Below are 230,686 nucleotides of genomic sequence, written 5' to 3'. Positions count from 1 at the left end.
TAGCACGCCAGGATCGTCTTCTGGCGTGAACTGCTTACCTGTCGCCTTTTGGTACCAATCGCTAACGCGGCCAACGAAGGGCGAGATCAGATATACCCCTGCATCAAAGCAGGCCTGCGCCTGAGCATCGCTGAACAAGAGCGTCAAGTTGCAGTTGATCCCCTCGCGCTCGAGTTGCTCAGCCGCACGGATCCCTTCCCAGGTAGACGCAAGCTTGATCAGCACGCGGTTGCGGTTAATCCCTAGTTTCTCGTAGCGCTCAATCAGTTCGTAGGCCTTGCGGATACTGGCTTGGGAATCAAAAGAAAGGTGTGCGGACACCTCTGTTGATATTCGTCCAGGTATCACGTTGGCAATTTGCCCGCCGATCGCCACTGAAAGCTGGTCAACTATTCGGCTCGGGTCGTTCTCATCACGACGTGATTCAGCGAGCACTCTATCGATCATCTCTTGATAACGAGGCAGCTCGAAGGCCTTGAGTATCAAAGAGGGGTTAGTGGTGGCGTCCTGTGGTTGATAGCGCTTTATGGCATCCAGGTCGCCCGTGTCGGCCACGACCAGTGAGTGTTCGCGTAATCCATCCAGAAGCGACATAGTCGACTCTCCTTAAAAAATGAACGGTATCCGATCAAATGATTGATCATTTTTGGCGATTTAGTCAAATCCAGTCGCTAGGAGCACCCGTGTTACAGCTATCAAACAAAAGTATAACTCTTTGTTTTGTCAGCGGTGTTTGTTTTGTTTTCATTTAAAAACAGTTGTTTGCGTATTTTTTGCCATTTAACCGTCCTTCCTTCCGTACTTAGAAAGCCATGATCTTATGATCAATGTGTTTACAAATGATAGGCAGGTGATAAATTGAATAGCGTCAGTAGACGATTGGTAGCTGTGAAGTGGTGCTTATCACTGTCAGTCGTTCACGTTTCTATTTTCTGGAAGGGAGAGCATGAATGCCCAATGTGACACATTCTCTTAAAGTCGCGATTGGCGGTGATGAGGCGGCTTACGAGCTGAAAGAAATTCTCATTGGCCATGTCCGTGAGCTAGGCTATGAAGTCGAGGATTTTGGTACTTTTAATGCAGAACCGGTGCTGTATCCCGATGTTGCCTTTGAGGTGGCCACGGCGATTAAGGAGGGTCGCTTCGATCGGGCCGTGCTGGTATGTGGGACGGGAATCGGGGTGGCTATTTCTGCCAATAAGGTACCCGGCATCCGCGCTGCACAGGCACATGATACCTATTCGGCTGGTAAGGCCAGAACCAGCAATGATGCACAGATCGTCACATTAGGGGGGAGGGTGGTCGGGCACGAACTCGCTAAGTCGATTGTATCGACCTTTTTGGGCAGTACGTTTTCAGGTGGGCCATCTGAATTAAAAATAGCCAGGATTGCAGAGTATGAGTCTCGGATGAGTGCCCGGTAAGCATAAGTCGCTGGCATTCGCCGACACTGATTTATAACCACATAGTAACAACAACGCCAAGCAAGCTGTGATAACACGGTCTGTGCTCGCTTCGGAGGATATAACAATGACACGCCTATTTAACGACCCGAATGATTTCCCTGAAGAAGCCCGGTTAGGCTTGGTAGCTGCCAATCGTGACAAGCTGATGGCGGTGCCGGGAGGTGTTGTGCGCAGTACGCGTAGTCAGCCGGATACTGTCGCGGTTGTCATCGGAGGTGGCAGTGGCCACTACCCAACCTTCGCGGGATTGGTCGGGCAAGGATTAGCACACGGCGCCGTCATGGGTAACCTGTTTTGCTCGCCTTCTGCACAACAAGTTTATTCTGTCGCCAAAGCCGCTAACAACGGCGGTGGTGTACTGCTTTCCTTTGGTAATTATGCGGGCGATGTACTGCATTTTGGTGAGGCGCGTGAGCGTTTAATCGCTGAAGGTATTGCCTGTGAAATCGTATTAGTGACGGATGATGTGGCGAGCGCACCCTTGGACGAATTCGATAAGCGCCGAGGTATCGCAGGGGATTTAACCGTCTTTAAAGCTGCCTCCGCTGCCGCAGAAAAGGGATCATCACTGGAAGAAGTGGTTCGAGTGGCGAAGGAGGCAAATCGCTGTACACGTTCTTTTGGTGTGGCATTTGAGGGGTGCACGTTACCTGGGGCAGCTGATTCGCTCTTTCATGTCCCCAAAGGAAGAATGGCGATCGGGCTGGGAATTCACGGTGAGCCGGGCATTAGTGAGACCGATATCCCTTCCGCGGACGGGTTGGCCAGGGTTCTTGTCGACCGGTTGTTGGAAGAAGTCCCAGAAGGTATCAGCATCAAAGGGGCGAGGGTGGCGCCAATACTCAATGGTTTGGGCACCGTCAAGTATGAAGAGCTGTTCGTTATTTATCGTAAAGTCGACGAATTGCTGCAGGAGGCCGGTCTTATCATCGTAGAGCCGGATGTGGGCGAGCTGGTGACCAGTCTTGATATGGCCGGGGTTTCGCTGACGCTGTTCTGGCTTGATAAGAATATGGAGCCGTTATGGACCGCTGCGGCGGATGCGCCGGGCTATCGAAAAGGCAGTGTGACGCCAGCGCAGACGCTGGATCCGGCAGAAGTTGAGGTGGTTACTCAAGATGAAATTCCCGAGGCTAGCGATGCTTCGCGACAATTAGCCACCGGTGTTGTGGAAGCACTTGGAGTGCTCGCCAGTACCGTCGATGAAAATTGCGAAATGTTGGGTCAGATTGATGCGGTGGCGGGCGATGGCGATCACGGTATTGGTATGCAGCGCGGCAGTCAGTCTGCGCTTGAAGCGGCCAGAGAAGCTTTGGATGGAGGAGCCGGTGCGGAGACAGTGCTCCACTGGGCTGGTCAGCGCTGGTCGGATAAGGCGGGTGGCACCTCTGGTGCTATCTGGCGGGTTATCTTAAAAGCGATAGGGGAGTCGCTTGGTAATGAGAAGCCCCTTTCAAGTCAGCGTCTCGCTGCTGGCGTTTTTGGGGCCCGTCAGCAGGTAATGGCATTCGGCAAGGCAGCGGTGGGCGATAAGACCCTGGTCGATGTGTTGGTACCTTTTGCCGATGCGCTATCGCAGGAGGCTGAGAATGGTCGGGGAGCATTAGCTTGCTGGGAATATGCTGCACGTGTGGCGAGTGAAGCGGCTGAGGCCACCGCGAAACTTACCCCCCGGGTTGGGCGCGCGCGTCCATTGGCTGAAAAAAGCTTGGGTACGCCTGATGCCGGTTCGGTTTCATTGGCGCTGATTATTCAGGCGCTGATTCCTGTATTGAAAAAGTGTCAGGCAAGCTGACATGATACATGCCTTTCAACAACCCCTGGATGCCGAGGATGAATGGTCAAGACGCTGCTGACATTGACTTAATGACAGAGATTGCAACGCTCTACTATGTGCAAGGGGAGACGCAAGAAGCTATTGCTAACCGACTTGGGCATTCGCGAGTGCGAATAGGCCGGCTGCTCAAGCGCGCACAGGCAGAGGGGATTGTGGATGTTCGGGTGCGCTTACATCGTTCCGTTAGCATAGAGATTGAGCAGGAACTAAAGCGACGCTTTGGTCTGAAGCGAGCGCTGATTGCGTTGGATAACGCTGATCCTGATGTGCAGCGCTCAGGTGTAGCGAGTCTGGTGGCCGATCATCTTTCACGTAGTTTGAATGACGGCCAGATCGTCGCCGTGGGTATGGGGCGTAACGTCGCCGCCGTGGCCGATAATGTTTTCCTGGCAGAGTCGTTAAATGTTTCTTTTGTATGCGCGATTGGTGGCTCGTTGCGTGCGGGGGAGCATATGAACCCCGATCATATTTGTCGGCGTTTGGCGAGTCGATTTGGCGGGGATAGTGAGACCCTTTATGCCCCAGCGCTGGTGCAGAGCGGTGAGGTAAGGGATGCGCTGTATGAAAATTCCACCGTGCGTCAGACATTGGATCGCGCCCGGCGCGCGGATACGGCGTTGATTGGTGTCGGCGACGTGAGTGAAGACAGTAATATGGTGCGTATGGGGTGGTTTTCCGCCCAGGAAATTGCTGAAGCACGGCTCTCCGGGACAGTGGGCGATATGATGGGTTATGACTTTATCGATATCCATGGGCAGCCTTCGGCGACGCAGATGCAGGGGCGTGTGGTAGGCCTCAATATCCAGGATCTCACGCGCATTCCAGATGTTATCGCTATCGCCAGCGAGAATACCAAAGCGGTTGGTATTCTAGGTGCGCTACGTACCGGGGTTATCGATACTTTGGCGACTAGTGTCACCAATGCGCACACTATACTGCGGCTTGATGAGGCGACTCAGAGCGAAGTGCGCGCGTGATGTATGGCCATTGCCCGACAGCTTGCAGGCTTAAATATGACCGGCCGAGCTCGGAAGCCTGCTTGTTTTCCTTCTAGATTCTTTCCCGCATTCATTTGTTCGCCGTGAAGTATACCGGCCCTTCGCGGAGAGATGCTTGTAAGTGGTGCTTGTCGATAGCAATCTCTATGTGAACATTTGAACAATCATCGATCATATAGAATGTCGTCTACCACTTACCTTCACTTCTTTTTTATGGCAAATAATTCCAAAAATATAAATTAATTATTATTATCAGCGGCTTGCGAGATGATCCTAAAGTATAATAATAAAAGACATCATTATGAATTGACTCGGCTACGCTTAAGGTAGTTAATTCATATGTACACGTTAGGAACTTTTGTAACGCCAGTGCAGAAAGACAACACGAGAAGCATTAGGAGTGAGCAATGCATAACGCTGATAACAACAATCACGCTGAACTACCACTGACCATGCAAGCCGTGGTCGCCTACGCGCCTGGTGATTATCGCCTTGAAGAGGTGGACGTGCCCGAGGTGGGAGAAGGTGAAGTGCTGATTAAGGTCGAAGCATGCGGGATCTGCGCAGGCGACCTCAAGGCCTACGAAGGCGCCCCCAGCTTTTGGGGCGATGAGACTCAGCCCGCCTACATCAAGGCACCGATGATTCCAGGTCATGAGTTTATTGGTCACGTGATGGCTTTGGGTGAGGGGGTTAAGAACCTGGAGATCGGCGACCGCGTTATTTCTGAGCAAATTGTGCCTTGTTGGGAGTGTCGTTTCTGTAACCGTGGGCAGTACTGGATGTGCGAAAAGCACGATGTCTATGGGTTTCAGCATAACGTGAACGGGGGGATGGCCGATTATATGGTCTTCCCCAAAGAGGCGATTAATCACAAGCTGCCCGATGAGATTCCGATGGAAAAAGCGGTTCTTATTGAACCCTATGCGTGTTCGTTACACGCGGTAAAGCGTGCGCAGGTTGAGCTGGGTGACGTGGTTGTCCTCTCCGGAGCGGGAACGCTAGGGCTAGGAATGATCGGCGCGATCAAAAAATCCGGGCCTTCGAAACTGGTCGTTCTGGATCTCAATAATAAGCGTTTAGAACTTGCCAAACAATTTGGTGCCGACATCGTTTTGAATCCTGCTGACGTCGATGTTGTTGACTACGTGAAAAGCATAACAGAAGGCTACGGCTGCGATATCTATATTGAGGCTACTGGTGCCGTTAAGTCAGTAGAGCAAGGTCTCTATATGATTCGTAAACTTGGTCGTTTCGTCGAATTCAGCGTATTCAAAGAGCCTGTGACTGTCGATTGGAGCATTATCAGTGATCGTAAAGAACTGGATATATTAGGTGCGCATCTAGGCCCTTATTGCTATCCGCTTGTGATTGAAGGTATCGGGAATGGTGATTTTCCAACGAATCATGTTGTTACACATAAACTTCCGTTGAATAAATTCCACCAAGGGTTGGATATGATGCGCAATGATCCTGACGCGTTAAAGGTTGTGCTTATACCTGGCGATCAGTAGGTTACGAAAGCTTTTTATTTATAAATACAATGATAACCGGAGTGGTTATGTCGGCGACATTAAATTCGGTGCCCGGTGGTAAGCGTATAAGCGTCTATGTGACAGCTGCTTTAATTTTAGTGCTATTCGCACTCATGGCGTTTGATACCAAAGTCATTAGTCTTACGGAGCTTGAGAGCGAGGCGGGTTTTTCACCACAGCAATTTGCTAAGGAAACCTTTCCTGAGATTCAGGCGTATGTCGAGAATAATGCCGTAGATGCATCGGTATTGGCGCCGGAAGTGCTCCAGGATGCTGGCGCGGCAGGTGGTAAATACGGCGTGGCCGCAAGCATCGGTCATATTGTACCGGTCTCTTTATCAGGCGTTGCTGTAGAGGGACAGGGGGGCACTTACACCCTTGATGTTGCCGATGTGCCTTCAGATATCGCCATTCGTGTACAAACTGGCCCAGCTATTAATGGCACAACGCTGAGAGATACAACCGGCAATATTCAATTTGGTGACTTCACCAATCAGATCGAATACCAGGATGTCGGTGCAGCACTCAATGATGAAATGAAGCGCCAAGCGCTTGCGGATATTTCCGGGCAAGATTTAACTGGAAAAACGTTAGAGGTCGTCGGCTCCTTCACCATGATAAATCCCAAAAACTGGCTAATTACTCCCGTGAGTATAGCGATCATTGAGTGAGGATCGTCTATGAGTATCGATACATCAACAGTGGAAGTAGCTCCGGTAATTCTTTCTGCACGCAATATTGAAAAGCGTTTCGGTGCCGTGCAAGCCCTCAAGGACGTGAACTTCGATATATATCGGGGGCAGGTGACAACGCTTTTTGGCGAAAATGGAGCGGGTAAGTCGACGCTGATGAAAATCTTGTCTGGCGTCATTACTCAGACGAGTGGCGAAATTGTTTTGGAAGGAGAAAGTGTCAGCTTTTCTTCGCCGTCGGATGCCGAAGCCTTGGGGATTGCCATTATTCATCAGGAGTTGAGCCTGGCCCCTAACCTTAATGTGCGTGACAACATTTTTATGGGTCGCGAGCTGACTAAAGGAGGGGGTAGTGTCGACTATAAAGAAGAAGCGCGCCAGGCTGAGCTGCTAATGGCGGAGCTTGATGAACCCATCCACCCGCTCACTCTGGTCGAAGACCTGCGCGTGGGGCAGCAGCAAATCGTTGAAATCGCTAGAGCACTGTCCAAGAACTCACGGATTTTGATTATGGATGAGCCGACCTCTGCCTTGAGTGCGACGGAAGTAGAAACGCTTTTCAAAATCGTCAAGGACCTCAAGAGCAAGGGCGTGTCGATTGTTTATATTTCCCACCATTTGGAAGAAGCATTACAGATTACCGATCATGCCGTTGTGCTGCGCGATGGTGTGATGACGGCTTATGCTCCGCGCTGTGACATCGACCTGCAGTGGATTGTGAGGCATATGGTGGGAGAGAGTTTTGATCTTGGTTCACCGCCAACAGGGTACGAGCTGGGTGCCAGCGCGCTATCTATTCAGAATCTGTATGTAAGCGACGATAAAGTCGCAGGTCGTTATGTGGTCGAGGACTTTTCGCTGGACGTGAAGGCAGGCGAGATTATCTGCATTTACGGGCTGATGGGTGCTGGCAGAACGGAGTTACTGGAGTGTGTGGCAGGGCGAACCCGACAGTCCCAGGGAGATGTTTTGCTCAACTCACATGATGTCTCGCATTACAACATTGCACAACGAATAGAGAGAGGGCTGGTACTGGTGCCTGAGGATCGTCAGCGTGATGGATTGGTTCCCACCCTGTCAGTTGGCAGGAATCTGTCGCTAGCCAGTATCCGTGCATTTACTCACAAAGGTCTGACGTCATCCAGCCTGGAGGCAGGAATGATCGGTTCAGCAATTGATAAGGTGCGCATCAAGACAGACGGTGGCGAAGCTGGCATCGGTTCATTGTCCGGCGGCAATCAGCAAAAGGTGGTGATCGGCAAAATGTTGGCGACTGATCCTGACGTCATCATGCTAGATGAACCAAGCCGTGGCATTGATGTAGGCGCCAAGGCTGAAGTGTTCAAATTATTGAGCCAGGGAGCGCGACAAGGTTTGGCGGTGGTTTTCACAACGTCTGAAGTCAGTGAATGCTTGAGTATACCGCATAGGGTGCTGGTGATGAGCAAGGGGCGAATCACTGCTGAATTCGGTCCTGGCGTATCGAAAGATGAAATTATGGCTGCTTCCGGTGAATCAGTTGCTGCGTAATTATTAAAAATAGGTGTTTAACCATGTCTCATCATAATAACAATGGCGTACAAGCAGAAAAAAAGCGCATTGACTTCGTTAAGATTTTGCTCGAAGGAAGAGCTTTTTTTGCTTTACTTGCGATCATCATCGTCTTCTCCATCCTTTCGCCGGTTTACTTCTCGACGGGTAACTTTTTAACCATGTCCTCACACGTGGCTGTTTTTGGGCTACTAGGTGTAGGCATGCTATTTGTCATTCTGACCGGTGGTATCGATTTATCGGTTGGCTCTACACTGGCTCTTAGCGGCGTGTTCGCGGGAATGCTACTTGAAGGGGTTGAAATTGAAGCGCTTGACTTGGCTTTCTTCCCTTCAGTGTGGGTCGTTGTGGTGCTTACTTGCTTACTAGGCGGGGTAGTCGGGGCTATCAACGGTGTGCTCGTTGCCTATTTCAAGGTGCCAGCTTTCGTGGCCACGCTGGGTATGTTGTATGTTGCACGCGGGGCCGCCCTGTTGCTGACGGATGGTTTAACTTTCAATAGTTTAAGTGGTGATCCTGCGCTGGGTAATACAGGGTTTGAGTGGCTTGGTTTTAATAAACTGCTCGGTATTCCCGTGGGCATCTTGATCCTTTTCAGCGTTGCCATGATTTGCATGTTGGCGCTTAGCCGCACTCCTTTTGGTCGGTGGGTCTACTCTACGGGCGGAAACGCACGAGCTGCAGAGCTATCCGGGGTGCCGGTAAATAGAGTGAAGCTATCTGTCTATATTATTTCCGGGGTATGTGCCGCCATCGCTGGTATTGTGCTTGCCTCGCAGTTGACCTCTGCTGGGCCTACAGCAGGCACAACCTACGAGCTGACCGCGATTGCGGCCGTTGTGATTGGCGGCGCCTCGCTTATGGGTGGGCGTGGCACGATTCGTAATACTTTATTGGGCGCCTTTGTCATTGGTTTTCTCGCCGATGGGCTGGTCATCATCGGCGTGTCTGCTTATTGGCAGATGGTCTTCACGGGCAGCGTTATTGTCTTCGCTGTCATGCTGAATAATGTGCAGTACAGTGCTAACAAAAAGCCCTCGAAAAAAGCTGATAAAGAAAAGATAGAAACTAAAAAAGAAAGTTCTAGTGCAAGCGCTACTTGACGTAGCCTTGTTTAGAAGTGTGACCTGATTGGGTCTGTATAACCAAGAGCTAACAATCATAACGACGAGGTGATGAACATGCTTCCCAAAAGCAAGAAAGTAATTTTTACAGCACTGGCCAGTGCCTCTATGCTCTTTAGCGGTGCTATAGCAGCTCAGGAAAAGGGGCTCATATCTATCATTGTCAATGATATGTCAAACCCTTATTGGCAAACGGAAGGAACGATTGCTGAACAAACGGCAGAGGAGTTGGGCTATGAAGCAAATGTAAGCTCTCATGTCGGTGATACCAACACTGAAAGTAATCAAGTCGATACGGCGATTACCAATGGCGCTAAAGCGATTATTCTAGACCCTGCAAATGCGGATGGTTCTATTGGCGCTGTGCGAAGAGCTGTTGATGCAGGAATCCCCGTGTTTATTATTAATGCCGAGATTAATCAGCAAGGATTGGCCAAGGCACAACTTGTATCCAATAATGCACAAGGGGCTGCGTTAGGGGCGCAACAGTGGGCAATGCAATTGGGTGGTGAAGGCTCTTATATCGAGTTACAGGGCCCGCCTTCTGATAATAATGCCGCGACAAGATCCAATGGCTACGAGACAGTGCTAAGCCAGTACCCAGACCTTAACCTTGTGGCCTCTGATATCGCTAATTGGGATCGTACGGAAGGTCGCAATAAAATGCAGAGCATGTTGCGCTCCCATCCTGATATTAAGGGCGTGATCAGTGGTAACGACGAAATGGCCTTAGGTGCTATTGTCGCCCTGAAGCAAGAGGGTTTGCTTGATGATGTATTGGTTGGTGGATTTGATGGTTCGCCTGATGCGGTTGATGCGGTTCGTGCGGGTGAATTGGCCTATACTGTCCTACAGCCGGTAGCTGTTTTTGCTGAAGAGTCAGTGAGAATTGCCGATCGCTATATCAATACCGGAGAAACCGGTCTGGATAGTGAAAAGCAACTGTACGACTGTGTCCTCATCACGCCGGATAGCGTTGATAATTACACATCCCCTTTTGTATTAGAGGGATAAATCGAAAGATAGTCTTTCTTCGAGGCCAGTCAGCGTTGATGCTGGCTGGCTTTTTTGTTGAGAGGAAGAGTCAATGATATTTAACTTTGGTTCCATAAATATTGATCATACATATCGTGTTGCCTATTTTGTTCGCCCTGGTGAAACGTTGGAAAGTAATGAATACAGTGTTGGTTTGGGGGGGAAAGGCGTCAATCAATCATTGGCGATAGCGCGTGCCAAGGGAGCGGTCAGTCACTGGGGGCGCGTTTCATCAGTAGACGCCTGGGTGGTGCCTGAGTTGGAGTCTGCGGGTGTCGGTGTGCAAGATGTCGAATTGACCGCTGAGCCGAGTGGGCATGCGATTATTCAAATTGATGCACGTGGTGAAAACGCTATTCTTTTATTTTCAGGCGCTAACCATGGCTTTACACCGGAACGCATGAAGGCGCTTGTTGCGCAAACAACGCCTGGTGACACAATGCTTATCCAGAACGAGTGCAATGGGCTTGATCAGCTGATTCCATTGGCAGTGAGCCATGGTTGCAAAGTGGTATTTAATCCTGCGCCAATGACCTCGGGGGTATCGTCGCTGCCTCTGGACCAATGTAAGTTACTATTCTTTAACCGTACAGAGGCCGCCACTTTATTGGAAATGCCATTAGAGTCGAGTGCTTCCGATTTGCTAAGACGTTTTAATGAAACGCTGGGAAGTGTCGAGGTGGTTCTTACGCTTGGCGGTGAGGGGGCCTGGTATCAGTACAACAGTGAGGCTTATTTTCAACCGGCCTTAAAGGTACAGGCCATCGATACAACGGCAGCGGGTGATACCTTTGTCGGCTACTTCCTGGCGGCCCGACAGGCGGGTCTTGAGCCACCGCAGTGCCTACAAAGGGCAACAGCAGCTGCGGCGCTTGCGGTTCAAAGGCGGGGTGCGGCCAGTAGTATTCCGATGGCAGAAGAAGTTGATAGGTTGATGTGTCAACAAGAAGCACTATAGCTTGTGGCGGCGACTGTTTTTAAGAACTTCCTTAGCTGCTCTATCTTTGAATCTTGAGGCGGCCGGTGGCAATTACGCCCCGGCCAGGCCGGTTCACTAAGAGCCATATCCGAATCAGGATACTCCAAAATCAGCGGACTGCTCACGCCATAGCGCCGCCTCGTGGCGCAGGGTGCTGGCGAACAAGGCGATATCGTTGGGACCTGCCACGAAACGGTAGCCGCTATTTTTCAAAGTGGCGATATCGCGACCGGGCCCGGTGATGGTGCCCATCCAGCGCCCGCTATTGCCGATGCGGCGCTCCAGACCCTCAATCAGGCGGCGTACCTCAGGTGCCTCGAGCTGTTCGAGTAAGCCCATTGAACCCGCTAGGTCGTTGGGGCCAATAAACAGCATATCGATGCCCTCGACGCCGGCGATCGCCTCGACGTTGTCGGCCGCATCGACATGCTCGATCTGAGCGATCAACAGCAGGTCGTCGTTGGCCTGACGGGCATAGTCGCCGAAGGCACCGTAGCCCGAGGCGCGCACGATCGGCGCCGCATAACCGCGCTGACCCTGGGGAGGGTAGCGGCAAGCATCGACGACGGCGCGGGCCTGCTCGGCGCTGTTGACCATCGGCACCATGATCGAGCGCACGCCCATGTCGAGGACCTTCTTCAGATAGGCCGGATCGTTGGCGGGGATGCGCAGGACCGCCTCGCCACCAGCGGCTTCGATGGCGCGGACCAGGTGCGAGGTATGTTCGAGGCTCGATACGCCGTGCTCGTTGTCGATCAGGATGGTCTTCCAGCCGGCCCAGACGGCCACTTCGGCCAGTTCGGGGCTGGCGCTTTCCAGCCATAGGGCGCTGATGGTTCGGCCCTGCTGCAGGGCGAGTTTGGTGCGGTTGCGATGGCTCATGAATAGGTTTCCGTTTCCGAAGAGTTAGAGAGATCAGGATGGCGGCGGCGCTGAACACTCTCATAGATGCCGCGGGTTAGCAGCAACGCCCAGAGGAGTAGAGTGAGTGCGCCTAGTGCTGCCGCCCAGGGACGATCGAAGAAGGTCAGCAAGTCGCCCTGGGCCTTCATCATTGAGGTCATGAAGTTTTCCTCGACAATTTTGCCGAGGACGATACCCAGTATGGCGGGGGCTAGTGGAAAACCATTGGCCTCCATGGCGTAGCCCAGGATGCCCAACGCCAGCACTGTCCAGATGGCTATCACCGAGTTGGTGATGGCATAGGCCCCCACCAGCGAAAACAGCAGCACAATGGGCATCAGCACCCGGCGCGGGATACGCACCACCTGGCTGGAAATCATGATCACCAGCAGGCCTGCGGGGATCATGGCGAGATTGCTCAGCGCGAAGGCGCCGTAAAGGGTATGTACCAGTTCCGGCGACTCGGTAAATATCTGCGGCCCAGGTGACATCCCGTTGAGTAGCAGGATGCCGATGGCAATAGCCGTGACGCTATCGCCGGGGATGCCGAACACCAGCGCCGGCGTCCAGGCCCCGCCGATGGCGGCGTTGTTGGCGCTGCCGCCATCGGTCACGCCCTCGATGTAGCCCGTGCCGTAGCGTTCGGGATGGCGCGAGAAGCGCCGCGAAACCGCATAGCAGATCCACGCGGCGATGTCCGCCCCCGCGCCGGGCAGCGCGCCGATCAGAGTGCCCAGCACGCTGGAGCGGGCGATGTTGCGCTTGAAGCGACGCAGCGTGCGCCATGCCTCGCGCAGCGCCTGGGCAAACGGTTCCTGGGCAGCGCTGGCGGGTTGCTCGCCGCGCCGTTCCTGGGCGCTGCGCAGGATCTCGCTGAGGGCAAACAGGCCGATGATGGCGGGTATGAAGCTGATCCCGTCGAACAGTTCGTAATAGCCGAAGGTGAAGCGCGGGTGGCCGACGGCCACGTCGATGCCGATCGTGGCGATGAACAACCCCATGAACAGACTGGCGAAGCTCTTGGCCACGCTGGAGTTGCTGGTCAGTACCGCGCAGCTCAGCCCCAGGCAGGCCAGCCAGAAGGTTTCGAAGCTGGAAAACTGCACCGCGACACGGGCCAGTTGCGGGGCGATGAGCGCCAGCAGGGCGACCCCCACCAGCCCGCCGATGCAGGCGGCGAACAGCGACACCATCAGCGTCGAGCGCGAGCGTCCGGCGCGGGAAAGCCGGTGGGCGTCCTCGACGTAAGCCGCGGAGGCGGGCGTGCCGGGGATGCGCATCAGGGTGCCGGGGACATCGCCGGCGAAGATCGCCGTGGTGGTGGTGGCGACGATGGCGCTGATCGCGATCAGCGGATCCATGAAGTAGGTGAACGGCACCAGCAGGGCCACCGCCATGGTGGCGGTCAGGCCCGGCATGGCGCCGATGAAAGTGCCGTAGAGCGTGCAGGCGGCGATGACCGCCAGGGACGCGGGGCTGAACAGGGTGGCAAGGGTCGAGGCGCTCATGGAATCACCAGGCCAGTGGCGTCAAAAGGCCCCAGGGGAGCGGGACGCGCAGCAGCGAATAGAACAGCAGGTGCACGCCGATCACCAGGGGCAGGGCCAGCAGCGCGGCACCCGTGACACGCAGCCCGAATACCCGGCCCGTGGCGAAAACCGCCAGGAAGGAGGCGATATGAAAGCCCAGGGGGGCGAGCAGCAGGCCGTAGCCGCATACCACGACCAGCAGGGCCAGGGGGCGTGCCGCCGCCCACCGGCCCGATGGCCGGGCCGGCTCGGTCGGGGTGCTCTGTGCCGGCCGCCGGCTCCGCGGCCCCAAGCCAATCGCCGCGCCGCAGACCATCAGGCCGATCGCCGCGATGGCAGGAAACAGGCCGGGGCCATACTCCAGCCCGGCCAGGGTCGGGAAGGTCGAGGCGCGCCACAGCACCAGCGCGCCGAACAGGACCAGCAGGCTACCCGACAAGCGATCATTGTGGGACATGGATACCTCCGGGAGCGATGCGCCGCGCTCACTGGGCGAGGCCGATCGCCTCGATGACTTCGCCCAGTTGGCGGTCGGCCTCGGCGAGGGTTTGGGCGGTCTCGTGGCGATCCTCGAACACCACCTGGGTACCGCGGCTACGTTTGAACTCGGCCCAGTCCTCGCTGTTCACGGCGGTCTCGATCGCCTGCTCGTAGGCGCAGGCGATCTCGTCCGGCAGACCGCCGGGACCGCTGACCGTCACGAAGGCACTCAGTGTCCAGCCGCTCTCCAGGGTCTCCGCGGTCAGGGGCACCTCAGGCATCTGCTCCATCGGCGTATCGCTCATGTAACCCAGCGCCTTGAGCTCCCCCTGTTCGACCAGGTTGCGGGCTTCGGCGAGCGCCGGTGTGGCGACATCGACGCCGCCCGCCATCAACTCCTTGAGTGCCGGCCCGGCCCCCTGGCTGGGGATCCAGCGAATGGCGTCGGGGGCCAGTCCTTCGGCCTTGAGCATGCCGGCCAGGGCGAGATGCCAGATGCCCCCCTGGGCGGTTCCCGAAGCGGTCAGCTCACCTGGGGTCTGGCGTGCCTCGTCGAGCAGGGCCCCGAGCGAGTCGTAGGGCGAGCCCTCTTGCACCAGAACCCCGGGCGAACTGCGATTGATCAGGGCGATGGGCGTGATGTCCCGGTACGTCAACGGCGTCAGGCCGATCCAGTGCATGGTATCGATCTCGACCGTGGCGGCGCCGATGGTATAGCCGTCCGGCTTGCCACGGGCGAGCGTAGTATGGCCGACGACACCGTTACCCCCGGTACGGTTGACGACGTTGAAGGGCACGCCCATTTCTGCCTCGAGCAGGCTGGCCAGCCGACGTGCGTTGGCATCTGTGCCGCCGCCGGTGCCCCAGGGAACTACGAAGGTGACGGCACGCTCGGGTTGCCAGCTGCAGGTTGCAGGGTTATCGGCTGATGCGTGGGTAGCTGCTAATGAGGCCCATAGGGCCAGTGAGACAGTCATTATCGTTGTCGAATTTGTGCTCATCATGCTGCGTGCTCCTGGCCGTGGCGAGGGATATTGACGACGTTTTTGGGTAGTTTTTGGGATGCCTCCATGATTGTTTTTCTACATAGTTCAATCGATTGAATAAATACAACTTTGGTCGTTATGGTGCTGTAGTTTCGTGTTTGTAAGGCTTGCGATATCACTAAAAAGTTCGCTATGAGAGTATGTTATCCATAATTCCAAAAAATAGAGCGCGTTCCGGCGCCTATCACTCATGGGAGTTGAGATTTTTATATGGCAAGCCGTCCGACACTTAAAACTATCGCCGATCAGGTAGGCGTTACCGTTTCCGCAGTCTCATTGGCTTTGCGTGATGATCTGCGAATTTCTCAAGCGACCCGAGAGCGTATACAACAGGCTGCGAAGGAGCTGGGTTACGTCTATAACCGGCATGCGGCGGGGTTACGGCGAGGCGATAGTGGCACTGTAGCGGTATGCCTTAATGATTTGAGCAACCCTTTTTTCACTGAATTCCTTGGGCACATGGAGGCACGCTTCCGTGAGGCGGATCGTATGATGTTGTTCTGCCATGCCCATGAAACACCATCGATCCAGGCACGCTTTATTCGTCAGATGGCCGAGCATGGTGCCGCGGGGCTGATTCTGGTGCCTGTCGCCGGTACTACCCGAGAAGATCTTGATGGGGCTCAGGTAAGGCATTTACAGGACTTTCCACTGGTGCTGATCTCCAGGGATGTCGCTGATACTGGGTTCGATCGAGTCATCAACGACGATGTGCTAGGTATTCGTCTTTTATTCGAACACTTATATGAAGCAGGGCATCGGCGCTTTGCATGGTTTGGTGGTGGCGGTGATACGTCCACTGCCCGAGATCGCGAATGCTCCTTCCGACAGCAGATGGATGCTGCCGGTTTGCCTGTTACACGTGATTCGGTTCATCACGGGCCAACGACGCTGGAATTCGGGGACGCTATGCTAGAGCGGCTGCTTACGATGCCGGAACCACCGACCGCAATTATGTGTTTTTCGGACATTATTGCCTTTGGCGTGCTGGCGGCGTGCTATCGGCATGGAGTGCGACCAGGTGTGGATATTTCTGTCACCGGTTTCGATGATATGGCGGCGGCTGCCTACTCGGCACCCGCATTGACCAGTGTGCGGGTTCGCACTGACCTAATTGGCCAGTGTGCCAGTGAGTTGTTGCTTTCTCGTATGGCGGGGGAGCGATATCCGCCGATTCGAAAGGTGGTGCCGCCCGAGCTGGTTGTGCGGGCGAGTACCGGGCCGGCAGCATGAGATTTGCACTCACCTGACCATCACTACGGCTAACATAGCAGTGATGATAATCGAACGTCCTTAAATGGGCGCCCATCGACCCGATCCTGAGCTAACTACCTACACTCATGGCCCACGTGATTAGCGTTAGGGCGTCACTTTGGATCAGCCTCTTGAGTTGAAAAGGTTTAAATTACTTTGCAGCAAAGAGCCGGAACGGCTATTTAAGCGTCATCGTCAACCGTCTGTGGATTGACTCAGGTAGCGAGCAAACATTTAGGCTGCCCGCTACCTAAGCGTATCCAGAGGTTAGTTAGTGACTTACCTTAGCCCTTGGATCCTTTTGTGATTTTCCAGAGTCATCGCTAAAGCTTCTGCCGCTTCCTTGCCTTTGGCTCGGAAATGGCCATGGAAAAAATCATGATGTGTGCTGTGCTCATGGAAATGGTGGGGTGTCAGGACAACGGAAAGGATCGGAATTTCGGTTTCCAGTTGCGCTTGCATCATGCCTTCGATGACCGCTTGAGCAACGAATTCGTGTCGATAGATGCCGCCATCAATGACAAAGCCTGCCCCCACAATGGCGCTATAACGGCCAGTTTTGGCGAGTAGTTTAGCCTGAAGCGGGATTTCGTAAGCCCCTGCAACTTGGAATATCTCTACTTGGTCAGCGGAAAAGCCATGCTCGCTGGCAAGTTGAGCAATGAATGCCTCTCTGGCTTGAGTGACTATATCGTGATGCCAAGACGCTTCGATAAAGGCAACGCGAACTGATGAGGAGTGTTGGGTCTGATTCATGGTCATCCTATGGGGATTGTTTACCAGAACCAGGGCATGAGGCATCCAATAGCACAGTACCCGTATGCGTTGAAACGCAACGGGTAATATCACTAGGAAACCTTCTCTTTTATCCGGACTATGACCGTCGGCTCCGGAGTCTCACCGAATCTGCTGTCCTCAGCCGTTAGGTTACCCCCTTTGGCGGAGCGCTCGTGGGCTTGTCCGCATCAAGATATGATACGGCATCACCACCGGTGGGGACTTGCACCCCGCCCTGAGAAAGTTCGCCATTAACGGCGGAAAGCATTATACGCTGACTGCCTGGAGTGTGTAGAGGCAGCCTTAAAAATTAATTTAAGGCTGAGGGCAGACCCATTGGACGTTTATAGAGATCGACAGGCCCTGGACGCTTCCCGACATCCCAAGCCGATGCCATCAGTGGTAAGCTGGCGGACGCTTAGCAGGTTAATGATTGAGACGGTGGCAACTTTTTTTGAGCTAAGCGGCTTAAAACGTGCCAGAAGGCTTGGCTCCATGATGGCCAATCTGCTGGCCTCCTCCAGAGGGACTCATGTGGCAGTACCTGACGCTATGCGTAATTTTTTAAGCGGTTCTTTTGGTGCTGGCCGTTCTGGCAATGTTTGCCGAACTAATTCATCGACTGACAAGTAACATAAGGACTCGCCATGCTCTCGCGTATGCTCGCGCCATTGTTTCGTTACTTTGAAACGCGCGTTGATCCCTATCCCGAAGGCAACGTGACGACGCCTCCCAAGGGACTGGCGGCGTTCATATGGCATTTTTCCCGCCCGGTTTGGCCGCTGTTGCTGCTGATGTCGCTGTTCACCGGCCTGGTCTCTGCCGCCGAGGTGGTGTTTTTTAGCTACATGGGCGAGCTGGTGGATTGGCTCGGCAACGTGGAGCGGGAGAACTTCTGGGCCGAGCATGGCCTGTGGCTTTCCGGAGTAGGGATTCTTGTGCTGATTGGCCTGCCGCTGTTGGTCTTGGCGCAGTCATTGGTGACGCACCAGAGTATCTTCGGCAACTACCCGATGATTGGCCGCTGGCTATCGCATCGGCACATGCTCAGCCAGAGCCTGGCGTTTTATCAGGACGAGTTTGCCGGGCGGGTGTCGCAGAAAGTCATGCAGACGGCGCTGGCGATTCGCGAAACCGTCACCAAGGTAATGGACCTGCTGGTCTATGCCATTGTGTACTTCACCGGTGCGGCGATTTTACTGGGCCGTGCTGATCCGTGGCTGCTGCTGCCGCTGGGGCTCTGGTTGGCAGGCTATCTGGCAATCATGTGGTTTTTCGTGCCGCGCCTGAGGGATGTTTCCATGGCCCAGGCGGATGCTCGTGCCCAGATGACCGGGCGCGTAGTGGATAGCTATAGCAATATTCAGACCATCAAGCTGTTTGCCGACACCCAGCGTGAACAGGACTACGCCAAGGATGCCATGGAAGGTTTCATGGGCACCGTGCACCGTCAAATGCGCCTCGTCACCATCATGAGCGTGTGCCTGACACTGCTGAATACGGCACTGCTGGTGGGCACAGCGGGGATGGCGATCAGTGCCTGGTACCTGGACGCGATCTCATTGGGTGTGCTTGCCATTGCCATCGCGCTGGTCATGCGGATTCGTTTCATGTCGGACTGGATTTTATGGGAAGTCGCCGGCCTATTTGAAAACATCGGTACGGTGCAGGACGGCATGAACACCATCGCCCAGGAGCCTACCGTTCGTGATACACCCAACGCCCAGGCGCTAAGCGTTCCTCATGGAGCGATTGCTTTCGAGGCGCTGCGCTTCGGCTATGAACAAGCCAAGGGCGAGAACAGAACCGTGTTCGACGGTTTGAGTCTGAATATTGCCCCGGGTGAGAAGATTGGCCTGATCGGCCGCTCCGGGGCGGGTAAGTCGACCCTCGCCAACCTGCTGCTGCGTTTTTACGACCTTCAGGGCGGGCGCATTGTTATTGATGGGCAAGACATCGCCGGGGTTACGCAAACCTCGCTGCGCCACCAGATCGGCATGGTGACCCAGGACACGTCGTTACTGCACCGTTCGCTGAGCGATAACATCCGCTACGGTAGCCCCCATGCCAATGACGACGACGTCTGGGAGGCGGTATGCCGTGCCCATGCGGATACCTTTATCAATGATCTGGTCGACCCGAAAGGGCGGCGTGGGCTGGACGCCCATGTAGGCGAGCGGGGCGTCAAGCTGTCCGGCGGCCAGCGACAGCGCATTGCGATTGCCCGGGTGCTGCTCAAGAATGCCCCGATTCTGGTGCTCGATGAGGCCACCTCGGCGCTGGACTCCGAGGTGGAAGCCGCCATTCAGGAGCAGCTTGATACCCTCATGGAAGGTAAAACGGTGATTGCGATTGCTCATCGGCTGTCCACCATTGCGATGCTCGACCGACTTATCGTGGTCGATGAGGGGCGGATTGTCGAAAGTGGCACGCATGCCCAGTTATTGGAAAAGAATGGCATTTATGCGCGTCTCTGGCGTCGGCAATCGGGTGGGTTCATCGGCCTTGATGTCGATGCTGTTAGCCCCAATGGTTAATGTACCGACCATTCTGTCCAAAGAGGTGTTCATGCAAGCGATTCAACTCAATCAGCCCGGCGGTCTCGACAAGCTAACGGTAGTGGATCAAGCCGAGCCCGGCGAGCCGGGGAAAGGTGAAATTCGTGTGCGCTTGCACGCCAGTTCGCTGAACTTTCACGACTACGCCGTGGTAGCCGGGATGATCCCCACCGAGGAGGGGCGTATCCCCATGTCGGATGGCGCCGGGGTTGTCGACGCCGTCGGTGAAGGCGTGAGCGAGTTTTCCGTGGGCGACCCGGTGGTGTCGACGTTCTTCCCCGGCTGGTTGGAGGGCCCGGCGCGGGTCGGCGACTTCCGTACCACTCCCGGCGATGGCATCGATGGCTATGCGCGCGAGCAGGTTATCGCGCCTGCCACCTCGTTCACCTATCAGCCGGCTGAATACAGTCACGCCGAATCAGCTACCCTGACCACCGCTGGCCTCACCGCCTGGCGCGCATTAGTCGTCGACGGTGGCCTGAAAGCTGGCGATACGGTGCTGGTGCTGGGTACCGGCGGCGTTTCCATCTTTGCGCTGCAATTTGCCAAGATGATGGGCGCACGGGTCATCGCCACATCGTCCTCCAACGAAAAGCTCGCGCGCCTGCGTGAGATGGGGGCGGAGCACACCATCAACTACAAAGAGACGCCCGAGTGGGGGAAAGCCGTCAAGGCGCTGACCGAAGGCGAAGGCGTTGATCATGTGGTGGAAGTAGGTGGCTCAGGCACGTTGCCGCAGTCGATCGATGCGGTCAAGATCGGCGGTCATATCGCACTGATCGGCATATTGACCGGCCGTGAAGGGGAAATCCCCACCGCCAAGCTGATGGCCAAGCAGGCCACCCTGAAAGGGTTGATCGTGGGCAGCCGCCGCGACCAGATAGAAATGATTCGTGCCATCGAAGCCAATGGCATGCGGCCGATTATCGACCGTGAATTCCCGCTGACCAAAATCGCCGATGCCTTCCGTCATCAAGAATCCGGCGAACACTTCGGCAAGATCTGCCTGACATTCTAGTCGAGCGATAACCCCCAAGACCTTGCGATCAGGCCTTAGTGCCTGGTCTTGCCTTGCACCAGCGCCGCCCTCACGGGCGGCGCTGGTGCGTTAAGCGTTTACTCGTCGTCTGAGGGCAGCTCAGCGCTATGGTAGACGTTTTGTACGTCGTCCAGATCGTTCAGCATGCCGAGCAGTTTTTCGAACATGGCCACATCGTCGCCTTCGACCGGCGTGGTGGTTTGCGGCAGAAACTGAATTTCATCGGCCTCAAACTCGATGTCGCCGAAGGTGTCCAGCAGCGCCTGCTTGGCCTTGGCGTAGTCGGTATGCGGTGCAAACACGGTGATGCGGCCGTCTTCATGTTCGATGTCGGTGACGTCGACATCTGCCTCCATCAGTGTTTCCAGCACGGCTTCCTCGTCGCTACCGGCAAAAGCGAAAATCGCGCAGTGGTCGAACATATGGCTGACGCTGCCGGGGGTGCCGATTTTGCTCTTGGTCTTGGTAAAGCAACCGCGAACGTCGCCGAAGGTGCGGTTGGGGTTGTCGGTCAAGCACTCGACAATCACCATGGCATTTCCTGGGCCGAAGCCCTCGTAGCGCGCCGCTGAAAAGTCTTCGCCGCCCGCCCCGCTGGCTTTATCCAGCGCCTTGTCAATCACGTGAGAAGGTACCTGGTCCTTCTTGGCACGCTCCATCAGCCCGCGTAGCGCCAGGTTGCTATGGGGATCGGTGCCGCCCGACTTGGCGCAAACGTAAATCTCGCGACCGTACTTACTGTAGACCTTCGTCTTGGCATCGGCCGTTTTGGCCATGGATTCTTTACGGTTCTGAAAAGCCCTACCCATGTTGACGTCCTGTAATTAGTGATTCTCCCTGCTGATCAGGGGTGTCATCAAAAAAGCCAAAGTTTACCCAACAGAATATCATGCTAACAGCCTTATTTGCTCAAGCGCAGACGTCGTCTGGATGGTTTTGACGTACACTGTGCGGGTCGCCATTGGCTGGCGGCAAAAGGAATAATCAACGATCAAGGAGAATCACATGCCATTCTCGCTATGGTTGTCGCTGGCGGCGGTATGCGCCATGGGCGCCATGTCACCGGGACCCAGTCTGGCGCTGGTGCTGCGCCATACCTTGGGTGGGGGAAGACTGGTGGGTGTGACAGCGGCGTTATGCCATGCCGGTGGCGTTGGGCTTTATGCACTGCTTACCGTGCTGGGTCTGGGCGCGCTGATTGTGCAGTGGCCGGCCCTCTTCCAGTTGATTACCTGGGTAGGGGCTGCATATCTTGCCTGGCTGGGCATTAAAGCGCTGCGTGCCGGTAGCGCCGGGGCGATGCAGCAACAGGCAATGGTCACGTCCGGCGCTAGGGCCGCCAGAGAGGGCGTCTTGGTGGCGCTTGGCAATCCCAAGCTGATTCTTTTCTTCGTTGCGCTGCTCAGCCAGTTTGTCACGCCCGATATGAGCCTGGTCGCTAAAGCGCTCATCGTGGTGACGGCCATGGTCATTGACGGGGGGTGGTACGTGCTGGTGGCCGTTGCCCTGTCGCATTCAAGCGTGCTGCCCTGGCTTCAGCACCGTGCCCATTGGATCAACCGGGTGACCGGGGTATTGCTGCTGGCATTGGCGCTTCGCGTGGTGGCCGGTCCGCTGGTCTAGATCGGCATTGGCTGGCTCGAGGAACTGGTGCGTTGGGCATAGAAATGGCATGGTAAGTGGCGAGGCGTTCCAGGGGGAAAGCGGCAGATGACACTTTACGATCAGGATTGTTATAACCACATGGGGCAGCCGTTTAATCTGCGGGCGTTGCAGGGGCAGGTGTTGCTGATCGTCAACGTCGCCAGCCGCTGTGGCTATACCCCGCAACTCAAAGAGCTGGAAACGCTTTACCAACGCTATCGAGATCGCGGCTTCACGGTACTGGGGTTTCCCTGCGACCAGTTTGGCAAACAGTCCCCGGAAAGCGCTGAGGCCTTTTGTACCTTTGGCGAGCAGCAATACGGCGTCACATTTCCGCTCATGGAAAAAGTGCGGGTTAACGGCGGTGACGCTCACCCGCTGTTCGTCCTGTTAAAGCGTGAGGCGCCCGGCATGTTGGGCACAACAATGATCAAATGGAATTTTACAAAATTCCTGGTCGGGCGTGATGGCAAGGTCATTGCGCGCTTTGGTCCCCGAGATCATGGCCGCTCGTTACGGCTACGCCTGGAACGCGCGCTCGACGAGATTTAAGTCTCGCCGCGGGCGACCATCACCCGGTTCATCAGCTCGTTCCAACGGTGGCGAACCATCATGGTCGTCAGGCCTGAAAAAAGCGCCCAACTCTTGCGCCGCCAGCCTGTTAAACGCAGGTTGTGGCTGACCAGTTGCTGCATCAGCTTGCGATCATTGAACTCACGCCATTCGCTGGCAATGGACAGTTGGTGGCGGGCCATCACCGGCGCCATCTCCAAGCGGAACATCCATTCAAGCTCTTTGAAGGTCATCTCAAAGCGCTGAACGACCTCAACCATCTGGGCGTAATCGCGTTCACTTGGCTCGCGGTCCAGCCATAACGGGGCCAGTGCCAACCACAAATCGCCACGTTCATCGACTAGCTGCTGTGCGTTCATTAACAAAGCCTCACGGGCGGTCAGGGATAAAACAATATCCTGACGTGAAAGGTCCATAAGCTCAATAGCGGACAGCGCCGCCCGAGACCGCTAGAATAGTGCCACTGATGAGCTAAACACGTTATTTTGAAAGCGAGGTTCCCTTTGATTATTAAACCCAAAGTACGCGGCTTTATTTGCACGACCACCCACCCGGTTGGCTGCGAGCAAAACGTTCGCGAGCAGATTGAAGCTACCCGCGCACGCGGTTTGGACAAGAGCGCCGGCCCTAAAAAAGTGCTGGTGATCGGGGCTTCCAGCGGCTACGGCCTGGCGGCGCGCATTACCGCGGCGTTTGGCTACGGGGCGGATACCCTGGGCGTGTTCTTTGAAAAGCCGGCGACTGAGAAAAAGCCTGGCACAGCGGGTTGGTACAACAGCGCAGCGTTTGACAAATTTGCCAAGCAGGAAGGCCTTTACAGCAAGTCGATCAACGGCGATGCGTTCTCCCACGAAGCGCGCCAGAAAGCCATTGAACTGATCAAGCAGGACATGGGCGAAGTCGATCTGGTGGTCTATTCGCTGGCATCGCCGGTGCGCAAACTGCCGGATAGCGGTGAGCTCAAGCGCTCAAGCCTCAAGCCGATTGGCGAAACCTACCGCGCCACCGCGATCGACACCAACAAGGACGCCATCATCGAAGCCGAGGTGGAGCCCGCGACCCAGCAGGAGATCGACGATACCATCACCGTGATGGGTGGCGAAGATTGGGAACTGTGGATGGATGCGCTGGACCAGGCCGGTGTGCTCGCCAAGGGCGCGCGCAGTGTGGCGTTCAGCTATATCGGCACTGAGATCACCTGGCCGATCTACTGGCACGGCGCGCTGGGCAAGGCCAAGGAAGACCTGGACCGTGCCGCCGCGGCAATCGATACCAGGCTGAAAGAGACCGGTGGGGGTGCCAATGTGGCGGTACTCAAGTCGGTGGTCACCCAGGCCAGCGCGGCGATCCCGGTGATGCCGCTGTATATCGCCATGGTGTATCGCATCATGAAAGAGCAGGGCGTCCACGAGGGCACGATCGATCAGCTTAACCGCTTGTTCGGCGAGCGGCTCTACGCCCCGCAAGACGGTGAGATGGCCACTGATGACGTCGGCCGTCTGCGCCTGGATGACTGGGAGTTGCGTGACGATATCCAGAAGGCCTGCCAGGACCTGTGGTCGGAGGTCACCACCGAGAACCTGTTCGAGATCACCGATTACGCGGGCTACAAGCACGACTTCCTGAAACTGTTTGGCTTCGAGCGTGATGATGTAGATTACGACGCCGATGTTGACCCGATGGTCGACTTTGATGTTGTCAATCTATAAACCGGTCAGCGCTAATTGGTGTTGCGACCGCTAAGTGTTACAGAAACGTCGGGCCTGGGAGCTCGGCGTTTTTGCATTTATACGTCATGTTTTGTTTACCACGACGTAGCCACTGCCTTTACCCAGGCAATTGGTTAAGATGTCGGTTTGTTTTCGTCACGGCGGTTTTCCATGCAGCATAACCCAGTCAACTCCCCCAATGCCGCGTCACGACGGCGGGTAGCGTTTGTGCTGCTGCCGGGGTTTTCGATGCTGGCGCATGCTGCCGCGCTGGAACCTTTGCAAATGGCCAACCAGCTCAGCGGGCAGATGCTTTATCAAACCGTCACGCTGAGTATGGATGACGAATCCGTCCGCAGCGGTGCGCAGCTTTCCGTGCTGGCGCAGCATACCTTGGCAAGCACGCCTGGGCCGCTTGATTTATTGCTGGTCTGCGCCCCTACGCCGCTGCCTTATGCACTGCCCGCCAAGCTCAATGAATGGCTGCGGGGATACGTGGGGCGCGGCGTGATGTTGGGAGGGCTGGCGGGTGGCACCGAGGTGCTGGCGCGCTGCGGGCTGCTGGAAGGTTACCGCGCCACGCTGCCCTGGCAGCGGTTCGACGCCTTTTCCCAGGCCTATCCGCAAGTCACGCTTTCCCAGCAGTTGTTTGAGATTGACCGCGACCGGCTTTCCTGTGCAGGTGGCACCGCGGCGATGGACATGATGCTGACGCTTATCGGTCAGCATCACGGCGCTCGCCTGGCCGAGCAGGTTTCGGAACAGTTCGTTTGCGACCGGATTCGCCTGGCGGACGAGCGCCAGCATGTGCCGCTGCGTAGCCGTCTGGGTCACGCGCCGCAAAGCTTGGTGGATGCCGTGACGCTGATGGAAGCCAATATCGAGGAACCGCTCTCTACCCTGGAACTTGCCGAGCATCTGGGAATATCCCGGCGCCAGTTGGAGCGGTTGTTCAAAAAATACCTGCAGGCGGTGCCCAGCCGCTACTACCTGGACCTGCGTCTTCAGGAAGCCCGCAAACAGCTACGGGAAAGCGACCTGGCGGTAGGCGATATTGCCTTTGCCACCGGCTTTTCTTCCGGGGCACATTTTTCTACCGCCTACCGACACCATTTTGGCATGACACCGAGGGAAGAGCGCCTGAATTAAAGGGATTAGGTTAGATGGATCAGGTTAATGTATCCACGATGCCACCTTCCACGCGCAGGGCGGCGCCGGTGGTGGCGCTGGCTTGGGTGGAGGCTGCATAAACACTCATGCTGGCGACCTCTTCGGGTGTCGCCAGGCGCTGAATGATGGAAGAGGGACGGTTCTCCTGCACAAAGCGCGCTTCCACCTCCTGCTGAGAAATGCCTTCTTTTTCTGCCATTTCACGAATCATATTGAGCACCCCTTCAGAGCGGGTTGGCCCCGGCAGAATGGCATTGACGGTCACCTGTGTGCCGCTCAATACCTTGGCAAGCCCCCGCGATACCGACAGCAATGCTGATTTGGTCATGCCGTAATGGACCATTTCGCTGGGGATGTTGATGCCCGATTCACTGGACAGGAACTGGATGCGGCCCCAGTTGCGCTCACGCATTCCCTGGGCGTAATGGCGTGAAAGGCGCACGGCGCTCATGATATTAACGTCGAAGAACTGCTGCCAAGTGGCGTCGTCGACCTCAAAAAAGTCCTGTGGGCCGAAGATGCCGACGTTGTTGATCAGGATGTCGGTGCTGGGCTGTTGTTCGATCAGCGTCTGGCAGCCTTCAGCGGTGCCCAGGTCGGCGGCCACGCCCGTCGCCTTGGCGTTGGGAACGTCTTTCTTGATGGCCGCGATGGCCTCGTCAATACGTGCCTGGGTGCGCCCGGTGATGACGACATCGGCACCTGCATTGGCCAAACCCTGGGCAATCGCAAAGCCGATACCTGCAGTCGAGCCGGTAATAATGGCGTGCTTGCCGTTAAGATCAATCTGCATGGGGTGTGCTCCTCTCTTACTGAGTATCAGTACCTCGCTACACAACGGGTAACTTTATAGCTTGCTAATGAGTGTGGTGCTCTTTTAGGTTTCTTCAAGGGGGAGGTCTTCAATTGATCAGGCTTTCAGTCGCTTGCTGAGCACTGAGCCAGTAAAAGGGGCCTTGCGACCCTCCTTTATGACTCGGCATCCGGAGGCATCACCACCCACTCCGGTTCCTCGAATTCGCCGATCAGGCGGATCTCGCAGCAGGGGGCCGCACGGCGGATGATCTCCTTGATCTCCGGGTTGGGCTGGGTTTCCATGGCGTCGCGGCTGGCCTTGCTGTCCCAGTGGGCAATGGCGATCAGGGTGCTGGGGTCGCCAATCTTGCGATGCAGCTCGGTGCCGCGTGCCCCTGTCGCCTGCTGGATGAGCTGGCTGGCGCGGACCCAGGCGTCGGCGTAGTCCTCGGCGCGGTAGCCGTCGCGGATATGCACTTCAAAGATATATTTCATGGCGCTTCTCCCTGTTGCTGCTGCTGAAACTTTCGATCCTGGGCCAGTGTATCCCGCCCACCCGTCCCTAACTGCTTCTTTTCCTGCGCCGCTAGTCGAGCGCGATGCTCAGCGTCTGCCGGGCATTGCAGGGGTAGCCGTGGCGCAGGTGCAGGGTGCGCTCGTCGAGGTTCATCACCACCGCGAACAAGGTCTCCATGCGCTCGGCCTCGGGCAGGTCGTTGTCAGTGTGCTTGCAGATCGACATGGGCGCATTGTGGTGGTCGCTCAGTACGTCGAACAGCGCGCTGACGCTGGCCTCGGGCGGTGGGTCGAGCAACTCATCGAGGCGGCGCAGGCGCACATGGGAGTCGGGCTTGGGGAAGTCGGCGACACAGGCGGTGGTGGCCGCGGCGTAGAGGTGGTTGGTGTGGGTCACCCGCCCGTCGCGGGCCTCGAGTACCCCCGGTGGCCCGGGCTGTACCTCGAAACCGGCGGCCTGGCCTGCAGCGCTGGCGACCAGAAAGTGTGCCGGTGAGGCGACGCGGTCTTCCGCGACGATGCGCTGGGCGCTGGCGAAACCGTCGCTTTCGAGAAGCTTGCGCAGGGCGACGTGGATCGGCAGGCCGTCGCCGCAGGTCTGCGAGCGGATGGCGTTGAGACACACGCCGAGGCCGTGGGCGTTGAGGCCTATCTTGGCCAGCATCCCCGCCTCGCCGACGCTGACCAGCGGCGGAGCGTCGTCGCCCTCTATGTGCAGTACCACCACGTTATCGAGCTGGTCGAGGCGCCAGTCCCAGTTCTGGGCCAGCCACTGCCGACCCTGCTGGTAGAGCGAGAAGGCGGAACAGCCGCCGCTGGCTTGGGTTAGCGAGATCTCACTGCGGCAGTTGAGGGTGAGGATGTCGTCGCGCTGCAGGTCGGCGCCCTCGGCAATGCCCTCGAGCTCATCCAGGATCGCCGGAAAGCCGCGTTCGATAGCCGGTATAAAGCGTCGCGCCGCCTGTCGGGCTGCAGCCCAGTCGAGGCCTGCAAAGTCTTGAAACAGCCGGTCATAGGCCTCAATGCTGCGCTGAATCTGTGCGGCGTGGCGCTGGCCATGGACCACGCCAATAGCATGGCGGCTACCACGCAGTTGGGTTACGTTGAGCATGCGGCGTGCACCTCGGGCGGATTTACTCAAGCCTACCGCGAACAGCGTTGAAGTGCAGGTGTCACGGACTTGCTCGCCCTTGATGGCCGACACTGCGCGCCGATGCCTGGATTCCGCGCCTTATTCAATGTTTGAGGAAAGGGCGCGGCTGACAGCTACCGAAGGGCATCAGGCGTCCCCAAACGACTAAATACGTCACTGATACCGTGAGGTGAGAAGGATGGATATAGAGTGTTAAAAAAGGGGGCGCGTTAAATGCTGCTTTTCATAATTTGCCGTCCCATTGCTGAAAGCAGTTACCCTATTCGGCCCCTTATACTGTTTTCATTCCCTTACCCCACTGGAGGTAGCGTCCCATGAGCCACACCCCAAACCGTCAGGATTTCGATCACTATATGGCGCCCAATTACGCCCCGCAGCAGGTCATCCCGGTGCGAGGAGAAGGCAGCCGCTTGTGGGACCAGCAGGGGCGTGAATATATCGATTTTGCCGGGGGCATCGCGGTCAATTCCCTGGGGCACTGCCATCCGGTACTGGTCGATGCGCTAAAGGATCAGGGTGAAAAGCTGTGGCACCTTTCCAATGTGTTTACCAACGAGCCAGCGCTGAACCTGGCCAAGGCGCTGGTCGATCGGACCTTCGCCGATAAGGTCTTCCTGTGCTCCTCCGGCGGTGAAGCCAATGAGGCCGCGTTGAAGCTGGCTCGCCGCTGGGCTGTGGATAACCACGGTGAGCATAAAGATAAAATCATCTCGTTTTATCAGTCGTTCCATGGGCGCACTTTTTTCACCGTGAGCGTGGGGGGGCAGCCCAAGTATTCACAGGGGTTTGGTCCGGTGCCCGGTGGTATCCTGCATGCCGACTACAATGATCTGGAAAGTGTGCGCAAGTTGGTAGGCGACGACACCTGCGCGATCATGGTCGAGCCCATGCAGGGCGAGGGCGGCATCGTGCCCGGCACGCAGGACTTCCTCCAGGGGCTGCGCGATCTGTGCGACGAGCACAATGCGCTGTTGATCTTTGATGAAGTGCAAACCGGCGTGGGCCGCAGCGGCGAACTCTACGCGTATAAAAATTACGGTATTACCCCGGATATTCTCACCAGCGCCAAATCCCTGGGCGGTGGTTTCCCTGTGGGGGCAATGCTGGCGACTGATGCGGTGGCAAAATCATTGGTTATCGGTACCCACGGCTCCACCTACGGCGGCAACGCGCTGGCATCTGCCGTTGCCCTGGCGGCGGTCGAGTTTATCGATACTCCCGAGGTACTTGAAGGTGTCAAAAAGCGTCATGACCTGTTTCGCGAGCACCTTGAAACCATCAATCGCAAGTACGGCGTGTTTAAAGAGATTCGCGGTATGGGCCTGCTGATGGGCGCCCAAATGTCCGATGCCTATGAAGGACGTGCCAAAGATATCCTTCCACTGGCGATTGAAGAGGGCTTGATGGCGCTGATTGCCGGGCCCAATGTGCTGCGCATGGCGCCTTCCCTGGTCATTCCGGAAGCGGACATCGCCGAGGGCATGGCCCGCCTGGAACGTGCGATTGAACGGTTAGTTGCCGCCACATGAGTGAAGCCGTAGCAACCCCCGTCTCAAATGCTGAGGGAGCGTTGAGGATGCTGGTAATTCGACCGGTGAAAATGGCCGACCTGGCGGCGCTGGAACAGCTAGCCGAGCACGCAGTACCCAGGCTCACCAATCTACCCGCCAACCGCGAGCGTCTTGAAGAGCGGATTGTGCGCTCCGAGGCGGCCTTCAGCGGCGAGGTGGAGTTCCCCGGCAACGAGCACTATACGTTCGTGCTGGCGGACGACGCCAGTGGCGAAGTGCTGGGCACGGCGACCATTCGCGCTCAGGCAGGCGCTAATGAGGCCTATTACACCTATCGCCAGGAAACGCTGATTCACGCCTCCCAGCAGCTCAACGTTCGCCGGGAAGTGCAAACCCTGGCGCTTTCCCATGAAGTCTCGGATGCCACCCTGCTGTGTGCCTTTTCGCTTAATCCGCGCTACAAGGGCACCAGTGCCGAAAGCTTGCTACGCCGTGCACGGCTGATGTTTATCGCCCAGTACCCTGAGCGCTTTTCGCGCATTCTGGCGGTGGCATTCCCAGGCTATCTGGATACGCGCAGCGAGTCGCCATTCTGGGAGAGCGTGGGGCGGCACTTTTTCGCCCGCAGCTTCCAGGAGATGAATCATATTGCCGGGGTGCGCTCGAAAAGCTTTATCGCCGAAGTCATGCCCCAGTTTCCCCTCTACCTGCCCCTGCTAACGCCCCAGGCGCGGGCAGCGATTGGCCGTGAACACCCGGCCCATGAAGAGGCCCTGGAAGAAATGCTGGCGGAGGGCTTTGTGCGCTCGCGCCATGTGGATATTTTCGACGCCGGGCCGATTGTCAAAACCGAACGTGAGCGCCTGGAAACCTTCCGCTCGGCAGCGTGGCACCCGGTCCGGGTTCGTCCTGAACACGCGCTTCCTGACGCGGAACCGGCGATGATTGCCAACCAGAAACTGGGGGGCTTCCGCTGCATTGTGGCACGCTATGCGCTGTCGCCTACCGGTCAGTTGATGCTGTCGCCCGAGCATGCCGAACGCTTGGGCGTGGAAGAGGGCCGCGCGGTGCTCGCCGCGCCGTTAACCTTGCCCAGCGCGGTAGATGCGCTTGATGAAGGAGAAATGTAATGCGCATTCGACCCATTGCCCGGGATGATCTTGATGGGCTCCAGGCGCTTGCGCAGCAGGCCGGTGTGGGGTTTACCTCGTTGCCGGATAATCGCGAGTTCCTGGCTGGCAAGATTGAAGCTGCTGCCCGCGCTTTTGAAGAGCGCACCCCAGTGGATGACCGGCTTTATTTCTTCGTTCTGGAAGACGAAGACAACGGCGAACTCGCGGGTTGTTGCGCGATTGAGGGCCAGGTCGGTCGCGAAGTGCCGTTCTACAATTACCGGCTGGGCACGCTGGCGCATTCCTCTGTACAGCTGGATTTGCACCGCACCATCGACACGCTGTTTTTAAGCTCCGACCATACCGGCGATGCCGAAGTGTGCTCGCTTTTTCTGCGCCCGGAATACCGCGGCGAAGCCAACAAGCATTTGCGCAACGGCGCGTTGCTCTCCAAGGCGCGCTGGCTGTTTATCGCCCAGTTCCGCGACCGTTTCCCCGATAAAGTGCTGGCGGAAATGCGCGGCGTTTTTGATGAGCACAACACCAGCCCCTTCTGGGAAAGTCTGGGCAAACACTTTTTTCCAATGGATTTCAATGAGGCCGATCGCCTGACCGGTCTTGGGCAAAAGAGTTTTATCGGCGAGCTGATGCCCAAGTTCCCGATCTATACCACCTTTATGTCAGAAGACGCGCGTGCCTGCATTGGGCAGGTGCATCGGCATACCCGCCCGGCCATGGAAATGCTTAGAAAAGAGGGGCTTCGTTGGGAGGGGTATATCGATATTTTCGACGGTGGCCCAACGGTGGAAGCCTACATTGACGATGTACGCGCCATCCGCAACTCACGGCTCTGCCAAGTGGAGGTGGCCAACAGCGCGCCGCAGGAGAGCCTCAGCCGCTGGCTTGCCGCGACCACCGATATGCTCAGCTTTACCGCGAGCTGGATAGGCCGTGCCCCCACTGAAGACAATACTATCGTGCTGAGTGAAGCCGAAGCACAGCGTTTGAGTGTCACTACCGGTGATCATTTACGGCTACTCGAGACCTAGGCGACGTTTACAGGAGAGTTTTATATGCACGCCCAACAGCAGCAACTGATCAACGGCGCCTGGGTAGCTGGCGAAGCAGCGACTTTGACGAAGGTTGACCCGGTTTCCGGGGCACTGCTTTGGCAAGGGGCGGAAGCCTCCGGTGAGCAGGTCGCCTCAGCCGTCAGCGCCGCACGTAGCGCCTTTCCCGACTGGGCGCGCACGCCGTTTGCCGACCGCCAGGCGCTGGTCGAGCGTTTTGTCGAGGTGCTGACCGCCCGCCGCGAAGCGCTGGCTGTCGCCATTGCCTCCGAGACCGGCAAGCCGCTCTGGGAAGCGCGCACCGAAGCGGGCGCGATGATCGGTAAAGTGGCGCTTTCACTCAAGGCTTACCATGAGCGCACCGGCGAACGGGAAAAAGACGTCGGTAGCGCCAAAGCCGTGCTGCGCCATCGCCCCCACGGCGTGATGGCGGTGTTCGGTCCCTACAATTTCCCGGGTCATCTGCCCAACGGCCATATGGTGCCCGCGCTGTTGGCGGGAAACTGTGTCGTCTTCAAGCCCAGCGACCAGACGCCGCTGACCGCCGATTTGACCCTGCAGTGCTGGCTGGAAGCCGGTCTGCCCGCAGGCGTCATCAACCTGGTGCAGGGCGGTGTGCCGGTTGGTCAGGCGTTGGCAGCTAACCCTGATATTGATGGCCTGCTGTTTACCGGTAGCGCCAAGGTGGGCGGCATGCTCCACCAGCAGTTTGCCGGTCAACTGGATAAAATCCTCGCGCTGGAGCTTGGCGGTAACAATCCGCTGGTGGTGAAAGACGTGGAAGATGAGCGCGCCGCGGTGCTGAGCATTCTGCAGTCGGCGTTTCTCTCCGGCGGCCAGCGCTGTACCTGCGCGCGGCGCTTGATGGTGCCTAAGGGCGAGGTCGGTGACAGGCTGATCGACGCGCTGTCAGACGCTATCGCCAAGCTGCACGTGGCGGGCCAGTTCGAGGAAGAACCTGCGCCGTTTTTCGGGGGCTTGGTCAGCGTGGCGGCCGCGGATGGTCTGCTCAAGGCCCAGGATGAGCTGGAGTCCATGGGCGGCACGGTGATCAATCGTATGCAGCGTCTACAGGACAACACCAGCCTGCTCAGCCCCGCGCTGATCGACGTGACCGGCTTGGACGTGCCCGACGAGGAGCACTTCGGCCCGCTGCTGAAAATCCACCGCTATGACGACTGGGATGAAGCGGTACAACTTGCCAACAACACCCGTTACGGGCTTTCCGCCGGATTAATTGGCGGCGATCAAGCCGACTGGGACGACTTCCTGCTGCGCATTCGCGCCGGGATCGTCAACTGGAACCGCCAGACGACCGGTGCGTCCGGTGACGCGCCCTTCGGTGGCGTAGGGGATAGTGGCAACCACCGCCCCAGCGCCTACTATGCGGCGGATTACTGCGCCTACCCGGTGGCTTCCATGGAAGCCGACAGCCTGGAAATGCCCGACACCTTGCCGCCGGGGGTCAGCTTATGAACACGGCGACCATCAGCAACGTCCAGGAAGTCAATTTCGATGGCCTGGTCGGCCCGACCCATAATTACTCGGGCCTGGCCGTGGGTAACGTGGCCTCGATGAGCCACGGCGGCCTGGTGTCCAGCCCCAAAGAGGGCGCGCTGCAGGGGCTCTTGAAGATGAAGTCGCTGATGGACGCGGGCTATGCCCAGGGCGTTCTGCCACCCCAGCAGCGGCCGGATATCGGTGCGCTGCGCGATCTGGGCTTTAGCGGCAGCAACCGTGAGGTATTGGCCTGTGCTGCCAAAGAGGCGCCGCAGCTGCTCCGCGCGGTCTGCTCCGCGTCCAGCATGTGGACCGCCAACGCGGGTACCATCACGCCCAGCATGGATTCACCGGACAGTCGGGTACATTTTACGCCGGCCAACCTGCAGTCTAGCTTCCACCGCTACCTGGAGCCGCAAACGACGGGGCGTGTGCTGCAAGCGATCTTCCGCGACGAACGGCATTTCGCGCACCACCCGGTGCTGCCCGCCACCCCGGCCTTTTCCGATGAGGGCGCGGCCAATCACACCCGCCTATGCGGTGAGTACGGCGAACCCGGCGTGCACCTGTTTGTGTATGGCCGCCAGGCGTTTGGTGACGTGCGAAGCGGCGAGCGCGAACCCAAGCGTTATCCTGCCCGGCAAACCCTGGAAGCCAGCCAGGCGGTGGCCCGTCAGCACGGATTGACGGCGTCGCAAACCGTATTTGCCCAACAGCATCCGAACGCCATCGACGCAGGTGTGTTCCATAACGATGTCATCGCCGTGGGCAACGGCCCCGTGCTGCTCTATCACGAAATGGCCTTCTTGGATGAAGAGGGCACACTCGATGAACTTCGCTACAAAATGGCCACGCCATTAATTCCCGTGCGGGTACCCGTAGAGGCGGTGAGTATGGAAGATGCGGTCGCGTCTTATCTGTTCAACTCACAACTCCTCTCCAATCCGGATGGCACCATGACCCTGGTGGTGCCCGGCGAATGCCAGGAGCGCGAGGCGGTATGGCGTACCATCCAGGACTACCTGTTGGCGGGGAATAATCCGATCAGTGAGGTGATGGTCAAGGACGTCAAGCAGAGCATGCGCAACGGCGGCGGCCCTGCCTGCCTGCGCCTGCGTGTGGCTCTTTCCGAGGCAGAACGAGCTGCGCTTACCGGCCGCGTACTGCTCACCGATGCGCTTTACGATGATCTGACCGCTTGGGTAAATCGCCACTACCGCGACCGCCTCGCCCCGGATGATTTGGCCGACCCGCAGCTCGCGGAAGAATCTCTGGTCGCGCTGGATGAGCTTACCCAATTGCTCAAGATCGGGCCTGTTTACCCGTTTCAGTTGGGGTAAGGGCTTAAGCTAAGCTAGCAACCAAAACGCCAAGGCCATGCCTTGGCGTTTTGCATACGATAAGTCCAAGATATCTCAGGTAACTGACGCCTAGAGATTCGCATATGGAAGCCATTATTCGTCGAACCGACGACAAAGCGTTCGCGGAAAACATCATTCGTCAGAACATGTCTGCCTACTATAAGCACCTGGATATGCACTGGGATCCTGACTTGTTCGATAAAAACTGGGACGAGTTTGATAGCTATGCGTTAGTCGTAAATGCTTGCCCAGTTGGTTTGTTATGCTTAAATCGTGAGGCAGGTGCTTACTATATTCGAGAACTGCAAATTGATCAGAAATGGCAGCGACAGGGCCTGGGTACCGCAGCAATCCGATACGCAATGGCAATCGCCCAACAAGCGAACGTTGACTTACTTAGACTACGCGTATTTTCTATCAACCCGGCAACTGCTTTATACGAGCGTATGGGGTTTCGCATTCTCAAAACCGAAGGCGGAACTCACTATATGGAGCGGAGCATTTTCTAACCCAATCAAGTAGCTCGGGTTTGACGATTAAAGGCGCGTGCCGGCATCGCCAGCAGCGCTCAATATTGCAACCTTCATGATATGTCTCTCTTGGATAACTTAGTTAAGTTGCTTGGCTTTGCCAATGTTGAGCAGGGCAATCCCTCCACCAATCAGCAGGGCGCCTGGTAGCAGGCCCTCGGGGGTGGTTTCTCCCTGCAGCAGAATGGCGACGGGTACACCCACCACGGCGCCGACGGAACCCAGTAGGCTTAGAAACACTGGCCCGCCACTTTTCTGTAGCAGGAAAAGCAGCAAGAACTGGCCTGCGAAGACGACCGCTTGAACGGCAATCAGTATGATCGGCAGGGAGCGGCCTGTCGGAACTTGCAGCGAGAAGTCCGGCAGAAAACCCACGCTGAGTAGAATGATGGCGGCGGCGATGAGCATCCCCGGCGCCAGCGCATCGCTGGATACACCTTCTGGCCAGCGCAAGGTTCTGTAAAGATTACCGATGGCCAGCAGCACCGGGCCGATTAAAGCGAGGAGAATCCAGAGGTAATCGGCATCAGGCGCAGAAAGCTTATGAAAGGCCAGGGTGATGGCCCCTGCCAGGGCTGATACGACCCCGGCCGCACGCAACACCTGGAACCGTTCCATGTTTAACGCTAGTGCGCCGAGGTAGGTGAGTAGCGGTGGCAGGGTGATGATCAATGCCACGAAACCGGCACCCACATGGGGGATGGCAGTGAAGAAGAGTAGGTTGGCACCCGCTACGCCGAGCAGTCCTGACATGGCGTAATACTTGACGGTGCGACGGTTAACGGGCGGTAGATTACGGCGGAAGGCGGCAAGAACCAACAAAATGAGTGCCGCCCCTGAAATCGACCAGAACAGAAACGCGAGCGCTGATAGCTGAATATCACCGGCTAGTTTCGCCAAATTGGTCGACAGACCCAGCAAAGCGCCACCGGCTAAAAGGTATACCAGTGGGGCAAGCCAAGCGCTTTTGCATGGGGGAGTTGTGCGGGCAGTGCTTGATAGCGTCATTGGCGAAGTTCTCATTCGTACCGTTTTTGAAAGTATCTTGATATCAAGATATGTGCGATTAATCTTGACGTCAAGCTAGTCAGGCGCAAAATACGCTTATGGATCATGTAGACAACATTCTCAAACAGTGGCGGCAGGAGAGGCCCGACCTCGACGTTGTGCCGATGGGTACCATCGGGCGGGTCAAGCGGCTGAACCACACTTTCATGCGTGCAATGGAGAAGACCTGGGCGGAATACGGCCTGACGGATGCCAGTTTTGACGTTCTGGCGACCCTTCGCAGAGAGGGGGAACCCTACGCGCTATCGCCGGGTGATTTGATGGCATCCACGATGGTGACGTCGGGCACCATGACCCACCGTATCAACCAGCTGGAAAAGGCGGGTTTGATTGAGCGGGTTAAAAACCCCGACGATGGCCGTGGTTTTCTCATTTCTCTTTCCCAGCGTGGGTTTGATTTGATCGACGAAGCCGTGGCCGCCCATGTGGAAACCCAGGCGCAGCTGGTGAGTGGCCTGAGTAAAGAGCAACGAGAGCAACTGGATGACCTGCTCAGGCAGTTCCTGGCGGTGTTTGAGTCATAGAGAGGCGTTTTACGTCAAACAAACCCGCTGCGATGGCGGTTGGCTTGACCTCGTGTAGACTCTTAACTGTCTTTAAAACCGACCAGCCAAAGACCCGAGCAGCTTAATGACCACCTCGAATAACGCTTTTTCCGATGCTGAGCGGCGCGGGCTCTACCGCGCCATCTTTGAACGGCGCGATGTGCGCTCTCAGTTTCTGCCTGACCGGATCCCCCCTGACGTGCTGACCCGCTTGTTGGAGGCCGCGCACCATGCGCCTTCCGTTGGCTTTATGCAGCCATGGGATTTCATCGTGATTGAAAGTCGCGACGTCAGGGAAACGGTGCTGGCAATGTTCGAACAGGAGAACCAGAAGGCCGCCGAGCGCTTTGAAGGCGAGCGTAAAGCGCATTATCGAAGCCTTAAGCTGCAAGGGATTATGGAAAGTCCAATTAATCTCTGTATCACCTGTGACCGGAGCCGGGGCGGCCCCCATGTGCTAGGGCGCAATAGCATTGTGGAAACCGACCTGTTTAGCACTTGTTTGGCGGTGCAAAACCTCTGGCTGGCAGCGCGGGCGGAAGGGATTGGCGTTGGTTGGGTGAGTATTCTTGACCAGGAACAGCTGAGCACGGCGTTAAGCCTGCCTGAGCATGTTTACCCGCTGGCGTATCTCTGTCTTGGCTACGTGAGCGAGTTTTTAGACCAGCCTGAGCTTGAAGCCAAAGGCTGGCGCTCTCGCCTACCATTAAGTGAACTTGTGCATGGAGATAAGTGGGGGCAGCCGCTGAACAGTGGTTAATGAGAAAACCTCTATATGGAGGGCCTCGTCGTTGCTCCAGGCCCACCTGTATTGGGTTTGCGGCGCAGGCTTTTGTCTTCGTACATGCGCTCATCTGCCAGAGCAAATACCTGCTGGGCAGGCGCTTCGCTGGAGCTTGCGCATCCCAAGCTTACATGAAGCGCCAGTTCTTCGCGTTCGCCGTTGGCAGTGTCGATGGTACAGCGCTGGTCGGGAAGGTGTTCCCGGATCAGACTGGCCATACGCTTGGCTGCTGCCAGGTCGGCAGAGGGAAACAGAATGACGAACTCATCGCCACCGTAGCGTGCCAGTACGTCACTGTCCCGGCAGTGACGTTGCAGATACCTGGCAACGCTGGCAATCAGTTGGTCGCCTGCGACATGCCCAAGATGGTCGTTCACTTCCTTGAGTCTATCGACATCCAACATCAGCACAGCAAAATCCAGGTTTGGCGTCTGGGCCTTGCTCTGGATACTCATCTGCAGCGCCGATTCCAGAAATCCTCGGTTATAAAGGCCGGTGAGCCCGTCACGCTCAGCGGTTTTCTTCAGTTCCAAATGCAGCAATTTATTTTCGGTAGCGGCCGCCAACTGGTCGGCAAAGAGGGAGAGTATTTGCTCCAAGCCATCGTCCCGGTTGGGAGCTTTCACGAACAGCCAACCTTCGTACATGCTTAAACGGGCTCCCATGGGCATTATATAGAGATTCTCACTTTCTTCTGTTTGTGGCAGTTTGACCGGATGTTCTCTTTGCTCATGAACGCTGGCCAATAAGCGCTTCAGGCGTTGTTCATCTTTTGGGCTTAGCCCCGCAACAGCCGCGTAGCGTGTTATTTCAGAGCGTTGCGGTTCCTGGAGAAAAACGGCAAAGCCGTAGCCGGGAAAGTGAGTATGTAGGTGGTTTAAAGAGTCATTCAGCAGGGAGTGGATATTGATCGCGCGATTGGCGACTGCTCCGAGATCCAACAGGGCGTGAAAAACCCGGTTCTGAAACTTAATCTCGCCAATGCTACGGCCAATCTGACGATTCTGACTGTACGTGACGCGACCAATGGTTAGAAAATAGACCACTGCCCCCGCCCACTGGTAGATGTCTAAGTTGTTACTCACATAAGGTCGAAAAGTAAACCCTGTCAAGGCACTTCCAATCAGGGCCGCGACGATAAAAAGTAGGGCTGAAACCATCATCTTCCTAAGTCCGCCGACCACTAAATTGTTCATCAGGCAGGCAAGCCCGATGGTAATGGTGGCTAACGCGTAAAAATCCAGCACGCTGCACCAAAAACCAAACAGCAGGCTGTCGAAGAGGAGATTCCTGAACTCGGCACGCTTGGAATTCTGAGCGTTTGCCGCAAGCGCGTAGGCGACGCCGGGCCACAGCAGCAGCAACATCCCTGGCAGAATAAGCGTCCAGCCGCTGCCTTCTACGACAGCGATCCATACGGTTAGCCCGAAGGTATGGCAAAAGGCAAAAACTCGTGGGGCAATTGTTGCCAATGCAAGACGATGCGTACGTCTTAATAAAGGTTGCATTCGTGAGCTGTATCCAACGTCATTTGATTAACAGACTAGCACCTAAGAGATTGATCAGCCCTAATCTAGCGTTAGGCCAATAGCGTGGTGAGCCTACCTTTTGATCCTGGGTTTTAGGCCGTGTCAGAGCGTATCGATTGGATGTGATGAAGCCTGACTTCATCTGATGATCTTGCCGTCAAAATCTCTGACCAGCGGCGGGTTGAGAAGTGTCGGCGCTGGTCAGCCTTCCCATAAATCGCTAATGTATTCGTTTGTGCTAAACAAGGTAGAGCGCCATTTATGCAAAGCGATATCGCCCTTCAGCGACTGAGTGCTGACGATCCAAATGCTGAAATCGTCGCGGGCTGGACATTTGCAACCTGGGGGCATTTACACCCTGGCCTCACCCCAGAACAGGCTATTGAACGTTTAAAAGCCGAATGTGGTCAGGCTGGGGTGCCTTCCATCTTTGTCGCCATGCAAGGCGAAACCCCGGTGGGAACCGCCAGCCTGATTGCCGATGACATGAGCATCCGCCGTGAACTTGCCCCCTGGCTGGCCTCAGTATTTGTCGTGCCCGAGTGGCGGGGGCGGGGTATTGCGTCTGCATTGGTGCGCCGGGTAGAAGCAGAGGCCGTTGAGAACGGCATCGAGCACTTCTATCTCTACACCCCTGATCAGCAGTCGCTCTATCGGCATTTGGGGTGGCAAGATGTAGAAAGCCTTGAGTACCGGGGCGAAACCGTCACGGTGATGTCACGGCAGTTGAGGCTTTAGGGGCGTATTGCCGCCCGTGGCTGCACCCACCTGAATAGGCAAGGTATTAAGGATGGTGACTTAATCTCTTAACGTTTGTCGCCTATGCTTAGGGTGAATAGCATTTACGCACCGACAAAGGCATCGCGATGAGTCATGCACTAACGGGACACAATCGCCCTCAGCAAGTGATTGAAGCCATCCAGCAGGTCAACGCGCCGCTGGCCGCGGCGACCCGCCAAGCCAAATACGCCAAGATGGCGGCGTCGCCGTATCGTTTCTTTCGGGGTACCAATCATTTGTATTGGCAAGACGTATGGCACGACTGGCGCTTTGCGTTATTTGGGGGTTGGCCCAATACCCAGACCTGGCTGCAAGGTGACGCCCATGTCTACAACTTTGGTGCCTACGGTCATCATGATGACCAAGTGCGCTACGGTATGGACGATTTTGACGATGCGCTGATCGGCGACTACCAGTATGACTTGTGGCGGCTGGCCATCAGCGTGGTATTGGATGGCCGTGAAAATGTTGAACTTAGCCCCAAGGCCATTGATAAAGCGCTAAACAAGCTATTGGAAAGTTACTATCACACCTTGGCAGATCACACCGATGATGTGTGCATAGAGGCGGTGACGCTGGATAGCGCAAAAGGGCAGTTGAAACCTTTCATGAGCAAGGTGGCGGATAAGCAAAGCCGTGCGCGGATGCTGGAAAAGTGGACCACCCTCGACGACCAGCATGGCCGTCGGTTTGCGGAACGTCCCGGAAAACTAGCCAACTTGCCAGCAGACATGGCCAGCCAGTTGCGTCGGCTGATCGAGCAGGAATACCAGCAAACGCTTCAGGATCCGATAAAAGAGAGCGATCCCCGTCATTTCCGCGTAAAAGACACGGCTCGCCGGTTAGATGCGGGCACCGGTTCGCTCGGGGTGGAGCGCTACTATGTGTTGATTGAAGGGGGCGCTGATCATGAACACGACGACATCATTCTGGATGTTAAAGAGCAGGTGACCCCGGAAGCGTATCGCTTTATGGACAAGCCCCAAAAGCAAGTATGGCGGAGGCTATTCCCCAATGAAGGTATTCGCCATGCGGCAGCATTTCATGCCATTGCGGAACATCCGGATGCCTATCTGGGTTGGCTCACCATGAATGAAAAGGTATTTTCGGTCCGTGAGCGCTCTCCCTTCAAGAAGGACTTCCCCACCCACAAGCTGTCCGGTGGCAAGCCATATCGCAAGCTCGCGCAGCAGTGGGGGCAGATCCTCGCCCGGGAACACCTGCGCGGTGCGCAAGCGCTGAATAACGGGGATCACCGGCCGTTTGCCATGGCGGTTTGTCAGCGGCTTAAAGGGCGTGAAGAAAAGTTTGTGGATGTCGTGTCGACCCTGGCGATGGCTTACGCTGACTGCGTCGAGCAGGACTACAGCGTGTTTATTGATCACTTCCTGGCGACCGATTCCCCTTAGATTGGGCAGCCGCCTGGGTGGCGGTGACGATGATTACTGTGTTTGCCGCCTGCCGATTATAAAGCCATGTTCCTCGAATGACTCGGACCATACCACGCAGCGGTTACGGCCGCTGCGTTTGGCATGATAAAGCGCTTCATCAGCGAGTCGAAGAAGCTTATGCGGGTCATGAGTGTGGTCGGGGTAGGTGGCGATGCCGCAAGACAGTGTGATCCGTCTGAGTGTGGTTCCCTGGTGGTCGCAAGCGCATTGGGCAATTGAGGCTAACAGCGTATTGGCGCTGGACTCGGCTGTTTTGGCAGAGGTATCCGGGAGGAGCGCGACAAATTCTTCGCCCCCGATTCGGCAGACTATGCCCAGATCCACGAAGTGTTGAGTGAGTAAAGAGGCCATTTTGACCAGAACCGCATCGCCTGCATCGTGGCCAAAGTAATCGTTGATGTCCTTGAAATGATCAATATCCAGCATTAACAGCGAGACTTTTGTGCCATGTTGTTGAGCACGCCGGCATTCGTGATCGAATACCGTATTGAAATGGCGCCGGTTGTGAAGGCCGGTCAGGGGGTCTTCAAACGAGAGTCCCTCTAACTCGCGAACCAACTGCCCAAGTTCTTCTGTTCGTGCAGCCACCTGCTGCTCAAGGGTTTCGTTGGCCATTGCCAGTTGTTGCTGGGTGCGTCGGTAGTGCCACAAAAAGATGGCCGCAATAGCCAAGGAAAAAACCAGACTGCCATAGCTCAACGGCACCGTTCGCCAGGCCACAAAGCCATGAGCGACGGCCATATCGGCAAGTAGCAACGGAGCAAAAAAGGTGAAGCTCAGTACCAGCAAGCGCTGTTCAAGATTGAGTCGGCGAAAGCGAAAGAGGGCGAGCAACAGCATAACAGGCAAGGTGATGGCCAGCAGAACATCAAACACCGGGAAGGTGATCGAGAGGCTGATAATGCCTAACTGCACCAGGCCCATGGCCATCACCAGGTAAGCCAGGTGTAAGGCCCAGAGTCGTTTGATCCAGCGTTTGGCCGTTCCCTCAAGCCAATGGCTGAGTAGCATCCCCAGTGCGATCGGGAGGGTGTAGTAGCTGCCTGCTCTAAGCATATCCCAAGCCAGGGGACCATCGGCGATCAACTGGCGGGCGGGTGCCTCGGCAAGCAGCATCAGCCCAGAGGCGTAGGCGAACAGTGCGGTGGCCAGGAAACCACGTCTTTCAGGCCCGATAAGGGCGAAAATAGTGGCCAGAATGGCAAGTACCAATACCAGCGCACTGACACCAAGGTCCTGGGCTGACTCATGGATGACGTGTTTGAGTACATCAATACGCTCCATTACCTGTACTTCGCCCCAAAGACCAATACTGGTGTAGTAGGAATATAGGCGGAAGGCCAGTGGCTCGCCTGCAGTGTCTTCAGGCAGGTCGATCATGTGCCAAGGCCAGCCGGCAAAATCCCCTCGCCCCTGGTCGTCAAATTCCCCGTACTGATAAATCAGCTCATCACCGAGGTAGGCCTGGCCAATGAGATTGATACTGGTGATATAAAGGACGGGGTCGTTCCAATCGCCCTCAGGCAATGTCGTGCGTAACCAAAGGTGCTGATGCCCCTCGCGACCCGGTGGGTTAGAGGGAGACACCGTTGATAGCCAGTCGGCGGATTCATCATCTAGCCACTCAGGCTCGCCGTTAGCATCCCGGGGCGAGTCGCCCCAGCGGTATTCCCAGTCCATTAGCGGCTGAGGTGGAGCTGCCGCTTTGACGCCATTAGAGAGTGTCGCCAGCACAATGAGTGAGACGATCAGCAGAATAAAATGGCGTATGGCGAACCCACGGGGCAGCATGGCGAACGTCCTCGTTTTTTATAGCGGTCATTCTGCTGATTCAAGGCAACAACAATACTCACGACCTATGGTTGATGCAGCGTGATACGAGAGCTTAAGCGCTTTAGCCCATTTTAACCAAAAAGGACGCCAAGGCGATGCTGTTTCTTCAACGATCCCTCGGTGGGGTGATGTCAAAAAATACAAACGTAGATGCCAGTCAAGGGTCTTTCTTAAAGTGGTTGCGAAAACTCTTTAATTTACAGGATGTTGCCCCGCCGGGATTTTATGCCCGTGTTCGAGTCAGCAAGGTAAGTGCTATTCTGCCTGCTTTAAAGTGGCGGAAATAAAGGAGAGCCACGTGTCGGGTATTGTTGTCTGGCTGGATATGGTGGGGGTGATCGTTTTTGCCTTGTCTGGCGTCGTCCTGGCATGTCGTTCGCGCATGGACCCGTTTGGCATGCTGGTGCTGGCCGCCGTCACGGGGATTGGCGGCGGCACGCTGCGCGACCTGGTGCTGGGCGTCAGGCCGGTTTTTTGGGTGGCCGATCCAACGTACCTGTGGGTCATTTTTGCCACCGTGGGCATCTCGCTGGTGGGGTTTCACTATATCCACCGCCTTTCACGCGGCTTTTTACCGATTGCGGACGCCTTTGGTCTGGCCTTGTTTACGGTGATTGGCGCCCACAAAGCGCTGTTGCTGGGGACATCCGGTGTTGTCGCCGTGTTGATGGGAATGATGACGGGGGTGGCCGGCGGCATGATCCGCGATGTGCTGGCCCAGCGGGTGCCGATGGTGCTACGCGAAGAAATCTACGCCACGGCGGCGATGGCGGGAGGCACGGTTTACGTACTGCTGGACGCCCTTCAAGCGCCGCTTATCCTGACCATCGCCGCCTCGCTAAGCGTGACCCTTGGGTTGCGAATCGCGGCGATTCACTGGCATCTGGCGCTGCCGGTATTTGCCTGGGTAAGCGTAGCGCCCAAAACCGACGATGACGCGACGGCACCACTTTCCACGTCGCAAAAAGCCAAAGAGCGGGTCAGGATGATTCGCCGTGAGCGCAACCGTCGTTAAGGTTTGGGAAAACGCGTTGCCTCCCGCCAGCGCTCAAACCAGCGCCTGGGTTGAAATACTTTCAGGTCAGGCTCGCTGTCGATCAGCTCGACGCCTGTTCCCAGGGCACCAATGCGGGCATATAGCGCTCCATTGGCCTGTTTCTCAGCCAGGGTGACGTCGGCCAGCAGTAGAAGAGGCCCGCCGGTAAGCGTCAGGTCGTAAAGGCGAATACGCTCGCCGTCGATGTGCAGCTTCGCATCACCGTTGATATCACGCACGTTCAAGAGTCGGCCCAGCCAACCGCTTTCACGGGCGCGCGCCAAGAAGAGTCGGGCGAGTAAGCCGGTATCACGCATGCCAAGGCGGAGGTCACTGGTGAGATTGATTGGGTCGCGCCACTCGAGCAGTGCGTTATCCAGGCTCAGTTGCACCCACCACCCGGCATCCTGAGTTCCATCTGCGCTGTGACGAAACACGTTTTCCAGACGCAGAAACGAGTCATCGGCGTTAAAACGCCGTGCGTCCAGGTCACCTTCGTCAAGTTGCAGATGCAGCTCAACATCGCCCTTGAGACGCTGGTCAAGCAGCGCCAGGTCGGCGCCAAAGGCGCGCAGGTTGATCTCGCCCTCGGCGGTCAGTCCTTCCAGCAGCCATTCGCTGGTCAGGCTCGCCTGACCGCCTAATAGACGGATACCCGCCTCTTCGGGTAGATAGCGGTTATAGCGGGTGAAGTCGGGTACCTGAGTAATGGGCAGCGCGATACGCGTGGTGAAGTAGGCAGGCTCTGGCGATGCCAGCACCTCACTAAAACGGTCGGTCTGCGTCGTGAGAGCGAAGTGGCGCCCTTCAAGGTGAGGTTGGTCGTCATCCTGGCGCGTGAGTGTAAAGTGCGGTATGCCCAGCGAAAGCTGGGCGTGCTCGGCGCTATCCAACTGAGCCGTCAACTCGCCGCGCCCGGTGGCGAGATAGTCTAAAAAGCCCACCTCAAGCTGGTTGGCGTTGACCCTGAGGCGAGTTGGGGCCAGCAGGCGGTCATCACGGAAAGCGCCCTCAGCGAATAGCTGGCCGTTGCCCGCAAGCCTTAACCCGTGAGCACTGGGCAGGAAGGCATTCAAAAAACCTAGCCGCTGCACACTGCCCTCCAGAGCAAATTCCCCGCTGACCCGATTTGCGTCATTAGTTTCGGCGCGCTGGAAGCGGCCTTCTCTGAGTAACAGGGTGCTCTGTAGCTGCTCTGTGGAAGCGTCCGTATCCGCGACTTGCCAACGCAAACGTGATCCGCTGATATCCAGTGCGGTGCCGTCGAGCGCTGCCTGACGAATCACCAGGGTGAGCTGGGCATTGCTTTCCAGCGTGCCTTTCTGTTCGCCGTGCTGCCATCGGGTGGTGAGTTGCTCACCGGCTAAATGGATATCGCCATGCATCTGCTGGGTGGTGATATCAAGCTGGCCGCGGCTGGTGGCCTGGCCATTGAGCAGCTGTAGCGGGGCAGGATCGGGCAAGACCGCGCTCAGGTAGGGTTGCAGTACGCTGATGTCCGGCAGGCGTGCGGATTGCCAGGTAAGCCGGGCGGTAGCGTCTTCTCGCGCTTGTACAGGATCAATCGGGCTGCGCGTGTTCAGGGTGATGGTGGCGTCCGTCAGCAGCGTTCGCTCATGGTGGCGCAGGGTTGCGCCGATGAACGTAAGCGTCGCCTCGATAGCCTCTTCGGGGGTTAGCTGGGCCGTCAGCGAGCCGCTTCCTTGAGCATTGATATCCAGCAGTTGAGCCGACAGTTCTGGTGCCTGAATCGACAACGAGGCACGGTAAGGTCGGGCGTCACGAAGCGTTACACTGGCTTCGATTTGCCCGTTTCCGTCAAGGCGAATACCCTGGCCGTCAAAGGTGCCTGCCAGGTACCGGTCAAGCATGTCCAGCCGGTTGACCTGGCCTTGTAGTTCAAGCGTGGCGCCCGTCGGCAGATCCAGCCGGTCCAGGCGCTGGTTGGGAATGCGGGCAGCAAGGCTGAGCTGGGTATCGTCGGCATAGGGCTGGCTGTCAGCCAGGACCACATCGTTTAACTGAGTGGAAAAGGTGAGCGCATCGCCTTCTGCTGCCAGGCGCACGTGCCCTTCGCCGACAGCGGTATGCAGCGACGGTGATGAATCAGGGGTTATCCAGCGCGGTGAGTCGCTTGAATGGGGCGTCAGGCGTTGCTCATCCATTGACAGACGCAGGACAGAGGCTGTCAATGTGAGCAGGCTGCCGGGCTGTAACGTGCCAGCGTCAAGCGCAAGCTCGCCTTTCAACGCACCGTTACCGTCAAGCGTCAGCCAGGGCAGCGCTTGCAGGTAAGGCATGAAAACGTCCCAGGCATCGGCTTGAGCATCGATTGTCAACTGCGCTGAAAGGGCGCCAAGCAAACTGGCAATAAGCTCATGGCGTGGGATGTTTGCGGTGGATACGCTTTTCAGAGTGGCATTGGCGTCTAACTGGATATCTCGGGCCAGGGTGGCCTGGTCGCTTGGCCGCATCAAGCGCCCATGGTGGATATCCAACGACAGATGGGGCACGGCCAAGGCGTCACGACTGAACTGAGTGTCCTTGATCTTGAGCTGGCCCTCGGCTTCCAGCGCCATATCGCCAACGGTCAGGCGGCGAAGCCCGCTTGCCTCCAGCGCTTTGATATGCAGCTCGCCGCGCAGCAAACCGAGCAAGGACAACGAAAGGGTGGCTTGCCGGGCGTCAACGGTGACGGGCATTCGATCATCTTCAAGCGCGAGGTAGAGATTTTCGACCTCCCAGCGCCCAGGGTGCAGGCTCTGGGCAGTTGACCAGCGCACCTCGACGCCTTCGATTCTGGAAATCTGCTGCGGCAGCCACTGGCTGTTGAGCAACCAGGTACTGCCGATGAGCCAGACAAGCACCACCGTCAAAGCACTCAAGAGTGTGACAACCAGGATGCGGGATAGACGTTTTGAGCGGTGACGCGGGTTTGGCATACGGCTTCCTTGCAGATGACTCCTGCTGATCGACGTTTTATGGCATTATGCGCGTCGTAAGCCCGCCATCGACTTTTGATTTCAACGCTAAGCAGACAGCCAACGCCATGTTCAAGGAATTTTACACGCAGCGCGGAGAGTATGTGGTGATCTCCGCTGAGCAGGCCAGCCACTTCGCCAAGGGCGTCGCGGGGGACTACAACCCGATCCATAATCCGGATGCGCGGCGTTTCTGTGTGCCAGGGGACCTTCTTTTTGCGCTGGTGTTGGCAAAATTTGGTTTGTCACGGCACATGACGTTTCGTTTTACCAGCATGGTGGGCGCGGATACACCACTGTTGTTCAGCGAAGCTGAAAATGGCGAGCTTCACGTATGCGGTGAAGACGGTAAACATTATTTACAGGTTACCCGACGGGGGGAGTGGACCAACGATGCCTCGGTAGTAGAAGCGTTTGCCCGCTGCTACGTAGCGTTTTCGGGCAAGAATTTTCCCCACTACCTCAAGCCGCTCATGGAACAGCACGGGGTCATGTTCAACCCCAAGCGTCCATTGGTGATCTACGACAGCATGGGGTTTTCGCTGGAGCGTCTGAACGCTGTATCGCCGGGATTGACGCTCAGCGACTCGTCGCTGGATGTGCAGGGCAAGCGTGCCGATGCGTTACTCGAATTTGCCATTCAATCAGCGGGCGAGCCGGTTGGGGTAGGCTCCAAGAAGTTGGTCGTCAGCGGGCTATGCCCCTATGACGCCGATGAAATGGCGGCGATTGTGGAAGAGTTCTATCGGCTCAAGGCTGCCTATCTCGCATCAGTCGAGTAAGCAGGCAAGCCGGGTACGACGTTAGTGGCGATGGCTGCCCTCAACGCTTGGGGTAGGGTATTCTTGGCTTCTCATCATAATGCCGTGCCACGCGCAGGTTCCATGCAACAAGTACTGCGCAACAAGTACCGGGCAACAGGCACGACGCAAATTACAAGAGGCGCTACATGAACCATCGTAAACTGCTGACCCTTGCCATTACCGCGACTACGCTGGCGGCAGCGTCACTCAGCACTCAGGCACGCGACTTTCGTTTAGGACTGATTACCCCCGCCCAGCATCTCTGGTCGACCGAAGCGGAAGCCTTTGCCGACACCTTGCATGAGCGTTCTGATGGCGAGCATAGCGTATCGGTTTTCCCTGCCCAGCAACTGGGTAACGAAGCGCAGATGGTGCAGCAGTTGCAAAGCGGTGCGCTGGACATGGCTTTCCTGACCATTGCCGAAATCTCCAATCGGATTCCCGACTTTGGCGCGCTTTATGCGCCTTATCTGGTTGATGACGTCAACCACGCTGCTCGCTTGCTGCGTTCAGACGCTGCTGGCGAGCTGCTGGACCTGATGCCGGAAGGTGTCGGTCTGGTCGGCGTTGGTTACGGTATGGTGGGCATGCGTCAGGTGCTCAGCCGTGACCCTATCGAGAGTGCTGATGACCTGGAAGGCCTGCGCCTGCGGATTACCCCATTTGAGCCAATCCGTGATTTCTATACGGCAACCGGTGCGGCCCCAGCGCCCATGCCGCTGTTGGAAGTGTACGATGCCCTGGCCAACGGTCAGGTAGATGCCATCGATATGGATTTCGACTCTATTCTAATTCTAAAATTCTACGAGCAGGCCGATAACCTGCTGATCTCCAATCACATGATGTTCCCCATGGTGGGGGTGGTGTCCGGGCGTGTATGGCGGGAGCTATCCGAAGAAGACCGTGAACTGATCGACACGACCATGGCCGAGCATCTGGAGAATGTACTGGTAGGCTTTGAGCAAAAAGACGCCGCTCAGGAAGAAGAGATCCGTGCGCTGGATATCAATATCGTCGAAGCGGATGCTGAGTTTTTCGCCGAGGCGATTGCCGAGTGGGAAGATATCTGGGCACCCAAGGCGCCGATGCTGGAAACCCTGCGCGAGGAAGCCGATCGCCTGCGCGAGTAAACCGCCGACAAGCCAACCACTCGACCACTGACGAGGACCATCCACGATCATGTTGCAACGCCTTTCCTCGGGGCTTGCCCGCTTTGAAGAAACCGCCGCTGCCGCTCTGGCCGCGGCGGTGACGTGTTTGATCCTGATCAATATTGCCTTTCGTGTACTGGGTAACCCGCTTTATTGGATAAGTGAGTTATCCATTTACGCGATGATCTGGATGACGTTCCTGATTGCTGGCGCAGTATTCAAGCGTCGACAGGGAGTGGCGGTGACTCTGCTGAGCGATGTGCTGCCCCGCGCCGGGCGAAAACTGATCGTCCTCTGGGTGGATGCCATGGTGCTGGTGTTTGCCCTGCTGCTCGTTTGGCTTTGCTGGCGCTGGTATCAGCCCTTCATGCTCGCCCAACTAGGCTTCGACACCGGCGCGTTTCAGGGGCAGACCTTCAACTTCATATACGCCGAGAACACCTCAACGCTAGGCGTGAAGAAGTTCTGGGTTTGGTTGATCGTGCCGTGGTTTGCGCTATCGCTCTCCCTGCATGGGCTGGCCAACGTCTGGCAGTCCGTCACCCAGTGGCGCCGCCCTAACGACGAACCGACGGTCGAGACCTTACGATGATGTGGGTGGAGCGCTTATGACGATTGCCGTGTTTGTACTGCTACTGATCAGTGCCGTGCCGATTGCCCTGGTGCTCGCACTGACGGCGATGGTGTATATCTACGTGTCGGGCAATAGCGTGCTGTTCGAGTCTTACCCGCAGCAATTATTCAGCGCCATCGAGAGCTATGGGCTGCTGGCGATCCCGCTATTCATGCTGGCTGGAGAGCTGATGAACGAAGGCGGTCTCACCCGACGTTTGATCGCCCTGGCACGAATTCTGGTGGGCGGTTTCCGTGGAGGCCTGGCATATATCAACCTGGTCGCCAACATGATGATGGCGGCCATTATCGGCTCGGCGGCGTCGCAAATCGCTATCATGTCCCGCGCCATGGTGCCCGCCATGGAAGAGGAAGGCTACGATACGCCGTACAGCGCGGCGATTACCGCGGCAGGTGGTCTGCTGTCGCCGATCATCCCGCCCTCGATGCTGTTTGTGCTGTTCGGAGTAATGGCCCAGGTACCTATCGCCGAGATGTTTATTGCCGGGTTGTTGCCGGGGTTACTGCTGGGGGCAAGTTTCTTTATCGTGATCGCGCTGGTCGGCTTGGTGCAGCAATACCCCAAAGGCCAGTGGCCCAGTCGCCGTCAGGCGGTGCACGATGCGCTTTGGGGGCTGCCAGCAATGCTGATTCCGGTGATTATTATCGGCGGCATTCTGTGGGGCATTGCCACACCCACCGAGTCGGCGGCGTTGGCCTCGCTTGCGGCCTTGATCATGGGGCGTTTTGTATATGGCGATCTACGTCTGGTTCAAATGCCCCAAGTGCTCAAACGCACGGCGGTCAATGCCGGTTTGGTCATCATGCTGATTGCCGCCGCTGGCGTATTTGGCTGGGTGGTGATCTACGAACAGTTGCCACAGATGGCGGCCGAGTGGATCGCAGCCCTTACTGCCAATCCCTTCATTTTCCTGCTCATGGTGATTGGCGCACTGTTGCTGGTGGGCATGGTCATCGACGGTATCGCCGCGCTGATTCTTGTGGTGCCGATCCTGATGCCGATTGCCGAGACGCAATTTGCCATCAGCCCTTATCAGTTTGGCGTCGTGGTATGTCTGACCTTGGTATTGGGGCTGTTAACGCCCCCTGTTGGTGCCGGGCTGTTTATCGCTTCTTCGATGACCGGCGCACCACCGCTGAAAATCTTCCGTGCACTGCTGCCGTTTTTGCTGGCAACCCTGGTCACGCTGGTGCTGCTCGCATGGCTGCCGTGGCTGACCAACGGGCTGATCCAGCGATAACAAACCGCTGCAAAACGATGTTCCTGGTGCTGTTTCGCTGGTACGTGTTCTGCTGGCGCATTGCCAGCAGCACGTCGTGATGGAAAGGCTAATTGACGCCGCGCGCGAGATTCTGTTTACTCGTGCAATAGTGCGTTTACGTTTACGTCAACTTTCTAACACAATGACAACAGGAGCAACGCCATGCCCATTCGCGATATCCCCATGTTTATCGATGGTCAGCCCGTCATGTCCCAAAGCCAGGAATGGCGTGATGTGGTGAATCCCGCTACCCAGGAAGTCGTCGCTCGCGTGCCTTTCTGCACCGCCGACGAAGTCGAGCGCGCCATTGCCAGCGCTGAAATGGCCTTCAAGGAGTGGCGCAAGGTACCGCTGGGTAAACGGATGCGCATCATGCTCAAGCTACAGGCGCTGATTCGCGAGCACACCCCAGAGTTGGCGGCGTTGATTACAGAAGAGCACGGCAAAACCCTGCCGGATGCTGAAGGCGAGGTCGGGCGCGGACTGGAGGTGGTCGAGCATTCCTGCTCCATTACCTCACTCCAGTTGGGGGAACTGGCCAATAATGCCGCCAACGAGGTCGATGTCTACACCATGCACCATCCACTGGGTGTCGGGGCGGGCATTACTGCTTTCAACTTCCCGATCATGCTGCCCTGTTTCATGTTCCCGCTGGCCATTGCGACCGGTAATACCTTCGTGCTGAAACCCTCGGAGCAGGATCCCAGCTCGACCATGCGCCTGGTGGAGCTTGCCCACGAAGCGGGCATTCCGGCGGGCGTATTGAATGTGGTTCACGGCGGCCCCGAGGTGGCGAACCAGATCGCCGATCATCAGGCGATCAAGGCGCTGTCGTTCATTGGCTCATCCCACGTAGGCTCGCTGCTGTATAACCGCGCCGCCGCGGCGGGTAAACGCATGCAGGCGATGATGGGCGCCAAGAACCATTGCGTGGTCATGCCCGATGCCAATCGCAGTCAGGCGATCGACAGCCTGCTGGGCTCTGCCTTTGGGGCGGCCGGGCAGCGTTGCATGGCCAACTCGGTGGTGGTCCTGGTGGGGGAAGCCCGTGAATGGCTCGACGATATTGTGGAAGGCGCTCGTGGCATGAAAGTCGGGCCTGGCACCCAGCGCGACGCTGACCTGGGCCCGCTGGTATCCCCTCAGGCCAAGGAGCGCGTCGAGCGTTTGATTGGCGCAGGTGAAAAAGAGGGCGCCAGATTAATGGTCGACGGGCGAGGCTGCTCGGTTGAGGGCTATCCGGAAGGTAATTTTGTCGGGCCGACGTTATTTGCCGACGTGACGGCAGACATGTCCATCTACCGGGAAGAGATCTTTGGCCCGGTACTCTGCGTGGTCAGCGTGGCAACCCTGGATGATGCCATCGCGTTCATCAATGCCAACCCCAACGGCAACGGCACCTCGATCTTTACCAACTCCGGATGGGTGGCGCGGCGCTTTGAAAACGATATCGATGTGGGGCAGATCGGCATCAACGTACCGATCCCGGTGCCGGTGGCCTATTTCAGCTTTACCGGTTCGCGAGGCTCGAAGCTTGGTGACCTGGGTCCCAACGGCAAGCAGGCGATTGCTTTCTGGACGCAGACCAAGACCGTGACAGCACGCTGGTTTGAGCCGGAAAACGTCTCCAGCGGTATCAATAGCACCATCTCACTTGGCTGATGTCACTCGCCAAACGATATTTCCCTCGGCCTGAATGGGCCGAGGGAACGTCAATGCGAGGACTAAAAATCCTGGAACAGCGGTAAACTCTCTTCCAGCAGCCGTTCAATCGGATCAAGCTGACTCTCGTGCAGCACCAGCATTGAAGGCTCGCTGGCAAAATGCTTGCCGGTTGGCACCAGCAGTGCAAACTCGCCTTCTTCAAGATGAAATTCGTGAATCTCGCGCAGCCCTTGGGCGGTATAGCACTGGGTGCAGCGGTACGCTTCGTCCTCGCCGTATACCAGGCGGTGGTACATCTTGAACAGCGTATAAAGTGCCAAACCGCCTTCAAAAGCAGGCCAGCGGGCCGGAATAGTGCGCGTTTCTTCATCCAGCGTTTGCCCGTCTGCCTCGGCATTGGCGATCGCATCGTCTAGCGGGCTGGCCAGCAGGTCATCACGGGCGGCCGGAAGGGCGACGTTGTCTTTTGAAGCCTGAGTAAAGGTGCTGACTGCGCGTTTAAAATCAGCCACGTTGTGAATGGCGTAGTCGGCATGCTGCAAGTCATCCGGCTCGAAACCGCCGTTCTCCCAGCCATGGATGACTCTCAACGTCATCAAGCCACGCTCCATGGGGCGTGCCAACAGCAAGTAAAGCGCAATATGCAGATGTAACTGTCGCTCATCCGTATCGTTTTCAAACGCATTGTAAGGGTCAGCAAACAAGGCGTGGAGCCTGCCCGGCGTATGTTCCTTGGCTTCTGTATAGCGCATTAGAGATTTCCCGTTGAGCGAACCGTGTCGCTCTGGGCGCACGGTTTCTATAACGTTATTAGAGCACCTACGGAGTATGGCGAGCGATGACGCGGATTGAAAGCCCTCGGCCGTGTGAAGCACCGAGTGCTTGCGCGTTATGGCATGCGCGCGCCACTTTACGTTGGTGCGATTCTCGTTGAGAATAATACCTGTTCATAACGATCTTTCACACACTGTCGCCAGGGGGGCCTCGAAGAGGCTGAGAGTGCGCTTGCGCTGACCCTGGAACCTGATCCGGATGATACCGGCGGAGGAAGTGCGACATGCCCTACCTGACATCAGCTGCGCTTGCCGCGGCACTTGGCGTTTTCATCATCCTTGGCCTGCGGGCTCGCTGGGCCGGTGGCACGGTCGATGATTACATTACGGCCCGCAATTCCCAGTCCGGAGCGACCCTCGGACTGTCGTTTCTTGCCTCCGGGATGGGGGCATGGATTCTGTTTGCCCCGCCGGAAATCGGCGCCTTTGTTGGCCCCGTGGCGCTTGCGGGTTATGCCATCGGTTCGGCATTGCCATTTATCGTATTGGGCCTTTATGGGCCGGCCATCCGCCGCGCACTGCCCGAAGGCAGAAGCATCGCCGAGTTTGCCCAGGCATGCTACGGCACCAGCGTGCGGCGCTGGGTGTCACTGGTGTCAGTGGCCTATATGGCCTGCTTTCTCGCTGCAGAGCTGACGGCGATTGGTGCGATTACCGCATTACTTTCCGATGTGCCGCCCGCTTTGGTTGTCCTCGGTGTCGCTTTGAGCACGCTTGCCTATACCGTGCTCGGCGGGCTTAGGGCGAGCCTTGCCACCGACCGGTGGCAGGCCTGGCTGTTGATCGCTCTGCTGCTTATCGTCAGCAGTGTTGCCTTCACCTATTTACCCGCCATGCCAGACGTATCGTCGATGCCGAGTGCCCCATTGGGCGACGCGCTGAGTGTAGCGGTGACACTGGTCATTGCTGTTACCGCGGCTAACCTTTTCCACCAGGGTTACTGGCAGCGAGTGTGGGCCGCGCAGGATTCACGCAGTCTGGGCCAGGGGGCCTGGCTGGGGGGTGGCATGACCGTCGCTGTGGTGATGGTCATCGGCGGCCTGGGGATGCTTGCCGCGATGAGTGGCGTTGCGCTGGGTGAGCCGCCAATCCCGTTTTTTGCTCTGCTGGGAAATGCGCCGTCGTGGCTCGCCATGCTGGTCCTGGTGCTGGCGGTGACACTGGTGGCGTCCAGTGTCGATACGCTACAGAACGCGATTGCCTCGCTGATAGTCTCCCAGCATGAGCAGCAGGGCAGGTCGCTGACCACGGCGCGCTGGTGGACCGTTGTGCTGATGGTGCCGGTGGTGATCATCGCCCTTCAGGGGCTTTCCGTATTGCGGCTATTCCTGATCGCCGACTTGCTGTGTGCCGCGATTGTCGTACCGGTATTGCTGGGGCTATGGAAGCGGATGTCCACCGCGGCTGCGATTGGCGGCGGTATTGCAGGGCTTTTAGGCGCCGTGTTACCCGGCTGGCTGGCCAGTGGTAGCCTTGCAGCGGGTCTCATGGCGGCGACTTTCCCTGCTGGTATTCCCACGCTGGGTCCTTTCCTCGGTGCGTTATGTGCTTCTACACTGGTAAGTGTTAGCTGGGCGAAAGTGGTTGGTCATCGGGCATCTTGGGCAAAGCATGGCTGATCACGTTATGATGGTTGGTTATCGTCTACCGTCATGGGCCACAGTCAATGAACTACCCTATTCTTCCCGACGAAGAGGCTCGGCTGGCGGCGCTTTACGAATTGGCGCTGCTGGACACGCCGGAAGAACCCGCATTCGACCGGGTGACGCGTCTGGTCACCCAATTACTGAATGTACCGACCTCGACCGTCACGCTGATTGACGCCAAGCGGCAATGGATAAAATCTCGTGTGGGAACTGAGCTTCGTGAAACATCACGTAGCGTGGCTTTCTGCGCCCATACCATTGCGGAATCTGCGCCGCTGATTGTTGAAGATACCCGAGAAGATCCGCGTTTTGCCGATAATCCGTTGGTGACCGTGCCAGGCGGAGTGCGTTTTTACGCGGGTATTCCGCTGCGCACATCAAAGGGGTTGGCGTTGGGGTCGCTGTGTGCCGTGGACACAAGGCCACGTCGGCTTAGCGACGCCGAGATCAACGCGCTTAAAGATCTTGGATCGATTGTTACTGATGAAATTCACCTGCGTGAGCGGTTCCTGTTTGAAAAGCAGCGCCGGGAAGCATCCCAGTCATCTCTCGAAGCGCTGCACCTGGATCTTGAAAACCAGATTGAGCGGCGCACCCGAGAGCTGAACTTGGTGATCGAGTCGGCCTATGATGCCTATATCAGCATTGACGATAACGACCTTGTGCTGGACTGGAATCGAGCCGCGACGACGATGTTTGGCTGGACGCGCAGGGAAGCTCTGGCGCGCTCCATTGAGCATTTGATCTTTCCTGATGGCATGCCGGAAGGCGACCAGCAGACGCCCGTCACCTACTACGCTGCACGTCGTGACGGCAGCTCATTGCCAGTGGAAATGCGCATCAAGTCGCTCGATATAGAGGGACGCAGGCAGCGCAGCCTGTTTCTCCACGATGTTACCGAGCGCATACAGCTCGAGCGCCTGCGCGATCTGGAAGCCCGTGAAGACGCACTTACCCAACTGCCCAACAGGCGGGCCCTGGATGAGCGGTTGCCAGAGGCGATGGCGCGCACCCGGCGCCAGCAAACGGCTCTTGCGGTGCTGTTCATGGATCTCGATGGGTTCAAGGCCGTCAACGATCTGCATGGCCATGCAGCCGGTGACGAACTGCTGCGTGAACTCGCCAAACGTCTAAGCGCCGCCGTGCGTGAAACCGACTACGTAGCCCGCTGGGCCGGAGATGAGTTCGTCGTGCTGCTGGAAAACATCGCCCTCGATGCCGCCGAGCGGCTTGCCCGGCAGTTGATTGATACCCTCGAGCAGCCCGTACAGCTGCAGGAGGCGGAGGTGCATGTCAGCGCCAGCATTGGCGTGGCGCTCTATAAGCCAGACGTAAGTGAAACGGCACTGGAACTGCTCAAACGCGCCGACGTTGCCATGTATAACGCCAAACATGCCGGTAAAGCACAGGCCTGTATGGCTGACGCGCCCGCATGAAGGTGTCTGCCAAAACGTCATCAGTTAACCATCAGGGACGATCATGATTCGGACGCTGTTAACGACCCCCGAAGGTGAAGTACACGAAGGCGACGCAAAGCTCATCGACCTGTGGCGACAAACACCGGGCAGTCATATCTGGGTGGATATGCAAGGCGAAAGCCAAGCCGTCGAGCAGCGCTTTTTGGAAGACTTTGAATGCCACCCGATGGCCATTCAGGATGCGCATAAAGAGCGCCATCCACCCAAAATCGAAGAGTTCGATCACCACACACTGATCATTTACCGCGGTATCTCCTCGTTTGATGCCCAGTTGAACTTCGTGCCCCAGCAAGTGAGCTTTTTTGTCGGTGAGCGCTTCCTGGTCACCCTTCACCCGGGCGAAGCGTTAAGCATCAAGCGTCTGTTCAATGAGCAGGGCAGTGCACTACTGGCTCACTCCCCAGAGCATGTGGCACTGCGGGTGATGTACCTGTCGGCCGGGTATTACATCGATAGCCTGCTGGAATTCGAAGTGGCGCTCAGCGATCTGGAAGATGAACTGCTGGATAACGGCAATGACGTATTGATGCGGCGTATTACCGCCTACCGCTCGCGGCTGGTGAAAATGCGTCGAATCTTCAGCTACCACAAGGGGATTACCCAGGAACTGACCGCCTACGACTATGCCCACCTGCCGCGTGATAAAAGCGACACCCTCCACGCGATTACCGACGTGGAAGAGCGCTTTGAGCGGCTCTATACGCTCACGCAAATGTATTACGACATCTGCGGCGATCTGGTCGATGGCTACATTTCGATTTCATCGCACCAGCTCAACATCACCATGCGCGTGCTGACGGTGATTACCGCTATCTTTGTACCACTCACCTTTATTGCCGGTATCTACGGCATGAATTTCGAGTATATGCCCGAGCTTGGCTATCGCTACGGCTATTTCTTTGTCTGGGGGGTAATGCTGGGTATCGGTGGGATGCTGATCTGGCTATTCAAGCGCAAGCACTGGTTTTGACATCCAGCGTGGCCTGATGGAGACGACACAAAAGTTTGTTATGGTCATTATCAGGCACAACATCTTTATCTCTTAGTCGAGAGGAGCCCAGCGAATGGCAGACGCAAATGCTAGTTCAACGCCGCCGACAACCATGGCGGCCATGCTGCTAACCGGGCATGGCGGTATCGAAAAGCTTGAGTACCGTCAGGATGTGGCGACCCCCAAACCCCAGGCAGGCCAGGTCCTGGTGCAGGTCACGGCGACGGCTAAGAACAATACCGATCGTAAGGCCCGCGAGGGACTGTATCCCACCAAGGACAAGGGCGACGTGACCTCGTTTGCCATGGGCGGTGAGCCCACGCTGACGTTCCCACGCATTCAGGGCGCCGATGTGGCGGGCCGTGTCGTGGCGGTGGGCGAGGGCGTTGATGCTTCGCGGATCGGTGAGCGGGGGCTTCTGGATTTCAATCTGTATGCCGATGATCGCCGTGATATCAACCTGACCCCGGATTACTATGGCCACGGGGCCGATGGTGGCTATGCCGAGTACATCGCCGTACCGTCTGACCAGTTTCACCACGTGCCCAACCCGGCGCTGCACGATGCCGAGCTTGCCGCCATGGGGATGTGTTCCTACCAGACGGCCTACCACATGATGACATCCGCCGGGATCGGCGCCGGAGAGCGTGTGCTGGTCACCGGCGCCAGCGGCGGGGTGGGCACGGCGCTGATTCAGCTTTGCCGGGTAGTCGGCGCGATTCCCTACGCCGTCAGTCAACCCGATAAAGCCGATGCACTTCTCGCCCTGGGGGCCGAGGCGGTGATCGACCGCGGCGATTTACCCACCTTTGTCGATCGCGTGCTGGCTACCACCGACGGCCAGCCCATCGACGCGGTGATGGACCTGGTTGGCGGTGAGATGACCAACCTGTTCATCGATACCATGATTGTCGACATGCAGCACCGTAAACGTTACCCGCGGCTTTCCATCGCCGGGGCCAGCGGCGGCAATCTCAGCGAGGTCATGTGGACGCGCATCTACCTCTACCAGGTGCAGATCTTTGGGGTCTCTCACGGCACGCGGGAAGAGGCCGAACAGCTCATTGCCTGGATTCGTAGCGGCGAGTTGAAGCCGGTGTTGCATGCGGCCTTCAAACTGTCCGAACTCCATGACGCCGAGCGCTATTTCGTCAATCGTGGCAGTAACTATCTCGGCAAGATCGTGATTGTCCCGGATAGCCAATGGGAGTCCCATGGCGCTCCGTTTGCCCTTAACGCTTCCTAACTGCAAAGAGTCCGGCGAATGAATACTCAACATACCATCCAGTTAATGGACACCCACGCGGGAGGCGATGTCAGCCGTATTGTAACGGGGGGTATTGATCACCTTCCGGGCAATAGCGTCCGCGAGCAGATGGAGTATCTGCGCGATGATGCCGACGGCCTGCGTCGGCTGTTGCTTGAAGAGCCCTACGGCATTCCCGAGATGTCCGTAGACCTGCTGGTGCCACCCAACGACCCGGAAGCCGTCGCCGGTTATATCATCATGGAAGTCATGGGCTATCCGATCTATTCGGGGTCCAACACCTTGTGCACCGCCACGGCAGTGCTGGAAAGCGGTATCGTACCCAAGCAGGAAGGCATCCAGCGCTTCAAGCTCGAAGCCCCCGCCGGCCTGGTGCAGGTAGAGGCCAAGGTACATGACGGGGTCGTAGAGTCGGTCACCTGTGGCGGTCTACCGAGCTATATCGACACCTACCGTGAGACGATCGACGTGCCCGGCATCGGCCCCGTGACCTACTCGGTTGCCTATAGCGGTGGCTTTTATGCGCTGGTGGATGCGGCTGAATTAGGCTTCAAGTTGACCCTGGAAGAAGAGTCGGCGTTGGCGCTTTGCGCGCATAAAATCGTGGAAGCCATCAAGGCTGAGCGCGGTTTTTCCCACTACACCCTGGGGGATGTCGGACCGCTGCCGTTCCTGCACTTCATGGGGCCTGAAGAACAGGTCGCCGAAGGTTATGTGCGTTCCCGCTCAACGACCTACGTGCATCCCGGCGTTATTTGCCGCAGCACCACCGGTACGGGAACGTCCGCGCGGCTGGCGTTGATGCATTACGAAGGACGACTCAGGCAAGGTGACAAGCTGGAAACCGTGTCACTGCGCGATACAGGCTTTATCGGCACCTTCATCGATACCCACCAGGAAGGCGCTTATCAGGTGGTGGAGAACACCATTACCGGGCGCAGTTACGTGCTGGCGCACTCGGATATCGTGATCAACTGCGATGATCCCCTGGTTAACTGCGGTGAGCTTCACCACATCCTGAGCGATCGCCATCACCCGCCACGCGCTGAATTACCGCCAGAGACAACATAGCCTTCGGCCTCAATACGTTGCCACACCGGGGCCTTGTCGGCCTCGGTCATCTGCCCCCAGCAAGCGATTTCATCCAGACGTCGCCCGCAACCTTCACAAAGTGATTGGGTCGGTTCTATGCGGCAGATCTGACGACAGGGGGAGAGCGGACGGTCAGGGAGGGATGAAGTCACAGGTATCGTAAACCTCTTGGAGATAACAAAACGGCGGCTAATACTGACATGCCAAGGGTAACATGTCTTTGCGTATTAGCTGGGTGTGGTAGCGTGATGACTCCTTTTGTCTGCGATGAGGAAACGCCATGCATTATTTGCTCGACGAAACGCCGCTTGAAGCGGGCACTCTGTATCGGCTGCTATCCGGCTCGGTTTGCCCTCGCCCGATTGCCTGGGTAGCGACCCAGGACCGCCAGGGCAATGCCAATCTTGCCCCTTTTTCGTTCTTCAATGTCGTCAGCGTCGATCCGCCCGTGCTGGGGTTCTCGCCGTTACAGAACGGCCAGGGCCGCAGCAAGGATACCGTGCGTAACCTGGAAGAGAATCCCGAGTGTGTGGTGCATGTCGGTAGCGAAGCATTGGTCGACGCGCTCAATACCACCAGCGCAAGCCTGCCACCCGGCGAGGATGAATTCACCCTGGCAGGACTTGAAAAAGCCGCCATGCCCGGTGTGTCGGTCCCCCGCATTGCCAACGCGCCGGTTGCGTTCGGTTGCCGACTGCGCGACATCATTCGCTTTGGTGACCAGCCCATGTCAGGCAATCTGGTGCTTGCCAACGTGATCTCCCTGCATCTTGACGACGATGTCTGGGACGGTCGACACGTCAGCCTGGAAATACTCAACCCTGTGGGGCGACTGGCAGGTAGTGACTATGTTCGCACCACCGACCGTTTCGCGCTGCAACGCCCCCGCTAAGCTGGCAACGCATGAATCAGACCCTGCTTAACAAACGTTTGTTTACATACTTCACTACAATGTTTACTTAGAAATTAAGGATAATTGTCCTTTAGTCCTATATTCTGCGGCCGATAGAACTGTTGGGGGGTGATCACGCAGTGGTTATGCGTGGTGACCTCTACAGCGCTATAACACTGTTTTAAAAATGTTTTTAGAAATGTTTTTAAAAGTGTTCTTAAAAGTGTTCTTAAAAAAAGTGCTGAGACAGCCGTGCCTGGCAATCAAGCTGTACTCGGCAATAAAGCGGGCAAGCAGATAAAGGAGGGGGCAATGCGACGATTTTGGATAGCGTTACTGGCGAGTGTGGTGTCGATTTCGACAGCCCACGCGGAACTCAAGTTTGCCATTGTAGCACCCGACAGCGGGCCGGCCGCATCGCTTGGGCAGGGCATGAAAAAAGGTATCGACACCTACTTCGCTGAAGTCAACGCGTCCGGAGGCGTCAATGGCGAAACGCTGACGCTTGCCGCCTTTGATGACCGGTATGACCCGCTCAGCGCTGCTCGTCATACCCGCGAAGTCGTCCAGGACGAGGATGTCCTGGCAGCGATCGGTAATGTGGGCACTCCCACCGCTACCGTCACCATACCGATTTACAACGAAGCCGAGACGCTGCTGTTCGGCGCTTTTACCGGCGCGGGAGTGCTACGCAAATCGCCTCCCGACCGTTATGTCATCAACTACCGCGCAAGCTATGTGCAGGAAACCGCCGCCATGGTGGATGGCCTGATAGAGGCAGGCATCGAGCCGCAAGAGATTGCCTTTTTTACCCAAAACGACAGCTTTGGTGACGCGGGCTATAACGGAGCCAAGCAAGCGCTTGAGGCGCAGGGCTTTACCGGCACCGATAACCTGGCCCATGGCCGCTTTTCTCGCGGTACCCGCAATGTCCATCAGGGGCTGGCCACCATTCTGCAAGCTGCTGAAACGCCCAAGGCGGTGATTATCGTGGGTACCTATGGCCCCGCCGCCGACTTTATTCGCGAAGCCCGCCAGGATATGCCCGACGCCGTATTCCTCAATGTGTCCTTCGTCGGCAGCCAGGCGCTGTTGAACGAGCTGGGTGACCAGGCAGACGGCGTGATCGTGACTCAGGTTGTACCGCCACTGGATTCTGATCTGCCGGCGGTCGACGAATATCGCCAGGCGCTTGATGCGTATGCCGATGGCAGTGAACCCGACTTTGTTTCCCTGGAAGGTTATCTGGCGGCAAAACTGTTTGTGGAAGGGGTTAAAGCGGCAGGTGATTCGCCGGATCGAGAAGCCATTGTTGACGGCCTGCTTGGGCTTGGCGAGATCGATATCGGCCTTGAGGAGCCGCTGCATCTGGGGCCTGACGATCACCAGGCCAGTGACAGTGTCTGGCCGACGATTATTACCGATGGCCAATTCGAGTTAGTCGAGTGGTCAACGCTGCTGCGCTAACGCTCATACCCGCCGCTGTTACGTCATTTACCCTGATACGAGCGAAGCTAGTCTAATGAAAAAAACACTCAGTTTACGTGCCATGTTGATAGGCCTGTTTCTGGCCGCCGTTATCGGTGCCGTTGTACTGGCCGTCACCGGCTGGGCAACCAATCAGCGCTTGATCGACTCACAGCGTTACATCACCAATGATGTGATGCCATTGCAGAATGCCAGTCGCGAAATGGTGTCGACGATGGGCGCTTTTGGCCAGCGTCATGCCGATCTGCTGGCGGCTGAAAGCGAAGCTGACATGGCTGACATTACCCCGCGGGAGACGCTTGATGAGCGTTTCAGCCAGGCGCGCAATGACCTGGCTGCCGACGATGCCGAAACCCAGTCAAGCCAGTTGGCCGCTCTCGATGAGCACTACCAGACCCTGCTGGAGAGCGATACTTCACTGCAAAACGTTCGTCAGGAAGAGCTTGCCCTGCAAGCACAGATGGATGAAAAGCTCGCCGAGATGCAGGCGCTGATCGGCGAGGTCATGAACAGTGCCGGCGATATTGCCGGACGGACCGCGCTGGTTCAGGTGCGTGAACAACGTGCGCTTGAAGACCGCCTGAATGCCTGGCGCCAGGACGGAATGACAACATTGCCTACCGGTCTGCTGGATAACCTGTTCAGCAATGAAGCCGATGTCACCCGGCTAAGCAGTGAAGTGCGCATTGCTGTGGCGACGCTCGCCGATTTGGGGCGACGCTTGATGCAGGTCGAAAGTGAAGATGAACTGGTCAATCTGCGCTATAACCAAATTGGTCAGCAAATTGGTTTGGCCCGCCAGTCGTTGGCAGGTATTACCCGTTCGCCAAGTACCGATACCGAGCAGATGGAACTGGTGAACGGGCTGGATGACATTATTGTCGAGCTGGAAAGCTTGATGATCAGTGACGACAGTTCGGTTTATGCCTTACGCCAGCAGCAGTTGGACCGCCAGGCACAGGTCCAGAATGAGCTGAATAACGTCAGCCAGGCAATGGCGCAAATGGGCGACGCCTTGACAGACGTGGAAGCTTACGCGGTAGAGCAGGCCGACACTGCCGCTGCGCAGGCCGAAGCGCTGGCCAATGCAGGCCGTACGCTATTGATCGTTGTGACGCTTGTGGTCATTACGCTGCTGGCAATTTTCGGCTGGCGTACCATGGTACGGGTACTGGGGCCGCTGACGACCATGCGTCGACAGATGGAAAATATCAGTGGTGCTGCCGGTGAAAACGCTGATCTTTCCATGCGCCTGGATCTGCAGCGTAACGACGAAGTCGGGCAAACGGCCCAGGCCTTCAACCGCATGATGGATACCTTTGAAGGGATGGTGGCGCAAATTCGCCAAAGCGCCGAGGCGATTGCCGCGAGCAGCCGACAGATTGCCTCGGGCAACGAAAACCTTTCCCAGCGTACCGATCAACAGGCGGCTTCGCTGGCGGAAACCGCCTCCAGCCTTGAGCAGATCACCGCGACGGTCAAGCAGACCGCCGATTATGCGGACCATGCCAAAGGCGCGAGCACCAGCGTTGACCAGCGCGCCCGTTCTGCTGGCGATGTCGCTCAACGGACCACCGAGGCGATGGGTAACATTCGCGAATCCAGCGAAAAAATCACCAGCATTATCAAGGCGATTGACGATATTGCCTTTCAGACCAACCTGCTGGCGCTGAATGCATCGGTGGAAGCGGCGCGGGCGGGCGAGCAGGGCCGCGGTTTTGCCGTGGTGGCCCAGGAAGTCCGCAAGCTGGCAGGGCGAAGCGCTGAGGAAGCGGCACAAATTCGCCATCTGGTCGACGACAGCGTGGCCAAGGTCAGCGAAGGGGAGCACTTGGTCAACGCGTCCAGTACCCACCTCCAGGAAATCGTCGATAGCCTGGGTGAAGTCACGCGCTACGTGACGGAAATCGCTCAGGCGACCCATGAGCAGTCGTCCGGCATCGAGCAGATCAATCAGGCGATTGCCCAGTTGGATCAGGTGACCCACCAGAATGCCCGCCTGGTGCAGGAGGCTTCAACCGAAAGCCAGACGCTCGACGAGCGAGCCGGCGACATGAACCTGCTGGTAAGCCGATTCCGGGTTGGTGAAGACGCCGGTCAACGGCATTTATCACTGCCGGAGCAAAAGGCCGCGCCTCGCCTCAGCTAACGCGTACGATCTACCCACCGTCATCACAGTATGTGGAGATGGTGGGTAGTGTAGTAATGGCCTACTACCCGTCTTTTACCCACGCTTGCTACGCTCAATACACACGCGACTCCGCGTGGTAACGCTATCTTGAGCAATGCGGTTGTTGATTAATGATTGATAACCTCGTTGCTGATAACAAGGAGACTTGAGATGAGCAGCAAGCGCATTTTAATGATTACCGGCGACTTCACCGAGGATTATGAAACCATGGTGCCGTTCCAGGCGCTAATGGCGGTGGGCCACCAGGTAGATGCGGTATGCCCCGACAAAAAAGCGGGGGATAGCGTGGCGACGGCGATCCATGATTTCGAAGGCGACCAGACCTACACCGAAAAACCCGGCCACCGATTCGCGCTCAACGCGACCTTCGCCGATATCGATCCGGCGGATTACGATGCCTTGGTGGTGCCCGGTGGTCGTGCGCCGGAGTATCTTCGCCTGAACAAGCAAGTGCTCACCATGGTGCAGCACTTTTTCGAGGCCGATAAACCGGTAGCAGCGATCTGCCACGGTGCGCAGCTGCTAGCGGCTGCCAAGGTGCTGGACGGCAGGCAGTGCTCCGCTTATCCGGCTTGTCAGCCCGAGGTAGAGCTTGCCGGGGGGCGCTTCGCCAACCTGGAGGTGACCGATGCAGTAACCGACGGCAATCTGGTGACCGCGCCCGCATGGCCTGCACACCCTGCCTGGCTGGCCCAGTTCATGGCGGTACTGGATCGCTGACATCATCGCCGCCCAACGATCATCCTACGCCCAGGTTATCTGGGCGTAGTCCTGTATGGCGGCTATGCTGGAAACATGAATCACGGTGAAGAGACGGTGTGATGTGCAAACTGTTTATCGATGCAGACCCCACGCTTTGGCAAAGCGCCAGCCACTCACTGCGCATTGACGGCATGGTGACCAGCGTACGTCTGGAGAATTATTTCTGGCAGATACTCGGTGAAATTGCCCGGCGTGACGGTATGAACACGGCGCAAATGATCACGCGGCTGTATCACGAGTCCATAGCCGCCGGGCATGATGCGGGCAACTTCACGTCGTTTTTGCGCGTATGTGCGCTACGCTACCAGGCCTTACAGTTAAGCGGGGATATACCGCAAAATCTGGAGGTGCCGATTGCGTCGCTGGATGCCGAGCAGATGGTTTGTCGCGACACTATTCCACAGGCAAAGCAGGTCCACTGACGCTCTATTCAAATCGCTCACCCAGGCGATCAAGGAAGGTTTCAATGCGTAATGCGTTGGTACCGACATCGCTTGCGCCCAGCCGCGACGCCGAGCGCATATCCACTCGTACGCCGCTTTCCTGCTCGGTCAGGCGAATCACCACGTCATCCTTGAAGCCAAACCAGGGGGTGGTAGCCGTTGCCTCAATGGTATTATCAGTCATCGTTTCAATCTGCCAGCCAGCGGCTTCCACTTCTGCCTGAGCCGCGCCAAGAACGCTCGGCGCTGGTGCCGATACCACGAGAGGCTCCACCTCAGGGTAAGCTTCCTGTTGTTGGCGGGCGGTTTCTTCACCGGGATAATCAACGGCGTTGGGCGCGGCGTCTCTGGCATCGCGCAAGGCATCAAAGGCCGGTGGGTTCTGCGTGTCGGTGGTAATATCATGAATCATCGGTGCCTGCTGAGCACGCTGCCAATGCTGCCACGGCAAATAAAGCAGCGCGACGGTGCCCGAAAAGACGACAATCGCCACGACACCCGCGCCAAAGCGGCGGGTCATCGCGCCGGCGATCAGCAGTAGTAGGCTCAGCGCCCCGGCAGCAGCGGCCACGTACACACCATAGCGCAGCAGGCTGAAGGCATCACCGAGTGCGATGAGCTCCCAACGGTAAGCGGGGCCTGCCAGGCCCATCAGTATGGCGGCCCCGAGCAGAGCAAGCACGCTCAGCCATGCCAATAGGGTAGGCCATTTGCCCCCTTTCGGGTGCTGAGCGCTTGATTGTGTTGCCATGCCTTTCTCCCAGCGTTCAAAGCGTTAATATATTCAGGATATCTTCAGCATAACCAGCTATTGATCGGTATGCCTGTTTTCCCGACCAGAGAGCCTCTGACCACGATGACCCAGCACGATACCTACACCACGATGGCAAAACAGGTGCGCACATTGCTGGCAAACGCACCTCGCGATGCATTGCCCATGACCTATCAGCAGGTGGCGAACGCGCTAGGGCTTACGCCACCCCGTACTATCCAGCGCGTTGCTCAGGCGCTCGAGCAACTCATGGAAGAGGATGTGGCCGCCGGTCAGCCAATGGTCGCGGCATTAGTCGTCAGTCGCCAAGGTGCCGGTCTTCCCGCCGCTGGCTTTTTTGATCAGGCGGTGGCTCTGGGGCGTTTCCCTGCCGACGCCCGCCAACATGAAGCGTTATATATCGCTGAGCGTGACAGGGCGCTTGAATCTCGACATGCTTGAATTTCGAAACGACCCGTTGCAACCACGCTATCCTTTGCGCAGTGGGTCGAGCAGGCCGCTCAGGCCGTTATGGTCGATCTCATGCATTAAATGTAGCAGTTGACCGATTTCGCCGGTTGGAAAACCCTCCCGCGCAAACCAGTTCAGGTAGGGCCCGGGCAAGTCGGCAATAAGCCAGCCTTCATATTTGCCGAAGGGCATTTTACGTGTCACCAGCTTTTCCAAGTCTTCTGGGTTCACCTGTTGATTCCTATAACGCTTGATGGAAGCACCTTTTATCGTTTCAAAACGCTATTATCAACGCGTAATGGATTTTATTTTGGTACGGCGCGCTCTAGGATAAGGCAATTCAGCCTGGCTGGCGCAAGGCGTTAGCCAACCCAAAAGTGGTATGAACACAACTCACCTTTCAGGAGATAACCATGAGCCTTTCCCCGTTTCATCTGGCGATTCCCGTCTACGACCTGAATGCCGCGCGGGCGTTTTATAACGATGTGTTTGGTTTGTCTGAGGGTCGCTCAAGCGATCACTGGGTCGACTTCAACTTCTTTGGTCACCAGTTGGTGATCCATGAACACCCCAAAACGCCAGGCCAGGAAGAGGTCCATACCAATCCGGTCGATGGCCACAATGTGCCGGTGCCGCATTTTGGTGTGGTGCTTGGCTGGGATGAATGGGAAGCCTTGGCAGAACGCCTCAAGGCCCGTGATACCGACTTCGTGATTGAGCCTTATGTGCGTTTCAAGGGCGAAGTGGGCGAGCAGGCCACCATGTTCCTGCTCGACCCGTGTGGCAACGCGCTGGAGTTCAAGGCCTTCAAGGACATGAGCCAGCTATTCGCCAAATAGCCCTTTTTTCGAGATAACACAGTCTCAAGAGCGCATGGCCTGCTCCTGGCGACGATGCTGCAACGGCGCGTCGCCAAAATAACGCTTATAGTCGCGGCTGAATTGCGGCACGCTACGGTAGCCCACCGCCTGTGCCGCCTGACTGACGTTATGGTCGTCCTGAAGCAACAGCTGTTGGGCCTTGATCAACCGGAGTTGCTTGATGTACTGGGTCGGCGATGCGCGAGTAATTTGTTTGAAGTGCTGATGAAACGTCGAGGGACTCATACTCGCCTGCCGGGCCAGCTGATCAACGCTGTAATCATTGGCAAAATCGCGATGCAGCAACGACAGCACTTGAACGATGCGTGCGTAATGTCCGTGGCCGCGCACCAATGCCTTGAGCGCCTGCCCCTGCTCTCCTTTCAGCGCCTCAAATACCACATCGCGTATCCGTGCGGTGCCCATTGTGTTGAGCTCTGAAGGCTCATGAAGGGCATGCACCAGACGTAATACGGCCGCCTGCATGCCTGGTGTCATGGCCACCGATGCCATGGGCAGCGTGGTCTGGCTGTGGCTGGGTGCATCGCCCATGGTGGTGACCATCTCGCTGAGCAGGGCGGGCTCCAATTGAATGGAAACCCCCAGCAAGGGCGCTTCAGGCGAGCCGTAGGTTTCACACTCGAACGGCAATGGCAGGGTTTGTACCAGGTACTGGCCCGGGTCGTAATGAATTTCCCTGTCCCCCAGGTAGCCGATCTTACGGCCCTGGGCGATGATAATCAGACTAGGCTGGTAAAGCAGCGGCGTTCGCGGTTGGTGGCGGTCAAGGCTGAGGAGCGATACCCCGCTTAGCGCGGTAGGCGTCATGCCTTGCTGATAAACCAGTGGGGTAATCAATTCGGCCAGCTCGCTGATGACCGGTGTCTCCTCGCCGCCATCAGGGTCGGTTACGTCGCTCGGCATGTCGGCCTCATGATAAAGTTTTGTTGATAGGATAATTATGACAGTTTTCTAAGGATCTTTTGTTATTTTATAGCAATTATATGGAGGATCATGCAAAAGTTTCGTAGATTCACTCATCGCTAAAAGCGCTCTTGAGGTCGATACTGGGAGCCAGTCCCTAGTTTTCAGGGAATCATCCGAACAAGGAGCTTTATTTGATGAGCGAAGCAAAAGCCTACGCCGCCTTTTCTGCAGAAAAACCGCTAGCCCCGTTTACCTTTGACCGTCGCGAACCCCGCCCAGACGATGTCGCCATTGATATCATGTACTGCGGCGTTTGCCATAGTGACCTGCATTTCGCCAAGAATGACTGGGGAATGACCCAGTACCCGATTGTGCCCGGTCACGAAATCGTCGGCCGCGTTACATCTGTTGGCGACAAGGTAAGCCGCTTCAAAGAAGGCGATATTGTCGGTGTTGGTTGTATGGTGGATTCCTGCCGTACCTGCTCGGCCTGCCAGGATGGCGTGGAACAGTATTGCCTGAACGGGTTTACCATGACTTACGGTAGCGAGGACCGTCAGGATGGCACCATGACCCAGGGCGGTTACTCCAACAAGATCGTGGTCAGCGATCACTTTGTGATGAAAATGCCCGATGGCATTGACCTGGCGTCTGCGGCGCCGATCTTATGCGCCGGTATCACTACCTATTCGCCGCTCAAGCATCACGGTGTGGGTGAAGGCCACAAGGTGGGCGTCATCGGCATGGGCGGCCTGGGTCATATGGGCGTCAAACTGGCCAAAGCGCTGGGCGCTGAAGTCACCGTGTTTACCCGCTCGGACGCCAAGGTAGAAGAAGCCAAGCGCAACGGTGCGGATCATGTTGTGGTATCCAGCGACCAGGCACAGATGGACGCCGTGGCAGAGACCTTCGATTTCATGCTCGACACCGTGCCTGTCCAGCACGACATCAACCCATATCTGGCGTCTCTCAAGTACGACGGCACACACATCATTGTAGGTCTGTTGGAGCCCATTGAGCCGGCCATTGAAGGTTTCAATCTGGTCTTCAAACGCCGCGTGGTCGCCGGGTCGCTGATTGGCGGCATTGCGGAAACCGAGGAAGTGCTGCAGCTGTGTGCCGACCAGGGGATTACCTGCGATGTTGAAATGCTGGATATCAACAACATCAATGAAGGTTTTGAGCGCATGGAAAAAGGCGATGTTCGCTACCGTTTTGTCATCGACATGGCAACCATCTAACGCCTTGCCGTTAGTCCAACGCTAGCTTACGTGACTGCCCGGTGATGAGCTTTCTGCCCATCACCGGGCTTTTTTGTGAGACTAACGTCTAAATTTCCCTAATGTGACTTCATTTTCGGCGTTGCCTGCCGATAAGCCTTGATACCTATTCTTAAAAACCCCAAGGGATCAACAGGATGAAGCACCTCTCGATTAAATGGAGCCTGACCGCCGCGCTGGTTATCTTACTGCTGATGATTGGGCTGATTGGCGGGCTGGGCTTCTATTCGAACACCACCAGCGAAAATGCGTTGAACGAGCTGGCCATCAACAACGGAGAGTTGGCCAACGCCGCCAACCGCACCCAGGTCAACGCATTGCGCGCCCAGATTTTTCTCGATCGCTATGCCAGCTTCAGCATGCAAGGGAACCCGGAAAAAGGCCAGGAGAGCCAGGCGATGGCCCAGGCCGCCATTGAGGCCGCCGACGAGCGTTTCGAGCAGTTCCGACAGGTTGAGCTTGCCGAGGATGATCCTCGCAATGAGTACGTTGACGAGATGGTATCGACCTACGATGCGTTCGTGACCGAGGGCATTAAACCTCTGCTGGAGGCAGCACCGTTCCAAGTCCAGCGCAGCCAGGAAGAGTTAAGCGAGCTGGGTATCGCCTTTGACGATGCCATGCAGGCGTTTACCCATTATGCCAATCAGCGCAGCGACGAAATGCTGGTCGAGGTTTCTTCGCTGAACCGTATCGTCGGCATTATCGCCATTGTCCTGTTGGTCGCGGCCGTACTGGCGACGCTGATCATGCGCATGGTGATTGTTCGCGGACTGGTCACGCCGCTGCGAGAGGCGGTGGAGCACTTCGAGCGTATCGCCAGCGGCGACTTGACTGCCGACATCGAGGACCGGGGACGTAACGAGGTAGGCCAGCTTTATAAAGGGTTGGCCTATATGCAGACCAAGCTTAAATCGCTGGTGGTCTCGCTGCGCGAAAGCAGCGATAGCGTATTCAGCGGTACTGGGGATATTTCCGCAGGCAGCCAGGACCTTTCCGCACGTACGGAACAGCAGGCTTCCGCACTTCAGCAAACCGCCTCCAGCATGGAGCAAATGGCCACCGCGGTGAGCCGCAATACCGAAACCGCCCAAGAGGCAGATCAGCTGTCGGTGTCGGCTTCGCAGTCAGCGGAAAGTGGCGGCAAGGAAGTGGCCCATACGGTGCAACTGATGCGTGATATTGCCACCAGTGCCGAGCGCGTTAACGACATCATTGGCGTGATCGACTCAATTGCCTTTCAAACCAATATTCTGGCATTGAACGCTTCGGTAGAAGCGGCGCGGGCTGGCGAACAGGGGCGCGGGTTTGCCGTGGTTGCCAGCGAAGTGCGCCAGTTGGCAAGCCGTAGTGCCGAATCGGCTAAAGAGATCCGCCAACTGATCGAGGCCACCACCGGCCAGATTCATCAGGGTGCGCAACAGGCTGAAAGAAGCGGTGAAACGATCAATGACACCGTGGACTCCATCCGCCAAGTCACCACCCTGGTAAGCGAAATCTCCACCGCCACGCGGGAACAGAACAACGGCATCGAACAGATAAACGCCGCCTTGACTGAAATGGACTCGGTGACCCAGCAAAACGCCGCGCTGGTGCAGCAAACCAATGTGGCCGCTGCCTCGCTGGAAGGTCAGGCAAAACAGCTTGCCGCCCTGATGGCCACCTTCCGCCTGGAAGAGGGCGATGCCGCGCTGTCCAGCGCTGATACTCGCAAGCCGGATGTCTCGCAGCCGAACGCTACATTGGCGGCGCCGGGATCAGAACCCCCACGCAGCAAGCAGCCAGCGACGGCGCAACAGGATAACGATGATTGGGACGAGTTCTAGCAAGGTGTAAGGTCTGGCCCCTCCTCAAGCGAGGCGGGGACGGGCGGGTCAGACTCGAGCAGATACCCTTAAACGGACATAGTCGGCGGTCCAGTTGCCCTGTGCATCGCGCAGGCTGTGGCCCAATAGAAGTTGGGTGTTGTCGATCACTGATTCACGTAAATCATCTTCCAAACCATGAAAGAACGGATTGGCGAAGGTGTTCAGCCAGCCGGTCATGCCGGCGGGAAGTCGCGTTGGGCGAGGGATAAGCTCAATCGACTCGACCTTGAAGCCGACGGTTTCCAGCAGGTGGCGATAATCTTCCGCCGTTGGGAAATACCAGGGGTGGCGGCCACGCGCGCTGATACCGCGGAACTGCAGGGCGCCAATCAACGCAGTGCAAATGGCGGCGACGTTGCCATGCCCGCCAAACTCGGCGACAAAACGCCCGCCCGGTTTCAGGGCGCGTTTGATACTGGCCAGTACCGCTTGAGGGTCGAGCATCCAGTGCAGCGCTGCGTTGCTGAAAACCGCGTCGAACTCCTGATCGAACGGCATCTGGTAGGCGTCCATGACCCGCGCGTTCAGCCCGCGCTCCTGGGCGGCACTGACCATGTCTTGCGAGGCATCGATTCCCACCACCTCAGCCCCGCTCTTGGCGATGCGCTCGGTTAGTACGCCATCGCCGCAACCCAGGTCCAAAATCCGTTCACCCTGCTTGGGGGCAAGCAATGCAAGCACTTCGTTGCCCATGTCGGGGACAAAGTTGGCATGCTGGGCATATCCTTCAGGGTTCCAGGATTGCCGAGTCGACTGGCGTGATGTATCGGTCATAAATGCATCCAAGCGTGGTGTTCCGTTAAAACCATTGACTAAGTATAGCGTGACATCGGGGTTGGTGCGTTGTGCGCAAGGCGTTTTACTGCAACCCAAGCGTTGGTTTTTGTATCTGAAGGGACCTGAGTAGGTAAGGTCGCTCCGGAAGCATTTGGCTATCCAATTCTCAGGGTTACCGCTAGGCTAGTAGCCTGTTGTTTTGTTGGAATTTTGGATTGTTGGCAGAGGACGCAAGGTTATGAACCAGGAAGTACATCACGCAGAAGATGATTTTGAAGGTGGCCTGGATGCTGAGGCGGCCGGTGAGCAAGAGACCGACGACACCATCGAGCGTTCAAAGCGAAACACTGAGAATGCCGAGCAGCAAGAGGCCAAAGAACTTCCTTCTCAGGCTGCCGCCGTTCACCAGCGGTTGCGCATGGATGGCCAAAAGGAGCTGGCGCGCGGCTCGATGGCACTGCTGCTGTCGGCGGTGGCCGCGGGCATCTCGATGAGCTTTTCCATGGTGGCACGGGGGGTCATGCACGCCAAACTGCCGGATAGTGATGTGGGGTTTCTGATCGAGTGCCTGGGTTACACCATCGGCTTTATTGCCGTGATCCTGGCCCGCCAGCAGCTGTTTACGGAAAATACCGTGACGGCGGTATTGCCCATTATGAGCAACCCGACACGGAAAAATTTTGCTTTCCTGGGGCGTCTCTGGAGTGTGGTGCTCGTCGGTAACTTATTGGGCGCGGCACTTTCTGCTGCCACGTTTCTGTATATGCCAATGTTTGACGCGGCCACTCATGAGTCGTTTACCGCGATTGGCGAGCACATGATGGAAAACTCGCCCTACGAGATGTTTGCCAAGGCCATTCTCGCCGGCTGGATGATTGCCACGCTGGTGTGGCTGATTCCCGCGGCCGGGCAAGCCAAGGTGTGGGTCATCATCATTATTACTTACGTCATGGCGATTGGCGAGTTCACCCACATCGTGGTGGGTGCGAGCGAAGGGTTTTACCTGTTGCTGATCGGTAATATCAGTTGGAGCGAGCTGGTGTTCCAGTTTGGCCTGCCCACGCTGGCGGGTAACGTGATCGGGGGTACCTTTATTTTTGCGTTGATCAGCCACGCACAAATTCGCGGCGACAAGGATCTTTCCGTGAAGGCCAAGCCGGACGACGCCAACGGTGGATCACGCGATTAGCGTTGACAGCCTGCCCGCGGGGATCAACTTCGCCGGTATGCCCAAACGCTAGTTGGGGGGCAGCAGGCATGCTCAGGTGAATTGGCTATACTCGGTTGTGAAGACCCCGCATAACAACAACGTGGCTCAGGAGGATCCAATGACCCTACAGCGTGCCTACTGCCTGCTGGCAGCCTTTTATAGCCTGTTATTGGTAATCGGCATTATTGCCATATTGATGGGTGGCGGTACGCTGCTCGCGGCGGTGTATCTGGTCGTCGGTTTTTTTGCCGTGCTGGGGCTTTGGGGAATAAGCCTTCAGCGCAGCGTGATGAACCCGCGTATGTGGCGACCGCTGGCGGTTGCACTGGCCGTGGGTGCGGTCGTGCAATTTGTGGTGATGCTGCAAATGTCGGTGTCAGGTGTCACCCTGACATGGGTATTGACCAGCAGCATCTTTGCCATTCTGCTGGCGATTATGCTCTATCACTACGGTAACCGCGACCAGCCGCTGTGGGCCACGGAAGACGAGAGAAGTGATGCAAACCGATTACGGGTCATGCTCCAGCAGCAAACAGCGCTCACTGCGGTTCACCGCGAAGGCGAGCGCGAAAACCATGCCAACGTGTTCAAGGTAGGTAACGAGTACGAGGCCAATATCACCCGCCACTCGCCGGAAGGTCAGGAAGCTTTCAGCGAACGCTTCCGCCATCCCGAGTCGTTGGTGTTCTTCCTGGAAAAATTTGCCAGTATATCGATCAACGATTTTCAAAGACCCACCGCTAACTGATTGCCTCGCGATCTTCCTCGAGCACTTCATCGATCCAGGCCAGCCAGGTCTGGGTCAAGCGTTTGCCCAGGCGCAACGTGTGCCACGGGGCGCGCTCGTGCGGGTGAAGTGAGTCGGGAGAGGAAAACCACGCCGACTCAATAGCCTGGTAGCTATCCATCCGTTCCTCCAAGGTGTTGCGCAGCGAAGCCAGTTCCGCATGGCGGGCGTCGGCTGGCCAGCGTTCCCAGACAAAGAATTTGGCAAACAACGGCGACCTCACGGGTTGGGGCCCCAGTGGGCTGGCCAGCCACGATTCCAGAAATGCAATTCCTTCCGAGGTAATGTGGTAAACCTTGCGATCCGGCTTGTCGTATTGGGCCACGGTCTGACAGCTCAACAGTTGCTCTCGATGCATTTTGTCCAGCTCACGGTAAATCTGCTGGTGGCTGGCCTGCCAGACATGAGCGAGTCCTGTCCTGAAACGCTGTAGAACGTCGTACCCAGTACCCGGTTCGCGTTGTAGTGTGATAAGCAGTACGGCTCGTAATGACATGGATGGCCTCGTTGCATTTATGCATATTGTTGCATACTGAGCGCGTCGCTACTATGCTTCTTGATATGCAACAAGTTGCATTTAATGTCAGGGCGTTCAGGATCAGAGGCGCGAGAGGAATGTGGTGTTAACGTTACATCTGTGGGCATCGTTTACAGGACTTGGTGTAGGCGTAATCGTATTGCTAAGGCATAAAGGCGACTGGCTGCACAAAACCTTGGGCATAGCGTGGGTATCTGCAATGGTGGCATCGGCGCTCAGCTCCTTTTGGCTGGGGGGTGGGGTGTTTCCCATGATCGGTCATTGGGGCCCTATCCACCTGTTATCGTTGTGGATGCTGGTAGCCATATCGCTAGCGCTTCTGGCGATCCTGCAGGGCCGTGTCCGAGATCACAAACGATGGATGCTTGGCGCTTATGTCGGCTTGTTAGGCGCCTTCATCGGCACATTGATGCCTGGGCGGTGGGTCTCGGCTCAGTTGGGCATCTGGTGACAAGGAGTAGTGAATGTTTCTAGGATTGAGTGCCTTTCCGCTCACCCCCATGAACGAGCACAGGCCCGACGAACACGCGTTTCGCTAGAAAAAACACCCGGCCGTGGCCGGGTGTGATAGTGCGTGAAACGGTGGTTACTCGACGAGTTCGAGCAGGCGGTCAGGATAGTTGGTGAACAGGCCGTTGACGCCCATGTCCATCAGGCGCTCCATTTCCTCGGTTTCGTTGATGGTATAGACGTGCACCGGCAGGCCGTTTTCCTGGGCTTGCTGGACAAAGTCGGCGTCAATGACCTCCTGGCCGTCATAGAGGTAGTTCGTGCCGATGCCCACGGCGTAGTCGGCAACTGCCTGGAAGTCTTCATCGGTAATCTCGGCGGGGCCCGGCGTTACGCCTGTCCACTCCACCAGTGTCGAATCGTCTTCTTCGCTGGGGTAGTACCACACCAGCTGGATCAGCGGTACGTCGTCGTTAAGTTCCTGCACTTTCAACAGGCTGTCCTGCTCGAAGGACTGAACCAGGACGCGACCGTTCTCGATCATGTCGTATTCTTCCAGCTTTTCCACCAGCGCTTCTTCCAGGCCCGGGTTCAGCTGGGGCGACTTTGTTTCGATGTAGTAGCGGGCATCGTGACCAAAGTGCTCGAACAGCTCATCCAGGGTGAGCATCTGCGCCCCTGCAAAGTCATCGCTGGCGCTATCGGGGTTTTCCTCGTTGAACCAGGTGCCGGTATCCAGCGCCTTCAGCTCTTCCAGGGTGTAGTCGTTGATCGCGCCTTCGCCATCGCTGGTGCGGTCGATGGCGTCATCATGAAACACCACCACTTCACCGTCGGACGAAAGCTGGGCATCCAACTCCAGGTAATCAACCCCCCACTCATGGGCCAGTTCGTAGGCCGCCATGGTGCTCTCCGGCGCATGGCCGCTGGCGCCCCGGTGGGCGATGACTTGAAACGATTGCAGATCTTTTAGCTGCTGCTCCAGCGGTGATGTGTCTGCTATCGCCTGGGTGGCGGCAGCACCAGCGAAAAGACCCATCGATACGGCGGTCACTAGCGGAAGACGTTGCATAATTGTTTCCCTTTATTGAATGTTCGTTTAATAACACTACCCGCTTTCGAGGATTATGCCAAATGAGCGACGTATCGATATTGATGCGTCTTAACAATAGAAAAGTCGCTGATCTCACTGAATTACCCAGAAGCTGCTAGTCTGTGAGACATGCAAATTATCCCATCTTCCGAGCAGATTGATGACCCAACCATCAGGCATATTTTCCAGCGTTATCCCTTTTGTAATCGCCCTGCTGGTAGGCGTGGTCCTGGGTAGCGTGGTGCAAACCCAGCTCAACCTGGCAGCGATACAGTCGATGGGCGTGGCAATACCGCCAGCCGTAAGAATCAACACCACATGGCAGGATCTGCTCAGTTTTGCGCCGCTTTACGCACTGTTGTTTGGCGTGGGTTTCTTGGTTTCCCAGACCTCGGCCGTGCTGCTGTCCCGTCAACTGGGCGGTCGGTATTCAATACCGCTGTGTGGGGTCGCCGGGATTGTCGGGCTCTGGGCCACGTTGTGGCTGGTTAATACCCTGGCCCCACCGCCCACCTTGATTGCCGCAACGCGTGGTGCTGGGGGGGCTTGTTGCCATACTGGCGACCGCGGGAGTGGCCGGTACCGTTTTCGCGGGGCTGCGTCGACGTGTCCAAGATGCCAATCGCCCGCGCGGTTTTTCCGGTTTCGCGGTGTTGGTCGCTGTCGGTGGTTTGGCCACGGTATTGCCTGGGATTAGCCAACCGGCCCAGGCGCAGGCCGACCTGCCGTATCATATTGAAACGCTTGCCGACGATTTAGCGCACCCTTGGTCGCTGGCCTTTCTGCCCGACGGGCGGATGCTGGTCACCGAGCGCCCGGGCCGACTCCGGCTGCTGAGCAATGAAGGGGAAACACTGGTGGAATCGCTGGGCGGCGTGCCGGAGGTATTTGCCGCTGGGCAAGCAGGGCTGTTTGATGTGGCGCTTTCACCGCAGTTTGAAGACGACCGGCAGGTGTATCTCAGCTACGCCTGCGGCACTGCACAGGCCAACCACACCTGTCTGGCCCGGGCCACACTGGCAGAGAACAGCCTGGAAAACGTCAGCGAGATATTTCGTGCTCAACCCGCCAAGCAGGGCGCTGCCCACTTCGGCGGGCGCATCGCCTGGCTACCGGATGGCACCCTGATACTGACCCTGGGCGATGGCTTTGATTACCGCGAGGAGGCACAGAATCTGGGCAATCATATCGGCAGCCTTGTGCGGCTAAACCCGGATGGCAGCGTGCCCCAGGACAACCCCTTTGTGTACTACGGTGAGGCTCGCCCGGAAATCTACAGTCTTGGGCACCGCAACGTACAAGGGTTGGTGTTCGACAACCAACAACAGCGGCTTATCGCCCACGAACACGGCCCGCGGGGCGGTGACGAGATCAATATCATCGAAGCAGGTGCTAACTACGGCTGGCCAATCGCCACGGGTGGGCTGGATTACACCGGCGCACGGGTGACGCCGTTCGAAGACTACCCAGGTACCGAACCACCGACGCTTGAATGGACGCCCTCGATTGCACCTTCCGGCATGGCGCTCTACAGCGGTGAGCTGTTTCCCGAATGGCAGGGCGACTTGCTGGTCGGCGCACTGGTCAATAAAGAAGTGCGCCGCGTCCGATTATCTGATGACGGCTCAAGTGCCAAAGACGTAGAAGGGCTGTTCGGCGAGCTGGAAGAGCGCATTCGCGATGTGTGTCAAGGGCCGGAAGGTGCGATCTACCTGCTCACCGACAGCCCGCAGGGCAGGTTGCTGAAAGTGATACCGTAGCCTGGATTTCTCATGGCCCTTTCAGTCACTTTCTTTTCTGTCCCATGAGAAGTTCGAGCTAGGCAAGCAGATATAAACATACTAACGTTCCGACCTCTGCGACCCCTATCGCTTCTAGTACATCTATTAACTCACAGGGGGAAAAAGCTGGTGGATCGTCAGAGTAGAAGAACCTAAGTAGCTGACCTATACTGCTTGTCGTCACGCTCAATAACATGATAATTATTTCTATCGAGTTTATTTCAAAGAGCACAAGTAGTGCTGTTAATAAAATGATTAATACAAACATGACGTTTAAGGTAAGGCTTTTATTATTAATGCCGTCATCCAGGCCTTTATGAGCTAGATAGGGTTTGGGTAAGTGAGGTAGGAACATGCATCCACCACTGAGGTTGTTAGAATAACCACATCATGCCATCAAAGACTTAACGACTACTTAAAAGTTGGTGATTGGGCAGGAAACGGCACAGTTGGCTTTTATCTTGCTTTTTTGGAAAACATCCGTTGTCTTGAGCACGTGGCTAAATCAGAGCAGTTGCAGGTGGGCACAAAACGTTCGAAAGCAACAGGGTAGCGTTTGTAATAGCTGGGCCCATGGTTGCCCAGCTTATGCACCACGACCACATGGTCAGCTGAGGTACTGTCAATTTGCGTGGTTAAATCTTGAACCAGCGCCTCGTCCAAGTACCGTCCATCTTGGCACAAAAGCGCACAGTCCTATGGCGAGAGCGCTTTTGTGTCACTCCCGACACCCTTACAGCCTGACTGGTTATCAAGCCAGGTGACCTTCTATTCCGGCGTGGGCTAATGCGTTCAGCAAAGATTCATGCTGCTGAGCATAGGCACTTACGTAATCGTCACGCCCCGGCAATGAAAACATACAGGGGAATGAGACCGCCGTGCTTGTGCCGCAAGCAGTCACTTCTGAAAAATGGATAATGTCGGGCTGCTGGGCAAGTATGGGCGTGGTTTGTCGTCCATAACCATTTAATCCCCAATTCGCCGCCCGCGCCGTTTCGCCCACCACGATGACGAACAGTGTAAGTTTGTCACCCACGTGTGAAATGGTACGGGCATCCTTTCCCACTGTTCGAAAAGTAAAGCTCATGAAGACCAAAAAGTGAAGGCTGGTCATTATCAAAACATAGTGGCAAAGGTAAACCACGCCTGTAAGGAAAGAAGGTCATAGCCAGCAAGGGCTTGTTGCAAAAAAGGTACATTGTAAAAGAACTGAATATGACAACGACCTATAAGACAAGTTGCTCCGTGCTTAATGCGGGGCGATAACGCCAACCGGTGTCAATAAGTTTTGAAGGTAATGAAAGAAAAAGGGGCATCGAAAGGCTCTCTATGAAAAGATTTACGAACGGTTATGTGCGTTAATTCATTAACTAGAGTACGTAGGGGCTGCACTGGGCTGTGACGTTACGCGCTGTTTTGGATATTTTTTTACCGAAATAGCATGCATGGGAGCCGCTGTGGCTTGCCTGTCAAGATTAGCGTGTATGGCGTCTACTACCGTACTGATGTCTGGACGCCAGAGGATCGTGTCATAGGCTTCTCTCGGTACGAAGGCGAGTGATTTTTTCTGACGTACCAGGGAAATGGTGGCGACATCGATTGCTGCTGCTAAGTGCATTGGCCCTGAGTCGGGTGTCACGAGTAATCGCGCACGCTCTAGAACTGCAGCAAAGTGACGGATAGGAAGCGGTGGGCATAAGCTGCCATATCGCGATGACATCAAGCGCTGCTCAATCGGAGCTAGAAGCCTAAACTCCTCCGGCCCAAGGAAAACGACATAACGTATTTTGCAGACTTCTATGTCATCGATGAGCATTTGCCAAAATGCCAGCGGCCAACGTTTGTTTTGATGCCCGCCTACGAAGATCGCAATAAAGTCACTGTCTGACGGTTGATTGATATGCAGGCTGAATAGCTGTCGTATCTTCGTTATGGCCTGATAGCGTTCCTGCTCCGTCAACTGGAGCAATGGCCGATTACGACAAGCAACACCGAGCGGGCGTGTCAAATTAACGATAGCATCGTAGGCATGTGATGATTTCCCCTCCACTTCAATACTGTACCACCGCTGGTGACCTTTACGTGCCCCCATGCTGTACCGCGCCCCTATTAACCGGGTCACTATAAAGCCGCTCGTTGATCCTCCGCTCACTTGTACCGCCAGGTCATAGTTTTGTGCTCGTAAGCGTCGACATAGTGTCACATACTGCCAGGGACGGAGAATGGCGGTTCTTGACAGTAAATGGAAATGGTCAACAGGGCGCTGTTGCAACAGTGGCCATGTTTTGTCGGTCGCTAAATAGTCTATGCGCGCGGAAGGAAAACGTTCACGAAAAGCATCGATGGCAGGGGTGCTGATTAGCGCGTTGCCCAGACGAAAATTGGGGCGAATAATTAAAATTTTCTTTATGTCCACAAGGCTATCAATGAATCGCCCCGAGTATTCTAGACACCCGTCAGGCTCTGGAAATAGCGACGTTCATATTCGACCGGCGACAGGTTGTCGGTCGTGCCATGGCGCCGTCTCGGGTTATAAAACATTTCGATGTAATTGAACACATCGCGCCTGGCAGCCTCCCGTGTTGGGTATATCTGCCGTTTAATTCGCTCACGTTTGAGGAGCTGAAAGAAGCTTTCGGCCACAGCATTATCATGGCAGTTGCCACGCCGGCTCATGCTCCCTACAAGACGATTGGCTTTCAAGAAGCTTTGCCAGTCGCTGCTGCTGAACTGGCTCCCCTGATCAGAATGAACCATGACCTGGCCTGACGGCTTTCGTCGCCACACGGCAGCCAAGAGCGCGTCCAACGCCAGATCGGAAGTCATCCGGGGTTTCATCGACCAGCCGACAACCTGCCGAGAGAACAGATCGATAACGACTGCCAGGTAGAGCCAGCCTTCATAGGTGCGGATGTAGGTGATATCGGTAACCCAGGYCACATTGGGTGCAGGCGCGTCAAACTGCCTATCAAGATGATTGGGGGAAACAACCGCCGGTTTGCCATTGTAGTGCCCTGGACGGCGTCGATAGCCGGTCTGGGACCGCAGCCCTTCGCTACGCATGAGGCGGGCGACTCGATGCTTACCGCAGCGAACGCCTTCTTCACGCAAATCCTGATGGATCTTGCGGTACCCATACACCCCGCCGCTTTCCAGCCACGCGTGTTTTATCCGGCCGAGAAGACGTTGGTCTTCCTGAGCACGCTGCGACAGCTTGTTCTGGCACCAGGCGTAATAACCACTTGGATGAACAGACATCACCCTGCACAGCCGACGTACCGGATACTGATCCGAATGAGCTTCAATGAACGCGTACCTCAGTCGGACTCTCTGGCGAAGTACGCGGTGGCCTTTTTTAAAATATCTCGCTCTTCTGACACGCGCTTCAGTTCTGCCTTCAATCGACGGTTCTCGGCCTGCAAGTCAGCATCCTGTTGGCGCGTTTCGGCGGGCTTGGAGTGAAGCTTTATCCACTGGTACAGGCTGTGACTGGAAATCCCCAGTCGGATAGCCACGTCAGCAACACGGTGACCTCGGTTTACCACCTGTTTAACGGCTTCGATCTTGAATTCTTCGGTGTATCGTACTCGGCTCATGCGTCCTCCTAGGTGCCTTCAGTATAAGGCCTGGAGGTGTCTACAAAACCAGGGGCGATTCAGATAGCTTGTTCTAAGCGATCTCTTGCCTCGTAAAGTGACGCTTGATATTCACTTTGAGTCGGCTGTTCGCCTAGCATGATGCGTTGACCTTGACCAAGGGGATCAACAGGCTGGTTATTGACTCTCACTTCGTAATGCAGGTTGGAGCCCGTGGCGACCCCGGACGAACCTACCTCTCCGAGCGACTCTCCCGCGTTGACTAAATCCCCAACCACTAGCTGTGGGGAGATTCGGCTAAGGTGTGTGTAGCGACTAATGGCCCCTGTGTCGTGCTCCACCTCGATCACCTGCCCATATCCCCCTTGGCGACCCATAAAGGATACGCGCCCAGGTGCGGTGGCAATGACCGGCGTTCCTGTCGGCGCAGCCAAGTCAATTCCATTATGAGGACGCATCCCTCCATACACAGGATGTCGCCGATTCCCAAAGCGAGACGTTAAGCGGGCACTAAGCACGGGCAACCGCAACGTGCCTAGCAGGGTGTCGCTTTTGAAAAGAGCTACGTCCCCCTTTTGGGTGACCGGCCAAACGACCTCCAAGGGCTCTGCCTGATCAGGCAGAGCTGCATAACTGAGGCGTGGTGGCCCAACACGGGTGCCGTCCTGGCGTCGATCTTCCTCCCACACTAATTGAATACGTTCACTGCCAGAAAACTCCAGCGGCGCTGCGATAAACTCGCTGAGCAGTATTTCCAGTTTACTGGCGAAACGCGTAGGGACACCTTCTGCTGCTAAAGCCTCGTAGAGGGTGGTATCAATGATGACATCACGCCCAAAGGTTAGGGTATCAACGCTATCAAGCGGTAATGTGCCTTCTTGCTCGCTAGTCGCTTGTAACCTGACAGGGCTAAGTTCAGACGGCGGCAACGAAAGATGCGTTTGCCAATTGGCTTCGGCTAGCAAGGGGTAAAAGCCCACCAAGCCTAGTAACCACCAGCGCTGCATCACTGGCCATCCTCTTCCCCAGAGATCTCCGCTACTTCACTCTCGACGGCATCAATCAGCTCTTGCATACCAAAGGGGTCTAAAGGCTCGCCATTGACAAAAAAGGTGGGTGTTTGGCGAATCTGATTGGCTCTGACATCCGCCATGTCTTGGTCAATCACCGCCTGCACCTCAGCAGAAGTCAGTTGCTCTTCGGCAGCCGCTAAATCAAGGCCCCCTTGGCTCGCGATATCGAGGATAGCGGATTCATCAAAACTGCCATGTGAAGCCCATTGATCCTGGCGAGCCAGCAGCCTCTCCAGTACCGGTTCAAAGACGCCCTGACGACGAGCAACTTCTAATACCCGAATGGCCTTATCAGATACGTCGCCGTGGAAAGGAGTGTAACGCACGATAAGCCGTACTTTTTCTGGGTAGGTTTCCAGAATACTTTTTGTCAGGGGGTAGAAAGCACGGCAGGCTTCGCAAGCCGGATCGAAGAATTCCACAATCGTCACCGGCGCGTCTTCTCGTCCCAAGATGGGGGAGTGTGAACGCACCAAGGAGTCCTCGGCCTGGGCACCACTCTCTTTTGCTGCCTGAGCTTGCATGTCAAAGAGGGCAGGTTTCGATACGGCGACGATCGCAGCGGTCAGCATTAACGTACCGGCCAATATAAAAGACGCTTTTTTGAACATGTTTCTCTCTCTGTCTCAACGATGGGGTAGAAAAGTCGGGTTGCAAAATAAGACAATCGCACGGACTAAGCTGCTCGCTAGCTACCTGAGCCGTGAGTCGACCTCGGTCTGTCACCCATGACCATATAGATTGGCATTTTGATGCGCGTGGTCACTATGCTCAAACTCTAGGCTGGAATGAGCAATATTGAAGCGCGTTTTAATCTGCTCCTTGATCTCTGCTTTGACGGATTCAAGCTGCTGCCAGCCGTTTTCTGTCAGAACTACGTGGCAATCAAGGGCTGCCATGTTTTCCTGCATCTGCCATAGATGCATATGGTGAATATCCTGGACCCCCTCGATATCTCGTACGGTCTCAACGACTACCTGCCCGTCAATATCCGGGGGAGATCCCAGCATAAGCGTACGGATAGGGCCACCAATTTCAGAGAAGGCAAGGTAAAGAATATATAGCGCAATCCCTATCGTGATCGCGGGGTCTACCCAGCGCATGTCGTACAGTAAAATAAGCGAACCACCGATAATCACGGCGATGGAAGCAAACGCATCCGATAAGTTATGCAGAAAAAGGGCGCGGATATTGACACTCCCTTTTTGCATTGACCACGTGAGCATGGCGGTTAGGGCATCGACGACAAGCGCGACGCCACCAATAATCACGATCGTCCATCCCTCTATCTCAGGAGGATCGATCATCCGCATAGCGCCTTCGTAAATCAGGTAGACGCCGACAATAATGAGGGTTGTGTAGTTGATGAGTGCTGCCACTATCTCGATCCGGCCATAGCCAAAAGTCATGTGCGCATCGGCGGGCCGCCTGGCGATTTTACGAGCGGCAAAGGCAATGACTAACGCAGCCATGTCAGAAAAGTTATGTAACGCATCAGCGATCAGCGATAGACTTCCCGCCATAATACCACCGACGATTTGAGCGATGGTTAAGAGCCCATTGGCCCAAATGGAGATGCTGACGCGCCGGTCGCCAGAGGCAGGATCAATGTGGGGATGACCATGATGATGTCCCATCTGTTACCCTCTCTCGAATTATTGCTTCTTGGCACTATAAAACCTCTAGCAACTAAAGCTTCAACCCTTGAGCATTGTTTATTTGCACCCCTGGATTGGGAAGCACGTCCCTAGCTCCCAAGCGAGTCTTTGTGTGCTGGGCTGAAGGTGATCATGTTTTAGGTGCGGGGCTCAATCCACTTCATCCGGTAACGTCCAACCTCCATGAGTAGATTCATTTATTTTGTCGAGGCGCACCTTGTCTGGTTTGTAATCGTCGTTGCGGGGGTAGGCTTACTTTTTCCGGCCACCGGAATAATGCTTGAGTTCGCGATTGGGCCATTACTGGCATTACTGATGTTGATCATCAGCCTCACATTCGATGCGCATGCAGTGCGCATCGTGTTCCGTAAGCCGTCACGGCAGCTGTTGGCATTGGGGCTGGTCTATGGGCCAATGTCGATTGCCGGGTGGCTAACGGGCCGTCTATTTTTTGGAAGCGGCCCGCTGGCTGTTGGCCAAACTTTGCTCGGCACTCTGCCGACGGATGTGTCCTCTCCTCTTTTGGTACTGATGGCGAAAGGCAATGTGGCGCTTGCCGCTGTTTTCAACGCAGTCAACACTGCGTTTTGTCCGTTTATTGTGCCCTTCCTGTTTTTATGGCTCACCGGCCTCCAGTTAGATGTGCCGCTTGGCTCAATTATTCTTGAATTAACACTAATCGTGCTTGTTCCTACCGTGATTGGGGTCAGCTTGCGGACAAAGTTCTCGGCTTTCTTTGCACGGCATGATTCAGCGTATGCGGGGATAGGGTCAATTTTGTATCTGCTGATCCTACTCGCCGTGGTCGGGCCGAATGCCGCCACGATCATTGGCTATGGTGGGTATGCGTTTGTGATTGCGGGGGCGGCCCTGTGCCTCAATTTGATTGGGTACCTGGTAGGTATGTCCTCACGGTTACTCACCTCCGATCGCAAAGAGGTGATTACCTATCTTTTCACGGTCAGTAAAAAAGAATTCAGCATTGCCGCAGCGTTTGTCGCTGCTTCCGGTTTGCCATCAGAAATCGCGATTCCAGCCGCTTTTTTTGCCGTGATTCAAATGATCACTTCGCCCATCGCAGCAAAGATCCTCACCCGCCACTGAAGGGGTGGCAGTATCGGCTCTCCGTCAGAAGAGGAGACTATTCATAGGCTTCTGCTTAATGATCAGAGTTCCGTCTCGGGATGTACCTAAAATTCGTGAAACCAAGATTATCGACGAGTTCGTCGGGCTGCTTTCGGTGAGACCAGAGGCACAATCGGTTGTGGACTATCCCTAGCCAGGCCGCTGCATGACAGTTCTAGACGCAGTTACTTGGGCAAAATGTAGAGCGGAGGATGCTAGCCAACTTCTCGAGCTTGGCTCAGAAGCTCTTAATATGTTCAGAGTTTTCAACTGTTTGAGTAGGTCAACACTTCTCAGAACTTTATCGAATGGCTAGGCTACCCCAGTGTCGCCAGGGAAGGAAAAAGATCGACCATGATACTGGAAAGCCGCGTCATGCTACCTGAGACGATAGCGATACCCATCAGAATCACAACCGTGCCCGCGACGGGGCGAGCATAGGTGCTCCACCTTCCTAGGCTTTTCCGATGCAGAGAGAATCGGTTAACCAGTAAAGTGCTGGCAAGAAAAGGCAGCGCTAGGCCAGCCGAGTAGGCACTGAGATAAATCATTCCAGACTGGGCACTAGCAGCGTTAGACGTGGCCATCAGAATAGCCCCCAGTATAGGACCGATACACGGTGTCCAACCGATGGCGAAAGATACCCCGAATACCGTCGCCGACAAAGGGGAGCCACCCTGGACACTGGGAGTGAACTGAAAGGTACGCTGGAAAAGCGGCAACCGGAACACCCCGGTCATGAAGAGGCCCAGCACGATCACCGCCGAGCCGGCAACCCAGTTGAATTCTCGGCGATACCCTCGCATCAGTTGCCCGATACTACTGGCGCCGAGCCCGAGCAGGACGAATACGATACTGAAGCCGAAGACGAAGAAGGCACTGAGGGTCAATGCCTCTAAACGCCTGTCGGTTTTACCGGCACTACCGCCTGTGACCACCGACAGGTAGGCCGGTAACAGGGGCAGCGTGCAAGGCGAAAAGAAGGAGACCAATCCGCCGATAAAGGCGCCGACCAAGCCGAAGGAAGAGAGAGATTCCAATGTGTTATCGCAACTTAAGTTATGGAGACAGCCAACAAGGGTATTGATACCAATCCCATGGTACTACCTCATCTCATGTCCATTTTAGCGCCGTAAGAATTTTACGGCTTAGAGTTGCTTTAAGGTCAACCTTTATTGGCAAATTATTTGTCTCCTACCGAACTGCAAATATTACACATCATGCTTGACCTTAAAGTTGACTTCAAAGTTATGGTGGCTACTCAATGAATGACATAAGGACATTTCCATGGCGCTACAACTGGGCGAGACAGCACCGAACTTCACGATCGAATCTACACAAGGTACGGTCAACTTTCACCAATGGCTTGACGACAGCTGGGCGGTGCTGTTCTCGCACCCCGCTGATTTTACGCCAGTATGCACCACTGAACTGGGCGCGTTTGCCAAGCGAAAGCTCGAATTCACCCAGCGGGGAGCCAAACTGGTTGGGGTTTCGGTGGACCCACTTAGCTCTCACCACGACTGGGCGAGGGATATTGAACAGACTCAGGGCGCAGCTCTGAACTACCCCTTGCTGGCTGACGAAGATCAGGTGGTGGCGAAACTGTATGGAATGATTCACCCGAAAGCCGACCCTAAACTGACGGTGCGTACGGTCTTCATCATCGATTCTGACAAAAAAATTCGTCTCACTTTGACGTATCCGCCCAGCACTGGACGTAATGTCGACGAGATACTGCGGGTTCTTGATTCGCTGCAGTTAACCGACAAACACAAAGTGGCCACGCCCGTTGACTGGCATAACGGTGACGATGTCATCATCTCGCCATCGCTATCAAATGATGACGCCAAGCAACACTTTCCCGAAGGTTGGAACGCTAAGACGCCCTACCTTAGGGTCGTGCGCCAACCGTAGCAATAGGAGCCTCGGCCAGTGTATGAGGCATCTCAACTGAGTCAGGTTATTGGACGTTCAGACTAGCAATGTCGTGAGGTAACGTCATGCAAACACTAAGTATCGGCGAGCTTGCCGAACGAAGTGGAGTCGCTAGCCAGGCGATTCGATTCTACGAAAAAGAGAAACTTATGCCTCCTCCGAGGAGGACCGGTGCCAACTATCGGCGTTACCCATTGGAAGCCGTGGATCGGTTGCAGTTTATCGTTCATGCCAAGCAGTGGGGCTTCACGCTACAAGAGATTCGGGAGCTGTTAATGCTTCAGGATGCAAATGGCGACCGGGCACAAGCTAAACGCATCGCCGGCGAGAAGCTGCACAAGGTTCGCGAGCAGATCAAACACCTCACGCGGATTGAAGCCGTATTATCGAAAACATTGAGTGAGTGTGCAGGCGAAGGGCCTATGCAGGAAGGCTGCCCGATTGTTGAAGCTATCGCTGAGCAGACTGAATGATTGGGCATTTTCTCGACAGCGAATACGGGAATCAAGTTTGCCTATCGGGTCGTCGATAAATTAACAGGGAGATCGTCATTATGACGCAATACGTCGACATCGAGATTCGTGGTATGTCCTGTGCTTCCTGTGTTGGGCGTGTGGAGCGTGCACTCAGCCAGCAGCCAGGCGTGATCAACGCTCAAGTAAACCTCGCCACACAGAAGGCGGCTATCCAGGTCGAAGCAGGTACCGCAACCACTAACCTACTCAATGCCATTGAAACGGCAGGCTATCAACCGGTGGTAGAAAGCCTCGACATACCCGTCACCGGCATGAGTTGCGGATCTTGTGTCTCTCGGATAGAGCGAACGCTAACGAAGTTGCCCGGCATAGTGGAGGTGAGTGTTAACCTCGCCACCCAGAAAGCCTTCGTTCGTTTCCTGCCGGGAGCCGTTTCGTTACCGCGTATTCAGCATGCCATCCGCGAGGCAGGCTATGAACCACAGGATACCGATACGCCGCCACCGACGGACAGCGAGGACGGGGAGAGAGCTGAGCTTCGCCGCCGAGTCGTGCTCGCGGCAATATTCACGATTCCGGTGGTCATCATCGCCATGGGGAAAGTGATTCCCGCTTTTGACACGCTTTTAACAAGTCTAATGCCGCATCGCGGCTGGATGGGCGTTGAGTGGTTGTTGACCACACCGGTGCAGTTCTATGCCGGGGCACGCTTCTATCGTACTGGCTTCGCCGAACTCCGGCATTTTAATCCAGGCATGAACAGCCTCGTTATGATCGGCTCGAGCGCTGCCTACTTCTATTCGGTCGCCGCCCTGCTGGTGCCCGCGCTCTTCCCCGTCGGAACCGCCGTGAGCTATTTCGAAGCGGCAGCGGTCATCGTGACGCTAATTCTGCTCGGTCGCTATTTTGAACACATTGCCAAAGGTCGTACTTCCGAGGCGATCAAGAAGCTTCTGCAATTACAGGCGAAAACTGCCCGCGTCATCCGCGAGGATGAAACCGTCGAGCTGCCTATCGACGCCGTCGTCACGGACGATCGTATTTTGGTTCGCCCAGGGGAGCGTGTTCCAGTCGATGGCATCGTTGAGGAGGGTCACTCCTATATTGATGAGTCGATGATCAGCGGTGAGCCAGTGCCGGTCGTCAAACAGCAGGATTCCGAAGTCGTCGGTGGCACTATCAACAAGAACGGTGCACTTACCTTTCGGGCCACGCGAGTTGGTGCCGACACCGTTTTGTCGCAGATCGTCAAGATGGTGGAAACGGCCCAAGCGGAGAAGCCCCCCATCCAGCAATTAGCCGACAAGGTTGCTGGTGTGTTTGTTCCTGTGGTCATCGTTATCGCCGCGATTACCTTTGTACTCTGGTTCGCTTTCGGACCGGCGCCGTCCTTGTCCTTTGCCTTCGTCACTACCGTTAGCGTACTGCTAATTGCCTGCCCCTGTGCGATGGGCCTGGCCACCCCAACGGCCATCATGGTCAGTACCGGGAAAGGGGCCGAGATGGGAGTGCTATTTCGTAAAGGGGCGGCGCTTGAGACGCTGGCCAAGATGAATACGGTGGTACTGGACAAGACCGGCACTTTGACCCAAGGGCGCCCCGAACTGACCGACTTCGAAGCTATTAACGGTCATGAAAACGGCGTACTGCGACTGGTCGCGGCGGTGGAAGCTCAAAGCGAGCACCCCATCGCCGAGGCTATTGTACAGGGCGCCAAGGCCCGTGGGCTGGAATTACCCCCGGTCAGTCGCTTTAGTGCCGAGCCTGGCTACGGCATTGAAGCCGAGGTCGAGGGCCACTTGGTGCAAGTAGGAGCTGATCGTTACATGCGTCGGCTGGAAATCAACCTCGGCCAAGCAGAAACACGCGCCAAGGTGTTGGCCGAGAACGCCAAGAGCCCACTCTATGCCGCGGTAGACGGTCAGCTTGCTGCAGTCATCGCAGTGGCGGATCCCCTTAAAGAAGGCTCTGCCGAGGCTATCGCAGCACTCAAAGCCCAAGGGCTGGACGTGGCCATGCTCACCGGCGATAACCGTGCCACTGCCGATGCTATCGCACGGCAGGTTGGCATCCAGCAGGTTCTCGCCGAGGTGCTGCCCGACCAGAAAGCGGCAGAGATCCGGCGTCTCCAGGCGGAGGGCAAGCGTGTCGCTTTTGTGGGAGATGGAATCAATGATGCCCCCGCGTTAGCGCAGGCCGACGTAGGCATTGCGATCGGCACTGGTACCGATATCGCCATCGAGTCCGGCGATGTGGTGCTGATGAGTGGCGATTTGCGAGGCATCGTCAATGCCACGGCACTCTCCAAGCGTACCCACCGGACCATTATCGGCAATTTCGTTTGGGCCTATGGCTACAACGTAGCGCTAATCCCCGTGGCTGCGGGCCTGCTCTATCCGTTCATCGGCATATTGCTCAGCCCCATGCTGGCGGCGGCGGCCATGAGCGTTTCCAGTGTTTTTGTGCTGACTAACTCGTTGCGGCTACGCCGTTTCACGTCGGATACCGGCAATGCCATACCACGTCCAAACGATGCTGTTCAGCGGGCCTAAACCAAACACCGTTATGTTAACGAGGAATTCAAAATGATGGGAAGTGAAAGCTGCATGTGGGGTATGGCGGGAATGGGCCTAATAGCGATCTTGTTGATTATTGCGCTGGGGCTTGGTGTTGCTGCGCTTATCAAGTATCTGTTTTTTTAATAAGAAGTGATGAAGCTGGCAACCGAATACAATCGTCCCCCTTGGGTAGATCAGAAACTAATAAAGAGAGCATCCATGAGATATATCCTACCTATCACTTATTGCCTAGCTGCTGCAGGTCTGTTAGGTCTTATAACGTTGCCTGCGTTGGCGCAGGAAGCAAGTACTGATACCAATGAGAGTCATCAGGTCAGCAGTGCCACGAATACTGAGTCTCCCTTGCCCAAGTCGATTACCGCATTGGTGGATCAAGGGTTCACCTTCCATGGCAGCTTCGAAGCGCCTGACGGTCTCCAAGGCTATGCCTTGTCTTATAATAATGAGCCTATGGCAGCTTATATCTCCTCCTCTTCCGACTACGCCGTCATTGGTACGTTAATCGACCCGCAGGGCAATGCCGTTATGGAAAGCCAGCTTCAGGCCCTGGTGCTGGACCCCATGCTGGAAGCTACCTGGAGTGCGTTTGAAAACACTCGTTTTATCTCGGAGGGGAATGATGATGCATCGCATATTGTGTACACACTAACAGACCCCAACTGCCCCTACTGCAACGCACTCTGGAAAAATTCGCGCCCGCTCATTGAGCAAGGCGTGTTACAGCTTCGTCACGTGCTGGTCGGCGTGCTATCAGAGAACAGTCTTCGCAAAGCTGCTGCAATCCTTGAATCCGACAATCCGGCCAACGCTCTCGAAACTCATGAACTGGAATTTCGCAATGGCGGCATAAGGCCGGTGGAGCCGTCGGTAGAGAGTCAAGCGCTTCTTAGAAATCACGCCCAGATCATGCGTGAGGCCGGTGCTACGGGAACACCGACCAGCTACTACCGTGATGAAGCCGGGAAAGTGCAGCGTATCAATGGTGCAGTGTCGACCGACCAGTTTCGCGAAATATTGGGCGTTGAATGATACACCATAACAGTACAGGGCTGAGATGCGAGTCTTCCCAATCACAACCACTGAGATGCACATGGCAACCAAGCTTAGCGTAAAGCAAACGCTCTTTTTGGGACTCACTCTATTGATCGGCTTGGCGGCCATTTATTGGATTCTGATGGAGACCGGCGCCTTGTCGGTCTTGACCGACAAGCAAGCCTTGCGTGAGTGGGTTGATAGGCTAGGCGTCTGGGGGCCATTGGCCATCATCTTTATGATGATGACGGCCATTGTCATGAGCCCGATTCCCAGTGGGCCGATTGCGATGGTGGCTGGTGCGCTTTACGGCCCAGTTTGGGGGACGGCCTATGTCGTTATCGGTGCCGAAGCCGGTGCTCTGCTCGCTTTCTGTATTGCTCGTTTGCTCGGCTATGAAGTGATGCAACGCTGGCCGCGTACGCGGCCCATCCTCAACTGGCTGGGAAAGGAGCGCTCGCAAACCGGCTTGATGCTCATCGTTTTTGCATCCCGAATGGTGCCCTTCCTTTCGTTTGATGCCGTCAGCTATGCGGCAGGTATCACCCCGCTGTCCTTCTGGCGCTTTTTGATCGCCACACTGGCCGGCGTGATCCCCACGGCGTATCTGATCGTCATGTTCGGAGAAGTGCTGATTACCGCCGACTCCCGTGGCCTCACGATCGCGCTGATTCTCATCAGTGGTATCACACTACTGCCACCGCTGGCGAAACGCCTATGGTCTAGACGCACTTGACTGATAGCACATCAATGCTGCTCTGGGGCGGTTATTGCAGGTATTGGCAATGGCAGCAGAAACTTACTTCCTACCACTTATGAGGGGCAGACGTGAAATCGCGAATATTGCTGTTTTTACCCCTATTGGGTTTTTTGGGCTTGAGCTTTTTCTTTTATCAGGGCTTATCAATGGATCCTAGCGCTCGTGATTCCCCACTACTGGCTCAGCCGTTTCCGACCTTCAACCTGACGACGCTGGAAAACCCTTCGCGGCGCGTTGATGAATCCCTTTTTGAAGGTCAGGTGACATTGGTCAACGTATGGGGAGAGTGGTGCCCGACCTGCAAGCATGAAATGCCGCAGTTATTGGACCTGGCCACGCGAGGCGTCCGATTGGTTGGTATCAATTACAAAGATACCCAGGCAAAGGGACTCGAGTTTCTTGAAGAGTTTGGGAACCCTTTTGAAGTCAATATCTTCGATCCAGAGGGTAACCTAGGTTTTGAGCTGGGTGTTTATGGCGCGCCGGAAAGCTTCGTGGTCGATACCGAAGGTACTATCCGTTACAAACACACGGGTTACATCACTCCCGAGGATGTTGAGCGAGTCATACAAGAAATAGAGAAGTGGCAACGATAAACAGCCTAGCAAGATGCATTTTTGCTGAAGACACATCAACTGGTATGACCATTTAAGGAAGACTATGCTGCAATATCCTCAAATCGATCCGATTGCCATCGCCATAGGCCCTCTTCAGATCCACTGGTATGGCTTGATGTATGTCATCGGGCTAGTTGCCGCCTGGTGGTTGGGTCGGCGTCGCGCCCACCGAATCGGCCTAAGCCATGATGATATTGGCGACCTGATCTTCTATGGGGCTATCGGCATCATCGTTGGCGGCCGCCTGGGCTATGCGCTGTTTTACGGGCTCGAACAACTGCAGGCCAACCCCCTTTGGTTATTAAAAATCTGGGAAGGAGGCATGAGTTTTCATGGCGGCCTTGCCGGTGTATTAGTGGCTGCCTGGCTGTTTGCTCGCAAACATCAACTGGCTTTTATACAACTGACCGACTTTATTGCTCCGTTAGTCCCCATCGGCCTGGGGGCGGGTCGCCTCGGAAACTTCATCAATCACGAGTTACCGGGGCGTATCAGCGACGTTCCGTGGGCCATGGTATTCCCTACCATGATGGGGCTCGGCTCAGAGCCACGCCATCCCTCGGCGCTTTACGAGTTCGCTCTTGAAGGCATCGTGTTGTTTGCCGTGCTGTGGTGGCTATCGCGCCGGCCGCGCCATAAGGGGCTGATTTCGGGGCTTTTCCTGCTTCTGTACGGAGCCTTCCGCTTTACGGTGGAGTTCGCACGCCTCCCGGACCCGCAGCTGGGGTTCATTGCCTTTGGCTGGTTGACCATGGGGCAGCTATTGACACTACCGATGCTCATCGCAGGCTTTGCCCTGGTCGCCTGGTCCAGACGCCAGCCAGTAGATAAGCCAAAGGCTGCGTTAAACTCATGAACCCAATTGTCGCTTTTCTAACGGTGGCACTCTTTATCGTCACACCGGTAGCCGCACGTGAAGACATGTCTTTGGTGGGTGACAACAGCTCACCCTTTAGCAGTGCGACCCAACGTGACTACCTACCGGCTAAAGAAGCCTTCCGAACCACCGCCTGGCGCGACGATGATCGGATCTATATCGGCTTCACTGCTGCCGAAAATTATTACCTTCATCGGCATCAGTTCGCGCTTGAGAGTCTTTCTCCAGGCGTGAGTTTCGGTGAGCTGGCGTTGCCTCCTGGCGAACCCATGATGCACGCCTCGCTAGGTGAAATTTATGTTTTTTACGACCAAGTAGTGATCAGCGCGCCCATTGAGAGCAACGCCGCCGACAATGTGTCATTGGCAATTGAGATGACGTTTCAAGGCTGTTCTGATCAGGGGCTTTGCTATCCACCTGAAAGAGTTGAGCTAAACGCACAACACGGCTCGACACCCGCAATATTTGCTCCCACCTCACCAGAAACACCATAAGGGGACGCAAATGGACCCTATTGATTATAGTTAAGATATCTAATCATCAGTCCCCAGCGATTGGATCAACTCCTTCAAGCTGGGGCTTTCTGTCATTGTGTCTTGATTCATGCTGTCCAGCCATTGCGCTATTATATGGAACTCTTGAGCCCGCAAGTGAAGTCGTTGCCGCTGAGAGGTCAGTGGTACTGACTCAATAAACTCTGCAGTGTCTTGATCCGCCCAAGATAATATTTGCTTGATCTCTGGAAGGCTCACACCCAGTGAACGCAGACAGTCGATGAAACGTAAGCGACCTAGGGATTCCGTTTCGAAAAGTTGGTAGCCATTGTGCGGATTACGGCGCGGTTGTAGCAGCCCCTCTCTTGTGTAGTGACGAACTGTTTCTGCCGTTACGCCGCCAGCCCGAGCCAGCTCGATGACTCGCATAATCTTGTCCTCTCTTGATCACTTTGTTTCAGCCTACAACCGTAAGGTTGCCCATAGGTCAAGAAAGCAATTGCGCCGCTGAATGAGGCATATCAGGTGCAGACGCGCTGAAATTTAAAATAAGGGCTTGACCTTAAAGCTGACTTCAAAGCTATCGTCAAAGAGCAATTTTTCATTTGGTAAAAAATTGCGTCCAACCTTGTAACCTGCCGACGTGGCAGAGTGATTCACACAGATGGGGAGTGTCATGCGTAAACGTAATACTGCGATCTTATTTACCGCCGTTATCGTTGCCAGTAGCTTCGGAGCTGGCTCGCTTCTTGCCCAAGAAGAGAATCAACAGAAGGCGATGGAAGGCAATGACATGCATAGCCAGATGATGCAAGAAGGCGGCATGCACGACATGATGGGCGATATGAGCGCCATGATGGAAAAATGTAACGCCATGATGGAAGACATGCAGCAAGGACATCAGAAAGACGACGCTTAAAGCGACTCGCAAGGGTTGCTTGTACGCAAGCAACCTTTTCTCTTGTGCAGGTAGCGTCAACCAGACCTCCTACCCTGTTAACTAACCGGATACTCAATATATGAAACATTGGAAAGCGCTAGCCATTACGTCTTTGCTGGCTTTTCCCGTATCGGGATTGGCGGCTGATATATCAGCGACTCTCTACAAAAATCCCAACTGCGGGTGTTGTGCCGAATATGCCAAGTATTTGGAACAAAACGGCTTCGACGTGGAGACGGTCGACACCCATGACCTTGTTGAAATGAAAGCCGAGTATAACGTCCCTGAAGAACTGCATGGCTGCCATACCACGGTCGTAGAAGACTATCTCTTCGAAGGGCATGTGCCTGTTGAGAGCGTGACCCAAGTGCTTGATGAAAAGCCCTCTATCATAGGGCTGAGCGTACCGGGGATGCCGCTTGGCTCACCGGGCATGTCGGGAGAAAAACGCGGCCCGCTGGAGGTCTATGCCATAGCCTCGCAACCGACCGATAGCCCCGACATTTACGCGACTCACTAAGGGGTAGTGTGGCGATGAAACTACCCATCCTGGCAGGATATCTCGTAGCCATATTGCTGATGACGGCCACACCCCTTGCCATGGCCGCCCCGTCAGAAAGCTTAGGGCCACAAGGGTTTCTTATTTGGGCCCAGCCCAAAGAGGTTTCAGAAATACATTTCGAGGATAGCGACGGCGCCCCTTTAACGTTGGCTGACTTTGAAGGAAAACTGATTCTACTCAACCTCTGGGCAACATGGTGTGGGCCTTGTCGAGAGGAAATGCCTACGTTAGATGCCCTCCAGGCTGAGCTTGGCAGCGATAATTTTGAAGTGGTCGCCTTATCGATCGACCGTAAGGGGATCGCGATTGTTAATGAATTTTATCAAGAGATCGGCATTGAGCATCTGGCTCCCTATATAGATAAAACCGGGATGGCTAGTGCAGATCTTGGGGCTGTCGGTATTCCTACGACGCTTCTACTTGACCGCCAAGGCAAAGAAATTGGGCGCCTCGTGGGGGAAGCCGAGTGGAACACTCAAGACATGATCGACTTTCTTACTGAAATGATTGCAACCAGATAATGAGGTAGCACCATGAGTTGTTGTGACGACAAAACCCAACAGAGCAAACAAAAATCGGGGTTACAAGGCCTGTTGACAGGGCCACGTGGCCTGATGTTATTGGGTGGCGTGGCAGTGGCTGGCGGCCTTGCTTTTGGCTGGGATAACCTGGTCATGCTCGGCATCGCGCCTATTCTATTGAGCCTATTGCCATGTCTTATTATGTGCGGATTAGGCCTATGCATGATGAAGTGCAAAGACAAAAAAGGTCAAGCGACCGAACAAAGCGACGCTACCAATGTTCAGGCCCGGTTAGAAGACGCTTCAGAAGTGAATGCCGGCACAGCGCCCACCACTCGCCAAATAGTAGAGCAAAGCGAGTCAATCAAGCAGCCTTCATCAAAACTCCAAGCCTAGGCGTGGGTAAAGGGTAATGCTTGAAGTAGCCAATATAGGACTGGTCACTGCCTTTCTGGCAGGCCTGATCTCGTTCATTTCGCCCTGTGTTTTGCCACTTGTGCCCGGCTATCTTTCTTTCATGACCGGCCGCTCGCTAGGGCAGTTACAGGAGGCGGATAGACGAGAGCGTCTCAGGGTGCTAACTCAGTCGATATGGTTCGTGCTCGGTTTTTCAACCGTTTTTTTGATGCTGGGAGCCAGTGCCACCGCCATTGGTCGTCTACTGTTGGTGTATCGCCAAGAGGCAAACCTGATCGGTGGCCTTATCGTTATCCTGTTTGGAGCCTTCATGACCGGGCTTATGCCATGGCGCTGGTTTCAGCAAGAATGGCGGTTTATGGGTCGACTGAAGGACGTCGGTGGAAGCCGCAGTGCGGCTTACCTACTTGGCTTAGCGTTTGCATTTGGCTGGACTCCCTGCATTGGCCCGATTCTGGGTGCCATTCTTACCGTCAGCGCGTCCACGGCCAACGCCTGGAGCGGCATGGCGTTGCTCGGTGTTTATTCTCTGGGTCTAGGCGTGCCCTTCATGCTGAGTGCTATTTCGCTTGATCGCTTCATAAAGCACCAGAAGTTCATGCGCCGCTGGGGGCGTTTCATACATATAGCGGCTGGGCTGATCATGATTCTGATGGGAAGCTTAATGATCACAGGCAAACTATCCGAGCTGTCATATTGGTTATTGCGCACCTTCCCCGCCCTAGGCGTTATCGGCTAATTATTTTTTAAGGAAATATTGAAATGCGCATCATCATCAGGTGTTTCTTGCATGTCTGCTTACGGGCAGGCTTGGCAGCAGTCAGCTTTGGCATCGCCAGTACGGCCTTGGCAACCGAAGAAGGGTTGCTTTCACTGCATTATGACGTAGCAGGCAAGCGACTGCTTAAGATTGAGGCCAACCAGCTATTCCAGCGTACCGATGAAGGTATGGCTTGGAATGCGATTACCTTGCCCGAAGACATGGCCGAAGGCCAGCTGCGAGCGGTATCGGCACCCTCCACTGATCCACAAACGCTCTATATCGCTGGCCCCTCAATTGGGGTGCAGCGTAGCACCGACAATGGAGAAACCTGGCAAGAGCTCAGCGCTAACTTACCTAGCCGTGAGGTAACTGCGCTAACCGTACATCGCCGCCAGAACGAAACACTTTATGCGGTGATTGCCGAAGACGGTATCTACCAAAGCGGAGATGCTGGCACCACCTGGAAGAAAATGGACAGTGGCCCATCACAAAAGGTTAACCGATTCATCCACTCTAATATGGACGGCAGCATGCAGACCGGCTGGCTCTACGCGGTATCGGGCGATGCGGTGCGTCTATCGATGGACTGCTTTTGCGGCTGGAGACCGACCGGAGAACTTGATGCTGGCAGCGTCTATGATGTGGCTTATGACCTTGACGGCCCAAAGCGAGTCTATGTGGCTACGCAGCAGGGCCTATGGCGTAGCGAAAATGGGGGTCAAGAGTGGCAACAAATAGATGGTGACGGCACCGTGCTGGTGACGCTTACTCTTTCACCCCAAGGCATTCTCTACGGCTTAAACCACAAAGGGGAGCTTTTGCACAGTGAAGATGAAGGCCAGTCCTGGACTTATCCCGATGCGTAAGCGCTGGTTTTTCGTTGCCCTATGGCTGGCGTTAATTGTTGTGGGGCACGCCATGGCGGAAGACCACTCCTCTTCAAGGGACACCCCTCAGTTGGAGGACGGTAAAAAAGTCTACCGACAATACTGTGCCAGTTGTCACGGTATACAAGGCGAAGGCATGCCGAATTGGGAAGAGCAAAATGCGCTAGGGGAGTTGCCAGCTCCACCGCATGGTCCAGAGGGGCATACCTGGAAACACTCGGATGCGATGCTTTATCGAATCGTCGCCGAAGGTTGGCGCGACCCATGGAATAAGACCGATAGGCTAACGATGCCTGCGTACCAGGAGATTTTGGCTCCCAGCGAAATCCGTGATGTGGTGGATTATCTCAAGACATTATGGACGCAAGAGCAACGGCACCACCAAGCAGACGAAAGTGTTGATAACACCTTTCCAATACAATCTGAGATAACCCTAGAATGATAGGCACTATAACGAGACTGAGTGGTTAAAAGTTGATAAATTAGTTTGGTACGTAAATATCCCAGGTTCCAAAAGGGCCTCCTACGTAAACCCATTCCTGAATTCAACCAATAAGTGCAGCATCAGCAATAAAGTTCAAGGAAAACATTTTCGACGTTGCTGCAGCTCCAAGATGTCGAACGCATGCAGGCCATCTATGACGCGACTCTGGACGACTAGTCAAACTGTGTGGAGCTACAAGATAAAGCATCGAGAAGGGCATCTGAAGTTTCTGGAGTTGACGACCATGCCGATCATTGTTGATGGCGAAACGCAGGGTGTTTTTGGCATTGCAAAAGATATCACTCACCAACATTAGCAAGTTGACCTACCAGACTTCGCACAACCTTCTGACCGGGCTGCCTAACCATACCGCTTTTGATGACTGCCTGAATGAAGCCTTCTCAGATGCACAACAGAACGGTAAATTGCTAGTGGTCATGCATCTTGACCTGGATGGATTTAAAACGGTCAATGACGGGTTAAGTCATCACATTGGTGATCAGCAGCAGGTAGAGGTGGCCGCTCGACTACGGCAAGTCTGGACAATGCGATACGCTGCTGCGCTTGACGGGTGATGAGTTCGCGTTGCTTTTACAGAACTCGACGACTATGACGCCGGCACCGAGGTTGCCAAGCAGGCGACGTCACCCCATCTTCAGTAGCAGCTAGGGTTAGAGTCAGAAGTAACTTTATCGTGTTTGACCACCAATTGCTCGGCATAGGCTGAAGGTGTCAGCCCTCCAAGACTCCTCTTAGGTCTTTCTTCGTTGTACTCCCGCCGCCATGCCTCGATGACAACCTGGGCGTGTTGAAGGCTGGTGAGCCAATGCTCATTTAAGCATTCATCTCGAAAGCGCCCATTGAACGATTCAATGTAGGCGTGTTGGTTGGGTTTTCCAGATTCGATTAAAAACAGGGCAACGCCACGGAGATGCTCCCTTGACAGCATGGCGTACCCACAGAACTCCTTTCCATTATCCTTACGAATGGCGCTCGGTAGGTCACGTTGTAAAGCCAGGTGATCCAGAATACGTGTTAAAAACAGTCCGCCAATGGCACGTTCAGGCACGATTGCCACGGCTTCAGGTGTAGCATCATTGACAACAGTGAGGCTTTTTATCACTCGCCCGTCTGCAGTACGGTCAAACACAAAGTTCATTGACCAGACCTGATTGGCGGCACCAGGGCTCTCGCTCAGAAGTGTGAACCTTCTTTCGCTTGCGACGCTTCACCTACAAGTGAGCTTCGGCATACAGACGCTCAACACGCTTGTGATTGACCAGCTCTCCGGCCTGACGAAGTTTCAGATGCCCCATAGCGAAAATGCCCGCCAAGATGCGTTCACGTAAGCCCTGGCTGCGGTCTGGCATTCGCTGATAGCGTAAGGCGCTGGCACTCATGCGGATGACACGCAGTGCTCGTCGCTCACTGAGGCCACGTGACATCGTAAAGCGCACGACGTCTCGGCGTGCAAGAGCACTCACCACTTTTTTCTCAGCGCCTCGCGAGTGATCTCCATTTCCAGAAGCGACTCAGCGAGCAGCTTTTACAAACGTCCATTTTCGGCTTCGAGTTCTTTGAGTTGCTTGGCATCGGGCACGCTCATGCCGCCAAACTTGCTAAGCCAGAAATAGTAACTGGCTTCTGAGAAGCCGTGCCGACGGCATAGCTCCTTGATGGGCAGCCCTGCCTCGGCTTCGCCCAGGAAGCCAATGATCTGTTCTTCACTGAAACGCTTCTTCATGTCCAATCTCCTTACGTAGGATCGGACTCTATAGTGTAGCGCTACTCAATCTGGGGTTAACGTTGAGACTCTATGAATCGGTAGACGCTTCCACTGTTAAACCTTATCGATTCAATATCTTGCTAGATCAATTTGATCAGAACGCCCCCGGAAAGTTTCGATATACAAGCATGGCAGCTGACAAATCACCGAACTTACCCACCAAAGAAGAAATTTGGGAAGTGGTACAGTCGATGGTCGATCCAGGCTCTCAGAGGGCAGGCATATAAAAGCCGTTAACGAATATAGCGGCTGGGAGTTGACATTTAATGTACATTTGGTCGGATTATGTACACCTCAACCCATGTCAACGCTGTATTAATGCAAACCATCCTGAACGTCAGACAGGGTGGTACATATAGCTAGTTTGTACACCCACTTTCGCTTAGGTGTAGTTTGGTCATGCATTCGATCATTACATTGTCACCAAGTGCTTTCGCGGCACGCCCAGCGGCCAATTTGCCTCGACGGCCTGGCTTTCGGATGCCAAGCCTGTTCCCCACCCACTTAATGATCGGTTAATGCACTGCTTTCATGCCATTTTACTGCAGCCGGAAGGCGACCAGCCAAGCGAACTATTCAGGCACTCGGCCCGAATGGATAAACAACTTGGCCAGCTGTACTACAGCCGCCCCGAAGAACTCTGCGCCCGCGCCTTTGAAGCCTTTGTACAGGACGCCGCGATCACCAACCATTTCTTGGTCAAGGGCAGCAAGGCTTCGCCGGAAGCCGAAAAGGGGCTTTACCCTGAAGGCGAGCAGCGCGAACGAATCAATCGGCTATTTGGCGACTATTTCTCGACATTAGGCAAAGCGCTGCAACGAGAGCTCTAAACCTCTTCTCCACTCAGGCGTTTAAAGCCCCTGAGCGCCGCGCCGTAACCAGTTATGTACAAAGGCCAGCTTATGGCGCGCGTGCTCCGAGAGTACAAACGGATAAAGGTCCGATAACCCCATAGAGCGATTGATGTGGTTGACACCCACGGTCACGGAGGCGGCAATGTGGATCAACTGACCGGCGTCAGGCTCCGAATACGGATCCCAACCAGCGCTGGGTATTTGCGGCGACGACAGGCCTGTGGCAACAAAACTGTCGGCAATATCGGTGAGATGAAGCAAATGTGCCGCCGTTTCGGCCCAGTCCTCGTGGGGGTGCGCAGAAGCGTAACTTGTCAGGTAATGCTGTTTCCACTCCGATGGCGGGCCATTTTCGTAGTGGTAACGCAACGCGGCTGGATAATCGATCCGCTCGTCGCCGAACATGGCGCGGAAGGCATCCAGAAAATCCTCACGCAGGCTCAACCGCCACCACAGCATGTGGGCAATTTCATGGCGCATATGGCCAATCATGGTCCGGTAAGGCTCTTCCAACGCTTCTCTACGCGTGGTGAGCAACACAGGGTCCATCTCCGCAACGCTGATGGTCACCACACCCTGCGCATGCCCCATGGGAACAGGGGTAGGGCCTTCAGCAAGCAGATGAAACACAGGCCGTGCCCCTGGATCTTCCGGCCGGAACCAGTGCCAGCGCCCCAGATTATCCAATACCCAGCGCTTGGCTGCTTCAGTCTGCGCCCAGTTGGGGATGGCATCGGGGATGGAAGGGTCAGGTGCCAGCGCCGTCATGGCGCAGGACCGGCAAAACGCCCCCTCCTCTGGCGCAATCCAGTTGCAACCGATTCTTTCCCGGTTGGCACAAAAGGGAGGCATCGGTACAAACGCCCGTGCCTGGGGATCATAACCGACAGGGGTGCCGTCTGCGGTGCTGAGATTGTCGAACCAGAGATTCCCCGTTCCGACGGGATTGGCGAAAACACGCATAAGATGACGACTCCGAAATGAACATTACGACCATCTTGCGCGCCCAGGCGGCTCCCCCACAAGTGGCTGGACATAAATAGCGGTTGATCCGCCTCTGTATCACCAAGTTATCCCCTGCCAAGGGGTCATGAGAGAGGGTGTCAGATCATTCCAGCCGGGTGACGGGCTGGTGGTCAGGGTCGATATACCATGGCAGGCTTAGGCGAGTATTACGTTCCAGCTCAGCAATCACCTGGGCACCCAGCAATAAAATGATCGCGCCAATTTCAAGGCTGAGCAGCACAATCACCAGTGTCGCCAGAGAGCCGTAAACGGCGTTGACCAAAGAAAGGTGCGTGAAATAGTAGACCAGCAACAGCCGTACGCCTTCCCATAAAAGCGCTGCAACAAAACCGCCAACCACCGCGCGCCTCAAGGCGATGCGCACAACCGGAAGTATCTTGTAGATGGCACTGAATAACAGGAAAACACCGACAAAGCTGATCAGGTTAAGCACCGGCTCTGAAAATTGAGCCAGCGGCAGCTCCCGCTCGAAGATTGCCAGCACCATCGTATTGAGCGAACTCGCCAGGGTCACGACCAGCGTTAACGCCATCAATCCTGCCCCGAGCACCAGCATGAAGGCATATGGCAGCATCACGGACACCCAGGCACTACGCTTGATATGTGGCGTCTCTGGCGCATGGAAAATAATCGCCAGCGCATCCTCGAGCATTCGAAAAGCAAACGAGCTGAAGAGCAGCATGATCGGAAAACCGAAAATGCCGATCACATCGCGAGAATCCAGTATCCCTCTTACAGCTTCCAGCAAAACCTCAGCATTGGCAGGCGTTAAATGGCGTGCCTGTAAGGCCAACACATTGAGAAGATGCTGCTCGTCCACGACTTGCGCTAGCAACACAACCAGCAAAGCAAACAGCGGCACGATGGACAGCAGGACGTTGTACCCCACCCCTCCTGCTAACAGGATGCCGCGGTTCTTCAGAAAATTGCACAATACTCGCCAAGCAAAGTGCAACAACCTGGGTAGCAGAAGAACGACAGCACTGAGTAATGTGCGATTTCGAGCCATTGGTTGCCATTCTCCTTGTACGCTAAGGCCATGATACGCCTATGGCGCTACCTGCGTGCAAGGATGGCAGAAAATAGGGGGTGGCGTATTTAATGAAGATAGCTGTCTGAAGATAAACTGAAGTGCAGACAACAAAAAAGCCCGCTGAAAGTAGTTCAGCGGGCTTTTTTTAATAATCTTGGCGGAGGAGGAGGGATTCGAACCCTCGAAGCCTTTCGACTTACACACTTTCCAGGCGTGCTCCTTCGACCACTCGGACACTCCTCCGCATTGTTTGCTCTTTTGAGACCAGCGATGCTTTTCCCAACAGAACGGCGCGTATTCTATGGCCTAAGCTGCGAAATAGCAAGCCATTTTCAGATCAGGCCTCGGGAAGAACCACGTAGCTGCCGGTCGCCTCCAGGCACAGCGTGTTACCGCAATAGAGCTTTTGATCCAGCGTAATGCGCCCTCTACCGCGTTGCTGAAGCTTGTCGGCAAGCATTACAGGGCCTTGGGAATCATGCGGACTACATACCATGCGGTAATCTGCCGTCACCGGCGCATGGAAGCGCTGGCTCGATTCGGCGACGACCACATCTTGCGCTCTGCCCTGCGCGCGCAGCCATAACGTTACCCAGCACCAGCCCAGTAGTGTCGCTTGAGCGGTGAGCGCTCCACCAAAACCGGTGCCTTTATCATTCAGGCTGGGCTTTAACGACAGTTGCCAGGTAAGCGTGTCACCCTGGCGATCCATCTGCATGATGCCCAGCGCGCCAACCATGGGAATTGCCTCGCCGAGCCACTGCTGAAAGGCAACAAGATCATCCGACCCTTCGGTTAACGGTAGCCGTGGGTAAGCGACACCGGCTTCTCGGCTGCTTGCCATGGCTAACTCCAGCGTTCGACAAAGTCATCAGTTTGATGCTCAGGAAGCGGCTTGTGGCGACCAGCGGGGGTTCCCAGATAAATAAACGCAACGACCTCGTCGTCGTCTTCCAGGCTCAACCCCTTGTGCACCACGGGGTCAAAGGCATACTTGCCGCTACGCCACATGGCCCCCAAACCCAGCGCATGAGCCGCCAGCAGAATACCGTGGGCCGCGCAGCCGGCGGAGATCACCTGCTCCATCTTGGGCACTTTGGCAATATCCGGCGTCACCTTGGCGATCACGGCAATGATCATCGGCGCCCGCAGTGGTTTTTTGCGCGCCGAGTCAAGCACGGAATCCTTGGCATGCGGGTCTTCCTGGAACTCGGCCTCGGCAAACAGCTCACCCAGGCGTTCACGCCCTTCCCCGCTGAATTCGATAAACCGCCAGGGGCGCAGCTCTTTATGGTCAGGGGCACGCAGCGCAGCCCGGTAGATTGCGCCAAGCTGCTCGGCATTGGGCGCGGGCTCGTTCAGCTTGCCCATGGAGCTACGTTCGTGCAGCAGCGTAAGTGCGTCCATGATGACTCCGTCGGTTCAATGAGATGAGCGCTACTTTAGCGCAATCATTTATTGTCTTGCCAGACGCAGCGGGCTGGGCGGCGAAAGCCCAGGCGTGGCACGCCAGGGGCTGATGTCCAACCCTCCGCGCCGCACATAGCGCGCCAGGACCAATAGTTCAGTGGGCTTGGTACGCTGCATCAGGTCGGTAAAAATATGCTCAACGCAATGTTCGTGAAAGTCCTGATGCTGACGATAGCCGATCAAATAGCGCAATAGCCCCTCGCGCTCGACCTGCGGACCTTTATAGCGAATCATGACGCTGCCCCAATCCGGCTGACCGGTCACCGGGCAGTTGGATTTTAAAAGGTGCGAGTACAGTGTTTCTTCCACCACCTGATCACCTGCCTTCAAATGGTCAGCACTCGGGGTGTAATCGCTTACCTCGATATCCAACGCATCCAGGCACTCCCCCGGAAGCTGCCGAGGCGCCAAGGTGTCGGCGTCAACATCAAAAAGCTCGACGCTAACCGGCGCATTCGCTGCGTCTGCTAAATCCCGAGTTAATGTCGCAATGACTTCGTCTCGATGGGCAAAGCGAGTCTGATTAAAGCTGTTGAGGTATAGCTTCCAGGATTTTGACTCAATCAGATTGGGTGAGTCAGCGGGCAAACGAAAGCGTGCAACAGCCACCACCGGCTTGCCGCGCCCGTTCAGCCAGGACACCTCAAACGCATGCCACTCGTCCTCACCGACAAACGGCAGCCTGCCCTCGACAATGCCCAACGGGGCTCGATTGGCCGCACGGGGAATCGGATACAAAAGGTCAGGATCATAGGCGTCTGGATAAACAGATTCGCGCCCCAACGGTGCCTCTATCAGTGTTTCGGGTCGATGCGACATGACTTAACTCCGGATTCCTTTACCACGTTCCAACATGCGAAGCGCTACGACAAACAGCACGACAATGAAGCCCAGCACGGCAGCCAAGGCCCAGCCAACCGGGATATCCGACACACCCAGGAAGCCATAGCGGAAGACATTCACCATGTACAGAATCGGGTTGAGCATCGACACGCCCTGCCAGAAATCGGGCAGCATGGAAATCGAGTAAAACACTCCCCCCAGGTAGGTCAGCGGCGTGAGGATAAAGGTCGGCACGATGGAAATGTCGTCGAATTTATTGGCCAGCAGCGCGTTGATAAAACCACCGATGGAAAACAGCGCCGACGTCAGCACCACCACCAGCACGGTCAGAAACGGATGCTCGACGGTCAGGCGAGTAAAAAACAGCGAAACAATGGTCACAATCAGCCCGACGCCAAGACCACGGGCCATACCGCCAAAAATGAAACCGGATAAGATGACCCAGTTAGGCATCGGCGAGACCATCATCTCTTCAATCGAACGCTGGAACTTGTTCGAGAAGAAGCTGGAGGCGACGTTGGAATAGCTGTTGGTGATCACCGACATCATGATCAGCCCGGGAACAATAAAGTCCATGTACGTGAAGCCGTCCATCGCCCCAATGCGCGAGCCGATCAGATTGCCAAAGATAATGAAGTACATGGCCATAGTGATAGAGGGTGGCAACAAGGTTTGCGGCCATATCCGCGTAAAGCGCTTGATCTCCTTGAGTACCAGCGTCCACAGGGCGATGAGCGTTTGACTGGCGTTCATACCCGCGCCTCCTGTGCTTGAGGCTGCTCTGCCCGTTGATCGATCGCGCTCTGACCGCCTTCCACCATCGACACAAACATTTCCTCCAGGCGGTTGGCGCGGTTGCGCATGGAGACAACCTGCAAGCCCTGCTCGGTTAATGCACCAAACACATCGTTGAGTCGCTGGCCACGATGGATCACCAATGATAGCTGCGAGGCTTCCACTCGCTGGATATCAAATCCCTCCACCACGGGGGTATCACTGACAGGGACAGCAAGGTCCAACAGAAAGGTCTCCCGACTCAGTTCGGTGAGCAACTCCCGCACACTGGTGTTACGGACGATTTCGCCGTGATTAATGATCGCGATATTGCGGCACAGGCTCTCGGCCTCCTCCAGGTAATGCGTCGTCAGAATGATGGTAGTGCCTTCGTCACGATTAATGCGGCGCATGTACTCCCACATGCTACGGCGTAGCTCGATATCCACGCCCGCGGTCGGCTCGTCAAGGATCAGCAATTTAGGTCGGTGCATCAAGGCACGCGCAATCATCAAGCGGCGTTTCATGCCGCCGGACAGCATGCGTGCGCTACCATTGCGCTTGTCCCACAGCCCCAGATCGGTCAACAGCTGCTCGGCGCGAGGCAGCGCCTCACGACGCGTCATGCCGTAGTAGCCCGCTTGCGCCAGCACGATATCGAGCACTTTTTCGAACTGGTTAAAATTAAACTCTTGCGGTACCACGCCGATCTGGTATTTCGCTTTAGAGAAGTCTTTATCGATATCGATACCAAAGACCGATACCTTTCCCTGGGTCTTCTGCACCAGCGAACAAACCACGCCCAAGGTAGTAGACTTGCCTGCGCCATTGGGGCCCAGGAGCGCAAAAAAGTCGCCCTGCTGGACGTCGAGATCAATACCTTTTAACGCTTGAAAGCCGTTACCGTACTCTTTGGTAAGGCCACGTATCGACAATGCCGGTTCGGCCATAAACATGTCCTGTCAGCAAAAATAAGGAAATCATCACATGCGTAAACATTAGATATTAGGGCGCAAACTATTTTTTCAAACAGTTCTGTCCCGGAAGGCTATAAACAACTGAAGAGAAGGAAAGTAGAGATGGGTGCGCTTGGAGCGGGAAAGGAGATCGATCGGACTGGCGCTCCAGCTCACGACCCTAGGCAGTATGCCCTATCTAAGTATGCGCTTGGAGCGGGAAAGGAGATTCGAACTCCCGACCCTCGCCTTGGCAAGGCGATGCTCTACCACTGAGCTATTCCCGCAACGCAAAAGACAAGTACGAGATGGCGTCCCATAGGGGGTTCGAACCCCTGTTACCGCCGTGAAAGGGCGGTGTCCTGGACCACTAGACGAATGGGACACTGTGCAAGCATAAAATTAATTGGAGCGGGAAAGGAGATTCGAACTCCCGACCCTCGCCTTGGCAAGGCGATGCTCTACCACTGAGCTATTCCCGCTTTATAACCCTACGCCTAACGCATTCTCGCTATCGGATGGCGTCCCATAGGGGGTTCGAACCCCTGTTACCGCCGTGAAAGGGCGGTGTCCTGGACCACTAGACGAATGGGACGCAATTGGAGCGGGAAAGGAGATTCGACCGGGCTGGCGTTCCAGCTCACGACCCTCGTCTGCTTTACCACACACCTAATTGGAGCGGGAAAGGAGATTCGAACTCCCGACCCTCGCCTTGGCAAGGCGATGCTCTACCACTGAGCTATTCCCGCACTCCGATACCTTAACGATTTAGTTGGCGTCCCATAGGGGGTTCGAACCCCTGTTACCGCCGTGAAAGGGCGGTGTCCTGGACCACTAGACGAATGGGACGTCGCAATGCCTCGTCGAGGTGGCGCGTATGTTACTCACCCCTTATTGAACTGTCAAGCATTCCCGGCCCAATCGCCCTTCCCGACTCGGCAGCGTCACTTCCATCACCGCAGGCACATAGCCGCCTCAAGGTGGTGCACAAAGCATGACGCGGCGCGCCAGCTGAGTGCAACGGCCACCACGGTAGCGGTAAGCGACAGCCGATAAACACTGTAAAAATCTTTTATTTAAAATAAAATCGATTTTATGGCATGGCGTTTGCTAACACCTTGGTGGGACAAATTTGATTTCTCCACCGCCAAGAGGTGACTCATGACCTTTACACGCCGCAAGTTTCTTACGACCGCCGCTGTCTCTTCCACTGCAGGATTGGTATTGGGAGCTCCCAGCATTGCGCGAGCACAATCGTCCGAAACCTTTAACTGGCGCATGACCAATGCCTACGGGCCAGGCTCTCCGTTTTATGTCGAGGGACCCGGCAGCCCCACCGATGTCATCGAAAAAATCAACACCATGTCGGGTGGTCGCCTCAATATTCAACACTTTGCCGCGGGTGAACTGATCCCGGCGCTCGAGGGGTTTGAAGCGGTACAGAGCGGCACTATCCAAATGAATGCGGCCAACAGCTATTTCTGGTCAGGCACGACCTTTGCCGCTCAGTATTTCACCACCGTGCCATTCGGCATGAGCTTTATGGGCCATATGGCCTGGCTTTATCACGGCGGCGGCCTCGAGCTTTGGCACGAGCTTTACGAGCCGTATGGCATGGTCGCCTTCCCGCTGAATAACACTGGCGTACAAATGACCGGCTGGTTCCGTGAACCAATTGAAGACATCAGCCAGCTTGATGGCCTGCGCATGCGCGTTCCCGGCCTGGCCGGCAAGGTCTACTCTTCCCTCGGTGTCGATGCCCGCGTATTACCCGGTGGTGAGATTTTCCCGGCGCTGGAACGCGGCGTGATTGACGCCGCCGAATTCGTCGGCCCTTTCCAGGACCGCCGTATGGGACTTCAAGACGCTGCGAAATACTATTACACCACCGGCTGGCACGAACCCTCCACCACCGGTGAGCTACTGATTTCCAAATCCCACTGGGACAGTCTGCCAGCAGATCTGCAGATGATTGTTCGCTCGGCGTGCATGGCCGCCTGCCTGGAAAGCCTGACTTGGTCGGAAGCCGTGAACGGTGAAGCCATGACCGACCTGGTCGATAATCACGGGGTCATCGCCAATCAACTGCCAGAATCAATCGTCAATGCACTGCGCGAAGCCACGCTGGATACGCTGCAAACCGAAGCCAACGCCGATCCGGCGGTACGCAAAATCCACGACAGCTACATGGCCTTCAAGGCTCAACATGACCGCTGGGCAGGTGCCAGTGAACGCGCTTGGCTAAGCGATATCATCGGAGTGTGATATGCGAGCGGTAGAAAAGGTAGTTAATAGCATAGAGGTGCTGGTCCGGCTATTTGGCCGGATCGCCGCCTGGACCTGTGTGTTGCTGGTAGCACTGGTCTCCGGTGATGTAATACTGCGTTACCTGTTCGACTTCGGAGCCCTATGGCTGCAAGAGCTGCAGTGGCACTTGATATCGCCCATTGCCCTGTTCGGCATGGCGTATTTGCTACTTAACGACGAACAGGTTCGGGTAGACGTTTTTTACGAGCACTTCCCGGTGCTCGTAAAACGTACTATCGAGGTGTTCGGCGGACTCACGCTGCTGGTTATGGGCTTGTATATCGCCTGGCTGACGCTTCCCTGGGTCGCGCAATCGTTTGGCCGCGGCGAGGGGTCACCCAATCCTGGTGGCCTGCCCTACCGCTGGGTTTTAAAGGCCTTTCTTCCCTTTGGCTTCACCCTGCTTGCGCTGCAGGGACTGGCCCATGCACTGCGCAATGCGTTCGCACTCCCCGCACAAGGTGACTAACCGATGTCTTTAAATGAATGGCTGGCGATCGGCATGATCGGGGCTTTTTTCGTCATGCTACTGATCGGCATTCCGGTGGCGATCAGCATTGCAACGACCGCCTTTGTCTTTGGTTTTATCGGCTTTGGTCCGATGCTTTTCAACCTGCTTCCGTCGCGTATCTACGGCGTGGTAACCAACTACACCTTCATGGCTATCCCGCTGTTCGTTTTCATGGGTGTGATGCTCGAAAAGTCGAAACTTGCCGCCGAACTGATCGATGTAGTCGGTCACTTGTTCGGTAATGTATCGGGCGGAATGGGTGTGGCGATTATTTTTGTCGGTGTCCTGCTTGGTGCGGCCACGGGCATCGTCGGCGCCACCATCGTGACGCTCGGCCTGCTCACCTTGCCGACACTGCTGCGTCGCGGCTACCCCAAGGCACTTGCCAGCGGGATGATATGCGCCTCTGGCACGCTGGGGCAGATTATCCCTCCAAGCCTTGTGCTCATTCTACTGGCAGAGATCCTGGGTGAGTCGGTGGGCACTATGTTCGCTGCCGCCATGATGCCTGGATTGACCCTGGCAGCGGTGTACATCATTGCCATTCTTGCGCTCGCCGCCTGGAAACCCCATCTAATGCCACCGATCCCTGCCGAAGAGCGTGCCCAAATGGGCAAGGCGCAATTGTTACGCAAGGTCATACTGGTGGTAGGCCCGCCGGTAGGCTTGGTCGTTGCCGTGCTTGGCTCGATCATCGGCGGCATTGCCGCGCCCACTGAAGCCGCCGCCATGGGCGCCCTGGGCGCCCTGGTATTTGTTGCCAGCTCCGGGCGGCTTAGCCTTGACCTACTGACAGAGGTCGCGAAGGCAACGCTGATCATCTCATCCATGGTGTTCTTTATCCTGATCAGCGCGCAGGTATTCGGCCTGGCGTTTCGTGGTCTTGGCGGCGAGCACCTGGTAGCGCGTATGTTCGAGTGGGTACCCGGCGGTGAGATAGGTGCACTGCTCTTCATGCTACTGCTGATGTTTGTGCTCGGTTTCTTTCTCGAGTGGATCGAAATCAGCTATATCGCCCTGCCGTTGTTCTTGCCCTTTTTTATCCAGATGGGCGTTGACATGGTGTGGCTGGGCATTCTGGTGGGGCTGGTGCTGCAAACCTCGTTTTTAACGCCGCCCTTCGGCTGGTCACTGTTTTTCCTCAAAGGCGTCGCCCCCAAAGGCGTCACCACGCTGGATATCTATCTCGGCGTGCTACCGTTTATCGCTTTACAGTTTCTCGCCATTGCCATGGTGATACTATTTCCGGGTATTGCCACGTGGCTGCCTGCCGCCATTGGCTGGTAAACCTCAGGCTCAATAATAAAAGGACAGCTTATGCTCCATACGCAACGTAGCTTCAGCGGCAGCTGTGTCGCTCCGCACCACCTCGCCGCCAGTGCCGGTCGAGACGTACTCAAGCAGGGGGGCAACGCCGTGGAAGCCATGGTCGCGGCCGCGGCCACCATCGCCGTGGTCTATCCGCACATGAATGCTCTTGGCGGTGATGGCTTCTGGTTAATCCATGAGCCTGGCAAGGCACCGGTGGCCATTGATGCCTGCGGCCCAGCTGCGGGGTTGGCCAATGCGGATTTCTATGCCGGTGACACGCAGATTCCCGAACGCGGTCCTAAAGCAGCCCTCACCATGGGAGGCACGGTAAGCGGCTGGCAGGAGGCGCTAGCGGTTGCCGCCGACTGGGGAAAACCTCTACCGCTGACAACGCTGCTGGCCGATGCCATTGGTCATGCACAAAAAGGCGTCGCGGTTTCCAAGAGCCAGGAAACGCTGACTGCCAAGCACCTGGAGCGCTTATCACAAAGCCCTGGGTTCAGCGAGGCACTTCTGGTCGATGGTCAAGCGCCCAGAGAAGGCGACCGGCTTCGCCAGCCGCGTTTGGCCGCGACGCTGGAACGACTGGCCACGGCCGGTCTGGATGATTTTTATCGCGGTAAGTTGGCCGAAAGCATGGCCCGGGATTTGGAGATGCTGGGTAGCCCGCTGCGTTTGCAGGACTTCCACGAGTATCGCGCCCAGCGCGTGACACCCCTGGAAGTAGGCCTCACCGACGCCACCTTGTATAACCTCCCTGCCCCTACCCAGGGGGTGGCGTCGCTGATGATCCTCGCCATTTACGAGCGCATCAAAGCCACCGAACCCAATGGCTTTGGTCACTTGCACGGCCTCATTGAAGCCACCAAGCGCGCCTTCATGCTGCGTGACCAATACGTCACGGACCCGGCGCGGGTCCCCACCTCGCTTCAAGGGTTACTCAGCGACGAACGCATTGCCGCTGAGGCTGCCCAGATCGACTCATCCAAAGCACTGCCCTGGCCCCACGATCCAGCGCCAGGCGATACCGTCTGGATGGGCGCGGTAGATAGCGAGGGTCGAGCAGTCAGCTTCATACAAAGCATCTACTGGGAGTTTGGCAGCGGCGTTGTCCTGCCGGAAAGCGGCGTGCTATGGCAGAACCGCGGTATCAGCTTCTCGCTTGACCCGGAATCGCTTCGTGGACTGGCCCCTGGGCGCAAGCCTTTCCATACGCTTAACCCAGCGATGGCCCGGTTTAACGATGGCCGTACCATGGTCTACGGCACCATGGGCGGTGAGGGTCAGCCGCAATCGCAAGCCGCGGTCTTCTCGCGCTACGCGTTTCACCACATACCGTTGCAGCAGGCGGTTACCGCACCACGTTGGCTCCTGGGCCGTACTTGGGGCGAATCGAGCATGAACTTAAAACTCGAGGATCGCTTTGACGCCAAACTGGTGGCAGCGCTCAAGGCGGCTGGGCATGATGTCGAAGTGCTCGATGAGCCGTTCAGCGACACCATGGGACATGCGGGAGGTATCGTTCATCACCCTGACGGGCTGATTGAAAGCGCTCACGACCCGCGTAGTAACGGTGGCGCGGCCAGCGTTTGATGGCTTGGCTGGCGATTTTTGCCGATATTGCGCATCCTGAACTCAAGCAGGCCAGGCACTGTCATTGACGATAGTGCCCTTGGCGATAAAGTCCTTTACGATAGTGATACGCTATCCTGAGTCAGGAAGCGGGAGAGGAGACCCCCATGGCAAAAATCGAAAAATCCCCGGATCAATGGCAAGAAAAACTCACGCCGGAGCAGTATCGCGTCACTCGTGAAAAAGGCACTGAGCGGCCGTTTACCGGGGACTACCAAGTCAGAGAGGTGCAAGGTATCTACCATTGCGTTTGCTGCCATGCCCCTCTATTCGAGAACGAACACAAGTTTGATGCAGGCTGCGGCTGGCCAAGCTTTGACCGTCCGCTTGGCACCCGCTGCGTCGAAGAGCATCAGGACACTACACATGGCATGGTGCGCACCGAAGTGGTGTGTTCCCACTGCGATGCGCATCTTGGCCACGTATTCCCCGATGGCCCCCCCGAGAGTACCGGCTTGCGCTACTGTATCAACTCGGTAGCCCTTGAGTTTCATCCCGACGAATAGATGTTACCCATTGCGCCCACCATGTGGCGGGCGCAATGATCTGCGCGCACCCTAGCGTTAGAACTCATCCCATTGATCAGCAGTTTCAGTCGCCACCTCGCGCGCTTTCGTCGATGAAGAATGGCTGGGTAATGCCTTGGCGGTTTTCTGAGTGGCTTGATTCATTCTTTCCAGATGTGCGCGAGCTATTTTGATGCTCTCTTCCTGAGCCCCTTCCAGGCGGAATGCGTCCACCACGTTAGCCAACTCGAAAGCTTCCAGGGACAGGTTATCCGCCGACGCGGCAATCGACTGCACCTTGGTGGCGTTTTGCTGGGTGACGTTATCCATTTCAGCAATCGCCGAATTGATTTCCCCAATTCCGCTACTCTGCTCACTGGATGCCGTGCTGATTGACTCCATCAGCTCGCTTACCTGGTTGACCTGGCGCATAACGGCGTCGATCGCTTTCTCGGCCTCCTCCACGGCGCTTCTCCCGCCGGTGACTTCCTGAGTGGTGCTGTCGATCATGCGACGAATTTCCTGGGCGGCTTCAGCGCTTCGCCCGGCAAGGTTACGTACCTCACTGGCCACCACCGCAAACCCTCGACCATGCTCGCCAGCCCTGGCGGCTTCCACAGAGGCATTCAAGGCAAGAATATTGGTCTGGAAGGCGATGCCGTCAATCACGCTGATCATTTCGGTCATTTTTTCAGCACTTTGAGCAATCCGCTGCATACGCTCAACCAGCTGCTGCATCTGCTCGCTGGTTTGCTGGGTGCTGTGCGAGTTCTGTACGGCCAATTCGCTCGCCTTGCGGGCATTGTCGGTATTCTGCTGCACGGTCGAAGTCATTTCTTCCATGCTCGAGGCCGTTTCCTGCAGCGACGATGCCTGCTGCTCAGTACGCGACGCCAGTTCCTCATTTTCGGCGGCAATCTGCTGAATGGCTGGGGTAACCACCGAGACACGGTTTTCAACGTCACCCACAATACCTGACAGGCTAAAACGCATCGTGTCGAGCGAGTACAGAAGCTCACCTAGCTCATCACCGGTTTGGCGACGCTCTCGGGCCGCCAGGTTGCCCGCGGCAATCTGGAAGGTCACGTAGCGCGCGCCGGCCAAGCTACGCAGCACCGATTTCAGAATCAGCACGCTCAAGCCGATCATGACCGCCGCGCCCAGCCCCATCAGCACCAGCTGGGCAATCATCATCTGCTGGCGGCCCTGGTCGGCCTCCGCCAGCATCTCGGCAGCAAAGGTTCGTTCGCTTTCAACCAGTTGGCTGACCTCGGCTTGCAACGTTTGCGTGCCGGGCTTGACGATATCGTTGAAGGCGACAAAGGCGTCGTAGCTCTCCTTCTCGACCAGGGCGGTCACCGCCTGATCGACCCCGTCGCTCCAGTTGCCGAGCGCTGAGCCAAAGGACTGCAGTGCCTGGCTGTCGGGATCTTCATCGGCGCGGTATTCGTCCCAGCGCGCCTCGATCCTTTCCCGTTTTGTGCCGACCGACGCGGCCAGTTCATCGGCGTCCACGGCGCGCGGATTGAGCACGGCGGGATCCAGCTCATCCACTACCTGCCCGGCGGCCTGTTCGATTCCCTGCAGGCTAGCGACGTCATCCAGTCCCGAGCGGCTCAGGGTATCCAGGCGATCTCCGGAGACCATCAATCCGTAAATACCCAGTCCACCAGCAATCCCTATCAGCGCCACGGACGCCAGCACCATGCCGATCAGCTTTGCGCGCAGGCTGGTGAGCTTGAAGCGCGAGACGATGCCGATAACCCCCTTGCGTCGAAGCTCACCGCGTACCAGGGTGTAGTGCCTGGATTTGCCTTTCTCACGCATCTCGGCGTAGACCTTTTCCGCCTTGGCAACGGCCTTGGGACTCGCCTTTCGGCGTACCGATGTATACCCCACGATACGGTCACCGTCACGCAGTGGAGCAAGCGTGGCATGCACCCAGTAATGATCACCGTTTTTACGGCGGTTCTTGACCAGGCCCTGCCAGGTAGTGCCTGCCTGCAGGGTTTTCCATAAATTCGCAAAGGCCGCTTCGGGCATATCCGGGTGTCGAATTAAATTATGCGGCGCGCCAATCAACTCATCGCGGGAGTAACCACTTACTTCAACAAACGTCGGGTTCGCATAGGTCACGTTGCCTTTCAAGTCCGAGCGCGATATCAGCACGGTCTCTTCAGTTAATGGGTATTCTTGCTGCGTGACGGGTTGGTTGTTGCGCATAGTGATCCCTGTGAAGAATGTATTTTTTCTAAGAAGCTTTTATGTATATCGACCTTGAGCGTAAAAACTAAATAGTGACCTACAAAGAAAAAACGCTATCCGAGAGGATAGCGTTTAAAGGTTATACAGGACTAAACGTTAATGGCCAGAAAGGCTAATTTAACGATGATAATCGTTAGCAGTGTCATCAATTAAGCAAGTCAATGACTAATTCGCTTAATGAGCTATTTGAATACAACCTTGGCCACATCACGATAGCGATTGGCAAAGTGCACTGTCATGCCTTCTCTAAGGTAATCGGGCAGCTCTTCATAATCACGCCGGTTTGCCTCCGGCAGGATGACTTCAAAGATGTCACTGCGGCGCGCCGCAATCACTTTTTCGCGAATCCCGCCCACAGGCAGTACCTGGCCGGTGAGCGTCAGCTCACCCGTCATGGCCAGAGGACGGTCAATAGCCTGATGCCTGGCCAGTGACAGCAGCGCCGTGGTCATGCTGACCCCCGCCGAGGGACCATCTTTGGGCGTGGCACCTTCCGGCACGTGCAAGTGTACAAAGGCAGAGTCGAAAAAGTCGCTATCGGCGCCGTATTCCTGCAGATGGCCAAGCGTATAGCTGTAGGCAATATTGGCAGACTCCTGCATCACATCGCCAAGTTTGCCGGTAAGCTTGAAGCCACGATCCAGAGAATGAACCTTGCCCGCTTCGATGGGCAAAGTGGCACCACCCATTGCCGTCCAGGCAAGACCGGTAACCACGCCCTCACCTTTGAGGACTTTTTCCTTGCGGAAGATGGGCGCGCCCAGGAATTCCTCGAGGTTCTTCACCGACACCTTGACGGTCTCAACGTCGTCTTCCAGCAGCTTGACGGCTGCCTTGCGCACGATGCGGTGCAGCTGTTTCTCCAGCTGACGCACCCCCGCTTCCCGGGCGTAGCCCTCAATCACCTGCTTTAGAGCGGCGTCACTGAGCTGAATACGCTTTTTGGGCAGGTTGTCGCGCTTGAGCAGCTTGGGCCAGAGGTGATGCTTGGCTATCGCCAGCTTTTCCTCGGCAATGTAGCCCGACAGACGAATTTGCTCCATGCGATCCAGCAGCGCACTCGGTATGGAATCCAGGGTATTGGCCGTACACACGAACAGCACCTTGGAGAGATCCATACGGACATCCAGATAGTGGTCGAGGAAATCGACGTTCTGCTCCGGGTCGAGTACCTCGAGCAACGCAGATGCCGGATCCCCTTGGAAAGACTGGCCCAGCTTGTCGATTTCATCCAGCATGATCACCGGATTCTCGACTTCGACTTCCTTGAACGACTGAACCAGCTTGCCGGGCATCGCGCCCACGTAGGTACGGCGGTGTCCCTTGATCTCGGCCTCATCGCGCATGCCGCCGACGGAAAAGCGATAGAACTGACGACCCAGCGCTTCGGCAATCGAACGCCCAACAGAGGTTTTACCCACGCCAGGCGGGCCTACCAGCAGCAGAATCGAGCCGCCAACATCGCCCTTGAAGGACCCTTCGGCGAGGAATTCGACAATCCGTTCCTTGACGTCTTTCAAGCCGTCGTGATCACGGTCCAGGACTTGTCTGGCATGATTCAGATCCAACTGGTCAGGACTGGTCACGCCCCATGGCAGCGACGTCAGCCAGTCAAGATAATTGCGTGTCGTGCCGTACTCAGGCGAACCGGTTTCCAGTACGCTGAGCTTGTCCAGTTCATCGTCGATCCGCGACTGGACCCGCTCGGGCACCACCAGCGATTCCAGGCGGGCGCGGAAGGTATCGACATCGTTTTCACGGTCGTCCTTGGAAATACCCAATTCGCGCTGGATCACCTTGAGCTGCTCGCGGAGGAAAAACTCACGCTGACGCTCCTGCATCTGCGCGTTGACCTGCTCGCTGATTTCGCTTTGCAGCTGTGCAACGTCAATCTCCTTGCGCAGCAGTGGCAGTACCTTCTGCATGCGCTCAGCAACATCCAGCGTCGACAGCACATCCTGAAGCTCCGGACCCTTGGCAGAGGTAATCGCCGCGGCAAAGTCGGTCAGCGGACCGGGTTCGTGCGGGCTGAAACGGTTCAGGTAGTGCTTGAGCTCTTCGCCGTACAGCGGATTAATGGGCAGCAATTCCTTGATCCCATTAATAATCGCCATCGCATAAGCGCGGGTTTCTTCGTTTTCTGCATCCACCGGCTCTTTGGGGTAACTCACTTCAACCAGGTAAGGCGGCGTGCTGGATAGCCAACGCTGAATCTTGAAGCGCTGCACACCCCGGGCGATAAACTGGATCTGCTGATCCTCACCCTTCATCTTGTGAACTTTGACCGCCGTGCCAATGGTCGGAAAGCCTTCACTATCCAGGGAGTCGATACCCTGCTCACCCACATAAGCAACCCCTACAGTCTGGTGCGGGGTATTACCCACCCGGCGCATGGTCTCTTCCCAGCGTTCACGATTGATGACCAGCGGTTGCACCTGGGCGGGAAAGAAGGGCCGATTATGGATCGGTAGCAGATAGATACGTTCGGGAAGCATGTCACTGGCGGGCACCATTGAGTTGACACGCTCACCGTCTGATCGGAATTGGTCGTCCTCACCCTGCGAGGTCGGATCGTTGTCGTCCTGCACGTTAAAGTGGTCGTCTCGGTCAAATTCCTGGTCGCTCATGAACCCTCCAATCAACACCTGCCGGTGGCGATTGCCGCTCGGCTTTGTGATGGAAATGCGGGCACATCAGACAAACTTCAACCGTTGACGCTCAGGGCCATAGATTGGGCATTGGACGACCATTGACGCGCCACTGGCCACGCACCACGTCGAACGCCAGTTCCTGAGTACCCAACGGCAGCCCCAACCAGAGGGCCGCGACGGTCGGGGCATCGTGCCAGGTAAAGTCCCCGTCGATACGCTCACGCCAACGCGCCTGCTCTTCAGGCTCATCCAGCTTGGTGATGTCCAACTTGTCCAGCTGGCGGTTGTCAAAGAACAGCGCGCCATCGGCATCCAATCGAATCCCCAGCAGCGGACTGTCGACAGCGATGGTCGAGACATCCAACCGCGGTGAATCGCTTAACAGCTGACGCAAGTCGGGCTGGAGGCGAGTCAGGGTTCCCTCCGCCAAGGGTAAGCGGGCATCGCCCCATGCGGCTTCCTGGCGCAGTTGACGTATGGTATCGCGCACCGCATCGGCATTGATCCGGGAAAGCTCCATTTCCATATGGCCGTTTTGCAGTAACGGCGTGTCCGGCGCTTCGGAAGGCACCCTGACCTCGCCAATATGCAGTTCTCCTTTCACGCGCAACTCCTGCTCGTCGAGCATCATCCGGCTACTGACATCAAGCGGGGCTATTTGCACATCAAAAGCAGGGTAGGACAGCGCCACATTCTCGATATGTAGAGAATCGTACTGGGTAAAGTGGTAGGCGTCTTCGGTGTAGGTGTAGCGGCTCTCCAACGTCGAGGGCCCGACACGCAGCTCGGCCGGCCCATCGGTAATGGTCAGTTGATCCATCAGCGCCCGTAGCCGCCAATCGCCGTAAACGCCCTCCAGGCGCAGCCGACCACCGCGCACGGCTAATTCCCTGCCGTTTTGCTGAATAACGAAGGGAGCAAGCGCCAGACGCAGTTCGCTGTGACCGCTCAATGTGTGGTAAGTGCCTTGCCAACGCGGTACGGAAGGCGCAGATACCTCCCCCAACGCTTGCTGAAGGACGGTATCGAGGCGGGGCAAAAGCGTGCCTTCCACGTCGGTGCTTAAAAGACCGTGACGGGCCGTGTAGCTAAGCTCCAGTCGCCAGGGCCGCCCGAGCAAAGGCGAAAGAACCAATCGGCCTTGTGAGGTTAACCATCCCTGATCGCTTTCAGTACGCGTCACCCGCCACTCACCGCGGGCGGCCAGGTCATCCAGCGCCTGACGCAGGCTGCGCTCGAACAACACGCTTGAAAGCAGCTGTGCCGCTACCCATAGCACGGCTATTACCGCCAGAACGGGGACAATCAAACGTTCCTTGCGCATGGCATCTCCCTTGAGCCAAACGCGCCAACGGGCAGCGTTATTAAACGGTCAATGCAGCCAAAACCACAGATGCATTATGCTCCAGGCGTAGATCCCTGCCATCACATCATCGATCATGATGCCAAACCCGCCGGCCACCCTCCGGTCCGCCCAGCGGATAGGCCAGGGTTTGAACACATCGAAAATGCGGAACACCAAAAAGCCCCACAGTGCAGATTCCCATGAAAACGGCACCGCCGCCATGGTAATCCAGTAGCCGACAAATTCATCCCAAACGATCCCGGAATGATCATGCACCCCTAAATCGTGGGACGTTCTATCGCACAGCCATACGCCGATCACAAAGGCGACAAAAACAATACTTAAGTACCAGCCTAGCGACAGATCGGCCATTAACCAATAAAAAGGAATCGCCGCCAGCGTGCCAAACGTACCCGGCGCAAAAGGCACGGCACCACTGCCAAGCCCAAAGGCAAAAAAATGCGTGGGCCGACGCCAAACGCTTGCAGGGGCATGATTCATGGCGTCTCTCCCTTGAAATGCTGCCAGCCGTGATAGCGCTGAACGGGAAGTCCATGCACGCCCAAGATGTCGCTGCACTCACCAATCACGTGGAGTGGAACGCCTGACGCAGCAAGCTGCTGGCGCGCTTGTTCGACGTGAGTCGAGGGCAACGTCACCAGTAGTTCATAGTCGTCGCCGCCGGTCAATGCGGCCTGTCGAGCCGCTTCTGGCCCCAAGGCATGTTCCAGGCCTTCAGCCAGCGGCAATGCGTCCAGCGATAACGTTGCCCCTACGCCAGATGCCTCGCGCAGATGGCCCAGATCAGCTAACAGTCCGTCTGAAATATCAATCGCCGCGGTCGCCCACTCGCGCAACGCTTCGCCTGCCGCCAAGCGCGGCGTCGGCCATAAATAGCGCTCAAGCAGCGGGTGAGCCTTATCGCGTTCACCCTCTCGCCACAGCGCCAAACCGCCGGCTCCCCCGCCCAGCGCGCCGGTAACGGCAATCACGTCGCCAGGCCGGGCGCCGCTTCGTGTCAGCGCTGTGGCATTGGGCACGTCACCCATGACAGTCACGGCGATGGAAAGCAGGCCGGACGTGATGTCGCCACCCACCAGCGTTGTTGCGTGCCGGTCAGCCAGTGCGGCAAACCCCCGCGCATAGCCCGAGAGCCAGGCATCAGCAGCGTTATCATCGGCAAATTGCGCCTGATCAATGGTCAGCGCCATCACGCACCAACGTGACGTCGCCCCCATGGCGGCCAGGTCACTCAGCGCCACAGCCAGCGCACGGTGTCCAATGGCTTCAGCGGGTGCTTCGCCGGGGAAGTGAACATCTACCACCGAGGTATCCACACTCACCACTAGCTGGCGGCCCGGCTGTGGCGTCAGTACGGCAGCATCATCACCGACCCCCAGCGCCACGCTCCGAGAGCTCGCATCGCGACACGGCGACGTAAAATAACGTCGAATCAGATCAAATTCGGCAAGCACAAAGGCCCCTTGAACGCAACGTCAGCAAGAACGCGCAGTCACCCGGTCCATGGGGCCGGTTAGCGGCGACGCGCACTGACTTCGGCACTCCGCAAGCGAATGGCTAACTTGTCGAGAATGCCGTTCACGTATTTATGGCCGTCAGTGGCACCAAACGACTTGGCCAGCTCAACGCCTTCGTTAATGACCACACGATAAGGCACTTCCATACGCCGCGACAGCTCGTAGGCTCCAAGGCGAAGAATGGCCAGCTCGACGGCATCCAGGTCTTCCAGACGACGGTCAAGCAACGGTGCTATATCCCGGTCCAGCTCCGCACTGAAACGCGACGTATTGATCAGCAGCTCATGAAACAGCGCCTTGTCAGCAATCTCCATCACCTTGGCCCAATTCTCATGATCTTCCATGTCGGCATCAGGTAGATGGCTGCGGAATTCGGCCTCAATGGTGTTGATCGGCTTACCCGTCATGTGCCACTGATAGAGCCCTTGCACCGCCAGCTCACGCGCCGCTTGCCGGCCCTGCTGGGCAGCCGAAGGCTTGCGCTCACGACGTTCACTCATGAGTATCACCCGACGCAATAGCGCGCAGCAACGAAACCATTTCCATGGCCGCCATGGCCGCTTCAGTACCCTTGTTACCCGCTTTGGTGCCGGCACGCTCAATGGCCTGCTCGATCGACTCGACGGTCAGCACGCCGTTGGCGATGGGCGTATCGAACTCGAGCTGTAGTTGGTTGAGGGCGGTATTGCAGCCACCCGCCACATATTCAAAATGCGGCGTTCCACCGCGGATCACCGCCCCCAGGGCGATGACCGCGTCAGGCTTCACCACCTTGAGGACACGCTTGACGGCCAGCGGCAGCTCCCAGGCACCGGGGACGTGCACAATGTCGATGTGCTCCATATCAACGCCATGACGAACCAGGCTATCGACGGCGCCCTCCACCAGACTGTCTACGACATGGTGATTGAACCGGCCAACCACGATGACGTAACGGCCATCGACGTCGACAAAGGTACCTTCAACTTGAGAAAGGGATTGCATCAATTTATTCCTGCTAAAGTGTATAACGGCTAAGCGGTGGACTCATCGGACGTATCGTTCGGCCCCAGCCGCTCGACGACTTCCAGGTCAAAGCCGGAAAGTGCCGAGAATTTCCAGGGCGAACTGAGCAAACGCATTTTACCCACGCCAAGATGGCGAAGTATTTGCGAGCCGGTACCGATAGTTAAGTAATTTCCCGCGCCGTCAGAATCGCTGGTGCGCGGTTGGCGCACGCGCTCTAAAAAGACATCCAACTGGTCTTTGAGGTCTTGATGCGGGCGCCCGTCATCGATCAGCACCAACACGCCCGCAGGAGCCTCGGATATTTCGACAAGCGCTCGTTGGGCATCCCATCGACATTGCTCGTCTTTGGTCAACCCCAGCACATCACGCAAGGTGTCGGCCAGATGGACCCGCACCGTCGTGGGCTGCTCAGGCGCTGGCTGGCCCTTGACCAGGGCTAAGTGATGCGCGCCCTGAATGCGGTCGCGAAACACATGCAGCGTCATCTCGCCCTGGGTGGTAGTAATCGGCGAGGCTTCGAGATGATCCACCGTCTGCTCATTGACGATGCGGTAGTGAATCAAATCGGCAATGGTGCCCATCTTGATGCCGTGCTCTTCAGCGAAAGCTTCAAGCTCAGGACGGCGCGCCATGCTGCCGTCATCGTTCATGACCTCACAAATCACGCCGCTCGGGTCACAACCTGCCAGGGCTGCCAGGTCACAGGCGGCCTCGGTATGACCGGCACGACGCAGAACGCCACCGGGCTCGGCCATCAGCGGGAAGATGTGTCCCGGCTGGACGATATCGGTGGGTTTGGCATGCGGGGCAACGGCGGCCTGGACGGTCCGCGCCCGGTCGGCGGCGGAGATCCCCGTGGTCACGCCTTCGGTCGCTTCGATCGACAGGGTGAACTTGGTGCCAAACCCGGAGCCGTTGTCGCGTACCATCAGCGGCAGATTCAGCTGTTCGCAGCGCGCCCGTGTCATCGGCAAACAGATCAGGCCGCGGGCAAAGCGTGCCATGAAGTTGATATGCTCCGCCTGGACTTTTTCAGCGGCCATGATGATATCGCCTTCATTTTCGCGATCCTCGTCGTCCATGAGAATCACCATTTTGCCCTGGCGAATATCATCGACCAGTTCAGCAATGGGGGCTAGTGTCCCAGAGGAAGCGTGCGCCATGGAATCTCCAGTAAAGTTGTCGCAAGGGTGCGATTTCGCGCGTCAGGGTACCTTGGTATCGTCGCTCGTGCCAGTCACCACTGGCGAGGCGATAATTCGCCAATCCTGGCCAACGGCCCGCATATCGTGAATAGTGAGGAGCTGCTGGTCGGCCATCTGGACAAGCCCCGGGAGTGCAAACAGCGGCCTGGCGTCTCCGCCCAACAGCGTCGGCGCGACAAATAGCTGCATTTCATCGATCAACCCCGCGTTTAGCATGGCGCCGGCGAGCGTGGCGCCGGTTTCAACCAGCAGCTCATTAACCTCTTCGTTTGCCGCCAGCCACTCAAGCAGAGCCGACAGATCAACACGACCCTGGGCATCGGCGGCTAACACCTGCACCTCAGCCCCAGCGTCTATCAGTCGCCCGCGCTTCTCAGTATCCCTGGACGTGGTAACAATCAGCGTACGCCCGGGCGCTCGCAAACAGGCGGCTGCCAACGGCAATCGCAGTTGGCTATCGACAATTACCCTCAGCGGCTGGCGCCTGGCGATGTCAGCGGCATCATCCAAGCCGAGTTGCTCGGCACGAACCGTCAGGCGTGAATCATCCATGATGACGGTCTCCACACCACTCAATATCGCACTTGAACGGGCACGTAATCGTTGAACCTGCGCGCGCGCCTCAGGGCCAGTAATCCACTGGGATTCACCCGACCCCATGGCGGTGCGACCATCGAGGCTCATCGCCATCTTCATGCGCACAAAGGGACGTTTGCTCGCCATACGGGCGATAAAGCCAGGATTGAGCGCGCGGGCGTCTGCCTCCAGCAACCCGACTGACACCTCGATCCCCGCATCTTCCAAAAGGCGAATGCCCCGGCCACTGACCTGAGGATTGGGGTCTACCATGGCCACCACTACGCGCGCCACCCGAGCGTCTTGCAACGCCACGGCGCAGGGGCCAGTGCGGCCAATATGTGAACACGGCTCTAACGTGACATAGGCGGTCGCGCCACGAGCGTTCTCGCCCGCCGCAACCAATGCATTGACCTCCGCATGCGGCTCACCCGCGTAGCGGTGATAGCCCTCGCCCACAACCTTACCATCGCGGACAAGTAAGCAGCCCACACGAGGGTTGGGGTCGGTGGTGTACAGACCGTATGCCGCTAGCGCCAGCGCGCGGGCCATGTAACGATGGTCATCGGTACTGAACAAGGCCACGCTCACGTTGAGGGCCTGCCGTCAGCAGGTTCCTGGGACAAGCGATCAATTTCAGCCCGGAATTCGTCCAGATCCTGAAACTTGCGATACACGGATGCAAAGCGAATGTAGGCCACCTGATCGAGGGTGTTCAAGGCCTGCATGACCGACTCACCAATATCGCGGGCGTCAATTTCCCGGTCTCCCCGCGCGCGAAGCGTCTGGCGTATCCGCTCGACGGACGCCTCAATGGCTTCTGCGCTGACCGGCCGCTTTTCGAGCGCCCGCAGCATACCGGCACGCAGCTTGGTTTCGTTGAAGCTTTCGCGCGAACCGTCTGACTTGACCACACGGGGCATGACCAGCTCGGCGGTTTCATAAGTGGTAAAACGCTCCTGGCAACTTGCACATTGGCGACGGCGACGCACCTGGTCACCGTCGGCTACCAGCCGCGAATCGGTCACGCGAGTATCGTTAGCACCACAAAAAGGGCAATGCATGGCGTTCAACCTGTTGTCGGCCCGTGCGAAAGCGCTGCACGAGAAAGCAAAATACGACCTGTTAATGCGCTATTAACCGCCTATTGTAACGTTTTGGCACACAAGCTGCACCGTTTGTGGAAGCCTGTTTACTGGGACCCCCTTATGACCGCCTTCGACGACACTGTGCACGTTTATCTGGATCACCTTTACGGGCCCCGCGCCACGGAGGTTCAGCGCCGCCTTAATCAACGCCTGGCGCATTTTTGCCCAGCGTCGGAGCCGCAACTTTCCATCGAGCAGCAGGGTCAGCGTGCACCATCGTGGAGCGAGAAAGACCAGTGGCTGATCACCTATGGTGACTCTATCGTTGATGACCCAGCGCCCCCGCTGGCAGTGCTCGACGACTTTTTGCAAGCGCGTCTCGGTGAACGTATCAGCGGCGTCCACGTACTGCCGTTTTTCCCGTGGAGCAGCGACGACGGCTTTTCAGTAATCCACTACCGGGAAGTAAACCCCGACCTGGGCGACTGGCAGCATATTCAGACCCTTGCCCGCCACTACGACCTGATGGCGGACCTGGTGCTCAACCATGTGTCCCGGGAGTCGTTATGGTTTGTCGACTACCTTAGCGGTAGCCTACCGGGGCGCGATTATTTTATCGAAGTCGACCCCGACACCGATGTGTCTGCAGTGGTTCGGCCACGTAGCAGCCCGCTGTTGGTGCCGATATCCACCCGCCGGGGAACACGTTACCTATGGGCGACGTTTTCCGAAGACCAGCTCGACCTGAACTTCGAAAACCCCGATGTGCTGCTGGAATTTGTCGGCATCCTGCTGTTTTACCTCGAGCAGGGCACCCGCATCGTGCGCCTGGACGCCGTCGCCTTTCTATGGAAGCGGCTGGGAACCAACTGCATTCACTTGCCGGAAACCCACACCGTCGTGCGATTGCTGCGCGCCATTGTGGACCACCTTGCCCCCGGCACGCTGCTGATCACCGAAACCAACGTACCGCACCACGAAAACATCAGTTACTTCGGTCTTGACCGCCTCGCCGACGGCCCGCCCGACGAAGCCCACATGATCTACCAATTCACCTTGCCGCCGCTGCTGTTGCACACCCTGACACGGGGCGAAACGCATACCCTGCAAGGCTGGCTGGCCAGCCTGCCACCGCTACCCGACCACTGCACCTATCTCAATTTTACCGCCAGCCACGATGGCATTGGCGTACGCCCACTGGAAGGCCTGTTACCCGATCACGAACGCGATGCGCTGCTCGAACTGATGCACCGATTTGGCGGCTTTGTCAGCATGCGCAGCAACCCCGATGGCAGCGATACCCCCTATGAAATCAACATCACCTGGTTTGAAGCCATGCAAGGCACGCGCAAAGGCCCCGATCCGTGGCAAATTGCACGTTTCTTGTGCAGCCAGGCGATCATGCTCAGCCTTCAAGGCATTCCGGCCCTGTATATCCATACCCTGACCGGCACCCTCAACGACGTGGAAGGCGTTGAGCGCAGCGGTCGCTTACGCTCTATCAATCGCCGCCGCTGGCAGCGCCGCGAACTCGATTTACTCCTCGACAGCACCGCCACACCCACCCATGACGTTTTCAATGCGCTGAGTCGATTGCTGGACTGCCGACGCCGGGAGCCCTGTTTCCATCCCAATGCCGCACAGCGCGTACTGACTTCGTACCCATCATTGCTGGCCATCGAACGTGGTCCGCTGGCCAACGGTCGCCGCCTGTTGGCGCTATACAATGTCACCGAGGTGCCCCTATCATTTGATCAGCTCGGTGATGACGTCCAGCACGCGTTATCGTCAGTCCCATGGCAAGACCTCAACGCCCGATCCTCTGGTCAAGCCACCGACCCTTTGCCTCCCTATGCCGTGCGCTGGCTGGTTCATGGCCCTTGATATTCCTGGCATCGATTTATTAGCGGAAAAAGATGCCGATTCAGGCCCTGCGCGTTAGGCTATCTCCTCGATTCTGCAACGATTGAGGAACGCTATGCGCGATGGGTTCACCCTGCACCGCTTATTCCAACCCCGGCCAGCATCACGCCGTTCGCCCCTATTCGGCAGCGCGATGCTCGGCATGCTCATGATGCCGACAGCCCAAGCGGACTCTCTCCCCGCCCCTGTACAGGCACTGGCGGATCAAGGACTGGAGATTCACGGCGAATTTGACGCCCCTGGCGGCATGCGTGGCTTTGGCGCCAGCCGTCAGGGCCAGGAGGTGACCATCTACCTCACCCCCGACGGCGAGCACGCCATTACCGGCTCGCTGACCGACCAGGAGGGCGACAACCAGCTCGAGGAAGCAGCGCTGGACAAGCACGTACGGGCACCACTTGAAGCACAAACCTGGCAGCTCCTCGAAGACAGCTACTGGATTCAGGATGGCCAGCGTGACGCGCCACGGGTGGTTTACACCTTTACCGACCCCAATTGCCCCTACTGCCAGGCTTTCTGGGAAGCCGCACGGCCCTGGGTTGAAGCAGGCGAGGTGCAACTACGCCATATCGTGGTGGGCATTCTTGACGCCGACAGCCCCGCCAAGGCCGCATCGCTACTCGCTGCCGACGATCCCGCCGACGCCCTTGCCCGCCATAAGCAAGGCGACCACATCCGCGCCAGCGCCCAACCTCGTGAAATTGAAGAGCAGGTATACAACAACAACCAGCTGTTTGACGGTCTGGGCCTCTACGCCACCCCGACCAGCGCTTTCAAGCGCCAGACCGATGACGGCGTCACCCGTCTGGACCGCGTCGAAGGCATGCCGGATGAAGAGCGCCTGGAAGAAATGATGGGCGGTCCGGCACCTGAGCAATAGCGTCGTCAACGCCTGGCGATCACCCAGCCCAGCACCATGGTCGCCAGCATTGCCACCAGCGGTAGCGTGGCACCGCCCAGCGACGCGATGGCGGGCCCCGGACAGTAACCTGAAAGCCCCCACCCCACGCCGAACAACGCCGCCCCGATCAACAGTCTGGCATCCAGCCCCTGCTTATCGGGCAGTTGAAAACGCTTTGCCAGCAGAGGTACCGGCTGCTTCAGCACGAAACGGTAGCCGATAAAGGTGGTAATGACCGCCCCGCCGAGTACAAACATGAGCGTCGGATCCCAGTTGCCGGCGATATCCAGGAAGCCGACCACCCTGGCCGGATCAGTCATGCCCGATACCGCCAGTCCCAGACTGAACAGCAGGCCGGCTACATAGCTTGCCACCAGGGTCAGAGCCTGTCTGCTCATGCTCCACCTCCCAGGACGTGACGCACGACATAGACGGTCACCAGGGCAGCACCCAAAAACGTGACCGTCGCCGCCAACGACCGCGGTGAGAGTCGTGCCAGACCGCACACCCCATGACCACTGGTACAGCCACTGCCGAGCCCGGTGCCCAGCCCCACCAGCAGGCCGGCCACCAGCATCAGCGGCACGCCGCCCAGCGGCTGGCCGATAACCGCGCCGGGGTGATTGACGACATTGCCCCATCCAGCACCTAGCCCCATTAATAGTAATGGCCCGCTGACCAGGCCGACGAGAAACGCCGCCCGCCAAGCGCTATCGCCCTTAGGCCGCTGGGCGATCAAGTTACCGACAATACCGCTGATACCAGCGATTCGTCCCAGGCTTGCCATCAGCCAGACCGCCGAGATACCGATCAATATGCCACCTGCAAGCCCCTGCAGGCTCGATGACAGTTCCATGTATTGCTCCTCTTCAGCGATTACTTAGCGGCATCATACCGCTCCATTAACTATATACTTATATCACAAGCGAATATATGACCGGCATCACGCGTTAACAACCGTTTCGCCACCTCCTTCTGTTAAGATGCACCGCATTAGCAATTTGCAGGAGAGACCCATGCTCGGCTGGTTCCCCGGACATATGAACAAGGCCCGCCGCCAGATCCAGGAGGCGCTGCCGGAAATCGACGTGGTCATCGAAGTGCTCGATGCGCGGCTACCCTACTCCAGCGCCAACCCCATGCTGGCCGAGTTGACCCGCCACAAGCCGGTGCTCAAGATTCTCTCCCGCGCGGACCTGGCCGACCCGGAGCGTACCGCCGAATGGGTCGCATTTTTCGACGCCCAGGACGACACGCGCGCGCTGGCAGTCACCACCACCAATACCCGAGAACTGAAAAAAATTCCCCAGCTCTGCCACGAGCTGGCGGGGGCCGTTCGTGTCGACCGCGATGTACGTGTCATGGTGATGGGCATTCCCAACGTGGGTAAGTCGACACTGATCAATGGCATGGCAAGACGTAAGATCGCCAAAACCGGTAACGAGCCAGCGGTGACCAAGCGCCAGCAGAAGGTACGCATCGACGGTCGGGTCGCGCTCATCGACACCCCCGGCGTGCTATGGCCCAAGATTGAAGACCAGGCCAGCGCCTACCGTCTCGCCGCCAGTGGCGCGATTCGTGATACCGCGATTGAATACACCGACGTGGCGATCATCACCAGCGCGGAACTGGCGAGACGTTACCCGGATGCACTGACCGCCCGCTACAAGCTCAAGACGTTGCCCCGCTACGCGCCATCCAGCACCGATGAGGTCGATGCTGACGGCCCGCAAAAGCCTGATTTTCTGGCGATCGCAGGCTTTGACGGCCAGGCCATTCTCAAGGAAATAGCAGGCAAGCGTGGCGGGCTGCGCCCCGGCGGCACGGTTGACCTGCACCGGGGCGCTGAAGTCTTGCTGCACGAACTGCGTGACGGCAAGCTGGGAAGGCTGACACTGGAAACCCCCGACGATATTCCACCGCCGCCGGTGCACAGCGACGAAGACAGCACCTCCCATTCCGACGCATAATGAGGCATCGACCGGCAATGCCGCGCGGCCACTGGACACTTTTTGGAAATCAAGGCTCATGGACACCCCCCAACCTCAAGAATCCCCCACGCTTAAAAAATCCCACAAGCTGAGTAACGTCTGCTACGACATTCGCGGCCCGGTGCTCGACCATGCCAAGCGGCTGGAAGAAGAAGGCCAGCGAATTCTCAAGCTCAATATCGGCAATCCTGCGCCGTTTGGCTTTGAGGCACCCGAAGAAATTCTTCAGGACGTCATGCGCAACCTGCCCACCGCTCAGGGTTACTGCGACTCCAAGGGGCTCTACTCGGCCCGCAAGGCAATCATGCAGGAATGCCAGCGCAAGCAGATTCCCGGCGTCGGCATTGAGGACATTTACATTGGTAATGGCGTTTCCGAGCTGATCGTCATGGCCATGCAAGCACTCCTCAACGACGGCGACGAACTGCTGATCCCCGCCCCGGATTACCCGCTGTGGACCGCCGCGGCGCACCTTTCCGGGGGTCATGGGGTGCATTACATGTGCGACGAGCAGGCAGACTGGGCGCCGGACATGGCCGATATTCGCGCCAAGATCACCAGTCGCACCCGCGCCATTGTGCTGATCAACCCCAACAACCCTACCGGCGCGGTCTACCCGCCCGCCGTGGTGCGTGAAGTGCTGGATATCGCCAAGCAGCACAATCTGGTGGTGTTCTCCGATGAGATCTACGACAAGATTCTCTACGACGGTGTCGAACACACCGCCACCGGTGCGTTGGCAGATGACGATCAACTGGTCATCACCATGAACGGACTGTCGAAAAGCTACCGCTGCGCCGGGTTTCGCTCGGGCTGGATGACCATTTCAGGCACACTGGCCAAGCTCCACGCCCAGGATTTCATTCAGGGGCTGACCATGTTGGCCTCGATGCGTCTGTGCGCCAACGTGCCTGCCCAGCACGCCATTCAAACGGCCTTGGGCGGCTACCAGTCGATCAATGATCTCATCCTGCCCGGCGGACGTTTGTTGGCCCAGCGCGATATCACCGTGGAAAAACTCAATGCCATCCCTGGGGTATCGTGCGTAACACCCAAAGGGGCGCTGTATGCGTTTCCACGCCTAGATCCCAAGGTGTTCAACATCAAGGACGACCAGCAGATGGTGCTTGATCTGCTGCTGCAAGAGAAGATCCTGCTGGTACAGGGCACAGCGTTCAACTGGCCAGAGCCTGACCATGTTCGCATTGTCACGCTGCCATGGGCTGATCAGCTGGGCGATGCCCTGGACCGCTTTGCAAACTTCCTCGCCCGCTATCGGCAGTAAAAGATACGATATTTGGCGTGAGTACTTGAAACCCGGGCACACTGCACGTATCTAATCAAACCAGTACGGCTCGACAGCAATCGTTCTGCTCAACGCCGCCAAACTCAAGACGGTTATATCCTAGGGAGAATCCGCCACATGATGCGCATTTTGCTGTTTTTAGGTACCAACATAGCGGTGTTGTTGGTCGCCAGCCTGACATTACGACTGCTTGGGGTGGAAAGCTACCTCAACGCCCAGGGCATCAACTTCACCGGCTTGCTGATTTTCTGCTTTATCTTCGGCATGGCGGGATCAATGATCTCGCTGTTCATCTCAAAGTGGATGGCCAAGCGCAGTACCGGTACGGTGATTATTGAAAACCCGTCGAACGACACTGAAAGGTGGCTGGTCGACACCGTCGCCGAACTGGCCCGCGAGGCTGGCATCAAGACGCCCGAAGTGGGTATCTTCCCGGCACAACAGTCCAATGCCTTTGCGACGGGCTGGAAAAAAGACGACGCCCTGGTAGCGGTTTCCGCCGGGCTTTTAAATCGCATGCGCCCGGATGAAGTCCGCGCTGTGCTGGCCCATGAGATCGGTCACGTTGCCAACGGCGACATGGTCACTCTGGCCCTGATTCAGGGGGTCGTGAATACCTTTGTAATGTTCTTTGCCCGCGTCGTGGCCCATCTCATCGACGGCTTCCTGAAAAGTCGCAGCGATGGTGAGGGCGGCCTGGGCTTTATGGGCTATTTCGCTGTCGTGATGGTCGCTGAAATCATCTTCGGTATCGCGGCCTCGGCCATCGTAGCGTGGTTCTCGCGCTTTCGTGAATACCGTGCCGACGAAGCAGGCGCACGCCTCGCAGGAACCAGCGCCATGGTCAATGCCTTGGCCCGCCTGAAAGGCGAAACCGAAATGCCCGACCAGATGCCCGATACCCTGCGTGCCATGGCCATCACTAAAGGCCAGACACGTTCGCTGGTCGAGAAACTGTTTGCCAGCCACCCGCCGCTGGATGATCGTATTCGCGCGCTTAAAGAAGCCGCTTATCGTCAGTAAACAGTCAAGGTAGGACACCTGAGAGGCCCGCTTTGAGCGGGCCTCTTTGCGTTGACAGACAGCATCTATGGTGATGTTTTTTATGCCACGCTTACCCAGAACCCCGCAGCGCCGAGTGGCTCAAACAACTCGTTGGCAGCGCCGTTCAGCCGCACTTCGAGCGTGGCAAGCTCGCGGCGCAGCGGGTAGTGGGTGCGGCAATGGTCAAAGCCTTTTACCACCCCTAACTGGCGCACTTGGCGCTGAAGGGTGTCGTGATCGCGGCGCGTATCATATACCGCCCGAACGCACAGCCTGAGCGCATCCTCCACCGGCAGCGCCTGCTCGAGCGTCAGACTCTCAAGCGCTGGCGGCGGGCAGAGTTCGTCAAACCCCAACGAGCTCGACTGACCCAGATGGGCCGCCAACGCCTGGTGGATCATCCAACTACCGCGCAGCTTGCCGTCCAGGCTGTGGCCCGCAATATGGGGCGTAGCCAGGGTCGCTAGATCGTGCAGATTCGCGTCGATGGCCGGCTCCTGCTCCCATACATCGAGCACGGCGATGATATCGCCCTGGCCCGCCAGCCGGCTGCGTAACGCCAGACCATCCACACAATCGCCCCGCCCGGCGTTCAACAGCACGCTGCCCGGTGCCAGCTCATTGATTCGCTGTGCGTTGAGCAGATGATGGGTGGAATGAGGGCCGGACGCCACCAGCGGCGTATGCAGACAGAGCACATCACAGCGGGCGATGAGTTCGTCGATATCAGAAAAGCCATGGGCACCTTCCACCTCGGCCCTGGGTGGATCGCAGGCCAGCACCGATATTCCCAATGCTTTCAACCGTGCGAGCAGTCGGCTGCCCACATTACCCACGCCCACTACACCAACGCTGCGCTCACTCAGTGCCCAGCCCTCACGCTCGGCAATCGTCAGCAAGCTGCTGAGGACATAATCGACAACCGCCTCGGCGTTGCAGCCAGGCGCGCTGGCAAAGCCGATACCCTGCTCGTTCAGAAAGGCCTGATCGATGTGGTCGGTGCCGATGGTACAAGTGCCGACAAACCCGACGCGGCTATTGGCAAGTAGAGCCTGATTCACCTGAGTCACCGAGCGGACAATCAACGCATCGGCATCAGCCACGTCGGCAGCGCTGATCTCGCGACCGGGCACGCGCGCAAGCGAGCCGAAGGCCCCAAAGCAAGCGTCGGCGGCTGGGATATTGGCGTCGATAACAACTTTCATAGGCGTTTGCTTATCCGGGCTTTACAATACGCCCGCAACGACGTTTGCTGCAGGCAGGTTTAAGGAGGCGTTACAGAGAATGCCAAGGAGAATGTTTTGATCGTACGCTGGGAAACCGACCATGACTACGTGCTGGTGCATATTCATCAGGACATGCTGGGTGACTGGATATTCAGCCGCGCCTGGGGACAGATCGGCACTCAGTTTGGTGGCCTGAAGCATCAGTTGGCCGACACCCTGGCTCAGGCCCATATGTGGCTGGAAGATGAAACCACCATCCAGGCCTCACGCGGGTTTCGCAAGGTACTCGAAGTGGCTGACAACTCTCCCGAAGGCCAGGAAGCCATGCGCCAGCTTTCACTGCTGGACACGATCTAACACCCCGATATGCTTAACGCCTCACCCCAGATAACGCCGCCCGTCGCGCTGGTGCCTGCCTTTCGGCGCTGGGGCCTCGGGCTTCGTCCCATCGCTGATGGCTGATTCATCAAGCCAGCCACGCGCCCGCAGCCAGTCGCATAGTCGCTCAAGCACATACCCAGCTTCCAGCTCGTTTCCCGCGTCGTCCGCCAACACGGGAATTCGCTCGCCGTAATATGCCAGCAGTGTTTCATCATCAGCCACCTCTATCCGCTGCCAAGCAATGGGCTGCCGGGTTAACGCCGCCACCTGCGCCTCCAGTTCAGCGCAAAGGTGGCAGCCCTGTGTGGTATATAGCGTTAGCCGAATCATGTTGCAGACCTGAATGACGTTACTCGCGGTGGCGTAATAGAAACACCTGATGTGCATTGCTGCGCCGCTGAAAATCCGGGTCAAAACTACGCGCGGTCATATCTTCGACCACGTAGCGCTCGCCAAGCGACTCATCCAGCTTGAAGCGCCGCTGGTTATTGGAGAACACCAGCACTCCGCCCGGCGCCAGTCGCGCCATGGCCAATTCTACCAAGCGCGGATGATCACGCTGAACGTCCAGCGTATCGCGCATCTTCTTCGAGTTGGAGAACGTCGGCGGGTCCATGAAAATCAGATCGAACTCGGCGTTGGCGGTTTCCAGCCAGCGGAAGCAGTCATCGCGCACCACTCGGTGCAGTCTGGGGTCGAGCTTGTTGAGCGTGAAGTTGTCCCGCGCCCACTCAAGATAGGTATTGGACATATCCACGCTGACGCTGTCGCTCGCGCCGCCAAGTGCCGCCTGCACAGTGGCGCTCGCGGTATAGCAGAACAGATTCAGAAAACGCTTGCCGCTGGCCATCTCGCCCAGCATGCGCCTTACGGGCCGGTGGTCAAGAAACAGCCCGGTATCCAGGTAATCGCGCAGATTGACCCATATCCGTGCATTGCCTTCGCGCACCTCGAAACGCTCGCCGCTGGCATCACGTTTTTGATACTGGGCATTGCCGGTTTGCCGCTCACGGCGTTTAACATGGATCTTGCTGGGGTCAACACCCAGTGCGTCGGGCATGACCTCCAGCGCATCGAACAGGCGCTTTTGTGCCTGGGCAGGATCCACCGAACGCGGCGCAGCGTACTCCTGGACGTGCACATGGTCACCATAGCGATCGACCGCCAGGGCGTACTCGGGCATATCCGCATCGTAAAGCCGGTAGCAGGTCTCACCGCTTTGCTTGAGCCACTTTTTCAGGCGCTTCTGGTTTTTGACCAGCCGGTTGGCAAACATCTGGGCGTTCTCGGACCCTTTGGGTGCGGCCTGCGTAACCGCCGATGGAGCACTGTCGCCCTCTTCTACCCGGCTGGTCTTGGGGTCAATGGTCATCAACAACAGCTTGGCATCCAGGGCGCCGTTTTTCAGCGCGTACTGTTTGTGTGCCCGCAGGCCAAGCCGATGCCCCAAATCCGGATTACCGGTAAACACGGCAAGGGTCCAGCCAGGAAACAACGCCTTGGCCTTTTCACCCAGTTGAGCATACAGCTGAACCAGTTCGGGCAGCTCGCCCAGACGCTCGCCGTAGGGCGGGTTGGTAATCATTAACCCCTGTTCGGCGGTCAACTCGGCAGGCCGCGTCAGCTGACCGAGGCGTTGGCCGTGCAGGTGGATCAGAGCGGGAATACCCGCGCGCATGGCGTTGGCCTTGGCAGCCGAAAGTGCCGCCGGGCTTTCATCAAAGCCGGTCAGTGACGTTTTACAACGTTTGCGACCAATCGACGCCCGAGCGTCAGCTTCTCGCTTAAGCTCTCGCCACTCGGTTTCATCGTGACCAGACCAGCCGTGAAATCCGAAACGTTCGCGGTGCAGGTTGGGTGCCTGGTCGGCCGCCATCAGGCCGGCCTCAATCAACAGCGTTCCCGCGCCGCACAGGGGATCCATCAACGGTTCACCCGCTTTGGCGCGTTCGGGCCAACCGGCACGCACCAGCAATGCCGCTGCAAGATTCTCTTTCAACGGTGCGTGCCCCACATCGCGCCGGTAGCCACGACGATGCAGGCTTTCTCCGGATAAATCGATTCCCAGCGTCGCATTGGCCCGGTGCAGATGGGCATAAAGGCGCAGGTGCGGGGCCTTGGTATCAACCGTGGGGCGTTCCTGGCCGGCCAGCTGCAGTGCGTCCACCACGCCGTCCTTGACGGTCTGGGCGCCAAAGCGGGTGTGGCGAATGTGGTCGCTGCGGCCGTGGAAATCCACCGCCATCGTCCGCCCCGGGGCCAGGTGCCGCGTCCAGTCGATACCCGCCACCACAGTGCGTAACTGGTCGGCGGTTTCGATCATCGGCTCGCGAGCCAGGATCAGGATGATGCGATTTGCCAGCCGCGACCACAGGCAAACACGGTAGGCCGTGGACTGATCGGCAGCAAAGTACACGCCTGCCACGGTGGTTTTACCTGGGGTGGCGCCTAACGCAGTCAGTTCGTCGGCAAGCAGGCTTTCGATACCCTTGGGGCACGTTGCCAGCAGCTCTAGGGGGGCAATTTGGCTCGACTCGGTCATGGTAATGGCTGCGCGTAACCGCGCGATATTCCTATATATTGCAAATGAGTTTACGTCTTATGACAATTTGATGGTCGACAAGTGACCCCATCATGGTCTAACAATAAGAGAGTAGCTACTGAAAACGCATGCGTTGCCTGCCAGGGTCTTGAAGATTGTCTCAAGGAGTCGTCTCACGGACCTATGGCGTTGACGAGCGAGCCGCCCGGTGGGTTCAGCACGTGAGTGCTAGACCACTTCGCCCAAACGGCAGTTCACTCTTGAAGTTAGCTCTCGAAATGATGGGGCGCGACATAGAGTTGGGTTTTCTATATCGTCATTCCCCGTTATTTCATCTCAAAGGCTTTCATACAAAGAGGTTAGCCAATGAAACGACAAAAACGTGATCGCTTCCAGCGGGCTTATGTACACGGCTACAAAGCGGGCGTTACGGGTCGCTCCCGTGATGATTGCCCCAGTCAAGAGGTAAATTTACGCGAATACTGGATGAGCGGTTGGCGTGAAGGTCGCGGCGACCAGTGGGATGGCATGACCGGCGTTTCCGGTATCCATAAAAACCCCACTGTTATGACCTAACCCTTAACAACCCTAATCTCTATACATCGTTTTACTGAATACCCCTCAAGCCCGCTTCATCAAGCGGGCTTTTTATCGTTTTGTAGTGCTTCGGCACACTCGCTGACAAGCCTGGGGCCACGATAAATCAGTCCGGAATACAGCTGCACCAAGTCCGCGCCGGCGTCACGCTTGGTTCTGGCGGCCTCGCCGCTGTCGATACCGCCGACGCCGATAATCGGCATATCCGGCAAGTGGGCGCGCAGCAAACGGATGATACGGTTCGAGGCTTCAAACACCGGCTTGCCCGAAAGTCCACCTGCTTCGTCAGCCTGGGGGTCACCCGCCACCATTTCCCGCGAGATGGTGGTATTGGTGGCAATCACCCCGTCAAAGGCGTTGCGCTCGATACTAGCCGCCACCAATGCCACTTCTTCGTCAGTCATGTCCGGGGCAATTTTTACCAGCAATGGCACCTGTCGACCTTCCTGCTCGTCCAGAGCCTGACTGCGCGCCCGGATGGGGCCCAAAAGCGCATCCAACTGAGCGCCAAACTGCAGCGTACGCAGTCCTGGTGTGTTGGGTGAAGAAATATTCACGGTCACATAATCCGCCACCCCATGAACCGCTTCCAGGCAGGCCAGGTAGTCACCCAACGCATCGTCAACCGACGTGGTCAGGTTTTTGCCGATATTAATGCCCACGATACCGCCATAGTGACGCTGCTTTACTTGCGCGACCAGATGCGCAACGCCCCGGTTGTTAAACCCGAATCGGTTGATGATGGCTTCGTGCCCGGCAAGACGAAACAGGCGGGGCTTGGGGTTACCCGGCTGGGCCTGCGGGGTGACGGTGCCGACTTCTATAAACCCGAAGCCAATCTCTCCCAGGGCATCGAGGTGATCGGCGTTCTTGTCCAACCCCGCTGCCAGGCCCACCCGGTTGGCAAAACGCAGCCCCATCAACTCGACAGGGTCATCAACGGGCGGGCCCATCAACCGTTTAACGCCGCCTACGCGGTGCAGGGCATCCAGAGCGCCCAGCGCCATACCGTGGGAGGTCTCGGGGTCGATGCGGAAGAACAGCGAACGGGCAAGGGCGTACATGGAAAGTCTCTTGAAACGAGGAAGGCTTTAAAACGGGCATCATTATAACCTAAAAAAGCGCGCCCGAGTGGGCGCGCTTGATACATCGGTGAAAGCGTCGAACTAGCTTTCGCTATCGCTTTCAGCGAGATCGACCAGTTCACGAATAGCCACCGCGAACAGCGCAAAACCGCCTTCGCTACCGCTACGCACCTCGTCGATCAAGCGACACCAGCGGTTGTGCAGACCCGCGTGCTGTTCCAGCCACTGGGCAACTCGCTCCTGGGTCTCGCGACTGCCCGCTTCCAGCTTGAGCACACTGGTGGTCAGCGCCAACTGCTGGCGGTCAATATCATCACGGAAGGTTTCCCGCGCCTGGGCCTGCCAGGCATCACGCACATCAAGCTGGGTAACCTGCTGAATCATCCAGGGAAGCTCCAGACGGCTACCAATCTCGTAGTACACCTCGGCGACCCGTTGAGGTTTCTCATTAGTGGCCCGGGCCGCCTGGATAATACCCAGCCCCGCATACAGGCTGGGGGCCGCTGCTACGGTTGAGGCTAACGCATCCGGCACGCCCGCTGACTGCAACTCTGCATAGCGTTGCTGCCATGCCGCCTGCTCTTCACCGCTTAACAGCTCACCAATCCCTTCCTGGAGTTGCGTCAGCCGCGGCCGGAAGTACTCGATGGTGTCCTGGGTCGAGAGCCCCATATGCTGGCGCAGGAACCAGCGCGTCGCGCGGCGGATCATGCGCATCACATCCAGCATCATCGCGTACTGAACGCGATTGGGTACCTGATTATCCAGCGCTTCCAACTGGGCCCACAGGGAAGGCAGATTAAAGCTGTCCCGGGCAACCACATAAGCCCGCGCGATGTCCGCTCGGCCAGCGCCCGTTGAATCCATCAGCCGGCGTACGAACACAACCCCCATGTGATCGACAAGATCGTTGGCCACCTGGGTGGCGACGATTTCACGCTTCAGACGGTGGTCATACATTTCCGACCGATAGCGTTCGGTCAGCACCGCCGGGAACAGGCGCTCGAGGTGATGGTGAATATACGGGTCATCGGGCACCTCTGAGGCGATCAGGTCGCCTTTCAGCGTGCTCTTGGCGTAAGAGATCAACACCGAGAGTTCCGGCAGGCGCATCCCCTGCTGCTGGCTTGAACGTTCTTTCAAGACGTCGTCGGTGGGCAGGAATTCAAGTTCCCGATCAATCTGCCCCGCCGACTCAAGTTCGCTGATAAAGCGCCGGTAAGGACCCATGCCCTGCTGGGAAAGAATCGCCGAAAGATCCAGCGCCTGGGTCTGACGGTAGTTATCCAGAATGACCAGATCGGACACCTCATCGGTCATCTCGGCCAGCAACTGATTGCGCTGCTTGTCGGTCATGTCACCGCGTTTGACCACTTCATCAATCAGTATCTTGATATTCACTTCGTGGTCGGAGCAGTTAACGCCCCCGGCGTTATCGATAAAGTCGGTATACACCCGCACCCCTTTGGCAGCCGCTTCCATGCGGCCCAGTTGCGTCAGGCCAAGGTTACCGCCTTCGCCGACCACACGACAGTTAAGGTCGTTGCCGTTGATGCGCAGCGAATCGTTGGCTTTATCACCCACCTCTGCGTCGGTTTCTTCGGAGCCTTTCACGTAGGTACCGATGCCGCCGTTCCAGATCAAGTCGACCTTGGCGACCAGCATGGCGCGGATCAACTCGTTGGGTGACAGCCGCGTCTCTTCAATGCCAAACACCGCCTGCATTTCAGGGGTAATGACGATCGATTTCGCGCTACGGCTGAAAATGCCGCCACCCTGGGAGATCAACGTCTGATCGTAATCTTCCCAACTGGAACGTGGCAGTTTGAACAAGCGCTGGCGTTCGGCAAAGGTAGCGGCCGGGTCCGGTGTGGGATCGACAAAAATGTGCAGATGGTTGAAAGCCCCCACCAGCTGGATCGTCTCGGACAACAGCATACCGTTGCCAAACACATCGCCTGCCATGTCACCGATGCCGATCACACTGAACTCATCACGCTGGGTGTCGATATCCAGGTTCTTAAAGTGACGCTTGACCGATTCCCAGGCCCCGCGTGCAGTGATCCCCATTTTCTTGTGATCATAGCCGTTGGCACCGCCAGACGCGAAGGCATCTCCCAGCCAGTGGCCGTATTCAAGCGAGATTTCGTTGGCAATATCCGAAAAGGTTGCCGTGCCCTTATCCGCGGCAACCACCAGGTAAGCGTCATCTTCATCGTGGCGAACCACGTGTTGTGGTGGCACGACATCGCCCATCACAAGATTATCGGTGACATCCAGCAACGCACGGATAAACAGCTGATAGCAGGCAATGCCTTCTTTTTGCTGGGTCTCGCGGTCGGCATTCTCCGGCATCCGCTTGCAGACGAAGCCGCCTTTCGCGCCGACAGGCACGATCACGGCGTTTTTGACCTGCTGTGCTTTCACAAGCCCGAGCACTTCAGTGCGGAAATCTTCGTGACGGTCGGACCAACGCAGCCCGCCCCGGGCCACCTTGCCGCCGCGCAGGTGCACCCCCTCGACCCGTGGCGAGCAAACAAAGATCTCAAACATCGGGCGCGGCTTGGGCATCCCGGTGACCTTGGAAGGCTCAAGCTTGTAGGCAATGTAGTCCTTGGCTCGGCCATTCTCGGTTTGCTGGTAATAGTTGGTGCGCAACGTCGCCTGGATAAGCTCCATGAAGCGGCGCAGCAGTTGATCGTCATTAAGACTGGCAACCGCCTCAAGGTGCTCATTGATACGCGCTATGCAGTCGCTGGTGTCGTGCTCATCCAGACCTGGGTCGAAGCGCTGCTGGAAAAGCTCGACCAGCGTCTGGGTAATCACGGGATAGTTTGCCAGCGTGGTAGCGATATAATCCTGGGACATGCCAAAGCGAATCTGCTTCAGATAACGGGCATAGCCCCGGAGCATGGCCACTTCCCGCCAGTCCAGGCCTGCACCGATGATCAAGCGGTTGAATGCGTCGTTATCGGCTTCGCCCACCCAAATGCGCTTGAACGCTTCGCTGAACGTTTCGCGCATTTCCGACAGGCTCATTTCGGCGCCGCTGTGCTCCAGCTCAAAATCGTGGATCCAGTAGCGCTGCTGAGGGCTGTTGATATCATAGGGACGTTCACCAATGACCCGCAGGCCAAGGTTTTCCATCATCGGCAGCACATCCGACAGCGGAATCTGCGACGCCCGATGGAACAGCTTCAAATTCACGCCACCGCTCTGCTCTTCCATCGGCCGGTAGAGAGAAAGCGCCAAGTCGTTTTCGCTATCCAGCGTCAGCAGATGCTGGACGTCGAAGACCGCCGTACGCGCGGTAAAGTCTTCGCGATAGCTGGCAGAAAACGCCTCTTGGAATTGTTCCATGAGGTTATTGGCTTGCTCTTCGCCGAACCCCTCGATCATCGCCGCCTGCAAATCATCGCGCCAGCTGCGTGCCAGGCGCGCAACTTTATTTTCCAGGCGTTTCAGGTCGTATTGGCTGGGTGCATCACCATTGAAGCGCAAAATCAGTTGGATACGCGCGAGTACCGACTCCGACAGGTACGTGTTGAAGTCGCCGAAGCGGGCGTCCAACTCGTCGCAGAGCAGATGTTGAATGCGTTGACGCAAATCAGTGGAAAACACGTCCCGCGGCACGAAGACCAGGCACGAATAGAACTTGCCGCTGACATCGGCGCGTATGAACAGCCGCACCTGACGGCGTTCGCGAATATCCAGAATGCCCAACGCCGTACTGGCCAGCGCCTCGGTGTTCATCTGGAACAGGTCATCGCGGGGATAAACTTCCAGCACCTGAAGCAACTGCTTGCCGTTATGCCCCTGCGGGTTGAACCCGGCGATATCCATGACGGCCTTGAGCTTGCGGCGCAGCAAGGGAATATTGCGCGGCGACTCGTTATACACCGTGGCAGTGAACAGGCCGAAGAAACGCCGCTCGCCAATGACATTGCCGTCGTCGTCGTAACGGTCGACAGTGATGTAATCGGGATAGGTGGGGCGATGAACCCGCGAGTGATGAGCGCTCTTGGCAAACGACAGCAACTGCGGCACCAACACGTAGTTATCGTCGTCACCGATACCTTCTTCGGTACGGATCCGCTCGCAATAGCGGGGTTGATCCAGACGGAAAACCCCCAGCACGCTGTCAGGATCCCGGGTCAGCTCACCATCTTCGAGCAGGTACTCATCGTAGCCGAGAAAGGTAAAGTTATCCTTGAGCAGCCATTCCAGAAAGGCAATCGCCTCTTCATGGTCGTCAGGGTCGATTTGCGGCGGGCAGTTTTTCTCGATCTCCTGAATCGAACTGCGAATTTGCTCGCACATGGCATCAAAATCACCCACGGCGGTACGCACATCGCGCAGCACCTCGTGAAGATTGTGCTCGATTGTGCCCAACAGTTCCGGGTCGGTGTGGCGATCAACTTCGATCACCACCAGTGATTCGCGCGCCTCGGGTGCCTGGGCATCGCGGGGTGAACCAAGCGCTTGCAACTGATGCTGGGCATCACGGCTCACCGCTAACACCGCATTTTGAATGGCATGCACCGTTAAACCGCGACGATTGAGCTCGATCCGCACCGAGTCGACCAGGAACGGCATATCCTCGTGAAGCACCGCCACAAAGGTATGGGTCGACTGCCAGCCGTGCTCTTCGAAATCGGGGTTGAACACACGCACTTTGGGGCTTTGAGGATCGTGGTGCTGAAGGAATTGCCAAATCGACAGTGTCGCCCCGTAAAGGTCATCCAGGCGACGGTCAATCAGGTCTTCAACGGGCACCGTCGCGTAGAAGTGACGCGCAAAGGCATCAATGGCCTCGGCGCGGGTCGGCTCCAAGCGATCGTGCAGACGTTCCTGTAGCTGCTTCAACAAATCTTGCCGACTTTCTTCAATCGCAACGTAATGCATCCATCACCTCTACTGCCGGGGCCATCACCTGGCCAAAAAAACGAAGGACAATAGGCCTTTAGGCCATCATTCCAGTTAGCTTACGCTACCCGCAGGCATCGCCCTAGTCACCTGCACGGTTGCTCATAGCGCATACCACTTACGCATCACCAGCATGGGTATCATCATGGTGATGAGCGCCGCGTAAGCCATACCCCACATTCACAATGGTCGGTAAACGGAAACTGGTCAAACAACGCAAAGCGTTCAATCTTGTGGGTTTGCATAAGCTGAGCCAGGTTGTCAGCAAGTGTTACCGGGTTGCATGAAATATAGACGATTTGGGCGTATTCGCTGATCTGCTGGCAACTTTGCTCATCAAGCCCGGCCCGTGGCGGGTCCACCAACACCGTCGAGAAGTCATATGTGTCTAGCGCCATTTCCGCTACACGTCGGCCGCTTTTGTCACCTTTCAGTGCCAGGGCGAAATCTTCAGCCGACATCCGCGCCACCTGAGCATTGGTCACGCCATTGGCAGCCAGATTGACGTTGGCACTGGCCACCGAGGTGCGCGAGATTTCGGTGGCCAGCACGCGGCGGAAGTTCTTTGCCAGGGCAATGGTAAAGTTACCGTTACCGCAGTATAGCTCGACTAAATCCTCTTGCTCGCGCCCCGCTGTCACGTCGCAGGCCCATCCCAGCATCGCCTGGCAGATATGCGCATTGGGTTGGGTAAAGCTGTTCTCGACCTGCTGGTAATGCAGCGTGCGGCCCTTCACTTCCAGGCGCTCCCAGACGTGATCCTGGGTAAGCACAAGGCGTTGCTTGCGCGAACGACCAATGATCATGATGCCCAGTTCTGCCTCTAACGCGCGTGCCTCGGCTTCCCAGTCATCGCCCAGCGGACGGTGATAGATCAGCGTCACCAGCGCCTCGCCGGAGAGCGTGGTTAAAAACTCGACCTGGAACAGTCGACGGCGCAGCTCATCGCTTGCCAGAAAGGCGTCGCGTAACCGCGGCATCAACCGGTTGATCGCCTCGCTGGCCACCGGGAACTGATCGAGCCGGATAACGCGCTTGCTCTTGGGATTCCCCGGGGTGACTTCGAACATGGCGTAGAAAAGATCATCGCCCTCATGCCAGATACGAAACTCACAGCGCTGGCGATAGTGGCTGGGCGGCGAGGCAAACACCTCCATGGTCGGCGGCTCGAAGGACGCAAAAAGGCGTTCGACATAGGCCTGCTTGTCGGCGAGTTGCTCGGCATAGCGTTCGGGGTCAACGTCGGGAATAGCCAAAGCGGCTCCTCTTTATATTCGTAAACAATATTTGTGAACATCAAGGCGCAAGGGTTAAGGGCTGCGCGGGGTGAAAACCATAGCGTGACAGACCATCCGTTAAATGCGGGGCCGGAGCCGTGGTAAAGCAACGTCCGTCCGCCGCACTCGTTAACAGCGTCCCCGCCACCTGGCCGACGCGCCGGGCGATGGCATCGCCGGAATCGACCCAGTTGAGCGGCACAGGGGCAAGCTCGACCAACCAGGGTTTCAAGAGAGGGAAATGCGTGCAGCCCAGCACAATCGTATCCAACGCGGGGGCATGCGGCCCAGACGTAGGCGGGACGGGCGCGGTGAGATCTGGCTGAGCGGCCTGCCAGAGCGGCGCCATCGCTGCCTGGAGGCGCGCTTCATCGGGGGGATGACCTGCCAGCCAAGCTTCGGCTTCGCTCACCAGAGCATCTGCTGCGACCCTGGTCACCACGCAGTCGCTGGCAAAGCGGTCGATCAATGCCTGGGTGTAGGGACGACCGACGGTAGCCCTGGTGGCCAGCAGCGCGATATGGCGGGTCTGGCTGAGCGCCGCCGCCGGCTTGATCGCCGGTACCGTACCCACTACGGGAATCGTCAAATGCCAGCGCAGCCTTTCAAGGGCCAGGGTGCTGGCGGTATTGCAGGCGACGACCAGTACGCTGGGCTGGCAGGCCGCCACGGCCGCCAGGCAAACGGCCACAATGCGGTCGGCAAGCGTGGCGTCGTCACGCAGGCCATAAGGCAGCCATGCGTTGTCGCAGGCATAACAAAAACCGGCGTGGGGGTAGTGCTGTCGTAGCGCTGCCGCTACCGAAAGCCCGCCCACGCCGGAATCAAATATAAGAACAGGCCCCTGGCTCATCCTTTCACGCTACAACCGATGCTTATGCCCACTATCGCCCCTGCCTATTGACCCAGTCTGCGTTTCATCAAGGCGCCTAGTTTAACACGCACGCGCTAGCTGATAAGCCATCGTCAGCCCGGTCAATAGACAAACTTACACGTTGGGCACATCGGCGCCGCGCAGCTCGGCATAAAGTTCCGGGTACGCCAACTGCAGACGCTCAAGCGATTGTTGAGCCTCAGCCGGCAACGACTGGCGCAACGCTTCCATGTCATCTTCGCTGAAGTGCTTGTCGATTAACGGAAACAGCTCCTCACGCTCGTGACGCAAGTAGGCCCGATGGGCGTCCAGGTAGGCTTTCAAATCGTCGGCAAACCTATCCATCGGCAGCACGTTATCCATCAGAATCATATCGATATCATTGGATAGCTGCTGCAGACGAGGCGTCAGTTGCCGATAATCCTCGGCCATTTTCTCGGTGAGGGACGAGTATTCGGGCGCCACCTTACCCAGGCGTTCGACGCAGATCCGCTCCAACGGCACGGCAAAGCCGTCCATATAGGACAAGATGTAATCCACCACCTCGCGCATGAGTTGAAAGTTGGGACGTTCGCCCTGAGCCAGCGTCTTTTGCTTGAGCTGCAGGACGTGCAGCATCCTTGCCATGTTGGCATGATCCGAACGCAGTTGGTTTAACATTGGGCCGTCTCCTTTATCGTCTTACGCCAAAGGTAGTCTGAGCAGACATGCTTTACCATACACCTTAAGATAACAAACCCAACAGATGGGTCAGCGATAAACGGAGCTTCCATGGATCTTTTCAGCCGCGAAACCCCAGCCGACGATGCCCCATTAGCCTACCGGATGCGGCCGCGCCTGCTTAAAGACTTTATCGGCCAGCAAGCCCTCGTCGGCCCGGATAAACCGCTTCGACGCATGGCAGAGTCGGGGGTTGTCCGCTCGATGATTCTTTGGGGACCGCCGGGGGTCGGAAAAACCACGCTGGCGGAACTGCTCGCGCATGCGTCAAATGCCCATCTTGAGCAGCTCAGCGCTGTCATGGCAGGTGTGAAGGATATTCGTCTGGTTGTCGATCGCGCCCAACAGATCAACTCACCGACGATTTTATTTTTAGATGAAATTCACCGATTGAACAAGAGTCAGCAGGATGCCCTGCTTCCCCACGTGGAGTCCGGGCTTTTGACCCTGATTGGTGCAACGACCGAAAACCCGTCCTTTGAAGTCAACTCGGCACTGCTCTCCCGGGCACGGGTTTACGTCTTGAAATCGCTTACCCAAGACGAGTTGATCAGCGTGATGCGCCAGGCGCTGGAGGACCCCGAGCGCGGGTTGGGTAAGCGCGCCATCGAGGTGGAACCTTCAGTCTTGACCGCCCTGGCCCACGCCAGCGCCGGGGATGCCCGCCGCGCATTAGGCCTACTGGAAACCGCCTGCGACTTCACCCTGCACGAGGCAGGCCGCGAAAGGCTTCCCGAAAGTGTACTCAATGATGTGATTGGCCATCAGGCCAGCGCCTTCGACAAGCAGGGCGACGCCTATTATGACCTGCTCTCGGCGATCCACAAATCGGTGCGCTCATCGCGGCCCGATGCTGCTCTGCTGTATATGGCGCGCTTCATTCAGGGCGGCGGCGATCCACTTGATGTGGTGAGAAGGCTCAGCGCCATTGCCTCTGAGGACGTGGGCAACGCCGACCCTCGCGCGCTGCCACTGGTTATCGCCGCCTGGGATGCTTATCTACGCCTGGGCGACTACGAAGGCCAGCGGGCGATCGCCCACGCAGCCATACACCTCGCGGTGGCACCCAAAAGCAATCGCATTGACCAGGCCTGGAACAAAGCCCAGCAGTTCGTCCGCCAACAGCCCCAGGTTGAGGTGCCGACCTACCTGCGAAACGCGCCCACCAAGCTGATGGAGCAGCTCGGCCATGGCAAAGGCTACCGTTACGCTCACAATGAAAAAGACGGCTACCCGGCCGGCAGTGCTCACGACTGCTGGCCGGACGAGCTACCCAGACAGACGTTTTACCAACCCAGCGGATTCGGCCAGGAAAAGCGCTTTGCCGAGATCATGGCCTGGCGCGACGCACAAGACAAAGAGGCCGATCAGGCACCGGATGCCTGATCGGCCTCTGTTCAGAAGTCAATGGAGGCTAGCGCTGGTCTTCGCGGATCACATCAATGCCGTCAGGGATGTCGAATTCGAAACGCTCTTCATCGATATAGCCATTGCGCTCGGCGTTGCTGAAGGTAATCGACGTGCGCTGGCCGGTGCTGTCGGTCATCCACAGCTCGGTGAGCATATCACCGTCAAAGACCATCTGTAGCTGCTCGAACAAGGTGTCTACCGAGGTAGGCACCAGGGTAAAGACGTCATCGCCGCTGTCTTGTTCATATTCGACATCGTAGCTTTCCGTCAGCTCACTGACCTGGCCTGAAAGCAACAGCGCGGGTGTGTGGGTAACGCGCTCATCCAGTGCCTGAACGGTCACTTGTTCAAGGTCAGGGTCGTAGAGATAGACATCGTCACCGTCGGATACCACGGTTTGCGTATAAGGGGCTTCGACTTCCCAGCGCAACAGGCCGGGGCGGGACAACCACATTTCGCCCCGCGCGTCCTGCAACCGCTCGCCGCTGCCATCAAGAATCCGTTGCTCGAACGAAGCCTGATAGCTTTGCAGCGGGTCGAGGCGTTCAGTCAATCGCTCTGCCGCCTCATTGGCCAAGGCCAACGGCGCTGTAAGTGTTAACCCCAGCGCGCTGGCAGCCAGTGCTAACGATGAAGGACGTCGAGTTTGCGTATCGCGCATGCGATCTCCCTAGGCAACCTTGCCAAATAAACATAACAGTGGATCAGCCGAACCACTCGATTAGCCATTAAGACGCTCGTCCGGCGCCCAAGTTTCACCGCTCGCCGGACTTTCACGCTTATTGCACGTTTGACGTGCGGGCTACTGGCCCACCGGTGGCGGCGCCAGGACTTCGCGGGCACCGTTGGTACCCATCGACGACACCACGCCCGCGCCCTCCATGGCTTCCACCAGGCGGGCCGCACGGTTATAGCCAATTTTAAAGCGCCGCTGCACGGCAGAAATCGACGCTTTGCGCGTTTGCGTCACGAACTGCACGGCTTCATCGTACAGCGCATCCTGCTCGGCATCATCGCTGTCGCCACCCTCGGCTTCCAGGCCGGTCAATGCATCCGCTGATACGCCGCCCGACAGGATCTCCTCGATATACTCAGGCTCACCGCGGCGTTTCAAATCCTCGACGACGCGATGAACTTCATCGTCGTCGACAAAGGCCCCGTGGATGCGATTGGGCGGGCCTGACCCGGCAGGCAGGTAGAGCATGTCGCCATGCCCCAGCAGGCTCTCCGCGCCGCCCTGGTCCAGGATGGTGCGTGAATCGATCCGCGACGAGACCTGGAAGGCCATCCGCGAGGGGATATTGGCCTTGATCAGACCTGTGACCACGTCCACTGACGGGCGCTGGGTGGCGAGTATCAGATGGATGCCCGCCGCGCGGGCTTTCTGCGCCAGACGGGCGATGAGCTCTTCGACTTTTTTGCCCACAATCATGAACATGTCAGCAAATTCGTCGATCACCACCACGATGTAGGGCAGCTTCTCAAGTATCGGCGGCGTCTGGTGCATTTCCCAGGGTTGCGGCTCCCAAAGCGGATCCGCCACCTGGGCACCAGCGCGCTCGGCTTCGTCCAGACGGGCGTTGAAGCCCGCGATATTACGCACCCCCATGGCCGCCATCAGCTTATAGCGGCGCTCCATTTCGGCGACGCACCAGCGCAGGCTGTTGGCCGCTTCTTTCATGTCGGTGACCACCGGCGCCAGCAAGTGAGGAATACCATCGTAGACCGATAGCTCCAGCATCTTGGGGTCGACCATGATCAGTTTCAGCTCATCCGGCGTGGCCTTGAGCAGCATCGAAATCAGCATCGCGTTGACGCCCACCGACTTGCCCGACCCGGTCGTACCGGCCACCAGCAAATGCGGCATTTTGCCAAGGTTGGCCACGACAGGGCCACCGCCGATATCCTGCCCCAAGGCCATGGTCAGCGGTGATTTTTCCTGTTGATAACGGTCGGAATCGATCACCTCGCGGAGCCGGATCATTGCCCGGTGAGGGTTGGGAATCTCGATACCCACCGTTGGGCGCCCGGGAATCACCTCGACCACGCGAACGCTCTTGACCATCAACGAACGCGCCAAATCCTTGGCCAGATTGCTGATCTTGGAAACTTTCACACCGGCAGCCGGCTTGATTTCAAAGCGCGTAATCACCGGCCCCGGCCAAGTATCGACCACCTCGGCCTTCACACCATACTCGCGCAGCCGCACTTCCAGAAGCTCGGCCATATCGGCGAGCTGCTGGTCGGTGTAGTTGGGCTGGTGAGGCTCCGCCGGCGTCAGCAGGCGCAAGCTCGGCACATCACCTTCAGGGTCAGGGATATGATCGAAGCTGGGACGCTGGTTCTGCAGATGCTCAACGGTCCACAGCGTCGGCCCGTTATCGGATTCCTCTGCCTCGGCGGCGTCGTCCGGGCTGAAGGTCGGCTCACTACGCGCAGGGGCTGGTGTCGATACCGTTGGTTGTGACGCGAGCTCTTCATCATCATCGTCCCAAACCGGCTCGGGCACGACTTCAGGCACGCGCTCTTTGGTCCGTTCGGCTGTCAGCGGCCGAGGCTGTTCGGATGCCGGGGCGCCCGCCAATGGTGGCGACGCGGGTTCGTCATCGGCGGCTGACAGCGGCGAGTTAGATGACGGTTCAGCCTCAGCATCGCGGCGCGAGGCGTGCAACGGAAACGACTCGCTGGCCTCGTCCTCACTGGAGGACGGCGTCAATGGTTCGTCCAGGTGGCTCCCCTGGCGATCAGCCGAAGACTCAACGGTCGGCGTCTCACTCAGCGAGGGTGCCGTCGCAGCGGTTTCAGGCTTCACGGGCGTCTGTGTAGCGCTATCAGTTGAGCTCTCTTCAGTCGCTGACCGTGGTTGGGGTTCCGCCTTGAAAGCCGTGGCAGACGGCGTTCGCGCAGCGGCGGTCCAGGGAATCGACGTATCCGTCACGTTATCACGTTCCGTTGAGTCGTCTTCCGCCGAAGGCGCGGATACGGCGGGCTCACGGCGTTTCTTACCGACGCTGCTCTCAGCATCCTGCTCTGCCAATGGCGAGCGCTGCGCGGGCTCCGCCGCGGGCCGCGCTGCTGCGCGCTGCTTGGCGCGGGCACGCCGGGCCTCTCGACGCGCCTGACGGCGTGCTGACCACCACCCCCCCAGGCGACAGAGACGCCGGCCCACTTCGTCGGCAACCTGTAGCCACGACATCCCACTGAAGAGCGGAAAACCACTCAAGATAAGCGCGGCGGCAATCAGCCCCACGCCGCCACTGCTAACCAGCGGGCGTAATGCGCCGACCAGGCCTTCACCAAGAATTCCCCCCGAGGCATAAGGCAGCGGGCTTTCAGGGTTATAAAAATGCAGCGCACCAAGCATGGTGGTGCCGAACATCAACAGCATCAGGCCACCGGCGCGCACCGCCACGGCAACCGGGTCCAGCTCGAAGCGCACCTGTCGGGAACGCACCAGCCACCAGGCCAGATAGCCCACCATGCCAGGCCACCAAAGGGCGCTGGCACCCAGCAGCGAATAGAGCACATCGGCAAGCCATGCGCCTACCGGGCCCATCCAGTTGCTGACGGCGGTTTCCGGACCCTCGGACAACCAACCAGGATCCGATGACGAATAGCTAAACAGTGCCAGTAATAAAAACGTACATACCGCCAACAACGCCACGACCACGCCATCCCGCGCAGCCCCTTGCAGGCGTAACCCAAACCGACGCGCTTTGTCCTTGGCGGCATTAACCCGCGCAGAAGACCCACTTTGGCGCGTGTTACGCTGTGTTCGCTTGTCGACCGCTTTATTCACTTTCAAGCGACTCTCCCTTTTGCACCCATTGGCGCCGTTAATCCACTTGCGAGTTTGTATCATACCGAGCATCCTGCTGCCGTCACAGGGCCTCTCGATGCGGACTTGTTACTGTCGTTACCGACCGGAGCACTCAATGTTACCTTGGCTATCTTCGCCAATGCCTCACTTCCCTGCCGTCACCTCGGCGTTGGACTCGCCTAACGGCCTGCTCGCGGCAGGCGGCGAATTAACCCCCGGCTGGCTGGTGGAGGCCTATCGGCGCGGCATCTTCCCCTGGTTCAGCGACAACGACCCCATCCTGTGGTGGAGCCCCGATCCCCGCATGATACTCCTACCGGAACACTTTAAGCAGCGCCGCAGCTTAACAAAAAAGCTGCGTAATGCGGGCTTTGAGATTACCGTCGATCAACATTTCGAGCAGGTGATCGACGCCTGTGCCGCCCCCAGGGGCGACGAACCGGGCACCTGGATCACCGATGACATGGTTCATGCCTACTGTCAGCTTCAGGCCCATGGCATTGCCCACAGCATTGAAGTGCACCAGCATCAACGCCTGGTAGGTGGTCTTTACGGTATTGCCATGGGCCCGATGTTTTTCGGCGAGTCCATGTTTTCCCAGGTTCCGGATGCCTCCAAGGTGGCCCTGGCTCATCTCGCCAGTGCCATGCGCGAACGCGGCGGCAAGCTCATCGACTGTCAGATGCATACGCCCCACCTGGCAAGCCTGGGCGCAACAACAGTCGCCCGGGCGACATTCATCAGCTATCTTGAGAAGTGGTTGCCAGAGACTGATTTTAGTTTCTCAGCCTCACCGGAGAGTGTGCCCGTCGTACCACCCTCTCCGTGGCTGGCCGCCATTGGACGCTAGTTTTCCAGCCATGTTGACAGGCTAACGGCGACAACGTTAACCCCATCAGGAGGCAAATTGTGAGCAGCAACGCTCCCCGTCGGCTCGTTCGCGACCTGCGCTTCTTTTTGACAGTGCCGCATGCCTGTAGCTACCTGCCCGACCAGGAAGCCACCACGCTGTTTCTGGACCCTCAGGAATCGCCCATGCCTGGCGTTTACGACTCGCTTTCATTGCTCGGGTTTCGGCGCAGCGGTCGCCATTTATACCGTCCGCACTGCGAAGGCTGTAACGCCTGCCGCTCCGTGCGCGTGCCTGTGGCGCATTTTGCACCGAATCGTACCCAGCGGCGAATCAGCCGGCGCAATGAGGACATCACCACGCACATTACCCCGGCGTACTTTGATGCACGCCACTACGCGCTCTACGCCGACTATATCAATCATCGCCACGCCGATGGCGATATGTACCCTCCCAGCCGCGAACAGTACCGGACGTTTTTGACCCTGGACGAGCCCTATGCGCAATTGATGGAGCTTTACCTGGGGGACAGGCTGATTGGCGTGGCCGCCTTCGATGAGCTTGAACACGGCCTCTCGGCCATCTATACCTTCTTTAGCGTCGATGAAAGCCTCGACAAGCGCTCGCTGGGCACCCTGGCCATTTTACGGCTTATCGAATTGACCCATGACAAGGGGCTACCCCACCTGTACCTCGGTTACTGGATAGAAGCGTGCCGAAAAATGCGTTACAAGCAGAATTTTACGCCGCTTGAGGTACTTGATGGTCGCCAATGGCGAGAATTAATTCGGTAATTAGCCACGCTTTTTTGCCTTGACGGCAGCCTTGCGGCACAATATAGCGCTATCCGAGGTGGTGGCTAAAAACACTGCCCAATGCCCAGTCGTTTTGAGCATACCCATTACGTTAAATTAAGTGAGGAATTGCCTATATGGCACGCGAAGATCATATTGAAATGGATGGCGTTATTGTCGATACCCTACCCAACACCATGTTCCGTGTTGAGCTGGAAAACGGTCACGTCGTCACAGCGCATATCTCCGGAAAAATGCGTAAAAACTACATCCGCATCCTGACCGGCGATAAAGTCAAGGTTGAGCTGACGCCTTACGATCTGTCCAAAGGCCGTATCGTCTACCGTTCGCGCTAAGGCGCCCAGCAGGTGTCACAGCACCCTGCCCGTCACCCAGCTTTGATGCCCGCTCGACCCAAACAGCTCGACCCAAACAACAACGCCCCGTCAATGACAGGGCGCTGCGTTGTTTGTCTCAACCTGCGCGCCCGTTAGGGCGCATCGGCCATTTCCGACTCGGTGGATAAGCGCAGCTCGCCTTCTTCCAGGCTGACGTGCACGATACCCCCCTGATCGGCAAGCTCGCCAAACAGGATCATCTCTGCCAGCGGCTTTTTGAGTTTCTCCTGAATCAGCCGTGCCATCGGGCGCGCGCCCATGTCCGGGTCGTACCCCAGTTCCGCCAGCCAATCGCGGGCCATATCGTCGACTTCCAGTTGAACACGCTTCTCATCCAGCTGCGCTTGCAGCTCGATCAGGAACTTGTCGACCACGTTGCGCACAACTGACGTTGGCAGCGAATGGAACTGAATGATGCCGTCCAGACGGTTGCGGAACTCTGGCGAGAAGGTGCGACGAATGACTTCCATTGCATCGGTCGAGTGATCCTGGCTTTGGAACCCGATCGAGCGCCGTGCCGCCTGCTCTGCCCCGGCGTTGGAGGTCATGATCAGGATGACGTGGCGGAAGTCGGCTTCGCGGCCGTTGTTATCGGTCAGGCGACCGTGGTCCATCACCTGCAGCAGCAGGTTGAAGACTTCCGGGTGCGCTTTCTCGATTTCATCCAGCAGCAGTACGCAGTGGGGCTGTTTAGTCACCGCCTCGGTCAACAGGCCACCCTGGTCGTAGCCCACATACCCCGGGGGTGCCCCGATCAGCCGGGACACGGTATGCCGTTCCATGTACTCCGACATATCAAAGCGCACAAGCTCGATCCCCATGATATGCGAGAGCTGCTTGGCCACCTCGGTTTTGCCCACCCCGGTCGGACCGGCGAACAGGAAGCTGCCTACCGGCTTGTCAGGCGACTTCAGCCCGGCGCGAGACAGCTTGATGGCGGCGGACAGTGTGTCGATGGCCTCATCCTGTCCAAACACCAGCATTTTCAGGTCGCGGTCAAGCTTTTCAAGCAGCTTGCGATCCGAACTGGACACGCTCTTCGGCGGAATCCGGGCAATCGACGCAACCACTGCCTCAACCTGTTCCACATCAATGGTATCGACACGCACCTCTTCCGGCAGTAGACGCTGGTGCGCCCCGGCTTCATCAATCACGTCGATGGCCTTGTCCGGAAGGTAGCGATCATTGATGTAACGGTCCGCCAGGCGGGCCGCGCTTTCAAGCGCCCCATCGGTGTACTTGAGAGCATGGTGCTCCTCGAACCGTGACCGCAACCCCTGCAGAATCTTGATGGTGTCTTCCACCGACGGTGCCATAACGTCGACTTTCTGGAAGCGGCGCGCCAAGGCACGATCTTTCTCGAAGATACCGCGGTATTCCTGGAAAGTGGTCGAACCAATGCAGCGCAACTCGCCCGAGGAAAGCAACGGCTTGAGCAGATTGGATGCATCCATCACACCGCCCGACGCAGCCCCTGCGCCGATCACGGTGTGGATCTCGTCGATGAACAGAACGGCATTGGGCTGTTTGCGTAACTCAGCCAGCAGGCTCTTCAGCCGCTTCTCGAAGTCGCCGCGGTATTTGGTACCTGCCAGCAACGCGCCCATATCCAGCGAGTACACCACGGCATCAGCAATCACTTCCGGGACATCTTCTTCGACGATACGCTTGGCCAGGCCTTCGGCAACCGCCGTTTTACCCACGCCCGCTTCGCCTACCAGTAGCGGGTTATTCTTGCGGCGCCGTGCCAGAATCTGCACCACGCGTTCGAGTTCGTGGTCGCGGCCAATCAGGGGATCGATCTTGCCCAGACGCGCTTGCTCGTTGAGGTTGGTGGCGTAGCCAGTAAGCGGATGAGCAGCCCCTTCGGTGCTGCCTTCCTCGGCCTCTTCACCTTCCTGCTGGGAAGGCGATGGCGATGGGCCGTGACCCGACACTTTCGAAATGCCATGCGCGATGTAATTGACTGCATCCACCCGAGCCACATTCTGCTGCTTGAGGAAGTAGACGGCCTGACTTTCCTGCTCGGAAAAGATTGCCACCAGCACATTGGCACCGGTCACTTCACTTTTCCCGGAGGACTGCACGTGGAACACGGCCCGCTGCAGTACTCGCTGAAAGCCTAAGGTGGGCTGGGTTTCGCGGTCGCCCTGGCCTTCAGGAATCAGCGGCGTGGTCGAATTGATGAAGTCCTGCAAATCGGACCGCAGCTTGTCGAGGTTTGCCCCACAGGCCTTCAACACATCCATCGCCGAGGCGTTGTCCAACAGCGCCAGCAGTAGATGCTCGACGGTCATGAACTCGTGGCGCTTGGAGCGTGCCACGGTAAAGGCCGTGTTCAGGGTCAGTTCAAGTTCTTTGCTCAGCATGGCAGTCCCCTTTTCGCTACATCCTAGGGCATAGTGCCAACTAGGCTTGCGTCGGATCAGTTTAATCGACCGGCACCTTCAACATCGGGTACAAATCGTACAGTTGCAAGCCCACCTACCGATTTTTTTCAACGTTCTCAATCGGCGGCTTCAATATCGCTCATTAAAGGATGCTCGCACTCCTGGGCGTATTCGTTCACTTGGTAACTTTTGGTTTCAGCAATGTCTCGGGTGAACACCCCGCAGGTCGCCTTGCCCTGGGTGTGCACCGCCAACATCACCTGAACGGCTTTTTCACTATCCATGTTAAAGAAGCCTTGCAGCACTTCGATAACAAACTCCATCGGCGTGAAGTCGTCGTTATGTAGCACCACCTTGAAAAGTGGCGGCTGAGCCAACTCAGGCTCGGCAGACTGCACCGTCAGGTCGTCGTCATAATCAGGCATATCGGGGCGTGTCATGCCCGCTTCAAGCGAAGTCGCGCCCGGGTATGAACTGTTAGTGTGGGACATAAGCAGCAAGGTTTTTCATCTCTCGGCTGACGGGCAACATCGTAAATACATGGTGTGCTATGTATAAGACGTGCGCAATCAGCAAGGGTTCATGGAAATATCAAAATTATCACACTAGGCCGGACAAAAAACCCCCGCCCGACGAGCGGGCGAGGGCTTTACGCAACGGCGGCCTGATGCGTCAGTCGGCTGCGACCATCGACAGGGCGTTGTTCAAAGTCTTGCTGGGACGCATGGCCTGACTTGCCAGCTCACCGCTGGGGCGGAAGTAGCCGTCAATATCCACCGGCTGGCCCTGAACGCTATTGAGCTCGTCGACGATAGTCGCCTCATTGGCTTTCAGCGTTTCCGCCAGACGCGCAAACAGCGTTTTCATCTCGGCATCATCATCCTGAGCGGCCAGTGCCTCTGCCCAGTATAGCGCCAGGTAGAAGTGGCTGCCGCGGTTATCCAGCTCGCCCACCTTACGCGACGGTGACTTGTTGCTGTCCAGGAACTTGCCATTGGCCTCGTCCAGGGCATTGGCCAGCAGCGTGGCACGGGCATTGCTGAAGGTGCTGCCCAGGTGCTCAAGCGACGCCGCCAGGGCCAGGAACTCGCCCAGCGAATCCCAGCGCAAGTGGTTCTCTTCAAGGAACTGCTGAACGTGCTTGGGTGCCGAGCCGCCCGCACCGGTTTCGAACAGTCCACCACCATTCATCAGGGGTACGATGGACAGCATCTTGGCGCTGGTACCCAGCTCCATGATCGGGAACAGGTCGGTCAGATAGTCACGCAGCACGTTACCAGTGACCGAGATCGTGTCCTCGCCTTTACGGATACGCTCAAGGGATACTTTCATCGCCTCGACCGGTGGCAGAATGCGAATATCCAGGCCACTGGTGTCATGGTCCTTGAGGTAGGTTTCGACTTTCTCGATCAGCTGAGCATCGTGGGCACGGTTGCCGTCGAGCCAGAAAATCGCCGGCGCACCGCTCTCCCGGGCACGGGTGACCGCCAGCTTGACCCAATCCTGGATCGGCGCGTCCTTGGTCTGACACATACGCCAGATATCACCCGCCTCGACCTCGTGGCGGAACAGCGTATGACCGTTTTCGTCAGCGACCACCACGGTGCCATCAGCAGGGATCTGGAAGGTCTTGTCGTGAGAGCCGTACTCTTCAGCTTTCTGGGCCATCAGGCCAACATTGGGCACGCTGCCCATGGTAGTCGGATCGAAAGCGCCATTTTTCTTGCAATCTTCGATGACTGCCTGATAGATGGTCGCGTAGCAACGATCCGGGATCACTGCCTTGGCATCCTGAAGCTCGTCATTGGCGTTCCACATCTTGCCCGAATCACGGATCATGGCAGGCATCGAAGCATCGATGATCACGTCGCTGGGCACGTGAAGGTTCGTAATGCCCTTGTGCGAGTTGACCATCGCCATGGGCGGACGCTCTTTATAAAGCGCCTCGATATCGGCCTTGATGGCCTCCTGCTGTTCGCCGGGCAGCTTTTCGATTGAACTATAAAGATCACCAATACCGCTGTTGGGGTTGAAGCCCGCAAGCGTCAGGCCCTCGGCGTGCTTTTCAAGGACATCTTTATAGAACTCTTCTACCACCATACCGAACATGATCGGGTCAGAGACCTTCATCATGGTCGCTTTTAAATGCAGCGAGAACAACACGTCGTTTTTCTTGGCGTCCTTGATCTGGCTGTCGATAAAGTTGCGCAGACGGCGGCTGCTCATGCAGGCCGCGTCGATGACCTCGCCTTCCTGCACGGCCAGGCCTTCTTTCAATACGGTGTGGGTGCCGTCTTTCTGAGCCAGGTCAATCTTGAGCTTGGTGGCGTGCTTGATCACCGTGGACTGCTCGCTTTCGTAGAAGTCGCCCTCGCTCATATGGGCCACATGGGATTTGGAGTCGGCGCTCCACTCCCCCATGCGATGCGGATACTTGCGTGCATAGCTCTTGACCGACTTGGGCGCGCGGCGGTCAGAGTTACCCTCACGCAGAACCGGGTTGACCGCACTGCCCTTGGCCTTGTCATAACGCGCCTTGATGGAAGCTTCCTCATCGTTTTTCGGCTCGTCGGGATAATCCGGTAGCGGATACCCCTGGCCTTGAAGCTCTTTGATGGTGGCTTTCAACTGCGGGCCTGAGGCGCTGATATTGGGCAGCTTGATGATATTGGCTTCAGGTGTGGTCGCCAGCTGTCCAAGCTCGGCCAGGTCGTCGCTGACGCGTTGCTCTTCGCTCAACAGGTCAGGAAACTGGGACAGTATGCGCGCGGCAAGCGAGATATCGCGCGTCTCAACGATAATGCCCGCCGAGTCGGTAAAGGCATCAATAATCGGTAACAACGAATAGGTCGCGAGCGCAGGCGCCTCGTCGGTGAGCGTATAAATGATCTTCGGCGTATCGGACATTTTTGCGTTAACCTCTTTTTTCTGTCGCTGTGATTATTAATTCGTAAGCTAAGCGGTTCATTAAGCAAGCAACCCTACCGCGAAGCGTGCGGAGCCTTTTAGGTGGCTCCTTTTTTCACAAGGTGATTGATCGGTGGTGGTGACGACCCCAGCGGCCACGCAGGAGTATACCAGCGCTGAACGTTAACCGCATGAGCGATTGTCGACAAATCAAGGCCGGGCCCAAACCACGATGAGCAACCTCTACCTATTGCATAAACCTTACCGCATGCTCTCCCAGTTCACCGACCCTCAGGGCCGTGCCACTCTTGCGGATATCATCGAAGTCTCCGGCGTTTACGCGGCCGGGCGGCTCGACTACGACTCCGAGGGCCTGCTGCTGCTCAGCGATGACGGCAACCTTATCCATCGCATTGCCCACCCGCGTCACAAACAACCCAAAACCTATTGGGTCCAGGTCGAAGGTCGCATGGACGATGCCGCGCTAGCGGCCCTGAAAAACGGCGTGACATTAAAAGATGGACCCACGCTGCCCGCCAAGGTTCGTCGCATGGAAACGCCCAACATCGCGCCGCGCGAGCCAGCCATAGATCCCAAACGTCACCCATCCACCAGCTGGCTGGAGCTGACCATCAGCGAAGGCCGCAATCGTCAGGTAAGACGCATGACCGCCCATGTCGGCTTCCCCACGCTGCGCCTCATTCGCGCCGCTATTGGCGCCTGGCAGCTTGGCGAACTGGCGCCCGGCGAGTGGCGCCGGGAAACCCTTCATGCGCCTCGAAGCACATCCCGGCCCAAGCCGTCCAGCCAGCGCAAACGGCCCACTTCAGGACGCAAGCGGTCATGACGAACACACTTCACAGTACCTGCGCCTGCGTCATCCAGCGGGGCGCACGTTTCCTGATGGTCGAGGAAGCCCGCGGCGGCACGGCCACGGTATTCAACCAACCAGCCGGACACATTGAGCCGGGCGAAGGCCCCATGGCCGCTATTTTACGCGAGGTCGCCGAAGAAACCGCCTGGCAGGTCACGCTGACCGGCTATCTGGGGCTCTATATTTTCCATACCCCCCAGGGGAAAACCTTTCACAGTCATGGGTTCATCGCCACGCCCACGACGTTCCTCGCCACACCGCTGGACATCGATATCACCGCGACCCACTGGCTGACGCTTGCCGAAATTCAGGCGCTCAATAGCGCGGGTCGACTGCGTAGCCCGCTGGTGATCACCCGCATCGAAGACGCCATGCAAGGTAACGGCTACCCCTTGAACGTTATCCGCGAGTGAACCACTCGAAGCGCCATGGCTCCATCGTGTATAATCACCGCCTGATTGCACACTCAACCGAGGATGGCGATGACATCCATCACTGGCACCACGATGCCTAAAAGCAAGCCCGATACACCTCCCACCGGCAAGGTGATTGTCGGCATGTCCGGCGGCGTTGACTCCTCCGTCTCAGCCTTGCTGCTGTTGCAACAAGGCTACGAGGTCGAAGGCCTGTTCATGAAGAATTGGGACGAAGACGACGGCACGGAGTACTGCACGGCGAAGGAAGACCTCGCTGACGCCGAGGCGGTGTGCGAGAAGCTGGGCATCAAGCTGCACACGGCCAACTTTGCCGCCGAATACTGGGATAACGTTTTCGAGCACTTTCTGGCCGAGTACAAAGCGGGCCGCACGCCCAATCCGGACATCCTTTGCAACCGGGAAATCAAGTTCAAGGTCTTTCTCGAATACGCAGAGATGCTTGGCGCGGACAAAATCGCCACCGGTCATTACGTTCGTCAAGGGGTCCGAGAAGGTCGCCCGCGCCTGCTGAAAGGCCTGGACGCCAACAAGGACCAGAGCTACTTCCTGCACGCCGTGCCTGAAGCCGCCATCGCCCGCACGCTGTTTCCGGTAGGTGAGCTCGAGAAGCCCGCCGTACGCGCGCTGGCCGAGCAGCACGACCTGGTGACTGCCAAGAAGAAAGACTCCACAGGCATCTGCTTTATCGGCGAACGGCGCTTCAGTGATTTCCTGAAGCAGTACCTGCCTGCCCAGCCCGGCACCATCGAAACCCCCGACGGCGACGTGATTGGCGAGCACATGGGGTTGATGTACTACACCCTGGGCCAACGTCAGGGGCTGGGTATCGGCGGCCTGGCCAACTACTCTGAAGACCCGTGGTATGTCGCTGAAAAAGACCTGGATCGCAACGTGCTGGTGGCCGTGCAAGGCAAGCACCACTCGCTGCTCTACAGCGATGCCCTGGTCACCGAGGCGATGGACTGGGTCGCCGGTGAGCCACCGGTGACCCAGGGACGTTTCAAGGCCAAAACCCGCTACCGCCAGAGCGACCGCGGCTGCGATATCATCACCAGGCCCGATGGCAGTGTCGAGGTGCATTTCGATGAGCCTCAACGCGCCGTTACCCCAGGCCAGTCGCTGGTTCTTTACGACGGCGATATCTGCCTGGGCGGCGGCGTGATTCACTCCACATGGAAGGCAACCGAGGCAGCCGCATGAACCCAACGCCGATACACCGCGCGCCGGAAAACCCGACCGCGCGACAAGCCCTTGCGCTAGCGGGGGTCTTTCAGGCCGCCAGCCTGGTGGACGAACTGGCCCGCACCGGCCAGGTAGAGCCGCGCGCCTGGGAAACGCTGATCGAAGCCACCAGCAACCCCAACCCGGAAAGCTTTGAAGCGATCTACGGCGGCCACCCCAACAACCTGCGCCAGGGGCTCGACACCCTCGAGATGCTGGTCGGCCGGGAACAGGCCAACCCGGTGGTACTGCGCTATGGCTTCTCACTGCTATTGCTCATGAACAAGCTGCGCACCAACCGCAAGATGATGGATACCCTGGGGCAAAAAATGAACCATATTCAGGACCAGGCGGAACACTTCGGCGCTACCCATGAAAACGTGGTCGCCAGCCTGGGCGAGGCCTATCAGGAAACCATCTCGACATTTAAAACCCGCATTGTCGTTCAGGGCGACCCGTCGCTGCTGCAGACCCGTATGATGCCCGAGCGCGTACGTGCCTGCTTGATGGCGGGCATTCGCTTCGCGCTGCTGTGGCACCAGCAAGGCGGTCGCCGCTGGAAACTGATGTTCCAGCGCAAAGCCCTGCGTCACGCGCTGGATGACTTGAAATAACGCCTTTTACGCTTAACTGCATTCACCTCTGGAAACCAAGCCATGCAACTTTCTGCCTTGACTGCACTCTCCCCCGTTGACGGCCGCTACGCCAGTAAAGCCGCCGCCCTGCGCGAACATTTCAGCGAATTCGGCCTGATTCGCGCCCGTGTCATTGTGGAAGTTCGCTGGCTGCAGCGGCTTGCAGAGCATAACCAGATCGTCGAGGTGCCGCCGCTTTCCGCCCAGGCTACGGCGTTTCTTGAAGCCTTGATCCGTGATTTTTCCGTGGCCGACGCCGAGCGCATCAAGGATATCGAGCGTACGACCAACCACGACGTCAAGGCGGTGGAATATTTTCTCAAGGAGAAGATTGCCGGCAACAGCGAGCTGCATGCGGTCACCGAGTTCATTCACTTTGCCTGCACCTCCGAAGATATCAACAACCTTTCCTACGGCGTGATGCTGGCCGATGGCCTCCAGGCACTGCTGCCGGTCATGCATAACGTGGCCGACGACATCGCCGCACTGGCCATTGCCCATGCCGGGCAGCCGATGCTGTCGCGCACCCACGGGCAAACGGCCAGCCCCACAACGCTTGGCAAGGAAATGGCCAACGTGGCCTACCGCCTCAAGCGCCAGCTCAAGCAGGTCGAAGGCGTCGAGATCCTGGGTAAAATCAATGGCGCGGTAGGCAACTACAACGCCCATCTGGCGACCTACCCCGAGATCGACTGGGAAGCCAACGCGCGTACCTTCGTGGAAGGCCTGGGGCTGAGCTTCAACCCCTACACCACCCAGATCGAACCCCACGACTACATCGCCGAGCTGTTCGATGCCATATGCCGCTTCAATACCATCCTGATCGACTTCGACCGCGACGTCTGGGGCTATATCTCGCTAGGCTACTTCAAACAGCGCACCGTGGAAGGCGAAATTGGCTCGTCGACCATGCCCCACAAGGTCAACCCCATCGACTTTGAGAACTCTGAAGGCAACCTTGGCCTGGCCAATGCCGTGCTCGGCCACCTGGCGCAAAAGCTGCCGATCTCGCGCTGGCAGCGCGATTTGACCGACTCCACCGTATTGCGCAACCTCGGTGTTGGCCTGGCTTATGGCTTGATTGGCTACCACGCCAGCCTCAAGGGCATCAGCAAGCTGGAAGCCAACCCGGAGCGTTTGACTCAGGATCTGGACAACAGCTGGGAAGTGCTCGCCGAGCCGATTCAAACCGTCATGCGTCGCTTCGGGATTGAAAAGCCCTACGAGAAACTCAAGGAACTGACCCGAGGCAAACGCATCGATCAGGCAGGCTTTGCCGCCTTCATTGACACGCTTGCGCTACCCGACGACGCCAAAGCCGAACTGAAGGCGATGTCACCCGCCACCTACATCGGCGATGCAAAAGCCCAGGCCGAAGCAATTCGCCAACGGCTTGATGCACTATAATTAAGTTTTACTCTAGTTAAGGTCTACCCTGATTAGGCTGGAACCACGGCTCTACTGCCACGTTCGTTTAGGATACCACCATGCAACCTTCTGATAAGCCACTGACCCTGCTCGGCGATTTGACCCCGGCGGAATTTCTGGCGAGCTACTGGCAACAAAAGCCGCTATTGATTCGCGGGGCGATACCCGACTACATCAGCCCCATCGAACCCGATGAGCTGGCAGGGCTTGCCTGCGAGCCAGGCATCGAAGCCCGTCTGGTAGAAGAAAAAGGCCCGGACGGCGCATGGCAGGTGTCCCACGGGCCTTTCGACGAAGCCACCTTCGAGCGGCTGCCGGAGCGCAACTGGAGCCTCCTGGTACAAGCCGTGGATCACTACCTGCCCTCGGTGGCTGCCCTGCTGGATGAGTTCGACTTTCTGCCCCGCTGGCGGTTGGACGACATCATGGTCAGCTACGCGCCGCCCGGCGGCAGCGTCGGTCCCCACGTCGACCAGTACGACGTTTTCCTGTTTCAAGCCAGTGGCCAGCGCCGTTGGCAACTGGGCGGCCCGACCAGTGATGACGCGCCGATTGTGCAGGGCATTGACCTACGCATTCTGGAAACCTTCGAGATTGAAGAAGACTCCGACTGGGTACTGGAGCCCGGCGACATGCTTTACTTGCCACCGGGCTGGGCTCACCACGGGGTTAGCCAGACCGACGACTGCATCACCATGTCGGTGGGTTTCAGGGCGCCATCGGCGGATGAAGCGGTCACCTCCTACGCCGATTACCGGGGCGAACAGCTACCCGCTTCGCTGCGCTACAGCGACGCCGGTCGGGCCCCTGCGGCCCACAGTGGCGAGCTGGACGATGTCTCGGTGGAGCGCATGCGCCAACTGATCCTGTCGACACTGGATAATCCCCAGCAAATCGCTCAGTGGTTCGGCCGTGCAATGACCCAGCCCAAGTACGTCGACCAGGTGGTCCCGCTGGATACGCCGATGGACGAATCAAGTCTTGTCGCTCAGCTACAGGAAGATGGTCCACTCTATCATATGCCTGGCTCGCGCTTTGCCTGGCGCACCGAGAATGGCACCACCACGCTGTTCGTCGACGGTGAAGGCTACACCTGCACAGAAGCGCTTGCTCAGCGGCTGGCGTCAACGGCACCGCTGCATGAAGACGTGCTGGAACTACCGGGTGCCAAAGCGCTCATCACCCAGCTTGTCAACGCGGGCAGCCTGAGCTGGCTGCAGGACGACGATGACGACGAGGAATAGCATGCCCCGCGACAACCTACCGGTCACCGTTCAGGAAGGCGACTGGCAAGCTTTGAGCGACATCGCAAGCCTCATTCGACGCGTGGTGTTCATTGACGAGCAACAGGTGCCCCAGGACGAGGAATGGGACGGCCAGGACCCCGCCTGCCATCATTTCCTGGCCTACCTGGACGGCAACCCAGTGGGCACTGCACGACTCCTGCCTGATGGCCATATTGGCCGCGTGGCGGTGCTTGCCGAAGCACGCGGAACCGGCATCGGTGGCCAATTGATGGCCGCCGCTATCGCCACCGCCCAGCGTGTCGGCCACCCTCAAGTCGCACTGAGCTCACAGCTCCATGCGCTGGCCTTTTACGAACGGCTCGGCTTCGTCGCCCATGGCGAGGTCTTCATGGATGCCGGCATCCCTCACCGCGAGATGACGCTGACCTTCAGCTGATCGCTTTCCCGCTAATCACGAAATTCCACTACACAGACTCCAGCGTTGTCGCCCGGCTGTAGTCAAGCTACAACGCTGCCTGCCCCCAAGTGTCAATTGTTGCCCTCCGCCCCTTCAGGGATAGTGTCTTTACTGCAGTGCCGCAAGGACTGCCCGGAAAACCCGCTTACGACGTTCTATTAAGAGACTTATTTCTTAAAGACACGCCAAGCGAATTGAACGATGCTGAAAGCGACTTCGCAGGTGCAGCATAAGGCACTGCTTACATGCGCATCGCCATCATAACCCCGGAGGGATTAGCTCATGACTGGACTTCTCGAAGAGATCAAGGCACTGGCCCAACTACGCGAAGCACAAGGCGGCAAGTGGGATAACATCAAACCCGAATACGCCGCGCGTATGCGTGCCCAGAACCGCTTCCACACCGGTCTGGATATCGCCCGGTATACCGCCAAGATCATGCGCGACGACATGGCCGCCTATGATGCCGACACCAGCAAGTACACTCAGTCACTGGGTTGCTGGCACGGCTTTATCGGCCAGCAGAAAATGCTTTCCATCAAAAAGCATTTCGGCACCACCAAGCGCAGCTACCTCTACCTGTCAGGCTGGATGGTCGCCGCGCTGCGTTCAGAGTTTGGCCCGCTGCCTGACCAGTCCATGCATGAAAAGACCTCGGTCGCCAACCTGATCGAAGAGCTCTACACTTTTCTCAAGCAGGCCGATGCGTGGGAGCTTAACCACCTGTTCCGCGCCCTGGACGACGCCAAAGAGGCTGGCGACAAGTCCAAGGAGCAGGAACTGATCAGCCAGATCGACAACCACGAAACCCACGTGGTGCCGATCATCGCTGACATCGACGCCGGTTTTGGTAACGCGGAAGCCACTTACCTGCTGGCCAAGAAATTCATCGAAGCGGGTGCCTGCTGTATCCAGCTGGAAAACCAGGTATCCGACGAGAAGCAGTGCGGCCACCAGGACGGCAAGGTCACCGTACCCCATGAAGACTTTATCGCCAAAATCAACGCCGTACGCTACGCCTTCCTGGAACTGGGGGTTGATGATGGCGTGATCGTGGCACGTACAGACTCGCTGGGGGCGGGGTTGACCCAGAAGATCGCCGTGACCACCGAGCCGGGCGATCTGGGCGACCAGTACAACAGTTTCCTCGACGGCGACGTGATCGAAAACGCCAGCGACATCAATAATGGCGACGTGGTCATCAAGCAGAACGGCAAGTTGGTCAAGCCCAAGCGGCTCGCCTCAGGCCTCTACCAGTTCAAACCGGGTACCGGTGAAGACCGCGTGGTGCTTGACTGCATCACCAGCCTGCAAAACGGCGCTGACCTGCTGTGGATCGAGACCGAAAAACCCCACGTCGGCCAGATCGCCGCCATGGTCAATCGTATCCGCGAAGTCTGCCCGGATGCCAAGCTGGTCTACAACAACTCACCGTCGTTCAACTGGACACTCAACTTCCGTCAGCAAGTATTCGATGCCTGGGAAAAAGAAGGCAAGGACGTCTCGGCCTACGAGCGCGATAAGCTGATGGGTATCGAGTACGACAACACCGAACTTGGCCAACTGGCCGACGAGTGGACACGTAACTTCCAGCGCGACAGCGCACGTGAGGCGGGTATCTTCCATCACCTGATCACCCTGCCCACCTACCATACGGCGGCGCTGTCCACCGACAACCTGGCCAAGGGCTACTTTGGCGATGACGGTATGCTGGCCTACGTCAAGAAAGTCCAGCGCGAGGAAATCCGCCAGGGCATTGCCACCGTCAAGCACCAGGACATGGCAGGCTCCAACATCGGCGATGACCACAAGGAGTTCTTCCAGGGTGAAGCCGCGCTGAAAGCAGGCGGCAAAGACAACACCATGAACCAGTTCGGCTGACACCGGCCGCCAGACGCTAATCTAATGGCCCAACGCCCGGAAAGATTTCCACTTTCCGGGCTTTTTTATACCCACCTGCGTGCTTTGCACACTCTTTTCTTAATCAACCACTACACTGTTTTGCATAATCATTTTGCACTATTAGCTTGCATCATTGTCTTATATTACTACTTTACATAGTCAGCATTTCAAACGACCGCTTATCAACATCAGCATTTTTAGGTATGTTGTTAAAGAACGCTGTTCTATAATATGGTCGAAAGTTCTCGTTGCAGACGGGATGACTAAGACAACCACCCGGAGGTGTCCATGAAACGTTTACTCCCTATCGCCGCTCTCAGCGTTCTCACGCTTGCTGGCTGCGCCAACACAGCGGGCTACTCGGGCGATGTATACAGCGGTAACCAGGCCAAGACCACGCAAAATGTAAGGATTGGCACCATTGCCGCGGTGCGCCCGGTACAAATTCAGGCAGATAGCCGCACCGGCGGCCTGCTCGGCGGTGGTGGCGGTGCCATTATCGGCGGTCTGCTGGGTAACCAGATCGGTGGCGGTTCCGGGCGTCAACTGGCCACCGTTGCCGGCGCGCTGGGTGGTTCTATTGCCGGTACCGCTGCTGAAGACCGCGCCAATCGCATTGACGCCCTGGAAATGGAAATCCGCCTGGAAGACGGTACCGACGTAGTGGTCGTACAGCGCGCCGACCGCCAGTTCCAGCCGGGTCAGAAAGTTCGCCTGATTGGTAACGGTGCCAATGCAAGCGTTGCCCCTTACTGATGGTTAGTAGATATAAATAGCTAATCGCTGCAAGAAAAAGCCCCGCCAGCATCGCTGACGGGGCTTTTTTTCGTTGTGTTGATGCTTGGGGTGTTTAGTGAGGCGCTTTGCTCGATGCCCAACCGATCAATTTGTACACCACTGCGGCGATGATGCCCAACAGAATAGCCACCAGCAGGATCTCCACCGGACGCACCAATGTGGTCGCCCCCAGTACGGCAAGGGCACCCACCCAAAGCCAGCGGTTATCGCCATGAGTCTTCAATGGCCGGGGCAACATTTTATCCAACCCGGCACTCACGGTTTGCCAGCGCTGATTGACAAAATAGCCAATCAGCACAAGGGCGATTAACCAGATGATAAATATGGTCATGTCATGCTCCGTAGAAGGTGCGGCGAAAAAAGTGTCCGGCTAGGGTAGCCCTGCTAAATCCTGGGCGCAATACTGCATAAAGGCAAGACGGCAGAAAATCCCCTCTACCCCCTGACAATCCTGTGTTCACGCGTTACCATGTTAGGGACATGCACTCACCGAAAGGTTATTTAATGCAAATTGCGCAAAACTCGGTTGTCGCGTTCCACTACACCCTGACCAACGATTCAGGTGAAGTGCTAGACAGTTCCGAAGGCCGCGAGCCCCTCACCTACCTCCATGGTTCAGGCAACATCATTCCTGGCCTGGAAAAAGAGCTGGAAGGACACGCGGCTGGCGAAAAGCTGAACGTCCAGGTTGCCCCGGAAGAGGGTTACGGCGAGATTCAGGAGCAACTGATGCAGGAAGTTCCGCGCGATGCGTTCCAGGGCGTTGAAAGCGTTGAGCCGGGCATGCAGTTCCAGGCGCAGACCCAAGGCGGCCCGCTGATGGTCACCGTGAAGAAAGTCGAAGGCGACACTGTCGTTGTCGACGGCAACCATCCGCTAGCCGGTCAGCACCTCAACTTTGACGTTGAAATCGCCGAAGTACGCGAAGCCAGCGAAGAAGAAGTTGAGCACGGCCATGTACACGGCGAAGGTGGCGAAGAGCAGCACTAAGCTCTTCCCCCTGGCTGTTTCCCAGCCGACGCGTGACATGCGAAAAGGCGACCCAAGCGGTCGCCTTTTTATGCTCATTATTCAGGAATCAGCACCAGGCGCCCGTGGCGGACGCTGCGTGACGAGGTGACTTCAGCGGCGAACTGTTTCAACTGGTCGCTTTGCCCCTTGAGCAACGCGACTTCCATGCAGCTTTGCTCATTCAGGTGGACGTGCAGCGTTGAAAGGGTGAGGTCATGATGGGCGTGGGAATGGCGCGTCAGCCGTTTGGACAACTCCCTGGCGGCATGGTCATAGACATACACCAGTGCGCCCATGCACGGCGCCTGTGGCGCGGCTTCCTCGCGTACCTGCTGAAGCCCGCTACGGGTTAAATCGCGAATCGCCTCGGAACGGTTCTGGTAACCGCGTTCCTGGATCAGCGCATCCACATCTGCCAACAACTCTTCATCAAGCGTGACCGTTACGCGTTGCATCGGTTTTCCCCCTCCAAAAAATTGACCCCCGGCTGCCAGTATGATGATATTAAAAAAACATCATACCCGTCCCCCTCAGGAAACGGCCATGGCGCTCGACTCAAGAACGATTCTACTCGGCTTGGCGCTAAGTTGCGTCACGCTGGCGAATGCCGCCGAACCCAAAGACCAACTTGTGATGGCCATCGGCGGTGAGCCCGAACAGGGGTTCGACCCGTTACTTGGCTGGGGGCAGTATGGCAACCCGCTATTTCAGTCGACGCTGCTCGCTCGAGGCATCGACCTTGCCCCTCAGCCGCAGGTCGCCACCCACTGGTCGCTCTCTGACGATCGCCTCACCTGGACGCTGACGCTACGCGACGACGTACGTTTTGCCGATGGCACCCGGCTGACCGCTGACGATGTCGCCTTTACCTTCAATGCCGCTGCCAAGGCCGGCGGGAGAGCCGACCTGAGCGTGCTGCAAAACGCCGAGGCCGTCGATTCTCAAACCGTCACTCTCACCCTGCGCGAGCCGCGCATCACCTTTATCGAACAGTTGATGACCTTAGGGATTGTCCCCAGTGCCGCGCGCGAAAACGGTTACGACGATGACTACGGCCGTGCCCCGCTGGGTTCCGGCCCCTATCAGCTGGTGGAATGGCAGGAAGGCGAGCAGCTGATCGTCGAACGTAACCCATACTTTTATGGCCCCACCCCGCCGTTTGAGCGGCTAGTGTTCTTGTTCACCGGTGAGGATACCACCCTTAACGCCTTACGCGCAGGCGACGTCGACCTGGCTACCCTGCCCCCGGCGCTTGCCGGCGAGATCCCATCCGACATGCAGCGCGTGGTGATGGAAAGCGTCGACAACCGCGGCATTCTGTTTCCCATGCAGCATGATGAAGGCAAAACCGCCGACAATGGCGCACCGATTGGCAACGATGTCACCGCCGATATTGCCATCCGCCAGGCAATCAACCTGGCGCTGGACCGCGACACTCTGGTGGACGTAGCGCTTGAAGGCTACGGCCGCCCGGCGTTCGGCCCTGCCGACGGGATGCCATGGAGCGACCCCGACGAAACCCTGGCGGCCCCTGACCTTGAGCAGGCCATTCAGCGCCTGGAAGACGCTGGTTGGCAGCAGCGCGACGGCGGCCTGCGCAAAAAAGACGGTCAAACCGCCCGTTTCCGGCTGACTTATCCCGCAGGCGACACCACCCGGCAACGGCTGGCCGAAATAAGCGCGCAAATGGTCCGCCCCCTGGGCATCGAGATGCAACCCACTGCCCGCCACTGGGATGAGATACAGCGCGAAGCGATCCATCAGGACGCCGTTGTAATGGGCTTTGGCAGCCACAGTCCCCAAGAGATCTATTACCTGTTCCATAGCGCGCATAGCGGCAACGGCTTTTACAACAGCGGCGTTTACACCAACCCCAGCGTGGACGATCACCTCGACAACGCCCAGCGAGCCGCCAGCGCCGAACAGGCCAATCGCCACTGGCGCAATGCCCAATGGGACGGCGAAACCGGCTATGGCGTGCGCGGCGACGCAACCTGGGCATGGGTGGTCAACCTGGAACACATCTACGCCGCCGACAGCTGCCTTGATCTCGGCACGCTGGGGGTTGCCCCTCACGGCCACGGTTGGCCGATTACCGCCAACCTGCTCGACTGGCGCTGGATGTGCAACTGATCGCGATCACCGCCGCTCGTCTGCTGCGCCTTGCGCTGGTACTGGCGTGCGTCGCGATCGTGTCGTTTAGCTTGATAATGCTGTCACCCATTGACCCGATTGACGCCTACCTGGGACCTCAAATGGCCCAGGTAAGCCCGGAACAGCGCCACCTGATCGCCGAGCGCTGGGGGTTCGACGAGCCGCCGGTGGTTCAGTTTGGCCACTGGCTGGGCCAGCTACTTCAGGGCGACCTGGGCGTTAGCCATGTGTATAACCAGCCGGTAAGCGAGGTCATCGGCCAGCGCTTTCAGCGCTCCATCATGTTGCTGGGCAGCGCCTGGTTGCTCACCACACTGGTTGGCTTTGCCCTCGGGGTGATCGCCGGGGCAAAAGAAGGCAGCTTGCTGGATAGAATCATCAGCACCTACGCCTACTTGACGGCCTCGACGCCTGCTTTCTGGCTGGCCATGTTACTGCTGCTGTTATTTTCAGTTTACCTTGGCTGGACGCCGGTATGTTGCGCAGGCCCCACCGGCACTCTAAGCCAGGACGTCGGCCTGGCCACCCGGCTCCACCATCTGGTCCTGCCCGTAGCGACACTCGCGCTGATCGGCATCGCCAATATTACCCTGCACAGCCGCGCGCGTATGCTCGCGCTGATGAACTCCAACATCGCCACCCACGCTTTTGCACAAGGCGCCAGCCGCTGGGATATCGCCTGGCGGCACGGTATCCGCCATGCCAGCCTCCCCGCCCTGACGCTTTCACTGGCCTCGCTGGGGGAGCTGTTTGGTGGCTCAATACTCATCGAACAGGTGTTTGCCTACCCCGGCCTGGGCCAGGCAACGGTCGCCGCCGGGCTGCGCAGCGATGTGCCGCTGCTGCTGGGCATTGCGCTGTTTACCGCGCTGTTCGTCAGCGTGGGCAATTTGCTTGCCGATACTCTCCACGCGATGATTGACCCGCGCCTGCAGAAGGTGACGCCATGAGCCGAGCGCAACCCAGGCGCGATGCGTTCTGGATCGGTACCGCCATCGCCATATTGCTCGTCGCGCTACTCAGCAGTCGCTGGCTGCTCGGCGACACGCCAGGCCAGATGCACTTTGACGCCCGCCTCGCCCCTCCCAGCCTGGACCACTGGCTCGGCACCGATGCGCTGGGCCGCGACCTATGGACGCGCACCCTGGCAGGCCTTAGCCTCAGCATCGGGGTCGGCAGCCTGGCAGCGCTGTTCGGCACGCTCATCGCGCGCTGGGCATGGCCATGCTGGCCATGCTGGGGCCACGCTGGGACGCGCTAGTCGCCCTGGTGATCGATACGTTGCTCAGTGTGCCACACCTGATTCTGTTACTGCTGATTGCCTTTGCGCTCGGCGGCGGGACCCAGGCGGTGATTATTGCCGTGGCGGTGACCCATTGGCCTCGCTTGGCGAGATTACTGCGCGCCGAGCTACTTCAGCTTCGCCATGCCCCGTATATCGTCATGTCCAGGGCGCTCGGCAAGTCACGACGCTTTGTGATGGCCTACCACTATCTGCCCCATGCGCTACCCCAATGTGTGGTCGGCGCCTTGCTACTGTTTCCCCACGCCATTTTGCACGAAGCCGCGCTGACCTTTTTAGGCGTCGGGCTGGACCCCAGCCAACCTGCGATTGGGCTTCTGCTCGCTGATGCCATGCGCTACTTGAGCAGCGGCGCCTGGTGGCTCGGGGTATTTCCCGGGCTTGGGCTGTTGCTGGTGGTACTCAGTCTTGAGCGCCTTTCCAGCCACTGGCGTCATGCGCTTTAGGCACTGTAAGGAGAGTTGACATGCTGTCCATTGAACACCTGACCCTGCAATTGCCGTATTACACCAGCTGGTGGCGACGCCGCTGGGCCGAGGTATTGAGCGACGTTTCACTCGAGCTTCACCCCGGCGAGGTGCATGCCGTGGTGGGCGCTTCGGGAGCGGGCAAGAGCCTGCTCGCCCATGCACTGCTGGGTCTGCTGCCCGAGCCCAAACACCAAACCGGCCGCCTGACCTTCCAGAACCGGGCGCTTACCGCTGCGCGTCAGCGCCAGCTAAGAGGTCGTGAACTGGCCTTGATCCCCCAGTCGCTCGATGCACTCGACCCTCTGGTCCGCAGTCAGCGTCAGGTCAGTTGGGCGGCAAGCCGCGCAGGTCACGCCAGGTCTGATGCATGGCAGGCAGCCGGGCAAGCGCTCACTCACTACCAGTTGGATGAACGTGGCAGGCAGGCCTTTCCCCATGAACTGTCCGGCGGCATGGCACGGCGCGTACTCACCGCCATGGCCCATGTGAGCCACGCGCAGTTGATCATCGCCGACGAACCCAGCGTCGGCCTCGACCCGCAGCAGCGCAACCGGGTGCTTGACGCTTTGGCGGCACTAGCCCTCGAAGGCAAGTCAGTGTTGCTGATTACCCACGATCTGCGCCACGCCCTGCCCATTGCCCAGCAAGTCACCCTCATGAACCAAGGGCGATGTATCGAAACCGCATGCGCCAGCGCCTTCCGGGGCGACGGTGACACCTTGGCCACCGGCTACGCCAGGGCGCTGTGGCAGGCGCTGCCGGACAACCATTTTGGCGTGCTCACAACCACACAGGCCCAGAACGTTGCTTAGCGCCTATCGCTTACATCATGCGTTTGCCGACAAGACGGCCGTGCTGGATAACGTGTCCCTATCACTTGAGGCGGGCGAGTGGGTAGGGCTTAACGGCCTTTCCGGGGCGGGCAAGTCGACCCTTGGCCAACTGCTGGCGGGGCATCTCACACCCCAGGCGGGAGTGATAAAGGTGGACGGCGCAGCGCCGCCACGAAGCGGCTTGCAACCCGTGCAATGGCTGCCCCAGTCGCCGGAGCTTTCGGTCAATCCACGCTGGCGGGTCAAGCGCATTCTGGAAGAAGCCTGGACACCCTCGACAGCGTTGCGTGAAGCCTTCGGGATCGAACCCGGCTGGTTGAACCGCTACCCCAGCGCGCTATCCGGCGGCGAACTGCAGCGCGTCTGCGTACTGCGCGCCCTGGCCCCCGGGGTGCGCTATCTGATAGCGGATGAAATATCCAGCATGCTCGATCCCCTCACCCAGCTTGCCCTTTGGCAAGCACTGCGCCAGGTGGCCGATGAGCGTCGGCTTGGCGTGCTGGTCATCAGCCACGACGCGGCCCTGCTTGAACGCCTCTGCCCAAGACGATTGACGCTCAGCGAGGGGCGGCTGAGCCCGCCTGCGCGGCACGGCGCTCAAAGCGCCTGAGCCCCAGCGCCACAACCAGCGTCACGCCAAGCAGCAGCCACGATCCCAGCGCCACGCCCTGCCAGCCCGCCCACTGCCAGAACGGCTCCAGCCAGAAACCGCCCAGGCTGGCCCCCACGTAGTAGAACACCAGATACAACGCCGAAGCGCTGCCCCGAGCGCCCTGGGCATGGCGACCCACCCAGCTTGAGGCCAGCGAATGGGCCAGGAAAAACCCAAATGCGTTGATGGTCAGCCCAAGGATAATCAGCAAAAGGGAATTCGCCAGCGTGATCGCCGTGCCCAGCATCAGGATCGCCACGCCCATGCTCATGCAGGTCGCCGGTGAGAAGCGCTGGGCCAGCCGCCCTGAAAGCGTCGACCCGACGGTACCGCCCAGGTAGGTCAGAAACACCAGCCCCAGGCTGCTCGCCGCCAATTGATAAGGCGACTCCGCCAGGCGGAACGTAATATAACTGTACTGGTTGATGAAGATCAGGAAGTTGATGCCGCCCAGCGCATAGGCGGCGAGCAGGACCGGATTGCGCAAGTGCCCGGCCAGATCACCCAGTGCGACGCGCAACTGAAAGCGCTGCGGACGAAACGCCTGACTGTTGGGCAACAGCCGCCAGAATACCGCACAGCCCACCAGCGTCAGCACACCCACAGTTAAAAACGCCGCCGAGGGCCCGCCGATATCCGCCGCCACGCCACCGACCACACGCCCGCTGATGCCGCCCAGCGAATTGGCGCCGATGTACAGCCCCACCGCGCTGAGTAGCGCGGGTTTATCGAACTCGTCACCCATCCAGGCGATCGCCACCGCGGGCAGGCCACCCAATACAAAGCCCTGCACCAACCGCAGCGCCAACAGGGTTTCAAAAGTGGGCGCAAAGGCCAGCGCCAGCGAACAACCACCGGCCAGCAAGAGCGTAATGCGCATAATACTTTCGCGGCCGATCGCGTCGGAAAGTGGCCCGAATACCAGCAGTGCCAGAGCCAGCGACAACGTCGATACCGACATCAGCAGACTAACCACCAGGGTAGACACGCCGTAGGTCTCTTTTAGCCCCGGCAGCAACGGCTGCGGGGCATAAAGATTGATGAACACCAGAAAGGAGCCCAGGCAGAGGGCAAAGGTCGCGCGCCACCAGGCACGGGTGTTGGCTTCGATCATGTGATGCTCAACGGTGAGAAAGGTCCGCTACATCGACCGAGAGGCGTTGAGCGGCAACGCGTCCTTGAGCTTGGCCAGGTGTGACGGGGCCAGCGGCCGCCGCGATTGCCAGTAGTAGCGTTTCCAGTAGACATTATCCAGGCTGGAGATAATTACCCCCTGCGAGGTAGAGGCGTGCAGGAAATGCCCGTCGCCAACGTAAATGCCTACATGGTTATACGCTCCCGGCGGGCGGAAGAACACCAGATCGCCCGCCTGTAATTCCTGGCGGTCGATCGGGCGTCCCTCATGGACTTGCCCACGGGTGGAGCGTGGCAGCTCCAGCTCAAAGGTGTCGCGGAAGATGTTGCGTACCAGCGCCGAGCAGTCGATGCCACGCTGGTTGGTGCCACCAAGTCGATATGGCGTGCCTACCCACTGCTCATGCTGGGCCAGCAGTGCCTCGCGCACCTGCTCGGTTGGCGAGGCCTGCCAATTCCCGAAGGCATCGTATTGCCCATCGAAGGGCGACATCTGCGTCTTCCAATCGTCAGGCAGGCCCGGCATCGAGCGGGCAAAATAATCATCGGGCGTATCGTCACGCGGCACGCTGGTCGCACAGCCACTCAGCACAACGACCATACAGCCAGCTATCGCAAGAGGCGCATGGCGTTCACGTAATCGACCAGAATAAAGATTGATAAAACGAGCAGCGGTAACAGCAATAGTTGGCAACGCAACCATGCGCGATCCCTCGTCAATAATTGAATAAAAACACCAGTGGCCAGACCTATTCTTGGCTGAGCTAATACTGGTTAACCATGACTATAAGCCAAAATACCTACGTTAAGCGAGTCTCAATGCAAGGTACGTTGATCGCCGGGCAACGTATCGATGTGCAGCGGCGCAAAATGACGCGGCTTGTTGCCGGGAAAATCCAGGCTCGCCCAAGGCCCCGCCAGTATCGGTGCCGCGCACAGCCAGGCGACCAACGCCTGCCGAAAACTGGCCAGAAAGCTCTCCCGCTCGGGGGTTTCCCCCATGAAGAACGAGAAACCAGCGTACATGCCAGCCGCGTAATCCTGCCAGCCCGAGTAGTGATCCGCCGCCAGCTGATAGGCGCGCCCCAGCACATCGGCAAAGGACGTGGATGATAACCAGCCCAATTGGCGACCGGCAATGGCCAGGTCGACAATCTGGGCAATGTCCCAGGCCGCCATGTCGATCTCGTTGCACCCATCCTCGTTATCGCGCACGCGGCGCAGCCTCAGCAGGTGATGGCGATCCTCCTCCGCACAATCACCGGACTCCAGAATGGCAATCTCGGCTTCCAGGCGCTGAGTATTGAGTGTGTAAGGCTCGTAATTGATTTGGTATTCCTGGCGGTCACCCGCCTCCAGCATGGACGCCAGAAAGGTCTGCATATCGTCGGCGCTGGCCAGGTGATAATGGCTTTCCACCCACTCACGAATCTCCGCGCACTCGCGGGGACTTTCCTGCTGGGGCTCACTCCATACCGCACTGTTCAGCGGTCCAACCAGGGACATCGCGGTAAACTGGCTGAGCGTCGGTCGCTCGCTGGGCTCGCGCCAGGCATCGGCGCGCCAGTCCAGCCAGTGGAACAGACTGCCCGGATCTTCCAGATGCCAGGCAATTTCATTGCACAGCGAGGCGTGCTCGCTCTCCGGCAGGCAGTGCTCCCAGGCCAGCCACGCCTCCAGCATGCGCTTGGCATTGGGATAAAAGCGGCACAAACAGCTGCGCAGCGAGCGCGCGTAATCCAACAGCGCTTCCGTCTCGAGCAGTTCGCTGTTGAGGGCCATATGCAGGTAGAAGGCAAACTTCTCGGCCATGTGGATTGTGGCGGCATGACGACTGACACCTTTCAGCGCCTGGCGCTGGGCGTTAACCGGGAAGTCCGGCTGACCAAACAGCGTCGCGGAAGGCGGCATGACACCGTGGGCCGCATCGGCAGCGAGCTGATTCAGATGATGCGCCTGAGCGGGCAGCCAGTAGCGCGCCATGGCCGCCGCACCCTCATCGGCATGCAACCCTAAGGACCCATCCAGGTACTCTCCTGCCTCGACGCGCTGCGCTTCGCTCAGCGGGGCGCCGGGATTGGCCAGCCGCAGCATGGCATCCGGCTCGCGCACGCCCGCCATGGCCAGCAACCAGCGGTGTGGCGTATTGCGCCATTGGCCAAGCATTTCGCGCGAGGCAGCCTGGGTCTCGGCGTCCAGCAGGTCGTCAACGGCGACCTGCCAAGGGCTGAACGAGCCGCTCAGCAACAGCGTCTCGCGTTCAGACGGCGTCATGTCGCGCCGGTCAATGCCATCAAACAAGCTCTGGCCTCGTCGGTAGGCAACAATCACCGCCCGCCAGTCGTGGTAGCGGCGCTGCATCAGTTCGGCGGCGTGCGCCGCAAAGGCATCCGCCTCGGCCTGACTCAACCAGCCGCTACAGGCGCCCGCCCAGGCCAGCTCGACCAGCCGCAACCAATCCCAGGCGGCCCACTCCAGGGGCTCGCCCTGGTTGACAAAGCGGCACAGCACGCTGGCGTGGTGCGAATCGGGCTGGGCATTGCGTTGCCACTCCTGGCGCTGGGCCGCGTCCATGGCAAGCAGGTCGCGCGCTTCAACATCCCAGCGCTGGCGTTCACCCTGGGCACCCAGCCATAACAGCCCGGTCAGCAGCTCGTCGCGGCTGTCGATGTCCCAAGCGGTACCTAACCAGTTGACCGCATCAGGCCAATCCGCCTTGCTTGCCGGGTAATTCAGCAGCGGGCGAAACAGCGCACACAGCCGCCAGGGCTGAGCGCCAGGCGACGTAGGCCACAGGGCGACTTCACCGTGCTCGCGCAACGCCGTCTCAAACATTTCCCAGGTGATCCCCGCGCCCTCGGCTTCCGAATCCGCCAGCACCTGACAGGCATCAATAAAACGGTCATCGGCCCCGGAGGCCCAGCCACGCACGCCCAGGGAGCGGCGCACATCGCCCAGCCAACTGCGCAGGTCGCGGTACTCACGATGAATACGCTGCATCACGCAGCAGGCCCAGTCGCTGGCCTGCTCGGGGCTTATCCACCCCGCTGCACCGGCCAACGCCGCCCATTCAAGCGCTGCCAGCAGTTGATCCGCCTCGCCTGCCGGCGCATGCATCGCAACCCACCATTGCTCGGCCAGTTCACCCCGATGGGCAATCCCCTGGCCCAGCAAACGCTGCTCTGCCGCCCCCGCATCCACCGATAAGGGATGCGGCGTAAAATGCCAATCGCACAGCACCAACTGCTGCGCCCACCAAGCATGTAGCGCGTCACCCAAGAGACACCTCGACAAAAAACACCCACTGCCCGCAGGCAAGCTTAAAGCCGCTTAGTGTAACGGAAACAGCTCCAAAGGCCGATAGATGTTGAAGGCGGGTTTTCAAAGCCAAGTGCAGGCGGGGTTTGTAGGAGCACAACTTGTTGCGCGATCAGCAAGCATCCCGGCACCGAAGGTTATCGCCCGACGAAGTCGGGCGCTGGCCTACAAGGGCTTTACGAGCGAAGGTTAAGGACTGGGTATAACACCTCCTACGGCGCTGGACGCATACCGCTAGCCGATAGCGACCTGATAGGCATGGGCGACCTTCAGCACGGTTGCCTCATCCCAGCGTCTCCCCACCAGTTGCATACCGACAGGGAGGCCTTCTGAAAAGCCGACCGGCACGCTCATTGCCGGGTGCCCGCTCACATCAAACGGGGCGGTGTTGTGCAGATTGCCAAGCGCACCGGCGAGTGTGCTGGTGAGGTGTTTATCTGCCGGCCTGCTGACCGCTTTCATGGCGGTGGTGGGCATGATCAGCAGGTCATATTCCTGCAGGGCCTTGTCATAATCGCGAGCTAGCCGCCGACCGATATTCTGGGCCTTACCGTAGTAGTGGCGATTATACTGCTCGGACATGTAATGCCCGGCGAGCACCGTCATCTTCACAGTGTCGCTGAAGTCATGGCCACGGGCGCGGCGAGCCCGTCCGTAAAAGTCCATCAGTTGCGTACTGTAATGGCCGCGCCAGTTGGTGCCGTAACCATCGCCCCTGACCATCAGCTCGGTCGCACCCTCAAAGGCGATCGCACTCCACAACGCCAGCCCGTCGCTGTGCATGGGGACTGAGACCTCCGAGGCACGCGCCCCGGCTTTTTCCAGTATGCTGACGGCCTCTCTCACAGCGGCGTCCACGTCCGGTTCACTGACACCGGCAATGCCAAACCCTTCACGCAGGATGCCAATACGCAAACCTGCAAGGTCTTCGCTAAGCGATTCGGTATATTTCGCCGTGCGTACATCGTACTGGCGCGGATCCAACCCATCCGAGCCAGCCAGCACTTCCAGCATGCGCGCGCAATCTTCCGCAGTGCGCGCCATGGGGCCCACATGATCGATTGTCAGCTCAATCGGAAAGATCCCCGTGTAAGGCACCAGGCCATGGGTGCCTTTGATGCCGTAACAGCCACTCCACGAGGCGGGCAGCCGAATGGAACCGCCCTGGTCGCCCCCAAGCGCCATATCCACTTCACCATTAGTCACCACCACGGCGCTGCCGTTGGAGGAGGCCCCGGCCAGCCGGTCATGATCGTGCGGATTTACCGGCTGAGGCTCGGGATAGCCGGTACAGCCGCCACCGTCAAAACAGAACGCAGGTACGGCCGTCTTGCCGATGATATGCGCGCCAGCGTCGAGCAGCCGTGTGACCACGGTGGCGTCTTCCCGGGGCACAAAACCTTCCATGATCGGCGAACCATTCATCATGGGAATGCCTGCCAGCGCGATATTGTCCTTTAACGCCACTGTTCGACCGGCTAACGGTCCTTCCTTGGCCCCAGGCACCGAACACTTCCACGCCCAGCCATTGAGCGGGTTGTCGTCACCTACCGGGCGATAACCCAATTCTGACCGAGGGTAGTTGACCGGCAGTGATTCATCCGCCAGTTCATCCAGGCGATCATAAATGGCCATTGAGCCCGCAACGGCGGACTGGAACTCGCTCAGTTCATCAAAGGAAAGGTCAAAACCGTAATAATCGGAAATGGCCGCCAAGGTATCAATGCCGGGTCGCTTCACGCTCATGGTCAACTACTCCTATAAACAGACGGTTGCCTGAAAAGGCATCTAGTAAGGGAGGAACAAACTACCTCTCCAACAAGCTGTGGTAATGGTGTGGCAGGCGCATCGCCACCAGGTCCTTGCGGCGCACAGCGCTGTTCGGGTAAGCCGACTCCAGGTTGCTCGTGTCGATGGCAAGCTGAATGCAGCCCCTGGCGCTGGTCATCAGCGCCTCCTGGCGAGGGAAATGGAACGTATCCGGTCCGAATATACCGCTTAATCCGGGTAAACCCGACTCGGGCATATGCACATTGGCGAAGGCGAAATAGCAGTTGTTCTCGCCACCACGCACCCGGTAATGGTGCCAATGGTGTTCGTCCGGGCCGGTAGAAATAGGGGCTGGCTGACGAATGCCTGTACCGGGATGCGCACTATGAAAAGGCCCGGGTAAGGCGGCAGGGCAAGCGATCACATCACACCCTCGCAGCGCCAGAATACGCCCCGCCTCGGGAAAATCGGCATCATGGCCGATCAGCATTCCCACGCGACCTAAGGGTAAATCGCCGCTAACCCAACGTTCGCCTGGTGTTGCCCATTCTCGATCAACCTCGGTTAAATGAATCTTGCGATACACCTCCATAACGCCCTGCGCCCCCACAAGAGCGGCCGCATTATAGAGATGCCCATCCTCCTGCTCCGCGAAACCCACCACGTAGTACTGTTGACGATCCTCGGCGAGTCGACAGAGTGCGCTGAAAGCAGGGTGCTCCGATGAAATAGGATTGATCGCGCCAGCGTTCAGTCCCGTCAGGGCTAACTCGGGCAGAACCACCAGCTCGGCATGCTCTGCTTCGGCGATCAGCGCCATACATTGGGAAAGATTATCGTCGAGATTGTTCGAAGGGGAGAATTGAGCAACCGCAATGGTACTTGCCTTGCCCTTGGGCAGTGGCTGATGACCATAAAGCCTGAAAAAGTCCAACGGGTTCCAGGCGTAAGTTTGATGAAGTAACTCATGATAGAGATCTGGCCGACGCTCATTGGCTAACGGCCCTGTTACTCGGTCGGTATCAATCTCGCCCAGCACGACTCCATCGCCGTCATCCCTGCTCGCCTGGACATGTCCATCCGGGTCAATCACGCAGCTGCCGCCACTGAATTGAACACCGCGTTCAAGCCCCCAGCGGTTACTCTCGATAAGGTAGCAGCCATTTTCCCTGGCACGACTAATCCAATATGGGGCAGGTGCGCGCTCGGCAAGCCAATTACTCAGATGGCAGATGACATCGGCGCCCTGCAACGCCACCAGACGTGAGGTTTCAAGAAAATGAATATCCATGCAGATGAGCAGCGCAATCCGCCCAAGCGACGTCTCAAACACCTGATGGCCCGTATCCCCAGAGGCCGCCCACTTTGGCTCGGCAATGTAAGGGTGGCTTTTACGATGCTTACCCAGATACCCCTCTGGGCCCACTAGAACCGCGGTGTTGTAGTAAAGGCCGTTGGCAGGCTCCACTTCCGGCAGCCCGATAACGATATAGCAGTCAAGCTTCGCCGCCAAAGCGGCGAAGCATTCGGTTGAAGGCCCAGGTACCGGTTCTACATAGGGCGTCACTTCCTCCCTGTCATACCAGCAGTAACCGGTAAGGCCCATTTCCGGCGTGATGATCAGCCGCGCCCCCGACGCAGCCGCCTCTTCCACCAACCGTTTCAGCGCATCGATATTGCGCTCTTTGGCTAACATTTCAGGCTCAAACTGCACCGTGGCGGCAAGGTATTTCATTGTTACCTCCCCGCTCGCTAGCGTGCTTGTCCAACGATGGACTTAAGGATGGAAGCACCTAACGTATACTTTGGATCCACCATATTGCCCAACCGCACACGCCCTGCCTGGGTGAGCAGCATGTAAGCCTCGATCTCATCGAAATCGAACTCTGCCGCCAGCCAGCGAACCAGCTCTCGGTAGGCAATGCGCGAGGCATCTTCCATCGGCCGTGCGGAACCAATGGTCATATAGAACTGCTCGTTTTCCAGGCGCGGCCACTTGAACGTCCAATCCTTAATCAAGTCGACCTGTACGGTTGTCACGGTAGGGTGCTCAATCGCCACGCCGCACAATTCACCATCGCCCTGGGCTGCATGACAGTCCCCCAGATAAAGGTAGGCACCTTTGGTATGCACCGGCAGATAGATGACTGCTCCAGGCGCCACATCGGGTAAGTCCATATTGCCGCCGTAATAATCGGGAACCAGCGAGCTAATCGACTCTATCTCTGGCGAGACCCCAATGGTGCCAATAAATGGCTGATACGGCAGGGTTATTTTATCGGTCCACTTCACGCCGGTTTCCGCGTCAACGTCTACCTTCTTAACCCGCTCCGGCAGTGGTTCATTGAGTAGCGCGGTGTCACCGGTCGCCACCAAACCACCAAATTCGGTAATCAGCGCCGTCGTACCACAAGGCTGCGGGCCACGGGGTTTCATGTCGCGGATATACACCGCCAGGCAGTCACCCTTCTCGGCCCCTTCTACGTAGATCGGCCCGTTTTGCGGATTAAGGTAAGGCAGATTAAGCAATTCGCTTGGCTTGTCGCTTTCCGAGCGCAGTTTGCCTTCGAAAGCATCATGGGTTTCCGCACTGACGATATCCCCCGGCTGAATATGCAGCACGGGCTTGGGGTTGGGCCCAAGCGTATAGTGATACTGACCTTGAACCGCCTCTGTCAGTTGGTGGGTAGTACCCGGCTTACCGCTGGCGACGGCGCGACGCGCCATGATGGAATGATCAAACCAATTCATTGTTCTACTCCTTTTTATGTACTGTTTAGGTACTTTTAGCTGCTTTCAGTCATCGCTCCAGGAACTGCAGACCGGAGCTTGCGTCATGGTGAAATGAACCTACGCTTCGCATGCCCACCTTGGGGTCACGCCCTACCCTCAAACCGCCAGAATGCGACGCATCGCGTCACGGTCACGGAGTTGTTCCCTAGCCAGCTCGTGGGTGATTTGCCCCTTGTCCATGACGTAGCAGCGCTGCGCCATGGTCATGATCATGTCCAGGTTCTGCTCGACGAGCAGAATCGTGACGCCCAGCTCACGGTTGAGCTTGAGAATGTTGCGCGAAATGTCCTTGACGATATTCGGCTGGATACCTTCCGAGGGTTCATCGAGCAGCATCAGCTTCGGCTTGCCCACCATGGCCCGGCCGATCGCCAGCTGTTGCTGCTGTCCACCACTGAAGGTGCCCGCCCGCTGATTGGCCCGCTCGCGCAGGATAGGAAAGAACTCGTAGACCCGCTCATAGTCGACGCCCTCTCCTGGCTGCTGGAGCATCTCGCCAACCTTAAGGTTTTCCCAGACGGTCATGCGCGAGAAGACCTCGCGTCCCTGCGGGATATAGCCAATACCCAAGCGCGCACGCTGGTGGGATTCGAGCGTACTGATATCCTCACCATCGAAGCGGATAATGCCCTGTCGATGCCTGAGAAGACCGATCAGCGTCTTCATCAAGGTCGTCTTGCCGACGCCATTCCGGCCGATGACGGCCACCACCTCTCCCCGGCCAACACTCAAGCTGACCTCTTGCAGAACAGAGGTTGTCCCATAGCCAGACGTGACGCCCTCCACGCTCAGCAGATCTGTATTATTCGTCGTCATCGGCTGTCCCCAGGTAAATACGTGCGACCTCTTCGTTAGCCTCGATATCGTTGATCGTGCCTTCCGCGAAGATCTCACCGAAGTTCAGTACGCTGACCTTATGGGCAATCTGGCGTACGAATTCCATATCGTGCTCGACCGCCAGAATGGACATCCCCTGGCGATTGAGGGCTTGGATCATCTCGCCCGTGCGCGCCGTTTCTTCCGGCGTCATACCCGCCGTCGGCTCGTCGAGCAGCAGCAAACGTGGTCCAGTACTCACCGCCATGCCGATCTCAAGCCACTGCTGCTCGCCGTGGGAGAGCTCACCCGCAAGCTCGCCTGCCTTGTCGGTGAGCCTTACAAAGGCAAGGGCTTTGTCGATCGCCGCTGTCATTGAATCGCCATGCAGATGGTTCTGAACCGCGATCTGCATGTTTTGCCAAACGGACAGCTCAGCGAAGATACCCGGCACCTGAAACTTGACGGCGATGCCCTGTTTCACGCGTTCAAAGGAACGAAACTTGGTGATGTCCTTCTCCGAGAAGAATATCTTTCCGGCGCTGGGTCGATGCTCACCAAGCACAAGCTTGAAAAACGTGCTCTTCCCCGCACCATTGGGGCCAATCAAACAGCGGATTTCACCGATCTCCATCGAAAAGTTCACATCCTGGGCAACTTTCACGCCGTCGAAATGTTTATATAAATGTTCGGTTCGCAGTAGGGTCACGACATACCCTCCTTACGCTTACGCAGGCGGACAAAGAGCCTGGCCAACCCCGGGATTAAGCCTTCCGGCAAATAGACCACGATGACGACCAATAGCAGTCCCATGATGACGAAGGCGTAGTAGCTGCCGTAGATCGTCAGATTCTGGAATATGCCCAGCACCACCAAGGTGCCTACCAGCGTCGCGGTAAGATCTTTGCGTCCACCCACTGCCACCCAGATAATGGGCAAGGCAGCAGCCGCCAAATCCATGTTGGAGGGGCTGATGTACTGCCCCCAGGCGGTATAGAGCACGCCGGACAGCCCCGCCAGCCCGCTGCCAATCACAAAGGCAATCAATTGATAGCGGCGCGTGTCATAACCAAGCATTTCAGCGCGATGCGGATTCTCACGAATCGCCACCAGCACATTGCCGAATCGCGAATTGACCAGCACCCGCAACCCCAGGTAGCAAAGCACCAGCAGGGCCAGAAGCAGGTAATAAAGCGGCACGCCCGAATACAGCGCGATATCGCCCCCCGGCCAAGGAATGGTCAACGGCGGCATACCGGTCATGCCATTGTCGCCACCCAGCCGTGCATCGCCGATCGCCCATTGCGAGCCAGCGGTCTGTGCCATAAAGGTGGCAAATACCAGCGTGGTCGACAGCGTAACGATACCCAGGAAGACACCGCTGATTCGCCCGTAGAAAAGAATGTAACCAAGTAGCGCCGCCCCCAGGCACGACACCCCAACCCCAATCAACACGCCGACGAGGGTCATACCGTAAGCCGCGCCAAAGTTGATCGTGACGACACCGTACGTGTATCCGGCAAGCCCGAAGAAAGCCGTCTGGCCAAAGCTGAGCGACCCCGTGTAGCCCCAGATCAACGACAGCCCAAGCGCCATGAACACCCAGCAAAAGAAGTAGGCCGTATTACCGACGCTCCAGGCATCCGCAAAGGCGGGGTAAACGATGGCGGCCCCAATGGCCAAGGCAAAGCCAACCCAAAACAACGGGCCGCGACCCAGTGTTTGCGGACCGTTAACGAGCCGCATCCAGTTGGGAACTCGAGACGACGAAGGTGTCGTCACCGATCCTTCTCGCTGCAACATACCCATTTATGTACGCCCCTTGAGTAACCAGCCAGACAGGCCTTGTGGGAGAATGCGGATAACCACCATGACGGTTATTAATAGCCCCACCTGGCCTATTAGCTGCCCTTGCCAACCGGTCAGAAAGGCCTTGATGACCGCGAGTGTGGCCGCCGCCGGTGCGGTACCCAGGAACACATCCGCGCCACCGACAACCACCGTCACGAAGCTCTCGACCAGGAAATTGGCACCCAGCGTCGGCACGATGGAAATCGTCGGTGCATAAAGCGCACCGGCCAACCCGGCCAGGGCCGCCCCGAGGCCAAAGGTGAGTGAGTACATACGTCCGGTGTCGATACCCGCCGCTTTCGCCATGTGCGGTGCTTGAATGGTGGCGCGCGAGTGGATGCCGAACGTCGTATGGTGAAACAGCACATACAGGCCAACGAGAAGAAGCACGGCGACCCCAAGCAGCACCATCCGATAGGTAGAGTATGTGTAGTCGCCCACCGAAAAGCTGCCAAGCGGCGTACTGATGCCCGACATGCTTGAGCCAAGCAGGATCAGCGTGCCCTGGGTAAGAATCAGGCTGATCCCCCAGGTGGCCACAATAGAGTCCAGCGGCCGGTGATAGAGGCGGTGGATGATCGTGCGCTCTAGCACAATGCCAAGTATCCCGGCGGCCAGACTGCCACACAGCATCGCGATGGGCAGTGGCACCCCCAGGCGTGCCGTTACGACCGTGACGTAGGCGCCGCACATGATGAATTCACCATGAGCCAGGTTGATGATGCCCATCATCCCGAAGATCACCGCAAGCCCCATGGCAGATAGCACCAGAAAAGCAAACGCATCCCCAAACTGATAGAAAGCTGTGAACGCTAAATGTAGGTATTCCATATCCAGCTCCTGGGCAGGAAACGCCCGCGAGGTTTCCCGCTTAATGCAAACTCACAGGTCAGGCAGGGTGACGTTCACCACCCTGCCGGGACGATGCGTGATATTTACTCGTTGGGAGGGCTAGAGGGGGTGTACTGGGCACTTGGGTCGTTCTGGGTCAGGTCGCAACCATTGTCACCCAGCCAGTACGGCTCGATATTTTCCCAGGTTTCAGGGAAGGAGATCTCGTGGTTCTCATCCACTTTTGCCAGGAAGATATTGTGAGACATATGCTGGCTTTGCGGATCGAGACACACCGTGCCAGAAGGGCCATCAAAGCAGACATCTCCCTCGGCGATGACGGCGCGAAGGTCTTCCTTGTCGGTCGAGCCATCGGCACGCTCAACCATCTGCTTGTAAAGGTACATGGCGATATAAGAGTTGGCGGCTTCCTGATTCACATAGGGCGTATCAGGGAAGCGCTCATAGAATTTCTCAACGAACGCATTCGCCTCAGGGGTATCCACTTCTTCGATGAAGTTCGTTGTCACGAACATGTTTGCAAGGCTTGGTGGCGCAAACCGCTTATGTTCGTAGCCCTGCCCAACGTTCACCGATGAAGCCATGGGGATCCCAAGGTCTGCAGACCCCGCTTGCTCGTAGTAGGACGCCTGATTGGAACCGACCAGCAGGGTGACGACGAAGTCCGGGGCTTCCCCCTGAATGTTTTGGATGGTTTGCGAGAACTGGGAAACATCCAGAGGGATGAACTCCTCGCCCACGATTTCGCCGCCTTCCTCTTCAACAATCTGACGCACCCACTCTGCCGAAATCTGGCCAAAGTTATAGTCCGCGGCAATCGTATAGACGTTCGGGCCATACTCTTCCATCATCCAGGGAATCAGCGTCGAGAACTGCTGCTCTGGGACCGCGCCGGTCACGATCATGTTGGCGTCGCACACACCGCCTTCATACTGGTTATTATAGAACGCCAAGCCGTCGAACTGGTTGACTATCGGGCGATACGCTTCACGCGATGACGACGCAAAACCCGCAAAGACGGTATCCACCTGATCACGCTGCAGGACCCGCCGCATCAACTCCTGGTAACGACGATCATCCGATTGCGTATCGTAAACGACCAGCTCGACCTCACGACCCGCAATACCGCCCGCATCGTTGATTTCCTCAGCTGCCAACTCAATGGCACTCACCTTGGCCTGCGTCACCGCGGCAAAGTTGCCCGACTGGTCCTCAAGCACACCTATCTGGATGGGATCATCCGCTGACGCCTGGGTCACGAAAGTGCCCGCCAACAACGTCGTCAAGGTGGCCGTTTTCTGGATTGTTGAGTATTTCATTTGTATACCCCTGATGTAGTTTTACTTTTTCCTTCCTCGCCGTCCTGCAGCAAAACAGCTCCCTAATCGCCTCTGCCTAAAATGAGAAGCGACCTTTTGCTCTTGAAGCCTGACCGATATATTCCGCTTCGACCGATCTCAATCAGTCCGCTATAAATAACCGTTCAATCGGGTCTCCCGAAGACGATGGACCGAGTCGATCTCCTCTTTGAGTGCCGCCACCGCGATCTCACCCGAGACGATCATTGCCGCCAAATCCTCAAGGGATAGCCGGCGGTTCATGCTCGCCGACCGCAATAGGGCAAAGGCGTCATTGACCGAAATTCCGATATCCTCGATGAGCTTGATCGCCGCCGTGCAGACGACCTGGCGGGCACGAACCTGCTGCTCCAGACGATGAAGTTGTTGCTCCGTCTGGCAGGACTCGTTATAGGTTTGGTAAGCGATGATGAGACTGGCCAGAATACCGGCCTTGCGTAACGGCTTGGTCAGATAGCCGCACACACGGCGCTCGATGAACCAATTGACTGAACTCGGCGCATCCGAACCGATCAATGCAATCGCCGGCCCCTGGACGCTGTCGATCATCTGCGTGATGCTGCCAAATTGGCGTCCCAGTTCATCGTCGAAGAACACCAGGTCAAACGGCTTGCCAGTCTCCGCCTCATCGTGACTTTCATGAACGACCGGGGTTACGCCCAGTTCCACAAGGAACTGAGTCAGCACCGCTCGATCCTTTTCAGCGGCACACACAATCAATGCCCGGTGCCCCCTGAAGTTGCGTCGCGTGGTAACCGTCATCGCACGATCCTCAAGCCAATGTTGTTCTGAGCAATGGGCGTTTCCGACTGCGCTGGCCCTGATCCACATGCTTCCGCCCATACGAGATAAGGATCCGGGCGAACGGGTGCCGTGGCTTCTGAAATCACCTCGAACGTCGCGTCTTCGCTGGATATCCCCAGCCGAACAGTCAAGTAACTGTGGTTACTCTCGGGATCGACATGCACCCTTCCCTGGGGCGCCTGGAACGACGCTCCATGCAAGGCTTTTTTCACCCGGTCGATATCAACGGAATCAGCACCAGCCAAAGCAAGGGCGAGTAGATGCACAGTATTGTAGGAAGCCTCTGCGTCGGCACTCGGCAGGGCATCATGGCCGTAACGTTGGCGATAACTGGCAACGAACTGCTTGTTAACCGGCGTGTCGATCGTCGAGAAGTAAACGCTGGATGCGAGATGCCCAGCACACGCCTGAGGACCAATCTGGGCAAGTTCCGGCTCGCAGAGCGTACAGCTGCCAACCACAGTCTTTTGTAGCGCTGCATTTTCACCCCGCGCCTTGGCAAACGCTCGGTAGAACGCATAGCTGGACTCACCGATCAGCATGTTCATGATGAACGCGGGCTGCTTTTCGTGGATCTCTTCAATGATACGGGCCACATCCAGATCACCGACCTGCAGGTAGCGCTCGGCGATCATTTTTCCGCCATGCGCCTTGGTCAGCTCTCTGATGATGCGGCCGTTTTCCCAGGCCCACACGTAGTTGGAGCCCACGAAGTAGACATCTCGGGTGATATGGGCGAGCACATGGTCCATCAGCGGGAGGACATGCTGGTTCTGAACGGCGCCGGTGTAGATGACGTTATTATTGGTCTCAAACCCTTCGTAGTGAGACGGATACCACAGCAAGCCATCGTATTTTTCGAAAATCGGGATGACTTCTTTGCGACTGGAAGACGTATAGCAACCAATCACATGCTTCACGCCCTCATGGCGCAGCAAACGCCGCACGTGGGTGCTGTAAGCAGCGTTGTCACCGGCTGGCTCGCATTCGATAGGTACAAGTTCAAAGGGGAAGCGTTTGCCCTGGTTGACCTCTTCCAGCGCCAGCATCGCCCCATCTCGCATTGAGCGGCCAACGGTGGCGTAAGGGCCCTGGGTGGAAAAGAGTATGCCAACCGGAATACGACTGTTCATTGAACGACCTTCCTGTTTGCGGACATAAAAAAAGGGCTCACAACGCTACCTGACGGTAACGATGGGAGCCCTATTGCTCTGTGCTCTTTCGGCATATGCCGACGCACAATATGTCTATTACAGAATTTAGATTGTGACCCTTTATCGACTTTGTCAACCCACTGACGATATTTTTAAAGTCGAAGATCACACCCTAAAATTCTTAATATTGAGTTAAAGCAACAAGCGTGCCAACTGACCAACGCCTGCCATAACGGCTTTTTCACACGCCTCACCAACCATCGATGCGCGCTTTTGACTCAAAAGTAAGCTGCGACGCCCCGAACAGGTGCAACTGGTCCTCTAAGCCTTCAATTCGTTGGGCAATCATCAAGTATCCCGCTACCAAGCGTTATTCATACGCCGACAGTAAAATAACATTGATCGTCCGCCCGGCTTTTTGGGTCATGGCCTCGATGTAGCGACGTCACGCCCCGATTGAGTAGCACTACCGATTAGAATCCGATCCTATACGTTGGTGGGCGATATCTAAGTGGCGTTGCTTTGTTTTTGATCAAGCCTGAAAAACCAGACCAAAACAACCACATCGAATCGTTCAATGCGCGCTTTGGGGATAAATGGCTGATTGAGCATCGATTCACCAACCTTCATCCCTAACCCATAGCCCGACCTAACCGCATTCGAAGTCGATTTATCCCCACGCCTGATAAACGCTCTTCAGGGTTCAACGGCAACAACAGAGACGATTTCACCCTCTTTGGGTGGCGATTTAGGCTCTGGGCCGGGTGTTTTTTTTTGCGTACAATCGCACACCAACCATCCCCGATTCTATGCGTCCGCTACGGTGTATCATTTCCACTTGTTTCAGGACGTTATTTATACCGCATACCGAGTATGCAAGTGATTGATATGACGAACATTAACCCAGCAGACGCCGCGCGTCGGTTCTCCGTCGCGCCTATGATGGACTGGACAACCCGGGACTACAGAGCCTTTGCGCGCACCTTGACCAGGCGTGCGTTGCTGTATACCGAGATGGTGACCACCGGGGCTATCCTGCACGGTTCGCCGCGTGCGCGTTTTTTGGGCTTTGACGACGTTGAGCACCCGATTGCCTTGCAGCTTGGCGGCAGCGATGCCGCTGAGCTTGCTGAGTGCGCAGCGATTGCCGAAGCGTGGGGGTACGACGAGGTCAATCTGAACGTCGGCTGCCCGAGCGACCGGGTGCAGAACAATATGATTGGCGCCTGCCTGATGGGTTTCCCTGAAAAAGTCGCTGCCGCTGTGCGTGCCATGCAGGCGTCGGTGTCGATTCCCGTGACGGTAAAATGTCGTATCGGTGTTGATGATCAGGACGAAGATGCTGACCTGACACGCTTTATTGACACCGTGGCGGATGCGGGCTGCCAGACGTTTACCGTTCATGCCCGTAAAGCCTGGCTGCAAGGTTTATCGCCCAAGGAAAACCGCGATGTGCCCCCGTTGAATTACCCGCGTGTGCATCGCTTGAAGCAGCAGCATCCCACGCTGCACATCGGGATCAACGGCGGCATTAAAACGCTTGAGGAATGCCAGGTACAGCTCGAACACGTAGATAGCGTGATGGTAGGCCGTGAGGCCTATCAAAACCCGTGGCTGCTGGCGGGCGTGGATGAGCAACTGTTTGGCACACCAGGACCCGCCGCTAGCCGCCTGGATGCTGCACGGGCATTTCGCCCCTACATACAGTCGCGGTTGGACGAAGGTGCCAAGCTCAACCACATCACGCGTCATTTGCTGGGTCTGTTTCAGGGCTGCCCGGGTGGGCGTCGTTTTCGCCGCCACCTGTCGGAAAACGCGCATAAAGAAGGCGCCGGGCTACGCCTGTTTGACGAAGCCCTGAGTCTGGTCCGCGAGCCCTCACCCCAGCCTGCCGACGCCAAACAGCCCGCCACCGCTTAGCAGTGACGGGCTGCGATTAGGCGATTGCCGGAGCTGTTACTGGCCGCGCACGCCTTGTTCGATGCGCTTGCCAATATCCGGGTCAACGTTGCGCCAATACTCGAACGCGCGCTCCAGCACCGGTTCCGTCACGCCGCCAGAGAGGTGGCCCACCACATTGTTGACCAGCCGTTCACGTTCGGCGTCGTCCATCACGTCACGTACCAACGCGCCAGCCTGGCTCCAGTCATCATCGTCTGGGCGAAGCGTGTACGCCTCACGCACAAACTGACCGTCGGTCGACCAAACGGCATCTTCCGGGTAGCGCTGCGGATCGGCTTTGGGGCCGCCTTTGCTGTTCGGCGCATATACCGGGTCGGTGGCATGCTTGATGCGCATCGCCCCACCCTGGCCGTAGCTGTGCACGGGGCTCTTGGGCGTGTTCACCGGAATATGCTTGTAGTTGACCCCCAAGCGAGCGCGGTGGGCGTCGGCATAGGAGATCGAACGTGCCAGCAGCATTTTGTCCGGTGACAGCCCCGTTCCCGGCACCATGTTGTTAGGCTCGAACGCGGCCTGCTCGATCTGGCTGTGGAAATCCGTCGGGTTGCGGTCCAGGGTGAGCTTGCCGACGTCGATCAGCGGATAGTCGTCGTGGGGCCACACCTTGGTCAGGTCGAACGGGTTGATGCGATAGGTCTTGGCATCGTCGAAGGGCATGATCTGCATCTTGAGCGTCCAGGTCGGGTAATTCCCCCGCTCGATCGCCTCAAACAGGTCACGACGGTGATAGTCGGCATCGCTACCGGCCATCTCATCGGCCTGCTGCTGGGTCATGCATTTGATGCCCTGGTCGGTCTTGAAGTGATACTTCACCCAGAAGCGCTCGCCATCTTCATTGACCCACATATAGGTATGGCTCGAGTACCCGTTCATGTGCCGCCAGGTGGCCGGAATGCCCCGGTCACCCATCAACCAGGTCACCTGGTGGGCGGATTCGGGCGAAAGCGTCCAGAAATCCCACTGCATGTCGTGGTCGCGCAGGCCATTGTCGGCACGACGTTTTTGCGAATGGATGAAGTGCTGAAACTTCATCGGGTCGCGCACAAAGAACACGGGGGTGTTGTTACCCACCATGTCGAAATTGCCGTCGTCGGTATAGAACTTCACGGCGAAACCGCGTGGGTCGCGCCAGGTATCCGGGCTGCCGCTTTCCCCGGCCACGGTTGAAAAGCGAATCACCACATCGGTTTTGGCGCCTTTCTGTAGAAACTTGGCCTTGGTGTATTGGCTGACATCGTGGGTCACCTCGAAATGGCCGAACGCCCCGCTGCCCTTGGCGTGAGGTTGTCTGTCGGGAATCATTTCGCGGTTGAACGCCGCCATCTGTTCCATGAGATAATGGTCGTGCATGACGATCGGACCATCTTGGCCTACCGAAAGCGCATGCTCGTCGCTGGCAACCGGATTGCCTGCTTCAGTTGTCGTGTAGTTGGGGTTGTCGCCTGCCATCGTTAGTTCTCCCTTCATTCGAGGTGGCGCGGTCACTGTCCAGTCACCGTCTCTGCCGCTAAAGCTTGGCCACTGGCCAGTTGGCTGCGTTGGTCACGTCATCAGTTATAGTTAAATACAGCACTTCCCGCCATCCATGGCGGTGGGGCTCCAACTATCAAATCGATAGTTTTCTATTATCAATTTTATTCAGTAAATCGCGTCAGGGGGTGGTGTAAGGCTCGACTGGAAGCTTTCGATCGCTGTCTCGGCCTCCTCGATGGCATCAAAGCGCGCGATATGAAACAGCGCTTCGCCTTCATTGGCCAGCGGCAAGCGGCTCATACCAATCACGATGCCGTCGGCCATGGCGCGCACGTCGCCCTCATCATTGCCGAATGGGTCCGCCACCTTACCCAATACTTCACCTTTGGCAACGCGTGCCCCCAGGCGCACCTTGGGTCGCAGGATGCCGTCGATGGGTGCCCGCGCCCAGCTCGAACCATTGGCGACTTCCGCAGGCGCCGGCGAGCGGCGGCGCTGCTCGCCACTGAGCATGCCGAGGCGGCGCATTACTCGCAGTACGCCGCGTACCCCCGGAGCGATCGCCCATTCATCAAAGCGCAGCGCCTCACCGGCTTCGTAGGTGAGCACCGGAATACCGCGACTTTGCGCATAGTGGCGCAGGCTGCCCTCGCGCAGCTCAGCATTGAGGACCACCGGTGCACCAAAGGCATCGGCCATACGTTCGGTTTCGCTCTCCGGGCTCAGTTGAGCGCGGATTTGTGGCAGGTTCGTGCGGTGGATCGCCCCGGTATGCAGGTCAATGATATGCGTGGCGTGATCGACGATTTCTTCACGGAACAACGCCGCCACACGCCCACCCAGGGAACCGGATTCGCTACCCGGAAAGCAGCGGTTGAGATCTCGCCGGTCGGGCAGGTAACGCGTTTGTTGCAGAAAGGCGAACACATTGACGACCGGCACAGCAATCAAGGTGCCCTTCAGGCTATTGATGGTTTTTGCGCGTAATACGCGGCGAACGATTTCCACACCGTTGATTTCATCGCCGTGAATGCCACCACATACCAGCATGACCGGACCGCTGCGCCGTCCGTGCACCACCTCGACGGGAATGTGCAAAGGCGTATGGGTATACAGCCGGGCGACCGGTACATCGATCTGTAAGCGCTTGCCGGGCGCAATACTGTGTCCGGCAAGTTGAAAAGAGGCTCGTGCCATTATGGATTGTCTCGCTTTGCGGGTTGTATAGCGTGCACTGCCACGACATTTAAAAACAGCGTTTCCAATTATTCTTTATACCCGCCTCGCTCTGAAATATCAGCCCCCTGAATATGTGAGTGCTTACCCATACGTTTCCGCACACCGTTTCCATACACAATTGAATGTAAAATAATTGCAGAATCAGATAAGATATATGCATAAATAACGTCGACGAGGTTGGGTTTCCATGGCAAGAAAAACAAAGGCTGAAGCAGCGGCCACGCGCGAGGCGCTACTCGATGCTGCGGAAGAGATGTTCATGGAACACGGTGTCGCCCGCACCTCGCTGGAGCAAATCGCCCGTCAAGCCGGGATGACGCGGGGCGCGGTTTACTGGCACTTTAAAAACAAGGGCGACATGTTTCGTGCCATGCTCGAGCGCGTTCATATGCCGTTCCAGGACCTGGTGGATGAAATCGAGGCGCTGGAGCACGATGTTTCCTCGCTGGAAGCCATTCGACTGGCCTGCCTAAAGGGGCTGGAGCGCTTTGAACAGAACCCTCGCGCGCGCCGGGTTCACGCCATCCTGATTCATCGCTGTGAATTTTTTAGCGACATCGATCCTATCGCCATGCAGCAGGAAATCGCCGACGAATGCCGCGACTCGCTTTACCAGCACCTGCTGATCTCCGAAGAGCAACAGATGCTCGTTCAGGGCCTATCACCCGACGTTGCCACTGACCTGCTCCAGGCAACCCTCGCCGGGCTGTTCCATGAATGGATCAGAGACCCTTCGCGATTTTCAATCTATGAACGGGGTGTCCCGCTAGTGAACCAGTTGACCAGCATGATGCGCCGTTCAACTGACACCAGCGGGGCAAACTGACCGCTAATGATGCGCTAAAGGCCCAGCCGACCCGGACTTGCCTTTAAGCAGACGCAACCGTGTGCGGGTTTCGAGAAATGCATCCTGCGCAACGCTGCGGAACGCATCCTCTCTAGGCAGGTATTTGACCAGAACGCGGTATTCACCCACGTTTTCTGCCGAGTCATGCTTACCAAGTAACTGCACCTCGCAGGAAGGGTCGTCGGTGAGAACCGCGCGCCCAGGATGCCCTTCACTGCTCGCCTGCACCACTTGCACACACTTGCCCAGTAAGCTGCGACGAGCGTGATGGCGATGAAACCATGGCCCTACCTGCCGACACAGGATTTCTGCGATTGGCGACGCCAGGGCAAAGCTTGCCCAAAGCAGCACCACACCAATCGGCACGATAAACAGCCCAACCGACAGCCAGCGCAGCACCAGCAGTTCTACCGCTAGTGTCATCCCAGCCGCTAAAACGATCAGCCAACTCAAGGCAACCGTCGTCGGCACCCCGGCGAACCCAAGGGCGACCAGTGCACTCGCCAGGTGGTCATCGCGTAGGCTGTCTCGCTCGAACAGCTCCACAGGGGCTAACCGTAGTAGCACCAATAGCCAATACAGCCCGACAAGGGGCAACAATACGCTGAACAGGATAAATGGAAACCCCATCATCAGCTGGCGTATGGTATCCATATCGCGTCCCTCCTACGCTTGCGCTCATGTTATTGAGCTTTGCCCTATCAGCGTAGCGGCCTGCTCTGGCAATAACATGTAGCAGCGCAGCATAAAAAACGGGCATCATCGCTCGCGATGATGCCCGTCAATTTTTGCTGGATCAGCGGGGTGGCTTAACGGCCTTGTTCCATCGCCGACTGATCGCTTTGCTTGGATTTACCGCGGAATATGTGGCCTAACCAGTCAGAGAGCTGAGCGATCATGACGTAGTAGCTTGGCACGAACAGGCTGCCCAGAATGGCCACCGTGGCCATACCCACCGCCACCGTGGTGCCGATGTGGTGGCTGCTGACGTCACTCGCCCCCGTGGCCAAGGCCAACGGCAGGGTACCGAAGATAAACGCCAGCGACGTCATGATGATCGGCCGGAAACGCAGCTCGGCAGCGGTAATGGCTGCCTCTTTTATCGTCTTGCCTTGCTCCTTGCGCTGTAGCTCGGCGAACTCAACGATCAGGATAGCGTTTTTGGCGGCCAGGCCGACCACCACCAGCAGGCCGATTTCCACGTAGATACTGGTATCCAGCCCGCGCAGCACGATGCCGCCGACGCCCCCCAAAAACGCAAAGGGCGTAGAGGTCAGCACCGCCAGCGGCAGCGACCAGCTTTCATACTGGGCCGCAAGGATCAGGAACACCATCAGGATGCCGAAGACAATCGCAAGCGCCGCTGTATTGCCCATTTCGGCTTCCTGGTAAGCGGTACCGGTCCAGCCCATGCCCCAGTTTCTACCCAAATTGTCGGCAACGATTTGATCCATCGCCTCGATCGCCTCTGCCGAGCTGTAGCCTTCCGCCGGGCCGCCCTGGAACTGCGCCCCCAGATAGACGCCAAAGCGCGATACCACGGCAGGCTTGGCTTCCCGCTCGAGGCTGACAAACTCGGACAGCGGAATACGCTCGCCGTCGCCGCCGCGCACGTATACATGATTCACGTCATCCGGCGTTCGGCGGAACTCGTCTTCGTTTTGCAGATATACCTGGAAGTTACGGTTCTGGTAGCTGAAGTAGTTAACAAAGCCGGTGCCGAACGTATTGGACAGCGTCGAATGCAGATCTTCCAGCGACACGCCGTAACTCAGCGCTTTCTGCTGGTCGATATCAGCGCGGTAGCCGGGCACGTTGACGCTGAAGGTCGTGAACACCTGCTCGAGCGCCGGGTGCGCGTTGGCCTTTTGCATGACCTGCATCGAGGCTTCGAACAGCTCCTGGGAGGAGGCCCCGCCGAAAGACTGCAAGTAGCCGGTAAAGCCGCCGGTGGTCGACAACCCCTGGATCGGCGGCGCATTGAACGCCCTGGCCGAGCCGCCGGGTATTTCAGCACCGATCTGCATAATCCGCCCGACAAGCTCAGTAGCGGTAATATCGCGCTCGGGCCAGGGCGCCAGGTTGATGAACATGACCCCGCGGGCGGTATTCACCGAACCCGTCAGGATGTCGTAACCCGCCACTGCTGATGAATAGCTTACCCCCGGAATGGCTTCGACCCGCTCGCTTAGCGCGGCCATGTAATCCTGGGTGCGGTCCAGAGACGCCGCATTGGGCAATTGGATACTCGCCAACACCACGCCCTGGTCGGTTTCCGGCACCAGACTCGAGGGAGTGGTTTGATACAGCCACCATGAACCGCCGATGACCAAGCCAGTCAATACCAGCGCCAGTCCCCAAAAGCGTACCAGGAACTTCACCGCCACCATGAACACCGCGGTAATGGCGGCAAAAAAGCGGTCAAACAGGCGCAGCGGCGTGTTCACCGCACGCATGAATTTGGACTGACCGTGTTGGGCCTTGTGCTTGATGAAGATCGCTGACAGCGCGGGCGTAAAGGTCAGCGCCATCAGCGCCGAGAACGCCACCGATATCGCCACGGTCAAGGCAAACTGCTGATAGATCTGCCCGGTGAAACCGCCGAGGAACGCCACGGGAATGAAGACAGCCGCCATGATCAGCGAGGTCGCAATAACCGGCCCGCCGACTTCCTTCATGGCGCGAATAGTGGCGTCCCTCACGCTGATGTCATCGTCCTCGCTGAGCACCCGCTCAACGTTTTCGACCACCAGTATCGCATCGTCCACCACGATCCCGATCGACAACACCAGCGCGAACAGCGTCAGCAAGTTGATCGAGAAGCCGAACATGTAAAAGCCCGCGAATGTTGCCAGTACGGACACTGGCACCACCGACATGGCGATCACCGTGAATCGCCAGTTCTGCAGGAAGATGAACAGAATAACGCCAACGATCAGGAAGGCTTCAATAAAGACTTTCACCACGGTCTTGACCGAGGCGTCGATGAACAGCGTGGTGTCGTAGGGCACCGCGTACTCGAGCCCCGGCGGAAAACGCTCGCTCAGCTCTTCCATTGTGGCTTTCACCGCGCGCGCGGTTTCCAGCGCGTTGGCACCCGGCTGCTGATTGATGATGATGGGCGCCATGGCCTCGCCGTTCAGGCGCGCATCCACCCCGTACGACGAGGCGCCGAGCTCGATCCGTGCGACGTCATCCAGGCGCAACGTCGAACCGTCCGGATTGGTGCGCAGCGCAATATTGCGGAAATCGTCGACGTTGTTGAGCCGACCACCCGCCGTGATGGTATAGGTATAGGCACGCGGATCGCTTTGCGGCGTGGCCGCCAGGCTGCCCGCCGGCACTTCAGTATTCTGGGCGCGAATGGCCGAGGCCAGCTCGGTGGGCGTCAGGTCGTACTGAGAGAGTTTTTCCGGGTCCATCCAGATGCGCATGGCGAACTCGCCGCCGCCCAACACCTCGGCTTCGCCCACCCCGGGGACCTGACGTAACTCGTCGATGACGTTGAGGGTGGCGTAATTCTGCATGAAGATGTTGTTGTAGTCGCCCTCCGGCGAGGTCAGCGCCACAAACATCAAGATCGAGCTTGATCGCAGCTCGACGGTCACGCCCTGATCCTGCACGGCTTCAGGGAGCTGCGAGAGCGCCCCCTGTACCCGGTTGTTGACGTTGATGGTGTTAATGTCGCCTTCGGTGCCGATATCGAACGACACGTTGAGCGACATGCTGCCGTTATCGCTGCTGTTCGAGGTCATGTAGATCATGCCCTCGACCCCGTTGATCGCTTCTGCGATCGGCGCTGCGACGGTCTGGGCGACGGTTTCGGCGTCGGCCCCCGGGAACTGCGCCTGCACCGAAACGGTCGGCGGCACGACGTTTGGGTACTGCTCGATGGGCAGCACCCGCATGCTGACGACCCCGATGATGGTCAGGATAATCGCCAGAACCGTCGCGAAGATGGGGCGGCTGATGAAGAAATTAGAGAAATTCATTGCGAGGCGTCCCCTTCCTCACCGCCTTCCTGTTCACCGCCAGCATGGTTTCCCTGGCCTTGCCGTGCCGGCTCGGCAGCTTCCGCCTGCGCTTCATCCAGGTTTTCAATCACTTCCTCGGCGCTGCCGCTAAACGGCTGAGGGTCGATCGCCGTCCCGGGTTCGATACCGGTAGGATCGCCGACCACCACGCGATCGCCTTCTTCCAGACCGTCGCGCAGAATCTGCCAAGGGCCGGCCATCTCGCCAAGGGTGACCGTGCGTGAGCGGGCGCGATTCTCATCGTCAAGTACGAAGACCTGGGGCCCCATCAGGCCTTGGGTAACGGCAATTTCGGGCACCGCATAAACGCCGTAGCGCTTCAGCCCCTCAAGGCTGACGCGGACGAATTGACCCGGCAGAATGTCCCCGTCGGGATTATCAAAGGTGGCGCTGGCCTGCACGGTGCTGGTGCGGTCGCTGACCCGCGACCCCAGATAATCAAGGCGACCTTCAAGGGACTGATCGTCTCCGCCATCACGTCCGGGCAGCGCCAGGGTGGCACGAATGTCTTCAACCGATTCCTCTTCATGCAGCTGTCGACGCAGTGCAAACGCATCGTCTTGCGGCATCTGGAAGCGAACTTCCAAAGGATCCAGCGGCGTGACGGTGGCAAGCTCGGTGCCGGACTGCACCAGATTGCCCACATTAATCTCGCTCAAGCTGATCATACCAGCGACGGGCGCCGTCACTTCGGCATAGTTCAGGTCGATCTGGGCGCTTTCCAGTGCCGCCTGAGCCTGGGCCACATTGGCCTGGGCAACGCCTAGGTCCGCACGCGCCTGGTCGTAGTCCTGACGACTCACCGAATTCTGGTTCAGCAACCGCTCAAAGCGCTCTGCATCACGCTGAGCGCGGGAAAACTCCGCACGGGCGCTTTGCAAATCGGCTTCTCGCTGGTTCACCGTGGCGCGGTAGACATCAGGCTCGATGGAGTAGAGAAGTTGGTCTTCCTCGACAAACTCACCGGGCTCGAAATGACGCTCCTGTAAATAGCCGGTGACGCGGGCAACCAGAGTAACTTCATCGTCGCTGCGGAGCAGCGATGAGTATGATTTTTCCAGCGGCAGATCTTGTCGGGCCGCCTCGGTCACTTCAACAGGATGCGGAGGCGGTTCTTGTTGCTGTCCCTCTGCTTGGCCGGCTTGCTCTTCCTGGCCACAGGCAACAAGCAGCGCGCTAGCGCCAATCACCATCAGCGCGCTACGTACGCCGTAAAACATGTTCTTCATTACTTTTTCCCTTGAGGCGCCTATAAAACCGACACAGACTACAACCATACACGTATGAATGTAAATGTTTGGCGGCTTTCAGTGCCGCCAAAGAGGTAGTTACTGCTCAAGTACCGGTCGCTCACCGATGTTGGTTACGCTGCTGGAGCCAGCGTCTTCAGGCAATGTAAAGGTAACTTCTTCGCCCTGTAGCCAGGCATTGATCTCTTCGACGGCCTCAACGTCCAAACTCCCCGACTGTTGGCGCAGGGACAGCAGGTTGACTACGTAGTCGTAACGCGCCTGGGCATAGTCGGAAATGGCGTTATAAAGATTTTGCTCGGCATTCAAGACGTCGACAATGTTGCGGGTACCGACTTCATAGCCTGCGCGTGTGGCATCCAGTGCGCTCTGGTTGGAAACGATGGCTTGCTCGCGGGCATCCACGGTGGAGACATCATTGCTGACCTGGGTATATAGCGAGCGCACCTGCTGAACGGTGTCGCGGCGCTGGGCCTCAAAGTCGAACTGGCTGGCTTCCAACTGGTAAGTGCTTTGACGGATGCTGGCCTGGGTGCTGCCGCCCGTGTATAGCGGCCAGTTGGCGCTCAACCCTATCTGGCTGGATTCGTCGTGACCTTGAATGCCATCGATATCGTTATCGGCATACTGATAACTCGCGAACGCCTCCAGGGTGGGCAAGCGCTGCGCCTGGGCCACGCCCACAGCACTGCGGGACACTTCGACACCCGCCTGTTCAGCGAGCACCAGAGGATTGTTCTCAACGGCGAGATCAACCCAGTAATTCCGATCGCTAGGCGACGGTTGCTGGATGGGATAGTCGTCGCTCAGCGCTTCAATGCTGGCATAGCGCTGGCCGGTCAAGCGCTCAAGGGCCTCAAAACTCACCTGCAGATCGCTCTGTGCGGCAATACGTTCGGCGCGCGACTGATCGAAACTCGCCTGCGCCTCTTCTACCTCGGTAATCGCGATCAGTCCGACCTCGAACTGCTCTTCAGCCTGTTCCAACTGACGACCAATGGCACGTTCCTGAGCCAGGCGGGCATCGAGAATGTCGTTGGCGCGAAGAATGTCAAAGTAAGCCGTCGCCACATCGATCAGCACTTGCTGCTCGGTCGAAGCCAGTGCGTAAATTTGCTGATCGATTTCCCGCTCGGCTTGTTCAACCTCGCGGCTGTTGCGCGCATCATAAAGTGCTTGCGAGGCTTCAAGTGTCAGGCTGACGCTATTGAAGGGATCGTCATTGCCGCTGGTGTTGCCCGTCCCGTTAGCCACCTGACCTGCCTGAGTGCCCGCTGCACTGCTTTGGCTTTCGTAGGTGCGGTTATGCGCCACATTCCCTGACGCGTTCAACTGAGGCAGCAAGTCGCCACGGGCAACGTCACGCCCAGCCTCGACACTCTGGGTTTGAGAGCGCGCTGAACTCAACTCGGCGTTATTTTCCAGCGCATCCCGGGTAATGGTGAGTAGATCAGCTGACCAAGCGGGAACCGCCCATACTGAAAGCAATAGCGCAGGAAGCAACGTGCGCTTTGCCACAAAAGGGCGTGGAGTTTTGAAAGCCAACGTGGAAGGGAGTCGCAGCATAGCGTTTTCCTCATTAATATTAGTCTGAATGCTTACATACATTGTCGCATGTTTTTTTGGCGATACCAGACCTTGGTCAAATATTCGGCTTATATTTCATTTTTCTTTAACGATTGCCTTGGCATTGTTGGCTTTGCACTTTTGCTTTTGGGCCTTTTTCCTTAGGGCCATTGCCTTTCTCCATGGCAACCACATCGCCAGGCCGTACAAGCTGGCTTTATTTGGCTATCCTGTACGTCATCATGCTGCAAAGCAACAAACAGCTTACTGAGGTATATCATGGACCGCATTGAATATATTAGCGTACGGCAGCTCGAAATCGCCGTTCGTATCTGGCATCCCGATGCCTCCAATACCGTGATCGCCTGGCACGGGCTGGCCCGTCACGGTGGCGACTTTGAATCCCTGGCCCGAAAGCTCGGCCCCCAATGGCGAGTCATTGCGCCCGACACGCCGGGACGCGGACTTTCCAGCTGGTCGCTTTACCCTGCCAATGATTACTTATGGCTATGTTGGTATCTGTTGTTGGTCTGCGCCTATCGCTGCGCGAAACCACGCCTCCTCTGCTGGCTTCGCGGTTTCAAACAGCCGCCGCCATGCCAGGTAATTGGGTAAGTACGCGGTCCCCACCCCATGAAAGCGCGCCATCCAGCCCTTCAATCGGCTCATATAGCTATTGACGTTCTGAATGTGGTATTCCTTGCCGAGCACTCGCTGATTATCGAGTGTGATCAGTCGATGATGAGCAATGCCGTGGTCGGCAGAGAAAGTCCTATACCAGCTGTGCCCGTCCGAACATAAAATCGAGTCACGGTCGATGATCGGTAAAAGGAATTCATGAACAGTGGATTTCTGGAGCGCCGGTTCCACCAAATCACTGATCTTTCCGTTTCGGTCTCTCGCAATAAGCACTTGAATCTTTTGTTCTTTTTTCTTCATACTGCCTTGCCCGCCGCGCTTTCGAGGTCTGCGGTGAGTGATCTTGCGCTTCCCTTTGCAGGACTCTAGGAAGACGGTTTCGTCTACCTCGATGATGCCGGATAGTGGGTTGGCGTTGTCTTGAGCACTCCTTTTCAGGAAGCGATGTCGCCAGTGGAAAGCCGTTTTCAAATCGATGCCTACTCGGGCCGCCGAGACGCGTAACGTCAGGCTGTCTCGCATGCAACGTAGGTAGTCGAACCATTTGTCGCGGTGCTGCAGTTTGGCCAGAGGCGTGCCTGTCAGGGCGTTGAACGTCTTGTGACAATCGGGATTCCGGCACCGATATCGCTGTAGGCCACCGCTGCGTCCCCACTTGGCAGGGTGTTCACTGCCACAGTGCGGGCATGGAAGGTGAGGTCTGACGGTTTCGAGCAGGGTGTCCGCTTGGGAGCTTATTTGACCAAGTAGCTGATCTGCAAGGTATTTTTTGAGATCAACAGGGAGAGAAGCCAGGGTCTGCTCAAGGGCTATGAGGTCTGCTTGCTTCATGGTGTGCTCCAGAGGCAAACTGCATATACAGTAGTTTATACAGTATTTTTGAAGCACGCCAACAGCAGATACCAACATAGCCATAAATTAACAGATTTCCAGTCGATACAATACGACTTTCCAACAAAAAAAGAGGGGAATGAATCGCTTAAGTGTCACTTGATTCGGCAAGGAAGCGATCTTTCAATTTGACGTAATTACCCGCGGTGTAAGCAAAGAAAGCGCGCTCCTTATCTTTTAGAGGACGCAATGCCTTTGCCGGGTTACCCGCATAAACATGGCCGCTTTCCAGATGCTTGCCCGGCGTCACGACCGCCCCGGCGGCAATGATGACTTCATCGTCCACCACGGCACCATCCATGACAATCGCCCCCATGCCAACCAGAATACGGCTTCCCAGTGTACAGCCATGAAGGATCGCTTTATGGCCGATGGTAACGTCGTCACCCACGGTAAGCGGGAACCCCTCGGGATTGTAGTCACTGGCATGGGTGATATGCAGCACGCTGCCATCCTGGACGCTAGTGCGGGCACCGATACGGATACGATGCATATCACCCCGTATCACTGTCATCGGCCACACCGAGCTGTCGTCACCCAGTTCGACGTCACCAATCACGACGCTGGCCGAGTCGATATACACCCGCTCGCCCAGACGCGGCGTCATGCTACTGAAGCTTCTCAACGCACTGCTCATTGCATGCTCCTCACTTTAGATGCAGATGGTGGCCCACTATAGCAACCCGCTAAGCAGAACCATAAGCGTCAGCGGTATCGACACCCAGCGAACCACATTGCGCCAGCATAGATAACCGCGCTCACCCACGCCCAATGCGGCTGCGGCCGCACTGCGAGGCAGCACCCAGGCGGCAAAGATCGCGATCAACAGGCCGCCTAACGGCAGGAAAATATCCGGTGGAATACTGCTTACCAATTCGAATACGTTACGCCCTAACAGCGGACGAAAGTCAGCGAGCGTAGAGAACGACAACGCCGATAGCAGACCAATCGACCACACGCTAAGCGCCACGACGGCCGTTGAGACGCTCCGCCGCCAGCCAAACCCTTGTAATGTGGCCACCATGGGCTCGGCCAGGTTGATCGCCGATGTCCAGGTCGCTAACAGTAGCAGTAGAAAGAACACACTCAGCCATAGCGACCCCCAGGGTAGCTCTGAAAAAGCGATCGGCAGTGTCACAAACATAAGCCCTGGACCATCGGCAGGATCCATGCCCTGGGAAAACACTACCGAAAATATCGCAATACCGGCCAGTAGCGCCACGCTGATGTCCAATACTGCAACCGCCACGGCAGCCCGTGGCAGGCTCTGCTCGTCAGGCATATAGGCACCATAAGCCATCAATGCACACGCCCCCACTGCCAGGGTAAAAAAGGCATGCCCCATGGCATGCAATACAACGGAGGGCGTTAGCGCTTCCAAGGAAGGTAAAAATAGCCAGGACAGGGCTGTACCAAAACCGCTGGTCGTGGCCGCATAGGCCGCCAGCAACAGCAATAGGCCATACAGAAGAGGCATTAACAGATTATTTAATCGTTCAAGGCCTTTGGCAACGCCCGCCGCGACAACCACCATGGTCATCAACAGAAACAGCGTATGATTAAAGATCAGCAGGCCTGGATTCGCCAGAAAGGCATCGAAACCAGCACCAATTTCAGCAGCACTGGCGCCCCTGAAGTTGCCGTTGATGGATGCCACCAAAAACTCGATGGACCAGCCAGATACCACCGAGTAAAACGACAGGATACAAAACACCGTGAAAGCACCGAAAAGGCCCAGCCAACGCCAGTGTCGTGAGGCACCCGCTTCCGCCGCCAGAGCCCCCAGTGCCTGCATGGGCCCTCGGCGTCCGGCGCGGCCAATTAATATCTCTGCCATCATCACGGGTATACCGAGTAATATTACAAAGGCCACGTAAATCAATAAAAACGCCGCACCGCCATTCTCTCCAGCCACATAAGGGAAGCGCCAAATATTACCCAGTCCCACCGCAGCACCCGTTACTGCCAGGATAAAGGCCCGTTTTGACCCCCAGCGTTCTAGCGTTTTACTCATTGATGATTCCCGCCTTGGTGCCCTTAAAAGCCCGCAAGACTAACAGGCACTGGGCTGAAGGCAAGTCAAGGTAGTGCCCCAGCATTGAAACAACCCACGTTCGCCCGCACTCTAACGACATGACAGCGCTTGTCGCGCTCCCACGATACCCCAAGAGGTGACTATGTCCCGCAATCCGCTGCTCGAGATTCACTCGCTGCCCCCCTTCACAGATATTCGCGCTGAGCATGTGGTCCCAGCAGTTGAAACCCTGATCAGCGAAAGTCGTGACACAATTGATCGCCTTGCTCAGCAGGCCGCTGAAACAACCCCCACATGGGAAACGTTTGCCGAGCCTATCGAGGCCGTTAACGACCGGCTCACCCAGGCGTGGTCCCCGGTCTCGCATCTCAACGGCACCATGAATACGCCTGAGCTTCGCGACGCCTACCAAACTTGCCTGGAACAGCTTTCCGAGTTCAGTACCTGGGTGGGGCAACATGAAGGCCTTTTTCATGGCTGGCAAGCGCTCAAGGCGGGGTCTGCCTGGACTCAGTTAAGCCCGGCCCAGCAGCGCACTGTCGATAACGCGCTACGCGATTTCCGCTTGGCGGGCGTCGACCTGCCCGCCGATAAAAAAGCCCGTTACGGCGACATTCAGGCGCGCCTTTCGATGCTATCCAACCAATTTTCCAATAACGTGCTCGATGCCACACAGGCCTGGCACAAAGATATCAAACATGCAGACACGCTGGCGGGCTTGCCGCAAAGCGCGCTAGACACGCTGAAGGCGACAGCGGAATCCAAGGGCATCGATGGATTCCGTATCACCCTCGACTTTCCCAGTTTCTTTCCAGTGGTGAGTTATGCCGATAACCGGGAACTGCGCCGCGAAGTCTATACCGCTTTCGTCACCCGCGCGTCCGACCAAGGGCCAGACGCCGATAAGTTCGACAATGCGCCCATTCTCGAAGAAATTCTGACGCTGCGCCAAGAGCTCGCTCACCTGCTGGGCTTTGATACCTACGCCGACTATTCGCTGGTCACCAAGATGGCCGACTCGCCTGAGCAAGTGCTTACGTTTCTGACCGATCTGGCGAACCGTGCCGTACCTCAAGCCAGGCAGGAAGTTACCGAACTCAGCGAATTTGCGCGTAATGAGCTGGGTATCGAGACGCTTGAACCCTGGGACGTAGCTTATGCCAGCGAAAAACTGCGCGAAGCACGCTATGCGATTTCGCAAGAACAGCTGCGCCCTTATTTTCCTGCACCACAAGTCGTCGATGGGCTGTTTCAGGTGGTTGAGCGGCTCTATGGCGTACGCTTTGCAGAAGATACTGACGTTGCGCACTACCACGACGACGTGCACTTCTACTGGATCACCGACAATGATCAGCCGATTGCCGGCTTCTACCTTGACCTGTATGCCCGCGAAGGCAAGCGTGGCGGTGCCTGGATGGCGGATTGCCGGGTACGCCGCCAGACGCATGATGGTTTGCAGCTTCCCGTCGCTTTTCTTACCTGCAACTTCACCCCGCCAGTCGGCAACAAGCCCGCGCTGCTGACCCACGATGAAGTCACCACACTGTTCCATGAGTTTGGCCATGGTTTGCACCATATGCTGACCAAGCAAACCATTGCTGACATCTCAGGCATTAACGGCGTCGCCTGGGATGCCGTCGAACTGCCGAGCCAGTTCATGGAAAACTATTGCTGGGAACGCGAAGGGCTCGACCTGATAGCCGGCCACGTCGACAGCGGCGACCCACTTCCAGAGGCTCTTCTAGAGCGCTTGCAGGCCGCCAAAAACTTCCAGTCAGCCATGGGCATGGCGCGTCAGATTGAGTTCTCGCTGTTCGACCTGCGCTTGCACCACGAGCTCGATTCTCCCTGCGCCAGCGATGTCCAGGCGCTACTCGACGAGGTACGCCAGAGCGTTTCCGTGGTCCCCACTGTGTCCTTCAACCGCTTTCAAAACAGCTTCGGGCACATTTTTGCAGGCGGCTACGCGGCGGGTTACTACAGCTATAAATGGGCAGAAGTGTTATCGGCCGATGCCTGGAGCGCGTTTGAAGAAGCCGGTATCTTTGACCCCACTACCGGCCAGCGCTTCCGGCAAGAGATTCTCGAGCAAGGCGGCGCACGCGATGCTGCTGACATATTCCGAGCCTTTCGCGGCCGCGAACCCAGCGTCGACCCGTTATTACGTCATAGCGGGATCCGTGCCGCTTAAACCCGCCCCCTACCTGAGCGCGCCCTCCTTTGAGGGCGCGCCATTGGAGCCTGATGATGTCGAGCGTAAAACGTTTTATTGCAGGCGTGACCTGCCCGCGCTGTGCGGCCATGGATCGCATTCGCGCCTGGGAGCAGAACGGTATTCGTTACCGGGAGTGCGTCAGCTGTGATTTTTTCGAACAGCTACCCATTGAGGATGAAGCACCTAGCGAGCTGACCACCCGCGTCAATCAAGCCCGTCCGGAGCCCGCCCAGAATGAGATACAGCCTGTGCGGATCATGGATCCAGACCACAAATCGTCCGACTCATAGCGATTGAAAGATCGCTGTCCTACTTTCACGACGCCTTCATGTGTGCGGATTAACGCACACAAAACCATGCGTACCGTGCGCAACCCCAGACACTTTGTTCTTGTCTCTATACGACTAACGTTGAAAACAAAAATTTTAAGCCTTTGTTTTTAACAATAAAATCCTTTTTTGGCACGACAATCGCTCTAGTTTATAGCTCACCGCTGGTGGCGTTGCCTCACTCGCATACCGCCGGCGTGTTAATAACCTCAATAAACAACTAGGGAAATTCGCCATGCGCAATTTTAAACCGACCACATTGGCATTACTGACCAGCAGCGCGATTCTGGCGGCCGGTAGCGTCCATGCCGACCGCGAAGACTGGCCGGACAACTTCACCGTTGGCACGGCTAGCCAGGGCGGTACTTACTTCGTTTATGGCTCCGGCTGGGCCAACTTTATCGCTGATGAGTTAGACATCTCAGGCGGTGGCGAGGTGACCGGCGGCCCTACCCAGAACCTGGCACTGGTGCATAACGGCGATGCCGCCTTTGGTCTGGCCACCATGGGCCCGGCTGCCGATGCGGTGAACGGCAAAAGCCCCCTCGCCCCGGGACTGGAAATGGACAACGTCTGCGCGATGTTCCCGATGTACGAAACCCCGTTCTCAATCACCGTGCTCTCCGACAGCGGCATTGAATCAATTTCCGATATTCCCGATGGCGCACGTATCGGCTTTGGCCCATCGGCGTCCACGTCTGACACCTACTTCCCGGCAATGCTGGAAGAGCTAGGCGTCAACTTTGAACGCCGGAATGGCGGTTGGTCCGACCTGGGTGGTCAGCTGCAGGACGGCTTGCTGGACGTCATCGCCTTTGCCGCTGGCATCCCCATCCCGGCCGTCAGCCAACTCGAAGTCCAAACCGATGTAAACATCATCGAGTTCAATGAAGAAGAGTTGGAAACGGTGATGAACGCTTTCCCTGTGGCGGAATTCTCCATCCCGGCTAGCACTTATGAAACGCTGGAAGAAGACGCCCGCGCCGTTTCCATGTGGAACTTTGCCATCGCCGGTTGCGACCTGCCTGAAGACTTTGTTTACGAAGTCACCAAAGCCACTATGGAAAACAACGACCGCATGATGTCGGTCCACCGCAGTGCAGCTACCACCATTCCGGAAAACATCAAGCACAACACTGTGCTGCCTTTCCATCCCGGTGCCGCTCGCTGGTATGAAGAGAACGGCTACGAGATCGACGAAGACATGATCAAGTAAGCAACACTTGTTGTCGCCTGCCCCGGCCAATCAAGATTGGCTGGGGCAGTTTTCGCTAATGCCCCTTTGTTTGCTGTGAGGGTGAACTCTAATGAGTCACAAAACCGACCAAGAACCCAACGGCCTCAAGGATGAGGCCCAGGATGCTGAATCTGCCCCTGAGTCTATTGTCGAGGGTGTCGATGAAGAGATTGTTGAATCCAACCGCCGTCTTTTTACCGGCTGGCAGTTTTTCTTGTTTGCGGCGTTAGCCATTGCCTATTCAAGTTTCCACCTGATTTCACTTAACGTGTTTCCTTTGGAAACTTGGTCGTTTCGTATCTTGCACATAGCCGGTGCGCTTATTCTCGGTTACGGGTTATTTGCAGGTGCTCGTTTTGCCGAAGACGACCACCAGGCATCTGGCGCTGCCTTGAAGTGGGCAAGTTACGCGCTGCTTGTTCCCGCCACCTATACACTTGTGCAAGTGTTCCTGATGCACCAGACCCTCAGTGGCGAAGCAATGCGTATCGACCCCAGCGTCGAGAACTGGCATTACGGTTATCCGCTCATGGCGACCACCGCCGGTGCCATTGTACTGTCATGGTTTTATCGTCAGGCCCGCCATCGCTTTAATCCGGCAGATCTGGTGCTCATGGTGTGCGCGGCCGCCAGTGCAGGCTATCTGCTGGTGGCGTTCAACACCAACATACGCATGTCGACCGGCACGTCCTTTGCCCCGTCAGGTATTTCCTGGGCGGCAATTGCAGGCTCCATGCTGATTCTGGAGTTGACCCGCCGCGTCGCCGGGTTGGCGTTGGTGGTCATCTCAGCGGTATTCTTGACCTATGTTTTTGCAGGTCCTGCGTTGCCCGGCTTCCTGGGCTACCCCGGCCTTTCGCTGCAGCGGTTCTTCAGCCAGGTATATACCGATACGGGCATTCTCGGGCCCACCACTGCCGTATCGTCGACCTACATTATTCTGTTCATTATTTTCGCTGCCTTTCTGCAGGCCTCCAAAGTGGGCGATTATTTCGTCAATTTCGCCTTTGCGGCGGCTGGGCGAGCTCGCGGTGGCCCGGCCAAGGTGTCTATCTTCGCGTCGGGCCTGATGGGCATGATCAACGGCACATCCGCCGGTAACGTCGTATCGACCGGCTCGCTGACGATCCCGCTGATGAAAAAGGTCGGTTACCCCGCGCGAAGTGCGGGCGCGATTGAAGCGGCCGCCTCTACCGGCGGGCAGATCATGCCCCCGATCATGGGCGCGGGCGCCTTCATCATGGCCGAAGTGACCGGTATTCCGTATACCGAGATTGCCATTGCCGCCATTATTCCTGCCGTTCTCTACTTTGCATCCGTCTACTTCATGGTCGACTTTGAAGCGGCCCGTAAAGGCATGCGCGGCATGCGCAAAGAAGAGATTCCGCTATTCTCCCGGCTGATCAAGCAGGTCTATCTGTTTGCCCCCATTATCATCCTGATCGTTGCTCTGTTCATGGGTTATTCGGTGATTCGTGCGGGGACTCTGGCGACGGCATCAGCAGCGGTTGTCAGTTGGATTTCACCTAACAAAATGGGCCTTCGTGCCATTTTGAAAGCGCTCCAACTGGCCGGCACCATGTCAATTCAGATCATCGCTGTGTGTGCCTGTGCGGGTTTGATCGTTGGTGTTATCTCGCTGACCGGCGTGGGGGCACGTTTCTCGTCGCTGCTGCTCGGTCTGGCAGGCGTCAGCCAGCTTCTGGCTCTGGTATTCGCCATGCTGATCAGTATTCTGCTGGGGATGGGCATGCCCACCACGGCGGCATATGCCGTGGCGGCTTCGGTCGTCGCGCCTGGCTTGATCAACATCGGCATTGAACCTCTGGTTGCCCACTTCTTCGTGTTCTACTTTGCGGTGGTCTCCGCCATTACCCCACCGGTGGCACTTGCCTCCTACGCGGCAGCGGGTATTTCCGGCGACAACCCCATGGGCACCTCGGTGGCGTCTTTCAAGATAGGGTTAGCCGCTTTCATCGTGCCGTTCATGTTCTTCTACAGCCCGGCCATGTTGATGGAAGGCTCTGCCATGCAGATTCTGCGCGTCGGGGTTACCGCAACACTGGGTATCGTATTGCTATCGGGCATGGTCCAGAAATGGTTCTTCGGTCCAGTGAATACACTCCAGCGTATCGTCATGCTGGTAGGTGCGATCTTCATGATTTACGGCGGTATTTATACCGATGTAGCAGGCCTGGTCATTGGTGCCATCCTGTTTATCATGCAGCGTAAACAGCACGGCGGTGGCAACAAGACGCCGCAAACGGGCTAATTGACTCAAGTCGCTAAACGCGAAGCCTAAAAAACCCCGCTCAAAGTTAACTGAGCGGGGTTTTCGTATTTCGGGTTCATCTATCGGCCTAGCCGCTCAGGTTATCAACAACCTTCAACACCGGCTTGGACTGATTAAGGGTATAGAAGTGCAAGCCCGGTGCCCCGCCATCCAGCAAACGCTGGCAGAGTCGACTGACGACATCGGTGCCAAAATCGGCAATGGCTTCGCTGTCGTCGCCGTAGGATTCCAGCTGCTTGCGAATCCAGCGGGGGATTTCCGCGCCACAGGCGTCGGAAAAGCGCGCCAGCTTGGTGTAGTTGGTAATCGGCATGATGCCCGGAATAATCTGCTGCTCAACGCCCAATGCGCGGGCTTTATCAACAAAGTGGAAATAGGCATCCGCGGTAAAGAAGTATTGGGTAATCGCCATGTTGGCCCCCGCCTTCATTTTACGCGCAAAGTTTTCCACATCCCTGTCTAGATTCGGGGCCTGTGGATGAGATTCTGGATACGCAGCAACGGCAATATCAAAATGATCGCCTGTTTCATCGCGAATGAACTCGACCAGCTCATTGGCGTAGCGCAGCTCACCGATGCTGGCCATACCGGATGGCATGTCGCCACGCAGGGCCACCAGGCTGTCGACGCCTTCTTCTCGGTACTGGGTCAACAGATCGCGCAGTTGGGCTTTTTCGCTCCCAATACAGGACAGGTGCGGGGCAGTCGTAACACCGCTCTGACTCACCTTGCGAACAATCTCACGAGTACGCGCCTGAGTCGAACCACCGGCACCGTAGGTAACCGAGAAAAACCGCGGATTGCGGGCGGCCAGTTCATCGCGTGTCTGGATTAGCTTGTCGCGCCCGGCATCAGTGCCCGGAGGAAAGAATTCAAAGCTAATACCTAGCGGATGCTCGTGGCGGCTCATGGGATTTCCTCATAATGTGACAATAGTCATGATATTTTGGGGTATTCTCGCTGTTCCGTTGCGCTGAGGCTAATGAAAGATTCCACGCTCGGCCTTTAATTCGGCTCATGTTGATCAGTGACTACTCTTATTACCGGAGGGTAAATGGACCTTACACCTGGGGCATTGGTTGGGCCGCTACTCATGTTACTCGGCTATGTGGGGTTAGGCTGGCTAGCCGCCCAACGGCTCAAGCTCGACCCTCGCCCGATTGCCACGCTGCTGGTTTATCTGATCGCTCCCTTTACCATTTTTCGCGCGCTGATGAACGGCGGTCCAACGCCTGACTACTTACTACTCACATTAGCGCTGTTCATTGTCGCGAGCCTGATGGCACTGTTGGTACAACGCGTCACGCGCCACCGCTTTGGCGAACAGGAAGCCGCCCTGCTGGCATTTTCCTCGGGAACCGGCAATACCGGCTACTTTGGCTTGCCGATTGCGTTGATATTGCTACCCCCCGAGGGCGTTACCCTTTACCTGTTCTGCATGCTGGGGATTAATATCTATGAATTTACCGTGGGCTTTTACCTCAGCGCCCGCGGTCGCTTTTCGATACGCGAGAGCTTGATCAAAATTTCTCGTTTACCGCTTATCTACGCTTTCCTGTTAGCGTTACTGCTTAGCGCCCTTGAGATCAACGTCCCCGCCACGGTCATGAGTTCCCTGCAAGTGTTCCCCGCCACCTACACGTTGCTGGGGATGATGATTATCGGCATGACCCTAAGCCAAGTGACGCTTGCCGCCTGGGATACGCGCTTTGTCGCTTCCTGCTTGGGACTGCGCTACCTGATGTGGCCATTGGTCATGCTAGCGGCCGTTTTAATCCTCCAGTGGGTGGCGCCACTTTCCACGGAACTGGCCTTGGCACTGTTGTTAATGGGCGTAGTGCCCATGGCCGCCAATGTCGTGGTGGTGGCCATGGAACTGGGCATCCAGCCCCAAAAAGGTGCATTAGCGGTGCTGGTCACGACACTGCTTGCGCCGCTGCTAATTCCGCTCTATCTCGGTTTAATGCTGCGCATGACGGGGCTGGGCTAGATTCGTTTAGCCAGCAACTTGATACGTTAAAACCCCTCAACCCCCACTTCGTTTAACCGTGCAGCCATCTGCTGCACGTCGGGATGGCTAAAGAACGCCACCAGCGCTTCGGCACGCACCGGGCCAACACCCGGCTGGGCCTGCCACTCGGAAGGCGTCAGGCCCGCCAGGGTAGACCAGTCGCCCAAGCGAGCACTACCGCCGGGCGGCATCCCCAGCGCTTCAAGCCAAGTGGCGTAAGGGGCGAAGCGCGCGGCTTGAAACTGCTCCATCAACGAAGCGGCGGTAGTATTGCCAATACCGTAAGCCTGCTCAAGCTCGGCTGGCTCAAGGCTCAGCCAGCCCAATAAGCGGGTGACCACGCCCGCCTCCATCAGCGCTTGCCAGGTCCCCTCACCAATCCCTTGCATCTTCAACTGGTCGCCAAGGTAAGTGAGCCGCGACAGCAGCTGGCTTTCGCAGCCGGGGGTTAACTCAAAACAGCTCAGCAGGTGAAAGCGCTGCGGTGATGGCGGCGTGAGCGGTGAACGCTCCTGGGTATGCCATACCACCTCGGTCATCTGTGGAATCGTCAGTCCGCCCAGGGTGACCGCCACCTGGTCGCCGGGGCGAACATCCAGTGATTCCCAGCGCTCCAGGGAGCCTAATGAAACACGGCTAATGCGCCGCCCTTCCAACAGTACTGGATTGAGCCATACCAGCGGCGTCACTTGCCCGGTGCGCCCGACGCGAAACTCAATGCCGCGCACTTCTGCCAGCGCCTGCTTAGCGGGGTATTTCCAGGCCACCGCCCACTCCGGTGGCGACGATGACCAGCGGCGTACGCCGGGGCGCTCGGCCTGCTTGAGGACGACGCCGTCAGTGGCAAACGGTAACGGCCCGTTAAACCATTTATCCCGCCAATAAGCCGCATCACGGCGATCATCAAGTCGGTGGGTATAGTCGGCAGTATCAAACCCTAAAGCACTTAGCTGTGCGAGACGATCAGCCATATTCTCGGGGCCATCAGGCCACCCCCAGATAAACAGTCCCACTTGCTCTCGGGTTTGCGGCGTCGGCGCTTGCTGGGCCATCGCGCCGGCGACATTCCCCCGCGCCCCCGTGCCGGGGTTTCGTGATTGGACATGATCCATCAAACGCCAATACAGCTCGCCCTGCAGAACGCCGGAAAGCGGCGTGGATAATCTATTGGGCACAGCAGGCAACTCACGGACACGGGCCGTCCAATCCTGGCCGCGCTCGCCATCACCACGACTCACCGCTTCTACCAGTTCCCCCTCCTGGTAGCGTAACGTGACCGCCACACCATCGACCTTGGGTTGTATCCAAAGGTTATTCCGGCGGCTGCTAAAGCGTTTCACCCCTTCGCTATCGGTTTTTTCAAGGCCGGTTTGCGCGTAAGGATGAGCGCGAGTGTCGCGGGTACTGGTGATGCGGGTCAACGGTTGGTGACTGGGAACCTTACCCAGGCACCTCTGCCATTCAGCCAAACGTGCCACGGCTTGATCGTAGAGCGCGTCGTCAATCAACGATACGCCCTGATCATGGTAGGCACGATCCCAAACGGCTACCTGCGCCGACAGCGCCCGGCTCTCGCGTGTCAGCCGTTCAGTGCTCCAGCCGGGACACTCGTTTGCCTGCACCGTTAGGGAGACGGCCATCAGCCACCCCACCAGCCATCCCTGCCTATAGCGTTTCATCACCACCAGCCTCCGCCAATTGTCCATTAATGACGTTAGCCTAGCGCACTGCGCATAAAAAACGTCCCCGGCATGCGCCAAAGGGACGTTTTCTTACAACACAGCGAGCAAATATCTTACAAAGCTGCTGCCTGACGGAGCGTATCGGCCTTGTCGGTGCGCTCCCAAGGGAAGGCGATGAACGTCTCTTGTTGGGTATGGCCTTTATCATCGACCCAATGGTAGCTGTGCTCAAACGGCTCGCGGCCAAAGTGTCCGTAGGCGGCGGTCAGCTGGTACATCGGATGAAGCAGGTCGAGCATTCGGGTAATCGCGAAAGGACGCAGATCAAAATGCTCACGCACCAGTTTGACGATCTGGGCATCACTCACCTTGCCGGTACCGAAGGTATCGATGGACACGGAGGTCGGCTCGGCCACGCCGATCGCGTAGGAAATCTGGATTTCACACTTGTCGGCGAGGCCCGCCGCCACGATGTTTTTGGCCACATAGCGACCGGCATAAGCCGCGCTGCGATCAACCTTGGACGGATCCTTGCCCGAGAAGGCACCGCCGCCGTGGCGTGCCATGCCGCCGTAGGTATCGACAATGATCTTGCGGCCGGTCAAGCCACAGTCACCCACCGGGCCGCCAATCACGAATTTACCGGTGGGGTTGATGTGGTATTGGGTATCATCATCGAGCCATTCAGCGGGGATCACCTGTTCAATAATTTCCCGCTTGACCATTTTACGCAGGTCTTGCTGGTCGATATCCGGATCGTGCTGGGTGGAAAGCACCACGGCATCGACGCCGCAGGGTTGGCCTTCTTCATTATAGCGGAAGGTCACCTGGCTCTTGGCATCCGGGCGCAACCATGGTAGCAGGCCGTTCTTGCGCAGCTCCGCCTGGCGCTCCACCAGACGATGCGAGTAATGGATCGGCGCCGGCATGAAGGAGTCGGTCTCGTTGGTGGCGTAGCCAAACATCAACCCCTGATCGCCCGCGCCCTGATCTTCCGGCTTGCTACGATCAACGCCCTGGGCAATATCGACGCTCTGTTTACCGATCAGATTGACCACGCCACAGGTGGCGCCATCGAAGCCCACATCCGATGAGGTATAGCCAATCTCAGTAATCACTTCACGTACCAGGGTCTCAAGGTCCACCCAGGCATTCGTGCTGATTTCACCGGCGATGATCGCGACACCGGTCTTGACCATGGTTTCACAGGCAACGCGCGCCTGCTTGTCACGGGCAATAATGGCATCCAGCACCGCATCGGAAATCTGGTCGGCAATTTTATCAGGATGACCTTCGGAGACGGACTCGGAGGTAAACAGGGAATATTCGCTCATCGCGCACTCTACCCTCGGTGTGACGGCGGCAAGTCACCGCAGCATCAGCAGGAAATCATGGCAGGAAGTTGCCCTGCCCACCTATAAAGAAGCAACACTGCGCTTCGGGGGCCAAAGTTTACACGCTGTTGGAAGTTCTTCCCAGAACGAGCCCATAGAATTTGCCGACGCCCGGGAAGTCAGCGACAATAGCGCTTTCTTATTCACGTTTTCAAGCGAGGAGCACCCCATGCCGTCCCGTTTTGAGCTGGCCAATGCCATTCGCGCCCTTTCCATGGATGCCGTCCAGAAGGCCAAGTCCGGCCATCCGGGCGCGCCCATGGGGATGGCGGATATTGCCGAAGTGCTGTGGAATGACCACCTCAAGCACAACCCCGAAGACCCGAAATGGGCCGATCGTGATCGGTTCGTGCTGTCCAACGGACACGGCTCCATGCTGCTCTATTCGCTGCTGCACCTGACCGGTTATGAGCTCAGCCTGGAACAACTGCAGAATTTCCGCCAGTTGCACTCGCCGACCGCCGGGCACCCGGAATACGGCTACGCACCGGGCATTGAAACCACCACYGGCCCGTTGGGGCAGGGCTTTGCCAACGCCGTGGGCTTTGCCATCGCCGAAAAAACCCTGGCGGCGCAGTTCAACCGCCCTGGCCACACCATCGTCGACCACCACACCTGGTGCTTCCTGGGTGACGGCTGCCTGATGGAGGGCATTTCCCACGAAGCGGCGTCGCTGGCGGGCACCCAGCAGCTCGGCAAACTGATTGCGGTGTATGACGATAACGGCATCTCCATCGACGGCGAAGTGAAAGGCTGGTTTACCGACGATACGGCGAAACGTTTTGAGGCGTACGGCTGGCACGTGGTGCCGACGGTTGACGGCCACAACCCGGACGAGGTCAACGCGGCCATTGAACTGGCCAAAAGCCACGATGACAAACCCAGCCTGATTATCTGCAAAACCATCATCGGCTTTGGTGCCCCTAACAAGCAGGGCAAGGAAGAAGCCCATGGGGCGGCATTGGGGGATGACGAAGTGGCGGCCGCCCGCGAGCAACTGGGCTGGCCCCATGCACCCTTCCATGTTCCAGAGCCAATCTATTCAGCCTGGGATGCCCGCGAAGCCGGCCGCGCGCACCAGCAGGCATGGAATGCCCGGTTTGACCGCTATGCGGAGGCGTTCCCCGCCGAAGCACGCGAGTTCCAGCGCCGTATGAAGGCGCAGCTGCCTGCGGAGCTGCCCACCGAAGCGCTGCTTGAGCAAGCCCAGGAAAAGGGCGACAGCATTGCCTCACGCAAGGCCTCCTTTGAAACGTTGAACGTAATTGGCCCGCAGATGCCGGAGCTATTGGGCGGCAGTGCCGACCTGGCCCCGTCAAACCTGACGTTCTGGAACGGCGCCAAAGCGATCACGCCGGAAGACGCCAGTGGCAACTACCTGCACTATGGCGTGCGCGAGTTTGGCATGGGCGCGGTCATGAACGGGATTGGCCTGCACGGCGGCTTTGTGCCGTTCGGGGCGACCTTCCTGATTTTCATGGAGTACATGCGTAATTCAGTGCGCATGGCATCGCTGATGGGGCAACAGGCGATTTACGTCTTCACCCATGACTCCATCGGCCTTGGCGAAGATGGCCCGACCCACCAACCGATCGAGCAGCTGACCAGCCTGCGCACCACGCCCAACCTGAACACCTGGCGCCCCTGCGATGCGGTGGAAACCGTGGCGGCCTGGGACGCCGCCCTCAAACGCCACTCCGGCCCCACCGCGCTGGTTCTCTCGCGTCAGGGCCTGCCCCATCAGCAGCGCACCAAGGCACAGCTGGCGTCGATTCAAAACGGGGCGTACGTGCTTAAAGACCCTGTTCTCAAGGACAGTGAAGGCACGCCCGTAACGCCCGAGCTGATTCTGATTGCCACCGGCTCAGAAGTGTCATTGGCGATGGACGCCGCCGCTGAGCTCGAGCAGCAGGGCAAGGCCGTCCGCGTGGTGTCCATGCCCTCGGCCTACCGTTTTAACGGCCAGGATGCCGAATACCGTGAAAGCGTACTGCCCAAGGYGGTCACCAAGCGTATCGCCATCGAAGCCGGGCATGCGGACTACTGGTACAAGTACGTGGGCCTRGATGGCCGGGTGATCGGCATGACCACCTACGGCGAATCGGCTCCGGCGGGCGACCTATTCAAGCATTTCGGTTTTACCGTCGAAAACGTCGTCAAACAGGCCAATGAGCTACTCGGATAAGCAAGCGAGGTAGGCCATGCCAGCGTTGAGTGGCCTGTTATGGCTGATTGGCTACTGGTTGCTCGGAGAAGTGGTTATCCACTTTTCCGGCTTGCCCATCTCGTCAGGCGTGGTGGGCATGCTGCTGATGTGCGCCACTCTAGTAGTCATCGGCCGCGTACCATCCAGTATCGCAGCCGCGGCTCAGCCGCTGATTGGTCTGCTCGCCATGCTCATCATGCCCGGTGTTGTGGGCGTCTTCTTTATTCTCGATGAACTGGCGGGCCAGTGGCTTGCCATCCTGGCGGCGCTGCTACTCGGAACGCTGCTAAGTGTCATTACCACACTCTGGTTGCTGAAACGGCTCATGGGGCATCATGCCCATTGACGTATTGGCGACGCTCACTGCGACGCCACTGTTTGCCGTCGGGCTGACAATCGCGGCGTACTTGTTGGGCAGCGAGCTCTTTAATCGCCTGAAAAAGCCCGCCTGGCTTCCCGCCATCCTGGTTGCCGCGTTACTCCTCGCCGGGGCGTTAGCGCTGATAGGCATGCCTTATGCAACCTACCGTCAGGGCGCCGATTGGCTGACGGTCCTGTTAGGACCGGCAACGGTTGCCTTGGGGATGCCGCTTTACCAACAGTTACCACGTATCCGCGCACTCTGGCGCCCGTTAGCAATATGCCTGCCGATCTCGGCAGCACTGGCAGCTTGCTATGCGTTGGGTATTGCCTGGTTAATGGGCAGCTCCGGTCAGATATTGACCTCCATCGCCGCCAAATCCGTCACTGCGCCGATCGCCATTGGCATTACCGAACAGTTGGGTGGCAACGTGGCCCTATTGATGGGGGCCTTACTGATGACGGGGGTCGTCACCATTCCGTTTGTCAGCCTTTGCGCAAGGGTTTTACACATCGACGACGAACGCATTATCGGCTTTGCACTGGGTCTGAATGGTCATGCGATTGGCACCGTGCGAGCCTTTGAGCTAAGCCCCACCGCCGGCGCCTTTGCCTCATTGGGAATGAGTCTGACCGGCATTTTTACCGCGCTATTGCTACCACTGGCCTGGGAGTTGGTAGGTGTGGGCTAAGCATCGCCAGCTGAAATACGTTATCATCGCGTCTACTTTCATGCCCACCGTGGCCCCTGCTCCACTTCCAAGAGCCGCTTCGCGACATGGCTAACTCCAAAAGGTATCGCATCGCCATTAATGGCTACGGACGCATTGGCCAATGCATCCTGCGCGCGCTGGTTGAGCGAGGCCACCCCGAGATTGAAGTGGTGGCAATCAACGAGCTTTCCGACCTGGCGACCATTACCTATCTCACCCGTTACGATACCACTCACGGCCGTTTTCCAGGTGAGGTGGATAACGATGGCGAAGCGCTGCTGATTAACGGGGAGCGCATTCATGTCCTCTGCGAACAAGATCCACGGTCACTTCCCTGGGCCGCTCTGGAGATTGATCTGGTACTGGAGTGCTCGGGCAGCTTCAAGGATCGCGCCACCGCCGAGCAGCACCTTGAAGCCGGGGCCAAGCGCCTGCTGTTTTCTCAACCCGCTGAAAGCGATGTCGATGCCACCGTTGTATGGGGCATTAACCAGAACGAGCTGACACGCTCGCAGCGCATTATCTCGGCGGCGTCGTGTACCACCAATTGCCTGGTACCCTTACTGACCGTTCTGGACAACGCACTGGGACTGGAGCATGGCGTAACCACCACGATTCATTCGGCCATGAATGATCAGCCGGTCATTGACGCCTACCATCAAACCGATCTGCGTCTGACGCGTTCAGCGATGCAATCCATCGTACCGGTGGACACCGGTTTGGCGTTGGGCATCAGCCGCTTGATGCCGCGTCTTGCCGGTCGTTTTGAGTGCCTGCATATGCGCGTCCCCACCATTAACGTATCTGCCATGGATGCAGCGCTGACGGTGCACCAGGACACCGATGCCGACCAGGTGAATGCGCTGCTACGGGAAGCCAGTCAACAGCGATTGGCGGGGGTATTAGGCTATACCGAAGCCCCCATGGCCTCGATCGATTTTAATCACGACCCGCGCTCTGGCATCCTAGACGCCACACAGACACGGGTGGCAGGTAAACGCCTGGTCAAGCTGCTGTGCTGGTTTGATAACGAATGGGGGTTTGCCAATCGCATGCTGGACATCACCCAACGCTTGGCCACACTGGCGGAAGGCAGCACACGCTGACTCGCAGGGCTGCACCATGACTTTTCACCCGCTTGAACACGAGGAAATACTCGCATGAACGTGCAAAAAATGACCGACCTGTCCTTGAAAGGACAGCGCGTACTGATTCGTGAAGACCTCAACGTACCGATCAAGCACGGGCGTGTGTCCAGCGATGCACGTCTTCGTGCGGCGCTTCCGACGATCCAGGCGGCTGCCAGGGCCGGTGCCAAAGTCCTGCTGATGAGCCACCTGGGCCGCCCGACGGAAGGCGAGTCAGCCGACGAATTTTCACTGGCACCCGTCGCTGCACACCTGGGTGAATTGCTGGGCCACCCTGTTAAACTGATTACCGACTATCTTGATCGTGCACCGACATTGGCCGACGGCGACGTTGCGCTGCTGGAAAACGTGCGCTTCAACACTGGCGAGAAGAAGGACGATGAACACCTTGCCAAACAGTATGCCAGCCTGTGCGATATCTTCGTGATGGATGCCTTCGGCACCGCCCACCGTGCGCAGGCGTCGACCCATGGCGTTGCGCGCTTTGCCCCGACGGCCTGTGCAGGCCCGCTGCTCGCCCAGGAACTTGATGCGCTGGAAAAGGCCCTGGCTCATCCCGCTCGCCCCATGGCGGCGATTGTTGGTGGCTCCAAAGTGTCGACCAAACTAGACGTGCTGACCGCGCTTTCCGACAAGTGCGACCAACTGATTGTTGGCGGCGGCATCGCCAATACGTTCATTGCCGCCGCAGGCTACAATGTCGGCAAATCGCTTCATGAAGCGGATTTAATCGGCCAGGCAAAAGCGCTGATGGAAAAAGTCACTATACCGCTACCCACTGATGTGGTGGTGGCGACCGAATTCTCCGAATCTGCCGACGCGGTGGTCAAGCCGGTAGATCAGGTTGGCGATGACGAAATGATCCTGGACATCGGGCCCGATACTGCCGCGCATCTGGCCAGCCTGTTGAAAAACGCCGGCACCATTTTATGGAATGGCCCGGTTGGTGTGTTTGAAATTGATCAGTTTGGCAAAGGCACCGAGGTGATCGCCCACGCCATTGCCGCAAGCAGCGCTTTCTCAATCGCCGGTGGTGGAGATACCTTGGCGGCCATCGATAAATACGCCATTGAAGATCATGTATCCTACATCTCAACTGGCGGTGGTGCGTTTCTTGAATACGTCGAAGGCAAACAGCTACCTGCCGTCGCTGCGCTCGAAGCCGCCGCCCAACGCGGATAACCGTTAACATTTCAGCGGGCGCTCACTGCGCCCGTTGACTCCGATACCAGCATTAACCTCACAGATAAGGTGACTCAATGGCTCTGATCAGCATGCGCCAAATGCTAGACCATGCCGCCGAATACGGCTACGGCGTTCCGGCGTTCAACGTTAATAACCTGGAACAGATGCGCGCCATTATGGAAGCCGCCGATGCGACCGACTCACCGGTCATCGTGCAAGCGTCCGCCGGTGCCCGTAAGTATGCGGGCGCCCCATTTCTGCGCCACTTGATTCTGGCGGCTGTTGAAGAGTTCCCGCATATTCCGGTGGCCATGCACCAGGATCATGGGACCAGCCCGGCCGTTTGCCAACGCTCTATCCAGCTCGGCTTCTCATCCGTCATGATGGATGGTTCACTGGGCGAAGACGGCAAGACCCCCACAGATTACGCGTACAACGTTGATGTGACGCGCCGCGCCGTCGACATGGCGCATGCCTGCGGCGTTTCCGTCGAGGGCGAACTGGGCTGCCTGGGCAGTCTGGAAACCGGTATGGCCGGTGAAGAAGACGGTATCGGTGCCGAAGGCAAGCTCGACATGAAGCAACTGCTCACCGACCCGGAAGAAGCGGCTGAGTTTGTCAAAGCTACCCATGTGGATGCGCTTGCGATTGCCATTGGCACCAGCCACGGTGCTTACAAGTTCACCAAGCCACCCACAGGTGACACGCTATCGATCCAGCGCATCAAGGAAATCCATGCGCGCATCCCTGACACGCATCTGGTCATGCACGGTTCATCGTCTGTGCCCCAGGAATGGCTCGATGTCATCAACCAATATGGCGGCGAGATTCCCGAAACCTACGGGGTGCCTGTCGAAGAAATTGTGGAAGGCATCAAGCATGGCGTGCGCAAGGTGAACGTGGATACCGACTTACGTTTGGCATCTACCGGGGCAGTGCGTCGCTTCTTGGCTGAAAATCCGTCTGAATTTGATCCGCGCAAATTCCTCAAAGAAACCGTCTCGGCCATGCGCGAGCTTTGCATTGCGCGTTATGAAGCCTTTGGTACGGCAGGTAATGCCAGCAAGATAAAACCCATCAGCCTGGAAGACATGTATCAGCGCTACGAGCGTGGCGAGCTGGCGCCCAAAGTAAAATAACGTCAGCGACATCATGGCTAGCGGTACCAACCAAAAAAGACGGCCAACTTGGCCGTCTTTTTAATGGGTGCTTATTTTAACGTGGTACTTACTCCTCGTCTTCGGAGACAGTATCGCTGTCTTCGCTTTCTCCATTATCCGCATTCGCATCACCGGAACCGCCCGTACCCGCTGATGTTTCTTCATTTTCTTCCTCACCCTCGGCACCGTTACGCTCGGACTCAGAGACATCGCTGCTTCGGTCTTCAGCGTCTCGCTTAACGGCACCTGCTTTAATACCATATTCTTCCTCGAGCGCTGCATCGTCGAGAGGCTCATGCTCATGTTCGTCAGCGGTTGCCGCACTAGTGGCGGCCAGCATGGCGGCAGCAAACGCCAACGGCATGATCCAGGGGGTTAGTCGCATCGTCACGGTCTCCTTATTGTGGTAATACAGCTTAGCACGTCATTTCGTGCCTCGCGCCTTAACTATAAACCGTAAAAATGCCGCTCAATAAACGGTCAAATTCGGCATGCTAGTCACACGTTTTTGGTCAATCTGAATCAGCTCAACCGGTCAGGCAAGCAAAAAATTACAGAACACTGTTCACAAATACGCTAAAATCTCGTTCAATGGTCTTATGATTAATTTTTCTGTTTGTCACTGCAGCTGCTGAGTCTCTGCTAGGAAATCTCCCATGCCGCTTCCCCTGTTATTATTTGATTGCGATGGCACCTTGGTTGATAGTGAGCCTCTTCTTGCCGAAGAGATGTCGACAGGGCTGAATAGTGTGGGACTTCCTTTCTTACCGTCTGACTATTTGGGTGAATTTAGAGGCTCGCGCTTTCGTAATATCGTTGCCCAGCTACAGTTACGCCATGGCAATGTCTGCAATGATCAGTTGAACAGCATGGAAAACGCCATGCGTGCCAACCTGGCTAAACGGCTCGCCAATGAACTCACCACGATTCCCGGCGCGAAAGAAGCCCTTGAGCGGTTATCCGCTTACCCGAGTGCAGTGGTCTCTAACGGCCCCGAAGGCAAAATTCGCACTGCGCTCAAGGCAACAGGGCTCGATGGCTATTTCGCGGAACGCCTTTTCAGTGGCTATACCGCCAACTGCTGGAAACCAGAACCCTGTTTACATCTCTATGCCGCGAGTATCATGGGATTCAACGCAGCTAACTGTATCGCCATTGATGATGCGTTAGTCGGCGTACGGGCTGCCCTTGAAGCTGGCATGAAGGTCATTCATTTGAATCGCTTTCCCGACGCTGAAACCACGCCGGAAAATGCCATCATGATCAGCAACATGTTTCAGCTACCTGCCGTGGTCAGGCAGTTAAGCCAGGAAATGAGCGAGGCAGCCGAGCCTTATTACTCTGAAGGAAAATAACGCGATGGCCTCATTACGCGACCAGCTTGGTGGGCTGGTATATTCCACCGAAAAAGGCAACACCTGCCCCTCTTGCCGTGAACCTCTGGAATCCTGTCGCTGTGATGCCGATAGCGAACAAGCGCGTATTGCCGCCCTTGACGGTGTCGTCCGTATTCGTCGTGAAACCAGTGGCCGTAAAGGCAAAGGGGTCACGACGATTAGCGGCATACCGCTAACAACCGCAGAGCTCAAAGACCTCGCCAAAGCGCTTAAAAAACGCTGTGGCACAGGCGGTGCTGTTAAAGATGGCATCATTGAAATTCAAGGTGATCACCGTGATAGCCTGAAGCAGGAGTTAACTGCACGCGGCTATCAAGTCAAACTGGCTGGTGGCTAATCCATGCGTCTCAGGACGGACCGTCACTGTGCAGTCACATCGCACTAGGACTTTGCAATGACCTGGCTAGAATATTTGCTCCCGCTGATTTTTCTCTTTCCCATGGCGGCGATGGCCAGCATTGTTTTGGCACTCCGTAGCCTGCATGACGCTCGTGTCCAATCTCCCTTCGACACCCCGCTACGCGAGCCCGGCCAGGCTTTGCGCTACCGGTTGGATCAAGCGTTCTCAAGCCTGTTCCTCAACGGCGCATTAGGCCCTTTGATCAGTCTTTCGCCATTGGTCTATGGTATGGGGCGAATGCTTTTTGCCGATAAACAGGACTGGGTGGAATGGGCGCTGTATGGCCTGCTTAGTACACTGCTTGTCCTGGCATTTTCATTGCTTTTAGTCCGCGACTACCAACGCATTCGGCGATTGAAGCTGGGACTGGCCTGCGAGCTTGCTGTCGGCCAGGAACTTGAGCGGCTTATCCGCCCCGATGCACACCCTTACTACGTTTTCCACGACGTGCCGACGGATAATTTTACGATTGATCATGTGGTGGTGACCCCGCACGGCGTTTTCGTGGTCGAAACCCGCGCACGCACTGTCCCCATCAGTAATGCAGGGCGTGGGCAAAATACGGTTGCCGTCGAGCGCGAGCGACTTCGCTTTCCCTATTGGCAAGAACGGCGTCCACTGCATAAAACGCGTCAAGGGGTCGATTGGCTACGCCAATGGCTGGAACAGCGCTGTGGTGTTTCGGTGCCCGTGCGAGGTGTGCTGGTCTTACCCGGCTGGCACATTGACACCGATGACGCGGCACCTGACATTTTAGTCGTAAGTGGCGATATGCTGGCAAGCCAACTGACCGCGCTCACCCCCGGCCAGATCAGCGACCCCATTCACGATAAGATCATCAATATTTTGCTGGAACGCGCCAAGCTCATGGAGCTGACGCATCTTCGCCAACCTTCGGTATGATGAAGCCTAATCGCCTCGCAAACGCCCGCCCATTTCCTGGGCCAGGTCGACGGCATAGTGATCTGTCATACCGCCGATAAAATCCAGCATTCGCCGGTAGCTTTCGTAGAGCGGCCAGGACGCCAGCGGCGTGTTCTCGCCTATCAAGGCGAGAACACGCTGATGCTTGAACGAGCTACGCCCGGTGTGGTGCAACTCGTGTGCAGCACCAATAAACGCTTCAAGCAAAATGCCCAGTGTTGTATAGGCGCCAATTTCCAGTTTTGCCTTCCGCTCATTTTGGAAAATGCGCTCCCGGGCCAACTGCTTTGCCGCCTGAACGCCCCATCCCAGATCGGGGTGGCACAGTTCCAGAAGGTCATCGCTGAGCGTTCCACTCAGCAGGGCCTGTTCATGTTGCACAAACACCGCGCCAACATCATTGACCGCACGCTCCATCGCTGCGCCACGAAGCAGTGCAATTCGCCGACGTTGTGACACATTGCGGGCTTGCATCTCGGCATACTCAGGTGGAAATTCTCCCGCTATCTGGCGCAAGACCTCGACAACTTCTTCATAACGCAGAATCCCCATTTCCAAACCATCTTCGAGATCCAGTAGTGCATAGCAGATGTCATCCGCCGCTTCGACCAGCCAGGCTAACGGATGTCGACACCAGCGCTGCTCACCCTTGGGCAGTAGACCCACTGCTTCAGCGACCTCTTTGAGCAATGCCTGCTCTGACTGATATGCGCCAAACTTCCCCGCGCGCCCACTGTAACGGACCGTCCAAGGGTATTTAAGTAACGCACCCAGTGTCGCCGCAGAAAGTCGCATACCGCCATTGAACTGGTTATATTCGATCTGGGTAATCACTCGAAACCCCTGGGCGTTGCCCTCGTAGGTCAACAAATCCTCGCGCTCAGCCTCTGACAGACCTTCTAACAGGCCGCTGCTCTGAGCACGCTGAAACCAATCACGAATGGCATACTCACCGGCGTGCCCAAAAGGAGGGTTACCAATATCATGACCCAGGCATGCCGTTTGAACGATCACTCCCAAATCAGCAGGTGTTATCCATTTCGGCAACCTCTCGCGTAACAGCTCGCCCACAATCATGCCCAAAGAGCGTCCCACACAGCCGACTTCCAACGAGTGGGTCAAGCGGGTGTGGATATGATCGTTTTCAGTCAGGGGGTGGACCTGCGTTTTACGTCCAAGGCGCCTGAAAGAACCGGAAAAGACAATGCGGTCGTGATCTTTGTGAAACGGACTACGCCCTATTTCGCGGGTACTGGTCGAGCGTTGGTCGTGGAGCCGTTTAGGGGAAAGTAACTCTTCCCAGCGCATTTGTGTCATGACATTCCTCCTTGGGGGCAGTATTTTGACACAAAAGCTAGCCAGATAAACAAACACCCCCGACCATAATGCGGTTAACTAGAGCGGCATAAAAAATCCCCCAGTCTCGAAGAGGCTGGGGGGGGTTCGAATAAGTGTCTGACGATGATCCGGCCGGCGCTCCGGGGGCAGGCCATCCTGAGGCCGACCATTCAGGACTCTCCATGGGAAGCCCCGTAAACAAAAAACCCAGCCGGTTGGCTGGGTTTTCTGCGGTATAGGTGCCTGACGATGACCAGGGCGGCTCTCCGCTACTTTACTCGTCTCATCCTGAGACTCGCCCTTCGGGCCCGCTAAAGCGGTTCCCGTTTGTTCCCGACAAACGGGTCCATGGGGAGACCCCTAAAAACAAAGCCCCGACCAAATGGCCGGGGCTTCGTTAAATAAGTGCCTGACGATGACCTACTCTCGCATGGGGAGACCCCACACTACCATCGGCGCGAAGCGGTTTCACTGCTGAGTTCGGCAAGGGATCAGGTGGTTCACGCTTGCTATGGTCGTCAGGCGTAACTTTAAATGCCTATCATGCTGTGCTTTGTGTGCGTCTCTTACCAAGCCCTGTGTCATCAACACTTGCCTCAGTACGCGTATCCGGTTCTCTGAGTGCTTCAACACTCATCGTTATCATCACGACCAGACCCCTTGGGTGTTATAGGGTCAAGCCTCACGGGCCATTAGTACACGTTAGCTCAACGCCTTGCAGCGCGTCCACACCGTGCCTATCAACCAGCTGGTCTCGCTGGGCCCTTCAGGAGGCTCTAGGCCTCAGGGATGTCTCATCTTGAAGGGGGCTTCCCGCTTAGATGCTTTCAGCGGTTATCCCGTCCGCACATAGCTACCCGGCAATGCCACTGGCGTGACAACCGGAACACCAGAGGTGCGTCCACTCCGGTCCTCTCGTACTAGGAGCAGCCCTTCTCAAACATCCAACGCCCACGGCAGATAGGGACCGAACTGTCTCACGACGTTCTAAACCCAGCTCGCGTACCACTTTAAATGGCGAACAGCCATACCCTTGGGACCGACTTCAGCCCCAGGATGTGATGAGCCGACATCGAGGTGCCAAACACCGCCGTCGATGTGAACTCTTGGGCGGTATCAGCCTGTTATCCCCGGAGTACCTTTTATCCGTTGAGCGATGGCCCTTCCATACAGAACCACCGGATCACTAGAACCTGCTTTCGCACCTGCTCGACGTGTCTGTCTCGCAGTCAAGCACCCTTATGCTCTTGCACTCATTGCACGATGTCCGACCGTGCTGAGGGTACCTTCGTGCTCCTCCGTTACGCTTTGGGAGGAGACCGCCCCAGTCAAACTACCCACCACACACTGTCCTCGATCCGGATAACGGACCTGAGTGAGAACGCCAATGATGCCAGGCTGGTATTTCAAGGCTGGCTCCACCCGAACTGGCGTCCGGGTTTCTAAGCCTCCCAGCTATCCTACACAGGCAACATCAGCGTCCAGTGTGAAGCTATAGTAAAGGTTCACGGGGTCTTTCCGTCTAGCCGCGGGTACACCGCATCTTCACGGCGATTTCAATTTCACTGAGTCTCGGGTGGAGACAGCGTGGCCATCATTACGCCATTCGTGCAGGTCGGAACTTACCCGACAAGGAATTTCGCTACCTTAGGACCGTTATAGTTACGGCCGCCGTTTACCGGGGCTTCGATCAAGAGCTTCGCCTTACGGCTAACACCATCACTTAACCTTCCGGCACCGGGCAGGCGTCACACCCTATACGTCCGCTTACGCGTTAGCAGAGTGCTGTGTTTTTA

At 57.2% G+C, this 230,686-nt stretch carries 211 protein-coding genes, 7 tRNA genes, 2 rRNA genes, 3 pseudogenes and 2 riboswitches (1 of these 225 cut by a window edge); of the genes and pseudogenes, 120 read left to right on the top strand and 103 right to left on the bottom strand.

What is annotated here, in order from left to right; genetic code table 11:
• Positions 1–594, bottom strand: the 5' portion of a protein-coding gene (tal, locus tag B7L15_RS04945) for a transaldolase (RefSeq protein ID WP_085917890.1). It extends 354 nt beyond the left edge of the window; only the first 594 of its 948 coding nucleotides appear in the window; the start codon lies at positions 592–594; the stop codon falls past the left edge of the window.
• Positions 595–950: 356 nt separating this feature from the next.
• Between tal and B7L15_RS04940 the strand changes: the two genes are divergently transcribed.
• From B7L15_RS04940 to B7L15_RS04900, 9 genes are all read left to right on the top strand, one after another.
• Complete coding sequence (locus tag B7L15_RS04940) at positions 951–1,424, top strand: RpiB/LacA/LacB family sugar-phosphate isomerase (protein WP_085917889.1); 474 nt, start codon at positions 951–953, stop codon at positions 1,422–1,424.
• A 106-nt stretch (positions 1,425–1,530) separates the two neighbouring features.
• A complete protein-coding gene (locus B7L15_RS04935; RefSeq protein ID WP_085917888.1) occupies positions 1,531–3,261 on the top strand; it encodes a dihydroxyacetone kinase family protein in 1,731 nt (576 codons plus the stop codon).
• Positions 3,262–3,299: 38 nt separating this feature from the next.
• Positions 3,300–4,280, top strand: coding sequence for a sugar-binding transcriptional regulator (locus B7L15_RS04930; RefSeq protein WP_233337362.1), 981 nt, complete (start codon positions 3,300–3,302; stop codon positions 4,278–4,280).
• 428 nt (positions 4,281–4,708) lie between these two features.
• Positions 4,709–5,815, top strand: a complete 1,107-nt coding sequence (locus tag B7L15_RS04925) for an MDR/zinc-dependent alcohol dehydrogenase-like family protein (protein ID WP_085917886.1) — start codon at positions 4,709–4,711, stop codon at positions 5,813–5,815.
• A 47-nt stretch (positions 5,816–5,862) separates the two neighbouring features.
• Entirely contained in the window at positions 5,863–6,507 is a 645-nt protein-coding gene (locus tag B7L15_RS04920; protein WP_233337363.1) for a DUF2291 family protein, read from the top strand.
• A 9-nt stretch (positions 6,508–6,516) separates the two neighbouring features.
• Positions 6,517–8,058: a sugar ABC transporter ATP-binding protein gene (locus B7L15_RS04915; protein WP_085917884.1), complete on the top strand. Its 1,542-nt coding sequence runs from the start codon at positions 6,517–6,519 to the stop codon at positions 8,056–8,058.
• 23 nt (positions 8,059–8,081) lie between these two features.
• Complete coding sequence (locus tag B7L15_RS04910) at positions 8,082–9,182, top strand: ABC transporter permease (RefSeq protein ID WP_085917883.1); 1,101 nt, start codon at positions 8,082–8,084, stop codon at positions 9,180–9,182.
• Positions 9,183–9,260: 78 nt separating this feature from the next.
• A complete protein-coding gene (locus B7L15_RS04905) occupies positions 9,261–10,217 on the top strand; it encodes a D-ribose ABC transporter substrate-binding protein (protein WP_085917882.1) in 957 nt (318 codons plus the stop codon).
• Positions 10,218–10,290: 73 nt separating this feature from the next.
• A complete protein-coding gene (locus B7L15_RS04900; RefSeq protein WP_085917881.1) occupies positions 10,291–11,196 on the top strand; it encodes a ribokinase in 906 nt (301 codons plus the stop codon).
• Between the two features lie 114 nt (positions 11,197–11,310).
• Here the strand turns inward: B7L15_RS04900 and B7L15_RS04895 are convergent, their stop codons facing one another.
• The 4 genes from B7L15_RS04895 to B7L15_RS04880 are packed head-to-tail and all read right to left on the bottom strand — an operon-like array spanning position 11,311 to position 15,133.
• Entirely contained in the window at positions 11,311–12,099 is a 789-nt protein-coding gene (locus B7L15_RS04895; RefSeq protein WP_085917880.1) for an HpcH/HpaI aldolase family protein, read from the bottom strand.
• Positions 12,096–13,628: a tripartite tricarboxylate transporter permease gene (locus B7L15_RS04890; RefSeq protein ID WP_085917879.1), complete on the bottom strand. Its 1,533-nt coding sequence runs from the start codon at positions 13,626–13,628 to the stop codon at positions 12,096–12,098. Before B7L15_RS04890 ends, B7L15_RS04895 begins: the two co-directional genes overlap by 4 nt.
• 4 nt (positions 13,629–13,632) lie before the next feature.
• Positions 13,633–14,106, bottom strand: coding sequence for a tripartite tricarboxylate transporter TctB family protein (locus tag B7L15_RS04885; RefSeq protein WP_085917878.1), 474 nt, complete (start codon positions 14,104–14,106; stop codon positions 13,633–13,635).
• A 28-nt stretch (positions 14,107–14,134) separates the two neighbouring features.
• The gene (locus B7L15_RS04880; protein WP_085917877.1) at positions 14,135–15,133 is read right to left on the bottom strand and encodes a tripartite tricarboxylate transporter substrate binding protein; all 999 of its coding nucleotides are present in this window, start codon (positions 15,131–15,133) and stop codon (positions 14,135–14,137) included.
• 252 nt (positions 15,134–15,385) lie between these two features.
• On the opposite strand from B7L15_RS04880, the gene B7L15_RS04875 reads away from it, so the two are divergent.
• Positions 15,386–16,408: a LacI family DNA-binding transcriptional regulator gene (locus tag B7L15_RS04875; RefSeq protein WP_085917876.1), complete on the top strand. Its 1,023-nt coding sequence runs from the start codon at positions 15,386–15,388 to the stop codon at positions 16,406–16,408.
• A gap of 300 nt (positions 16,409–16,708) precedes the next feature.
• Here the strand turns inward: B7L15_RS04875 and B7L15_RS04870 are convergent, their stop codons facing one another.
• Positions 16,709–17,185, bottom strand: coding sequence for a 6,7-dimethyl-8-ribityllumazine synthase (locus B7L15_RS04870; RefSeq protein ID WP_085917875.1), 477 nt, complete (start codon positions 17,183–17,185; stop codon positions 16,709–16,711).
• A 97-nt stretch (positions 17,186–17,282) separates the two neighbouring features.
• Positions 17,283–17,453: riboswitch (FMN riboswitch) on the bottom strand.
• A gap of 400 nt (positions 17,454–17,853) precedes the next feature.
• Between B7L15_RS04870 and B7L15_RS04865 the strand changes: the two genes are divergently transcribed.
• Complete coding sequence (locus tag B7L15_RS04865; protein ID WP_085917874.1) at positions 17,854–19,743, top strand: ABC transporter ATP-binding protein; 1,890 nt, start codon at positions 17,854–17,856, stop codon at positions 19,741–19,743.
• Positions 19,744–19,774: 31 nt separating this feature from the next.
• Positions 19,775–20,782: a zinc-dependent alcohol dehydrogenase family protein gene (locus tag B7L15_RS04860; protein WP_085917873.1), complete on the top strand. Its 1,008-nt coding sequence runs from the start codon at positions 19,775–19,777 to the stop codon at positions 20,780–20,782.
• A 98-nt stretch (positions 20,783–20,880) separates the two neighbouring features.
• Here the strand turns inward: B7L15_RS04860 and B7L15_RS04855 are convergent, their stop codons facing one another.
• Complete coding sequence (locus tag B7L15_RS04855; RefSeq protein ID WP_085917872.1) at positions 20,881–21,612, bottom strand: YebC/PmpR family DNA-binding transcriptional regulator; 732 nt, start codon at positions 21,610–21,612, stop codon at positions 20,881–20,883.
• A 196-nt stretch (positions 21,613–21,808) separates the two neighbouring features.
• Here B7L15_RS04855 and B7L15_RS04850 point away from each other — a divergent pair, with 196 nt between their 5' ends.
• Both B7L15_RS04850 and B7L15_RS04845 read left to right on the top strand, forming a co-directional pair.
• Positions 21,809–22,426 carry a LysE family translocator gene (locus B7L15_RS04850; protein ID WP_085917871.1) on the top strand — a complete coding sequence of 206 codons (618 nt, stop codon included), beginning with the start codon at positions 21,809–21,811 and terminating at the stop codon, positions 22,424–22,426.
• An 87-nt stretch (positions 22,427–22,513) separates the two neighbouring features.
• Entirely contained in the window at positions 22,514–22,999 is a 486-nt protein-coding gene (locus B7L15_RS04845; RefSeq protein ID WP_085917870.1) for a glutathione peroxidase, read from the top strand.
• Here the strand turns inward: B7L15_RS04845 and B7L15_RS04840 are convergent.
• Complete coding sequence (locus B7L15_RS04840) at positions 22,996–23,379, bottom strand: DUF7079 family protein (protein ID WP_085917906.1); 384 nt, start codon at positions 23,377–23,379, stop codon at positions 22,996–22,998. The genes B7L15_RS04845 and B7L15_RS04840 overlap by 4 nt on opposite strands.
• A 144-nt stretch (positions 23,380–23,523) precedes the next feature.
• Here B7L15_RS04840 and fabV point away from each other — a divergent pair, with 144 nt between their 5' ends.
• Both fabV and B7L15_RS04830 read left to right on the top strand, forming a co-directional pair.
• Positions 23,524–24,729, top strand: a complete 1,206-nt coding sequence (gene fabV / locus B7L15_RS04835; protein WP_085917869.1) for an enoyl-ACP reductase FabV — start codon at positions 23,524–23,526, stop codon at positions 24,727–24,729.
• A gap of 171 nt (positions 24,730–24,900) precedes the next feature.
• The gene (locus B7L15_RS04830) at positions 24,901–25,878 is read left to right on the top strand and encodes a GlxA family transcriptional regulator (protein WP_176243635.1); all 978 of its coding nucleotides are present in this window, start codon (positions 24,901–24,903) and stop codon (positions 25,876–25,878) included.
• Between the two features lie 19 nt (positions 25,879–25,897).
• On the opposite strand, the gene B7L15_RS04825 is transcribed toward B7L15_RS04830, so the two are convergent.
• From B7L15_RS04825 to B7L15_RS04815, 3 genes are all read right to left on the bottom strand, one after another.
• On the bottom strand, positions 25,898–26,692 hold the full coding sequence (locus B7L15_RS04825; RefSeq protein WP_085917868.1) for an SDR family NAD(P)-dependent oxidoreductase: 795 nt from the start codon (positions 26,690–26,692) through the stop codon (positions 25,898–25,900).
• A gap of 176 nt (positions 26,693–26,868) precedes the next feature.
• The gene (locus B7L15_RS04820; protein ID WP_085917867.1) at positions 26,869–27,189 is read right to left on the bottom strand and encodes an antibiotic biosynthesis monooxygenase family protein; all 321 of its coding nucleotides are present in this window, start codon (positions 27,187–27,189) and stop codon (positions 26,869–26,871) included.
• A 91-nt stretch (positions 27,190–27,280) separates the two neighbouring features.
• Entirely contained in the window at positions 27,281–28,321 is a 1,041-nt protein-coding gene (locus B7L15_RS04815; RefSeq protein ID WP_085917866.1) for a C45 family autoproteolytic acyltransferase/hydolase, read from the bottom strand.
• 356 nt (positions 28,322–28,677) lie between these two features.
• Between B7L15_RS04815 and B7L15_RS04810 the strand changes: the two genes are divergently transcribed.
• The 6 genes from B7L15_RS04810 to B7L15_RS04785 all read left to right on the top strand — a co-directional run bounded on the left by B7L15_RS04810 (position 28,678) and on the right by B7L15_RS04785 (position 35,426).
• Positions 28,678–29,892: an aspartate aminotransferase family protein gene (locus tag B7L15_RS04810; protein ID WP_085917865.1), complete on the top strand. Its 1,215-nt coding sequence runs from the start codon at positions 28,678–28,680 to the stop codon at positions 29,890–29,892.
• 47 nt (positions 29,893–29,939) lie between these two features.
• Entirely contained in the window at positions 29,940–31,004 is a 1,065-nt protein-coding gene (locus tag B7L15_RS04805; protein ID WP_085917864.1) for an arginine N-succinyltransferase, read from the top strand.
• Positions 31,004–32,035, top strand: coding sequence for an arginine N-succinyltransferase (gene astA, locus B7L15_RS04800; protein WP_085917863.1), 1,032 nt, complete (start codon positions 31,004–31,006; stop codon positions 32,033–32,035). Before B7L15_RS04805 ends, astA begins: the two co-directional genes overlap by 1 nt.
• A 24-nt stretch (positions 32,036–32,059) precedes the next feature.
• A complete protein-coding gene (gene astD, locus B7L15_RS04795; protein WP_085917862.1) occupies positions 32,060–33,532 on the top strand; it encodes a succinylglutamate-semialdehyde dehydrogenase in 1,473 nt (490 codons plus the stop codon).
• Positions 33,529–34,896: an N-succinylarginine dihydrolase gene (gene astB, locus B7L15_RS04790; protein WP_085917861.1), complete on the top strand. Its 1,368-nt coding sequence runs from the start codon at positions 33,529–33,531 to the stop codon at positions 34,894–34,896. Before astD ends, astB begins: the two co-directional genes overlap by 4 nt.
• Before the next feature lie 104 nt (positions 34,897–35,000).
• Positions 35,001–35,426: a GNAT family N-acetyltransferase gene (locus B7L15_RS04785; protein WP_085917860.1), complete on the top strand. Its 426-nt coding sequence runs from the start codon at positions 35,001–35,003 to the stop codon at positions 35,424–35,426.
• A gap of 99 nt (positions 35,427–35,525) precedes the next feature.
• Here the strand turns inward: B7L15_RS04785 and B7L15_RS04780 are convergent, their stop codons facing one another.
• Complete coding sequence (locus B7L15_RS04780) at positions 35,526–36,455, bottom strand: DMT family transporter (RefSeq protein ID WP_085917859.1); 930 nt, start codon at positions 36,453–36,455, stop codon at positions 35,526–35,528.
• Between the two features lie 98 nt (positions 36,456–36,553).
• Between B7L15_RS04780 and B7L15_RS04775 the strand changes: the two genes are divergently transcribed.
• Both B7L15_RS04775 and bluB read left to right on the top strand, forming a co-directional pair.
• Positions 36,554–37,039: a MarR family winged helix-turn-helix transcriptional regulator gene (locus B7L15_RS04775; protein WP_085917858.1), complete on the top strand. Its 486-nt coding sequence runs from the start codon at positions 36,554–36,556 to the stop codon at positions 37,037–37,039.
• A gap of 106 nt (positions 37,040–37,145) precedes the next feature.
• Positions 37,146–37,820, top strand: coding sequence for a 5,6-dimethylbenzimidazole synthase (gene bluB / locus B7L15_RS04770; RefSeq protein ID WP_085917857.1), 675 nt, complete (start codon positions 37,146–37,148; stop codon positions 37,818–37,820).
• Between the two features lie 11 nt (positions 37,821–37,831).
• Here bluB and B7L15_RS04765 read toward each other — a convergent pair whose 3' ends face one another.
• A complete protein-coding gene (locus tag B7L15_RS04765) occupies positions 37,832–39,352 on the bottom strand; it encodes a sensor domain-containing diguanylate cyclase (RefSeq protein WP_085917856.1) in 1,521 nt (506 codons plus the stop codon).
• Between the two features lie 282 nt (positions 39,353–39,634).
• On the opposite strand from B7L15_RS04765, the gene B7L15_RS04760 reads away from it, so the two are divergent.
• Complete coding sequence (locus tag B7L15_RS04760; protein ID WP_085917855.1) at positions 39,635–40,111, top strand: GNAT family N-acetyltransferase; 477 nt, start codon at positions 39,635–39,637, stop codon at positions 40,109–40,111.
• Between the two features lie 128 nt (positions 40,112–40,239).
• Positions 40,240–41,562, top strand: coding sequence for a DUF2252 domain-containing protein (locus B7L15_RS04755; RefSeq protein WP_085917854.1), 1,323 nt, complete (start codon positions 40,240–40,242; stop codon positions 41,560–41,562).
• 33 nt (positions 41,563–41,595) lie between these two features.
• Here B7L15_RS04755 and B7L15_RS04750 read toward each other — a convergent pair whose 3' ends face one another.
• Positions 41,596–43,395: a diguanylate cyclase gene (locus tag B7L15_RS04750; RefSeq protein ID WP_085917853.1), complete on the bottom strand. Its 1,800-nt coding sequence runs from the start codon at positions 43,393–43,395 to the stop codon at positions 41,596–41,598.
• 340 nt (positions 43,396–43,735) lie between these two features.
• Here B7L15_RS04750 and B7L15_RS04745 point away from each other — a divergent pair, with 340 nt between their 5' ends.
• Positions 43,736–44,452 carry a trimeric intracellular cation channel family protein gene (locus tag B7L15_RS04745; RefSeq protein ID WP_085917852.1) on the top strand — a complete coding sequence of 239 codons (717 nt, stop codon included), beginning with the start codon at positions 43,736–43,738 and terminating at the stop codon, positions 44,450–44,452.
• On the opposite strand, the gene B7L15_RS04740 is transcribed toward B7L15_RS04745, so the two are convergent.
• The gene (locus B7L15_RS04740) at positions 44,449–47,415 is read right to left on the bottom strand and encodes a hypothetical protein (RefSeq protein ID WP_085917851.1); all 2,967 of its coding nucleotides are present in this window, start codon (positions 47,413–47,415) and stop codon (positions 44,449–44,451) included. The genes B7L15_RS04745 and B7L15_RS04740 overlap by 4 nt on opposite strands.
• Before the next feature lie 107 nt (positions 47,416–47,522).
• On the opposite strand from B7L15_RS04740, the gene B7L15_RS04735 reads away from it, so the two are divergent.
• From B7L15_RS04735 to B7L15_RS04715, 5 genes are all read left to right on the top strand, one after another.
• A complete protein-coding gene (locus B7L15_RS04735; RefSeq protein WP_085917904.1) occupies positions 47,523–48,236 on the top strand; it encodes a DUF3581 family protein in 714 nt (237 codons plus the stop codon).
• Between the two features lie 167 nt (positions 48,237–48,403).
• Positions 48,404–49,387 (top strand): TRAP transporter substrate-binding protein, encoded by a 984-nt coding sequence (locus B7L15_RS04730; protein ID WP_085917850.1) that lies wholly within the window; start codon positions 48,404–48,406, stop codon positions 49,385–49,387.
• A gap of 49 nt (positions 49,388–49,436) precedes the next feature.
• Positions 49,437–50,000: a TRAP transporter small permease gene (locus B7L15_RS04725; RefSeq protein WP_085917849.1), complete on the top strand. Its 564-nt coding sequence runs from the start codon at positions 49,437–49,439 to the stop codon at positions 49,998–50,000.
• Between the two features lie 16 nt (positions 50,001–50,016).
• On the top strand, positions 50,017–51,282 hold the full coding sequence (locus B7L15_RS04720; RefSeq protein ID WP_085917848.1) for a TRAP transporter large permease: 1,266 nt from the start codon (positions 50,017–50,019) through the stop codon (positions 51,280–51,282).
• A 183-nt stretch (positions 51,283–51,465) separates the two neighbouring features.
• The gene (locus tag B7L15_RS04715; RefSeq protein ID WP_085917847.1) at positions 51,466–52,965 is read left to right on the top strand and encodes a CoA-acylating methylmalonate-semialdehyde dehydrogenase; all 1,500 of its coding nucleotides are present in this window, start codon (positions 51,466–51,468) and stop codon (positions 52,963–52,965) included.
• A gap of 62 nt (positions 52,966–53,027) precedes the next feature.
• Here B7L15_RS04715 and B7L15_RS04710 read toward each other — a convergent pair whose 3' ends face one another.
• Positions 53,028–53,720 carry a hypothetical protein gene (locus B7L15_RS04710; RefSeq protein ID WP_085917846.1) on the bottom strand — a complete coding sequence of 231 codons (693 nt, stop codon included), beginning with the start codon at positions 53,718–53,720 and terminating at the stop codon, positions 53,028–53,030.
• Positions 53,721–53,933: 213 nt separating this feature from the next.
• A riboswitch (TPP riboswitch) is annotated at positions 53,934–54,036 on the top strand.
• On the opposite strand from B7L15_RS04710, the gene B7L15_RS04705 reads away from it, so the two are divergent.
• The 5 genes from B7L15_RS04705 to B7L15_RS04685 all read left to right on the top strand — a co-directional run bounded on the left by B7L15_RS04705 (position 54,026) and on the right by B7L15_RS04685 (position 60,254).
• The gene (locus tag B7L15_RS04705; protein ID WP_085917845.1) at positions 54,026–55,420 is read left to right on the top strand and encodes a sodium:solute symporter family transporter; all 1,395 of its coding nucleotides are present in this window, start codon (positions 54,026–54,028) and stop codon (positions 55,418–55,420) included. It overlaps the preceding riboswitch by 11 nt.
• Before the next feature lie 47 nt (positions 55,421–55,467).
• Entirely contained in the window at positions 55,468–56,883 is a 1,416-nt protein-coding gene (locus B7L15_RS04700) for a diguanylate cyclase domain-containing protein (RefSeq protein WP_085917844.1), read from the top strand.
• Positions 56,884–56,926: 43 nt separating this feature from the next.
• Entirely contained in the window at positions 56,927–57,895 is a 969-nt protein-coding gene (locus B7L15_RS04695; protein WP_085917843.1) for a magnesium transporter CorA family protein, read from the top strand.
• A 94-nt stretch (positions 57,896–57,989) separates the two neighbouring features.
• Positions 57,990–59,162 (top strand): alcohol dehydrogenase catalytic domain-containing protein, encoded by a 1,173-nt coding sequence (locus tag B7L15_RS04690; RefSeq protein ID WP_233337366.1) that lies wholly within the window; start codon positions 57,990–57,992, stop codon positions 59,160–59,162.
• A gap of 18 nt (positions 59,163–59,180) precedes the next feature.
• On the top strand, positions 59,181–60,254 hold the full coding sequence (locus B7L15_RS04685) for a proline racemase family protein (RefSeq protein WP_085917842.1): 1,074 nt from the start codon (positions 59,181–59,183) through the stop codon (positions 60,252–60,254).
• Here the strand turns inward: B7L15_RS04685 and B7L15_RS04680 are convergent.
• Positions 60,215–60,427 (bottom strand): DUF1289 domain-containing protein, encoded by a 213-nt coding sequence (locus B7L15_RS04680; RefSeq protein ID WP_085917841.1) that lies wholly within the window; start codon positions 60,425–60,427, stop codon positions 60,215–60,217. The two genes, B7L15_RS04685 and B7L15_RS04680, sit on opposite strands and share 40 nt — an antisense overlap.
• A gap of 128 nt (positions 60,428–60,555) precedes the next feature.
• On the opposite strand from B7L15_RS04680, the gene B7L15_RS04675 reads away from it, so the two are divergent.
• The 5 genes from B7L15_RS04675 (at position 60,556) to B7L15_RS04655 (ending at position 66,030) form a co-directional block, all read left to right on the top strand.
• Positions 60,556–61,167 carry a flavin reductase family protein gene (locus tag B7L15_RS04675; protein ID WP_085917840.1) on the top strand — a complete coding sequence of 204 codons (612 nt, stop codon included), beginning with the start codon at positions 60,556–60,558 and terminating at the stop codon, positions 61,165–61,167.
• Between the two features lie 312 nt (positions 61,168–61,479).
• On the top strand, positions 61,480–62,634 hold the full coding sequence (locus tag B7L15_RS04670; protein ID WP_085917839.1) for an ABC transporter substrate-binding protein: 1,155 nt from the start codon (positions 61,480–61,482) through the stop codon (positions 62,632–62,634).
• Positions 62,635–62,689: 55 nt separating this feature from the next.
• Positions 62,690–64,804 (top strand): methyl-accepting chemotaxis protein, encoded by a 2,115-nt coding sequence (locus tag B7L15_RS04665; RefSeq protein ID WP_085917838.1) that lies wholly within the window; start codon positions 62,690–62,692, stop codon positions 64,802–64,804.
• Positions 64,805–64,996: 192 nt separating this feature from the next.
• Positions 64,997–65,566 (top strand): DJ-1/PfpI family protein, encoded by a 570-nt coding sequence (locus B7L15_RS04660; protein ID WP_085917837.1) that lies wholly within the window; start codon positions 64,997–64,999, stop codon positions 65,564–65,566.
• A 101-nt stretch (positions 65,567–65,667) separates the two neighbouring features.
• Positions 65,668–66,030, top strand: a complete 363-nt coding sequence (locus tag B7L15_RS04655) for a ribbon-helix-helix domain-containing protein (RefSeq protein WP_085917836.1) — start codon at positions 65,668–65,670, stop codon at positions 66,028–66,030.
• Positions 66,031–66,034: 4 nt separating this feature from the next.
• Here B7L15_RS04655 and B7L15_RS04650 read toward each other — a convergent pair whose 3' ends face one another.
• Complete coding sequence (locus B7L15_RS04650; RefSeq protein WP_085917835.1) at positions 66,035–66,802, bottom strand: DUF1499 domain-containing protein; 768 nt, start codon at positions 66,800–66,802, stop codon at positions 66,035–66,037.
• A 105-nt stretch (positions 66,803–66,907) separates the two neighbouring features.
• On the opposite strand from B7L15_RS04650, the gene B7L15_RS04645 reads away from it, so the two are divergent.
• On the top strand, positions 66,908–67,264 hold the full coding sequence (locus B7L15_RS04645) for a hypothetical protein (protein ID WP_233337367.1): 357 nt from the start codon (positions 66,908–66,910) through the stop codon (positions 67,262–67,264).
• Between the two features lie 27 nt (positions 67,265–67,291).
• On the opposite strand, the gene B7L15_RS04640 is transcribed toward B7L15_RS04645, so the two are convergent.
• The gene (locus B7L15_RS04640; RefSeq protein WP_085917834.1) at positions 67,292–67,504 is read right to left on the bottom strand and encodes a DUF3820 family protein; all 213 of its coding nucleotides are present in this window, start codon (positions 67,502–67,504) and stop codon (positions 67,292–67,294) included.
• A 182-nt stretch (positions 67,505–67,686) separates the two neighbouring features.
• On the opposite strand from B7L15_RS04640, the gene B7L15_RS04635 reads away from it, so the two are divergent.
• Positions 67,687–68,112: a VOC family protein gene (locus B7L15_RS04635; RefSeq protein WP_066321605.1), complete on the top strand. Its 426-nt coding sequence runs from the start codon at positions 67,687–67,689 to the stop codon at positions 68,110–68,112.
• 24 nt (positions 68,113–68,136) lie between these two features.
• Here the strand turns inward: B7L15_RS04635 and B7L15_RS04630 are convergent, their stop codons facing one another.
• Positions 68,137–69,057: an AraC family transcriptional regulator gene (locus B7L15_RS04630; protein ID WP_085917833.1), complete on the bottom strand. Its 921-nt coding sequence runs from the start codon at positions 69,055–69,057 to the stop codon at positions 68,137–68,139.
• Positions 69,058–69,254: 197 nt separating this feature from the next.
• On the opposite strand from B7L15_RS04630, the gene B7L15_RS04625 reads away from it, so the two are divergent.
• Both B7L15_RS04625 and B7L15_RS04620 read left to right on the top strand, forming a co-directional pair.
• Positions 69,255–70,301 carry an NAD(P)-dependent alcohol dehydrogenase gene (locus B7L15_RS04625; RefSeq protein ID WP_085917832.1) on the top strand — a complete coding sequence of 349 codons (1,047 nt, stop codon included), beginning with the start codon at positions 69,255–69,257 and terminating at the stop codon, positions 70,299–70,301.
• Between the two features lie 176 nt (positions 70,302–70,477).
• Entirely contained in the window at positions 70,478–72,166 is a 1,689-nt protein-coding gene (locus B7L15_RS04620) for a methyl-accepting chemotaxis protein (RefSeq protein ID WP_085917831.1), read from the top strand.
• A gap of 48 nt (positions 72,167–72,214) precedes the next feature.
• On the opposite strand, the gene B7L15_RS04615 is transcribed toward B7L15_RS04620, so the two are convergent.
• The gene (locus tag B7L15_RS04615) at positions 72,215–72,982 is read right to left on the bottom strand and encodes a class I SAM-dependent methyltransferase (protein ID WP_085917830.1); all 768 of its coding nucleotides are present in this window, start codon (positions 72,980–72,982) and stop codon (positions 72,215–72,217) included.
• A gap of 241 nt (positions 72,983–73,223) precedes the next feature.
• Here B7L15_RS04615 and B7L15_RS04610 point away from each other — a divergent pair, with 241 nt between their 5' ends.
• On the top strand, positions 73,224–74,174 hold the full coding sequence (locus B7L15_RS04610) for a formate/nitrite transporter family protein (protein WP_085917829.1): 951 nt from the start codon (positions 73,224–73,226) through the stop codon (positions 74,172–74,174).
• A gap of 139 nt (positions 74,175–74,313) precedes the next feature.
• Entirely contained in the window at positions 74,314–74,943 is a 630-nt protein-coding gene (locus B7L15_RS04605; RefSeq protein ID WP_085917828.1) for a hypothetical protein, read from the top strand.
• Here the strand turns inward: B7L15_RS04605 and B7L15_RS04600 are convergent.
• The gene (locus tag B7L15_RS04600; RefSeq protein WP_085917827.1) at positions 74,936–75,478 is read right to left on the bottom strand and encodes a PadR family transcriptional regulator; all 543 of its coding nucleotides are present in this window, start codon (positions 75,476–75,478) and stop codon (positions 74,936–74,938) included. The two genes, B7L15_RS04605 and B7L15_RS04600, sit on opposite strands and share 8 nt — an antisense overlap.
• A gap of 121 nt (positions 75,479–75,599) precedes the next feature.
• On the opposite strand from B7L15_RS04600, the gene B7L15_RS04595 reads away from it, so the two are divergent.
• Positions 75,600–75,971, top strand: coding sequence for a DUF2306 domain-containing protein (locus B7L15_RS04595; RefSeq protein WP_309781987.1), 372 nt, complete (start codon positions 75,600–75,602; stop codon positions 75,969–75,971).
• A 135-nt stretch (positions 75,972–76,106) separates the two neighbouring features.
• On the opposite strand, the gene B7L15_RS04590 is transcribed toward B7L15_RS04595, so the two are convergent.
• Positions 76,107–77,042: a glycerophosphodiester phosphodiesterase gene (locus B7L15_RS04590; RefSeq protein ID WP_085917825.1), complete on the bottom strand. Its 936-nt coding sequence runs from the start codon at positions 77,040–77,042 to the stop codon at positions 76,107–76,109.
• A gap of 181 nt (positions 77,043–77,223) precedes the next feature.
• Here B7L15_RS04590 and B7L15_RS19735 point away from each other — a divergent pair, with 181 nt between their 5' ends.
• The gene (locus tag B7L15_RS19735) at positions 77,224–77,760 is read left to right on the top strand and encodes a hypothetical protein (RefSeq protein ID WP_139839349.1); all 537 of its coding nucleotides are present in this window, start codon (positions 77,224–77,226) and stop codon (positions 77,758–77,760) included.
• Complete coding sequence (locus B7L15_RS04585; RefSeq protein WP_085917901.1) at positions 77,714–78,823, top strand: PQQ-dependent sugar dehydrogenase; 1,110 nt, start codon at positions 77,714–77,716, stop codon at positions 78,821–78,823. Before B7L15_RS19735 ends, B7L15_RS04585 begins: the two co-directional genes overlap by 47 nt.
• A 477-nt stretch (positions 78,824–79,300) precedes the next feature.
• Here B7L15_RS04585 and B7L15_RS19965 read toward each other — a convergent pair whose 3' ends face one another.
• The 7 genes from B7L15_RS19965 to B7L15_RS04550 all read right to left on the bottom strand — a co-directional run bounded on the left by B7L15_RS19965 (position 79,301) and on the right by B7L15_RS04550 (position 85,150).
• Entirely contained in the window at positions 79,301–79,507 is a 207-nt protein-coding gene (locus B7L15_RS19965) for a sulfatase-like hydrolase/transferase (RefSeq protein ID WP_369596844.1), read from the bottom strand.
• A gap of 88 nt (positions 79,508–79,595) precedes the next feature.
• Positions 79,596–79,958 (bottom strand): sulfatase-like hydrolase/transferase, encoded by a 363-nt coding sequence (locus tag B7L15_RS19730; protein WP_254902850.1) that lies wholly within the window; start codon positions 79,956–79,958, stop codon positions 79,596–79,598.
• Positions 79,959–80,210: 252 nt separating this feature from the next.
• Positions 80,211–81,260 carry a glycosyltransferase family 9 protein gene (locus B7L15_RS04570; protein ID WP_254902849.1) on the bottom strand — a complete coding sequence of 350 codons (1,050 nt, stop codon included), beginning with the start codon at positions 81,258–81,260 and terminating at the stop codon, positions 80,211–80,213.
• Positions 81,261–81,289: 29 nt separating this feature from the next.
• Positions 81,290–82,440, bottom strand: a protein-coding gene (locus B7L15_RS04565; RefSeq protein WP_139839348.1) for an IS3 family transposase whose coding sequence is annotated in 2 segments (ribosomal slippage) — positions 81,290–82,203 and positions 82,203–82,440 — 1,152 coding nt in all. Because the reading frame shifts where the segments join, the coding sequence is not laid out codon by codon here.
• A 59-nt stretch (positions 82,441–82,499) separates the two neighbouring features.
• Positions 82,500–83,447 (bottom strand): M23 family metallopeptidase, encoded by a 948-nt coding sequence (locus B7L15_RS04560; protein ID WP_085917822.1) that lies wholly within the window; start codon positions 83,445–83,447, stop codon positions 82,500–82,502.
• A complete protein-coding gene (locus tag B7L15_RS04555; protein WP_085917821.1) occupies positions 83,447–84,124 on the bottom strand; it encodes a DsbA family protein in 678 nt (225 codons plus the stop codon). Before B7L15_RS04555 ends, B7L15_RS04560 begins: the two co-directional genes overlap by 1 nt.
• 111 nt (positions 84,125–84,235) lie before the next feature.
• Positions 84,236–85,150 carry a cation diffusion facilitator family transporter gene (locus B7L15_RS04550; RefSeq protein WP_085917820.1) on the bottom strand — a complete coding sequence of 305 codons (915 nt, stop codon included), beginning with the start codon at positions 85,148–85,150 and terminating at the stop codon, positions 84,236–84,238.
• Between the two features lie 204 nt (positions 85,151–85,354).
• Here B7L15_RS04550 and B7L15_RS04545 point away from each other — a divergent pair, with 204 nt between their 5' ends.
• Positions 85,355–86,275: a bile acid:sodium symporter family protein gene (locus B7L15_RS04545; RefSeq protein WP_085917819.1), complete on the top strand. Its 921-nt coding sequence runs from the start codon at positions 85,355–85,357 to the stop codon at positions 86,273–86,275.
• 338 nt (positions 86,276–86,613) lie between these two features.
• On the opposite strand, the gene B7L15_RS04540 is transcribed toward B7L15_RS04545, so the two are convergent.
• On the bottom strand, positions 86,614–87,336 hold the full coding sequence (locus tag B7L15_RS04540) for a cytochrome c biogenesis CcdA family protein (RefSeq protein ID WP_085917818.1): 723 nt from the start codon (positions 87,334–87,336) through the stop codon (positions 86,614–86,616).
• 247 nt (positions 87,337–87,583) lie between these two features.
• On the opposite strand from B7L15_RS04540, the gene B7L15_RS04535 reads away from it, so the two are divergent.
• The 8 genes from B7L15_RS04535 (at position 87,584) to B7L15_RS04500 (ending at position 95,069) form a co-directional block, all read left to right on the top strand.
• Positions 87,584–88,213, top strand: coding sequence for a peroxiredoxin (locus tag B7L15_RS04535; protein WP_085917817.1), 630 nt, complete (start codon positions 87,584–87,586; stop codon positions 88,211–88,213).
• Positions 88,214–88,299: 86 nt separating this feature from the next.
• Positions 88,300–88,707, top strand: coding sequence for a heavy metal-responsive transcriptional regulator (locus B7L15_RS04530; protein ID WP_085917816.1), 408 nt, complete (start codon positions 88,300–88,302; stop codon positions 88,705–88,707).
• Positions 88,708–88,787: 80 nt separating this feature from the next.
• Positions 88,788–91,262, top strand: coding sequence for a heavy metal translocating P-type ATPase (locus B7L15_RS04525; protein WP_085917815.1), 2,475 nt, complete (start codon positions 88,788–88,790; stop codon positions 91,260–91,262).
• Positions 91,263–91,487: 225 nt separating this feature from the next.
• A complete protein-coding gene (gene dsbG / locus B7L15_RS04520) occupies positions 91,488–92,318 on the top strand; it encodes a thiol:disulfide interchange protein DsbG (RefSeq protein WP_176243634.1) in 831 nt (276 codons plus the stop codon).
• A gap of 61 nt (positions 92,319–92,379) precedes the next feature.
• Positions 92,380–93,057, top strand: a complete 678-nt coding sequence (locus B7L15_RS04515; RefSeq protein ID WP_085917813.1) for a TVP38/TMEM64 family protein — start codon at positions 92,380–92,382, stop codon at positions 93,055–93,057.
• 92 nt (positions 93,058–93,149) lie between these two features.
• Positions 93,150–93,677 (top strand): DsbE family thiol:disulfide interchange protein, encoded by a 528-nt coding sequence (locus tag B7L15_RS04510; RefSeq protein WP_085917812.1) that lies wholly within the window; start codon positions 93,150–93,152, stop codon positions 93,675–93,677.
• 64 nt (positions 93,678–93,741) lie between these two features.
• On the top strand, positions 93,742–94,554 hold the full coding sequence (gene lgt, locus B7L15_RS04505; RefSeq protein WP_085917811.1) for a prolipoprotein diacylglyceryl transferase: 813 nt from the start codon (positions 93,742–93,744) through the stop codon (positions 94,552–94,554).
• Positions 94,551–95,069, top strand: a complete 519-nt coding sequence (locus tag B7L15_RS04500) for a protein-disulfide reductase DsbD domain-containing protein (RefSeq protein WP_085917810.1) — start codon at positions 94,551–94,553, stop codon at positions 95,067–95,069. The genes lgt and B7L15_RS04500 overlap by 4 nt, the downstream gene beginning before the upstream one ends.
• 39 nt (positions 95,070–95,108) lie before the next feature.
• Here the strand turns inward: B7L15_RS04500 and B7L15_RS04495 are convergent, their stop codons facing one another.
• Positions 95,109–95,498, bottom strand: a complete 390-nt coding sequence (locus tag B7L15_RS04495; protein WP_085917809.1) for a MerR family transcriptional regulator — start codon at positions 95,496–95,498, stop codon at positions 95,109–95,111.
• Between the two features lie 247 nt (positions 95,499–95,745).
• Between B7L15_RS04495 and B7L15_RS04490 the strand changes: the two genes are divergently transcribed.
• From B7L15_RS04490 to B7L15_RS04455, 9 genes are all read left to right on the top strand, one after another.
• Positions 95,746–95,988, top strand: a complete 243-nt coding sequence (locus B7L15_RS04490) for a hypothetical protein (RefSeq protein ID WP_254902848.1) — start codon at positions 95,746–95,748, stop codon at positions 95,986–95,988.
• A 100-nt stretch (positions 95,989–96,088) separates the two neighbouring features.
• A complete protein-coding gene (locus tag B7L15_RS04485) occupies positions 96,089–96,529 on the top strand; it encodes a DUF411 domain-containing protein (RefSeq protein WP_085917807.1) in 441 nt (146 codons plus the stop codon).
• Between the two features lie 14 nt (positions 96,530–96,543).
• On the top strand, positions 96,544–97,092 hold the full coding sequence (locus B7L15_RS04480; RefSeq protein ID WP_176243633.1) for a TlpA family protein disulfide reductase: 549 nt from the start codon (positions 96,544–96,546) through the stop codon (positions 97,090–97,092).
• A gap of 12 nt (positions 97,093–97,104) precedes the next feature.
• Positions 97,105–97,488, top strand: a complete 384-nt coding sequence (locus tag B7L15_RS04475; RefSeq protein ID WP_085917806.1) for a hypothetical protein — start codon at positions 97,105–97,107, stop codon at positions 97,486–97,488.
• 16 nt (positions 97,489–97,504) lie between these two features.
• Complete coding sequence (locus B7L15_RS04470) at positions 97,505–98,248, top strand: cytochrome c biogenesis CcdA family protein (RefSeq protein ID WP_085917805.1); 744 nt, start codon at positions 97,505–97,507, stop codon at positions 98,246–98,248.
• 23 nt (positions 98,249–98,271) lie between these two features.
• The gene (locus B7L15_RS04465; RefSeq protein WP_085917804.1) at positions 98,272–99,138 is read left to right on the top strand and encodes a WD40/YVTN/BNR-like repeat-containing protein; all 867 of its coding nucleotides are present in this window, start codon (positions 98,272–98,274) and stop codon (positions 99,136–99,138) included.
• Positions 99,131–99,601 (top strand): c-type cytochrome, encoded by a 471-nt coding sequence (locus B7L15_RS04460; protein WP_085917803.1) that lies wholly within the window; start codon positions 99,131–99,133, stop codon positions 99,599–99,601. The genes B7L15_RS04465 and B7L15_RS04460 overlap by 8 nt, the downstream gene beginning before the upstream one ends.
• 172 nt (positions 99,602–99,773) lie before the next feature.
• A complete protein-coding gene (locus B7L15_RS19960) occupies positions 99,774–99,959 on the top strand; it encodes a PAS domain-containing protein (protein WP_139839347.1) in 186 nt (61 codons plus the stop codon).
• Entirely contained in the window at positions 99,925–100,218 is a 294-nt protein-coding gene (locus B7L15_RS04455; protein WP_176243632.1) for a diguanylate cyclase domain-containing protein, read from the top strand. The genes B7L15_RS19960 and B7L15_RS04455 overlap by 35 nt, the downstream gene beginning before the upstream one ends.
• An 80-nt stretch (positions 100,219–100,298) precedes the next feature.
• Here the strand turns inward: B7L15_RS04455 and B7L15_RS04450 are convergent.
• Positions 100,299–101,387: pseudogene (locus B7L15_RS04450) on the bottom strand (IS3 family transposase).
• Positions 101,388–101,947: 560 nt separating this feature from the next.
• On the opposite strand from B7L15_RS04450, the gene B7L15_RS04445 reads away from it, so the two are divergent.
• Positions 101,948–102,259, top strand: coding sequence for an LPD1 domain-containing protein (locus B7L15_RS04445; RefSeq protein ID WP_369596843.1), 312 nt, complete (start codon positions 101,948–101,950; stop codon positions 102,257–102,259).
• 21 nt (positions 102,260–102,280) lie between these two features.
• On the opposite strand, the gene B7L15_RS04440 is transcribed toward B7L15_RS04445, so the two are convergent.
• The 14 genes from B7L15_RS04440 to B7L15_RS04375 all read right to left on the bottom strand — a co-directional run bounded on the left by B7L15_RS04440 (position 102,281) and on the right by B7L15_RS04375 (position 109,234).
• On the bottom strand, positions 102,281–103,246 hold the full coding sequence (locus B7L15_RS04440) for a zinc-binding metallopeptidase family protein (protein WP_085917801.1): 966 nt from the start codon (positions 103,244–103,246) through the stop codon (positions 102,281–102,283).
• 145 nt (positions 103,247–103,391) lie between these two features.
• Positions 103,392–104,318, bottom strand: a complete 927-nt coding sequence (locus B7L15_RS04435) for a YihY/virulence factor BrkB family protein (RefSeq protein WP_085917800.1) — start codon at positions 104,316–104,318, stop codon at positions 103,392–103,394.
• 179 nt (positions 104,319–104,497) lie between these two features.
• A tRNA-Ser gene (locus tag B7L15_RS04430) sits at positions 104,498–104,585 on the bottom strand.
• Positions 104,586–104,679: 94 nt separating this feature from the next.
• Positions 104,680–105,186 (bottom strand): YiiD C-terminal domain-containing protein, encoded by a 507-nt coding sequence (locus B7L15_RS04425; protein ID WP_085917799.1) that lies wholly within the window; start codon positions 105,184–105,186, stop codon positions 104,680–104,682.
• Between the two features lie 2 nt (positions 105,187–105,188).
• Positions 105,189–105,749, bottom strand: coding sequence for a nitroreductase family protein (locus B7L15_RS04420; RefSeq protein ID WP_085917798.1), 561 nt, complete (start codon positions 105,747–105,749; stop codon positions 105,189–105,191).
• Between the two features lie 48 nt (positions 105,750–105,797).
• Complete coding sequence (gene queF, locus B7L15_RS04415; protein ID WP_085917797.1) at positions 105,798–106,631, bottom strand: NADPH-dependent 7-cyano-7-deazaguanine reductase QueF; 834 nt, start codon at positions 106,629–106,631, stop codon at positions 105,798–105,800.
• A gap of 3 nt (positions 106,632–106,634) precedes the next feature.
• Positions 106,635–107,408: an ABC transporter permease gene (locus B7L15_RS04410; RefSeq protein WP_085917796.1), complete on the bottom strand. Its 774-nt coding sequence runs from the start codon at positions 107,406–107,408 to the stop codon at positions 106,635–106,637.
• Positions 107,405–108,379: an ABC transporter ATP-binding protein gene (locus B7L15_RS04405; RefSeq protein WP_085917795.1), complete on the bottom strand. Its 975-nt coding sequence runs from the start codon at positions 108,377–108,379 to the stop codon at positions 107,405–107,407. The genes B7L15_RS04410 and B7L15_RS04405 overlap by 4 nt, the downstream gene beginning before the upstream one ends.
• Before the next feature lie 218 nt (positions 108,380–108,597).
• Positions 108,598–108,672 (bottom strand) — tRNA-Gly (locus B7L15_RS04400).
• A 22-nt stretch (positions 108,673–108,694) separates the two neighbouring features.
• Positions 108,695–108,770, bottom strand: a tRNA-Glu gene (locus B7L15_RS04395).
• A 22-nt stretch (positions 108,771–108,792) separates the two neighbouring features.
• Positions 108,793–108,867, bottom strand: a tRNA-Gly gene (locus B7L15_RS04390).
• Positions 108,868–108,904: 37 nt separating this feature from the next.
• Positions 108,905–108,980: transfer RNA gene (locus B7L15_RS04385), tRNA-Glu, on the bottom strand.
• 79 nt (positions 108,981–109,059) lie between these two features.
• Positions 109,060–109,134 (bottom strand) — tRNA-Gly (locus B7L15_RS04380).
• 24 nt (positions 109,135–109,158) lie between these two features.
• Positions 109,159–109,234 (bottom strand) — tRNA-Glu (locus B7L15_RS04375).
• 312 nt (positions 109,235–109,546) lie between these two features.
• Here B7L15_RS04375 and B7L15_RS04370 point away from each other — a divergent pair.
• From B7L15_RS04370 to msrB, 5 genes are all read left to right on the top strand, one after another.
• Positions 109,547–110,650 (top strand): TRAP transporter substrate-binding protein, encoded by a 1,104-nt coding sequence (locus B7L15_RS04370; protein ID WP_066317930.1) that lies wholly within the window; start codon positions 109,547–109,549, stop codon positions 110,648–110,650.
• Between the two features lies 1 nt (position 110,651).
• The gene (locus tag B7L15_RS04365) at positions 110,652–111,161 is read left to right on the top strand and encodes a TRAP transporter small permease subunit (RefSeq protein ID WP_085917794.1); all 510 of its coding nucleotides are present in this window, start codon (positions 110,652–110,654) and stop codon (positions 111,159–111,161) included.
• A gap of 3 nt (positions 111,162–111,164) precedes the next feature.
• Positions 111,165–112,490: a TRAP transporter large permease gene (locus tag B7L15_RS04360; protein WP_085917793.1), complete on the top strand. Its 1,326-nt coding sequence runs from the start codon at positions 111,165–111,167 to the stop codon at positions 112,488–112,490.
• A 30-nt stretch (positions 112,491–112,520) separates the two neighbouring features.
• The gene (locus tag B7L15_RS04355) at positions 112,521–114,107 is read left to right on the top strand and encodes a gamma-glutamyltransferase family protein (protein WP_085917792.1); all 1,587 of its coding nucleotides are present in this window, start codon (positions 112,521–112,523) and stop codon (positions 114,105–114,107) included.
• A gap of 146 nt (positions 114,108–114,253) precedes the next feature.
• Positions 114,254–114,652, top strand: coding sequence for a peptide-methionine (R)-S-oxide reductase MsrB (gene msrB / locus B7L15_RS04350; protein ID WP_085917791.1), 399 nt, complete (start codon positions 114,254–114,256; stop codon positions 114,650–114,652).
• Positions 114,653–114,709: 57 nt separating this feature from the next.
• Here msrB and B7L15_RS04345 read toward each other — a convergent pair whose 3' ends face one another.
• The 10 genes from B7L15_RS04345 to nrdR all read right to left on the bottom strand — a co-directional run bounded on the left by B7L15_RS04345 (position 114,710) and on the right by nrdR (position 126,304).
• On the bottom strand, positions 114,710–116,875 hold the full coding sequence (locus tag B7L15_RS04345) for a methyl-accepting chemotaxis protein (protein ID WP_085917790.1): 2,166 nt from the start codon (positions 116,873–116,875) through the stop codon (positions 114,710–114,712).
• A gap of 224 nt (positions 116,876–117,099) precedes the next feature.
• Positions 117,100–119,544, bottom strand: coding sequence for an endopeptidase La (lon, locus tag B7L15_RS04340; RefSeq protein WP_085917789.1), 2,445 nt, complete (start codon positions 119,542–119,544; stop codon positions 117,100–117,102).
• A 91-nt stretch (positions 119,545–119,635) separates the two neighbouring features.
• Positions 119,636–120,892 carry a DUF945 family protein gene (locus B7L15_RS04335; protein ID WP_085917788.1) on the bottom strand — a complete coding sequence of 419 codons (1,257 nt, stop codon included), beginning with the start codon at positions 120,890–120,892 and terminating at the stop codon, positions 119,636–119,638.
• A 48-nt stretch (positions 120,893–120,940) separates the two neighbouring features.
• On the bottom strand, positions 120,941–121,414 hold the full coding sequence (locus tag B7L15_RS04330; RefSeq protein ID WP_085917787.1) for a phosphatidylglycerophosphatase A family protein: 474 nt from the start codon (positions 121,412–121,414) through the stop codon (positions 120,941–120,943).
• Complete coding sequence (gene thiL / locus B7L15_RS04325; RefSeq protein ID WP_085917786.1) at positions 121,411–122,388, bottom strand: thiamine-phosphate kinase; 978 nt, start codon at positions 122,386–122,388, stop codon at positions 121,411–121,413. The genes B7L15_RS04330 and thiL overlap by 4 nt, the downstream gene beginning before the upstream one ends.
• Before the next feature lie 59 nt (positions 122,389–122,447).
• Positions 122,448–122,951 carry a transcription antitermination factor NusB gene (gene nusB, locus B7L15_RS04320; protein WP_085917785.1) on the bottom strand — a complete coding sequence of 168 codons (504 nt, stop codon included), beginning with the start codon at positions 122,949–122,951 and terminating at the stop codon, positions 122,448–122,450.
• Positions 122,944–123,435 carry a 6,7-dimethyl-8-ribityllumazine synthase gene (gene ribH / locus B7L15_RS04315; protein WP_085917784.1) on the bottom strand — a complete coding sequence of 164 codons (492 nt, stop codon included), beginning with the start codon at positions 123,433–123,435 and terminating at the stop codon, positions 122,944–122,946. Before ribH ends, nusB begins: the two co-directional genes overlap by 8 nt.
• A gap of 29 nt (positions 123,436–123,464) precedes the next feature.
• Entirely contained in the window at positions 123,465–124,622 is a 1,158-nt protein-coding gene (gene ribBA, locus B7L15_RS04310; protein ID WP_085917783.1) for a bifunctional 3,4-dihydroxy-2-butanone-4-phosphate synthase/GTP cyclohydrolase II, read from the bottom strand.
• Between the two features lie 42 nt (positions 124,623–124,664).
• Positions 124,665–125,825 (bottom strand): bifunctional diaminohydroxyphosphoribosylaminopyrimidine deaminase/5-amino-6-(5-phosphoribosylamino)uracil reductase RibD, encoded by a 1,161-nt coding sequence (gene ribD, locus B7L15_RS04305; RefSeq protein ID WP_254902851.1) that lies wholly within the window; start codon positions 125,823–125,825, stop codon positions 124,665–124,667.
• 2 nt (positions 125,826–125,827) lie between these two features.
• Positions 125,828–126,304 carry a transcriptional regulator NrdR gene (gene nrdR, locus B7L15_RS04300; RefSeq protein WP_085917782.1) on the bottom strand — a complete coding sequence of 159 codons (477 nt, stop codon included), beginning with the start codon at positions 126,302–126,304 and terminating at the stop codon, positions 125,828–125,830.
• A 144-nt stretch (positions 126,305–126,448) separates the two neighbouring features.
• Between nrdR and B7L15_RS04295 the strand changes: the two genes are divergently transcribed.
• Both B7L15_RS04295 and dsbG (B7L15_RS04290) read left to right on the top strand, forming a co-directional pair.
• Complete coding sequence (locus B7L15_RS04295) at positions 126,449–128,212, top strand: sugar phosphorylase (RefSeq protein ID WP_085917781.1); 1,764 nt, start codon at positions 126,449–126,451, stop codon at positions 128,210–128,212.
• Positions 128,213–128,384: 172 nt separating this feature from the next.
• On the top strand, positions 128,385–129,131 hold the full coding sequence (gene dsbG / locus B7L15_RS04290; protein ID WP_085917898.1) for a thiol:disulfide interchange protein DsbG: 747 nt from the start codon (positions 128,385–128,387) through the stop codon (positions 129,129–129,131).
• Positions 129,132–129,136: 5 nt separating this feature from the next.
• Here dsbG (B7L15_RS04290) and B7L15_RS04285 read toward each other — a convergent pair whose 3' ends face one another.
• A complete protein-coding gene (locus B7L15_RS04285; protein WP_085917780.1) occupies positions 129,137–129,550 on the bottom strand; it encodes a DUF6691 family protein in 414 nt (137 codons plus the stop codon).
• Complete coding sequence (locus B7L15_RS04280) at positions 129,547–130,008, bottom strand: YeeE/YedE family protein (RefSeq protein WP_085917779.1); 462 nt, start codon at positions 130,006–130,008, stop codon at positions 129,547–129,549. The genes B7L15_RS04285 and B7L15_RS04280 overlap by 4 nt, the downstream gene beginning before the upstream one ends.
• A gap of 160 nt (positions 130,009–130,168) precedes the next feature.
• On the opposite strand from B7L15_RS04280, the gene ylqF reads away from it, so the two are divergent.
• The 3 genes from ylqF to htpX all read left to right on the top strand — a co-directional run bounded on the left by ylqF (position 130,169) and on the right by htpX (position 133,472).
• A complete protein-coding gene (gene ylqF / locus B7L15_RS04275; protein ID WP_085917778.1) occupies positions 130,169–131,122 on the top strand; it encodes a ribosome biogenesis GTPase YlqF in 954 nt (317 codons plus the stop codon).
• 58 nt (positions 131,123–131,180) lie between these two features.
• On the top strand, positions 131,181–132,428 hold the full coding sequence (locus tag B7L15_RS04270; protein ID WP_085917777.1) for a pyridoxal phosphate-dependent aminotransferase: 1,248 nt from the start codon (positions 131,181–131,183) through the stop codon (positions 132,426–132,428).
• Between the two features lie 138 nt (positions 132,429–132,566).
• Positions 132,567–133,472 carry a protease HtpX gene (gene htpX / locus B7L15_RS04265; RefSeq protein ID WP_085917776.1) on the top strand — a complete coding sequence of 302 codons (906 nt, stop codon included), beginning with the start codon at positions 132,567–132,569 and terminating at the stop codon, positions 133,470–133,472.
• Between the two features lie 80 nt (positions 133,473–133,552).
• On the opposite strand, the gene pdxB is transcribed toward htpX, so the two are convergent.
• On the bottom strand, positions 133,553–134,698 hold the full coding sequence (gene pdxB, locus B7L15_RS04260; protein ID WP_085917775.1) for a 4-phosphoerythronate dehydrogenase PdxB: 1,146 nt from the start codon (positions 134,696–134,698) through the stop codon (positions 133,553–133,555).
• Positions 134,699–134,794: 96 nt separating this feature from the next.
• Between pdxB and B7L15_RS04255 the strand changes: the two genes are divergently transcribed.
• Entirely contained in the window at positions 134,795–135,076 is a 282-nt protein-coding gene (locus B7L15_RS04255; protein ID WP_085917774.1) for a hypothetical protein, read from the top strand.
• A gap of 21 nt (positions 135,077–135,097) precedes the next feature.
• On the opposite strand, the gene B7L15_RS04250 is transcribed toward B7L15_RS04255, so the two are convergent.
• Together B7L15_RS04250 and rlmKL are read right to left on the bottom strand one after the other, a co-directional pair.
• The gene (locus tag B7L15_RS04250; RefSeq protein WP_085917773.1) at positions 135,098–135,430 is read right to left on the bottom strand and encodes a glutaredoxin family protein; all 333 of its coding nucleotides are present in this window, start codon (positions 135,428–135,430) and stop codon (positions 135,098–135,100) included.
• A 19-nt stretch (positions 135,431–135,449) separates the two neighbouring features.
• Positions 135,450–137,642, bottom strand: coding sequence for a bifunctional 23S rRNA (guanine(2069)-N(7))-methyltransferase RlmK/23S rRNA (guanine(2445)-N(2))-methyltransferase RlmL (gene rlmKL / locus B7L15_RS04245; protein ID WP_085917772.1), 2,193 nt, complete (start codon positions 137,640–137,642; stop codon positions 135,450–135,452).
• A 366-nt stretch (positions 137,643–138,008) separates the two neighbouring features.
• Here rlmKL and rmf point away from each other — a divergent pair, with 366 nt between their 5' ends.
• Positions 138,009–138,218, top strand: a complete 210-nt coding sequence (gene rmf / locus B7L15_RS04240) for a ribosome modulation factor (protein ID WP_066317995.1) — start codon at positions 138,009–138,011, stop codon at positions 138,216–138,218.
• 59 nt (positions 138,219–138,277) lie between these two features.
• Here the strand turns inward: rmf and B7L15_RS04235 are convergent, their stop codons facing one another.
• The 5 genes from B7L15_RS04235 to B7L15_RS04215 form a co-directional block, all read right to left on the bottom strand.
• Complete coding sequence (locus B7L15_RS04235; RefSeq protein WP_085917771.1) at positions 138,278–139,303, bottom strand: quinone-dependent dihydroorotate dehydrogenase; 1,026 nt, start codon at positions 139,301–139,303, stop codon at positions 138,278–138,280.
• A 102-nt stretch (positions 139,304–139,405) separates the two neighbouring features.
• Positions 139,406–144,229, bottom strand: a complete 4,824-nt coding sequence (locus B7L15_RS04230; RefSeq protein ID WP_085917770.1) for an NAD-glutamate dehydrogenase — start codon at positions 144,227–144,229, stop codon at positions 139,406–139,408.
• 164 nt (positions 144,230–144,393) lie between these two features.
• Positions 144,394–145,506, bottom strand: coding sequence for a tRNA (uridine(54)-C5)-methyltransferase TrmA (gene trmA / locus B7L15_RS04225; protein WP_085917769.1), 1,113 nt, complete (start codon positions 145,504–145,506; stop codon positions 144,394–144,396).
• 40 nt (positions 145,507–145,546) lie between these two features.
• Positions 145,547–146,380 (bottom strand): glutamate racemase, encoded by an 834-nt coding sequence (locus B7L15_RS04220; protein ID WP_085917768.1) that lies wholly within the window; start codon positions 146,378–146,380, stop codon positions 145,547–145,549.
• Positions 146,381–146,515: 135 nt separating this feature from the next.
• Positions 146,516–147,061 (bottom strand): hemerythrin domain-containing protein, encoded by a 546-nt coding sequence (locus tag B7L15_RS04215; RefSeq protein ID WP_066318002.1) that lies wholly within the window; start codon positions 147,059–147,061, stop codon positions 146,516–146,518.
• 111 nt (positions 147,062–147,172) lie between these two features.
• Between B7L15_RS04215 and B7L15_RS04210 the strand changes: the two genes are divergently transcribed.
• Positions 147,173–148,507: a replication-associated recombination protein A gene (locus B7L15_RS04210; RefSeq protein ID WP_085917767.1), complete on the top strand. Its 1,335-nt coding sequence runs from the start codon at positions 147,173–147,175 to the stop codon at positions 148,505–148,507.
• 28 nt (positions 148,508–148,535) lie between these two features.
• On the opposite strand, the gene lolA is transcribed toward B7L15_RS04210, so the two are convergent.
• Both lolA and B7L15_RS04200 read right to left on the bottom strand, forming a co-directional pair.
• The gene (gene lolA, locus B7L15_RS04205) at positions 148,536–149,192 is read right to left on the bottom strand and encodes an outer membrane lipoprotein chaperone LolA (protein ID WP_085917766.1); all 657 of its coding nucleotides are present in this window, start codon (positions 149,190–149,192) and stop codon (positions 148,536–148,538) included.
• Between the two features lie 141 nt (positions 149,193–149,333).
• Positions 149,334–152,336 carry a DNA translocase FtsK gene (locus B7L15_RS04200; protein WP_085917765.1) on the bottom strand — a complete coding sequence of 1,001 codons (3,003 nt, stop codon included), beginning with the start codon at positions 152,334–152,336 and terminating at the stop codon, positions 149,334–149,336.
• Positions 152,337–152,466: 130 nt separating this feature from the next.
• Between B7L15_RS04200 and aat the strand changes: the two genes are divergently transcribed.
• The 3 genes from aat (at position 152,467) to infA (ending at position 154,351) form a co-directional block, all read left to right on the top strand.
• Positions 152,467–153,201 (top strand): leucyl/phenylalanyl-tRNA--protein transferase, encoded by a 735-nt coding sequence (aat, locus tag B7L15_RS04195; protein WP_085917764.1) that lies wholly within the window; start codon positions 152,467–152,469, stop codon positions 153,199–153,201.
• A gap of 59 nt (positions 153,202–153,260) precedes the next feature.
• The gene (locus tag B7L15_RS04190; RefSeq protein ID WP_085917763.1) at positions 153,261–153,995 is read left to right on the top strand and encodes an arginyltransferase; all 735 of its coding nucleotides are present in this window, start codon (positions 153,261–153,263) and stop codon (positions 153,993–153,995) included.
• Positions 153,996–154,132: 137 nt separating this feature from the next.
• A complete protein-coding gene (gene infA / locus B7L15_RS04185) occupies positions 154,133–154,351 on the top strand; it encodes a translation initiation factor IF-1 (protein ID WP_066318014.1) in 219 nt (72 codons plus the stop codon).
• Positions 154,352–154,485: 134 nt separating this feature from the next.
• Here infA and clpA read toward each other — a convergent pair whose 3' ends face one another.
• From clpA to B7L15_RS04170, 3 genes are all read right to left on the bottom strand, one after another.
• On the bottom strand, positions 154,486–156,762 hold the full coding sequence (gene clpA / locus B7L15_RS04180; protein WP_085917762.1) for an ATP-dependent Clp protease ATP-binding subunit ClpA: 2,277 nt from the start codon (positions 156,760–156,762) through the stop codon (positions 154,486–154,488).
• A gap of 137 nt (positions 156,763–156,899) precedes the next feature.
• On the bottom strand, positions 156,900–157,208 hold the full coding sequence (gene clpS, locus B7L15_RS04175) for an ATP-dependent Clp protease adapter ClpS (RefSeq protein WP_085917897.1): 309 nt from the start codon (positions 157,206–157,208) through the stop codon (positions 156,900–156,902).
• 247 nt (positions 157,209–157,455) lie between these two features.
• Positions 157,456–159,690 (bottom strand): NADP-dependent isocitrate dehydrogenase, encoded by a 2,235-nt coding sequence (locus B7L15_RS04170; RefSeq protein ID WP_085917761.1) that lies wholly within the window; start codon positions 159,688–159,690, stop codon positions 157,456–157,458.
• A 232-nt stretch (positions 159,691–159,922) separates the two neighbouring features.
• Between B7L15_RS04170 and B7L15_RS04165 the strand changes: the two genes are divergently transcribed.
• The 9 genes from B7L15_RS04165 to B7L15_RS04125 all read left to right on the top strand — a co-directional run bounded on the left by B7L15_RS04165 (position 159,923) and on the right by B7L15_RS04125 (position 168,647).
• Complete coding sequence (locus B7L15_RS04165; RefSeq protein ID WP_085917896.1) at positions 159,923–160,537, top strand: pseudouridine synthase; 615 nt, start codon at positions 159,923–159,925, stop codon at positions 160,535–160,537.
• Complete coding sequence (locus B7L15_RS04160; RefSeq protein WP_085917760.1) at positions 160,534–160,977, top strand: NUDIX domain-containing protein; 444 nt, start codon at positions 160,534–160,536, stop codon at positions 160,975–160,977. Before B7L15_RS04165 ends, B7L15_RS04160 begins: the two co-directional genes overlap by 4 nt.
• A gap of 69 nt (positions 160,978–161,046) precedes the next feature.
• Positions 161,047–162,201 (top strand): tRNA 2-thiouridine(34) synthase MnmA, encoded by a 1,155-nt coding sequence (mnmA, locus tag B7L15_RS04155; protein WP_254902847.1) that lies wholly within the window; start codon positions 161,047–161,049, stop codon positions 162,199–162,201.
• Positions 162,198–162,836, top strand: coding sequence for a high frequency lysogenization protein HflD (gene hflD, locus B7L15_RS04150; RefSeq protein ID WP_085917759.1), 639 nt, complete (start codon positions 162,198–162,200; stop codon positions 162,834–162,836). Before mnmA ends, hflD begins: the two co-directional genes overlap by 4 nt.
• Positions 162,837–162,878: 42 nt before the next feature.
• Positions 162,879–164,264, top strand: coding sequence for an adenylosuccinate lyase (gene purB / locus B7L15_RS04145; protein ID WP_085917758.1), 1,386 nt, complete (start codon positions 162,879–162,881; stop codon positions 164,262–164,264).
• A gap of 80 nt (positions 164,265–164,344) precedes the next feature.
• Complete coding sequence (locus B7L15_RS04140) at positions 164,345–165,529, top strand: cupin domain-containing protein (protein ID WP_085917757.1); 1,185 nt, start codon at positions 164,345–164,347, stop codon at positions 165,527–165,529.
• Between the two features lies 1 nt (position 165,530).
• Positions 165,531–165,968 carry a GNAT family N-acetyltransferase gene (locus B7L15_RS04135; RefSeq protein ID WP_085917756.1) on the top strand — a complete coding sequence of 146 codons (438 nt, stop codon included), beginning with the start codon at positions 165,531–165,533 and terminating at the stop codon, positions 165,966–165,968.
• Positions 165,969–166,271: 303 nt separating this feature from the next.
• Positions 166,272–167,870: an isocitrate lyase gene (locus B7L15_RS04130; protein ID WP_085917755.1), complete on the top strand. Its 1,599-nt coding sequence runs from the start codon at positions 166,272–166,274 to the stop codon at positions 167,868–167,870.
• A gap of 309 nt (positions 167,871–168,179) precedes the next feature.
• Positions 168,180–168,647: a glycine zipper 2TM domain-containing protein gene (locus B7L15_RS04125; RefSeq protein WP_066318047.1), complete on the top strand. Its 468-nt coding sequence runs from the start codon at positions 168,180–168,182 to the stop codon at positions 168,645–168,647.
• Between the two features lie 94 nt (positions 168,648–168,741).
• On the opposite strand, the gene B7L15_RS04120 is transcribed toward B7L15_RS04125, so the two are convergent.
• Complete coding sequence (locus B7L15_RS04120; RefSeq protein ID WP_085917754.1) at positions 168,742–169,020, bottom strand: hypothetical protein; 279 nt, start codon at positions 169,018–169,020, stop codon at positions 168,742–168,744.
• Between the two features lie 173 nt (positions 169,021–169,193).
• On the opposite strand from B7L15_RS04120, the gene B7L15_RS04115 reads away from it, so the two are divergent.
• The gene (locus B7L15_RS04115; protein WP_085917753.1) at positions 169,194–169,679 is read left to right on the top strand and encodes an FKBP-type peptidyl-prolyl cis-trans isomerase; all 486 of its coding nucleotides are present in this window, start codon (positions 169,194–169,196) and stop codon (positions 169,677–169,679) included.
• A gap of 77 nt (positions 169,680–169,756) precedes the next feature.
• Here B7L15_RS04115 and nikR read toward each other — a convergent pair whose 3' ends face one another.
• Positions 169,757–170,155 (bottom strand): nickel-responsive transcriptional regulator NikR, encoded by a 399-nt coding sequence (nikR, locus tag B7L15_RS04110; protein WP_085917752.1) that lies wholly within the window; start codon positions 170,153–170,155, stop codon positions 169,757–169,759.
• A gap of 88 nt (positions 170,156–170,243) precedes the next feature.
• On the opposite strand from nikR, the gene B7L15_RS04105 reads away from it, so the two are divergent.
• Genes B7L15_RS04105 through B7L15_RS04085 form a run of 6 tightly spaced genes read left to right on the top strand, consistent with a single transcriptional unit; the run spans position 170,244 to position 175,070 of the window.
• A complete protein-coding gene (locus B7L15_RS04105; protein ID WP_085917751.1) occupies positions 170,244–171,833 on the top strand; it encodes an ABC transporter substrate-binding protein in 1,590 nt (529 codons plus the stop codon).
• Entirely contained in the window at positions 171,824–172,804 is a 981-nt protein-coding gene (locus tag B7L15_RS04100) for an ABC transporter permease (RefSeq protein ID WP_176243631.1), read from the top strand. The genes B7L15_RS04105 and B7L15_RS04100 overlap by 10 nt, the downstream gene beginning before the upstream one ends.
• Positions 172,801–173,115 (top strand): hypothetical protein, encoded by a 315-nt coding sequence (locus tag B7L15_RS19955; protein WP_369596842.1) that lies wholly within the window; start codon positions 172,801–172,803, stop codon positions 173,113–173,115. The genes B7L15_RS04100 and B7L15_RS19955 overlap by 4 nt, the downstream gene beginning before the upstream one ends.
• On the top strand, positions 173,073–173,603 hold the full coding sequence (locus tag B7L15_RS04095) for an ABC transporter permease (protein WP_369596841.1): 531 nt from the start codon (positions 173,073–173,075) through the stop codon (positions 173,601–173,603). The genes B7L15_RS19955 and B7L15_RS04095 overlap by 43 nt, the downstream gene beginning before the upstream one ends.
• 20 nt (positions 173,604–173,623) lie before the next feature.
• A complete protein-coding gene (locus B7L15_RS04090) occupies positions 173,624–174,439 on the top strand; it encodes an ATP-binding cassette domain-containing protein (RefSeq protein WP_085917750.1) in 816 nt (271 codons plus the stop codon).
• Complete coding sequence (locus tag B7L15_RS04085) at positions 174,432–175,070, top strand: ABC transporter ATP-binding protein (RefSeq protein WP_085917749.1); 639 nt, start codon at positions 174,432–174,434, stop codon at positions 175,068–175,070. Before B7L15_RS04090 ends, B7L15_RS04085 begins: the two co-directional genes overlap by 8 nt.
• Here the strand turns inward: B7L15_RS04085 and B7L15_RS04080 are convergent.
• From B7L15_RS04080 to B7L15_RS04020, 13 genes are all read right to left on the bottom strand, one after another.
• On the bottom strand, positions 175,018–176,226 hold the full coding sequence (locus tag B7L15_RS04080) for an MFS transporter (protein WP_085917748.1): 1,209 nt from the start codon (positions 176,224–176,226) through the stop codon (positions 175,018–175,020). The genes B7L15_RS04085 and B7L15_RS04080 overlap by 53 nt on opposite strands.
• Before the next feature lie 27 nt (positions 176,227–176,253).
• A complete protein-coding gene (locus B7L15_RS04075) occupies positions 176,254–176,949 on the bottom strand; it encodes a C40 family peptidase (protein WP_085917747.1) in 696 nt (231 codons plus the stop codon).
• Positions 176,950–177,062: 113 nt separating this feature from the next.
• Positions 177,063–179,525 (bottom strand): YbeU/YbeR family protein, encoded by a 2,463-nt coding sequence (locus B7L15_RS04070; protein ID WP_085917746.1) that lies wholly within the window; start codon positions 179,523–179,525, stop codon positions 177,063–177,065.
• A gap of 273 nt (positions 179,526–179,798) precedes the next feature.
• On the bottom strand, positions 179,799–181,310 hold the full coding sequence (locus B7L15_RS04065; RefSeq protein WP_085917745.1) for an amidase: 1,512 nt from the start codon (positions 181,308–181,310) through the stop codon (positions 179,799–179,801).
• A 61-nt stretch (positions 181,311–181,371) separates the two neighbouring features.
• Entirely contained in the window at positions 181,372–183,069 is a 1,698-nt protein-coding gene (locus tag B7L15_RS04060) for a nitrilase-related carbon-nitrogen hydrolase (protein ID WP_085917744.1), read from the bottom strand.
• A 17-nt stretch (positions 183,070–183,086) separates the two neighbouring features.
• Positions 183,087–184,085, bottom strand: coding sequence for an acetamidase/formamidase family protein (locus tag B7L15_RS04055; protein ID WP_085917743.1), 999 nt, complete (start codon positions 184,083–184,085; stop codon positions 183,087–183,089).
• A gap of 138 nt (positions 184,086–184,223) precedes the next feature.
• The gene (gene urtE, locus B7L15_RS04050; RefSeq protein ID WP_085917742.1) at positions 184,224–184,943 is read right to left on the bottom strand and encodes an urea ABC transporter ATP-binding subunit UrtE; all 720 of its coding nucleotides are present in this window, start codon (positions 184,941–184,943) and stop codon (positions 184,224–184,226) included.
• Entirely contained in the window at positions 184,930–185,652 is a 723-nt protein-coding gene (locus B7L15_RS04045) for an ABC transporter ATP-binding protein (RefSeq protein WP_085917741.1), read from the bottom strand. Before B7L15_RS04045 ends, urtE begins: the two co-directional genes overlap by 14 nt.
• Positions 185,649–186,752 carry an ABC transporter permease subunit gene (locus B7L15_RS04040; RefSeq protein ID WP_217807976.1) on the bottom strand — a complete coding sequence of 368 codons (1,104 nt, stop codon included), beginning with the start codon at positions 186,750–186,752 and terminating at the stop codon, positions 185,649–185,651. The genes B7L15_RS04045 and B7L15_RS04040 overlap by 4 nt, the downstream gene beginning before the upstream one ends.
• Positions 186,753–187,625, bottom strand: a complete 873-nt coding sequence (locus tag B7L15_RS04035) for an ABC transporter permease subunit (protein WP_085917740.1) — start codon at positions 187,623–187,625, stop codon at positions 186,753–186,755.
• A gap of 104 nt (positions 187,626–187,729) precedes the next feature.
• Complete coding sequence (locus tag B7L15_RS04030) at positions 187,730–188,965, bottom strand: urea ABC transporter substrate-binding protein (protein WP_085917739.1); 1,236 nt, start codon at positions 188,963–188,965, stop codon at positions 187,730–187,732.
• A 150-nt stretch (positions 188,966–189,115) separates the two neighbouring features.
• Complete coding sequence (locus tag B7L15_RS04025) at positions 189,116–189,766, bottom strand: ANTAR domain-containing response regulator (protein ID WP_176243630.1); 651 nt, start codon at positions 189,764–189,766, stop codon at positions 189,116–189,118.
• Entirely contained in the window at positions 189,763–190,941 is a 1,179-nt protein-coding gene (locus B7L15_RS04020; RefSeq protein ID WP_085917737.1) for a transporter substrate-binding domain-containing protein, read from the bottom strand. Before B7L15_RS04020 ends, B7L15_RS04025 begins: the two co-directional genes overlap by 4 nt.
• 534 nt (positions 190,942–191,475) lie before the next feature.
• Here B7L15_RS04020 and B7L15_RS04015 point away from each other — a divergent pair.
• A pseudogene (locus tag B7L15_RS04015) lies at positions 191,476–191,589 on the top strand (integrase core domain-containing protein); the annotation flags it as partial.
• Positions 191,590–191,850: 261 nt separating this feature from the next.
• Positions 191,851–192,882 carry a tRNA dihydrouridine(20/20a) synthase DusA gene (dusA, locus tag B7L15_RS04010; RefSeq protein WP_085917892.1) on the top strand — a complete coding sequence of 344 codons (1,032 nt, stop codon included), beginning with the start codon at positions 191,851–191,853 and terminating at the stop codon, positions 192,880–192,882.
• 36 nt (positions 192,883–192,918) lie between these two features.
• Here the strand turns inward: dusA and B7L15_RS04005 are convergent, their stop codons facing one another.
• Positions 192,919–194,373 carry a catalase gene (locus B7L15_RS04005; RefSeq protein ID WP_085917735.1) on the bottom strand — a complete coding sequence of 485 codons (1,455 nt, stop codon included), beginning with the start codon at positions 194,371–194,373 and terminating at the stop codon, positions 192,919–192,921.
• Between the two features lie 189 nt (positions 194,374–194,562).
• Positions 194,563–195,594, bottom strand: coding sequence for a succinylglutamate desuccinylase/aspartoacylase family protein (locus tag B7L15_RS04000; protein WP_085917734.1), 1,032 nt, complete (start codon positions 195,592–195,594; stop codon positions 194,563–194,565).
• A gap of 229 nt (positions 195,595–195,823) precedes the next feature.
• Between B7L15_RS04000 and B7L15_RS03995 the strand changes: the two genes are divergently transcribed.
• Positions 195,824–196,462 carry a TetR family transcriptional regulator gene (locus B7L15_RS03995; RefSeq protein WP_085917733.1) on the top strand — a complete coding sequence of 213 codons (639 nt, stop codon included), beginning with the start codon at positions 195,824–195,826 and terminating at the stop codon, positions 196,460–196,462.
• 3 nt (positions 196,463–196,465) lie between these two features.
• On the opposite strand, the gene B7L15_RS03990 is transcribed toward B7L15_RS03995, so the two are convergent.
• From B7L15_RS03990 to B7L15_RS03975, 4 genes are all read right to left on the bottom strand, one after another.
• The gene (locus tag B7L15_RS03990; RefSeq protein WP_085917732.1) at positions 196,466–197,137 is read right to left on the bottom strand and encodes a hypothetical protein; all 672 of its coding nucleotides are present in this window, start codon (positions 197,135–197,137) and stop codon (positions 196,466–196,468) included.
• 155 nt (positions 197,138–197,292) lie between these two features.
• On the bottom strand, positions 197,293–200,475 hold the full coding sequence (locus B7L15_RS03985; RefSeq protein WP_085917731.1) for an efflux RND transporter permease subunit: 3,183 nt from the start codon (positions 200,473–200,475) through the stop codon (positions 197,293–197,295).
• A complete protein-coding gene (locus B7L15_RS03980; RefSeq protein ID WP_085917730.1) occupies positions 200,472–201,746 on the bottom strand; it encodes an efflux RND transporter periplasmic adaptor subunit in 1,275 nt (424 codons plus the stop codon). Before B7L15_RS03980 ends, B7L15_RS03985 begins: the two co-directional genes overlap by 4 nt.
• 99 nt (positions 201,747–201,845) lie before the next feature.
• The gene (locus B7L15_RS03975; protein WP_085917729.1) at positions 201,846–203,333 is read right to left on the bottom strand and encodes a TolC family outer membrane protein; all 1,488 of its coding nucleotides are present in this window, start codon (positions 203,331–203,333) and stop codon (positions 201,846–201,848) included.
• A gap of 279 nt (positions 203,334–203,612) precedes the next feature.
• Between B7L15_RS03975 and B7L15_RS19725 the strand changes: the two are divergent.
• Positions 203,613–203,840 (top strand): annotated as a pseudogene (locus B7L15_RS19725) (alpha/beta fold hydrolase); the annotation flags it as partial.
• On the opposite strand, the gene B7L15_RS03965 reads toward B7L15_RS19725, so the two are convergent.
• The 3 genes from B7L15_RS03965 to B7L15_RS03955 form a co-directional block, all read right to left on the bottom strand.
• Entirely contained in the window at positions 203,841–204,803 is a 963-nt protein-coding gene (locus B7L15_RS03965) for an IS1595 family transposase (RefSeq protein WP_139839344.1), read from the bottom strand.
• Between the two features lie 148 nt (positions 204,804–204,951).
• Positions 204,952–205,500 carry a gamma carbonic anhydrase family protein gene (locus B7L15_RS03960; RefSeq protein WP_085917727.1) on the bottom strand — a complete coding sequence of 183 codons (549 nt, stop codon included), beginning with the start codon at positions 205,498–205,500 and terminating at the stop codon, positions 204,952–204,954.
• A gap of 36 nt (positions 205,501–205,536) precedes the next feature.
• Positions 205,537–206,877 carry a sodium-dependent transporter gene (locus tag B7L15_RS03955; RefSeq protein WP_085917726.1) on the bottom strand — a complete coding sequence of 447 codons (1,341 nt, stop codon included), beginning with the start codon at positions 206,875–206,877 and terminating at the stop codon, positions 205,537–205,539.
• 163 nt (positions 206,878–207,040) lie between these two features.
• Between B7L15_RS03955 and prlC the strand changes: the two genes are divergently transcribed.
• From prlC to B7L15_RS03935, 4 genes are all read left to right on the top strand, one after another.
• Positions 207,041–209,089, top strand: coding sequence for an oligopeptidase A (prlC, locus tag B7L15_RS03950; protein WP_085917725.1), 2,049 nt, complete (start codon positions 207,041–207,043; stop codon positions 209,087–209,089).
• A gap of 56 nt (positions 209,090–209,145) precedes the next feature.
• On the top strand, positions 209,146–209,403 hold the full coding sequence (locus B7L15_RS03945) for a YheV family putative zinc ribbon protein (RefSeq protein WP_085917724.1): 258 nt from the start codon (positions 209,146–209,148) through the stop codon (positions 209,401–209,403).
• A gap of 274 nt (positions 209,404–209,677) precedes the next feature.
• Positions 209,678–210,658 carry a TAXI family TRAP transporter solute-binding subunit gene (locus tag B7L15_RS03940; RefSeq protein WP_085917723.1) on the top strand — a complete coding sequence of 327 codons (981 nt, stop codon included), beginning with the start codon at positions 209,678–209,680 and terminating at the stop codon, positions 210,656–210,658.
• 91 nt (positions 210,659–210,749) lie between these two features.
• Positions 210,750–212,951, top strand: coding sequence for a TRAP transporter permease (locus B7L15_RS03935; protein WP_085917722.1), 2,202 nt, complete (start codon positions 210,750–210,752; stop codon positions 212,949–212,951).
• An 88-nt stretch (positions 212,952–213,039) separates the two neighbouring features.
• On the opposite strand, the gene metF is transcribed toward B7L15_RS03935, so the two are convergent.
• Positions 213,040–213,882: a methylenetetrahydrofolate reductase [NAD(P)H] gene (gene metF, locus B7L15_RS03930; RefSeq protein WP_085917721.1), complete on the bottom strand. Its 843-nt coding sequence runs from the start codon at positions 213,880–213,882 to the stop codon at positions 213,040–213,042.
• Positions 213,883–214,026: 144 nt separating this feature from the next.
• Between metF and B7L15_RS03925 the strand changes: the two genes are divergently transcribed.
• Complete coding sequence (locus B7L15_RS03925) at positions 214,027–214,962, top strand: AEC family transporter (RefSeq protein WP_085917720.1); 936 nt, start codon at positions 214,027–214,029, stop codon at positions 214,960–214,962.
• Between the two features lie 26 nt (positions 214,963–214,988).
• On the opposite strand, the gene ligB is transcribed toward B7L15_RS03925, so the two are convergent.
• Together ligB and metK are read right to left on the bottom strand one after the other, a co-directional pair.
• Positions 214,989–216,662, bottom strand: a complete 1,674-nt coding sequence (ligB, locus tag B7L15_RS03920) for an NAD-dependent DNA ligase LigB (protein WP_254902846.1) — start codon at positions 216,660–216,662, stop codon at positions 214,989–214,991.
• Positions 216,663–216,778: 116 nt separating this feature from the next.
• A complete protein-coding gene (metK, locus tag B7L15_RS03915) occupies positions 216,779–217,999 on the bottom strand; it encodes a methionine adenosyltransferase (RefSeq protein ID WP_085917719.1) in 1,221 nt (406 codons plus the stop codon).
• Positions 218,000–218,228: 229 nt separating this feature from the next.
• On the opposite strand from metK, the gene tkt reads away from it, so the two are divergent.
• The 6 genes from tkt (at position 218,229) to fba (ending at position 224,810) form a co-directional block, all read left to right on the top strand.
• Complete coding sequence (gene tkt, locus B7L15_RS03910) at positions 218,229–220,244, top strand: transketolase (RefSeq protein ID WP_085917718.1); 2,016 nt, start codon at positions 218,229–218,231, stop codon at positions 220,242–220,244.
• 16 nt (positions 220,245–220,260) lie between these two features.
• Positions 220,261–220,611 carry a CidA/LrgA family protein gene (locus tag B7L15_RS03905; RefSeq protein WP_085917717.1) on the top strand — a complete coding sequence of 117 codons (351 nt, stop codon included), beginning with the start codon at positions 220,261–220,263 and terminating at the stop codon, positions 220,609–220,611.
• On the top strand, positions 220,601–221,317 hold the full coding sequence (locus B7L15_RS03900) for an LrgB family protein (RefSeq protein WP_085917716.1): 717 nt from the start codon (positions 220,601–220,603) through the stop codon (positions 221,315–221,317). Before B7L15_RS03905 ends, B7L15_RS03900 begins: the two co-directional genes overlap by 11 nt.
• A gap of 86 nt (positions 221,318–221,403) precedes the next feature.
• Complete coding sequence (locus B7L15_RS03895; protein ID WP_085917715.1) at positions 221,404–222,444, top strand: type I glyceraldehyde-3-phosphate dehydrogenase; 1,041 nt, start codon at positions 221,404–221,406, stop codon at positions 222,442–222,444.
• A 54-nt stretch (positions 222,445–222,498) separates the two neighbouring features.
• Positions 222,499–223,668, top strand: a complete 1,170-nt coding sequence (locus tag B7L15_RS03890; protein WP_085917714.1) for a phosphoglycerate kinase — start codon at positions 222,499–222,501, stop codon at positions 223,666–223,668.
• Positions 223,669–223,745: 77 nt separating this feature from the next.
• A complete protein-coding gene (fba, locus tag B7L15_RS03885; protein WP_085917713.1) occupies positions 223,746–224,810 on the top strand; it encodes a class II fructose-bisphosphate aldolase in 1,065 nt (354 codons plus the stop codon).
• Between the two features lie 88 nt (positions 224,811–224,898).
• Here fba and B7L15_RS03880 read toward each other — a convergent pair whose 3' ends face one another.
• Positions 224,899–225,216: a hypothetical protein gene (locus B7L15_RS03880; protein WP_085917712.1), complete on the bottom strand. Its 318-nt coding sequence runs from the start codon at positions 225,214–225,216 to the stop codon at positions 224,899–224,901.
• A gap of 271 nt (positions 225,217–225,487) precedes the next feature.
• Here B7L15_RS03880 and B7L15_RS03875 point away from each other — a divergent pair, with 271 nt between their 5' ends.
• From B7L15_RS03875 to B7L15_RS03865, 3 genes are read left to right on the top strand one after another with little or no spacing between them, the layout of a single operon-like run.
• Complete coding sequence (locus B7L15_RS03875; protein WP_085917711.1) at positions 225,488–226,186, top strand: HAD-IA family hydrolase; 699 nt, start codon at positions 225,488–225,490, stop codon at positions 226,184–226,186.
• A 4-nt stretch (positions 226,187–226,190) separates the two neighbouring features.
• Positions 226,191–226,565 (top strand): translation initiation factor Sui1, encoded by a 375-nt coding sequence (locus tag B7L15_RS03870; protein WP_085917710.1) that lies wholly within the window; start codon positions 226,191–226,193, stop codon positions 226,563–226,565.
• 57 nt (positions 226,566–226,622) lie between these two features.
• Complete coding sequence (locus B7L15_RS03865; protein WP_085917709.1) at positions 226,623–227,531, top strand: nuclease-related domain-containing protein; 909 nt, start codon at positions 226,623–226,625, stop codon at positions 227,529–227,531.
• Between the two features lie 6 nt (positions 227,532–227,537).
• Here the strand turns inward: B7L15_RS03865 and B7L15_RS03860 are convergent, their stop codons facing one another.
• From B7L15_RS03860 to B7L15_RS03850, 3 genes are all read right to left on the bottom strand, one after another.
• Complete coding sequence (locus B7L15_RS03860) at positions 227,538–228,869, bottom strand: deoxyguanosinetriphosphate triphosphohydrolase (RefSeq protein WP_085917708.1); 1,332 nt, start codon at positions 228,867–228,869, stop codon at positions 227,538–227,540.
• A gap of 428 nt (positions 228,870–229,297) precedes the next feature.
• Positions 229,298–229,413 (bottom strand): 5S ribosomal RNA (gene rrf / locus B7L15_RS03855).
• Positions 229,414–229,561: 148 nt separating this feature from the next.
• Positions 229,562–230,686 (bottom strand): 23S ribosomal RNA (locus tag B7L15_RS03850); the annotation flags it as partial.

This window comes from Halomonas sp. CSM-2, from assembly GCF_002119345.1.
In the GTDB taxonomy this organism is placed as follows: Bacteria; Pseudomonadota; Gammaproteobacteria; order Pseudomonadales; family Halomonadaceae; genus Vreelandella; species Vreelandella janggokensis.
This window is presented reverse-complemented; position numbering and strand designations above follow the sequence as displayed.

Bases quoted from the DNA above. Each gene is read 5' to 3' on its own strand.
- B7L15_RS03890 (WP_085917714.1), top strand. From the start codon at position 222,499: ATGAACGTGCAAAAAATGACCGACCTGTCCTTGAAAGGACAGCGCGTA.
- B7L15_RS04480 (WP_176243633.1), top strand. From the start codon at position 96,544: ATGAAACTACCCATCCTGGCAGGATATCTCGTAGCCATATTGCTGATG.
- B7L15_RS03895 (WP_085917715.1), top strand. From the start codon at position 221,404: ATGGCTAACTCCAAAAGGTATCGCATCGCCATTAATGGCTACGGACGC.
- B7L15_RS04120 (WP_085917754.1), bottom strand. From the start codon at position 169,020: ATGACCATATTTATCATCTGGTTAATCGCCCTTGTGCTGATTGGCTAT.
- B7L15_RS04600 (WP_085917827.1), bottom strand. From the start codon at position 75,478: ATGTCATTACGAGCCGTACTGCTTATCACACTACAACGCGAACCGGGT.
- B7L15_RS04405 (WP_085917795.1), bottom strand. From the start codon at position 108,379: ATGGCCGAACCGGCATTGTCGATACGTGGCCTTACCAAAGAGTACGGT.
- B7L15_RS04160 (WP_085917760.1), top strand. From the start codon at position 160,534: ATGACGAACACACTTCACAGTACCTGCGCCTGCGTCATCCAGCGGGGC.
- B7L15_RS19735 (WP_139839349.1), top strand. From the start codon at position 77,224: ATGACCCAACCATCAGGCATATTTTCCAGCGTTATCCCTTTTGTAATC.
- nusB (WP_085917785.1), bottom strand. From the start codon at position 122,951: ATGAGTGAACGTCGTGAGCGCAAGCCTTCGGCTGCCCAGCAGGGCCGG.
- B7L15_RS04630 (WP_085917833.1), bottom strand. From the start codon at position 69,057: ATGCCGAGCGACGTAACCGACCCTGATGGCGGCGAGGAGACACCGGTC.
- B7L15_RS04735 (WP_085917904.1), top strand. From the start codon at position 47,523: ATGTTCAAGGAATTTTACACGCAGCGCGGAGAGTATGTGGTGATCTCC.
- B7L15_RS04725 (WP_085917849.1), top strand. From the start codon at position 49,437: ATGTTGCAACGCCTTTCCTCGGGGCTTGCCCGCTTTGAAGAAACCGCC.
- aat (WP_085917764.1), top strand. From the start codon at position 152,467: ATGTTACCTTGGCTATCTTCGCCAATGCCTCACTTCCCTGCCGTCACC.
- B7L15_RS04420 (WP_085917798.1), bottom strand. From the start codon at position 105,749: ATGGACGCACTTACGCTGCTGCACGAACGTAGCTCCATGGGCAAGCTG.
- B7L15_RS04710 (WP_085917846.1), bottom strand. From the start codon at position 53,720: ATGCGCTATACAGAAGCCAAGGAACATACGCCGGGCAGGCTCCACGCC.
- B7L15_RS04345 (WP_085917790.1), bottom strand. From the start codon at position 116,875: ATGCGCAACAACCAACCCGTCACGCAGCAAGAATACCCATTAACTGAA.
- B7L15_RS04815 (WP_085917866.1), bottom strand. From the start codon at position 28,321: ATGCTCAACGTAACCCAACTGCGTGGTAGCCGCCATGCTATTGGCGTG.
- B7L15_RS03955 (WP_085917726.1), bottom strand. From the start codon at position 206,877: ATGAGTAAAACGCTAGAACGCTGGGGGTCAAAACGGGCCTTTATCCTG.
- B7L15_RS04605 (WP_085917828.1), top strand. From the start codon at position 74,314: ATGACCCTACAGCGTGCCTACTGCCTGCTGGCAGCCTTTTATAGCCTG.
- B7L15_RS04440 (WP_085917801.1), bottom strand. From the start codon at position 103,246: ATGCGTGTTTTCGCCAATCCCGTCGGAACGGGGAATCTCTGGTTCGAC.
- B7L15_RS04535 (WP_085917817.1), top strand. From the start codon at position 87,584: ATGGCGCTACAACTGGGCGAGACAGCACCGAACTTCACGATCGAATCT.
- B7L15_RS03860 (WP_085917708.1), bottom strand. From the start codon at position 228,869: ATGACACAAATGCGCTGGGAAGAGTTACTTTCCCCTAAACGGCTCCAC.
- B7L15_RS04775 (WP_085917858.1), top strand. From the start codon at position 36,554: ATGGATCATGTAGACAACATTCTCAAACAGTGGCGGCAGGAGAGGCCC.
- B7L15_RS04750 (WP_085917853.1), bottom strand. From the start codon at position 43,395: ATGCTGCCCCGTGGGTTCGCCATACGCCATTTTATTCTGCTGATCGTC.
- B7L15_RS04650 (WP_085917835.1), bottom strand. From the start codon at position 66,802: ATGGCAACACAATCAAGCGCTCAGCACCCGAAAGGGGGCAAATGGCCT.
- B7L15_RS04890 (WP_085917879.1), bottom strand. From the start codon at position 13,628: ATGAGCGCCTCGACCCTTGCCACCCTGTTCAGCCCCGCGTCCCTGGCG.
- lgt (WP_085917811.1), top strand. From the start codon at position 93,742: ATGCTGCAATATCCTCAAATCGATCCGATTGCCATCGCCATAGGCCCT.
- B7L15_RS04020 (WP_085917737.1), bottom strand. From the start codon at position 190,941: ATGAACAGTCGTATTCCGGTTGGCATACTCTTTTCCACCCAGGGCCCT.
- bluB (WP_085917857.1), top strand. From the start codon at position 37,146: ATGACCACCTCGAATAACGCTTTTTCCGATGCTGAGCGGCGCGGGCTC.
- B7L15_RS04425 (WP_085917799.1), bottom strand. From the start codon at position 105,186: ATGGCAAGCAGCCGAGAAGCCGGTGTCGCTTACCCACGGCTACCGTTA.
- clpA (WP_085917762.1), bottom strand. From the start codon at position 156,762: ATGCTGAGCAAAGAACTTGAACTGACCCTGAACACGGCCTTTACCGTG.
- B7L15_RS04590 (WP_085917825.1), bottom strand. From the start codon at position 77,042: ATGCAACGTCTTCCGCTAGTGACCGCCGTATCGATGGGTCTTTTCGCT.
- astB (WP_085917861.1), top strand. From the start codon at position 33,529: ATGAACACGGCGACCATCAGCAACGTCCAGGAAGTCAATTTCGATGGC.
- B7L15_RS04495 (WP_085917809.1), bottom strand. From the start codon at position 95,498: ATGCGAGTCATCGAGCTGGCTCGGGCTGGCGGCGTAACGGCAGAAACA.
- B7L15_RS19960 (WP_139839347.1), top strand. From the start codon at position 99,774: ATGTCGAACGCATGCAGGCCATCTATGACGCGACTCTGGACGACTAGT.
- B7L15_RS04210 (WP_085917767.1), top strand. From the start codon at position 147,173: ATGGATCTTTTCAGCCGCGAAACCCCAGCCGACGATGCCCCATTAGCC.
- rmf (WP_066317995.1), top strand. From the start codon at position 138,009: ATGAAACGACAAAAACGTGATCGCTTCCAGCGGGCTTATGTACACGGC.
- B7L15_RS03975 (WP_085917729.1), bottom strand. From the start codon at position 203,333: ATGCTGCGACTCCCTTCCACGTTGGCTTTCAAAACTCCACGCCCTTTT.
- B7L15_RS04125 (WP_066318047.1), top strand. From the start codon at position 168,180: ATGAAACGTTTACTCCCTATCGCCGCTCTCAGCGTTCTCACGCTTGCT.
- B7L15_RS04765 (WP_085917856.1), bottom strand. From the start codon at position 39,352: ATGCAACCTTTATTAAGACGTACGCATCGTCTTGCATTGGCAACAATT.
- urtE (WP_085917742.1), bottom strand. From the start codon at position 184,943: ATGACGACGAATAATACAGATCTGCTGAGCGTGGAGGGCGTCACGTCT.
- B7L15_RS04410 (WP_085917796.1), bottom strand. From the start codon at position 107,408: ATGAACGCCAGTCAAACGCTCATCGCCCTGTGGACGCTGGTACTCAAG.
- B7L15_RS04620 (WP_085917831.1), top strand. From the start codon at position 70,478: ATGAAGCACCTCTCGATTAAATGGAGCCTGACCGCCGCGCTGGTTATC.
- B7L15_RS04820 (WP_085917867.1), bottom strand. From the start codon at position 27,189: ATGAAATATATCTTTGAAGTGCATATCCGCGACGGCTACCGCGCCGAG.
- B7L15_RS04550 (WP_085917820.1), bottom strand. From the start codon at position 85,150: ATGGGACATCATCATGGTCATCCCCACATTGATCCTGCCTCTGGCGAC.
- B7L15_RS03960 (WP_085917727.1), bottom strand. From the start codon at position 205,500: ATGAGCAGTGCGTTGAGAAGCTTCAGTAGCATGACGCCGCGTCTGGGC.
- metK (WP_085917719.1), bottom strand. From the start codon at position 217,999: ATGAGCGAATATTCCCTGTTTACCTCCGAGTCCGTCTCCGAAGGTCAT.
- B7L15_RS03965 (WP_139839344.1), bottom strand. From the start codon at position 204,803: ATGAAGCAAGCAGACCTCATAGCCCTTGAGCAGACCCTGGCTTCTCTC.
- B7L15_RS04355 (WP_085917792.1), top strand. From the start codon at position 112,521: ATGCTCCATACGCAACGTAGCTTCAGCGGCAGCTGTGTCGCTCCGCAC.
- mnmA (WP_254902847.1), top strand. From the start codon at position 161,047: ATGACATCCATCACTGGCACCACGATGCCTAAAAGCAAGCCCGATACA.
- B7L15_RS04720 (WP_085917848.1), top strand. From the start codon at position 50,017: ATGACGATTGCCGTGTTTGTACTGCTACTGATCAGTGCCGTGCCGATT.
- B7L15_RS04235 (WP_085917771.1), bottom strand. From the start codon at position 139,303: ATGTACGCCCTTGCCCGTTCGCTGTTCTTCCGCATCGACCCCGAGACC.
- B7L15_RS04005 (WP_085917735.1), bottom strand. From the start codon at position 194,373: ATGGCAGGCGACAACCCCAACTACACGACAACTGAAGCAGGCAATCCG.
- B7L15_RS04925 (WP_085917886.1), top strand. From the start codon at position 4,709: ATGCATAACGCTGATAACAACAATCACGCTGAACTACCACTGACCATG.
- fba (WP_085917713.1), top strand. From the start codon at position 223,746: ATGGCTCTGATCAGCATGCGCCAAATGCTAGACCATGCCGCCGAATAC.
- B7L15_RS03905 (WP_085917717.1), top strand. From the start codon at position 220,261: ATGCCAGCGTTGAGTGGCCTGTTATGGCTGATTGGCTACTGGTTGCTC.
- lon (WP_085917789.1), bottom strand. From the start codon at position 119,544: ATGAGCGACCAGGAATTTGACCGAGACGACCACTTTAACGTGCAGGAC.
- B7L15_RS03875 (WP_085917711.1), top strand. From the start codon at position 225,488: ATGCCGCTTCCCCTGTTATTATTTGATTGCGATGGCACCTTGGTTGAT.
- nikR (WP_085917752.1), bottom strand. From the start codon at position 170,155: ATGCAACGCGTAACGGTCACGCTTGATGAAGAGTTGTTGGCAGATGTG.
- B7L15_RS04560 (WP_085917822.1), bottom strand. From the start codon at position 83,447: ATGCAGCGCTGGTGGTTACTAGGCTTGGTGGGCTTTTACCCCTTGCTA.
- B7L15_RS04690 (WP_233337366.1), top strand. From the start codon at position 57,990: ATGGCAGACGCAAATGCTAGTTCAACGCCGCCGACAACCATGGCGGCC.
- nrdR (WP_085917782.1), bottom strand. From the start codon at position 126,304: ATGCATTGCCCTTTTTGTGGTGCTAACGATACTCGCGTGACCGATTCG.
- B7L15_RS04685 (WP_085917842.1), top strand. From the start codon at position 59,181: ATGAATACTCAACATACCATCCAGTTAATGGACACCCACGCGGGAGGC.
- B7L15_RS04135 (WP_085917756.1), top strand. From the start codon at position 165,531: ATGCCCCGCGACAACCTACCGGTCACCGTTCAGGAAGGCGACTGGCAA.
- B7L15_RS04780 (WP_085917859.1), bottom strand. From the start codon at position 36,455: ATGACGCTATCAAGCACTGCCCGCACAACTCCCCCATGCAAAAGCGCT.
- B7L15_RS04000 (WP_085917734.1), bottom strand. From the start codon at position 195,594: ATGGCACGAGCCTCTTTTCAACTTGCCGGACACAGTATTGCGCCCGGC.
- B7L15_RS04665 (WP_085917838.1), top strand. From the start codon at position 62,690: ATGAAAAAAACACTCAGTTTACGTGCCATGTTGATAGGCCTGTTTCTG.
- B7L15_RS04525 (WP_085917815.1), top strand. From the start codon at position 88,788: ATGACGCAATACGTCGACATCGAGATTCGTGGTATGTCCTGTGCTTCC.
- B7L15_RS04095 (WP_369596841.1), top strand. From the start codon at position 173,073: ATGGCCATGCTGGCCATGCTGGGGCCACGCTGGGACGCGCTAGTCGCC.
- B7L15_RS04370 (WP_066317930.1), top strand. From the start codon at position 109,547: ATGACCTTTACACGCCGCAAGTTTCTTACGACCGCCGCTGTCTCTTCC.
- B7L15_RS04940 (WP_085917889.1), top strand. From the start codon at position 951: ATGCCCAATGTGACACATTCTCTTAAAGTCGCGATTGGCGGTGATGAG.
- astA (WP_085917863.1), top strand. From the start codon at position 31,004: ATGCGCATTCGACCCATTGCCCGGGATGATCTTGATGGGCTCCAGGCG.
- B7L15_RS04705 (WP_085917845.1), top strand. From the start codon at position 54,026: ATGCCCTACCTGACATCAGCTGCGCTTGCCGCGGCACTTGGCGTTTTC.
- B7L15_RS04285 (WP_085917780.1), bottom strand. From the start codon at position 129,550: ATGAGCAGACAGGCTCTGACCCTGGTGGCAAGCTATGTAGCCGGCCTG.
- B7L15_RS04475 (WP_085917806.1), top strand. From the start codon at position 97,105: ATGAGTTGTTGTGACGACAAAACCCAACAGAGCAAACAAAAATCGGGG.
- B7L15_RS04115 (WP_085917753.1), top strand. From the start codon at position 169,194: ATGCAAATTGCGCAAAACTCGGTTGTCGCGTTCCACTACACCCTGACC.
- B7L15_RS04105 (WP_085917751.1), top strand. From the start codon at position 170,244: ATGGCGCTCGACTCAAGAACGATTCTACTCGGCTTGGCGCTAAGTTGC.
- B7L15_RS04230 (WP_085917770.1), bottom strand. From the start codon at position 144,229: ATGCATTACGTTGCGATTGAAGAAAGTCGGCAAGATTTGTTGAAGCAG.
- dsbG (WP_176243634.1), top strand. From the start codon at position 91,488: ATGAGATATATCCTACCTATCACTTATTGCCTAGCTGCTGCAGGTCTG.
- B7L15_RS04365 (WP_085917794.1), top strand. From the start codon at position 110,652: ATGCGAGCGGTAGAAAAGGTAGTTAATAGCATAGAGGTGCTGGTCCGG.
- ligB (WP_254902846.1), bottom strand. From the start codon at position 216,662: ATGAAACGCTATAGGCAGGGATGGCTGGTGGGGTGGCTGATGGCCGTC.
- B7L15_RS03900 (WP_085917716.1), top strand. From the start codon at position 220,601: ATGCCCATTGACGTATTGGCGACGCTCACTGCGACGCCACTGTTTGCC.
- rlmKL (WP_085917772.1), bottom strand. From the start codon at position 137,642: ATGACCGAGTCGAGCCAAATTGCCCCCCTAGAGCTGCTGGCAACGTGC.
- B7L15_RS04060 (WP_085917744.1), bottom strand. From the start codon at position 183,069: ATGAAATACCTTGCCGCCACGGTGCAGTTTGAGCCTGAAATGTTAGCC.
- prlC (WP_085917725.1), top strand. From the start codon at position 207,041: ATGTCCCGCAATCCGCTGCTCGAGATTCACTCGCTGCCCCCCTTCACA.
- B7L15_RS04140 (WP_085917757.1), top strand. From the start codon at position 164,345: ATGCAACCTTCTGATAAGCCACTGACCCTGCTCGGCGATTTGACCCCG.
- B7L15_RS04035 (WP_085917740.1), bottom strand. From the start codon at position 187,625: ATGGAATACCTACATTTAGCGTTCACAGCTTTCTATCAGTTTGGGGAT.
- B7L15_RS04740 (WP_085917851.1), bottom strand. From the start codon at position 47,415: ATGCCAAACCCGCGTCACCGCTCAAAACGTCTATCCCGCATCCTGGTT.
- clpS (WP_085917897.1), bottom strand. From the start codon at position 157,208: ATGCCTGATTATGACGACGACCTGACGGTGCAGTCTGCCGAGCCTGAG.
- B7L15_RS04855 (WP_085917872.1), bottom strand. From the start codon at position 21,612: ATGGGTAGGGCTTTTCAGAACCGTAAAGAATCCATGGCCAAAACGGCC.
- B7L15_RS04025 (WP_176243630.1), bottom strand. From the start codon at position 189,766: ATGACGGTTACCACGCGACGCAACTTCAGGGGGCACCGGGCATTGATT.
- B7L15_RS04670 (WP_085917839.1), top strand. From the start codon at position 61,480: ATGCGACGATTTTGGATAGCGTTACTGGCGAGTGTGGTGTCGATTTCG.
- pdxB (WP_085917775.1), bottom strand. From the start codon at position 134,698: ATGAAAGTTGTTATCGACGCCAATATCCCAGCCGCCGACGCTTGCTTT.
- B7L15_RS04065 (WP_085917745.1), bottom strand. From the start codon at position 181,310: ATGAGCGTGAAGCGACCCGGCATTGATACCTTGGCGGCCATTTCCGAT.
- B7L15_RS04660 (WP_085917837.1), top strand. From the start codon at position 64,997: ATGAGCAGCAAGCGCATTTTAATGATTACCGGCGACTTCACCGAGGAT.
- B7L15_RS04875 (WP_085917876.1), top strand. From the start codon at position 15,386: ATGGCAAGCCGTCCGACACTTAAAACTATCGCCGATCAGGTAGGCGTT.
- B7L15_RS04170 (WP_085917761.1), bottom strand. From the start codon at position 159,690: ATGTCCGATACGCCGAAGATCATTTATACGCTCACCGACGAGGCGCCT.
- B7L15_RS04335 (WP_085917788.1), bottom strand. From the start codon at position 120,892: ATGCGCAAGGAACGTTTGATTGTCCCCGTTCTGGCGGTAATAGCCGTG.
- B7L15_RS04515 (WP_085917813.1), top strand. From the start codon at position 92,380: ATGGCAACCAAGCTTAGCGTAAAGCAAACGCTCTTTTTGGGACTCACT.
- B7L15_RS04870 (WP_085917875.1), bottom strand. From the start codon at position 17,185: ATGAATCAGACCCAACACTCCTCATCAGTTCGCGTTGCCTTTATCGAA.
- dusA (WP_085917892.1), top strand. From the start codon at position 191,851: ATGACGAACATTAACCCAGCAGACGCCGCGCGTCGGTTCTCCGTCGCG.
- B7L15_RS04840 (WP_085917906.1), bottom strand. From the start codon at position 23,379: ATGAACGCACAGCAGCTAGTCGATGAACGTGGCGATTTGTGGTTGGCA.
- B7L15_RS04915 (WP_085917884.1), top strand. From the start codon at position 6,517: ATGAGTATCGATACATCAACAGTGGAAGTAGCTCCGGTAATTCTTTCT.
- B7L15_RS04865 (WP_085917874.1), top strand. From the start codon at position 17,854: ATGCTCTCGCGTATGCTCGCGCCATTGTTTCGTTACTTTGAAACGCGC.
- B7L15_RS04910 (WP_085917883.1), top strand. From the start codon at position 8,082: ATGTCTCATCATAATAACAATGGCGTACAAGCAGAAAAAAAGCGCATT.
- B7L15_RS04220 (WP_085917768.1), bottom strand. From the start codon at position 146,380: ATGAGCCAGGGGCCTGTTCTTATATTTGATTCCGGCGTGGGCGGGCTT.
- B7L15_RS04030 (WP_085917739.1), bottom strand. From the start codon at position 188,965: ATGAAATACTCAACAATCCAGAAAACGGCCACCTTGACGACGTTGTTG.
- infA (WP_066318014.1), top strand. From the start codon at position 154,133: ATGGCACGCGAAGATCATATTGAAATGGATGGCGTTATTGTCGATACC.
- B7L15_RS03995 (WP_085917733.1), top strand. From the start codon at position 195,824: ATGGCAAGAAAAACAAAGGCTGAAGCAGCGGCCACGCGCGAGGCGCTA.
- B7L15_RS04215 (WP_066318002.1), bottom strand. From the start codon at position 147,061: ATGTTAAACCAACTGCGTTCGGATCATGCCAACATGGCAAGGATGCTG.
- B7L15_RS03980 (WP_085917730.1), bottom strand. From the start codon at position 201,746: ATGAAGAACATGTTTTACGGCGTACGTAGCGCGCTGATGGTGATTGGC.
- B7L15_RS04635 (WP_066321605.1), top strand. From the start codon at position 67,687: ATGAGCCTTTCCCCGTTTCATCTGGCGATTCCCGTCTACGACCTGAAT.
- metF (WP_085917721.1), bottom strand. From the start codon at position 213,882: ATGAGCCGCCACGAGCATCCGCTAGGTATTAGCTTTGAATTCTTTCCT.
- B7L15_RS03940 (WP_085917723.1), top strand. From the start codon at position 209,678: ATGCGCAATTTTAAACCGACCACATTGGCATTACTGACCAGCAGCGCG.
- B7L15_RS04930 (WP_233337362.1), top strand. From the start codon at position 3,300: ATGAATGGTCAAGACGCTGCTGACATTGACTTAATGACAGAGATTGCA.
- B7L15_RS04785 (WP_085917860.1), top strand. From the start codon at position 35,001: ATGGAAGCCATTATTCGTCGAACCGACGACAAAGCGTTCGCGGAAAAC.
- B7L15_RS04485 (WP_085917807.1), top strand. From the start codon at position 96,089: ATGAAACATTGGAAAGCGCTAGCCATTACGTCTTTGCTGGCTTTTCCC.
- B7L15_RS04880 (WP_085917877.1), bottom strand. From the start codon at position 15,133: ATGATGAGCACAAATTCGACAACGATAATGACTGTCTCACTGGCCCTA.
- B7L15_RS04935 (WP_085917888.1), top strand. From the start codon at position 1,531: ATGACACGCCTATTTAACGACCCGAATGATTTCCCTGAAGAAGCCCGG.
- B7L15_RS04755 (WP_085917854.1), top strand. From the start codon at position 40,240: ATGAGTCATGCACTAACGGGACACAATCGCCCTCAGCAAGTGATTGAA.
- B7L15_RS04895 (WP_085917880.1), bottom strand. From the start codon at position 12,099: ATGAGCCATCGCAACCGCACCAAACTCGCCCTGCAGCAGGGCCGAACC.
- astD (WP_085917862.1), top strand. From the start codon at position 32,060: ATGCACGCCCAACAGCAGCAACTGATCAACGGCGCCTGGGTAGCTGGC.
- B7L15_RS04490 (WP_254902848.1), top strand. From the start codon at position 95,746: ATGCGTAAACGTAATACTGCGATCTTATTTACCGCCGTTATCGTTGCC.
- B7L15_RS04295 (WP_085917781.1), top strand. From the start codon at position 126,449: ATGACCGCCTTCGACGACACTGTGCACGTTTATCTGGATCACCTTTAC.
- htpX (WP_085917776.1), top strand. From the start codon at position 132,567: ATGATGCGCATTTTGCTGTTTTTAGGTACCAACATAGCGGTGTTGTTG.
- B7L15_RS04700 (WP_085917844.1), top strand. From the start codon at position 55,468: ATGAACTACCCTATTCTTCCCGACGAAGAGGCTCGGCTGGCGGCGCTT.
- B7L15_RS03925 (WP_085917720.1), top strand. From the start codon at position 214,027: ATGGACCTTACACCTGGGGCATTGGTTGGGCCGCTACTCATGTTACTC.
- B7L15_RS03865 (WP_085917709.1), top strand. From the start codon at position 226,623: ATGACCTGGCTAGAATATTTGCTCCCGCTGATTTTTCTCTTTCCCATG.
- B7L15_RS04810 (WP_085917865.1), top strand. From the start codon at position 28,678: ATGAGCCACACCCCAAACCGTCAGGATTTCGATCACTATATGGCGCCC.
- B7L15_RS04905 (WP_085917882.1), top strand. From the start codon at position 9,261: ATGCTTCCCAAAAGCAAGAAAGTAATTTTTACAGCACTGGCCAGTGCC.
- B7L15_RS04435 (WP_085917800.1), bottom strand. From the start codon at position 104,318: ATGGCTCGAAATCGCACATTACTCAGTGCTGTCGTTCTTCTGCTACCC.
- B7L15_RS04280 (WP_085917779.1), bottom strand. From the start codon at position 130,008: ATGGAACTGTCATCGAGCCTGCAGGGGCTTGCAGGTGGCATATTGATC.
- dsbG (WP_085917898.1), top strand. From the start codon at position 128,385: ATGCTCGGCATGCTCATGATGCCGACAGCCCAAGCGGACTCTCTCCCC.
- B7L15_RS04465 (WP_085917804.1), top strand. From the start codon at position 98,272: ATGCGCATCATCATCAGGTGTTTCTTGCATGTCTGCTTACGGGCAGGC.
- B7L15_RS04715 (WP_085917847.1), top strand. From the start codon at position 51,466: ATGCCCATTCGCGATATCCCCATGTTTATCGATGGTCAGCCCGTCATG.
- B7L15_RS04760 (WP_085917855.1), top strand. From the start codon at position 39,635: ATGCAAAGCGATATCGCCCTTCAGCGACTGAGTGCTGACGATCCAAAT.
- B7L15_RS04055 (WP_085917743.1), bottom strand. From the start codon at position 184,085: ATGAATTGGTTTGATCATTCCATCATGGCGCGTCGCGCCGTCGCCAGC.
- B7L15_RS04830 (WP_176243635.1), top strand. From the start codon at position 24,901: ATGCAGCATAACCCAGTCAACTCCCCCAATGCCGCGTCACGACGGCGG.
- B7L15_RS04445 (WP_369596843.1), top strand. From the start codon at position 101,948: ATGCACTGCTTTCATGCCATTTTACTGCAGCCGGAAGGCGACCAGCCA.
- B7L15_RS04165 (WP_085917896.1), top strand. From the start codon at position 159,923: ATGAGCAACCTCTACCTATTGCATAAACCTTACCGCATGCTCTCCCAG.
- B7L15_RS04130 (WP_085917755.1), top strand. From the start codon at position 166,272: ATGACTGGACTTCTCGAAGAGATCAAGGCACTGGCCCAACTACGCGAA.
- msrB (WP_085917791.1), top strand. From the start codon at position 114,254: ATGGCAAAAATCGAAAAATCCCCGGATCAATGGCAAGAAAAACTCACG.
- B7L15_RS04555 (WP_085917821.1), bottom strand. From the start codon at position 84,124: ATGTTCAAAAAAGCGTCTTTTATATTGGCCGGTACGTTAATGCTGACC.
- B7L15_RS04920 (WP_233337363.1), top strand. From the start codon at position 5,863: ATGTCGGCGACATTAAATTCGGTGCCCGGTGGTAAGCGTATAAGCGTC.
- B7L15_RS04250 (WP_085917773.1), bottom strand. From the start codon at position 135,430: ATGATTCGGCTAACGCTATATACCACACAGGGCTGCCACCTTTGCGCT.
- B7L15_RS19955 (WP_369596842.1), top strand. From the start codon at position 172,801: ATGAGCCGAGCGCAACCCAGGCGCGATGCGTTCTGGATCGGTACCGCC.
- B7L15_RS04545 (WP_085917819.1), top strand. From the start codon at position 85,355: ATGAGTAGATTCATTTATTTTGTCGAGGCGCACCTTGTCTGGTTTGTA.
- B7L15_RS03935 (WP_085917722.1), top strand. From the start codon at position 210,750: ATGAGTCACAAAACCGACCAAGAACCCAACGGCCTCAAGGATGAGGCC.
- B7L15_RS04080 (WP_085917748.1), bottom strand. From the start codon at position 176,226: ATGATCGAAGCCAACACCCGTGCCTGGTGGCGCGCGACCTTTGCCCTC.
- B7L15_RS03880 (WP_085917712.1), bottom strand. From the start codon at position 225,216: ATGCGACTAACCCCCTGGATCATGCCGTTGGCGTTTGCTGCCGCCATG.
- ylqF (WP_085917778.1), top strand. From the start codon at position 130,169: ATGCTCGGCTGGTTCCCCGGACATATGAACAAGGCCCGCCGCCAGATC.
- B7L15_RS03945 (WP_085917724.1), top strand. From the start codon at position 209,146: ATGTCGAGCGTAAAACGTTTTATTGCAGGCGTGACCTGCCCGCGCTGT.
- B7L15_RS04860 (WP_085917873.1), top strand. From the start codon at position 19,775: ATGCAAGCGATTCAACTCAATCAGCCCGGCGGTCTCGACAAGCTAACG.
- B7L15_RS04655 (WP_085917836.1), top strand. From the start codon at position 65,668: ATGTGCAAACTGTTTATCGATGCAGACCCCACGCTTTGGCAAAGCGCC.
- purB (WP_085917758.1), top strand. From the start codon at position 162,879: ATGCAACTTTCTGCCTTGACTGCACTCTCCCCCGTTGACGGCCGCTAC.
- B7L15_RS04675 (WP_085917840.1), top strand. From the start codon at position 60,556: ATGCATTATTTGCTCGACGAAACGCCGCTTGAAGCGGGCACTCTGTAT.
- B7L15_RS04730 (WP_085917850.1), top strand. From the start codon at position 48,404: ATGAACCATCGTAAACTGCTGACCCTTGCCATTACCGCGACTACGCTG.
- B7L15_RS04360 (WP_085917793.1), top strand. From the start codon at position 111,165: ATGTCTTTAAATGAATGGCTGGCGATCGGCATGATCGGGGCTTTTTTC.
- queF (WP_085917797.1), bottom strand. From the start codon at position 106,631: ATGTCGCATCGACCCGAAACACTGATAGAGGCACCGTTGGGGCGCGAA.
- hflD (WP_085917759.1), top strand. From the start codon at position 162,198: ATGAACCCAACGCCGATACACCGCGCGCCGGAAAACCCGACCGCGCGA.
- B7L15_RS04460 (WP_085917803.1), top strand. From the start codon at position 99,131: ATGCGTAAGCGCTGGTTTTTCGTTGCCCTATGGCTGGCGTTAATTGTT.
- B7L15_RS04330 (WP_085917787.1), bottom strand. From the start codon at position 121,414: ATGAATCATGCCCCTGCAAGCGTTTGGCGTCGGCCCACGCATTTTTTT.
- B7L15_RS03990 (WP_085917732.1), bottom strand. From the start codon at position 197,137: ATGGATACCATACGCCAGCTGATGATGGGGTTTCCATTTATCCTGTTC.
- B7L15_RS04825 (WP_085917868.1), bottom strand. From the start codon at position 26,692: ATGCAGATTGATCTTAACGGCAAGCACGCCATTATTACCGGCTCGACT.
- ribH (WP_085917784.1), bottom strand. From the start codon at position 123,435: ATGCAATCCCTTTCTCAAGTTGAAGGTACCTTTGTCGACGTCGATGGC.
- B7L15_RS04040 (WP_217807976.1), bottom strand. From the start codon at position 186,752: ATGGGTATGTTGCAGCGAGAAGGATCGGTGACGACACCTTCGTCGTCT.
- B7L15_RS04615 (WP_085917830.1), bottom strand. From the start codon at position 72,982: ATGACCGATACATCACGCCAGTCGACTCGGCAATCCTGGAACCCTGAA.
- B7L15_RS04530 (WP_085917816.1), top strand. From the start codon at position 88,300: ATGCAAACACTAAGTATCGGCGAGCTTGCCGAACGAAGTGGAGTCGCT.
- B7L15_RS19730 (WP_254902850.1), bottom strand. From the start codon at position 79,958: ATGACCAGCCTTCACTTTTTGGTCTTCATGAGCTTTACTTTTCGAACA.
- B7L15_RS04625 (WP_085917832.1), top strand. From the start codon at position 69,255: ATGAGCGAAGCAAAAGCCTACGCCGCCTTTTCTGCAGAAAAACCGCTA.
- B7L15_RS04470 (WP_085917805.1), top strand. From the start codon at position 97,505: ATGCTTGAAGTAGCCAATATAGGACTGGTCACTGCCTTTCTGGCAGGC.
- B7L15_RS04845 (WP_085917870.1), top strand. From the start codon at position 22,514: ATGACACTTTACGATCAGGATTGTTATAACCACATGGGGCAGCCGTTT.
- B7L15_RS04900 (WP_085917881.1), top strand. From the start codon at position 10,291: ATGATATTTAACTTTGGTTCCATAAATATTGATCATACATATCGTGTT.
- B7L15_RS04885 (WP_085917878.1), bottom strand. From the start codon at position 14,106: ATGTCCCACAATGATCGCTTGTCGGGTAGCCTGCTGGTCCTGTTCGGC.
- B7L15_RS03985 (WP_085917731.1), bottom strand. From the start codon at position 200,475: ATGAATTTCTCTAATTTCTTCATCAGCCGCCCCATCTTCGCGACGGTT.
- lolA (WP_085917766.1), bottom strand. From the start codon at position 149,192: ATGCGCGATACGCAAACTCGACGTCCTTCATCGTTAGCACTGGCTGCC.
- B7L15_RS04090 (WP_085917750.1), top strand. From the start codon at position 173,624: ATGCTGTCCATTGAACACCTGACCCTGCAATTGCCGTATTACACCAGC.
- B7L15_RS04270 (WP_085917777.1), top strand. From the start codon at position 131,181: ATGGACACCCCCCAACCTCAAGAATCCCCCACGCTTAAAAAATCCCAC.
- B7L15_RS04695 (WP_085917843.1), top strand. From the start codon at position 56,927: ATGATTCGGACGCTGTTAACGACCCCCGAAGGTGAAGTACACGAAGGC.
- B7L15_RS04500 (WP_085917810.1), top strand. From the start codon at position 94,551: ATGAACCCAATTGTCGCTTTTCTAACGGTGGCACTCTTTATCGTCACA.
- B7L15_RS03870 (WP_085917710.1), top strand. From the start codon at position 226,191: ATGGCCTCATTACGCGACCAGCTTGGTGGGCTGGTATATTCCACCGAA.
- B7L15_RS04645 (WP_233337367.1), top strand. From the start codon at position 66,908: ATGACCCAGCACGATACCTACACCACGATGGCAAAACAGGTGCGCACA.
- B7L15_RS04610 (WP_085917829.1), top strand. From the start codon at position 73,224: ATGAACCAGGAAGTACATCACGCAGAAGATGATTTTGAAGGTGGCCTG.
- ribBA (WP_085917783.1), bottom strand. From the start codon at position 124,622: ATGGCGCACGCTTCCTCTGGGACACTAGCCCCCATTGCTGAACTGGTC.
- B7L15_RS04075 (WP_085917747.1), bottom strand. From the start codon at position 176,949: ATGGTTGCGTTGCCAACTATTGCTGTTACCGCTGCTCGTTTTATCAAT.
- B7L15_RS04850 (WP_085917871.1), top strand. From the start codon at position 21,809: ATGCCATTCTCGCTATGGTTGTCGCTGGCGGCGGTATGCGCCATGGGC.
- B7L15_RS04805 (WP_085917864.1), top strand. From the start codon at position 29,940: ATGCTGGTAATTCGACCGGTGAAAATGGCCGACCTGGCGGCGCTGGAA.